General features: G+C 54.7%; 195 protein-coding genes, 6 tRNA genes, 1 other RNA gene and 1 CRISPR repeat array (1 of these 203 running past the window's edge). Of the genes, 94 read left to right on the top strand and 108 right to left on the bottom strand.

What is annotated here, in order from left to right:
* Window positions 1-156: 156 nt before the first annotated feature.
* From LF95_RS16145 to LF95_RS16115, 7 genes are all read right to left on the bottom strand, one after another.
* Window positions 157-333, bottom strand: a complete 177-nt coding sequence (locus tag LF95_RS16145) for a DUF1328 family protein (protein WP_073956017.1) — start codon at window positions 331-333, stop codon at window positions 157-159.
* 118 nt (window positions 334-451) lie between these two features.
* Window positions 452-592: an entericidin A/B family lipoprotein gene (locus tag LF95_RS16140; RefSeq protein WP_073956016.1), complete on the bottom strand. Its 141-nt coding sequence runs from the start codon at window positions 590-592 to the stop codon at window positions 452-454.
* Between the two features lie 174 nt (window positions 593-766).
* Window positions 767-1,309 (bottom strand): GNAT family N-acetyltransferase, encoded by a 543-nt coding sequence (locus LF95_RS16135; RefSeq protein WP_073956015.1) that lies wholly within the window; start codon window positions 1,307-1,309, stop codon window positions 767-769.
* Between the two features lie 120 nt (window positions 1,310-1,429).
* Window positions 1,430-2,257 (bottom strand): 7-carboxy-7-deazaguanine synthase QueE, encoded by an 828-nt coding sequence (gene queE, locus LF95_RS16130; RefSeq protein ID WP_252509791.1) that lies wholly within the window; start codon window positions 2,255-2,257, stop codon window positions 1,430-1,432.
* Complete coding sequence (gene queD, locus LF95_RS16125) at window positions 2,254-2,610, bottom strand: 6-carboxytetrahydropterin synthase QueD (protein ID WP_073956014.1); 357 nt, start codon at window positions 2,608-2,610, stop codon at window positions 2,254-2,256. The genes queE and queD overlap by 4 nt, the downstream gene beginning before the upstream one ends.
* A gap of 139 nt (window positions 2,611-2,749) precedes the next feature.
* Window positions 2,750-3,481: a 7-cyano-7-deazaguanine synthase QueC gene (gene queC / locus LF95_RS16120; RefSeq protein WP_073956013.1), complete on the bottom strand. Its 732-nt coding sequence runs from the start codon at window positions 3,479-3,481 to the stop codon at window positions 2,750-2,752.
* 128 nt (window positions 3,482-3,609) lie between these two features.
* Window positions 3,610-4,521, bottom strand: a complete 912-nt coding sequence (locus LF95_RS16115; protein WP_073956012.1) for a class I SAM-dependent methyltransferase — start codon at window positions 4,519-4,521, stop codon at window positions 3,610-3,612.
* Window positions 4,522-5,298: 777 nt separating this feature from the next.
* Between LF95_RS16115 and LF95_RS16105 the strand changes: the two genes are divergently transcribed.
* The 5 genes from LF95_RS16105 to LF95_RS16085 all read left to right on the top strand — a co-directional run bounded on the left by LF95_RS16105 (window position 5,299) and on the right by LF95_RS16085 (window position 10,871).
* Window positions 5,299-6,957: a peptide ABC transporter substrate-binding protein gene (locus LF95_RS16105; protein ID WP_073956010.1), complete on the top strand. Its 1,659-nt coding sequence runs from the start codon at window positions 5,299-5,301 to the stop codon at window positions 6,955-6,957.
* A gap of 74 nt (window positions 6,958-7,031) precedes the next feature.
* A complete protein-coding gene (oppB, locus tag LF95_RS16100) occupies window positions 7,032-7,952 on the top strand; it encodes an oligopeptide ABC transporter permease OppB (protein WP_073956009.1) in 921 nt (306 codons plus the stop codon).
* Window positions 7,952-8,869, top strand: a complete 918-nt coding sequence (locus LF95_RS16095) for an ABC transporter permease subunit (protein ID WP_083607727.1) — start codon at window positions 7,952-7,954, stop codon at window positions 8,867-8,869. Before oppB ends, LF95_RS16095 begins: the two co-directional genes overlap by 1 nt.
* 14 nt (window positions 8,870-8,883) lie before the next feature.
* Window positions 8,884-9,882: an ABC transporter ATP-binding protein gene (locus tag LF95_RS16090; RefSeq protein ID WP_073956008.1), complete on the top strand. Its 999-nt coding sequence runs from the start codon at window positions 8,884-8,886 to the stop codon at window positions 9,880-9,882.
* The gene (locus LF95_RS16085; RefSeq protein ID WP_073956007.1) at window positions 9,879-10,871 is read left to right on the top strand and encodes an ABC transporter ATP-binding protein; all 993 of its coding nucleotides are present in this window, start codon (window positions 9,879-9,881) and stop codon (window positions 10,869-10,871) included. Before LF95_RS16090 ends, LF95_RS16085 begins: the two co-directional genes overlap by 4 nt.
* A 60-nt stretch (window positions 10,872-10,931) precedes the next feature.
* Here the strand turns inward: LF95_RS16085 and LF95_RS16080 are convergent, their stop codons facing one another.
* From LF95_RS16080 to LF95_RS16050, 7 genes are all read right to left on the bottom strand, one after another.
* A complete protein-coding gene (locus LF95_RS16080; protein ID WP_073956006.1) occupies window positions 10,932-12,512 on the bottom strand; it encodes a S1C family serine protease in 1,581 nt (526 codons plus the stop codon).
* 68 nt (window positions 12,513-12,580) lie between these two features.
* The gene (locus LF95_RS16075) at window positions 12,581-15,514 is read right to left on the bottom strand and encodes a TonB-dependent receptor plug domain-containing protein (protein WP_073956005.1); all 2,934 of its coding nucleotides are present in this window, start codon (window positions 15,512-15,514) and stop codon (window positions 12,581-12,583) included.
* Between the two features lie 154 nt (window positions 15,515-15,668).
* Window positions 15,669-16,742, bottom strand: coding sequence for a FecR family protein (locus tag LF95_RS16070; RefSeq protein WP_073956004.1), 1,074 nt, complete (start codon window positions 16,740-16,742; stop codon window positions 15,669-15,671).
* A complete protein-coding gene (locus LF95_RS16065) occupies window positions 16,735-17,265 on the bottom strand; it encodes an RNA polymerase sigma factor (protein WP_168173714.1) in 531 nt (176 codons plus the stop codon). The genes LF95_RS16070 and LF95_RS16065 overlap by 8 nt, the downstream gene beginning before the upstream one ends.
* A 258-nt stretch (window positions 17,266-17,523) precedes the next feature.
* Window positions 17,524-19,278, bottom strand: a complete 1,755-nt coding sequence (locus tag LF95_RS16060) for an HD family phosphohydrolase (protein WP_083607724.1) — start codon at window positions 19,276-19,278, stop codon at window positions 17,524-17,526.
* A gap of 234 nt (window positions 19,279-19,512) precedes the next feature.
* Window positions 19,513-20,367 (bottom strand): MipA/OmpV family protein, encoded by an 855-nt coding sequence (locus LF95_RS16055; RefSeq protein WP_073956003.1) that lies wholly within the window; start codon window positions 20,365-20,367, stop codon window positions 19,513-19,515.
* 142 nt (window positions 20,368-20,509) lie between these two features.
* Window positions 20,510-21,703, bottom strand: coding sequence for a helix-turn-helix domain-containing protein (locus LF95_RS16050; RefSeq protein WP_083607723.1), 1,194 nt, complete (start codon window positions 21,701-21,703; stop codon window positions 20,510-20,512).
* 354 nt (window positions 21,704-22,057) lie between these two features.
* On the opposite strand from LF95_RS16050, the gene purB reads away from it, so the two are divergent.
* Window positions 22,058-23,368, top strand: a complete 1,311-nt coding sequence (purB, locus tag LF95_RS16045) for an adenylosuccinate lyase (protein ID WP_073956002.1) — start codon at window positions 22,058-22,060, stop codon at window positions 23,366-23,368.
* A 64-nt stretch (window positions 23,369-23,432) separates the two neighbouring features.
* Here the strand turns inward: purB and LF95_RS16040 are convergent, their stop codons facing one another.
* Complete coding sequence (locus LF95_RS16040) at window positions 23,433-24,320, bottom strand: LysR substrate-binding domain-containing protein (protein ID WP_256359969.1); 888 nt, start codon at window positions 24,318-24,320, stop codon at window positions 23,433-23,435.
* A 114-nt stretch (window positions 24,321-24,434) separates the two neighbouring features.
* On the opposite strand from LF95_RS16040, the gene LF95_RS16035 reads away from it, so the two are divergent.
* Window positions 24,435-25,412, top strand: a complete 978-nt coding sequence (locus tag LF95_RS16035) for a DMT family transporter (RefSeq protein WP_073956339.1) — start codon at window positions 24,435-24,437, stop codon at window positions 25,410-25,412.
* A 140-nt stretch (window positions 25,413-25,552) separates the two neighbouring features.
* Here LF95_RS16035 and LF95_RS16030 read toward each other — a convergent pair whose 3' ends face one another.
* From LF95_RS16030 to LF95_RS16020, 3 genes are all read right to left on the bottom strand, one after another.
* On the bottom strand, window positions 25,553-26,278 hold the full coding sequence (locus LF95_RS16030; RefSeq protein WP_073956000.1) for a CTP synthase C-terminal region-related (seleno)protein: 726 nt from the start codon (window positions 26,276-26,278) through the stop codon (window positions 25,553-25,555).
* Window positions 26,279-26,414: 136 nt separating this feature from the next.
* On the bottom strand, window positions 26,415-27,095 hold the full coding sequence (locus tag LF95_RS16025) for a response regulator (protein WP_073955999.1): 681 nt from the start codon (window positions 27,093-27,095) through the stop codon (window positions 26,415-26,417).
* Window positions 27,096-27,312: 217 nt separating this feature from the next.
* Window positions 27,313-27,627 (bottom strand): DUF1476 domain-containing protein, encoded by a 315-nt coding sequence (locus LF95_RS16020; RefSeq protein ID WP_073955998.1) that lies wholly within the window; start codon window positions 27,625-27,627, stop codon window positions 27,313-27,315.
* A 169-nt stretch (window positions 27,628-27,796) separates the two neighbouring features.
* On the opposite strand from LF95_RS16020, the gene LF95_RS16015 reads away from it, so the two are divergent.
* The 5 genes from LF95_RS16015 to purL all read left to right on the top strand — a co-directional run bounded on the left by LF95_RS16015 (window position 27,797) and on the right by purL (window position 32,872).
* The gene (locus LF95_RS16015) at window positions 27,797-28,576 is read left to right on the top strand and encodes an NRDE family protein (protein WP_073955997.1); all 780 of its coding nucleotides are present in this window, start codon (window positions 27,797-27,799) and stop codon (window positions 28,574-28,576) included.
* A gap of 221 nt (window positions 28,577-28,797) precedes the next feature.
* Window positions 28,798-29,562, top strand: coding sequence for a phosphoribosylaminoimidazolesuccinocarboxamide synthase (purC, locus tag LF95_RS16010; protein ID WP_073955996.1), 765 nt, complete (start codon window positions 28,798-28,800; stop codon window positions 29,560-29,562).
* 124 nt (window positions 29,563-29,686) lie between these two features.
* Window positions 29,687-29,929: a phosphoribosylformylglycinamidine synthase subunit PurS gene (gene purS / locus LF95_RS16005; protein ID WP_073955995.1), complete on the top strand. Its 243-nt coding sequence runs from the start codon at window positions 29,687-29,689 to the stop codon at window positions 29,927-29,929.
* 64 nt (window positions 29,930-29,993) lie between these two features.
* Window positions 29,994-30,683, top strand: a complete 690-nt coding sequence (gene purQ, locus LF95_RS16000) for a phosphoribosylformylglycinamidine synthase subunit PurQ (protein WP_073955994.1) — start codon at window positions 29,994-29,996, stop codon at window positions 30,681-30,683.
* A complete protein-coding gene (purL, locus tag LF95_RS15995; RefSeq protein ID WP_073955993.1) occupies window positions 30,680-32,872 on the top strand; it encodes a phosphoribosylformylglycinamidine synthase subunit PurL in 2,193 nt (730 codons plus the stop codon). The genes purQ and purL overlap by 4 nt, the downstream gene beginning before the upstream one ends.
* Window positions 32,873-32,948: 76 nt before the next feature.
* On the opposite strand, the gene LF95_RS15990 is transcribed toward purL, so the two are convergent.
* Window positions 32,949-34,187, bottom strand: coding sequence for an Mrp/NBP35 family ATP-binding protein (locus LF95_RS15990; protein WP_073955992.1), 1,239 nt, complete (start codon window positions 34,185-34,187; stop codon window positions 32,949-32,951).
* Window positions 34,188-34,335: 148 nt separating this feature from the next.
* On the opposite strand from LF95_RS15990, the gene hflK reads away from it, so the two are divergent.
* The 4 genes from hflK to LF95_RS15970 all read left to right on the top strand — a co-directional run bounded on the left by hflK (window position 34,336) and on the right by LF95_RS15970 (window position 38,331).
* Window positions 34,336-35,469 (top strand): FtsH protease activity modulator HflK, encoded by a 1,134-nt coding sequence (gene hflK, locus LF95_RS15985; RefSeq protein ID WP_073955991.1) that lies wholly within the window; start codon window positions 34,336-34,338, stop codon window positions 35,467-35,469.
* A complete protein-coding gene (gene hflC / locus LF95_RS15980; RefSeq protein ID WP_073955990.1) occupies window positions 35,469-36,341 on the top strand; it encodes a protease modulator HflC in 873 nt (290 codons plus the stop codon). The genes hflK and hflC overlap by 1 nt, the downstream gene beginning before the upstream one ends.
* Before the next feature lie 77 nt (window positions 36,342-36,418).
* Window positions 36,419-36,613, top strand: a complete 195-nt coding sequence (locus tag LF95_RS15975; RefSeq protein ID WP_073955989.1) for a DUF2065 domain-containing protein — start codon at window positions 36,419-36,421, stop codon at window positions 36,611-36,613.
* Between the two features lie 215 nt (window positions 36,614-36,828).
* Window positions 36,829-38,331 carry a DegQ family serine endoprotease gene (locus LF95_RS15970; protein WP_073955988.1) on the top strand — a complete coding sequence of 501 codons (1,503 nt, stop codon included), beginning with the start codon at window positions 36,829-36,831 and terminating at the stop codon, window positions 38,329-38,331.
* Window positions 38,332-38,425: 94 nt separating this feature from the next.
* Here LF95_RS15970 and serB read toward each other — a convergent pair whose 3' ends face one another.
* The gene (gene serB, locus LF95_RS15965) at window positions 38,426-39,322 is read right to left on the bottom strand and encodes a phosphoserine phosphatase SerB (RefSeq protein WP_073955987.1); all 897 of its coding nucleotides are present in this window, start codon (window positions 39,320-39,322) and stop codon (window positions 38,426-38,428) included.
* A 190-nt stretch (window positions 39,323-39,512) separates the two neighbouring features.
* Here serB and LF95_RS15960 point away from each other — a divergent pair, with 190 nt between their 5' ends.
* The 6 genes from LF95_RS15960 to ilvC all read left to right on the top strand — a co-directional run bounded on the left by LF95_RS15960 (window position 39,513) and on the right by ilvC (window position 45,102).
* Entirely contained in the window at window positions 39,513-39,767 is a 255-nt protein-coding gene (locus tag LF95_RS15960; RefSeq protein WP_073955986.1) for a type II toxin-antitoxin system Phd/YefM family antitoxin, read from the top strand.
* Complete coding sequence (locus LF95_RS15955) at window positions 39,767-40,216, top strand: type II toxin-antitoxin system VapC family toxin (protein ID WP_073955985.1); 450 nt, start codon at window positions 39,767-39,769, stop codon at window positions 40,214-40,216. Before LF95_RS15960 ends, LF95_RS15955 begins: the two co-directional genes overlap by 1 nt.
* Window positions 40,217-40,418: 202 nt before the next feature.
* Window positions 40,419-41,429: a tRNA (adenosine(37)-N6)-dimethylallyltransferase MiaA gene (gene miaA, locus LF95_RS15950; RefSeq protein ID WP_083607722.1), complete on the top strand. Its 1,011-nt coding sequence runs from the start codon at window positions 40,419-40,421 to the stop codon at window positions 41,427-41,429.
* A 152-nt stretch (window positions 41,430-41,581) separates the two neighbouring features.
* Window positions 41,582-43,345 (top strand): acetolactate synthase 3 large subunit, encoded by a 1,764-nt coding sequence (locus LF95_RS15945; RefSeq protein WP_073955984.1) that lies wholly within the window; start codon window positions 41,582-41,584, stop codon window positions 43,343-43,345.
* Window positions 43,346-43,457: 112 nt separating this feature from the next.
* Complete coding sequence (gene ilvN, locus LF95_RS15940) at window positions 43,458-43,967, top strand: acetolactate synthase small subunit (protein ID WP_073955983.1); 510 nt, start codon at window positions 43,458-43,460, stop codon at window positions 43,965-43,967.
* A 115-nt stretch (window positions 43,968-44,082) separates the two neighbouring features.
* Complete coding sequence (gene ilvC / locus LF95_RS15935) at window positions 44,083-45,102, top strand: ketol-acid reductoisomerase (protein WP_073955982.1); 1,020 nt, start codon at window positions 44,083-44,085, stop codon at window positions 45,100-45,102.
* An 86-nt stretch (window positions 45,103-45,188) separates the two neighbouring features.
* On the opposite strand, the gene LF95_RS15930 is transcribed toward ilvC, so the two are convergent.
* Window positions 45,189-45,602 (bottom strand): ASCH domain-containing protein, encoded by a 414-nt coding sequence (locus LF95_RS15930; protein ID WP_073955981.1) that lies wholly within the window; start codon window positions 45,600-45,602, stop codon window positions 45,189-45,191.
* 267 nt (window positions 45,603-45,869) lie between these two features.
* Here LF95_RS15930 and LF95_RS15925 point away from each other — a divergent pair, with 267 nt between their 5' ends.
* Complete coding sequence (locus tag LF95_RS15925) at window positions 45,870-46,778, top strand: pseudouridine-5'-phosphate glycosidase (RefSeq protein WP_073955980.1); 909 nt, start codon at window positions 45,870-45,872, stop codon at window positions 46,776-46,778.
* Window positions 46,779-46,940: 162 nt separating this feature from the next.
* Here the strand turns inward: LF95_RS15925 and LF95_RS15920 are convergent, their stop codons facing one another.
* On the bottom strand, window positions 46,941-47,585 hold the full coding sequence (locus tag LF95_RS15920) for a pyridoxamine 5'-phosphate oxidase family protein (protein WP_073955979.1): 645 nt from the start codon (window positions 47,583-47,585) through the stop codon (window positions 46,941-46,943).
* A 116-nt stretch (window positions 47,586-47,701) separates the two neighbouring features.
* Here LF95_RS15920 and LF95_RS15915 point away from each other — a divergent pair, with 116 nt between their 5' ends.
* Both LF95_RS15915 and LF95_RS15910 read left to right on the top strand, forming a co-directional pair.
* Entirely contained in the window at window positions 47,702-49,246 is a 1,545-nt protein-coding gene (locus LF95_RS15915) for a MocR-like pyridoxine biosynthesis transcription factor PdxR (RefSeq protein ID WP_073955978.1), read from the top strand.
* A 116-nt stretch (window positions 49,247-49,362) separates the two neighbouring features.
* Window positions 49,363-50,865, top strand: coding sequence for a cryptochrome/photolyase family protein (locus LF95_RS15910; protein WP_073955977.1), 1,503 nt, complete (start codon window positions 49,363-49,365; stop codon window positions 50,863-50,865).
* Window positions 50,866-50,890: 25 nt separating this feature from the next.
* Window positions 50,891-51,257: a CRISPR direct-repeat array (repeat unit 36 nt; unit sequence GTTGTAGCTACCCTCTAAAATCGAACCTGCTACAAT).
* Window positions 51,258-51,426: 169 nt separating this feature from the next.
* On the opposite strand, the gene LF95_RS15905 is transcribed toward LF95_RS15910, so the two are convergent.
* From LF95_RS15905 to infA, 6 genes are all read right to left on the bottom strand, one after another.
* The gene (locus tag LF95_RS15905) at window positions 51,427-52,983 is read right to left on the bottom strand and encodes a CYTH and CHAD domain-containing protein (protein ID WP_073955976.1); all 1,557 of its coding nucleotides are present in this window, start codon (window positions 52,981-52,983) and stop codon (window positions 51,427-51,429) included.
* 472 nt (window positions 52,984-53,455) lie between these two features.
* Window positions 53,456-53,531: transfer RNA gene (locus LF95_RS15900), tRNA-Phe, on the bottom strand.
* Window positions 53,532-53,635: 104 nt separating this feature from the next.
* Window positions 53,636-53,842 (bottom strand): DNA gyrase inhibitor YacG, encoded by a 207-nt coding sequence (locus LF95_RS15895; protein ID WP_073956337.1) that lies wholly within the window; start codon window positions 53,840-53,842, stop codon window positions 53,636-53,638.
* A gap of 15 nt (window positions 53,843-53,857) precedes the next feature.
* Window positions 53,858-55,279 carry a ribonuclease E/G gene (locus LF95_RS15890; RefSeq protein ID WP_073955975.1) on the bottom strand — a complete coding sequence of 474 codons (1,422 nt, stop codon included), beginning with the start codon at window positions 55,277-55,279 and terminating at the stop codon, window positions 53,858-53,860.
* A 2-nt stretch (window positions 55,280-55,281) separates the two neighbouring features.
* Entirely contained in the window at window positions 55,282-55,878 is a 597-nt protein-coding gene (locus LF95_RS15885) for a Maf family protein (protein ID WP_073956336.1), read from the bottom strand.
* Window positions 55,879-56,089: 211 nt separating this feature from the next.
* Window positions 56,090-56,308: a translation initiation factor IF-1 gene (gene infA / locus LF95_RS15880; RefSeq protein WP_073955974.1), complete on the bottom strand. Its 219-nt coding sequence runs from the start codon at window positions 56,306-56,308 to the stop codon at window positions 56,090-56,092.
* A 194-nt stretch (window positions 56,309-56,502) separates the two neighbouring features.
* Between infA and LF95_RS15875 the strand changes: the two genes are divergently transcribed.
* The gene (locus LF95_RS15875; RefSeq protein ID WP_073955973.1) at window positions 56,503-57,024 is read left to right on the top strand and encodes a GNAT family N-acetyltransferase; all 522 of its coding nucleotides are present in this window, start codon (window positions 56,503-56,505) and stop codon (window positions 57,022-57,024) included.
* Between the two features lie 56 nt (window positions 57,025-57,080).
* Here LF95_RS15875 and LF95_RS15870 read toward each other — a convergent pair whose 3' ends face one another.
* The 7 genes from LF95_RS15870 to LF95_RS23000 all read right to left on the bottom strand — a co-directional run bounded on the left by LF95_RS15870 (window position 57,081) and on the right by LF95_RS23000 (window position 62,402).
* The gene (locus LF95_RS15870; protein ID WP_073955972.1) at window positions 57,081-57,527 is read right to left on the bottom strand and encodes an arsenate reductase/protein-tyrosine-phosphatase family protein; all 447 of its coding nucleotides are present in this window, start codon (window positions 57,525-57,527) and stop codon (window positions 57,081-57,083) included.
* Window positions 57,528-57,533: 6 nt separating this feature from the next.
* Entirely contained in the window at window positions 57,534-58,019 is a 486-nt protein-coding gene (locus tag LF95_RS15865) for a UPF0262 family protein (RefSeq protein ID WP_073956335.1), read from the bottom strand.
* Window positions 58,020-58,072: 53 nt separating this feature from the next.
* On the bottom strand, window positions 58,073-59,368 hold the full coding sequence (gene hisD / locus LF95_RS15860; RefSeq protein WP_073955971.1) for a histidinol dehydrogenase: 1,296 nt from the start codon (window positions 59,366-59,368) through the stop codon (window positions 58,073-58,075).
* Complete coding sequence (hisG, locus tag LF95_RS15855) at window positions 59,358-60,020, bottom strand: ATP phosphoribosyltransferase (protein ID WP_073955970.1); 663 nt, start codon at window positions 60,018-60,020, stop codon at window positions 59,358-59,360. The genes hisD and hisG overlap by 11 nt, the downstream gene beginning before the upstream one ends.
* A 133-nt stretch (window positions 60,021-60,153) precedes the next feature.
* Entirely contained in the window at window positions 60,154-61,440 is a 1,287-nt protein-coding gene (murA, locus tag LF95_RS15850) for a UDP-N-acetylglucosamine 1-carboxyvinyltransferase (RefSeq protein ID WP_073955969.1), read from the bottom strand.
* A 60-nt stretch (window positions 61,441-61,500) separates the two neighbouring features.
* On the bottom strand, window positions 61,501-62,055 hold the full coding sequence (dcd, locus tag LF95_RS15845) for a dCTP deaminase (protein ID WP_073955968.1): 555 nt from the start codon (window positions 62,053-62,055) through the stop codon (window positions 61,501-61,503).
* Window positions 62,056-62,231: 176 nt separating this feature from the next.
* A complete protein-coding gene (locus LF95_RS23000) occupies window positions 62,232-62,402 on the bottom strand; it encodes a hypothetical protein (RefSeq protein WP_168173713.1) in 171 nt (56 codons plus the stop codon).
* Between the two features lie 173 nt (window positions 62,403-62,575).
* On the opposite strand from LF95_RS23000, the gene LF95_RS15840 reads away from it, so the two are divergent.
* From LF95_RS15840 to LF95_RS15830, 3 genes are all read left to right on the top strand, one after another.
* Window positions 62,576-62,650 (top strand) — tRNA-Thr (locus LF95_RS15840).
* Window positions 62,651-62,675: 25 nt separating this feature from the next.
* Window positions 62,676-62,750, top strand: a tRNA-Thr gene (locus tag LF95_RS15835).
* 224 nt (window positions 62,751-62,974) lie between these two features.
* Window positions 62,975-63,817 carry a hypothetical protein gene (locus LF95_RS15830; RefSeq protein ID WP_073955967.1) on the top strand — a complete coding sequence of 281 codons (843 nt, stop codon included), beginning with the start codon at window positions 62,975-62,977 and terminating at the stop codon, window positions 63,815-63,817.
* 89 nt (window positions 63,818-63,906) lie between these two features.
* On the opposite strand, the gene LF95_RS15825 is transcribed toward LF95_RS15830, so the two are convergent.
* Window positions 63,907-64,938, bottom strand: a complete 1,032-nt coding sequence (locus tag LF95_RS15825; RefSeq protein ID WP_073955966.1) for an NAD-dependent epimerase — start codon at window positions 64,936-64,938, stop codon at window positions 63,907-63,909.
* 259 nt (window positions 64,939-65,197) lie between these two features.
* Here LF95_RS15825 and LF95_RS15820 point away from each other — a divergent pair, with 259 nt between their 5' ends.
* Window positions 65,198-66,118 carry a putative metalloprotease CJM1_0395 family protein gene (locus LF95_RS15820; RefSeq protein ID WP_073955965.1) on the top strand — a complete coding sequence of 307 codons (921 nt, stop codon included), beginning with the start codon at window positions 65,198-65,200 and terminating at the stop codon, window positions 66,116-66,118.
* 307 nt (window positions 66,119-66,425) lie between these two features.
* Window positions 66,426-67,079 carry a response regulator gene (locus LF95_RS15815; protein ID WP_073956334.1) on the top strand — a complete coding sequence of 218 codons (654 nt, stop codon included), beginning with the start codon at window positions 66,426-66,428 and terminating at the stop codon, window positions 67,077-67,079.
* A gap of 136 nt (window positions 67,080-67,215) precedes the next feature.
* On the opposite strand, the gene LF95_RS15810 is transcribed toward LF95_RS15815, so the two are convergent.
* The 8 genes from LF95_RS15810 to LF95_RS15775 all read right to left on the bottom strand — a co-directional run bounded on the left by LF95_RS15810 (window position 67,216) and on the right by LF95_RS15775 (window position 75,205).
* On the bottom strand, window positions 67,216-69,186 hold the full coding sequence (locus LF95_RS15810) for a response regulator (RefSeq protein ID WP_073955964.1): 1,971 nt from the start codon (window positions 69,184-69,186) through the stop codon (window positions 67,216-67,218).
* Between the two features lie 292 nt (window positions 69,187-69,478).
* Window positions 69,479-70,486 carry an acrylyl-CoA reductase (NADPH) gene (locus tag LF95_RS15805; protein ID WP_073955963.1) on the bottom strand — a complete coding sequence of 336 codons (1,008 nt, stop codon included), beginning with the start codon at window positions 70,484-70,486 and terminating at the stop codon, window positions 69,479-69,481.
* A 125-nt stretch (window positions 70,487-70,611) separates the two neighbouring features.
* Entirely contained in the window at window positions 70,612-70,857 is a 246-nt protein-coding gene (locus LF95_RS23700) for a YkvA family protein (protein ID WP_083607720.1), read from the bottom strand.
* Window positions 70,858-70,896: 39 nt separating this feature from the next.
* Window positions 70,897-71,172 (bottom strand): hypothetical protein, encoded by a 276-nt coding sequence (locus LF95_RS15795; protein WP_073955962.1) that lies wholly within the window; start codon window positions 71,170-71,172, stop codon window positions 70,897-70,899.
* A 200-nt stretch (window positions 71,173-71,372) separates the two neighbouring features.
* A complete protein-coding gene (locus LF95_RS15790) occupies window positions 71,373-72,407 on the bottom strand; it encodes a glycosyltransferase family 4 protein (RefSeq protein ID WP_073955961.1) in 1,035 nt (344 codons plus the stop codon).
* A gap of 4 nt (window positions 72,408-72,411) precedes the next feature.
* Complete coding sequence (locus tag LF95_RS15785) at window positions 72,412-73,212, bottom strand: glycosyltransferase family 2 protein (RefSeq protein ID WP_073955960.1); 801 nt, start codon at window positions 73,210-73,212, stop codon at window positions 72,412-72,414.
* Window positions 73,209-74,165, bottom strand: a complete 957-nt coding sequence (locus tag LF95_RS15780) for a glycosyltransferase family 9 protein (RefSeq protein ID WP_073955959.1) — start codon at window positions 74,163-74,165, stop codon at window positions 73,209-73,211. The genes LF95_RS15785 and LF95_RS15780 overlap by 4 nt, the downstream gene beginning before the upstream one ends.
* Window positions 74,166-74,167: 2 nt before the next feature.
* Window positions 74,168-75,205: a glycosyltransferase gene (locus LF95_RS15775; protein WP_252509789.1), complete on the bottom strand. Its 1,038-nt coding sequence runs from the start codon at window positions 75,203-75,205 to the stop codon at window positions 74,168-74,170.
* A gap of 203 nt (window positions 75,206-75,408) precedes the next feature.
* On the opposite strand from LF95_RS15775, the gene LF95_RS15770 reads away from it, so the two are divergent.
* A complete protein-coding gene (locus LF95_RS15770; protein WP_073955957.1) occupies window positions 75,409-76,311 on the top strand; it encodes a CAF17-like 4Fe-4S cluster assembly/insertion protein YgfZ in 903 nt (300 codons plus the stop codon).
* A 71-nt stretch (window positions 76,312-76,382) separates the two neighbouring features.
* Here LF95_RS15770 and LF95_RS15765 read toward each other — a convergent pair whose 3' ends face one another.
* The 8 genes from LF95_RS15765 to LF95_RS15725 all read right to left on the bottom strand — a co-directional run bounded on the left by LF95_RS15765 (window position 76,383) and on the right by LF95_RS15725 (window position 86,879).
* A complete protein-coding gene (locus tag LF95_RS15765; RefSeq protein ID WP_168173712.1) occupies window positions 76,383-77,045 on the bottom strand; it encodes a hypothetical protein in 663 nt (220 codons plus the stop codon).
* Between the two features lie 274 nt (window positions 77,046-77,319).
* Window positions 77,320-79,983 (bottom strand): pyruvate, phosphate dikinase, encoded by a 2,664-nt coding sequence (gene ppdK, locus LF95_RS15755; RefSeq protein WP_073955955.1) that lies wholly within the window; start codon window positions 79,981-79,983, stop codon window positions 77,320-77,322.
* Between the two features lie 47 nt (window positions 79,984-80,030).
* Complete coding sequence (glyS, locus tag LF95_RS15750) at window positions 80,031-82,094, bottom strand: glycine--tRNA ligase subunit beta (protein WP_073955954.1); 2,064 nt, start codon at window positions 82,092-82,094, stop codon at window positions 80,031-80,033.
* Window positions 82,095-82,097: 3 nt separating this feature from the next.
* Complete coding sequence (locus LF95_RS15745) at window positions 82,098-82,988, bottom strand: glycine--tRNA ligase subunit alpha (RefSeq protein ID WP_073955953.1); 891 nt, start codon at window positions 82,986-82,988, stop codon at window positions 82,098-82,100.
* A 284-nt stretch (window positions 82,989-83,272) separates the two neighbouring features.
* A complete protein-coding gene (locus tag LF95_RS15740; RefSeq protein ID WP_073955952.1) occupies window positions 83,273-84,961 on the bottom strand; it encodes a methyl-accepting chemotaxis protein in 1,689 nt (562 codons plus the stop codon).
* Between the two features lie 383 nt (window positions 84,962-85,344).
* Entirely contained in the window at window positions 85,345-85,587 is a 243-nt protein-coding gene (locus LF95_RS15735) for a hypothetical protein (protein WP_073956332.1), read from the bottom strand.
* A gap of 80 nt (window positions 85,588-85,667) precedes the next feature.
* Window positions 85,668-86,492, bottom strand: coding sequence for a tRNA1(Val) (adenine(37)-N6)-methyltransferase (locus LF95_RS15730; protein WP_083607719.1), 825 nt, complete (start codon window positions 86,490-86,492; stop codon window positions 85,668-85,670).
* Window positions 86,493-86,603: 111 nt separating this feature from the next.
* Complete coding sequence (locus LF95_RS15725; protein WP_073955951.1) at window positions 86,604-86,879, bottom strand: putative signal transducing protein; 276 nt, start codon at window positions 86,877-86,879, stop codon at window positions 86,604-86,606.
* Between the two features lie 245 nt (window positions 86,880-87,124).
* Here LF95_RS15725 and LF95_RS15720 point away from each other — a divergent pair, with 245 nt between their 5' ends.
* The 4 genes from LF95_RS15720 (at window position 87,125) to LF95_RS15705 (ending at window position 88,971) form a co-directional block, all read left to right on the top strand.
* On the top strand, window positions 87,125-88,135 hold the full coding sequence (locus tag LF95_RS15720) for a polyprenyl synthetase family protein (RefSeq protein ID WP_073955950.1): 1,011 nt from the start codon (window positions 87,125-87,127) through the stop codon (window positions 88,133-88,135).
* 89 nt (window positions 88,136-88,224) lie between these two features.
* Window positions 88,225-88,301 (top strand) — tRNA-Pro (locus LF95_RS15715).
* Window positions 88,302-88,559: 258 nt separating this feature from the next.
* A tRNA-Pro gene (locus tag LF95_RS15710) sits at window positions 88,560-88,636 on the top strand.
* Between the two features lie 258 nt (window positions 88,637-88,894).
* Window positions 88,895-88,971, top strand: a tRNA-Pro gene (locus tag LF95_RS15705).
* A gap of 193 nt (window positions 88,972-89,164) precedes the next feature.
* On the opposite strand, the gene LF95_RS15700 is transcribed toward LF95_RS15705, so the two are convergent.
* On the bottom strand, window positions 89,165-90,298 hold the full coding sequence (locus tag LF95_RS15700; RefSeq protein WP_073955949.1) for a SpbR family protein: 1,134 nt from the start codon (window positions 90,296-90,298) through the stop codon (window positions 89,165-89,167).
* A 258-nt stretch (window positions 90,299-90,556) separates the two neighbouring features.
* Between LF95_RS15700 and LF95_RS15695 the strand changes: the two genes are divergently transcribed.
* Window positions 90,557-90,955, top strand: a complete 399-nt coding sequence (locus LF95_RS15695; RefSeq protein ID WP_073955948.1) for a c-type cytochrome — start codon at window positions 90,557-90,559, stop codon at window positions 90,953-90,955.
* A gap of 124 nt (window positions 90,956-91,079) precedes the next feature.
* On the opposite strand, the gene LF95_RS15690 is transcribed toward LF95_RS15695, so the two are convergent.
* Window positions 91,080-91,904: a DUF6969 family protein gene (locus tag LF95_RS15690; protein WP_252509788.1), complete on the bottom strand. Its 825-nt coding sequence runs from the start codon at window positions 91,902-91,904 to the stop codon at window positions 91,080-91,082.
* Between the two features lie 31 nt (window positions 91,905-91,935).
* On the bottom strand, window positions 91,936-92,826 hold the full coding sequence (locus tag LF95_RS15685; RefSeq protein WP_073955946.1) for a formylglycine-generating enzyme family protein: 891 nt from the start codon (window positions 92,824-92,826) through the stop codon (window positions 91,936-91,938).
* Between the two features lie 621 nt (window positions 92,827-93,447).
* On the opposite strand from LF95_RS15685, the gene LF95_RS15680 reads away from it, so the two are divergent.
* The gene (locus LF95_RS15680) at window positions 93,448-94,536 is read left to right on the top strand and encodes an Hpt domain-containing response regulator (RefSeq protein ID WP_073955945.1); all 1,089 of its coding nucleotides are present in this window, start codon (window positions 93,448-93,450) and stop codon (window positions 94,534-94,536) included.
* A gap of 1 nt (window position 94,537) precedes the next feature.
* Here the strand turns inward: LF95_RS15680 and LF95_RS15675 are convergent, their stop codons facing one another.
* From LF95_RS15675 to LF95_RS15665, 3 genes are read right to left on the bottom strand one after another with little or no spacing between them, the layout of a single operon-like run.
* Complete coding sequence (locus LF95_RS15675; RefSeq protein WP_073955944.1) at window positions 94,538-96,445, bottom strand: asparagine synthetase B family protein; 1,908 nt, start codon at window positions 96,443-96,445, stop codon at window positions 94,538-94,540.
* 10 nt (window positions 96,446-96,455) lie between these two features.
* The gene (locus LF95_RS15670; protein WP_073955943.1) at window positions 96,456-97,442 is read right to left on the bottom strand and encodes an NAD-dependent epimerase/dehydratase family protein; all 987 of its coding nucleotides are present in this window, start codon (window positions 97,440-97,442) and stop codon (window positions 96,456-96,458) included.
* Window positions 97,443-97,715, bottom strand: coding sequence for a ribbon-helix-helix domain-containing protein (locus LF95_RS15665; protein WP_073955942.1), 273 nt, complete (start codon window positions 97,713-97,715; stop codon window positions 97,443-97,445). It abuts the gene before it with no gap.
* An 80-nt stretch (window positions 97,716-97,795) separates the two neighbouring features.
* On the opposite strand from LF95_RS15665, the gene LF95_RS15660 reads away from it, so the two are divergent.
* A complete protein-coding gene (locus tag LF95_RS15660; RefSeq protein WP_073955941.1) occupies window positions 97,796-98,584 on the top strand; it encodes a phosphodiesterase in 789 nt (262 codons plus the stop codon).
* Between the two features lie 4 nt (window positions 98,585-98,588).
* On the opposite strand, the gene queG is transcribed toward LF95_RS15660, so the two are convergent.
* From queG to LF95_RS15600, 10 genes are all read right to left on the bottom strand, one after another.
* Window positions 98,589-99,728 carry a tRNA epoxyqueuosine(34) reductase QueG gene (gene queG, locus LF95_RS15655; protein WP_215905689.1) on the bottom strand — a complete coding sequence of 380 codons (1,140 nt, stop codon included), beginning with the start codon at window positions 99,726-99,728 and terminating at the stop codon, window positions 98,589-98,591.
* Between the two features lie 302 nt (window positions 99,729-100,030).
* Complete coding sequence (locus LF95_RS15645; RefSeq protein ID WP_252509787.1) at window positions 100,031-102,568, bottom strand: TonB-dependent siderophore receptor; 2,538 nt, start codon at window positions 102,566-102,568, stop codon at window positions 100,031-100,033.
* Window positions 102,569-102,726: 158 nt separating this feature from the next.
* Complete coding sequence (locus tag LF95_RS15640) at window positions 102,727-104,028, bottom strand: FecR family protein (RefSeq protein ID WP_073955939.1); 1,302 nt, start codon at window positions 104,026-104,028, stop codon at window positions 102,727-102,729.
* A 96-nt stretch (window positions 104,029-104,124) separates the two neighbouring features.
* Window positions 104,125-104,658 (bottom strand): RNA polymerase sigma factor, encoded by a 534-nt coding sequence (locus LF95_RS15635; protein ID WP_073955938.1) that lies wholly within the window; start codon window positions 104,656-104,658, stop codon window positions 104,125-104,127.
* Between the two features lie 257 nt (window positions 104,659-104,915).
* Window positions 104,916-105,383, bottom strand: coding sequence for a preQ(1) synthase (gene queF / locus LF95_RS15630; RefSeq protein WP_073955937.1), 468 nt, complete (start codon window positions 105,381-105,383; stop codon window positions 104,916-104,918).
* 18 nt (window positions 105,384-105,401) lie between these two features.
* Window positions 105,402-106,544 (bottom strand): tRNA guanosine(34) transglycosylase Tgt, encoded by a 1,143-nt coding sequence (gene tgt / locus LF95_RS15625; protein WP_073955936.1) that lies wholly within the window; start codon window positions 106,542-106,544, stop codon window positions 105,402-105,404.
* Entirely contained in the window at window positions 106,541-107,599 is a 1,059-nt protein-coding gene (gene queA, locus LF95_RS15620; protein WP_073955935.1) for a tRNA preQ1(34) S-adenosylmethionine ribosyltransferase-isomerase QueA, read from the bottom strand. The genes tgt and queA overlap by 4 nt, the downstream gene beginning before the upstream one ends.
* Before the next feature lie 56 nt (window positions 107,600-107,655).
* Window positions 107,656-108,216, bottom strand: coding sequence for a queuosine precursor transporter (locus LF95_RS15615; RefSeq protein WP_073955934.1), 561 nt, complete (start codon window positions 108,214-108,216; stop codon window positions 107,656-107,658).
* Between the two features lie 231 nt (window positions 108,217-108,447).
* Window positions 108,448-109,986: an inorganic phosphate transporter gene (locus LF95_RS15605; protein WP_073955932.1), complete on the bottom strand. Its 1,539-nt coding sequence runs from the start codon at window positions 109,984-109,986 to the stop codon at window positions 108,448-108,450.
* Between the two features lie 188 nt (window positions 109,987-110,174).
* Complete coding sequence (locus tag LF95_RS15600; protein WP_073955931.1) at window positions 110,175-113,756, bottom strand: AsmA family protein; 3,582 nt, start codon at window positions 113,754-113,756, stop codon at window positions 110,175-110,177.
* A 337-nt stretch (window positions 113,757-114,093) separates the two neighbouring features.
* On the opposite strand from LF95_RS15600, the gene LF95_RS15595 reads away from it, so the two are divergent.
* The 3 genes from LF95_RS15595 (at window position 114,094) to LF95_RS15585 (ending at window position 116,827) form a co-directional block, all read left to right on the top strand.
* Window positions 114,094-114,960, top strand: a complete 867-nt coding sequence (locus LF95_RS15595; protein ID WP_073955930.1) for a DUF2189 domain-containing protein — start codon at window positions 114,094-114,096, stop codon at window positions 114,958-114,960.
* Window positions 114,961-115,131: 171 nt separating this feature from the next.
* Window positions 115,132-115,794, top strand: a complete 663-nt coding sequence (locus LF95_RS15590) for an HAD-IA family hydrolase (RefSeq protein ID WP_073955929.1) — start codon at window positions 115,132-115,134, stop codon at window positions 115,792-115,794.
* Window positions 115,795-115,861: 67 nt separating this feature from the next.
* Entirely contained in the window at window positions 115,862-116,827 is a 966-nt protein-coding gene (locus LF95_RS15585) for an agmatinase (protein ID WP_073956328.1), read from the top strand.
* On the opposite strand, the gene LF95_RS15580 is transcribed toward LF95_RS15585, so the two are convergent.
* Window positions 116,824-117,723, bottom strand: coding sequence for a DMT family transporter (locus LF95_RS15580; RefSeq protein ID WP_073956327.1), 900 nt, complete (start codon window positions 117,721-117,723; stop codon window positions 116,824-116,826). The two genes, LF95_RS15585 and LF95_RS15580, sit on opposite strands and share 4 nt — an antisense overlap.
* Before the next feature lie 217 nt (window positions 117,724-117,940).
* Between LF95_RS15580 and LF95_RS15575 the strand changes: the two genes are divergently transcribed.
* The 4 genes from LF95_RS15575 to LF95_RS15560 all read left to right on the top strand — a co-directional run bounded on the left by LF95_RS15575 (window position 117,941) and on the right by LF95_RS15560 (window position 120,800).
* Complete coding sequence (locus LF95_RS15575; protein ID WP_073955928.1) at window positions 117,941-118,861, top strand: LysR family transcriptional regulator; 921 nt, start codon at window positions 117,941-117,943, stop codon at window positions 118,859-118,861.
* The gene (locus LF95_RS15570; RefSeq protein WP_252509786.1) at window positions 118,842-119,942 is read left to right on the top strand and encodes a lipid A deacylase LpxR family protein; all 1,101 of its coding nucleotides are present in this window, start codon (window positions 118,842-118,844) and stop codon (window positions 119,940-119,942) included. The genes LF95_RS15575 and LF95_RS15570 overlap by 20 nt, the downstream gene beginning before the upstream one ends.
* 100 nt (window positions 119,943-120,042) lie before the next feature.
* Window positions 120,043-120,198 carry a MerR family DNA-binding transcriptional regulator gene (locus tag LF95_RS23545; protein ID WP_143182064.1) on the top strand — a complete coding sequence of 52 codons (156 nt, stop codon included), beginning with the start codon at window positions 120,043-120,045 and terminating at the stop codon, window positions 120,196-120,198.
* Window positions 120,199-120,314: 116 nt separating this feature from the next.
* Window positions 120,315-120,800 carry a carboxymuconolactone decarboxylase family protein gene (locus LF95_RS15560; RefSeq protein ID WP_371440829.1) on the top strand — a complete coding sequence of 162 codons (486 nt, stop codon included), beginning with the start codon at window positions 120,315-120,317 and terminating at the stop codon, window positions 120,798-120,800.
* Between the two features lie 141 nt (window positions 120,801-120,941).
* Here LF95_RS15560 and LF95_RS23060 read toward each other — a convergent pair whose 3' ends face one another.
* From LF95_RS23060 to betC, 4 genes are all read right to left on the bottom strand, one after another.
* Window positions 120,942-121,913: a hypothetical protein gene (locus tag LF95_RS23060; protein WP_073955927.1), complete on the bottom strand. Its 972-nt coding sequence runs from the start codon at window positions 121,911-121,913 to the stop codon at window positions 120,942-120,944.
* Between the two features lie 304 nt (window positions 121,914-122,217).
* Window positions 122,218-123,327, bottom strand: coding sequence for a hypothetical protein (locus tag LF95_RS22990; RefSeq protein ID WP_168173689.1), 1,110 nt, complete (start codon window positions 123,325-123,327; stop codon window positions 122,218-122,220).
* Between the two features lie 505 nt (window positions 123,328-123,832).
* Window positions 123,833-125,236 carry an FAD-binding oxidoreductase gene (locus LF95_RS15535; RefSeq protein ID WP_073955924.1) on the bottom strand — a complete coding sequence of 468 codons (1,404 nt, stop codon included), beginning with the start codon at window positions 125,234-125,236 and terminating at the stop codon, window positions 123,833-123,835.
* A 769-nt stretch (window positions 125,237-126,005) separates the two neighbouring features.
* Window positions 126,006-127,559 carry a choline-sulfatase gene (gene betC, locus LF95_RS15530; RefSeq protein WP_073955923.1) on the bottom strand — a complete coding sequence of 518 codons (1,554 nt, stop codon included), beginning with the start codon at window positions 127,557-127,559 and terminating at the stop codon, window positions 126,006-126,008.
* Between the two features lie 165 nt (window positions 127,560-127,724).
* On the opposite strand from betC, the gene LF95_RS15525 reads away from it, so the two are divergent.
* Window positions 127,725-128,672: a LysR substrate-binding domain-containing protein gene (locus tag LF95_RS15525; RefSeq protein ID WP_073955922.1), complete on the top strand. Its 948-nt coding sequence runs from the start codon at window positions 127,725-127,727 to the stop codon at window positions 128,670-128,672.
* Window positions 128,673-128,759: 87 nt separating this feature from the next.
* Here LF95_RS15525 and LF95_RS15520 read toward each other — a convergent pair whose 3' ends face one another.
* Window positions 128,760-129,467, bottom strand: coding sequence for a TIGR00266 family protein (locus LF95_RS15520; RefSeq protein WP_073955921.1), 708 nt, complete (start codon window positions 129,465-129,467; stop codon window positions 128,760-128,762).
* A 228-nt stretch (window positions 129,468-129,695) separates the two neighbouring features.
* On the opposite strand from LF95_RS15520, the gene LF95_RS15515 reads away from it, so the two are divergent.
* Entirely contained in the window at window positions 129,696-130,217 is a 522-nt protein-coding gene (locus tag LF95_RS15515) for a hypothetical protein (RefSeq protein WP_143182062.1), read from the top strand.
* 392 nt (window positions 130,218-130,609) lie between these two features.
* Complete coding sequence (locus LF95_RS15510) at window positions 130,610-130,915, top strand: cupin domain-containing protein (protein ID WP_073955919.1); 306 nt, start codon at window positions 130,610-130,612, stop codon at window positions 130,913-130,915.
* Window positions 130,916-131,007: 92 nt separating this feature from the next.
* Here LF95_RS15510 and LF95_RS15505 read toward each other — a convergent pair whose 3' ends face one another.
* Entirely contained in the window at window positions 131,008-132,669 is a 1,662-nt protein-coding gene (locus LF95_RS15505; protein ID WP_073955918.1) for an FMN-binding glutamate synthase family protein, read from the bottom strand.
* Between the two features lie 361 nt (window positions 132,670-133,030).
* Here LF95_RS15505 and LF95_RS15500 point away from each other — a divergent pair, with 361 nt between their 5' ends.
* Window positions 133,031-136,336: an autotransporter outer membrane beta-barrel domain-containing protein gene (locus LF95_RS15500; RefSeq protein ID WP_083607716.1), complete on the top strand. Its 3,306-nt coding sequence runs from the start codon at window positions 133,031-133,033 to the stop codon at window positions 136,334-136,336.
* Window positions 136,337-136,615: 279 nt separating this feature from the next.
* On the opposite strand, the gene LF95_RS15495 is transcribed toward LF95_RS15500, so the two are convergent.
* From LF95_RS15495 to LF95_RS15470, 6 genes are all read right to left on the bottom strand, one after another.
* A complete protein-coding gene (locus LF95_RS15495) occupies window positions 136,616-140,254 on the bottom strand; it encodes a hydantoinase B/oxoprolinase family protein (RefSeq protein ID WP_073955916.1) in 3,639 nt (1,212 codons plus the stop codon).
* A 74-nt stretch (window positions 140,255-140,328) separates the two neighbouring features.
* On the bottom strand, window positions 140,329-141,627 hold the full coding sequence (locus LF95_RS15490; RefSeq protein ID WP_073955915.1) for a TRAP transporter large permease: 1,299 nt from the start codon (window positions 141,625-141,627) through the stop codon (window positions 140,329-140,331).
* Window positions 141,628-141,639: 12 nt separating this feature from the next.
* The gene (locus LF95_RS15485) at window positions 141,640-142,152 is read right to left on the bottom strand and encodes a TRAP transporter small permease (protein WP_073955914.1); all 513 of its coding nucleotides are present in this window, start codon (window positions 142,150-142,152) and stop codon (window positions 141,640-141,642) included.
* A 122-nt stretch (window positions 142,153-142,274) separates the two neighbouring features.
* Window positions 142,275-143,249, bottom strand: a complete 975-nt coding sequence (locus tag LF95_RS15480) for a TRAP transporter substrate-binding protein (protein ID WP_073955913.1) — start codon at window positions 143,247-143,249, stop codon at window positions 142,275-142,277.
* Between the two features lie 348 nt (window positions 143,250-143,597).
* Complete coding sequence (locus tag LF95_RS15475) at window positions 143,598-144,107, bottom strand: winged helix DNA-binding protein (RefSeq protein WP_073955912.1); 510 nt, start codon at window positions 144,105-144,107, stop codon at window positions 143,598-143,600.
* Between the two features lie 156 nt (window positions 144,108-144,263).
* Window positions 144,264-146,228 carry a methyl-accepting chemotaxis protein gene (locus LF95_RS15470; protein ID WP_073956324.1) on the bottom strand — a complete coding sequence of 655 codons (1,965 nt, stop codon included), beginning with the start codon at window positions 146,226-146,228 and terminating at the stop codon, window positions 144,264-144,266.
* A 217-nt stretch (window positions 146,229-146,445) separates the two neighbouring features.
* Here LF95_RS15470 and LF95_RS15465 point away from each other — a divergent pair, with 217 nt between their 5' ends.
* The 4 genes from LF95_RS15465 (at window position 146,446) to LF95_RS22655 (ending at window position 151,247) form a co-directional block, all read left to right on the top strand.
* Window positions 146,446-147,276 (top strand): TerB family tellurite resistance protein, encoded by an 831-nt coding sequence (locus LF95_RS15465; RefSeq protein ID WP_073955911.1) that lies wholly within the window; start codon window positions 146,446-146,448, stop codon window positions 147,274-147,276.
* A gap of 138 nt (window positions 147,277-147,414) precedes the next feature.
* Complete coding sequence (locus LF95_RS15460; RefSeq protein ID WP_073955910.1) at window positions 147,415-149,250, top strand: ATP-binding cassette domain-containing protein; 1,836 nt, start codon at window positions 147,415-147,417, stop codon at window positions 149,248-149,250.
* Window positions 149,251-149,475: 225 nt separating this feature from the next.
* On the top strand, window positions 149,476-150,348 hold the full coding sequence (locus LF95_RS15455; RefSeq protein WP_073955909.1) for a DMT family transporter: 873 nt from the start codon (window positions 149,476-149,478) through the stop codon (window positions 150,346-150,348).
* Window positions 150,349-150,353: 5 nt separating this feature from the next.
* Window positions 150,354-151,247, top strand: a complete 894-nt coding sequence (locus LF95_RS22655) for an N-acetylmuramoyl-L-alanine amidase (protein WP_083607715.1) — start codon at window positions 150,354-150,356, stop codon at window positions 151,245-151,247.
* A 12-nt stretch (window positions 151,248-151,259) separates the two neighbouring features.
* Here the strand turns inward: LF95_RS22655 and LF95_RS15445 are convergent, their stop codons facing one another.
* Window positions 151,260-152,096 (bottom strand): substrate-binding periplasmic protein, encoded by an 837-nt coding sequence (locus LF95_RS15445; protein ID WP_143182061.1) that lies wholly within the window; start codon window positions 152,094-152,096, stop codon window positions 151,260-151,262.
* Between the two features lie 172 nt (window positions 152,097-152,268).
* Between LF95_RS15445 and rnpB the strand changes: the two genes are divergently transcribed.
* Window positions 152,269-152,670, top strand: an RNA gene (gene rnpB, locus LF95_RS15440) — RNase P RNA component class A.
* Window positions 152,671-152,790: 120 nt separating this feature from the next.
* Here rnpB and LF95_RS15435 read toward each other — a convergent pair.
* The gene (locus LF95_RS15435) at window positions 152,791-153,414 is read right to left on the bottom strand and encodes a pyridoxamine 5'-phosphate oxidase family protein (RefSeq protein ID WP_073955907.1); all 624 of its coding nucleotides are present in this window, start codon (window positions 153,412-153,414) and stop codon (window positions 152,791-152,793) included.
* A 60-nt stretch (window positions 153,415-153,474) separates the two neighbouring features.
* The gene (locus tag LF95_RS15430; protein ID WP_073955906.1) at window positions 153,475-154,071 is read right to left on the bottom strand and encodes a cysteine hydrolase family protein; all 597 of its coding nucleotides are present in this window, start codon (window positions 154,069-154,071) and stop codon (window positions 153,475-153,477) included.
* A gap of 77 nt (window positions 154,072-154,148) precedes the next feature.
* Between LF95_RS15430 and LF95_RS15425 the strand changes: the two genes are divergently transcribed.
* The gene (locus tag LF95_RS15425; RefSeq protein ID WP_252509785.1) at window positions 154,149-155,231 is read left to right on the top strand and encodes a GlxA family transcriptional regulator; all 1,083 of its coding nucleotides are present in this window, start codon (window positions 154,149-154,151) and stop codon (window positions 155,229-155,231) included.
* Here LF95_RS15425 and corA read toward each other — a convergent pair.
* Together corA and LF95_RS15415 are read right to left on the bottom strand one after the other, a co-directional pair.
* Window positions 155,209-156,381: a magnesium/cobalt transporter CorA gene (gene corA / locus LF95_RS15420; protein ID WP_252509784.1), complete on the bottom strand. Its 1,173-nt coding sequence runs from the start codon at window positions 156,379-156,381 to the stop codon at window positions 155,209-155,211. The two genes, LF95_RS15425 and corA, sit on opposite strands and share 23 nt — an antisense overlap.
* A 176-nt stretch (window positions 156,382-156,557) precedes the next feature.
* Complete coding sequence (locus LF95_RS15415; protein ID WP_073955905.1) at window positions 156,558-157,412, bottom strand: EF-hand domain-containing protein; 855 nt, start codon at window positions 157,410-157,412, stop codon at window positions 156,558-156,560.
* A gap of 347 nt (window positions 157,413-157,759) precedes the next feature.
* Between LF95_RS15415 and LF95_RS15410 the strand changes: the two genes are divergently transcribed.
* From LF95_RS15410 to LF95_RS15305, 22 genes are all read left to right on the top strand, one after another.
* Window positions 157,760-158,332 (top strand): division/cell wall cluster transcriptional repressor MraZ, encoded by a 573-nt coding sequence (locus tag LF95_RS15410; protein ID WP_371440828.1) that lies wholly within the window; start codon window positions 157,760-157,762, stop codon window positions 158,330-158,332.
* The gene (rsmH, locus tag LF95_RS15405; protein WP_073955903.1) at window positions 158,329-159,324 is read left to right on the top strand and encodes a 16S rRNA (cytosine(1402)-N(4))-methyltransferase RsmH; all 996 of its coding nucleotides are present in this window, start codon (window positions 158,329-158,331) and stop codon (window positions 159,322-159,324) included. The genes LF95_RS15410 and rsmH overlap by 4 nt, the downstream gene beginning before the upstream one ends.
* Window positions 159,321-159,764, top strand: a complete 444-nt coding sequence (locus tag LF95_RS15400; protein WP_073955902.1) for a cell division protein FtsL — start codon at window positions 159,321-159,323, stop codon at window positions 159,762-159,764. Before rsmH ends, LF95_RS15400 begins: the two co-directional genes overlap by 4 nt.
* A complete protein-coding gene (locus LF95_RS15395; protein WP_073955901.1) occupies window positions 159,761-161,479 on the top strand; it encodes a peptidoglycan D,D-transpeptidase FtsI family protein in 1,719 nt (572 codons plus the stop codon). Before LF95_RS15400 ends, LF95_RS15395 begins: the two co-directional genes overlap by 4 nt.
* Before the next feature lie 25 nt (window positions 161,480-161,504).
* A complete protein-coding gene (locus LF95_RS15390) occupies window positions 161,505-162,926 on the top strand; it encodes a UDP-N-acetylmuramoyl-L-alanyl-D-glutamate--2,6-diaminopimelate ligase (protein ID WP_252509782.1) in 1,422 nt (473 codons plus the stop codon).
* Between the two features lie 107 nt (window positions 162,927-163,033).
* Complete coding sequence (gene murF / locus LF95_RS15385) at window positions 163,034-164,470, top strand: UDP-N-acetylmuramoyl-tripeptide--D-alanyl-D-alanine ligase (RefSeq protein ID WP_073955899.1); 1,437 nt, start codon at window positions 163,034-163,036, stop codon at window positions 164,468-164,470.
* Between the two features lie 22 nt (window positions 164,471-164,492).
* Window positions 164,493-165,581 carry a phospho-N-acetylmuramoyl-pentapeptide-transferase gene (mraY, locus tag LF95_RS15380; protein ID WP_073955898.1) on the top strand — a complete coding sequence of 363 codons (1,089 nt, stop codon included), beginning with the start codon at window positions 164,493-164,495 and terminating at the stop codon, window positions 165,579-165,581.
* Window positions 165,582-165,608: 27 nt separating this feature from the next.
* Window positions 165,609-167,063, top strand: coding sequence for a UDP-N-acetylmuramoyl-L-alanine--D-glutamate ligase (gene murD, locus LF95_RS15375; RefSeq protein WP_073955897.1), 1,455 nt, complete (start codon window positions 165,609-165,611; stop codon window positions 167,061-167,063).
* Complete coding sequence (ftsW, locus tag LF95_RS15370; RefSeq protein WP_073955896.1) at window positions 167,063-168,205, top strand: putative lipid II flippase FtsW; 1,143 nt, start codon at window positions 167,063-167,065, stop codon at window positions 168,203-168,205. The genes murD and ftsW overlap by 1 nt, the downstream gene beginning before the upstream one ends.
* A gap of 103 nt (window positions 168,206-168,308) precedes the next feature.
* Window positions 168,309-169,505: an undecaprenyldiphospho-muramoylpentapeptide beta-N-acetylglucosaminyltransferase gene (gene murG, locus LF95_RS15365; protein WP_073955895.1), complete on the top strand. Its 1,197-nt coding sequence runs from the start codon at window positions 168,309-168,311 to the stop codon at window positions 169,503-169,505.
* A complete protein-coding gene (murC, locus tag LF95_RS15360; protein ID WP_073955894.1) occupies window positions 169,502-170,914 on the top strand; it encodes a UDP-N-acetylmuramate--L-alanine ligase in 1,413 nt (470 codons plus the stop codon). The genes murG and murC overlap by 4 nt, the downstream gene beginning before the upstream one ends.
* The gene (gene murB / locus LF95_RS15355; protein WP_073955893.1) at window positions 170,905-171,852 is read left to right on the top strand and encodes a UDP-N-acetylmuramate dehydrogenase; all 948 of its coding nucleotides are present in this window, start codon (window positions 170,905-170,907) and stop codon (window positions 171,850-171,852) included. Before murC ends, murB begins: the two co-directional genes overlap by 10 nt.
* On the top strand, window positions 171,849-172,763 hold the full coding sequence (locus LF95_RS15350; RefSeq protein WP_073955892.1) for a D-alanine--D-alanine ligase: 915 nt from the start codon (window positions 171,849-171,851) through the stop codon (window positions 172,761-172,763). Before murB ends, LF95_RS15350 begins: the two co-directional genes overlap by 4 nt.
* Window positions 172,751-173,614 (top strand): cell division protein FtsQ/DivIB, encoded by an 864-nt coding sequence (locus LF95_RS15345; RefSeq protein WP_083607712.1) that lies wholly within the window; start codon window positions 172,751-172,753, stop codon window positions 173,612-173,614. The genes LF95_RS15350 and LF95_RS15345 overlap by 13 nt, the downstream gene beginning before the upstream one ends.
* 183 nt (window positions 173,615-173,797) lie before the next feature.
* On the top strand, window positions 173,798-175,048 hold the full coding sequence (gene ftsA / locus LF95_RS15340) for a cell division protein FtsA (RefSeq protein ID WP_073956320.1): 1,251 nt from the start codon (window positions 173,798-173,800) through the stop codon (window positions 175,046-175,048).
* 441 nt (window positions 175,049-175,489) lie between these two features.
* Complete coding sequence (gene ftsZ, locus LF95_RS15335) at window positions 175,490-177,208, top strand: cell division protein FtsZ (RefSeq protein ID WP_073955891.1); 1,719 nt, start codon at window positions 175,490-175,492, stop codon at window positions 177,206-177,208.
* Between the two features lie 294 nt (window positions 177,209-177,502).
* On the top strand, window positions 177,503-178,468 hold the full coding sequence (gene lpxC, locus LF95_RS15330) for a UDP-3-O-acyl-N-acetylglucosamine deacetylase (RefSeq protein WP_073955890.1): 966 nt from the start codon (window positions 177,503-177,505) through the stop codon (window positions 178,466-178,468).
* A 463-nt stretch (window positions 178,469-178,931) separates the two neighbouring features.
* Window positions 178,932-179,753: an outer membrane protein assembly factor BamD gene (locus LF95_RS15325; protein ID WP_073955889.1), complete on the top strand. Its 822-nt coding sequence runs from the start codon at window positions 178,932-178,934 to the stop codon at window positions 179,751-179,753.
* 162 nt (window positions 179,754-179,915) lie between these two features.
* The gene (gene recN, locus LF95_RS15320) at window positions 179,916-181,586 is read left to right on the top strand and encodes a DNA repair protein RecN (protein ID WP_073955888.1); all 1,671 of its coding nucleotides are present in this window, start codon (window positions 179,916-179,918) and stop codon (window positions 181,584-181,586) included.
* A 259-nt stretch (window positions 181,587-181,845) separates the two neighbouring features.
* A complete protein-coding gene (gene ligA / locus LF95_RS15315) occupies window positions 181,846-183,915 on the top strand; it encodes an NAD-dependent DNA ligase LigA (protein WP_073956319.1) in 2,070 nt (689 codons plus the stop codon).
* 41 nt (window positions 183,916-183,956) lie between these two features.
* Window positions 183,957-184,349, top strand: a complete 393-nt coding sequence (locus LF95_RS15310) for a hypothetical protein (protein WP_073955887.1) — start codon at window positions 183,957-183,959, stop codon at window positions 184,347-184,349.
* 9 nt (window positions 184,350-184,358) lie between these two features.
* Window positions 184,359-184,967: a thermonuclease family protein gene (locus LF95_RS15305; RefSeq protein WP_252509781.1), complete on the top strand. Its 609-nt coding sequence runs from the start codon at window positions 184,359-184,361 to the stop codon at window positions 184,965-184,967.
* Window positions 184,968-184,983: 16 nt separating this feature from the next.
* On the opposite strand, the gene LF95_RS15300 is transcribed toward LF95_RS15305, so the two are convergent.
* Window positions 184,984-186,060 carry a DMT family transporter gene (locus LF95_RS15300; protein WP_252509780.1) on the bottom strand — a complete coding sequence of 359 codons (1,077 nt, stop codon included), beginning with the start codon at window positions 186,058-186,060 and terminating at the stop codon, window positions 184,984-184,986.
* A gap of 137 nt (window positions 186,061-186,197) precedes the next feature.
* On the opposite strand from LF95_RS15300, the gene LF95_RS15295 reads away from it, so the two are divergent.
* Window positions 186,198-187,100, top strand: coding sequence for a LysR family transcriptional regulator (locus tag LF95_RS15295; RefSeq protein WP_073955886.1), 903 nt, complete (start codon window positions 186,198-186,200; stop codon window positions 187,098-187,100).
* Between the two features lie 73 nt (window positions 187,101-187,173).
* Here the strand turns inward: LF95_RS15295 and mgrA are convergent, their stop codons facing one another.
* Window positions 187,174-188,220 (bottom strand): L-glyceraldehyde 3-phosphate reductase, encoded by a 1,047-nt coding sequence (gene mgrA / locus LF95_RS15290; protein WP_073955885.1) that lies wholly within the window; start codon window positions 188,218-188,220, stop codon window positions 187,174-187,176.
* Window positions 188,221-188,471: 251 nt separating this feature from the next.
* On the opposite strand from mgrA, the gene LF95_RS15285 reads away from it, so the two are divergent.
* A complete protein-coding gene (locus tag LF95_RS15285; protein WP_073955884.1) occupies window positions 188,472-189,371 on the top strand; it encodes a LysR family transcriptional regulator in 900 nt (299 codons plus the stop codon).
* A 91-nt stretch (window positions 189,372-189,462) separates the two neighbouring features.
* Here LF95_RS15285 and LF95_RS15280 read toward each other — a convergent pair whose 3' ends face one another.
* From LF95_RS15280 to LF95_RS15255, 6 genes are all read right to left on the bottom strand, one after another.
* A complete protein-coding gene (locus tag LF95_RS15280; RefSeq protein ID WP_073955883.1) occupies window positions 189,463-190,482 on the bottom strand; it encodes a TRAP transporter substrate-binding protein in 1,020 nt (339 codons plus the stop codon).
* A gap of 64 nt (window positions 190,483-190,546) precedes the next feature.
* Complete coding sequence (locus LF95_RS15275) at window positions 190,547-191,866, bottom strand: TRAP transporter large permease (RefSeq protein WP_073955882.1); 1,320 nt, start codon at window positions 191,864-191,866, stop codon at window positions 190,547-190,549.
* The gene (locus LF95_RS15270; protein WP_073955881.1) at window positions 191,863-192,399 is read right to left on the bottom strand and encodes a TRAP transporter small permease; all 537 of its coding nucleotides are present in this window, start codon (window positions 192,397-192,399) and stop codon (window positions 191,863-191,865) included. Before LF95_RS15270 ends, LF95_RS15275 begins: the two co-directional genes overlap by 4 nt.
* A 43-nt stretch (window positions 192,400-192,442) precedes the next feature.
* Window positions 192,443-193,822 (bottom strand): MmgE/PrpD family protein, encoded by a 1,380-nt coding sequence (locus LF95_RS15265; protein WP_073955880.1) that lies wholly within the window; start codon window positions 193,820-193,822, stop codon window positions 192,443-192,445.
* Window positions 193,823-193,844: 22 nt separating this feature from the next.
* Window positions 193,845-194,729 (bottom strand): amidohydrolase family protein, encoded by an 885-nt coding sequence (locus tag LF95_RS15260; protein ID WP_073955879.1) that lies wholly within the window; start codon window positions 194,727-194,729, stop codon window positions 193,845-193,847.
* A gap of 486 nt (window positions 194,730-195,215) precedes the next feature.
* The gene (locus LF95_RS15255; RefSeq protein ID WP_073955878.1) at window positions 195,216-197,234 is read right to left on the bottom strand and encodes an aminopeptidase P family protein; all 2,019 of its coding nucleotides are present in this window, start codon (window positions 197,232-197,234) and stop codon (window positions 195,216-195,218) included.
* A gap of 254 nt (window positions 197,235-197,488) precedes the next feature.
* On the opposite strand from LF95_RS15255, the gene LF95_RS15250 reads away from it, so the two are divergent.
* Together LF95_RS15250 and LF95_RS15245 are read left to right on the top strand one after the other, a co-directional pair.
* Window positions 197,489-197,686, top strand: coding sequence for a hypothetical protein (locus tag LF95_RS15250; protein ID WP_073955877.1), 198 nt, complete (start codon window positions 197,489-197,491; stop codon window positions 197,684-197,686).
* A gap of 485 nt (window positions 197,687-198,171) precedes the next feature.
* Window positions 198,172-198,918 (top strand): SDR family oxidoreductase, encoded by a 747-nt coding sequence (locus tag LF95_RS15245; protein ID WP_073955876.1) that lies wholly within the window; start codon window positions 198,172-198,174, stop codon window positions 198,916-198,918.
* 42 nt (window positions 198,919-198,960) lie between these two features.
* On the opposite strand, the gene mauJ is transcribed toward LF95_RS15245, so the two are convergent.
* The 4 genes from mauJ to LF95_RS15225 all read right to left on the bottom strand — a co-directional run bounded on the left by mauJ (window position 198,961) and on the right by LF95_RS15225 (window position 204,998).
* The gene (mauJ, locus tag LF95_RS15240) at window positions 198,961-199,740 is read right to left on the bottom strand and encodes a methylamine utilization protein MauJ (protein ID WP_073955875.1); all 780 of its coding nucleotides are present in this window, start codon (window positions 199,738-199,740) and stop codon (window positions 198,961-198,963) included.
* A gap of 18 nt (window positions 199,741-199,758) precedes the next feature.
* Window positions 199,759-200,640, bottom strand: coding sequence for a 50S ribosomal protein L11 methyltransferase (locus LF95_RS15235; protein WP_073955874.1), 882 nt, complete (start codon window positions 200,638-200,640; stop codon window positions 199,759-199,761).
* 86 nt (window positions 200,641-200,726) lie between these two features.
* Window positions 200,727-203,096 carry an ATP-dependent helicase gene (locus tag LF95_RS15230; RefSeq protein WP_073956316.1) on the bottom strand — a complete coding sequence of 790 codons (2,370 nt, stop codon included), beginning with the start codon at window positions 203,094-203,096 and terminating at the stop codon, window positions 200,727-200,729.
* A 132-nt stretch (window positions 203,097-203,228) separates the two neighbouring features.
* On the bottom strand, window positions 203,229-204,998 hold the full coding sequence (locus LF95_RS15225; RefSeq protein ID WP_252509779.1) for a chloride channel protein: 1,770 nt from the start codon (window positions 204,996-204,998) through the stop codon (window positions 203,229-203,231).
* Window positions 204,999-205,299: 301 nt separating this feature from the next.
* Between LF95_RS15225 and LF95_RS15220 the strand changes: the two genes are divergently transcribed.
* Complete coding sequence (locus LF95_RS15220; RefSeq protein ID WP_073955873.1) at window positions 205,300-206,544, top strand: multidrug effflux MFS transporter; 1,245 nt, start codon at window positions 205,300-205,302, stop codon at window positions 206,542-206,544.
* A 95-nt stretch (window positions 206,545-206,639) separates the two neighbouring features.
* Here the strand turns inward: LF95_RS15220 and metH are convergent, their stop codons facing one another.
* The 4 genes from metH to LF95_RS15200 form a co-directional block, all read right to left on the bottom strand.
* Entirely contained in the window at window positions 206,640-209,279 is a 2,640-nt protein-coding gene (gene metH, locus LF95_RS15215) for a methionine synthase (protein ID WP_073955872.1), read from the bottom strand.
* Window positions 209,280-209,308: 29 nt separating this feature from the next.
* On the bottom strand, window positions 209,309-210,373 hold the full coding sequence (locus tag LF95_RS15210; RefSeq protein WP_073955871.1) for a homocysteine S-methyltransferase family protein: 1,065 nt from the start codon (window positions 210,371-210,373) through the stop codon (window positions 209,309-209,311).
* A gap of 68 nt (window positions 210,374-210,441) precedes the next feature.
* On the bottom strand, window positions 210,442-211,350 hold the full coding sequence (gene metF, locus LF95_RS15205) for a methylenetetrahydrofolate reductase (RefSeq protein WP_073955870.1): 909 nt from the start codon (window positions 211,348-211,350) through the stop codon (window positions 210,442-210,444).
* A gap of 107 nt (window positions 211,351-211,457) precedes the next feature.
* Window positions 211,458-212,426: an ArsR/SmtB family transcription factor gene (locus LF95_RS15200; protein WP_073955869.1), complete on the bottom strand. Its 969-nt coding sequence runs from the start codon at window positions 212,424-212,426 to the stop codon at window positions 211,458-211,460.
* A 308-nt stretch (window positions 212,427-212,734) separates the two neighbouring features.
* Between LF95_RS15200 and LF95_RS15195 the strand changes: the two genes are divergently transcribed.
* Window positions 212,735-213,526 (top strand): MlaA family lipoprotein, encoded by a 792-nt coding sequence (locus LF95_RS15195; RefSeq protein WP_073955868.1) that lies wholly within the window; start codon window positions 212,735-212,737, stop codon window positions 213,524-213,526.
* Window positions 213,523-214,182, top strand: a complete 660-nt coding sequence (locus tag LF95_RS15190) for an MlaC/ttg2D family ABC transporter substrate-binding protein (protein WP_073955867.1) — start codon at window positions 213,523-213,525, stop codon at window positions 214,180-214,182. The genes LF95_RS15195 and LF95_RS15190 overlap by 4 nt, the downstream gene beginning before the upstream one ends.
* A 64-nt stretch (window positions 214,183-214,246) precedes the next feature.
* Here the strand turns inward: LF95_RS15190 and LF95_RS15185 are convergent, their stop codons facing one another.
* Window positions 214,247-214,717 (bottom strand): HD domain-containing protein, encoded by a 471-nt coding sequence (locus LF95_RS15185; protein ID WP_073955866.1) that lies wholly within the window; start codon window positions 214,715-214,717, stop codon window positions 214,247-214,249.
* Window positions 214,718-215,640: 923 nt separating this feature from the next.
* On the opposite strand from LF95_RS15185, the gene LF95_RS15180 reads away from it, so the two are divergent.
* Window positions 215,641-217,446, top strand: coding sequence for an autotransporter family protein (locus LF95_RS15180; RefSeq protein WP_168173711.1), 1,806 nt, complete (start codon window positions 215,641-215,643; stop codon window positions 217,444-217,446).
* A 151-nt stretch (window positions 217,447-217,597) separates the two neighbouring features.
* Here LF95_RS15180 and ettA read toward each other — a convergent pair whose 3' ends face one another.
* A complete protein-coding gene (ettA, locus tag LF95_RS15175; protein WP_073956314.1) occupies window positions 217,598-219,280 on the bottom strand; it encodes an energy-dependent translational throttle protein EttA in 1,683 nt (560 codons plus the stop codon).
* 550 nt (window positions 219,281-219,830) lie between these two features.
* Between ettA and LF95_RS15170 the strand changes: the two genes are divergently transcribed.
* The 8 genes from LF95_RS15170 to modC all read left to right on the top strand — a co-directional run bounded on the left by LF95_RS15170 (window position 219,831) and on the right by modC (window position 228,033).
* Window positions 219,831-220,091, top strand: coding sequence for a DUF4212 domain-containing protein (locus LF95_RS15170; RefSeq protein WP_073955864.1), 261 nt, complete (start codon window positions 219,831-219,833; stop codon window positions 220,089-220,091).
* Between the two features lie 36 nt (window positions 220,092-220,127).
* Complete coding sequence (locus tag LF95_RS15165) at window positions 220,128-221,894, top strand: sodium:solute symporter family protein (RefSeq protein WP_073955863.1); 1,767 nt, start codon at window positions 220,128-220,130, stop codon at window positions 221,892-221,894.
* A 160-nt stretch (window positions 221,895-222,054) separates the two neighbouring features.
* On the top strand, window positions 222,055-223,929 hold the full coding sequence (locus tag LF95_RS15160) for a putative nucleotidyltransferase substrate binding domain-containing protein (protein ID WP_073955862.1): 1,875 nt from the start codon (window positions 222,055-222,057) through the stop codon (window positions 223,927-223,929).
* 58 nt (window positions 223,930-223,987) lie between these two features.
* Window positions 223,988-224,677 (top strand): exonuclease domain-containing protein, encoded by a 690-nt coding sequence (locus LF95_RS15155; protein ID WP_073955861.1) that lies wholly within the window; start codon window positions 223,988-223,990, stop codon window positions 224,675-224,677.
* A gap of 54 nt (window positions 224,678-224,731) precedes the next feature.
* Window positions 224,732-225,253 carry a hypothetical protein gene (locus tag LF95_RS15150; RefSeq protein ID WP_073955860.1) on the top strand — a complete coding sequence of 174 codons (522 nt, stop codon included), beginning with the start codon at window positions 224,732-224,734 and terminating at the stop codon, window positions 225,251-225,253.
* 126 nt (window positions 225,254-225,379) lie between these two features.
* The gene (gene modA / locus LF95_RS15145) at window positions 225,380-226,168 is read left to right on the top strand and encodes a molybdate ABC transporter substrate-binding protein (RefSeq protein WP_073955859.1); all 789 of its coding nucleotides are present in this window, start codon (window positions 225,380-225,382) and stop codon (window positions 226,166-226,168) included.
* 15 nt (window positions 226,169-226,183) lie between these two features.
* Window positions 226,184-226,885, top strand: coding sequence for a molybdate ABC transporter permease subunit (gene modB, locus LF95_RS15140; RefSeq protein ID WP_073955858.1), 702 nt, complete (start codon window positions 226,184-226,186; stop codon window positions 226,883-226,885).
* Entirely contained in the window at window positions 226,882-228,033 is a 1,152-nt protein-coding gene (gene modC / locus LF95_RS15135; protein ID WP_073955857.1) for a molybdenum ABC transporter ATP-binding protein, read from the top strand. The genes modB and modC overlap by 4 nt, the downstream gene beginning before the upstream one ends.
* Here modC and LF95_RS15130 read toward each other — a convergent pair.
* From LF95_RS15130 to LF95_RS15115, 4 genes are all read right to left on the bottom strand, one after another.
* Window positions 228,030-228,413: a winged helix-turn-helix domain-containing protein gene (locus tag LF95_RS15130; RefSeq protein ID WP_073955856.1), complete on the bottom strand. Its 384-nt coding sequence runs from the start codon at window positions 228,411-228,413 to the stop codon at window positions 228,030-228,032. The genes modC and LF95_RS15130 overlap by 4 nt on opposite strands.
* Before the next feature lie 81 nt (window positions 228,414-228,494).
* On the bottom strand, window positions 228,495-229,442 hold the full coding sequence (locus LF95_RS15125) for a 2-hydroxyacid dehydrogenase (protein ID WP_073955855.1): 948 nt from the start codon (window positions 229,440-229,442) through the stop codon (window positions 228,495-228,497).
* Window positions 229,443-229,667: 225 nt separating this feature from the next.
* Window positions 229,668-229,988, bottom strand: coding sequence for a hypothetical protein (locus LF95_RS15120; RefSeq protein WP_073955854.1), 321 nt, complete (start codon window positions 229,986-229,988; stop codon window positions 229,668-229,670).
* Window positions 229,989-230,002: 14 nt separating this feature from the next.
* Window positions 230,003-230,686: the 3' portion of an orotate phosphoribosyltransferase gene (locus LF95_RS15115; protein ID WP_073955853.1), read on the bottom strand. 12 nt of this gene lie beyond the right edge of the window; only the last 684 of its 696 coding nucleotides appear in the window; its start codon lies beyond the right edge, outside the window; the stop codon is at window positions 230,003-230,005.

Raw genomic sequence — 230,686 nt, 5'->3', positions numbered from 1 at the left:
AAAGCCTGACATAACCGCCCTTGGGATCGCAAGCCACTTCACCTTGTATTAACTACGGCATTTGCACGCAAAACACAAAAAAACGGACCCAATGGCAGGTCCGTTTCGTTTTTTATCTATCGGCAGTCAGAAAATGCCTGCGTTGTGTCTTTCGTTTTAAATCGGTGGGCGGCGCCCGCGCAGGGCGTTGACCAGCAACGACACCACAAACAGAACGATAAAGACGAAGAACAGAATTTTCGCGATCCCGACAAAGGTACCGGCAAGCCCGCCAAAACCAAGAACGGCTGCCAGCAAAGCCAGGACAAGACAGAATATTGCCCAACCAAGCATGTTATTCTCCTGTTGTTATTTTATTTTCAGGCGACCGGCGCAGTTTGCTCGTGTCTTTTGTTTAAATTTTGCCAGCCGTCAGCCAGATCCGATCCGTTGCGGGCTTCTGCCCGTCAAATCAGTTGGCACCTTCCTGAATGTTGTCACCAAGCTTTTCAACGTCCTGACCAAAACCCTCGGCGGTTTCACACGCGGCCAAACCCATGCCAAAACCGGCAATCATCGCCAGGGCAAAAAAGCGTTTCAAGAAAGTGGACATGATGAACTCCTGATCCTTGAACTTGAGATTGTTTTGTATTCATTACACACTACTTCAAACGTCGGCTGTGGTTTCTTGTTCCGCGCCAGGTGCTCAAACACCTTCAAATCGGGCACGACAGGCGGCAAAACCGGCTTCAAAGCCGCAGGAATCAGCGATTAAGACCAATCGTGATCATTTTGGGGCAACTGCCTTGTTGTCCTGTCGCAGGGGAAAGACCGGCATTTTCACCATGAAAACACTGTTCACATCGCGCTGATACGGCCCGAACGGCGCACACCGCTGATACCCCAGCGACGCATAAAGGGCGATGGCTGCATCGGACTGAATACCGGTTTCAAGGCAGATGCCACCAAAACCATTTGCAAGCGCGTCCTGCTCCATATGCACCATAAGCATGCGCGCAAGGCCCTGCCGGCGCATGTCGCCATTAACAAACAATCTTTTTATTTCAACAACCGAAACAGGGGCATCATGCCTTGACGATAGAAAAGGTCCCTGACCAAGGGGCTGCGGGATATAGCCGCCGCAGGCAACAGCCAGGCTGTCCACGTTTCGTCGAACAACAAAAAATCGCACATCCTCGGCAATAAGCTGCCCTGCACTTAACCCTGCCCGATCCTGCCCTGGATAAAGCCCTGCGGTCCTGGCATCCGCCTGGTCAAACAGGGATGTAACCGCAGGCTGGTCTGGCGTTTCGCGGCAAATGACAAACATCGGGTTATCCTTGTAAAAAGGGAAATTTGGCACGGGAAACCACGCCTTGCCGAGGGTCGGGGCGAAGGCCCTGGAAATAGTTCAGCAACTGAGTGACAAAAACCCTGTTGATCGCGGCGATCAAACCCCGCGCAGATTGCCCCAGACATGCACATGCCATTGCGGCATGACGCGCACATCAAACCAGCCGTTTTTCGCAACCCGGTCCACCAGCCAGCGATAGCGTTCTGTCAGGGCGTCAAGATCAACGCCGTCCGCCCCATCGGGATGCGGGGCCGCCGGGGTGGCGTTGACCGGCTGCAAATAACAGGGAATATCGCGGTGAAGGGACCTCACATGGTTGGCAAACGCCAGGTCGGCCTCGTCCGCCACAGGAAATTTCAGGGTTATGGCCGGACCGTGGCCCGTACCATTGCGAGCAGCGGCAATGCAGGCAGCCAGATCATCGGCATTGAATGTCGTGTGACTGGAGGGCGGTTTGGGGCTCAGCGTCAAATGATCGAGTTTGGCAAACCAGCGCCGGGCGATGCTGCCCTGGGTTTCAATGGCAAAGCTAAAGCCCTGCGGCTGGCCCAAATCAATGAGCGGTTCCAACGGTTGAATGGCAGGGTTGCCCCCCGAGAGGGTGACCAACACTGGTCGCCCGCCCGAGAGTTTTTTTACCTGATCGAGAATCTGCCCGGCATCCATCGGCTGCCAGTCGGCCCGAAAGGCCGGGTCTACGGCATAAAGGGTATCGCACCACGAACAACGGAAATCGCAGCCCCCGGTGCGGACAAAAACCGTTGGCAGGCCCAACAGCGCCCCTTCGCCCTGCACGGTCGGGCCGAAAATTTCCGAAATGCGAATTTTGCCATCTCGGCGCACTTTCTGGCTGTCATCAACCGGTCGGGCCTGAGTTACAAGGTCATTTTCCGTGCTGTCGGAGGCCATGATATGCCGGCTCATGGCCGATATTCCGCCCAGGTTTTGGGGGTTTCCGACACCCGAATGGCAGAAACTTCGGGCCAACGGCCCTTTGCCCAATCGTAAAAGAACTTTGCCAGATTTTCAGCCGTGACATGGTCGTGACCCAGCACGTCGTTCAGGTGCCGATGGTCAAATTCATCGTCAATCAGACGTTTTAAAGGTGAAAGTTCGCGGTAATCGCGCACAAAACCACGCCCATCCAGACTGGCAGCGGCCAGTTCGACCTCGACAATATAGTTGTGACCATGCAGGCGCGCACAAGGGTGATCAGCCTCCAGCCCGCCCAGAACATGGGAAGCCGAAAAGGCAAATTGTTTGGTAATTCTAAACATCTTTTATCTCGTTTCAGGCAGCAGATTTGCCCACAGCCAACAAACCGGCCCACCTGGACAGACGCTGGACGCCGCCAATCACAAGGGCCGTTTGCCGGTCGCAGGAGACCACGCCAGTAATCGTAAAGTGATCGTGAATTTAGTTTTGGCTGCTGTGTTCAGCGTATTTGCGCTTCGCGTGTTCGGCACGGGCCTGTTTCCAGTATTCCCGGTCGGTATAAACGGTCGGGTCAGGAACACGGGCAAGCTCCAATGCCTCGCGCCGTTCCACACAGGTCCCGCAGCGCCCGCAATGCACATCGCCGCCCTTATAACAGGACCATGTACGATCAATCGGCACGCCAAGGCGGCCAGCTTCGGCAGCAATATCGGCCTTGGAAGTATGAATGAAAGGCGTATAAAGCCGGATTTGCGCCACCCCTTCCAGGGCATGATCCTGCATGGACTGAAACGCATTAACAAAATCGGGCCGGCAGTCGGGATAGATAAAGTGATCCCCGCCGTGCATGGCAGCCGCCACCGCATCGGCCCCAGCACTGGCGGCGGCACCAAATGCCACCGTCATCATGATGGCATTGCGGTTGGGCACAACCGTAATGCGCATGGTTTCTTCGGCATAATGGCCATCGGGCACGGCAACATCATCACTGGTGAGTGACGAGCCGGTCAGAAGCCTGCCAACAGGTTTCAGATCAACAATATTGTGCGGAACGCCCAAATCGCGGGCGGTATCGGCAGCATAATCAAGTTCCTTTTTATGGCGCTGACCATAATCAAAGGAAATCAGTCCCTGCAAACTGTGTTCGCGCGCAACCTTGTGCGCCAGCGTCACAGAATCCAGGCCGCCCGAACAGACGACGATGGTTTTCATGGTATAACCTTTGCGTGTTTTTTACCTGGTGCTACGACAGGGGGACCTCTCGAAACCGGTATTTTACCGGCCCTGAAAGTTCACCAAGCGGGGCGTTTCACACATCACGCAAAAAAAGGCAAGGGCTTTCATTCTGCGGCTTCGCGACGTCCCGAAAGGACATGAAAGCACATCGGCACTCGAAAATATGTGTCTTCAATATGTTGCGACAGGCTGGCCCGCATCAGATCGTCAATTTCCCTGCCCTGCTCAAACGTGGCATTTCGCAATGAAGCGCCAAAAAGCATCTCCATTTGTGGTCGCCAGAAGGGGGCGGAGGCGGGAATCCGCCCGCATGGTGTATGTGTAACAAGCGAAACATCGTCAAAACCAGCATTGATCAGCCGTGCAACCGAATTTTCGGCGGACGAAAAACCAAACAGATCCAGTCCCGCCGCCTCAAACCCGGTGCCCAGAACCCGGGTGAAAATTGCATCCATTGCCGCAAATAGCGGATTTTCCGCCATTGGCCCCCAAACCATAAAGGCTGCCCGCCCGCCCGGTGACAAAACACGGCGGGTTTCGCGCAGGGCCTGGTCCGGATTTTGACAAAACATGATGCCAAACCGGCACGACACCCCGTCAAACACCCCATCGGAAAATGGCAGGGACTGCATATTGGCGGCAACAACATCAAGATTGGCAATTTCCGCCCGTGCGGCACGCCCGGCCAGCCCGGCACACATTAACGGGGCAATATCACTGGCGATCACCCGGCCCTGGGGAAGCGACTTTTCCTCTGCACTGGCGGACATGTCCAAAAATGCGGACGACAACAAAGCCGCAAGACCAAATGCCGGCTCTCCGACCCCCGAAGCAAGATCAAGCACGCACAGGCCATTTGGGCCAGAACGCCCTGGCTGATCGGCCATTGCGTGTAATTCCAGCGCATCCGCAAGGTGACGGTTGATTTTATCGGCCTGGGGTGCCAGCCGGTCCGCCCAGTTCAGCCAGTCAGATGACAGATCCTGCCAAACCGGGTTCCCCGCATTTTGATTCATGATGCCCCCTGTGCTGATGGCTGCCGTGCCATATGTCCGGGTTATCTACCACCCCCGACAAGCGGCCTGCCCTATTTTTTAAAACAAACCCCGTTCACCGTGATCTGCAAGAATTTTCCAAAACTTATACCATTGCCCTGGCAAACAGACGGCCGCTTTTTACAAAGGGCAGAGCAAATTCAACATTCTGCCCAGATTTCGGGCAGATACCTGACTCGGGTGTGAGACATTTCACTGCACAAAAAAGAAAACGGGAACCATCGAGTCGCCCTGCCAGCCGCAGACACATCGCCAAACAGGGATGCACAACATATCTACGACTGAGAAGTTTTTTTAATCTTTAAATATCAAAACCTTAAACCAAAAAAGCTTTGATAAAAGCAGGACATTGAGAGCCGGATTACCAAAACACCACCAACCGAGAACAAACGCCGCGCAATGCTGCCCATCGAAAAATACATAGCTTGATCAAGGATATGCAGACAAAAGCCCCCACACGCTGATTTGCCGCAAAACCCTGACCGGTACCAAATGCCCGCATGGCAAAGTGACTGTATCGACGCGATACGAACATGCAATTAACCCACTGCCAAACCGGCATTTTGCGCAAAAATATAAAATATTGAACCTGATTTCGGTAATTTTTTTTCAATTGTTTCCGTTTTGTGGATTTGTCACTTGCAGGTTACAGGCTTTGTTATCAGTATTTCCACGTACGCATTAGTGGGGATGCTTCCTGCTTCAGGGCGAACAACAAAAATAGGGAGACATATCTAAATGTCATTTATCACGAAGACCAAAGATGGTCTCGTGCACGGTTTCTTGAATTCGTCACGAGCTTTTCTGATTGGCACTGGCCTTCTCGCAAGCAGCATGGCTGTATTGGCACCGGTTTCGGCCCAGGCTGAAATGGTTTTGAACCGGGGCAATGGTTCGGAACCGGGCAGCCTTGACCCGCAAATTACCGAAGACGTTCCGGCATCGCACATTTTGCGCGACCTTTTTGAAGGCCTGGTTGGCGAAGCGCCCAGCGGTGACATCGTTCCCGGCGATGCCGAAAGCTGGACCGTTAGTGAAGACGGCCTGACCTATACCTTCAAAATCCGCGATGATGCCAAATGGTCCAATGGCGAGCCCGTGACCGCCGGTGACTTCGTTTATGCCTGGCAGCGTGCCGTGGACCCGAAAACCGGATCGGAATATTCGTTCCTGCTGGCGCCGATCAAAAATGCCGAAGACATTACCGCAGGCAAAAAGGACCCGTCCGAACTGGGTGCCAAGGCCATTGACGACAAAACCCTGGAAGTGGACCTTGCCGGTCCGACCCCCTATTTCCTGGGCTTGCTGACCCATTCGGTCAGCTATCCGGTTTACAAACCGGCTGTTGAAAAATTTGGCGACCAGTGGACCCGCCCGGACAATTCCGTGACCAATGGTGCCTTCAAACTGATTGAATGGAACCCGCAGTCGCGCATCGTTCTGGCCAAGAACGACCAGTACTGGAATGCCGACAGCGTCAAGCTCGACAAGGTCATTTATTATCCGACCGAAAGCACCACGGCCGAGCTGAAGCGTTATCGCGCCGGGGAACTGGACTGGACCTATGAAGTGCCGAACGACCAGATCAAATGGATCCGCGACAATATGAATGATGAATTCGTCGTGTCGAACTATCTGGGCGTTTATTATTACGGCTTTAACATGACCAAGCCGCCCTTTGACAATGCCAAGCTGCGCGAAGCCTTTTCACTGGCGATCAATCGCGACATCCTGATGGACAAGATTGTCACCGCAGGCGAAGTTCCGGCCTATTCCTATGTCGTGCCCGGCATGAACGGTTATGATCCGGTTTATGTCAATTTCAAGGACATGCCCCAAAAGGAACGCAACGAAAAAGCCTATAAGCTGTATCAGGAAGCCGGATATTCCAAGGATAACCCCCTGACGGTTGAAATTCGTTACAACACCAATGACAACCACAAGAAAATCGCCATTGCGATTGCCTCGATGTGGAAAAGTGTGCTGGGTGCCAAGGTCAATCTGGTCAATGAAGAATTCAAGGTCTTCCTGGAAACCCGTAAGGCCAAGGAAAAAACCCAGGTCTTCCGTGCGGGCTGGATTGGCGATTACAACGACCCCAACACCTTCCTGGAACTGTGGAAATCCGATTCCGGCCTGAACGACACCGGCTTTGCCGATCCGGAATATGACAAGCTGATGGACGAAGCCTCCAAGGAGCAGGATTCCGCCAAGCGGATGAAACTGCTTGAGGATGCCGAGCGCATCTTCCTGGATGCCAACGCGGTTGCCCCGATTTATCACTATGTGACCAAGCACATGATCAAACCGTATGTCAAAGGCTGGGATGCCGATGGCAAAGGGCATGTCAACGTGCTGGACCATGTTCGTTCGCAGTATCTGTATATCGAAAAATAATCCTTCGATTGACAGTCTGAACATGCTGTCCGCCGCGCCTCCATGCGCGGCGGGCAGGCTTTGGGGATAACCATATGCTTGGCTTTACGCTCAAACGGTTGCTCGGGGCGATCCCGACGCTTTTTATCATTGTCACCCTGTCATTCTTTCTGATCCGGACCGCACCGGGCGGACCGTTTGACAAGGAACGTTCCGTACCGCCAGAGGTGGCTGCCAACCTCAATGCCGTTTATCACCTCGATGAACCGCTGTGGATGCAATATGGCCGCTATCTGGGTGATGTGATCCAGGGTGATTTCGGCCCATCCTTCCAGTATCGCGACTTTACCGTGACCGAACTTATTTTTCGCGGTTTTCCGGTGTCGTTAACGCTTGGCGGATCTGCCATTTTCCTGGCCCTGATTATCGGAACAACTCTCGGCACCCTGGCCGCCTTAAAACAAAATTCAAAACTTGATTACGCCGTGATGGCAACCGCCATGACCGGCATTACCATTCCAAACTTTGTCATGGCCCCGCTGCTCACCCTTGTTTTCGGGGTTTATTTGCGCTGGCTGCCTGTAGGTGGCTGGGAACAGGGATGGGACCAGGTTGTGTTGCCGATTGTCGCATTGGCGCTGCCGCAAATCGCCTATATCGCCCGCCTCACCCGTGGCTCCATGATCGAAGTTTTGCGCTCCAACTTTGTGCGCACCGCCCGGGCAAAGGGCATTCCCGAACACATCATGATCACCCGCCATGCGCTAAAGGCCGGCATCCTGCCGGTGGTATCCTATCTTGGCCCGGCAAGTGCCGCCGTGATCACCGGTTCGGTGGTGATTGAACAGATTTTTTCCATTCCCGGCATCGGGCGCTATTTCGTCCAGGGCGCGCTGAACCGCGACTATACGCTGGTGATGGGGGTCGTTATTTTTTACGGCTCGCTGATCATTCTGTTCAATCTGCTGGTCGATCTTGTGTACGGCCTGCTCGATCCGAAGGTGAGGATGCAGTAATGTTTGCAAAAATCAATCCGGCCTCCGCGACCGAGGCCGCCGATCTGGCACTGGCCGGAGACAATGTCAAAGGCCGTTCTCTGTGGGAAGATGCCTTTCGCCGCCTGCATGCGAATAAGGCGGCAATGGTCAGTGTCACCCTGCTGGTGCTGATCACCCTGTCTGCCATCATCATTCCCATGTTTCACCCGCATCCGTTTGACGAAATTTACTGGGATTACATTCAGGCCCCGCCCGACATTGAGGCCGGTTTCCTGTTTGGCACCGATACCAATGGCCGCGACCTTTTTGTCCGATCCCTGTATGGCATTCGGGTTTCCCTGATGGTGGGGATTGTCGCCACATCAGTGTCGCTTCTGATTGGTGTGACCTATGGCGCGATTTCGGGCTATATCGGCGGGCGTACCGACAGCATCATGATGCGCATTGTCGATATCATGTATTCGATGCCCTTCATGTTTTTCGTCATCATGCTGATGGTGGTTTTTGGTCGCCATATTTACCTGATTTTTGCTGCCCTTGGCGCGGTTGAATGGCTGACGATGGCGCGCATTGTGCGCGGCCAGGCGCTGTCGATCAAAAACCGCGAATTTGTCGAGGCGGCACGGGCATCGGGTGTATCGAATTTCAACATTATTCGCCGCCACATTGTGCCCAATGCGCTGGGCCCGGTGATTGTGTATGTCACGCTAACGATCCCGCAGGTGATCCTGATTGAAAGTTTCCTGTCCTTCCTCGGGCTGGGTGTTCAGGAACCGATGACCAGCCTGGGTGTGCTGATTTCCGAAGGTGCCCAGCAAATGGAAAGTGCGCCCTGGACGCTGCTGTTCCCGGCAACGATCCTGGCGGCCATTCTGTTTTGCTTTAACTTCATCGGCGACGGGCTGCGCGATGCCCTTGACCCGCGTGACCGCTAAAGGAGCATGACGCCATGAGCAATATTCTTGACGTCCAGGGCCTGACCACGGTCTTTAAAACCCATGATGGCGATGTCAAAGCCGTCAATGACCTCAGCTTTTCGATCAGGGCGGGCGAAGCCCTTGGGGTTGTCGGGGAATCCGGGTCGGGCAAAAGCCAGACTTTCCTTGCCATTATGGGGCTTCTGGCGTCCAACGGCTATTCCACCGGGTCGGCCAAACTGAAAGGCCAGGAACTGATTGGCCTTTCCACCCGCGAGCTTAACAAGGTGCGCGGTTTGAAAATGTCGATGATCTTTCAGGATCCGATGACATCGCTCAACCCCTATATGCGCATTTCCAAACAGCTTTCCGAAGTGCTGGTACAGCACAAGAACATGAGCGAAAAGGAAGCCCGCGCCAAGGCCCTTGATATGCTGGACCTGGTGCGCATTCCCGAGGCGCGCAAACGGTTCGATATGTATCCACATGAATTTTCCGGCGGGATGCGCCAGCGCGTGATGATCGCAATGGCGCTTTTGTGCGAGCCGGAACTGCTGATTGCCGATGAACCGACCACCGCCCTTGATGTGACCGTTCAGGCGCAAATTCTCGACCTGCTGGGCGACCTTAAACGGGAAATGAATACCGCGATCGTCATGATCACCCATGATCTGGGTGTGGTGGCCGGTATTTGTGACCATGTGCAGGTGATGTATGCCGGGCGCATTATTGAAAGTGCGCCGGTCGATGACCTGTTTGGCAACCCGCAGCATCCCTATACCGCCGGGCTTCTGGCATCTTCCCCACGCCTGGATGTCGTCAATGCAGATGAAAAACTTGTCACCATCGCGGGCCAGCCGCCCAACCTACAACGTTTGCCTGCCGGGTGCAGCTTTGCCCCGCGTTGCCCGCACGCCTTTGACCGCTGCCGGGCGGAACTGCCGCTTTTGCGCCAGACCGAAGATGGCAGCACAGGCGACCTTCATATCAAAGCCTGCCATTTGGAAGATAACAAGGGACTTGCCGCATGACTGTTGAACCCGTTCTTCTGGATGTGAAAAACCTGAAGGTGCATTTTGATGTGCCTGCGGGTGGCTTTCTGTTCAAAAAGACAGTCCCGCTTAAGGCCGTGGATGATGTCAGCTTTCAGATCAAGGCTGGCGAAACGCTGGGTGTTGTGGGGGAATCGGGCTGTGGCAAATCCACGCTCGGCCGTGCCATTTTGCGCCTGATTGAACCCACTGCTGGCGAAGCCGTATGGCTGGGCCGTGATCTGGCATCGATCAACCATAAACAGATGCAGGCCCTGCGGTCTGACCTGCAAATCATTTTTCAGGACCCGCTGGCATCCCTTGATCCGCGCATGACCATCGGCCAGATCATTGCCGAACCCTTGACCACGCACCGCCCGGAACTCAGCAAGGCCCAGGTGCGCGACGAAGTGCGCGAGATCATGGCCCGCGTTGGCCTGATGCCGGAAATGATCAACCGGTATGCCCATGAATTTTCCGGCGGGCAGTGCCAGCGTATCGGCATTGCCCGGGCCATGGTTTTGCGCCCGAAACTGATTGTCTGTGACGAGGCGGTATCCGCCCTTGACGTGTCCATTCAGGCGCAAATCGTTAATCTGTTGCAGGAATTGCAGCGTGAATTTGGACTGGCCTTGCTGTTTATCAGCCATGACCTGTCGGTCGTGCGCCATATCAGCCACCGTATTTTGGTGCTGTATCTGGGCAATGTGATGGAGGTTGCGGATCGCGATACCATCTATAATGCGCCCAAGCACCCCTATACCAAGGCGCTGATTTCGGCTGTGCCCATTCCCGACCCGGTGCTGGAACGCAAAAAGGAACGCATTGTTCTGACCGGCGAACTTCCCAGCCCGATCAACCCGCCATCGGGCTGCGTGTTTCGCACGCGCTGCCCGTTTGCCCGGGAAAAATGTGCCAAGGACATTCCCGAAATCCAGAATTTGGGGGCCAAACACCAGGTGGCCTGCCATTTTCACGAGGAAATGTAAGATCAAACCAAAATGATAAAGGGGGGCGTCATGATATCGACATGACGCCCCCTTTTTTAATCAATAATCGGCCAGATCAACCATCCCCAATGTATCGACAATTTTTGTCCGGTCCTCGCCACCGCGTTTGTAATAAACCAGTGCATAAGGATCGCCATTCTCAATGGCCTTTTTCATCACACGTTCAAAATCATCAGGGGTTGCCATTTTGGTTTCATTGATGCGGGTAATGAAGTCCCCCTTCATGAAACCGGCCTGATCACCCTGTCCCATCTTTTCCATCCGGTCCACGACAAGTCCCTGTGTACCTTTGGGCAGTTCAAGCTTTTCCCAGGCTTTTTCATTGGCAGGGACAAGTTCCAGCCCCATCACCTTTTTACGGCCATCATCCTCGGGGGTTTTGCCTAAAATCCGGTCGCGTTCTGCCTGGCGGCGGCGGCTTTTTGCTTCATCCATATCGTCAGGTGTCAGGCTGAAACTTTTGTAACCGCCATCGCGCCACACGGTTACGGTTGTTTTGCCTGTTGCCTCGGCTGCCTGCATGCGGAAATGCAACCGCGATATTACGGTTTCACCATTCACGGCCACAATCACATCCCCGGCACGGATACCCGCCTGATAGGCCGGTTCGTCCTTTGGGGCACGATGGATCAACATGCCTTCGTCCCGTTCCATTCCCAACAGATGGCCCAGGCCGGGCTTGACCTCGGAATAGGCAATACCAAACCAGCCACGTTTGATTTCACCATCACGGATCAAAAGATCAACGATGCCCTGGGCATGTTCGGATGGAATGGAAAATGCCAACCCCTCGTTGCCGCCCGAACGGGTATAAAGGGCGGAGTTAACGCCGACAACACGGCCATCCATTGCCAACAGTGGCCCGCCGGAATTGCCCTTGTTCACTGCTGCATCCGTTTGCAGATAGGGATTATAGGCCCCCTTGGACAATTGGCGCTGTTTGCCCGAAATTACCCCGGTTGTCAGGCTTTGATCAAAACCATAGGGATAGCCCAGGGCAAAAACCGGATCGCCCACCAAAAGCGCATCCGAACTGCCCCACGAAAGCGGCGCGATGCCTTCGGGCATGCTCACCTGCAAAACGGCCAGATCGGTCAGGAAATCCTTGCCCAACAATTCCGCCCGCATCCGACGACCATCTTTCAAAACAACAATGAACTGAATGCCGTCTCGCACCACATGCTCGTTGGTAACAATCAGGCCGTTGCTGCTAATAAAGAAACCGGTACCTGTCGAGCCATTACGCTTGCGCTTTTGCCAGTCATATTTGGGTTCCTCGTTCTTTTTTTCGGCCTTGTCATCGCGGTTGCGATCCTTGTCGGGGGTATCATCGTCGCGTTCGTCAGGCGGCAGGTAAAAATCTTTGCCTTCTTCCTTTTTCTCGCGTTCTTCATCCACAATCTCGGCATAGCTTTTTTTCAGCACGTTAATCCGCACAACACCTGGCGACACCTGCTGGTAAACCGATGCAAGGCTTTGATCACCCATATCCCTTGTGATTTGGCTTTGGGTTTCGGTATGCGGTTTTGGGTTGCCGGCATAGGACAGGGCCGGGGTGATCAGGGCTGTCGAAACCAGCATGGTCGCAACCAGTGAATGGCGAAGCATTTTTTTCATCATATCGCTCTCTCAATAGGGAGGTGCCAGAACGCATCAACGCATTCTGGTGTTATCGGTGATGGGAAATGTCAGTAGGAATAAGTCAGGCCCAGCCAAAAGGTGCGGCCCTTGCGGTATGGGGCCTCGGACACCAGCGTGTGCGCCCCTGCACGATTAAGCACATTGTCGATGGAAACATTCATGGTCAGAACGTTTTTACCTGCTGCGATCAGGTCGTAATCCAGCGTCAGATCCAGGTCAAAGCGGGCCTTTTCCTGGCGTTCTTCATACACATCATAGATGGTGCCCCCGATATTCCGGTTGGAACCGCTATCGGCAATAATCGTATAGGGGAAGGTGTAACGTCCGGTCAGCCCTGTGCGCAGGCGGTTATCATAAAACTGCGAATAAAGGGCGATATTGACCAGCCAGGGTTCATCCAGATTGCCTGTGATCAGGCTTAGGGCATTTGGCGAAACAACCTGGCCATTATAGATAATATCCTCGTCTTCCTCGTTGCTGCCAAAATAGGAATTGTTGGAAACCGACCGTTTGCCATATTGACCATTGATGCTGAAGGTATGTTGCCCGCCCCAAACAGGTTCTTCAAAGTCCCGTATCCATTCCACCGAATAGGACGTGTAGGCGCTGCTGCCTTCATTGCTCAGCGTATAGCTGGTGGAGCCACCTTCGCTGGCAACCCGGGAGAACTGGTCCCGCCCTTTTCGGTCAATAACCTTCAGGCGGGTATCACCGCCCAATAGCGGTAACGGGAAGGAAACCGAGGCGGTTTTTTCGTCGGTGAAGGGTGTTCTTAAATCGCTGCCACCATAATTGGTTCTGGACGAACTGCGCCGGGAAAATGCCCCCACCTGATAGGCCGATGCGCCGCTGGTCGCGATGGTACGGCCATAATTCACTGTACCGGGCGACAAATCGCGCAGGGCATAGGCAAGCAGGTTGGAAGCATAATACCGGTTCCAGCCCACATTAAAATTGATGCCAAAATCGGTTTCATAGGTGGTGTTAAAACGCGGGGCGAGATTGGTATTTCCCAAAAACGTATCACGCTCCAGCCGCAGGCCGGGCTGAACCTTGACCTCGCCAAACGGTACATCCTTAAAATTCAGGCCGTACTGACCGTAAAGCGCACCGGTATAAAAACTGACTTCGCCGTCATAGGCACCGTATTCCGTCATGAAACGGCTTGCCTGCGCCCCATTTTCACAAAACGGATCATTGGCAACCAGGCAGGTAATCGCCGCATTGGCCGATGGGCTGCGGGCATAATAGGCGGTTTCCGGGCGCTCGGCCTCGGCATGAAGACGGCGAATGTCAGCCCCAAAGGCGATATCATTTTCGCCGTGTGCGGCGGTAAAATCCGCCTGATAGGAAATTTCCTGCTGGGACTGATAAAGATCGCCCAGCGTCCCGATATTGCAGTTGGTGCTGTTGCAAATGCCGCTATAGGTTCCCCCGGCATTTGACCGCACCTGACGGGCAATATTGGTTTCGCCATCCCGCCCGACCTTGGAGCTGTTTAACGACAATTTGCTCTCGAAGGAGAAATGCGAAAAGCCAAAACCTTCCCAGTCCAGCGGCGTATCCAGGCCAACATAGCCATTCAGGCCATTGCCGATAATATCCATCGCACTGTCATAACGCCGTGTGGATTCCCATTCCTGCGCATAGGGCGTGTAAACCATTTGCACAGTCAGACCAAGGCCGGCGTCATTTTCATAGCGGAGCTTACCCAACACATTGTCAGCAACCGTTTTGGTGGTCACATCGTCCATCCGGTAATAGTCTGCATCGGCGGCCCGGGTGGTTTCTGCCGTGCGCCGACCAGCCGATACCAGCATGCCCCAATTTTCGTTTAAAGGCGTGCTGGCCGACGCGCCATAACGAAGGCGTTCATATTTTGGCGGGCGGGCATCGGCGTCGGGCGCATCGCTGGATCGAACATGATAATCGGTCCAGTTTGATCCGCTTCGGGCAATATTGGCACTAAATGCTGGCTCTTTACCCGGGTTCTTGACCTTGTAATTAACAACGCCGCCCTGAAACCCGCCATATTTCGCCGAAACGTTACTGTCGGTAATTTCCGCCTGTTCCAGAATACTGGCATCGACATAAACCGATTGCGGATGGGCACCATAAATGGAATCCGGATTGATCAAATTGTCATCGTCATCGGGTATATTGCTTAAATTGTTGCCCTGATTTTCCACCCCGGCATAGGTATTGATACTGACCCCATCCAGCATGATGTTGTTCTGATCAATTTTCCCGCCCGAAATGCTGATCCCGGCGGGGCGCAAATCCTGTTCGGCGACGGCGGTTGCCCCGCGTTCTTCCAGGCGGTTCTGGTAATTCGGGTTGTCAAAACCAGCCTGGAACTGAACATTCGGATTGGCGCGAAAAATTTTGCCAGGGTCATTATCCCCCTGAACCCGCGCGTGAATTTGCTCTTCACTCAGCACCGTCAGGCCACTATCGGCCCCGGCCCCCAATGTGATGGTGGGCACACGATTGGCGGTTACCGTTACCGGCGTGGTAACAATGCTGCCATCCTGCCCCGCCCTGCTTTGTTGTTGGGGCAGAACAATTACGGTATCATCCGAAAGTAAAAATGATACATCCGTCCCCGCCAGCATTTGCCGCAAGGCATCGGATAATGTGAATGATCCACGTACCGCCTTGCCGCTGACCGCAATGTTTGTGCCACTTTGCACCGAATAGGGCACGCCGGACTGCCGTGACAGCAGTTCCAATGCCTGCATCAGGGGCTGTGCCGCAATATCAAACGCATAAACCGGCTGTGACGCAGAGGAACCCTGCGCACTATTGCCCGGTTTTTCCGCCATATTCTGGGCAAAGGCGACACCAACCGGGGCCGTGGCCGCAGCGGCACATAACAGCGCCGAGGTTGCGACCGCACGACATAACAGAGCCCGGACACTTTCGCGGGTTTGCAACTCTGCCCGCGATCGCAGCGATTTTGGCGATTTAAAAACAGTCATTCTGTACGGCCCAATTACGTTATTGCGTATCACTCGCATTTAAGGACGCAACAGAGCCATCAAACCGGACATATTTTTTTCACATTTTTATAAAAGCCAGGGAAATTCGCCCCAAAATGCGGCCGGGCAGCCCGGCCAGCCGTCGTCTAAGCCATCAGGAACGATAAAGAACCAGTTGCCCAAAGGGTAAATCAAGCAGGGAAAGACCCGCTGTTTTGGCAATCAGTGCCAGGGTCGCATCGGCATTGGCAACATTGAACCTACCGCGAATTTCCATATCGGCAATGCGCGGGTCCAGCCAAATCGACCTTCCTGCCTGGCGTTCCACGGCGGTAATCACATCACGCAACCGGGCCGGGGAAAATACACGCCAGCCCTGCAAAACCTGATCAAGGCTTGATCCATCAATCTCGCGACGGCGCAGGGTACCATTATCGGAAATGCTGACCCCTTCCCCCGGATGAAGCAGCACTTCCTGCCCCTGGCCTTGCTGGCGTTGCGCAACACGCACCAGTCCCTCTGCAACCGCAACTTCGCTTGCATCGTCGTCATGGATCACCACAAACCGTGTGCCGACCACAGTAACAAGGCTTTGCCGCGTGCTCACAACCATTGGCCGGGCAACGTCGTGGGCCGCATCAATAATTACCGCCCCGGCATCCAGGGTGATTGCCCGCTCCGCCGCCGAAAAATGCCAGGATAACCGTGCCCCGCGCGACAAAGAAACCACACTGCCATCGGGTAAGGTACGGGTAATGGCCGCTTCCACCCCGGCAGCAATTTCAACCGGTGCCCCGGCCCGTTCCACCGGCAAAACCGCAAAAATCGCAATCATTGCAAGGCAGGCCGCCAACCCCGCCCCAATCAGGGGCGCAACAAATGACCGCGCACGGCGGCCACGCGCCAAACCCGGCTTCAGGCGAAACAGGCCAAGGCGGGCTTTATGGTCGGGATGCGCAACATCCGTTTCGGGTAAGTCATGTTCAAGTTTTCGCAAAACATCGTTAAAGGCAGCATCGCCCAAAAATGCTTGTACCTTTTGTGCAGCAAGCGCATGCGCCGGGCTTTGCGCGCACCAGGTGCAAAAGGCGTCATGATTGTGATGACCGGGCACATCAACCCCCTCACGCGATAGCCACGCCATCGCCTGATCCAGCAGAAAATCCGCCTCATCAGCGGAGGCCGGGGCTTTGTTGCTGTCCGATATGTTACGCCCGGTATCAGTCATAGTCTTTCATCAGATCCCGGCAGGCCATCATGGCGCGATATAAGTGTTTTTCGATTGCCGCCTTGGACAAGCCGGTGCGCGCGGCGATTTGGTCATGTGTGTTACCATGCAATTTTCGCAATATAAAGACCTCTCGCGATCGCGCGGGAAGCGATTTCACAGCCTGCTCAAAGGCCTGCAACCGTTGGCGCTGATAAATCACGTGTTCGGCAGAGGGGCTATGCTCGCGCACCCATTCAACCGGGTCCTGCCCGGCATGAAGGTCAAGTTCGGCATCGCCTGTGCGGCGGCGGCGTTGATGATCACGTACCAGATTAATCACAATCGTGCGCAAAAACGCCGGGGGATCGGCAATCGACTGGTCACGCACCGTGGCGACGCGCACAAAGGCCTCCTGGACAATATCCTTTGCCTCTTCGCTATTGCCCAGCTTGCGCCCGGCCAGACGCAGCAAGGCATCGTGTTCCTTTTCAAAAACGCGCCGCAAATTCGCCGATATGTGCCCGGAAACGGAAAGTGACATTCTGCCAGAATATTTATAAGTGGTTGGAATCAAAATATGATCAACAAGATCACGCCCAACCGACATACACGAGCCCGTACAAATTGCAAATAGTTATTAATAACTTTTACACACCAGGTCACCAATCCTGGTGCAAAATAGCGCGCTTGTTCCCCCTGCACACTGGAGAGCATGCAAAAAACGATGCAGAAAAATAAAAAGGCGCAGTGCGGTCTCTATTCATGCCGCTATTGGTGCCCCAATCGGGGCAACATTACATCAGCCCCGGCCAACATACCGGGCAAGATCGACCTCGTCGCGCTGATCGGGGCGCAGATAGGCATCACCATAAACGCGATAGGCACCACTGGTTAAAAACAGTTCAAACAGGTCACTGTCGATTTTACCGTCATCGCGCATATTTCCCAGAATCGCGATACATTCCGACAGCTTTTTGGGTTTCTTATAGGGACGGTCGATAGCGGTCAGGGCCTCGAAAATATCGGCAATCACCATGATCTTTTCCAGCGTGCCCATCGTTGAGCCCATTAAACCACGCGGATAGCCCGACCCGTCCATTTTTTCGTGATGATTACCGGCAATTTCCGGAACATTGCGCAAACCGGACGGAAACGGCAATTGTTCAAGCATATTCTGGGTTAAAACCACATGGTCGTTAATGATACGACGCTCTTCAGGTGTCAGGGTGCCGCGCGGGATCGACAGATTATAAACTTCACCATTATTTAGCTGGTCATAAACATGGTCCTGCCGGTCCGACAGTACCGTTTCCACCCCCGGCTGGGACAGTATGGCCGCTTCTTCGCCATCAAGACGGCTGCTTTCAGCCCAGGAAAGGCCAATCGTGCGGTCAAAATTACGCTGCCAGGTTTGCCCCGCAATGTCATGAATGCGGGCAATGGTCGCAAGGTCCTGGTTTTCGCTGCCGATATTGCTGTGCGCAACCAGTTCAAACTGTTCATGCAGTTCTTTGCGCCGCGCCTCAAAATCCGCTTTGCAAATTGCCTCGTCCTCACCGGCAAGCTGGCGGCGCAGCATGTCTATTTCCGCATCGCGCAGCAAAACCTCGAACCGGGTTCGCACCTCGTGAATGCGGTTATGGATGGTTTCAAGTTTGGTGGCCTTTTCCACCACATGTTCGGGGGTGACAATTTTGCCAATATCATGCAACCACGCCGCCAGTTCCAGTTCGTACCATTCCTGATCCGACAGACTGAAAGTGGCAAAAGGCCCGTTTTGCTGATCCACCGCCGCCTGGGCCAGCATTTTTGCCAAAACAGGCACCCGTTCACAATGCGCCCCGGTATGGGGGGATTTGGCGTCAATCCCGTGGGCAAGGATACGCACGAAACTGTCGATCAGATCGCGCTGAGACTGCATTAAACGCCGGTTTTCAAGCGCCACCGCCGACTGGCTGGTCAAGGCCGTGATCAATGGTTCGATCAGGGGATCAAACGGGACCACACTGCCATCAACATGGCGAGCGTTGATCAGTTGCAAAACACCCAACACACGCCCCCGCGCACTTTTCAGCGGTACGGCCAAAAAGGATTGAGAGCGATAGCCGGTTGACGCATCAAAACGGCGCGTTCCCGAAAAATCAAACCCGGCTGCGGCATAGGCGTCGACGATATTGATGGTTTCGCCGGTCAGGGCAACATAGCTGGCAACATTTTGATGATTGGGGCTGCCATCGGCCTGATAAAGCGGTACTGGCGGAAGTGGATATTGCTGTGGGTCGCCCGCATCGACATAACGCCCCAGGGTATCGTTTGCCATGATGCGAAATTGAAGTTCGCTTTCATCTTCATTGAGCAGATAAAGCGTGCCCCCATCGGCATTGGTAAAATCGCGTGCCGCCTGAAGAATGCGCTGATTAAGGGCATTGGCATCCTGTTCGGCCGACAGGGCAATGCCCAAATCGACAAGTTTGGCCAATTGGCCCGCCTCGATGCTTTTTGCCGATCGGACTGCGCCGTCCGGATCGCGAATTGTATGTTCAGCCAGCTTCATCGATGACCTGTTCCTGTACCGAAGGGTGATGCGGGCCATCCCCCTCACGGCTTTATTCCTTCTAAGTCTTACAGGGTACCCCCCATTCTTTGGTATATGCAACGACAACCATCACAGCCTGCGGACAAAAACCATAAAACGTTTGAATTTCGGACAAAACACCGCCCAGCAAAAGGCCAGGCGACGATGCACCTGGCCCTTGAAAACCGCAAAATCCGATAATCCGCTCAAGAATCAGAACGCATAAACCACCCCGATACCCAGGCTGAAAACATAGTCCTTATCGACAATCGGACTATCGGTATAGGCATCCGGTAAATATTGCACACCGGTCTGGCCTAGCAGGGTCACACTTTCTGTCAGCGGATAACTGGCAACAAGGTCCAGATAGGGAATAAACGCATCATCTGGTTCATAAAAAGCCCGGTTGGCACGCACCTCGTTCCGGCGCACACCGACCATATAATCGGCCAGATCCCGACTTTGCCAGGTCACACCGCCGCCCCACTCCAGTTTAACGCTGCTTATCGTGGATGTCTGACGATAGCTGACATCTACCTGCTGACCATGATGCACACCACTGACATCAAACAGCGATGAAAGCTGAATTTCGCCCGGGCCTACCTGTGCCGTAAGGGCCAGGCCCGCCTCAAAGGCCGTATCACGATCCTTCATTCCGGCAAGATAAGGACCGTCATCGGCATCAAAGGGCTTAAAACGCACAGACCCGATGGCCGAGACACTGAACCGGTCATTTTTCCAGGCGGTGACACGTAATTCATCCAGGCCGATATGCAAGCGCTCTGCTTCATAGGCAATATAGGGCAGGACAAAGCCGTCCATCCCATCGCCATCACGATAGATATTGGTGGCAACACCGCCCACCGCGCCCAGCTGGAAATCACCACCCAGCCAGGGATCCGTGTCCTTTGGTGCTTTCAGGATACTTTCGGGCTTTTGTGCCGGCCCTGATATCGCGCCCAGCGTTTCGGCATGTGCCAGCGACATCATAATCGCAAAGGTGCAAAACCCGGCCCCCACAGCGATGGCCACAAGGGCCAGAAATCGTGATGTATATTTAAAAAACATGTTTTCACTCACCCCTAAGTCAATTGGTGAGCAGATACTGCATTGACCCGTCGCCAAAAGCGTCCGTCGCTATATGACCGGACGTTCGGATCTAGACCGGTACGAATGAATGATCATTCATACCGGCAGGCAGGCTGAAAAATCATGCTTTTTGCTGGCGATAGGCACTGGGCGTTAGCCCGGTAATTTTTTTGAAAGCCAGATTGAACGTTGATTTTGAATTGAAACCAACCTCGATGGCAATATCAAGGATGGTTCTGTCAGGTTCGTCAAGCAGGCGCTGTGTGGCCGCATGAATGCGATATTCATTCACATAGTCAAAGAAACTTTTGCCGATGTGACGGTTTAACACAAACGACAGCTGATTGGGCTTCACACCAACCGCGCTGGCCATTTTCGGCATGGTCAGCAGCGGATCAAACATCATGTCGGTGTCGCGGGTCAATTTTTCCAAATCCCGGCGAATGCGCCTTGCCTCGTCATCTTCCAGGATCAGGCGTATCCGGTCGGGTTCGCTGGCATCATCGCTTTTTTGTCCAGTGACCTCGGGGGCCCCATCCGTCTCGGCGGCAACAAACAAAGCCGGATTAACCGCCAGCAAATGCCCCAATCGAAACAGCACGATGACAAAGCCCGCCTCGATTACAATCGAAATCCATTCGCTTTCCTGATCCAGAATATCGATCACAACACTGACGGTATAGATAAGGAAAATCAGCGTAATACCGATCAGAAATTCGGCCAGCCAGCGTTTCAGCCCCGGCTGCTCGCCATCCATTTGCTCGCCCAGCTTGCGCACATAATGCAACGACATGCGCCACAACCACACCATGTAAATAACAAGCTGAACATACAGGGCGACGGCGAAAAAAATCGTCAAAATGGACAGATTAATCACCGTCGGATCACTGAAAGGCGTCAGGTTAAATTGGGTTTGACCAGTGGCAATCTGCGTCCCGAACCGGTCAAAAATCATGACCACCATTACCGCCAACACCCCGATCATGATCACCGGCAGCAAATAGTGCCGATAGGCCCGCCCTACGGGTAAATTGCATAATTCACGAAAATACAGATAAACCGAGGGCAGATAAAAATAGGGAATGACACCAAACAGCGGAAACAGATAAAGCCGCCAGTCTGCCGATGCCAGAACATCAACCACATTCTGGGTAAAACTGAGTGCTGCCGCACAGATAAAAGCGCATAACCAGCGATTGGCACGAAAGGCACGCCGACCTTCCCCTGCCAGCAAAACCAGCAAGGACACGGCCTGCGCCAAACCGGCAGAAGAAACAAGCAGCCAGCCAATATCTAACGTATCAATCGATGCCACAGTCGGACCTTTGCGATAGACCTTTCCAAAACCCGCTCAGGGTCTCCGGCCCCTGAAACAAGCAACGGAGAACAGACAAAACAGTTTCAGGATGATTTTGGCAATTGGTAACGGGTTCAGAATAAACAGCAAAGCACAAAATGACCTGTAACAGTTTCAAACGGCGCATTTCCTGGCAAAGCACAATAACCGCCCATCCCAGACGCCACCACCAGCCCGCCGCAACGACAAAAACGCGCCTTTGCCCTCGTCAGACTTGATAAAAGGCGCGAAATCCTCTATCCGACCCAAAGAGCGTGCGGATGATGTGCCGCGAGGGCCCCGCACCAGAACCCCCTTGTCCGGAGACCCTGCATGATCCCCCGTTATTCCCGCCAACAGATGACCGCCATCTGGGAACCGGCGAACAAGTTTCGCATCTGGTTTGAAATCGAGGCCCACGCTGCCGACAAACTGGCCGAACTCGGTGTGATCCCGGCAGAATCCGCCAAGCTGGTTTGGGAAAAAGGCAACAAGCCCTACACCCAGGACCGTATTGACCGCATTGACGGCATCGAAGCCGAAGTCAAACACGACGTCATCGCGTTCCTGACCGAACTTGCCGAACAGGTTGGCGAAGAAGCCCGGTTCGTTCATCAGGGCATGACCAGTTCGGACGTTCTCGATACCTGCTTTAACGTGCAGCTGGTTCAGGCCACCGACATCCTGCTGGAAGATATGGACAAGCTTCTGGCTGCGCTGAAAAAGCGCGCCTATGAAACCAAAGACGTACCCTGCATGGGCCGTTCGCACGGCATCCATGCCGAGCCGGTCACATTTGGCCTGAAACTGGCAACCTTCTATGCCGAATTTGCCCGCAACAAAAAACGCCTGCTGGCTGCGCGCGAAGAAATCGCGACCTGCGCCATTTCGGGTGCGGTTGGCACATTTGCCAATATCGACCCCAGCGTGGAAGAACATGTTGCAGGCAAGCTGGGCCTTCAGGCCGAGCCGGTTTCCACCCAGGTGATCCCGCGTGACCGCCATGCCGCCTATTTTGCCGCCCTTGGCGTGATTGCCTCCTCGATCGAGCATCTGGCAACCGAAATCCGCCATTTGCAGCGCACCGAAGTTCGCGAAGTTGAAGAGTTTTTCTCGAAGGGTCAGAAGGGTTCGTCGGCCATGCCGCACAAACGTAACCCGGTCCTGACCGAAAACCTGACCGGCCTTGCCCGTCTGGTCCGTTCGATGGCGATCCCGGCAATGGAAAACGTTGCCCTGTGGCATGAACGCGATATTTCGCACAGCTCGGTTGAACGCAATATCGGCCCCGATGCGACCGTAACCCTTGATTTCGCCCTGATGCGCCTGACCAATGTGGTTGAAAACCTGGTCATCTATCCCGAACGGATGGACGAAATCCTTAATCAGATGGGCGGCCTTGTTTTCTCGCAGCGCGTGCTGCTGACCCTGACGCAGTATGGTGTATCACGCGAAGATTCGTATCGCATCGTTCAGCGCAACGCGATGAAGGTCTGGAACCGTGAAGGCGACCTGCTCTCGCTTTTGAAAACCGATGAAGACGTGACCGCACGCATCCCCAATGACAAACTTGAGGCCCTGTTTGACCTGGGCTACCACACCAAGCATGTCGATACGATTTTTGCCCGTGTCTTTGCCGACTAAGCAATAAATCCGCGATCATCCCGACACCCCGGCACGGATATATCTCGTGCCGGGGTGTTGTTTTTTAAATCGCGATGTCGCGGGCTTCGTTTATCAGCCAGTCGCGAAACATTTTGACAGGGCCGCGCAGTTCCCCATTTTTGGGATGCACCAGAAAATACCCTGACGATAACGTCAGCACAAATTCTGGAAACAGCGGCACCAATTTGCCTTCTTCCACATCTTCCTGTGCGAGCATCGGCACCGCCAGAACCACCCCCTGCCCGTGAATGGCCGATTCAATCGCCACCGATGTCAAATCAACGTCGATCTTGCGAATGGCACTGATGGCCGCCTTGTCCATATTAGCAAATTTTGCCAGCCATTCCGGCCACCAGGCATGCAATGTGTCATTCAAAAGCGTTGCACGCGTCAGATCGGCCGGGGTGTGAATGCCAATTTCATCGCGATAGTGCGGTGAACAATAAAGGGCGGCCTGCCCGCGATGCAAAAGAGTACATTCCAGGCTGTCATCATCGCCGTAAAAATAGCGAACAGCAATATCCACTGCATCACGGCCAAAATCAGCCACCTCGGAGGAGGCCCCCACCTGAAGTTCCATCCCCGGATGGGCGATTAAAAAGCGCGACATGCGCCGTGAAAACCATTTGGCTGCAAAGCTGGGCGGCAGCATGACCCGCACGGAATGGGCATGCTGATGGCGAAGGACCCGGCTGGCATCGGCAATTTGCGCCAGCGCCGGGGCAATGCGCGCCGCATAAGCCAGGCCATCGGCCGTTGGTTCAATCTTGCGAACATGGCGGGTGAACAGGGTAACACCCAACCAATCTTCCAGTTTGCGAATTTGCTGCCCTACAGCACCTGGGGTAACATTCAGCTCCTCTGCTGCAAGAGAAAAACTATTCAACCTTATCGCCGCATCAAAGGCATGCAGGGCTTTTAAAGGGGGCATATCCGACATAATGCAGTTTTTCTCTTTCATTGCACAGATAACATGATTTGTATCGGATGATTGGCAAACCTACAATCCCCGGCAAATCCTGTTATTTGGCGCATTGGAAATGCCATGAAAAACTCCGCCTATATCGCCTATGCCCTGCTTGGCCTGATCTGGGGCACGCCCTTTATCTTTACCCATTGGGCGGCGGCCTATATCACACCGGCACAAATCGTTCTGATCCGTGTGGTTTCCGGTTTTGTACCGGTGCTGTTATTTGCGCTGGCAACGCGCGCTCTGAAATGGTGGCATGTGCGACATATCCATCATTTTCTGGCGATGGCTGCCCTTGCCACTGCCCTTTATTATCTTGCCTTTGCAAAGGGGACCATCCTGCTGCTTTCCAGTGTCGCAGGCATGTTAAGCGGGGCTATCCCCCTGTTTTCCGGCCTGTGTGCCGTCATTTTTTTACGCAGCGAACCCATCCATCGCCGCACACTGACAGGTATGCTGCTGGGGTTTGCCGGCATTGTGATGATAGCCCGCCCCTGGCAGACTGGCCTTGGCGCGGTGGACCCGCTGGGGATTCTTTATATCGTTCTTGGTTCCCTTAGCCTGGGTTGTTCATTTGTCTATGCCCGCAAATTCATCAGCCCCCTTGGCATCGCCCCGGCGGCATTGTGCACCTATCAAATGGGCCTGGGTGCGATTGTTCTGCTGCCAAATGTGGATGATACCGGCATCACGGCGATTTTTCAGGATACAGATGCAACACTGGGGCTGATTTTAGGCCTTGGCACCATTGGCACCGGCATGGCCTATATTCTGTATTATGTGCTGGTGGAAAAACTCGGTGCCGTCCGCACCGCCAGTGTTACCTATATTCCGCCAGTTGTTGCCCTGTTTATTGGTTGTATTCTGGCAGATGAACCGCTTCACGGATCCGATCTGGTGGCGGTTGGTGCCATTCTCTGCGGCGTTTTTATCATGCAAACTGGGCAGAAATCACCCGCAGCACCCCCGAAAAACATCTCACATACCGGCAAACGGATAAAGCGCGCATCCCATCAGACATCAAAACGGCCTGCACCATCATCCTGTAACTGATCCATCCAACCCACCTGTTTCATGCACCCGCTTATCAACCAGCCGTGCCAGAACATCAAAGCCCCCTGCCCGATCAACGGTCTCAAAAGCGGGACCGTTTAAAGGCAGAGGGCTTATTTCTCAGATCACAAACTTATGACTTAAACCTGCACACCCTGTAGCGCACGGTCCTGCGCAGCCCGAACAAAGGCAGCAATAAGGTTGTGTTTTTCGCCCTTCAGGGCCGAACGCTCCGGCTGAAAAGCCGTACCAATGAAAAACGGATGGCTGCGCAACTCAATGGCGCGAGGATCGCCTTCGTCATCCCAGGCGCTGACCTGTAGGTCACTGCCATCGAACAAGGGCACATACTGACGGGCAAACCCGTAACTGCAGCGGTAGGTTTCACTGGTATGGTCCGTGCCGTAATGTTTGGCAATCAGGCTGTCGGGGGCAAAAACAATATCCCCTGCCTGATCAATCAATGCGCAGGTTAACGGGGCAACCAGCGGCAGGCTGGCATCGGGGTTGACCTCTGCATTATCAGCATCATGCAGGCCCAGCACATTGCGGGCAAATTCCAGCACCGCATGCTGATACCCGCCGCATGTGCCCAAAAACGGTATTTTTTCACGGCGCGCATAGCCAATGGCGGCCAATGCGCCGTCCATACTGGCATAGGGGCTGGCGGGCACACACCAAATTGCATCAAAACCGGCAAGCACGGTTTCGGCGGGCGTATCGCCCAGCGCGGATGTATGGATCCAGTCAATGCTGGCCTCAACGCCAAGGGCCTCGGTGGCAATTTGCAAGGCAACGGGAATGGCCTGATGGGCGGTAACAGCGGCATTATAATCGCCCACCAGGGCAAATCGGATATGTGTCATGTTGGCTTTCTACCTCGTTAAGCGGGAAATACCCCGTGATGGCTCGAGGGAAACAACAGCAAAAAACAAAAAAACCGGTCCGCACTTACGGACCGGTTCGCAACGTGTTTAAACACCGCTGCCTTTTTCAGGAATACTACAAAGAACCCGATCGCGCCATATCTTCCAGCGCAATTTTTACCGCCTGCGCCCGATTGGACACATGCAGCTTCCGATAAACGTTTTTTAGGTGGTATTTCACCGTGATTTCGCGCAAATCAAGATGGCGGGCAATATCCTTGTTCGGCCGCCCTTCCGAGAGCAAGGCCAGCACTTCGCGCTCACGCGGGGTCAGGCTGGCGAAATCACCGTCACTGCCAAACTGACCGGCATGACGGCCCGAACCACCCTCGCTATTGTTGCCAAAACCTTCGGCAAAGTTGGTCAGGATGCTGGACGGCAGGTATTTTTCCCCTGCCAGCACCAGCCGGATGGCATTTGCCAGGGCTTCGCCGCGCAATGTTTTGGGAATAAAGCCATGTGCCCCGTTTTCAATGGCGTGACGAACATCTTCACCATTATAGGCCCCTGAAAGCAGGACCACAGGCACATCAGCACCAACTTTCTCAATCGTGAGCTTCAGGCCCTCAAGGCCATTCATGCCCGGCATTCGCAAATCAAGCAGGATCAGGTCAAACGGATTCTCTGGATCAATACGTTCGAGTGCGGGCTCAAGTGCGCCAGCCTCGACAACTTCGCAAGCATCAAAATACTGTTGAAACAACAGGGATAACGCTTCACGGACCAGATCGTGATCATCTGCAAGAAGGATACGCAAAATTCTCGCCTTTCTCTAGCGGATGCGAGGCATCTTGCCCCAAACCGTATAACATTCAAATATTGTAACTTTTTCAGCAACAATACCAATCAAAACTGACCATATGGACAGAATATGCGAGCCTTCTAAAGTTTGCAAATAACAACTGGCTCATTTGACGCCTTTTGCGCAACTTTATCGATTAATCACGCCAAATCAGACAACTTTTATGGTTATTCTAAAGTATTTCGGCGCGCGCCTGGGGACGTAACTCTTCCAGTTTGGCTGTGACCTGCGAAACGGTCATATCAATATTGTGGCGGGCGAAGTCTGCCAAAATCGTTACGACAACACCATTATCGCGCGGGTTGGCAACAACCGCACCAATAATCTCGTTGGCGTACTGCGCTGATTTGTCATCATCCATGCCCATCTCGGCAGCGGCCCATTGCGCCAGTAATTTATACAAATGGGCTTCAACACGGAAATTCTGTTCCAGGTCAAAGCTGTATTTGGCTTCAAACCCGCGTTCACGGTCAGATATTCCAGTCATGGTCGCTTCCCTTTCCGTTGTGCCTGGCAAGAAAGACAACACCGGCTATATAGCATGCGGTATATCTTTCTGCACGAAACCTGGTTTGCCCTTGCAAGGGCACAGATCCATAAACGGCCTTTTCTTTTCAGTTTGACAAATAGTACCCGCAACGGCTTTGATTTGGAACATGTGTACAGTCATTATTTTACGCCGCCCCGATCACGAATGGCCGGTCCTTATTGGTGCCAACCGCGACGAAATGAAAACCCGTCCCTGGCTGGCCCCTGCCCGCCACTGGGATGACCGCCCCGACGTGGTCGCCGGGCTGGACGAGCTTGGCGGAGGCACCTGGCTTGGCATCAACGAGGATGGTGTTGTTGCCGCCGTGCTCAACCGCTATGGCACCCTTGGCCCGGCCAAAGACAAACGGTCGCGTGGGGAATTGCCGCTCGAGGCTCTGGATCACGCCGATGCCATTGATGCCGCCCAGGCCCTGGCCCGGCTCGATGGCAATGCCTACCGACCGTTTAACATGGTAATTACCGATAACCGCGATGCCTATTGGCTCGCCAATCGCGGTGACGGCAAAATTGACATTCATGAAATCCCCGAAGGTTTTTCCATCCTCACAGCCCATGACATCAACGACACCAAAAACAGCGAGCGCACGGCGCGCAATCTGCCCCGGTTTATCAATGCCCCCATCCCCAACCCCGAAGCCGACGACTGGTTTGCCTGGCAGGCCCTGATGGCCGATACCGGCATTTTGCCGCCCGACCTTGACCATCACGACATTCGCGCCGATGCCATGCTGGTACGCAGCAATATCGGTTTTGAAACAGTTTGTTCCTCGCTAATCGGTCTGCCCGCCATTCCGACCAGCGAAAACGAGCTGCCCCGTCGCCCTGTCTGGCTGTTTGCCAATGGTCAACCTGACCGGGTTGCGTTCCAGCCAGTGGCATTATAGGCGCAAGGCGCGTAAAATAGGGGCCTGGCGTGTAAAACAGCTTGAAATAACCGCAATTGCCCGGAGAATCCCCTAAGACAATCAATGCAGAATTTGATTATCAAACCTGCGTAAATAGTGTTTACGCGACAATTGAGTTTCCGTGCCAGCACTGCTATAGGAAGGGCGTTTCCGGGTGCCAGGTGCTGGCCTAACTGCCAAAATGTGAAAGATCCCGCCAGATGTCGAGAAAACGGCCGATTTACGAGGGCAAAGCCAAGGTTTTGTACGAAGGTACCGAACCGGGCACGATCATCCAGTATTTCAAGGATGACGCAACCGCATTCAACGCCCAGAAGCGCGGCACGATCGCCGGCAAGGGTGTTCTGAACAATATGATCACCGAATTCGTGATGCACCGCCTGGCTGAAATCGGTATTCCCACCCATTTCATCCGCCGCCTCAACATGCGCGAACAGCTTGTTCGCAAAGTTGAAATCGTGCCGATCGAAGTTGTGGTGCGCAATATCTGTGCCGGTTCGATGGCAAAGCGCCTTGGCCTGGAAGAAGGCATGAAGCTGCCGCGCCCGATTGTCGAGTTTTATTACAAAGACGACGATCTTGGGGATCCGCTGGTATCTGACGAACATGTTCTCGCTCTGGGCTGGGCTTCGCCCGAAGAGCTTGAGGAAATTGTTGGTTATTCCCTGCGCATCAACGATTACCTTTGTGGTCTGATGCGCGGCATTGGCCTGAAACTGGTTGATTTCAAACTGGAATTTGGCCGCATCTTCGATAACGAATTCTCGCAGCTTGTTTTGGCTGACGAATTCAGCCCCGATAATTGCCGTCTGTGGGATGCCATTACCAACGAAAAAATGGACAAGGACCGCTTCCGCCGCGACCTGGGTGGTGTTGAAGAGGCCTATCAGGAAGTCGCGCGCCGCTTGGGTGTGCTGCCTGAATCCGCCGAAATAGAGTCGCTGAACAAAGACGCGACAACGTGATTGCCCCGGGGCCGCGCTTGCGCGGCCCTGATCTTATTTGCGCCGGCTCGGTGGTACGACCGGCACAGTCCGATATCAATTGACGATCGCCTCTGGCGAATGCGAACCAAGCAAGGAGCTTCTCGTGAAAGCACGTGTTCATGTCACCCTGAAAAACGGTGTCCTCGATCCGCAGGGCAAGGCAGTTCATCATGCCCTGCAGGGCCTGGGATTTGCCGGCGTCGAAGATGTCCGCCAGGGCAAGTTCATCGAACTTGAACTTGAAGGAACAGACGTGGAAAAAGCCCGCAGCGACGTTAAGGAAATGTGTGAAAAGCTGCTCGCCAATACGGTGATCGAAAATTACGACATCGACATCGTCGCGTGAACCGGAAACGACGGGTCGGAGGCTGCCACAAGCACCCCAGCCCGCCAAAAAGGGAGATTGGCCAGTGAAAGCTGCCGTAATCGTATTCCCCGGTTCCAATTGCGACCGGGATGTTCAGGTAGCCCTGCAAAAACGCATGGGTACCGCACCTCACATGGTATGGCACCGGGAAACCGACCTACCGAAAACCGACCTGATCGTGCTTCCGGGCGGTTTTTCCTATGGTGACTATTTGCGCTGTGGGGCAATGGCCGCCAACAGCCCGATCATGCGCGCCGTTGTGGCTGCGGCAAAGGCGGGCACGCCGGTTCTTGGCATTTGCAACGGCTTCCAGATCCTCATCGAAGCGGGTCTTCTGCCTGGTGCATTGATGCGCAACCGCGATCTTAAATTCATCTGCAAGGATGTAACCCTGCGGGTGGAAACCACCGATACCATCTTTACCCACCATTACAATAATGGCGAGGTGATCCGCATTCCGGTTGCCCACCATGACGGCAATTATTTTGCCGATGCCCAAACCGTAAAGCGCCTGGAAGGTGAAGGCCAGGTTGTGCTGCGTTACACCGACGCCGACGGCAATGCCACCGATGAAGCCAATATCAATGGTTCCGTCAACAACATCGCCGGTATCGTTGATGAAGAACGCCGCATTTTCGGCCTGATGCCGCACCCTGAACGGGTAATCGAGCCGCTGCATCGCGGCACACATGGTGCAATGATGTTTGATTCGCTGTTGGAGGCGCTGGCATGAGCGAGATCACCCCGGACGTTATCAAAAGCCACGGCCTGACCGACGACGAATACAAACTGGTTCTCGACATCATGGGGCGTGAGCCGAACCTGACCGAACTGGGTATTTTTTCGGTCATGTGGTCGGAGCATTGCTCGTATAAATCCTCGAAAAAATGGCTCAAAACCCTGCCGACCAAGGCCCCCTGGGTGATCCAGGGCCCGGGCGAAAATGCTGGTGTCATTGACATTGGCCACGGTCAGGCTGCTGTTTTCAAAATGGAAAGCCACAATCACCCGTCCTTTATCGAACCCTATCAGGGGGCGGCAACGGGTGTTGGCGGCATCATGCGCGACGTGTTCACCATGGGCGCGCGGCCAATTGCCAACCTGAATGCCCTGCGTTTTGGCGCGCCGGAACATCCCAAAACCCGCCATCTTCTGTCGGGCGTGGTCGAAGGGATTGGCGGTTATGGCAACTGCATGGGTGTGCCCACTGTGGGCGGGGAAACCAATTTCCATCCGTCCTATAATGGCAACATCCTTGTCAATGCCATGACGGTCGGCCTTGCCGATACCAATAATATTTTCTATTCGGCTGCCGCAGGCGTTGGCAACCCGGTGGTGTATGTCGGTTCCAAAACCGGGCGTGACGGCATTCACGGGGCGACAATGGCCTCGGCCGAATTTGACGATGCCTCGGAAGAAAAACGCCCGACCGTTCAGGTTGGCGATCCATTTACCGAAAAACTGCTGCTGGAAGCCTGCCTGGAACTGATGGCAACCGACATGATTGTCGCCATTCAGGATATGGGGGCAGCGGGTCTGACCTCGTCCTCGTTTGAAATGGCATCAAAGGGCGGTGTTGGCGTTGAATTGTGGCTTGATAAAGTCCCGATGCGTGAAGAAGGCATGACGCCCTATGAGCTGATGCTCTCAGAATCGCAGGAACGCATGCTGATGGTTCTGAAACCCGGTTGCGAAGACGCCGCCAAGGCGATTTTCGACAAATGGGAACTGGACTTTGCCGTGATCGGCAAGCTGACCGACAGCAAGCGCATGACCCTGATGTGGCATGGCGACGTTGCTGGCGACCTGCCGATTGATCCGCTGGCCGAAGCATCCCCGGAATATGACCGTCCGTGGGAAGAAACCCCGAAACAGGACCGCATTGATCCTGCCAGCATCGAACAGAAAATGCCGCACAGCGAAGCCCTGAAAACCCTGATGGGTTCGCCGGATCTGGCATCGCGCCGCTGGATTTGGGAACAATATGACCACATGGTCATGGGTGATACCATTGTTCGCCCGGGCGGGGATGCGGCTGTTGTCCGTGTTCACGAAACCAACAAGGGCCTGGCGGTAACCACCGACTGTACGCCGCGTTATGTTAAGGCAGACCCGGTTGAAGGTGGCAAACAAGCCGTTGCCGAAGCCTACCGCAACCTGACGGCTGTTGGCGCAAAGCCACTGGCAATTACGGATAATATGAATTTCGGCAATCCGGAGCGTCCGCGCATCATGGGGCAGTTCGTTGGCGCCTGTAAGGGCATTGGCGAAGCCTGCATCGCACTGGATTTCCCGGTCGTGTCGGGGAACGTCTCGCTGTATAACGAAACCAATGGCGAAGGCATTCTGCCAACCCCGGCCATTGGCGGTGTTGGCCTGCTGGCAAATGTGGGCCGCATGGCAACCATCAGCCTGAAAGCCAAGGATGCGGTTTTGATCATGCTGGGCACCGCCACCGGGGAACTGGGCCAGTCGGTTTATCTGAAAAACATCGAAAATCGCGAAGCAGGCAGCCCGCCGCCGGTTGATCTTGATGCGGAAAAACGTGTTGGCAGCTTGGTACGTGGCCTGATTGAAACCAATCTGGTGCGCACCTGCCACGACGTTTCCGATGGTGGCCTGCTGGTCGCCATTGCCGAAATGTGCCTGGCTGGCAATGTCGGAGCGGATGTGCATTTGCCTGAACAGGGCAGTGAAATCGCCTGGCTGTTTGGTGAAGACCAGGCCCGTTACGTGGTTGCCACCCGCGACCCCGACAGCGTGCTGAATGCCGCCGCCAGTGCCAATGTCAGTGCCGTGATTGTGGGTAATGCAGGCGGTAGCGCCATCACCATCGAAGGTGAAGACGCCATCGAACTTGCCGATCTGCGCAATGTTCATGAAGGCTGGATGCCCAATTACATGGCAGCGACCATCAACTGATCAGGCATGACCTGACTGTTTTCAGCCCGAAAATGAACCCCGCCGTGCATGCGCCCGGCGGGGTTTTCTTTGGCTATTAACGGAAGCTGATTTTCGGAAACAGGCTTTTCTTCGGTTTGGTTTTCGGGCCAACCTGTTCGTCAATCGAGGCCGCAATCTGACGGGCGATATTGGCATAGGCCTGTGAATGGGCCCCGTCCGGGTCGGTCTCGATAATCGGTTTGCCTTCATCCGCGCCCAGGCGGATTTTAAGGTCCAGCGGAATTTCACCCAGGAACGGCACCCCTAGTTCATCGGCTGCCTTATGGGCCCCGCCATGATCAAACACATGGTCTACATGGCCGCAATTGGGGCACTGATAATAGCTCATATTCTCGATCAGGCCGAAAATCGGCACATTGACCTTGCGGAACATGTTCAAACCCTTGCGGGCATCCAGCAAGGCCACATCCTGCGGGGTGGAGACAATAATCGCACCCGTCACCGGCACGCGCTGCGCCATTGAAAGCTGAATGTCGCCGGTGCCCGGCGGCATATCGACCACCAGCACGTCCAGTTCACCCCAGTCGGTATCACGCAAAAGCTGTTCCAGTGCGCCCATCGCCATCGGCCCGCGCCAGATCACCGGCTGTTCCTCATCAATCATGAAACCGATCGACATGATTTTGATGCCAAAGGCACTGGGCGGGGTGATTTTGCCTTCCTTTGACGAATGGGTCGGCTTGGCGGTGCGAAGGCCCATCATGCGCGGCAATGACGGCCCGTAAATATCGGCATCCAGCAGGCCAACGTTTAACCCCTGCCGGGCCAGCGACAGGGCCAGATTGACCGATGTGGTCGATTTGCCTACACCGCCCTTGCCCGACGCCACGGTCACGACAGAGCGAATGGCACCCAGGTCAAGCGGACGCTGCCCACCGCCTTGTGCACCTGGTGCTCCTGCCGCGCGTGCGCCCTGCCCGCCAGAAGCAGGTGAATGACTGTGAGAATGACCATGCGAATGGGAATGCCCGTGACCGCCCGACGCGGCAGAACCCGCCGACTTTGCAGCCCCCGGGGTGCTCTGGCGTTCGGCTGTCAGTGCGACACGGGCTGCTGTGACCCCGTTCACACCATTTACCGCACGCTCCGCATTCTGGCGCAAATCTTCCAGTGCCGGACCCCGTTCGGGATCAACACCAATCATGACGATTACGTTTTCACCATTAATATCAATACCTTGCACCATACCTTTTTCAACGATATTCTTACCGTCAGCGGGATCGGTAACGCCTTTTAGGGCCTCAAGGATTGTGTCGCGAGTGAGCGAGTTCATGTTGCGGTCTCCGATTTTCGGCTTATGTCCTTGATCAGTTGGGACATGTGGGTGCCTATCGTTGTTTTGCGCGGCTAGCTGTCATATAAGGCGGAAGAGCCGGGTAATCAAAGAGAAACACCGAACGGCAAGGAGGGGAAGACACTCGATGCCATGGAATTCGCAAGGGGGCGGTGGCCCCTGGGGTAATGGCGGCGGCAATAAAGGCGGCCAGAACCCGTGGGGAAAACGTCCTTCAGGCGGGAACGGAGGTGGCAGCACGCCGCCCGATCTGGATGAAATGATTCGCAAAGGCCAGGAACGCTTAAAAAAGATGTTTCCGGGCGGTGGCGGTGGTGCCAAGGGCATTGTCCTGATTGGCCTCGCCATTATCGGCATTTGGCTTCTGACCGGTTTTTACCGGGTGCAGCCGGGTGAACAGGGGGTTACGCTTCTGTTTGGCAAATGGGTTGGCACAACCGGTCCGGGCCTGAACTATTTTCTCCCCGCACCGATTGGTGAAGTCATCACGCCAAACGTCGAACGCACCAACCAGATCGAAGTGGGTTATCGTGGTTCAGGCATGGGCGCCAACGCTACCCGTGACGTGCCCGAAGAAAGCCTGATGCTGACCGGTGATCAGAACATCATCGATATCGATTATGTGGTGCAGTGGCGTATCCGCGACGCGGGGGCCTATCTGTTCAACATCCGGGATCCCGAAACCACCATCAAACTGGCATCCGAAAGTGCGATTCGCGAGGTTGTGGGTAAAACCGACCTTGAAGAAGCCCTGACGGTAGGCCGTGTTCAGGTTGAAGAACAGACACGCAGCCTGCTGCAAAGCATTCTGGACAGCTACAAATCGGGTATCTTCATTTCTGAAGTCAAAATGCAGAAAGTGGACCCGCCCAAAGAAGTCATTGATGCGTTCAACGATGTGCAGCGTGCCCGCCAGGACCGTGACCGTTCACGCAACGAGGCACTGGCCTATCGCAACGACATCATCCCGCGCGCCAAGGGTAATGCCGAACGCATGATCATGGAAGCACGCGCTTACAAAGATCAGGTTGTTAAAGACGCACAGGGTGAAGCCGCACGTTTTGAATCGGTTTACAATTCCTATCTGACCGCCAAAGACGTGACCAAGCGCCGCCTGTATCTCGAAACCCTGCAAGAAGTTCTTAAGGGGTCCACCAAGATCATTCTGGATCAGAAAGACGGCAATGGCGTTGTGCCCTATCTGCCGCTTCCAGAAATCCAGAAACAGTCCGCCACCCAGAAATCAGGAGGCAATAACTGATGGGGAGCCCTAAACTTATTGCCGCTGCCGTTATTCTGGTCATTGTCGCGATTGTCGGCTCCATGTCTGTCTTTACGGTCCGTCAGGACCAACAGGCTCTGGTGCTGCAGTTCGGTAATCCGGTTCGGGCCATTTCCGATCCGGGGCTGCATTTCAAACTGCCAATCCAGAATGTGGAATATTACGAACGCCGTATCCTGGACCTTGACCCGCCGGTACAGCAGGTTCTTCTGTCGGATCAAAAGCGCGTCAATATTGACAGCTTCGCCCGCTGGAAGATTGTTGACCCGCTGCAGTTCCGCAAACGTGCACTCAATTCCGCACAGTTCGTGCAGATTTTTGGTCAGCGTTTGAACTCGGTCATCCGGGGTGAACTGGCACAGTCACCGCTGATCGCGCTTTTGTCTGACAACCGGGCCCGCATCATGGAGAAAATCCAGGCAGCCCTGGTTGAACCGGCAAAGGATTTTGGTGTTCAGCTGATCGATGTGCGTATCGGTCGTACCGACTTGCCCAAGGAAACCTCGCAGGCGGTTTATAACCGTATGCGTTCAGCCCGTATTGCCGAAGCATCGCAACTGCGCGCCGAGGGTGAAGAGATCAAATCCAAAACCCAGGCCGATGCTGATCGCGAAAAAGTCATAATCCTTGCCGAAGCCCGCCGCCAGTCTGAAACCCTGCGCGGTGAAGGGGATGCGGAACGAAACAAAATTCTCGGTGCGGCCTACAACAAAGACGCACAGTTCTTCGAATTTTATCGTTCGCTGCAGGCCTATCGCGAGGCGCTCGATACAGGGACAACGATGGTGCTGTCACCGGATTCCGAATTCTTCAAGTACTTTAATCAGTCAGACCCCGGCGCAAGCCGCTAGACAAATCGATAGGGCGACCGGCATACTCTGCCGGTCGCCCTTTTGAGTCATAAATAAAAAACGGAACGTCCAACCCCATGAAAGAACTCGCCACCGCCATTCTTCTGGCAATCGCGCTGGAGGGAATGTTTTATTCACTGTTTCCGCGCGGGGCGAAGCGGGTTATGGAACTGATGCAGGAAATTTCCGAAACCCAGCTCAGGATTGGCGGATTGGTGGCAGCCGTTATTTGTGTCGGGGCGATTTGGGCAATGCGCCAATTTTGGCAATAATCCCCGATTGAACATTGGCGATTACAGTCTTTTGCGTCACAAACCTGCCCTCTGACACAAAATCCCCTGCAGAAAACAGACTTCCACCTCAGACTTGCCCTTTTTTTGCCAAACTCGCCCTTAATTTGGGAGGGGTGCGATGCGGTCCCTCGCATCGCCTGCTGCACAAAACATAAAAATCTCCGTGAACGCGGCAACAAACAGGATCAATAACCATGCGAAAAGCGTTTTACAATCCGGCCCGCAAGCTGTCTGCGGCGCTCGTGATTGTGTTATTCAGTGTCACGGGTATGGCAGGCAGTGCCTATGCCCGCAGCGCACCGGACAGCTTTGCCGATATGGCAGAACGGCTGCTTCCCGCCGTTGTCAACATTTCCACCAGCCAGCTCGTCGCCGACCGCCAGGGACCGGATTTCCAGTTCCCTCCCGGTTCGCCGTTTGAAGATTTGTTCCGTGACTTTATGGAACGCAACGGCCAGGGCAAAGATGGCGATCAAAAAGCCCCGCACAGACATCGTGCGACCGCCCTTGGATCCGGTTTCATCATTTCCCCGGATGGTTACATCGTCACCAACAACCACGTCATTGATGGCGCAGACGAAATTTCGGTTACGTTGCACGACAACGAAACCCTGCCTGCCAAACTGATTGGCCGGGACCCGAAAACCGACGTCGCGCTTCTGAAGGTGGAGCCGAAAAAAGACCTGCCCTTCGTTAAATGGGGCGATTCGGACAAAGCCCGTGTCGGTGACTGGGCAATGGCGATTGGTAACCCGTTTGGCCTGGGCGGCACCGTGACAGCCGGTATCATTTCGGCACGCAACCGTGACATCAACCAGGGCCCGTATGACGACTTCATCCAGACCGATGCCGCCATTAACCGTGGCAACTCTGGAGGTCCACTGTTCAACATGGACGGCGATGTGATTGGCATTAACAGCGCCATTTATTCGCCTTCGGGCGGGTCTGTCGGCATCGGCTTTGCCATTCCGTCGGCCATTGCCGAGTCGGTCGTTGACCAGATCAAGGAATATGGCCGTCCGCGTCGTGGCTGGCTGGGTGTCCATATCCAGACCGTGACCGACGACATTGCCGATTCCGTTGGTCTGGACGAAGCCTATGGCGCGATGGTTGCTGACGTGACCAAAGACGGCCCGGCTGCCAAAGCCGGCATCAAACAGGGTGACATCATCCTGAAATTTGATAGCAAAAAGGTCGAAAGCATGCGTCGTCTGCCGCGTATCGTTGCAGAAACCAAAATCGGCAAATCGGTCGATGTGGAACTGTGGCGTGACGGCAAGAAAAAAGACATCACCGTTGATCTGGGTGAGTTGAAGGAAGATACATCTGCCGACGACACCACCAAAGACCAACCGGAACAGCAGCAGACCAAACCGTCCGGCGAAACCACGATTGACGCCCTTGGCCTCAAGGTTGCCAATATCGACGATGAACTGCGCCAGCGTTTCAATCTCACCGACGATACCGAAGGTGTCATTGTGACCGACGTTGATACCGCCAGCTACTCGGCTGAAAAGGGTGTTCGCCCGGGCGACATCATTCTCGAAGCCTCGCATCAGTCGGTCAAAGATGTTGCAGAAGTCGAAAAGGCAGTGAAAGCAGCCCAGGATGACGGCAAACGCACCATTCTGATGCTGATCGAAACGTCTGCCGGTCCGCGTTATTTCGGCCTGACGCTCGATAAAAAAGACAAATAATATTTAAAGGCCAACGGCCTTGAATGGAAAGGGGCGGCCCACAAAACGGGCCGCCCCTTTTTTTGACTGTTAATTTTAAGGCAACTGAACAGTTTCAGGCGGACACAAACTGGTCACGGGTATAGCCCTGCATATAAAGCAATGCCGTCAGATCCCCATGATTGATGCAAATTCGAGCCTGCGCCTGCACCGATGGCTTGGCATGAAAGGCAACGCCAGTGCCTGCCATCGCAATCATTTGCAAATCATTGGCCCCATCGCCAACTGCAATCGCATCGGCAGCGGTAGTGCCGTTTTGCACCGAGAGTTTTTGCAGCGCATCCACCTTTGCCTGACGATCCAGCACCGGCTTTTTCACCTTGCCAGTCAGGGTTTTACCATCATCGGTCAACAGCACGTTGGCCTGGTCAAAATCAAACCCCAATTCACGGCGCACCGCATCGGTAAAAAAGTCAAACCCGCCCGAAACCAGGGCAGCATAGGCCCCATTGGCGCGCATGGTCGCGACCAGGGTTTTGGCACCGCCGGTATATTCCACCCGTTTCCAGGCTTCATCGAGCATGGCAACCGACATCCCGGCAAGCAAACCAACCCGTTCATCAAGAGCAGTTTCAAAATCCAGTTCGCCATTCATGGCGCGCGCGGTGATGGCGGCAACCCGGTCCTTAACCCCGGCAAAATCCGCCAGTTCATCCAGGGTTTCGCCGGTCACAATCGTGCTGTCCATATCGGCAATCAGCAACTTCTTGGCGCGCCCCTGCACCGGCTGCACCACCAGATCAGCGCCGATATCAACGTTTTCCAGCGCCTTGTCGGCCTGTTCGCAGGTAATACCGGTAAAAAACAGGTCACAGGCCTCGCCAGGTGCCAGCCAGCGTGTTTCCCCAATTTGCGCACCAGCGGCATGCAGGGCGCTTGTTGCCCGGTCAATTAAATCATCTCTCAGGGCACCGGAATGGGGTGCCGCGATCAGGGTCAACACCAGATCCATTTAACAAAGGCTCCTTACTGGCAGGAATGTGCGGGAAATAATGGTGCCTTTATCCCGATTGCGCCGGTCAAAGACAAGAAAAGTTTCGCCAAAAGCGGAACATCGGGCGCGTATAAACATTGATACAATAAGACTTACGTTAAAACCTGGCCGGTTTTGCACCGCCCGTCGTCCATTTTGAAGGCCGATCATGGAAATCAGCACATTCACTGCCCGCGAATTCAACCAGGATACCAGCAAGGCCAAAAAGGCCAGCCTGCGCGGGCCGGTTTTCATCACAGATCGTGGAAAACCTGCCCATGTTCTTATGTCGATCGAGCACTATCAGAAAATTCTGGGTCTTGCCCCGTCTATCGTGGACTTGCTGGCAAAACCGGAAACCGCCGACATCGACTTGAACCCTCAGCGTATCGAGAACATGTCCGACATTACGGATTTGAAATAATGTATTTGCTAGACAGCGACGTCATCGACGAACTCAGAAAAGCCGACACAAAACAGGCTAACGACAATGTCGTGAGCTGGGCAAACTCTGTGCCCACAGCCGGTACTTTTCTATCCGCGATCACGATCCTGGAGCTTGAAATTGCCATTCTGGAGCTTGAATGGCAGGACGAAGAACGTGGCCTGATCATGCGCAAATGGCTTGACGAAAATGTCATCCCTGCCTTCGATGGCCGTGTGCTGCCGATTAACGAAAAGGTCGCCCGCACCTTTGCCCGCTTTCACAGCCGCACCCGGCATTCCGAAGGGGCAACACTTTTGGCTGCCACAGCCCTGGTGCATGGACTGACCGTGGTGACACGCAACACCGATGAATTCAAACAAACCGGTGTGCCCCTGTGCAATCCCTGGGATGCACCGGAAGAAGCCCCCTGCAATCCCGATAACTAGAGTACGCCCGTGTCTTCCGGTTCGGGTCATGATGGCCGCTTGACCAATATGCCTGCGCAACAAAGAACCGGATTGTCGCGCCTTTCTTACATTTCCAATGCAAACAGTTTATGGATAACAGGTTCGCACCTGTTATATCCGCTGCTCGCATGCGATATTTTTTGACTATCGCCGAACCGATCAGCAAAACGGAACTGCATTGATGACTCCGACCAACACCCCTGCTTCATCGGCCCCGATTGCGGCATGTGAAAGCCGTGATGCCAGCCCTTTTGCGCCCGTCATCATCGTTGCCGGGCCAACGGCCAGCGGCAAGTCGGCGCTCGCACTGGATCTGGCGCGGGAATTTGACGGGGTGATCATCAATGCGGACAGCATGCAGGTTTATCGTGAATTGCGCGTCCTGAGCGCCCGGCCCGACGACAGCGAAACGGCACAGGCGCCGCATCGCCTTTATGGGGTGCTTTCCGGGGCGGAGGCCTGTTCGGCCGGGAAATGGCGCGACATGGCGCTGGCCGAAATTGCCACTAGCCATCAAAACGGACAGCTTCCCATCGTAACCGGCGGCACGGGCATGTATTTGAATGCCCTGATCAACGGCATTGCGCCGATTCCCGACATCGATAAATCCGTGCGCAACGACCTTACCCGGGAGCTTGAAGCCCTGGGCCATGCCGCCTTTTTCACCAAACTTCGGGAACAGGACCCGGAAACCGCCGCCACTCTGGACCCGGCCAACAGCCAGCGACTGATTCGCGCTGCCGAAGTTTTACGTGCCACCGGCCACGGTTTGGCCCACTGGCACGGGGCAGGCATGCTTCGCCCGCCCGCTGGCATGGCGTTTTTGAAATTCTGTTATATGCCGCCGCGCGATATTTTATATGACCGCTGCAATCGCCGGTTCGACCTGATGATCAATCAGGGCGCGATTGACGAAGTACGTTTTCTGCTGGCGCAAAACCTTCCAGGCGACTCCCCGGTGATGAAGGCGGTGGGGGTACGCGAACTGGCGGCATATCTGGCAGGATCGCTTTCGTTTGAGGACGCAAAGACGCTCGCACAGCGTGAAACACGCCGTTATGCCAAGCGCCAATTGACGTGGTTTCGCCACCAGATGCCGGACCGCGAGACCATTGATGCGCAATATTCGGAAAGCCTGGCAAGCAAATTGCGCAATCTTGTTCACCAATTTCTGTTGACCGCGCCAAAGTGAGGCGATAGGTTGGCCTCTCCGCCGATGAAATGGCGGAAAACCGCCGTTTCGGCGGCTTTTTCAACCCCAATCACAGGGTAGATCGATCATGTTGCAATCTCGCGGTTATCACGCGACACGTTGTTGTCGCTAAGTAAGAGGCTCGAAGAATCATGGCAGAACGTATTATGAATGGTGCAGAAGTAGTGTTGCAGGCCCTGGCGGATCAGGGTGTGGAAGTCGTATTCGGCTATCCCGGCGGCGCAGTGCTTCCGCTATATGACGAGATTTTCAAACAGAATCACATTCGTCACGTTCTCGTGCGCCATGAACAGGCTGCCGTGCATGCCGCCGAAGGTTATGCACGCTCCACCGGCAAGGTTGGCTGTGTGCTGGTCACCAGCGGCCCCGGTGCGACAAATGCTGTGACGGGCCTGACCGACGCATTGCTCGATTCTATTCCGATCATCTGCCTGACCGGGCAGGTTCCCACCCACCTGATTGGCAATGACGCCTTTCAGGAGGCTGACACCACCGGCATTACCCGCCCCTGCACCAAACACAATTATCTGGTGAAGGAAAGCGACCGTCTGGCACGCACGATGCACGAGGCCTTTCATGTCGCGACAACCGGTCGTCCCGGCCCGGTCGTGATCGACCTGCCCAAGGATATTCTGGTCAGCCCGGCCCCCTATATCGAACCAGCCAAGGTGCAGCACCGCACCTATAACCCGCAGGTCAAGGGTGACCGTTCGCAAATTGAACAGGCGGTTGAAATCCTGGCATCGGCCAAGAAACCGGTTTTTTATTGCGGCGGTGGTGTCATCAATTCCGGTCCGCAGGCCTGCAAATTGCTGACCGAATTTACCCGCCTGACCGGTGCGCCGATCACGCTGACCCTGATGGGGCTTGGCGCGTATCCGGCGTCCGATAAACAATATCTTGGCATGCTGGGCATGCACGGCACCTACGAAGCCAACCTTGCGATGCACGATTGTGACGTGATGGTTGCCATTGGTGCCCGCTTTGATGACCGTGTGACCGGCAATGTCGATTTCTTCTCGCCTGGTTCCACCAAAATCCAGATCGATATCGACCCCAGCTCGATCAATAAAAACGTTGCTGTTGATGTCGGTATTGTGGGCGATGTCGGCCATGTTATCGAAGACATGATGAAAATCTGGAAGGCCAAACAATACAGCATCAACCAGGCCGCCCTGGATAGCTGGTGGGGTGAAATCGAAGGCTGGCGCGAAAAACGTTGCCTGTCCTACATTCAGCCCAATGATGTGATCAAACCGCAGCATGTTATTCGCCGCATGCACGCGCTCACGCGCGACCGCAAAACCTTCATCACCACCGATGTCGGCCAGCATCAAATGTGGGCCGCCCAGCATTTCGGGTTTGAACATCCCAATGAATGGATGACATCGGGTGGCCTTGGCACCATGGGCTATGGTCTGCCGGCTGCCATGGGCGTTCAGGTTGCCCATCCTGATGCCACCGTCATCTGCTTTAGCGGTGATGCCTCGATCATGATGAATATCCAGGAATGCGCGACACTGACCCAGTATCGCCTGCCGGTCAAAACCGTGATCCTGAATAACCGTTATATGGGCATGGTGCGCCAGTGGCAGCAGCTTCTGCACGGCTCTCGCTATTCCGAAAGCTATAGCGAAACCCTGCCGGACTTTGTCAAGCTGGCCGATGCCTTTGGCTTTACCGGCCTGACCTGCACCAAACCGGCGGATCTTGATGATGCGCTTCAGAAGATGCTCGATATTGACGGGCCGGTTATTCTGGATGTGGCGGTGGATGACAAGGAAAACTGCTTCCCGATGATTCCGTCTGGCAAACCGCACAATGAAATGTTGCTGGGCCACGAAACAAGTGACGCCCAGGCCATCGATTCCGACGAGGGGATGGTCCTGGTCTAAGCAGGCCTTTTTGTTGCGCACACGCGCACCAGACGAACCGATATTTTCATGATGACAGGCGGGGCTGGCGCGATGAGACCATCGCCCGCCCCGACCGCAGCGGAGCAAGACCGTGAGAGAAACCGAAATTTCCAAACACACCATTTCTGTTCTGGTGGACAACGAGGCGGGCGTTCTCGCCCGTGTCATCGGCCTGTTTTCCGGCCGTGGCTATAACATTGAAAGCCTGACCGTTGCCGAAGTTGATGCCAATTCGCGCCAGTCGCGCATTACGGTTGTCACCTCGGGAACACCGATGGTGATCGAACAGATCAAGGCCCAGCTTGGCCGTCTGGTTCCGGTTCACAAGGTAAGTGACCTGACCCTGGCTGGCCCCAGCGTTGAACGCGAACTGGCATTGGTCAAGGTCATTGCGACCGGTGAAAAACGTGTCGAGTCCCTGCGCATTGCCGATATTTTCAAGGCGCGCGCCGTTGATGCGACCAATACTTCCTTTATTTTCGAAATCATCGGCAGCCCTGAAAAGATTGATGCCTTCAATAAATTGATGGAGCCGCTTGGCCTTTCGGAAATTTCCCGTACCGGTGTTGCCGCGATTTCGCGCGGCACCATTATGATGTGAATTTGCCCTGCTCCGGCATGGGCCGGGGCAGACGCCAAATACATTTCACCCTTTTAATCCAGCGACCACGCCAATCAGAAAAAAAGTGTGGCCCAACGTCCAGAGGTATCGAAAGATGCGTGTTTATTACGACCGCGATGCAGATGTTAACCTGATCAAGACCAAAAAAGTTGCCATCATCGGTTACGGCTCCCAGGGCCATGCCCATGCCCTTAACCTGCATGATTCCGGCGTTGCCGAAGTGGCTGTTGGCCTGCGTGAAGGTTCCTCGTCGCGCAAGAAAGCCGAAGCTGCCGGCCTGAAAACCATGACCCCGGCCGAAGCTGCTGCATGGGCTGACGTTGTCATGATCCTGACGCCGGATGAACATCAGGCTGCGATCTATGCCAACGAACTGGGTGCGAACCTCAAAGAAGGTGCCGCCCTGATGTTTGCCCACGGCCTGAACGTGCATTTTGGCCTGATCGAGCCGCGTGCCGACCTTGACGTCATGATGGTCGCGCCGAAGGGCCCGGGCCACACCGTGCGTTCCGAATATGTCCGTGGTGGTGGTGTTCCCTGCCTGGTCGCTGTTGAACAGAATGCCTCGGGCAATGCCCTTGAACTGGCCCTGTCCTATGCGTCGGCTATTGGCGGCGGTCGTTCGGGTGTTATCGAAACCACCTTCCGCGAAGAATGCGAAACCGACCTGTTCGGCGAACAGGCTGTTCTGTGCGGCGGTTTGACCCAGCTGATCAAATACGGCTTTGAAACCCTGACCGAAGCAGGCTATGCGCCGGAAATGGCTTATTTCGAATGCCTGCACGAAGTGAAGCTGATCGTTGATCTGATGTATGAAGGCGGTATGGCCAACATGCGTTATTCGATCTCGAACACTGCTGAATATGGCGACTATGTCACCGGCCCGCGCGTCATTGACGCCTCGGTCAAAGAACGCATGAAAGGCGTTCTGGCGGACATTCAGGAAGGCAAATTCGTGCGTGACTTCGTTCAGGAAATGCACTGTGGTCAGCCGATGTTCAAGGCAACCCGCCGCCTGAACGCTGAACACCAGATCGAAGAAGTTGGTGAAAAACTCCGCGCCATGATGCCGTGGATTGCCGCCAACAAGCTGGTCGACAAAGAAAAGAACTAAGTTTCTTTGACAATCTGACTATCGAAACGACCGCCGGTTTTTTCCGGCGGTCGTTTTTGTTTGCCCAAAAATAATCTTTGGCCCGGTCAGCCCAAATCCTCGATCAAACGAAAGCGTTCCCACACAATTTGCATATCGGGCGAAAAGCCTCCATTGCGCTCAAAATAGGCGCTATGGCCTGCCCGCCATTCCTCCAGGCTGTCATCTTCGCCTTCGGCCAGGGCCATTGCTTCGGTTATTTCATCAAACCGGCACTGAACCAGCTCTGCCGTTTCAATGACAAGGGCGGGCGTATCGTCCCAGTTCAGGGCAATATCCTGCCGGCCAATTTCCGGCATGGCCTCTCCGGCATCATAATCCCGCAAGGCCCCACAAGTTGCCACCTTTTTGCCCGATCGCACCAGGGCAACCAGTTCCTCACACAGCTCCGCACTATCACCAAACTTGAAGGTTTTCGCGCCCGGATAACGTTGTTTTAGGGCTTTCAATACGTCAGACATCCAAACTTTTCCTTCCCGTCGCTTTTGCCATTCTGGTTACAGGTCTTACACCTGTTCATAGCCCCCATAATATCACCTAATATATGCAATTTTACGGGGCAAAAGGCCATCCCACGCCATCGCCAAACGATAAAACCCTTTTGCCGCAGGACAATGCCGCCCGGCACAAGCCATCACAGTGCGGCATTGCGGAATTAGTACTGGTATCTGATGGGCAACTTATTTAATCCTGACCTTTAAAACTTTAACTCAGATATGAGCTCACGAATGTCCGAATTCATAGACCTTTCGCCGGAAGTTGCCGAAGCCTTTGCCAGCGGCGCGCCCGTGGTGGCCCTGGAATCAACCATCATTTCACACGGTATGCCTTACCCGCAAAACCTTGAAACAGCACAGGCTGTTGAACAGGATATTCGCGATAATGGTGCAGTACCTGCCACCATTGCCGTCATTGGCGGGCGGTGCAAAGTGGGGCTTTCCCCCGAAGAGCTGGAATATTTCGCCAAGGGCAGCAACATTTTGAAACTGTCACGCCGCGATATTCCCTATGCCATTGCCAAAAAATGCGATGGCGCGACCACCGTTTCGGCAACCATGATTTTGGCCGAAAAGGCCGGTATTTCCATTTTTGCCACCGGCGGCATTGGCGGGGTTCATCGCGACCTTGCAGCCAATTATGATGTTTCGGCCGATTTGACCGAATTGGGCCAAACCAGCGTTGCCGTGGTATGCGCCGGGGCAAAGGCCATTTTGGATATTCCAATGACGCTGGAACATTTGGAAACGCTGGGTGTGCCGGTTATTGCCTATGGCACCGACGATTTCCCGGCATTTTACACCGTCAAAAGCGGCCAGAAGGCCCCCTTGCGCCTAGACAGCCCCGAACAGATTGCCGCTTTCCTGACCGCAAAATGGGATTTCGGCCTGGAAGGGGGCGTGATCATTGGCAACCCGCCGCCTGCCGAAACGGCACTGGCCCGCGAAGCCATCGAACATTTCATTGAATCCGCCCTGATCGAGGCCAAAGAGCAAAACATTCATGGCCGCGAAGTCACACCATTCCTGCTTAAACGTGTGACCGAACTGACCGAGGGTAAAAGCCTGAAAGCCAATATTGCCCTGGTGCGCAACAATGCCCGCCTGGCCGCAAAAATTGCCGTGGCCCGCGCACAGTAACATCACCAAAAACATCACCAAACGCCCTTCTCACTTATCTGAGACACACAAAAATGCGGGCCTGATATGGTCCGCATTTTTGTTTAATCTAAAACTTTTTGCCTTTAAAAAAGGGCGTGGAGCCGCCCGGTTGAGAAGCTGCCCCACGCTCCGTCGCGGACCTTATGCCAGGGTGGCCTTCGACAAAAGGCTGCGATCAAGCCGACTATCATCAATGGGATCATCCCAAACCGTCCGGCAGGGCCAAACACCGGCCCACACGGGCACGCTGTAATCTTCGACATCATCCATCGGATCCCCCGCACGGACCTTGGCCGAAACTTCCACCATGTCGAATTCCAAAAACATGGTGGCCTTTAATTCCTGTATATTGGGATGGCGGATCTGATCCCACCGGCCCTTTGCCAGCTTTTCAATGAACAGGGCTGCCTGTTCCATTTTTTCCGCCGGGTCGTCCATGACGCGGCCCTTGCCATACATCACCACGGAGCGGTAATTGGCGGTATGGTGAATGGCCGCACGCGCCATCACCAAACCATCCAGATGGGAAATGCAAATGCACGCCTCCGCCCCGTTGGCAATGGCGGAAAGCACCCGGTTTTTTGATGACCCGTGAATATAAAACTGTTCACCCACGCGCCAATGTGCCGTCGGGATCATCACCGGACGGCCATCCAGCACGATGCTGACATGGCAAATGATCGCCTCATCAATAATGCGATGCACCGTTTCGCGGTCATAACTGGCGCGCTTTTGCCCCCGCACCACTTTTGTCTGCGGGTGAATATCATAGGTGCTATCGCTCATCTCATGTGTCTCCAGGGCGGTTATCAACTTTACGTCCCGCATCATCGGCAAAATTGGACTTTTCATAAGAACCGATATAAGAAAACTGATAGAACCAATTTGGAAAAGCAGCCGGCATGAGCACGATTTTTTCCTGGATATTCAACAGCCAGTCCCACGAGGCAAATCTGCCAGCCTATCGCAGGCTTTATCTGGGTATTCGTGCGGCCATTCTGGATGGACGCCTCAAACCCGGCGAAAAACTTCCCGCGACACGCGACCTGGCCCGGCATTTACACCTGTCACGCAATACCATCATCAATGCCTTTGATCTGCTGATGTCCGAGGGCTATATCGAAGGGCGCGTGGGTGCGGGCAGCTTTGTCGCCACCAGCCTGCCGGACCATCTTTTTCTAACCGACAAAAAAGACCGCAAAAAAGCAGCCATCCGCCCAACTTCGCCCGTTCCCCAAACACAGCCCCATAACGGAGAAAACCGCCCGCTTCGTATCAGCAAAAGTGCGCAGCGCAGCCTGGCCTTTAACCGTTTTCATCCTCCCTTGTCGGTGACGCGCCTCTTTAACCCAGCCATGCCGGACTTGTCGGCTTTTCCGTTTGATATTTGGGCGCGCCTGTTGCGCCGTGCCTGGCGCGCGCCCCATCCCGCCATTGCCACCCCGCATGACAGCATGGGCCTGGCCGATTTGCGCACCGAAATTGCAGGCTGGTTGCGACAATCGCGCGGGGTGAATTGCCATGCCGATCAGGTCATGATTGTTTCCGGTGCCCAGCAGGCACTAGACCTTGTCGGGCGGGCCCTGATTGACCCGGGGGACATTGTCGCCCTTGAGGACCCGGGATATGAGGGCATTCGCGGTGTGCTGGCCGCCAATGGGGCCGTCATACAGCCGATCCCGGTGGATGCGGAAGGCCTGCAGGTTGACGCACTGACAGCCCTGAAAAACGCCCTGCCGCGCATGGTGGTCACCACCCCGTCACGTAATTATCCGCTGGGAACCACACTGTCGCTGACGCGCAGGCTGGCCTTGCTGCAATGGGCACATGACAATGACGGCTGGATCATCGAAGACGATTATGACAGCGACTATCGCTATGACGGACCACCGCTTTCCTCTCTTCAGGGTTTGGATCGTGAAAACCGTGTCATTTATATCGGCACTTTTTCGCGGGTGCTGTTTCCCGGCATCCGGCTGGGGTATCTGGTGTTGCCGGACGATCTGGTACCGGTTTTTCGCGGTTTGCGCGGCTTTGCCGATGGCGTGCCTGCACCCACGGCACAGGCAGCCCTGGCCGCCTTTTTTGCCGACGGACATTTTGGCAGCCATGTCAGGCGCATGCGCCTGCTGTACGGGGACCGGCGCAGCCATCTTTTGGGGCTAATCCGTGATCATGCCAGCGACCTTCTGGATATTGTGGTCAATGATGGCGGTCTGCATATTTGCACCCGGTTGATCAACGGGCAGCACGATGTGCATTATCGATCCGCCCTGTTGGACAAACACATCGATTGCCGGTTTTTATCCACCTATTTCCATGACCAAGGGTTGACGAAAGAGACGACAAACCGCCAAGGATTGATCATGGGTTTCGCTGGATGGGAAAAATCGCAACTGGAAAAAAGTTTTGATGATCTGATCACAATCCTGCGCCGTAACACTTAATGTACCCCGAGCCAAAGAGAGAGCGCGCCGCCAATCCCCCACTGGCATGTTACAAAGGCGCGCTCTTCTCAATTTGATCTTATTACGTTGAAAGACCCAACAAACCAGAGGCCCGGATGCCCCGTCCCCCCATTGCCGTGATGTGGTTTCGCAACGATTTGCGTCTGACAGACAACCCCGCCCTTGCAAGCGCCATAAGCTGGGCACAAGCGCATGATGGCACGGTTCTGCCGATTTATATTCTTGACGACATCACGGAAAAACAACTGGGCGGTGCCACCCGCTGGTGGCTGGAACACAGCCTGTCGGCCCTTGAAAAGGCGATTACCGATAAAACCGGCACCAGTGCCGCCAATAAACCAGGCAACAGCCTGCGCCTGTTTCGCGACAAGGCCCAAAACGTGCTTTCCCGGTTATGCGAGGATCACGATATTGGGGCGGTCTTCTGGAACCGCTGTTATGACCCGCAATCAGTGGCACACGACAAGGCGTTAAAACAGCATTGCCGGGATGAGCTGAACCTTGAATGCAAAAGTTTTAACAGCCACCTGTTGTTTGAACCCTGGCAGGTCAAAACCGGGGCAGGCACATCGTTTAAGGTGTTTTCGCCCTTCTGGCGGGCCTGCCTGAAAATGCCCGCCCCCGACACGCCGCAAAAGGCCCCAACAGGTGTTCCCCTGTCTGGTATTGCCCCGGCGCATGCGGTTGCTTTGTCTGACCTCGACCTTTCGCCCAGGCCATTTAATTGGGCCACGGGTTTTGCTGAACGCTTCACCCCAGGCGAGGACGCCGCCCGCCAGCAGCTTGCCGATTTTATTGATGACCGCCTGAACGATTATGCCAATTTGCGCGACCGGCCCGACCGGCGGGTAACATCGGAACTTTCACCGCATTTGCGCTTTGGCGAAATCAGCCCGCGCGAGATCTGGCATGCCGTCAGCCACCGGGCGGAGGCAGAGCCGAAACTGCAAAAAACCGCCGCCAAATTTCTTGCCGAACTCGGCTGGCGCGAATTTGCCCATCACATTTTATTTCATGCCGACGACCTGCGCAGCAAACCGCTACAGGAGCAATTCCATCATTTCCCCTGGCGCGAGGATGATGACGCGCTCAAGGCCTGGCAGCAGGGCAAAACCGGCTATCCGATTGTTGATGCCGGGATGCGCGAACTTTGGCATACCGGCTATATGCACAACCGGGTGCGCATGATTGTCGGGTCTTTGCTGGTCAAACATCTGCTTTTGCATTGGCAGCACGGGCTTGAATGGTTTGACGATACGCTGGTTGACGCCTGCCCGGCAGCCGACCCGTTTTCCTGGCAATGGATTGGCGGCTGCGGTGCCGATGCAGCACCTTATTTCCGCATTTTCAACCCGGTTCTTCAGGGCGAAAAATTTGATGAAAACGGCGATTATGTCCGCCAATGGGTGCCCGAACTGCGCAACCTGCCCGATTCCCACATCCATAAACCGTGGGAAGCCCCGACCCTGATGTTAAAAGGGGCTGGCATCACCCTTGGCGAAACCTACCCCGAACCAATCGTCGATTTAAAAGGCGGACGCGAACGCGCCCTGGAAGCCTATCAGCAGATGAAAGCCGGGAATGAGGGAGCGTCATAACCCGCATTTGTGATCAACGGGCTAATTGACCACTCCCCTCTAAAATCGAACCTGCTACAATTCGTAACAGGGAACACTTTCGAAGCATTTGGTTGTAGCTCCCCTCTAAAATCGAACCTGCTACAATTGATGAAATGCCACCATTCAATAGCAGCTTGTTGTAGCTACCCTCTAAAATCGAACCTGCTACAATACCGGTAAACCGGCACAAATGCGACAGAGCGGTTGTAGCTACCCTCTAAAATCGAACCTGCTACAATGTAACCAATTTACTTACACGGTTTCAGGCTGTTGTAGCTACCCTCTAAAATCGAACCTGCTACAATGAACGCGACATGTTTGATCAGGGACGACAGGTTGTAGCTACCCTCTAAAATCGAACCTGCTACAATAGGAACTGCGAATCCCGCAGCATATTCAATATGTTGCGGGATTTTTTGAGTCAAAAACCGGCATTTTCTCCCGAAAAATCGTGTGTTTTTCGCAAAAACGAGTCATTTTTCGCCTGCTAAAACCATCCAAAGGCCCGCCATTCTGACGTACTTTGGAGGCTGCCGGGTGTTAGCGCCAGAACGGTTTTTGCTTGTCGAAAGCCTTCCAGGCCTCTGCAATGCCCTGAAGGCGGTAATCGGCGCGCGCGCCATACCAGCCGGCAAGGCGACCCACCCCAACCATACCCTGCTTGCTTAGGGTAGACTGCAAAACCGCCAGTCTGTTTTCGGCAACGGCAGCATCGTTAAGCTGGCCCAAAATATCCTGCAATTCGGCCAGATTGTTGCGGAACTTGCGCACCGATTTGCCACTGTAAATTTCATAAAAGAAATCGCAGGCATAGCGCATCTGTTTCACATCCAGCCGCCAGGCATGCAGCCCGGCAATGCTAAGCTCCGTAACCTTGCAGCCACGCTTGCCGATGCGTTTGCGCGCCTTTTCCAGCAGCGGTTCGGCCAATTCGCCAACCGGGGCCGACATGGCCCGCATCTGTGTTGCGCTTGCCCCCGATGCCCAGCGCGAATAACTGGACCACGCGCCCAGTAACAGGCAAAGCTGCTGGTAATCCGGTGAATCGAGCATGGCATTGGCCGTTTTCAGGGCCAGGGCACGCTGATGTTCCGCCGCCTTGCGCAATTCGGCATTGGGGCCGTTTTCATCCCTGTCAGGAAAGCGCATTTCAATGGCGGGCAGGGTTTCATCCAAAAACACATCCCAGTCGCGCAGGGCATCCAGCCCCTTGGTGCAGATTTTTAGCAAACGGCGAATTAACACTGCCTCGCCAGAGGGAAGGTTATGGCGAAACAGGCTGAACGCCACGCGCAGGCGCCGCATTCCGATGCGCATCTGATGGCACCCTTCCGGATGCAAATCCTGGCGCACGCAAATTTCGTTGCCCAAAATCATCGTCAGGCCCTGGGCAATCACGGCACGAAAGGCTTCCTCGGCACTCATACCCGCATGAAGACCCACCGGCACGGCCTTGTAAAAGGAGGGCTGTTCATTGAAATAAAGCGCACGCCCGCGCGAGGCCTTCGACCGCAAACTCAGGTAAAGCGGCACGGTGCGCTGCAATTCCAGCGCAAGATCAAACAAGGTGGCGGGATGACCTTCCTTTAATTCCAGTTCAACCTCGGAAATCGGTGCTTCGCGGTCCCCGGCGCGCACAACACCCTGGTCAATCGCAAGCTCCATCACCGCATCACGATAGCCAAGATCAACGCTGCTGCGTGACAGATCGGTTTCAAAAATTCGATCGATCTTTTTGTTTTTCGCCAGCTTGTCGAGCAATGCCAGCACATCGGCATCGGTAAATTTTGCCAGATCCAGTTCGCCGTTTTCCAGCTCGACCGTCCATTCCTGGCGTTCGGGCAAAGCCGCACGCAACCCGTTGGAAGCCTTAACGGTTTGCTCCCATCCGGTATTGCCTTTTTTGCGCACCCGAATCGCAAGCCCCTTGCGCGACAGCGCCAGTTTGGGCGTATCGTAATAGATGGAAACAAGCTGCGTGGTGGTCAGGCGGCGGCCTTCTTTAACTTCACGCAGAACAGGAGCCTGTTTCAGACGATTCACATGTTTCGGATCGATCCGCATCTTGAGTTCGATCTCGATCTGTTTCTCCGCCATTCGGTTTCCCTATCTATATTGTTCTGTCTTTTTGGCAGGTGCCGGAAAATGTCACCTGTAAACAGTTCTATCGTGAAACATATTTCAGAAATTTGAAATGATGCTGCTCAAAACGACGTCATGTATTTGTAACAATATTGCTAAAAAGCAAACTAAGCACCGCTGTGGCAAGCATTTTTGCCCAACAGGCCACAAGTGGGGAGATGAATGTTCAATTGAATGAATAAACACGGCTTCGGATGTTCAAATAACCACGAATCCGGCCCAATTCGCGCCTTCATCCTCACCAAAAGCGGATTTTCGTCACAACACAACTGCACCTGCGTCCCCCGAAAGGCGGATTCCCTACCCAGGCGCACAGGTCAGCGCAAATCAACAAAAACAAAACCCGGCTGTCTTGAAAAAGATGGGGAAAAATTTGCAACAGGCACAAAAAAACCCGGCCGAAGCCAGGTTCATTTTGAAGTTCAAGTGGTGCCCAGAGGCGGATTCGAACCACCGACACGCGGATTTTCAGTCCACTGCTCTACCAACTGAGCTATCTGGGCATCCTTGAAGCGTTTCCGTTTCCGGAAGCGTTCCCTGCGGAACGAGCGGGGTTATACAAGCTGGCTTTCACCTTGTCCAGCCTGTTTTCACATTTTTTTTGAACTTAAAATTCGTCTTCATCTTCAAGGTCTTCAAGATACTCGGGTGGCTCGGTTGCGGGCACGGCATAACTGGCATTCAGCCACTTGCCCAAATCAAGGTCCGCACAGCGTTTGGAGCAGAAAGGCCTGTATTTTTCCACAACAGGGGCATCGCACATGGCGCATTTGGTTGCCCCCGCATGCGCCGAAGCCTTGGAAGATGCCGTCATTTTGCCAACCATTATCTACAGCCTTTCAATCACATATTCATGGCGTGCCAGTGCCGGGTCCGCATCGCAATGGGGTACCGCGCCAAAAATATCGCCAAGGATACGGCGGAAACTTTCCCGCTCGGTGCTCCATTGCAAAATATCAGGATGCAGGCGCAGCCGCACCCCGCCCATTGGTCGGTGGCGCATTTCGGCGGCAAGACCGCGCAACACCCTATTTGCCGCCGCATCACGGCACAATTTACGCCCCGTGCCCGGCGAAGCCGCCGAATCGCCCTCAAACATCAGCGATGCCAAATCGGCCCCGCTGCGCTGACGGCTTAATTCATATAGGCCGAGGCGGGTAAAACCGCCAATCTGTACCGCACCGCCCGGTTCGGAGGCGAAACCCTGCCTTATTGCATCGTCAAAGGCATCCCGTGCCGCCCGGCCAGGCATCCTGATCGGGTCGATCACCAGCAAACCACCCAAATTGCGCAACCGCACCTGACGGACAATTTCGGCAGCAGCGCGCAAATTAACTTCCAGGTTGCGCCGCGCCGCATTTTGGCCCGGCTGTGCCCCGCCGGCATTTACATCAATGGCACACAGGGCCGTAGTAGCCTCGATCGAAATCCATCCACCGCCGGGTAAGGCAACACGCGGTGAAAGCGCACCCTCCAGCGCGGCGTCAACACCTTCCTGGTCAAACAGCAGCGATTCGCCCTTATGTGCCCTAAAGGCCGCATCGCTGGCCCCATGTGCGCGCAACACACCGCGCAGGCGAATATATTCCGCCGCCCCATCGACAATACATGACCCACCAGCCAGGATATGATGTTCGATTAATTGATCAACGTCAGAAGGTGCCTGAAAAACCAAAACCGGGCGCGTGGCATTCTTTTGCGCACCAACCGCCTTATGCCAGATCGCCCGAAGCCTTGAAAACTCGCCGCGCAGGGCATCATCATCCCAGCTCGCCGCCACTGTCCGCAAGGTCACACTTTCACCCTGTAGGGCCACTGCTTTCAGGGTTGTCGCAAGGTGATCGCGTATTTGCGGGTCGGTAATTTTACGGGGAATATCAATAATACCGCCGGCGGGGCGCAGGATCATGCCCGCCCCTTCAATGGCGATACGGCCGGTCAGTTTCGGCCCCTTGTCTTCAAAGCCAAGGCGCGAAACCTGTACAATCACCCATTGCCCTTCATGGACCGGGCCATCAATACGGTCCAGCGGCAACAGGCCATCGTCACTGCCATCCAGCACCACCATCGCCGCACCCATTTCCGGCATCACGCGCGAGATGCGACCGATATGAATATCAAAACGGCGCGGTCCCCCGCGATCCAGCCAAATGCGGCTGACACGGTCGTTTTCCAGCAGGGCAACCCGGCGTTCGTCGGCCACCGCATCAATCAGTAAAAGCCTGTCGTCCGCCCTGCCCGGCATCTGCATGGTTATCCGGCCTCCGGTATGTATCCCAGCCCGCGTAACAAAGCATCGGCATCATACAGCGACAGGCCAACAACATTGCTATAGGAACCCAAAATCTTGCGCACAAACACCGCTGCCAGACCCTGAATGGCATAAGCCCCGGCCTTGCCCTGCCATTCATCGCTGGCAAGGTAACGATTGATGTCGCCTTCATTAAGGTTGCGGAAAATCACCTGGGTTTCCACCACCCGTGATCGCAGGGTGCCATCGGGCGCAATCACACTCACACCGCCATAAACCCGATGCCGCCGCCCCGACAGCATTTTTAAAAAACGGCGCGCTTCTGCCACGTCTTCGGGTTTGCCCAGGGCACGCTGCCCGCAGGCAACCACCGTATCGGCGGCCAGCACAAAGGCCCCGTCATGGGCATTGGCAACGGCCTTTGCCTTTTCCTCGGCAAGGCGCAGGGCCAGACGACGCGGGCTTTCATCCTTTAGCGGAGTTTCATCAATATCGGCCGGCGCAATGGCGGCGGGTGTAATACCGATCTGGGTTAAAAGCTCTACCCGCCGGGGCGAAGCCGATGCCAGAACAAGCTTGGATGAAACAGATGAAGACAAATGACGGCTCCCGATTGGCAAAACAGACGCGGTGCGCACCTTAAAACGATTTGGCAAAAAATGCCCCAAAACAGACAAATGCCGCCAGATCAGGGATCATGCGGCATTGCGTCGATTTACACAGGCAGACTCATCACGGTTTGACGGGTATCACATACCCAAAGCCGCCTTTACATAAAAGGCGGCCCCAAACCGGAATAACATGTGCAGATTATTTGAAGCGGAAAGTGATCCGACCCTTGGTCAAATCATAGGGCGTCATTTCCACGCTAACGCGGTCGCCTGCCAGAACGCGAATACGGTTTTTCCGCATCTTGCCCGAAGTATGGGCGAGAATTTCGTGATCATTGTCCAGCTTCACGCGGAACATCGCGTTGGGCAGAAGTTCCGTAACGGTGCCCTGAAACTCGATAACGTCTTCTTTAGCCATGTGACTCCTAAACTTTTGTGCTGCAACACCAAATACCGGTTGGCGCAAACTGCGCCGATCACGCGAAAAGGTCAAGCCCTTTCACGTGTCACACAGTGCGCCCCGGCAATGCGGTACGTGCATGTTTCACCTAATATAGGTAGCATAAGGTGATATTGCCACCTCTATTGCCAAGCCCTCTGACGGGATCATCCATGAAAAAAGTTCTCACCCCTGACCAATTCCCCAAAATCCGCCCCGCGATTGCCCAGGATACCGGCCATATCCTGGCGATGTTACGCGAAATTGCCCGCGTGACAGACAGCCTGGATAAATTTGTCAGCACCAAAGAAGACATATTGCGGGACGGATTTGGCGACAATCCGGCTTTTCACGCCCTGATCGGCGAAACCGAAGAGGGCAAGCCCCTTGCCATGTGCCTGTATTTTGACAGCTATTCCACCTTTCGCGGCAAGGCAGGCATTTATATTCAGGATTTATATGTGGATTCGTCCCTGCGGGGCGGCGGCTTTGCCCGGTATCTGTTTTCCCACGTTGCCGCCCATGCCAGACGCACCAACCGCCACTATATCCGCCTGTCGGTCGATGCCGAAAACATGACCGGGCAAAAATTTTACAACAAAATAGGAATGCGCGCCGCCGTGAATGAACGCATTTTCGTGCTCGACGGGGCCTCGCTAAATTCGTTGGCGGCTGAAGCCGAACTGATGGAATAATCATCCCCGCATCAGGGGCCAGCCGCAAAGGATGAACCCTGAGCAGAAAGAACAGCCTAAAATCGGGGCGCTGGTGCCAGCGGAAAACGTTCCAGAATGCGTTTTTGCAATTGATCCCGCACCTGACGATAGGCTTCCAGCCGGGTTTCGCGTGTGCCCTCGATCAAGGTGGCGTCAAAGGTATTCCAGAATTCGACATCACAGGCCATCGTGCGGGTCATTTCGACGGCACGGTGCTGGGCCTCCGGCGAGAGGGTGACGATCAAATCAAAAAAGCCGTCTTCCAGTTCGTCAAAGGTTTTGGGCTTGTAACTGGAAATATCAAGGCCGATTTCATCCATCACGGCCACAGCAAAACCATCCAGGTTGCCCGCACGCAAGCCGCAACATTCGACATATACCCGGCTGCCGTGGAAATGCCGCATCAATGTGGCCGCCATTATCGAACGGACAGCATTATAACTGCAGGCAAACAATACGGCACCGGGAATATCCTGCGCCACTGGCCGTTACCCTCGAATGTGAAGAACACAAATCAGGGTAAATAGTCGCCGGGCGGTGTTGTCATCAATCACCACCTTGTCTGCCAGCAACTCGCGCAATTGTTCCGACCCTTCATTATGCAGCCCCCGGCGCGCCATATCGATGGTTTCGATCTGGGCGGCAGATGCCTTTTTGATCGCGTCATAATAACTTTCGCAAATCATGAAATAATCCTTCACGATTCGGCGAAACGGTGTAAGCGGCAACACAATGGTGGTCAGGTTTTCATCGTCATTGTCGCCGCGCACATCCATATAGATGCGATTGTCTTCGATGCGCATATGCACCGAATAGGGGCCAACAAAATCACCCACCGGGGCAAAGTGGTTTTCTTCCAGAAGGTCATAAATCGCCACCGCCTGTTCGTGCTCCACTTCCGGGCGGCGACGGATTGTGTATTTCTGGTCAAGATATATGCCGGCGATACACTGGTTGTTTTCGGTGTCTGCCATCATCTTTTCCCCTATCCCCGGTTGGGTGCATTTCATGCTGTGATGCAATAACCTTACATGCGGTTGGACCGGATCGCCACAGAAAGTCCATGCGCCTGCAAACCTTCGCTTTGCGCAAGGGCAATTGCCGCCGGGCCGATTTTGGCCAGGCTTTCGGGCGTACATTTAATCAGCGATGACCGCTTGACAAAATCCAGCACCCCAAGACCCGAGGAAAACCGCGCCGAACGGGCGGTTGGCAATACATGGTTTGGCCCGGCAACATAATCGCCAATCGCTTCGGGCGTATAACGGCCCAGAAAGATCGCCCCGGCATGATGAATTTTTTCGGCCAAGGCGTCCGGGTCATCAACAGCAAGTTCAAGATGCTCCGGTGCCAGGCGGTCCACCAGGGCCGGCGCCTGGTCCAGATTTTCCACCAGCACAACCGCACCAAAATCACGCCAGCTGGCCCCGGCAATTTCGGCGCGCGGCAGGGTTTCCAGATGCACATCAATCGCCTTTTGCACCGCATTGGCAAAATCGGCATCATCGGTAATTAAAATCGATTGTGCGACCGGGTCGTGTTCCGCCTGCGACAGCAAATCAGCCGCCACCCAGGACGGGTCATTGCTGCCATCGGCCACAACCAAAATTTCCGACGGACCGGCAATCATATCAATGCCAACCTGGCCGAAAACACGGCGCTTGGCCGCCGCAACAAAGGCATTACCCGGGCCGACAATTTTATCAACCGGCCGGATCGTTTCGGTGCCATAGGCAAGGGCGGCCACTGCCTGCGCCCCACCAATACGGTAAATTTCATCGACCCCGGCAATGCGGGCCGCTGCCAGCACCAGCGGGTTCATTTTATTATCAGGTGTCGGTACCACCATCACCAGGCGTTCCACCCCGGCAACCTTGGCCGGGATCGCATTCATCAACACCGATGACGGATAAGATGCCAGCCCGCCGGGCACATAAAGCCCCGCCGCCGTTACCGGCCGCCAGCGCCAGCCCAGCTCCACACCGCTGTCATCGGTATAGCGTTCATCAGCCGGCATTTGCTTTTCATGATAGGCACGAATGCGGGTGGCGGCGGTTTTAAGCGACTCGAGCAGCGACGGTTCAATATCCGAAATCGCCAAATCCACTTCTTCGCGCGTTACGGCCATGCCCTGGGCATCCATCGACAGGCGGTCAAAGCGGTTGGTGTATTCGACAACGGCGGCATCACCACGCTTGCGCACATCGGCAATAATATCGGCAACGGCGGCATCCACATCGGCATCCGCCTCGCGCTTCATGCCCAAAAGTTTGACGAATTCTTCCTCAAAGGCGGGATCGGTTATCGATAATTTAATCGGCATGGCGCACCTCGGAGAAACGGTCAATCAATGGCTGAATTTCGGTCGGACGGGTTTTAAGGGCGGCCCGATTCACAATCAGACGCGAGGTAATATCGGCAATATGCTCGATCTCGCGCAGGCCATTGGCAACCAGGGTATTGCCCGTCGAAACAAGGTCTACAATCCGGCGGCACAGGCCCAGCGTCGGGGCCAGTTCCATTGCACCATTCAGCTTGATACATTCGGCCTGTACACCACGGGCGGCAAAATGATTGCGCGTGACATTGGGGTATTTGGTCGCCACCCGCACATGCGACCAGCGCGACGGATCATCCCCCTCGATCATTTCTTCGGGTTCGGCAACGGCCAGGCGGCAATAGCCAATCCCCAGATCCAGCGGCGCATAAATTTCGGAATAATCAAATTCCATCAACACATCATTGCCGCAAACGCCAATATGGGCCGCGCCAAAGGCCACAAAGGTGGCAACGTCAAAGCTGCGCACGCGAATGATATCGATATTCGGATGGTTGGTAGCAAAACGCAACGCACGGGATTTCGGATCATCAAATGCGGCTTCAGGCTCGATGCCTGCAGCCCGCACCAGGGGCATTACCTCTTCAAGAATGCGTCCCTTGGGCAGGGCCAGCACCAGCTTTGCGTCATCAGTCATCAATCAGTCGCCTTGCGCTTTGTTGTCTTGCTGCGGCCTGCCATTCCGTTCTGCCAGGCGCAATAAATATTCGCGTCATACTATGCCCGCCCCAAACGGGACGGGCTTTTATCTTTATCACGGTGTCACAAAATTATTCGCGCACACGCTCAATCTTGGCCCCACATGCGGCCAGCTTTTCTTCCAGGCGTTCATAACCACGATCCAGGTGATAAACACGGTTGATCACGGTTTCACCCTCGCCTGCCAGTCCGGCCAGCACCATCGAAACCGATGCGCGAAGGTCAGTCGCCATGACTTCGGCACCCGAAAGTTTGGCACTGCCGCGCACAATGGCGGACCGGCCATGCACATTAATGTCAGCCCCCATACGGCTCAGTTCCGGGACGTGCATGAAACGGTTTTCAAAAATAGTTTCCGTAATCATCGAGGCCCCATTGGCAACCGTCATCAGGGCCATGAACTGCGCCTGCATGTCGGTCGGAAAACCGGGATAGGGCTCTGTCATCACATCCACCCCTTTCAGGGTGGCGCGGTTACCCCGCACGATCATGCCATCGTCGGTTTCGGTAATTTCAATACCGGCCTGGCGCAGCGCATCAATCAACGAGCTGATCAGCGAAACCCGTGTTCCCACAAGCTCAATTTCGCCGCCCGTAATGGCCGCCGCAATGGCATAGGTGCCGGTTTCAATACGGTCCGGCACAACCGAATATTCCGCCCCGTGCAGGCGCGGCTTGCCAGTGATTTTTAGGGTATCGGTACCAATGCCTTCAATTTCCGCCCCCATTGCCACCAGGCAATGGGCCAAATCGGCAACTTCGGGCTCGCGCGCTGCATTGGCAATGGTGGTCACACCATCGGCAAGGGAAGCGGCCATAATGGCATTTTCGGTCGCCCCCACAGAAACCTGCGGGAACAGGACATGCCCGCCTTTAAGGCCTTCAGGCGCACGCGCCTCAATATAGCCCTCGGTCAAATGGATTTCGGCCCCCATCGCTTCGAGCGCCTTGAGGTGCAAATCAACCGGCCGGTTGCCAATGGCACAGCCACCAGGCAACGACACGCGGGCAATCCCACAACGTGCAACCAAAGGCCCCAACACCAAAACCGATGCCCGCATTTTACGCACCAGATCATAAGGTGCGGTTGTCGAGGCGATTTCCCGAGCCTGCATATCCAGCACACGCCCGGTATGCCCGCCATTGGGGGCATTGCCATCCATATGCAGCGCCACACCATGCTGGCTTAACAATTTTGCCATCGATGTGATGTCATCAAGATGGGGCAAGTTGCTTAATGTCAGGGTTTCATCCGTCAAAAGGGCTGCGGCCATCAGCGGAAGGGCGGCATTTTTGGCCCCGCCGATTGCGATTTTGCCCTGCAGACGGCGGCCACCGGAAATCTTGATTTTGTCCATTCAATCCTCGTTAAACCGTGCAGCGCACGGCGTGCTTGATATTGGCGTGATGCAGCCCTGTCACAGACGCGGCAGGGTCACACCCTTTTGTCCCATATATTTCCCGGCACGGTCGGCATATGACGTGTCACATTCCGCCTCGGCCTTTAGAAAAATAAACTGACATGCCCCTTCATTGGCATAAATGCGGGCCGGAAGCGGCGTGGTATTTGAAAATTCCAGCGTCACATGCCCTTCCCATTCCGGTTCAAGCGGCGTGACATTAACGATGATGCCGCAGCGGGCATAAGTCGATTTCCCCAGACAGATCACCAGCGTGTCGCGCGGAATACGGAAATATTCAACGGTGCGCGCCAAGGCAAAACTGTTGGGCGGAATTACGCAAACATCGGTTTTACGGTTAACGAATCCCTGGTCTGAAAATTCCTTGGGATCGACAATTGCCGAATCGACATTGGTGAAAATCTTGAACTCGTCCGCCACCCGGGCATCATAGCCATAGGAACTCACCCCATAGGAAATGACACCGTCACGTTTGAAACCATCAACAAATGGCTCAATCATGCCTTTTTCCTGCGCCATCTGGCGTATCCAGTGATCAGGCCTTACCGACATAGTCCCACCTCCGCCAAAACGAATTTCGATACCATCAAGGTTTTACCCGCCCCTGCCCTGCAAGATCAACCAGACGATGCCTTTATCCCCGGCAAAGCCCGATTTTTTCTCTCGCCCGCGCCATTTCCCCGCCAATGGCGGTTAAATCGGGGCAAAGAACGCATTTGGGCTCTGGTTTATGCGCCGCTTTCATTCTCGTTTTTGTCGGCATCATCTGCCGGGGTTTCTTCCTTGCGTCCGCGTTGCTGCTGCTTGCGACGGGCCAGATTGGCACGCAGGGCCTCGGCTTCGCGCTTCAAACGCTGGGGGGACGGAATGGGTTTGGCCTGTTTTTTCTTTTCAGTCATGATCACTTCTGGTCGTTGAACGGGTCGGAAACAAGCAGGTCAATCCGCGCGAAACATACACGATAAGGTGTCAAAATAACGGCTATCGGCAGCCGGTTTAAAAAGGTGCATATTTCGGGCTTGACCAGACGCTAGGCAGTAGCCTATAACCCGCCCGCACCGCAAGGGTTCTTGCTGCCGTAGCTCAGGGGTAGAGCACTCCCTTGGTAAGGGAGAGGTCGAGAGTTCAAATCTCTCCGGCAGCACCATTTGCCCAAAACCGGCCTGTTACAGGCTGCCGTAGCTCAGGGGTAGAGCACTCCCTTGGTAAGGGAGAGGTCGAGAGTTCAAATCTCTCCGGCAGCACCATTTTCCAGACATCATGGCTTTTAATAACATTCGATTTGATCAATCGAACGATTGTTATATTGCGTCCAGAAGGTAGCTTTTTCCTACCCCTTTAGGACAATCGGCAAATTCTTCTCCCCCCTTTTTTGCGATATTTGGCATCTGATACCCCGATAACACCTGCAAATAGCGGCATATGGTTTGCATAAACACCAGCAATTTCATTGTTTGGGAAAGGCAGAACCATGTCTGTTATCGATTCCGTTTCCAGCACATCCTATTCCGGCGCATCCAAATCAACGAACGGGACGTCCGGAAATGGCAATTCGTTCGCCGAAAATTTTGATTTCAGCGAAGAAATGTATTCCGACCCGGCAATGCGCCCCTATCTGGAACAATATTACGAAAAAGCCTATGCGCCGATGCGAGAACGGATCGCGGGCATGCGGAAAGACAACCATGAACCCGTTACGTTCACGGATTCCAACGGCAATGTCGCAACCGAACTTTCAGCTGACCAATACGAAAAAATGATTCCCAGCTTTGATAAATGGCTGGAAGTCCAACAGCAATTTTCGCCCTTCGATTTCGAGCAACAACAGGCGGCGATGCTGGAACATGCCAAACAGTCCGTCGCAACACTGGAAGCAAGAAATCCCGATTCACAGTCCGATGTCCGGGTCGTATTTTCCAACGGCAACCAGATTTTGGGATATATGGACAGTGCGGGCGGCGTTGCATCACATAGCGGCGGATATGCCTTACAGAACATCGTTCAAAAAGCCAATGATATGGGCCTGCGCGGCCAGGCCCGCCAGGATTACATCACCCGTGAGGGAACGGCACTTCTGTCAAAACAATATCCCAATCTCACCGTCAACCGATACACCGACGAAACCGCCCCGACACGGCGCGAGTTTTCACAAAAATGGTATCCCGACCACGATGTTGACCAGAGCTACGCCTCAGCCCTTGCCGATGCGCGCGACAATCTGACCAAACAACAAAGCCAGTATGACCGCATGCAATCCAACATGCGCGACATGCAGAATTTCCTGCTCGGCTTAATGGAGCAAAGTGCGGCTTAACCCCGAAGACGCAAACCGTTTTAAAACAAAACAGGCACGGCTGCATCATCCACAACCGTGCCTGAAAGATGTTTGACCGGGTAAAACCCTTAGCCATAAAATTCGCGGTACCAATCGACAAAATTGCCAATGCCGGTTTCAATCGATGTTTCGGGTTTAAAACCCACCGCATCAATCAGGGCATCAACATCGGCATAGGTGGCAGGTACGTCGCCGGGCTGCATGGGCAGCAGGTTTTTTTGTGCTTTCTGGCCCAACTTGTCTTCCAGCGTTTCGATCATGTGCATCAGCTCGACCGGGCTGTTATTGCCGATATTAAACACCCGATACGGGGCAGAACTGCTGGCCGGGTCCGGGCTCGCCGGGTTCCAGTTTGGGTTAGGTTGGGCGATGGTGGAAATGCAGCGATACACCCCTTCAACAATATCGTCGATATAGGTAAAATCGCGGCGCATTTTGCCTTGGTTGAACACATCAATCGGCCGGCCTTCCAGAATGGCCTTGGTAAACAGAAATAACGCCATATCCGGCCGCCCCCACGGGCCATAAACCGTAAAAAAGCGCAAACCCGTTGTCGGCAGGCGATAAAGATGACTGTAGGTGTGGGCCATCAATTCGTTGGCCTTTTTCGATGCGGCATACAGGCTGATGGGATGGTCAACATTGTGATGCACGGAAAAGGGCATTTCCGTGTTCATGCCATAAACCGAACTGCTGGACGCATAGACCAGATGCTTAACGCCATTATGGCGGCAGCCTTCCAGAATATTGGTAAAACCAACCAGATTGGCATCGATATAGGCATGCGGATTGGTCAGCGAATAACGCACCCCGGCCTGTGCCGCCAGATTAACGACGTAAGCCGGTTTTTCGCGTGCAAACAAATCGGCAATCCCGTCACGGTCTTCCAGATCCATCCGCACGAAACGAAAGCCTTCGCGTCCTTCAAGACGGGCCAGACGGGCTTCCTTCAGCGTGACATCGTAATAATCATTCACGTTATCAAGGCCGATAACCTTGTTGCCCTGATCAAGCAATTTGTGGCTAAGATGCGATCCGATAAAACCGGCAGCACCCGTCACGAGCACGGTCTCATCGGCAGGAATTACAAACGAACTCATATGAAATACCCTGTCTTTTCGGTCTCGCCACACAAGGAAGACGACAAATCCGGTTAATGTATAACAATATATGAGCAGACCAATGCCTGCCCTTGGGGAAGTTGCCTTCTGATCTAGCAGTGCCCCAGACAAGGTGCAAGCTTTTGCCCGCCACAGGATAACAAATGCCTGTGTTCGCCATCACAAGACTTTTTGTCAAAAATGCGTTATGGTTGCAAAATGTGAGGCTGAACATGAGACAAGAGGTTTTTAGGCGATTATGACCGTTCCTGGCGGCGTCATCACCAACGCACGCAGCGGGCATTTGGGCATTGTGCTCAATGTCCGTGAAGTTGCGCGCACGGCAAATGGCGATGTGCTGACGGAATTTGAAGCCACCGAAATCGCATCCCCTGGTAAAACCGCCACAGATGGTGGCGCATATAGCGGCATCCATGCCGAGCAAACCCGCCCGGTTCACGCCAGCACCCTGACTGCCGCGCAAGCGCGCGAAGGCGGCATTTCCAACGCGGAATATCAAAAGGCGCGCGATGCCGCCAATCATAATGGCGCAGGTGGCACCAACGACCCGGCAAAGTCACTATCGGAAATGAGTGACGCCGAAAGGGCCGAAGTCGCCCGCCTGCAGGCACGGGATTCGGCCGTAAAGCAGGAAGAAAAAGGCCACGCTGCCGCCGCAGGGCAATATGCCTCTGCCCCGCAATATCAATATACCATCGGCCCGGATGGCAAGGCTTACGCCATTGGCGGCCATGTGGATGTCAGCATCCCGCAGGGTGGCTCGGCAGATAACAATCGTTCGGCACTTGCTGCACTTCAAAATGCAGCCCTGTCGCCCAATGCCCCCTCCGGGGCGGATATGGCAGCCTTCCGTCAGGCAACCATGCTTCTGGGCGCAACGGCGTCGGCGCCATCAACGGATACCAGCAAACCCGGTTCTAAAAATGATGCTGTAAAGCAAAACGGCGAAATCCAGGCGGGCGACAGGTCGGGTCAAGTTCCAAGCCCGGATAAAAATGCCATCAAATGGCAAGAGGCTCTAAACGCCTATAACCAGACAGGAACCTCGTCTGATCGCTCAGGCGATATCTCAGAGAGCGACTCCCCTTTTTCTTCACTCACAGCATCAAGCCCAAAGTCACACAATGATCGCGGATCAATTTTCAACCAAAACGCGTAAAATCAAAATCCTGCATTTAATCCAGCCACCTGCTTGCGACCTTCCTATACTTCCACATTATTCTGATGTCGAAGAGGCTGATTTTCTTTAGGCTTATATCCTTCGTAAGTATACTGTGTCATCACTGTATAACCTGCATCCGTTTGACAGCGGTGAGGTTTTATTTAATTCTACGTGCGCACTTGGTAAAAGTGCGTTTTGGTAAAATGAACAATATTGCACCGCCAAACACTTCCCAAATGTTGCGGTGCCAGATATGTAGATGTAATGACTTTCCGCATATCAAAGAAAGAATATGGCAAATAACATGAACATCCTGCTTGCGGACGACCACGATCTTGTCAGGGATGGCATCACGTCATTTCTGCACACTGCGGCACCTGATGTCACAGTTGCCCAGGCAAAAGACTTTGCCGAGGCCCTGGCAATTGTAAATGGTGAGCAACCGATTGATCTGACCATTCTTGATCTGAACATGCCGGGCATGAACGGTCTGTCCGGGCTGACGGTCATGCGACAAAAATTCCCCGACGTTCCGGTCGTCATCCTTTCAGGGTCGGTTAAACGTAGCGATGTTTTGAACGCGCTGGAACATGGCGCATCGGGCTATCTGCCCAAAACACTCTCGGGCAAATCCCTGATCAACGCGCTGCGCCTGGTGCTTTCAGGTGAAAAATACATTCCGTCGGCTTTGCTGGAAGATGATGGCGGCACCATTCGCCCCGGCGAAATCGACCTGGATGGCCTGGAGCCTGATAACCCCCTGCGACAGCTTACCAATCGCGAACGCGAAGTTCTGGCCCTGCTGACCAAGGGCCTGTCGAACAAGGAAATCGCCAAGCAGCTCAGCGTGCGTGAAATCACCGTCAAGGTGCATCTGACCGGCATTTTCAAAAAACTGGGTGCAGCCAACCGTACCCAGGCCGTCAAAATCGCCATGCAGCTTGGCTGGGAAGCCTGATAAGCCTGTAAGCCATCCAAAAGACCAGGACCGTTGATCATACCACCCGTCAAAAAAGCAGGGACCGCACGGTGCCTGCTTTTTTTATCATATAACCCTTACATGGCCTGACAAGGCACCGACGTCCAGCAGCCTATTACCCTCCAAGATCAAGCGCCTGCACCAGTTCATCAATGATCGCGTGAAGTTCTTTTAAATCCAGCGGTTTTGCCATGACCATAACCGGGGCGTCATCGCCGGTATCGTGCGGCATTTCGGCATCGCCCGGATGCCCCGTCATGACGATCACCGGCAACATCGGGTTGCGGTCGCGCATTTGCCGGATCAACTGGTTGCCATCCATTTGCGGCATCCGAATATCGGTAATCAGAATATCCGGAGCAATCACCCCGGCAATGGCCAGGGCATCAGCCCCGTCATTGGCGGCACTTACGGCATAGCCCTGCCCCTCAAGATAGGCCGAGATGATTTCCATTGCATCAATTTCGTCATCAACCACCATGATGCGGATGTTACGCCGCCGGGCAACTTTATCCGGGTCGCTGTGATAACGCTGGCGCGAAGCGGCATCAACATCATCAGGCGCGGCAGGCTCTATTGTCTGACCGATATTTACGGCTGGCAAAATAATCTCGAAACAGGCGCCGTCCCCTTCATTGCGGGCTTCAATTTCGCCGCCCATGCCTTCGATAATCCCGTAGCTGACCGACAGGCCAAGCCCGGTCCCCTTGCCCACATCCTTGGTGGTGAAAAAGGGATGAAAAATCAGATCAATCGCATCCTGCGGGATGCCACCGCCATTATCGTTAACCGCAATGCGCAACAATTCATTTTCCGTATCAACTGTCGCCGTCACCCGGATCAAACCGCCCGCATTGCCAAAATCCTCATGGCTTTCGACAATTGCATCGCGCGAATTGGTCAACATATTGACCAAAACCTGTTCAAGCTGCACCAAACGCCCCGAAACCTGGCAGGGAATATCGGATACCACCACATCCATCGCAATTCCGGCCAGGTGGCAGTCATGCTCGACCATATTCACCGCCCGCTCGACCGCCTGCATCGGTTCAAACAATTCGAAATCATCTTCGTCCGGGCGGCTATAAACCCGCAAATGACGAATGATTTCGGCCATGCGTTCGGTCTGGCCGCTAATCAGTTCCAGTTTTTCGCACTGAAAGGCCGGGGAAACCTGATCCATTTCATATTGCAGGGCACAGGTATCGGCGGCCATGCGAATCACATTCAGGGGCTGATTCATTTCATGGGCCACCGATGCCGCCATTTCGCCCAGTGTTGCCAGTTTTGATGTCTGCACAAGCTGGCGTTCGATCTTGCGTTTTTCCGTGACATCTTCTGCCACGATCAGCATCGCCGGTGCCCCCTCATGGGTAAAGGCCATGGCAGACACTTCCAGTTCCACCGAAACACCGTCGGTTCGGCGGCACAACACGACAAAATCCGCCCGTCCATTATAGCCACGCGCATAACGATCAATATGTTCCTGGGCAATTTCGTGGCTATCGGGCAGCAACAGGTCGAAAATGCTGATACCCGTCACTGTATCGGGGTCATCAAACCCCAAAATGCTGAGCCCCTGCCGGTTGACATAGGAAATCTTCTCGCCGCTTAAAACGGCAATCAGTTCCGGTGCCAGTTCCACCAGCTTGCGATAACGTTCTTCGCTTTCCTTTAGCGCCTGTTCGGAACGGGAACGTTCAATAGCATAACGGATGGACCGCCGGATCATCCGCCCGTCGGGAAATTCCTTGGTCAGATAATCTTCGGCACCATGCTGCAAGGCATCAAATGCCAGTTCCTCGTCCTTGTGCCCGGTCAGCACGACAATCGGCACCCGGCTATCGGCATCGCGAATGCGGCTGATGGTCTGAACCCCTGAGGAATCGGGCAATGTCAGATCCAGCAATACAACGTCAAACCACTTTTCCTGACTGGGGGCGGAGAGTAATTCCATTGCGCCGGCCAGACTGGTGCGATGTTCGATGTCAAACGTTTCGCCTGCTTCTTCCAGCAGGGTCTGCACCAGAAAGGCATCACCCGGATTATCTTCGACCAGCAAAATGCGAAACCGGTTTTCGTTCATCTGTCCGACACCCCAAAGCCTCTATGCCAACCCGGTCGATACCGGTTGATCTGGTTCCAGCGCCCATCCCGACCATACCGGGGAACGACGCCATTTAGTGCGAATTTCCACAAAAACCGCAACCAATACTGGCAAAAAACGGTTGCCCTTATACGCATACATGTCAGACAACCAATATCATATTTTTCGCAAGTTATTGAAACCAGACTTTAAACCGGAACACAACCTTATCCATGCCAGCGATTGCCAGCATGGATGTCAGCTTAAATGTCAAAGGCACCATTTTGGCGGGTTATACCGCCGCAACGTCAATTACCAAACGGCCGCGCACGCCGCCCTTAAGGATTTTTTCGCCGTAAGGCACGATGTCCGACAGCTTCACGGTTTGCATGGCCTCGTCCAAGCGTTCGGCCGGAAGATCCGTTACCAACCGCTGCCAGGCCTGCACCCGCCTTTCATAGGGGCACAGGACCGAATCAATCCCGATCAGTTTGACTCCGCGCAGCAAAAAGGGAATGACGGTTGCTGGCAAATCCGCGCCACCCGCCAAACCACAGGCGGCAACAACACCATGATATTTCATCTCGGCCAACATATGGGCAAGGGTGGTGCTGCCAACACTGTCCACCGCCCCCAGCCAACGCTCGCTTAACAGCGGGCGGTTCGGGGCTTCAGCCAGGGCCGCACGATCAATAATGTCGCTTGCGCCAAGATGTTTTAAATAATCAGCATTTTCGGGCCGCCCGGTCGAGGCAACAACCCGATATCCCAAATGCGCCAAAATGGAAATGGCGACCGATCCAACACCGCCGGCGGCCCCGGTCACAAGAACCTCCCCGTCCTGGTCAGGTGAAACACCCTGCTCTTCAAGGGCCATCACAGCCAACATCGCGGTAAAACCCGCTGTGCCAATGGCCATTGCCTGTGAAGTGCTCAGGCCCTCGGGCAATGGCACAAGCCAATCGGCATTAACCCGTGCCATTTGGGCATATCCCCCCCAATGACTTTCCCCAACCCGCCAGCCTGTGAGAATAACATGGTCGCCCGGTTTATAGCGCGGGTCGGCAGTTTCAACCACTTCGCCCGCAAAATCCACGCCGGGCACATGCGGGTATTTTCGCGCCAGCCGCCCCCGCCCGTTAAGGATCATGCCATCCTTGTAATTCAGCGTGCTGTGGGCAACACGCACCAGCACGTCACCTTCCGGCAGGTCATGGATGGAAAGGTCTTTGAATTCCGGCAAAACTGTCTTGCCGTCTTGCGCTGTGTCCAAAACCAGCGCCCGAAACGTCTCGTTCATCATTACCTCCCGAAAAAATGTTATCGCAGGAAGGTAGGAACCGCGGGTAATGTTTGTCAAATGCCCGGGCCGTCAATTCGACTTGTTGACAAAGACAGGCATCACAAAATCTGCGAAACGCCAGATCAGCTATTTTTCATGTCGTCCTGAATGGTCGGTGGCAATACCCGCCAGGAAAACCAGCCCAGCAAGGGCACAATGACCAGATCATCCAGCCAGCCAATCCCCACCATAAAATCCGGGATCAAATCAACCGGGCTGATCAGATAAACCAGCCCTGCCAATAACAGGGCCTTGCTTTTAAGCGGCACATCGCGCCTAAAAAGCCCTCTGATCAGGTTGGGTATAATCGCCAGTCCACCTCGTGCCACTGCAAGCCCCGGCCCAGTTTAAGACAGTTGTTGTTTTCTTTATTTAACCTGAAAATCCGCCGCAACCAGATCAGGTGAGGCATTTTTCTGCACATCAGAAGGTGCCCGTTTGACCACCATCATTTCACATCCGGCAAGGCACGCCTGGCTGGATGAACGATGCAATTTGTCAAAATTATACATCGGCGTTCCGCTCGACAGGCTGATCGTCGGACTATTGGCCGGATCATGCAGAATATTCCCTGCCGCCAGCAAAGACATCGTTGCCGCAAAAACCAGAATACCACCCAAGGCGAAATGCTCTACCCACGACATTATTGTGTCCTCCGGTCGTGCTTTTTAACAAAATATTACCTTCTGAACACCTGCCTGAGCGAAAGGTTCCCGCACAGGGTTCATATAAGTTATATTTCAAAAACAACGCCTTGGATCACCATACCTATGTCTAGAGATATATCTCTTTTTGGATAATTCCAAACAGGGATCACAAAATGCCTTAACGAATTTAAAATGCCTCAGGGGATCAGATTGGCAAATGCCTTCGCGGCTTCTTTCCAGCCCCAATTTCGCTGCGATGCCAGTGCAGCCTGATGCAGCGATAACCAAAGGGTATCATCATTCAGGATGTCAGCTGTTTTCCGAGCAAATACATCATCATCATTCGCCACAAAACCCGTTATGCCATCGACAATGCGTTCGGAAACACACCCCACGTCCTGAATAACACAAGGAATACCCATCGCCTGCGCCTCACCCAACGCCAGACAAAATGTTTCACCAACATCACCGCGATAAGGCATGACGCGTGCTTGCTGCATTTCGTCAAACAATTGGGCTTTGGGAACCGGTCCACGCAAAACAACCCCGCAATGGGCCAAACTTTGTGCATGGTCCAAAATGGCTTTCATTTTCTGCGCTTTACGATCCCCTGTCGAACCATATGTTTGGGGTCCGGCAAAAATATGCAGCTCTGCCTCCGGAGCCAGAGGATGAATCCTTTCTGCCCAGACATCGACCAGCCAATCCAGAGAACGCAACGGATTGGATGCAAAAATCGCCTTTTTTACGCGCGGTTCATGTGAAACCCTGGCAGTTAGAAACTTGTCCTCAATGCCAAGAGGGACAATAATTTTTTCACCGCAGGGAATCCAGCCCGGCATCGTCGATAAATGATGTGCCCCGGAAAAAACAATTGCGGGACGCACCCACATCAAACGCCACAAAAAACGCCATTTCCTGAGAAAACCAGCGGGATTGTGTATCCAGAACACCGTTCTTCCCGCATGCGGCATTTTGGTAATCAGCTTGTCTCCGCGATTGGCAATGTATAAATCTACCTCGGCAGGAAACTCCTGATCAACCGGCTGCCAATTCACACCATTGCGGCTATGTGGCGCTTCGCAGCGATTACAAATCGTCACGTCATGCCCTAAGGCTGCCATGCTCTCCGCCAACGAAATAACGGCAGTTTCTGCACCGCCTAATGCCTGCTTGTCCAGCGTATAGGCGTCAAAAGCAATGCCATCATCTGCCAGTACAATTTTCGCCATGACGTCAATTATCCTCGTAGCGAGCCTTGAGATAGGAAATCATCGGAAATAGTGCCGCACAAATTGCAACCATAAATCCCATACCGCCTTCCTTGTATCCCTTCCGGCGAACATAGCATTTGAAAAACCGGGAAAACATGCGACGCAAATTATTGGAAAAACTACCAATTTTCCCGCTATCGCGTAAATCTGCAGCACGCGCGGTACTATAGCTGTCAAGCCGCCGGATCATGTCGGAAATATTGCGATCAACATAATGGCGGACACGGTGCTGAAGCTCGAACCCTTTTCGCCCGGCAAAGGTCACAGCGGGATGAACGCGCTGTGGCCCCCAATGCTTTACCCCACGCCGAAACAGGCCTGCATAACCCGGCTTGCCAAAGGATGCCCCCCAACCGTGACGAACCAGCCGATCACCGATATAATTATCAACCAGCAACTGATGATAATCATACGGGCTCGATGCAATAACTTTCCGTATCTCGCTTGCCAGTTCAGCCGAAACATGTTCATCGGCGTCAACTTCAAGGATCCAGTCACCGCTTGCCTGGGCAAGGGCAAAATTTCGCCTCTCCCCCTCGATCATCCAGCTTCCCGTAAAGGTGCGTGCACCGGCGTCACTGGCAATCTGTTCAGTCCGGTCCGTGCATTTGTCGCACACAACGATGATCTCATCGGCAAAGGCAACATGTGCCAGGCACGATGCCAGCCTGTTTTCCTCGTTATGGGCTACAATCACCACCGACAACTGTATATCATCGGTAACGTTCGTTTGCTGCCCTATTTCGGAATTGGACGTCTTCATCCACCACGTCCTTCACGCTTCAGCAAACCTTCAATTGCAAAAAGAACTTTTTCAACACTCAGGTCGTACATTTCACTATTTGATGATTTGTAATCCGCTGTTGACCATATTTCATCATAACTGCGGTCTGTTCGGACAAAGGCTGTTTTCTCTCCAAACGGGCCATAATTTTCAACACGGGACGGGCCAAACAAACCCAAGGTCGGTATGGCCGCCGCAGCCGCCATGTGCATCAAACCCGAATCATTGCCCACATATAAATCAGATGCCGTAAGACAGGCCTGCACCGTTAAAAGGGATCTCTCGCCAAACAGCGAGGTAATATCGCCATCTGCAATACTCTCGATCACCGGCATCGCAGCTTCCCGTTCATTGGGGGCGCCGGCAACAATAACATGTGCATTTGGTAGCAAACCGTCCGCAGCACGCAAGCACGCAACCAATTCAACAAAGCGTTCTACCGGCCACATCTTTCCCGGCCAGTTCGCCGTTGGTCCCACCGCCAAAATGGGTCTTTCATCCTGCGGCAACAATTCACGGGCTTCGTCGATATGTTTCTGATCAAGCCATATTTTGGGTCGCAGCGGCGGGTTCACACCAATCAACCGGCCAAGCTGTTCAACACGGTGCATACTGTCATCATTGCCCGACAGCACAATGCGTTTGCGACCGGGCAGGACATAGGCCGTGGCACTGCCGCGTAAATCAATGATCACGTCCCACCAGTTCGTCACCACCGATTTCCACAAATGCAACCAATGTCCGCCGCGTTTTTGTTTGGGCATGCGAATGATGCGTTCAAGGTTGGGAACGGCTTCAAAAATTGGCGCGGCAACCGGGCCGCAGGCAACGGTAATGCGCAGTTCCGGGCGCGTTTCAACAAAATGGCGCAAAACCGATGTTGATAAAACCGCATCCCCCAGCCGGTTCGATGTAATAAACAGCAGGCGCACGCTTAGAGTTTCTCCAGATCGGCCGCAACATTCAGCCATTCACGCCGCCCATTGCGGGCAGCCTCCGACTGGCCGGCAAAAAAGGCATCATCCCCCAGCATTTGCGCCACCAGATTGCCATAGGCCGCCGCATCGGGCACGATATAGCCATTTCGCCCATTTTCAACGCGGGCATTGGCAACGCCACCAAACGAAACCACCGGCGTTCCCGCCGCCAGGGCATCGCATAGCCACATTCCGGCGTGATCATCCCGGTTTTTCACCGCACCATGATGCAAAAATACCCGCGCCTTTGCCATGCGGGTTGCCATTTCCTGTTCGCTTAACGGCATGCACACCCGCACACCATCACTTAAGGCATCGCGCACCAGATTAACCAGCGCATCGGGCACATCACTTTCCTGCCCGGCCAGCGCATTGGCAAGGGCGGTCGAATAAATTTCCAGTCGAGCATCGGCCGGTTTAACGGCAATTTCTTCAGACCAGACCCGTACAATGTCAGCCAAACCATCATTCCAGCCTGCAACCGTGACCGCAACTGGTTCACGATCAGTAACCGCGATATGCTCATTCCCTGCTGCAACAAAGGCCGGACAGGCACCGGGCGCAATCAGGCGGGGCACAAAACCCAGATCATTGTGATATTTTTCCTGCTGCGCCGGATCGGTAAAAATCAGCCGGGCGAGACTGCTCAGCAGCGCCATACGGCAGGCATTGTCATCCAGCCGCGCCAAACCGCCATCATACCACAGCCAGCGTTGCCCCTCATTCGCCACCGGACGGGTATCGAGCAAGAGCGGGTCCCGCCATGCCAGAATACGGTCGGGCAGCGCATCGCCAAAGGCGGGGGTATCATCGTTCGCCAGCAAATCCCAACGCACCCCGTTATGCGTGGTGCACGCACCATCGGCACGCCGGGCGACCACCTCGTGCCCACGGGCGGCAAAGGCCTCGGCCAGCGCGATAAATCCCCGCTGGCGCGCGCCAAGGGGACGAGATACAACATCATCCGGGTCAAACCCGATGGAACGGTCAAGCATCAATATTTTCATAGCTGGGTTTTATCGCGTTGTTGGCGGTTAATGAAGGCTTTTCTCTCAGACTTCGCACTGCGGCACATAGAACAGCAAGACCACGTTAGGCCAAAACATCGCCGATGAAACAGGCGGACGGACCTTGCCAAACGCGTCGCTTTGCCCCACATTTCGCCAACGAATTCCGACATTACGGAGCCACCCTGGAAATGAGCGAAACTTTATATACCCCCCTGCCCGACCGCGCCGTGATCCGCGTTAGTGGCCCTGATCGCGTCGATTTTCTGCAAGGGCTTGTGTCAAACAATGTCGAAAAAATCAGCCGGGAGCAATCGGGTTATGGTGCCCTGTTAACCCCGCAGGGCAAATTTCTGTATGATTTTTTCATGTATTATCAGGATGAAGACAGCCTGCTGATCGAATGCGAAGGCGGGGAACGGGCCGAAAGCCTGTTTAAAAAGCTGCGCATGTATAAATTGCGCGCCAAGGTCGAACTGACCGATGTCAGCGAAGATTACAATGTGTTTGCTGTTTTCGGCGACACAGCCCTGGCCTCCCTTGCCCTGCCACAACAGGCCGGTGCAACCGCCCCCTTTGGCAAAGGCATCAAGGCCGTCGACCCGCGTTTGGTGGCAATGGGATGCCGGATATTGTTACCAACCGGCGAAGAATCCGCCCTGGCAGGCATCGGCGCAACCCAAAGCACGCCAGACGCCTATCACGCGCTGCGCGTCCGCCTGGGCCTGCCCAATGGCAGCGAGGAGCTTGAGGTCGATAAAGCCATTTTGCTGGAAAACGGGTTCGAGGAGTTGAACGGCGTTGATTTCAAAAAAGGCTGCTATATGGGCCAGGAATTAACCGCACGGACCAAATATCGCGGACTGGTGCGCAAACGCCTGCTGCCCATCAAAATTGACGGCCCCACACCGGAAATTGGCAGCATCATCATGAATGATGACCGCGAAGCAGGCACCATCAAAAGCATCCACGGCACAGCCGGGCTGGCGATGATCCGCCTCGAACGCATTTCAGACGGTGCCAGCTTAAAAGCCGGGGATGCAACCATCACCGTCAAAGTACCCGATTGGGTGCAATTGCCCGCCGCTGAATAAGCAATGGTTACGTAATTACGATTTATCCCCCGAATGACATATTCGGGGGATTTTGCGTTTAAAACGATAATTTATGCCGCTGCAATATCAAGAAGGGACGCCGCATCCAAATCCCCTAGTGCCAATCGGGCATTTAAGCGTTGCGCCCCTTTTCCCGCCGCGAACCATGGCTTTGCATGATCGATATCGAAGCGCGCACCGGGTTTTTCCGTTAGCTGTTGCGTAAGAACGCCAAATATTTCCGTGACGCGATAAAGCCCGTGCGTTACCGGCTGTGGCATAGGGCGTTTTTGTAAAGACTGGCGTTTAATTTGCAGTCGCCCGGCCACATCGGCCAAGCTTACCAGATCAGGGCGAACTTCACGCAACCATGAACCTGCTGGCAGGTGCGGCAATATTGCACGCGCGGCCTGGCGAATGACAGTTTCGGCGTCCTCGCCCTCGCATTCCAGCGAAGCGGCTAAAAGTCCAGGCTGCCCTGTTCCAATTACGGCGTCGTCAAAGCCTGCGACATAGATGCAATCAGCAAGAGCAAACGCATCATGCGTGCTGCCTTCAGGAAGGGAAAAAACAAGATCAAATTCAAACAATTCCATCATCTTTTTCCTTTTCATCTCGCAGGTAAATACAGCTCGAAGCCTTGTTTTCAAGTTTCGCCGCGTGGCTTGCGGGGTTTTGCGGTGTAGAGGAGATTGACATCTGACAGAACTCACCACACCGGCAATCTCGATCATTATTAGGGCATCGTAAAAGACCCCACGCATGTCCGCTGCTATGGCGGACTTCAACAACCCAACCAATGGATTCCAGATGTGACAAAACCTTTTCCACATCTTTTTTAGGATGTCGTTTCCTGCTCACACTGATACTCCCCGCCAAAGAAGTTGTCAACCGACAACTTCTTCAAAGTAAAACCTGAAATCGAAAAATGCCCACCCCGATCCCTTATAAGGATCAAGGCGGGCATCAATCAATACAGTCGTCAAAGCGAACCATACCAGCGGGGCGTTATTTCTTCAAAGCGGCCTGTGCTGCGGCCAATCGTGCAATTGGCACCCGGTAAGGCGAGCAGGAAACGTAATCAAGGCCCTGTGCTTCGCAGAACGCAATTGATGACGGGTCGCCGCCATGTTCGCCGCAAATGCCCAGTTTGATATCCGGGCGGGTTTTGCGGCCACGTTCGGCCGCCAGGCTGATCAGCTCGCCAACCCCTTCCTGATCGAGCGATACAAACGGGTCGCCTGCGAAAATGTCCTTGGCGATGTAAGTATCAAGGAAGCGCGAAGCATCGTCACGCGACAGACCAAAGGTGGTTTGGGTCAAATCGTTGGTGCCAAAGCTGAAAAATTCGGCTTCCTCGGCGATGTCACCCGCGCGCAGGGCGGCACGCGGCAGCTCGATCATGGTGCCGACAAGATAGGTCAATTTTGCCGATTGTTCGGTTTCCACTTCGCCCGCCACCTTGATGATCGCGGCCTTCAGGATTTCGAGTTCCTTTTTGCCCACCACCAGCGGGATCATGATTTCCGGAATAACAGGATCACCCCCATCCTTTGAAACCTCGATGGCGGCTTCAAAAATGGCGCGGGCCTGCATTTCGTAAATTTCCGGATAGCTGATACCCAGGCGGCAACCGCGGTGCCCCAGCATCGGGTTGGCTTCGGCCAGATCCAGCAACCGGCGACGCACGATGCTTTCAGAAACATCGGCAGCCTTGGCCACCTCGGCAATTTCGTTGTCGCCATGCGGCAGGAATTCGTGCAGTGGCGGGTCCAAAAGGCGGATCGTCACCGGCAGCCCGTTCATGATGCGGAACAGGTCAATAAAGTCCTGGCGCTGATAGGGCAGCAGTTTGGCCAATGCACTGCGGCGGCCTGCTTCGGTTTCGGCCAAAATCATTTCCCGCATGGAAATGATACGTGCCGGATCAAAGAACATATGTTCCGTGCGGCACAGGCCAATCCCCTCGGCCCCGAAACCACGCGCGGTTTCAGCATCTTCCGGGGTTTCGGCATTGGTGCGCACCTTCAGGCGACGCACATCATCGGCCCATTCCATCAATTGCGAAAAATCGCCCGACAAATCCGGTTTCAGGGTGGCAACTTCACCCAGCATCACTTCGCCCGTGCCACCATCAATGGTGATCACGTCACCTTCTTTCAACATCACGCCACCAGCATTCATGGTACCGCCGCGATAATCGATTTTAATGGCACCGGCACCGCAGACACAAGGCTTTCCCATGCCGCGCGCGACAACGGCGGCGTGGCTGGTCATGCCGCCACGCGCGGTCAAAATGCCTTCGGCCGCGTGCATGCCGGCAATGTCTTCCGGGCTGGTTTCAATGCGAACCAACACAACCTTGCGGCCCTTGTTATGAACCCAGTCCTCGGCCGTTTCTGCCGAGAACACCAACTGGCCCGATGCCGCACCGGGCGACGCCGGCAGGCCCATGCCAATCACCTGCTTTTCAGCATTGGGGTCCAGGGTCGGGTGCAAAAGCTGGTCAAGCTGGGCGGGGTCAACACGTTTAAGCGCATCTTCCCGGCTGATCACCCCATCCTGGGACATTTCTACGGCAATGCGCAGGGCTGCCTTGGCCGTCCGCTTGCCCGAACGGGTTTGCAGCATATAAAGACGGTTGGCCTCGACGGTGAATTCCATGTCCTGCATGTCGCGATAATGGGATTCAAGCTTGTCGCGCACAGCAACCAGGTCAGCAAAAACCGCCGGCATGGCTTCTTCCATCGACAATAGGTCGGAACCGCTTTCTTCGCGTTCAATTTTGGTCAACGGGGCGGGGGTACGGATACCCGCCACCACGTCTTCGCCCTGGGCATTGATCAGATATTCACCGTAAAAACGGTTTTCCCCGGTCGATGGATTACGCGAGAAGCAAACGCCCGTTGCGCAGTCATCGCCCATATTGCCAAAGACCATCGCCTGAACATTCACCGCCGTGCCCCAGCTTGCCGGAATGTTGTGAAGGCGGCGATAGGTATTGGCACGCGCATTCATCCAGCTGCCAAAAACGGCACCAATCGCGCCCCAAAGCTGTTCACGCGGGTCCTGCGGGAACGGGCGGCCCAGTTCTTCGGCGACCTTGGCCTTGAAACCTTGCACAATGGCCTGCCAGTCATCGGCGGACATTTCAGTATCAAGGACATAGCCCTTGTCTTCCTTGTGAATCTCAAGGATTTCTTCAAAATTGTAGTGGTCAACGCCCAGAACAACGTCACCATACATCTGAATGAAACGGCGATAGCTGTCATACGCAAAACGGCGATCCCCAGAGACCGCCGCCAAACCTTCAACCGTATCGTCATTCAGGCCCAAATTCAGAACCGTATCCATCATGCCCGGCATCGAGGCACGCGCACCAGAGCGTACCGACACCAGCAAAGGATCGGCGGCATTGCCAAATTGGCGCCCGACCAGACTTTCCACAGCAGCAAGGGCTGCCTCGACCTCATCATTCAGATCGGCCGGGTAATTGCGGTCGTTTTCATAAAACGCCGTGCAGACCTCGGTCGTGATGGTAAAACCTGGTGGAACCGGAAGCCCGAGATTGGACATTTCGGCAAGGTTTGCCCCCTTGCCCCCCAAAAGTTCGCGCATATCCGAACGTCCTTCGGCACTACCGCCGCCGAAGCCGTACACCCATTTGGTCATCTTGCCTGTTCCTCATCTGGCATTGGTGATTTTATCCGCAGCCTTATTCACGATTCGATCTTTGAAAAATCGGCAATGTCGTGCATCGCCGTACGGATCTGGGCGAGAAGCTTCAAACGGTTGGCCCGTTCATCGGCATTGTCGCTATTGACCGTTACTTTTTCAAAGAATGCGTCAACCGGCCCGCGCAACTCTGCAAAACCGGCCATCGCCGCGGCATAATTCTCGTCCCGAAGCAGGGGCAAAGCCTTATGCCGGACGTCGATGAGCGCCTGATACAAACGGCGTTCCTCATCCAGGGACAGAAGCGCGACATCGACTGTCGCGTCATAGGACGTGTCGTCCTTTTTCTCTTCGATCCGCAAAATGTTGGAAGCACGTTTATAGCCAGCCATAAGGTTAACGCCGCTTTCGCCCGATACAAAATCGGCAAGCGCATCAACCCGGGCCAGCAGGCGTACAAGATCGTCCTCGCCATCCAGGGCAAACACGGCAGACACCAAATCATGGCGCACGCCCTGTTCACGCAGATGAACTTTCAAACGGTCCGCAAAGAAGGCAAGAAGTTCTTCCACGGCCGCATCCCGGCGAATAGACGCCGGGTATTGAGACACCGCATGGGCAAACAAGCGCCGCAGCGGCAAGCGCAGGCCGTTTTCCAGCACCAGGCGAATAACGCCCAAAGCCGCACGACGCAGCGCAAACGGGTCTTTCGACCCGGTGGGTTTTTCATCAATGGCAAAGAAACCGGCAAGGGTATCAAGTTTCTCGGCCAGGGCCACAGCGACCGAAACCGGGGCTGTCGGGCAAGTGTCAGACGGACCAGCCGGAGCGTAATGCTCGGCAATGGCCTGGGCGACTTCGGGTTTTTCGCCGTCATTTTCGGCGTAATATTTGCCCATCAGGCCCTGAAGTTCGGTAAATTCAAACACCATGTTTGAAACCAGGTCCGCCTTGGCAATTTCTGCCGCGCGGTCGGCCAGTTTCACATCACAACCCGGAATGGCCGATGAAACTTCGCGGGCCAGTCCACGCATGCGCAACACGCGCTCGGCCACCGTGCCCAACTTGGCATGGAACACAATGGTTTCCAGTTTCGGCAGGCGGGATTCCAGCGTTACCTTGCGGTCCTGATCCCAGAAGAATTTGGCATCATGCAGTCGGGCGCGCAAAACACGTTCGTTCCCGGCAATGATCTGGGCGTTGTGGTCCATTGTCACCATATTGGAAATGGTAATGAACCGTGCAGCAAGTTTGCCACTGGCCTCTTCAAGAACAAAATATTTCTGATGTTCGCGCATCGAGGTTTCCAAAACCTCGCGCGGCACATCCATAAAATGGTCGTCAATTTTGCCCATCACCGGAACCGGCCACTCAACCAGCCCACAAACTTCATCCAGCAGGCCCGGGTCATCGACCAGTTTCAAACCGGCATCATCGGCAATCTTGCGGCAGCCTTCGGCGATGACGCTTTTGCGTTCTTCGCGGTCCAGCATCACCTTGGCAAAATTCAGCTTGGCCTTATATTCCGCTGCGTTTTTAACACTAAACGGCGCTGGTGCCAGGAAACGGTGGCCGCTGGTTACATCACCAGCCGTAACCACACCATAGCTGACCGGCACCACATTGCCATCAAACAGGCACAGAATACGGTCAAGCTGGCGCACCCAGCGCACCTTGTGATCAGCCCAGCGCATCGACTTTGGCCAGGGCAGCTTGTTCATCGCATCTTCAATGATGTCTTTAATCACGACCGAGGCCGCACGCCCCTTCTGTTCGACAATCGCAAACAGGAACACACCTTTGGGCGTTTCGCGCTTTTCACACTGTTCCAGCGTCACGCCATTGCCGGTCAAAAAGCCGTTAATTGCCTTTTCCGGCGCATCGGCGCGCGGACCGCGGCGTTCTTCGCGCAGGTCAGGCTGTTTGTCGGGCAGGCCATCAATAATCAAAGTCAGGCGACGCGGGGTCACAAGGCTTTCAACCTTATCAAAGCCAAGGTCAGCAGCCTTCAGGCCATCCGTCACCAGCTTTTCAAGGTCGGCACTGGCACGCGCCTGCATACGGGCCGGAATTTCTTCGGAAAACAGTTCAAGCAGGAGTTCGGCCATGTCTTATGCCCCCTCTTTCAAATGCCCGCGCGACCGAAGCCACGCTTCGCAGCAGGATTTGGACATCTCGCGCACACGACCGATATAAGCGGCACGTTCGGTAACGGAAATCACACCGCGCGCATCAAGCAGGTTAAAGATATGGCTGGCCTTCATGGCCTGTTCATAAGCTGGAAGAGCAAGGCCGCGTTCAATATTCACCGCACATTCTGCTTGCGCATCCTTGAAATGGCGAAACAGCATTTCGGTATTGGCGACCTCGAAATTATAGGTCGATTGTTCCTTTTCATTTTGCAGGAACACATCGCCATAGGAAACGCCATTGCCGTTATAATCAAGGTCGTAAACGTTTTCGACACCCTGAATATACATCGCCAGGCGTTCCAGGCCGTAGGTCAGCTCGACCGGGACCGGGTCACATTCAAAACCACCAACCTGCTGGAAATAGGTAAACTGGGTGACTTCCATGCCATCGAGCCACACTTCCCAGCCCAGGCCCCAAGCCCCCAAAGTCGGGCTTTCCCAGTCATCCTCGACAAAGCGAATGTCGTGCGCCATCGGGTCAATACCCAGATGCGCCAGCGACCCCAGATAAAGATCCTGCGCATTGGCAGGCGACGGCTTCATCAAGACCTGAAACTGGTAATAATGCTGCAAACGGTTGGGATTTTCACCATAACGGCCATCGGTTGGGCGGCGCGACGGCTGCACATAGGCTGCATTCCAGCTTTCCGGGCCCAACGCGCGCAGGGTGGTTGCGGTATGAAACGTACCGGCGCCAACTTCAAGGTCATAGGGCTGAAGAATGACACATCCCTGGTCAGCCCAATAGCTTTGCAGTCGAAGAATGATTTCCTGAAACGAAGGAGGACGTTGCGACCCGTCGAGCGCCATTGCGCGTACTCTCTGCTTAAATTGTCATCAAAAGAAATTTTAGTGCGGCAAGCTAACGCCCCGTCCGGTCCGGGTCAAGAAGGCAAAAGCCCTTACATTGGCCCTCAAATCGCCGCCTGGGCACATTAGCCGATGACACTATCCTGTCTGCTTCAACACTTACTGCATCTTTGCCTTTTTGTGCACCTGCAAAATACGGTATCAGCACTGCAAAATAAAAAGACCGGGCTGTTTGGGTAAACAGCCCGGTCAATCCGGCAATTTCAAGAAAACCAGAACCGCAATCAGGCGGATTTGACGTTATCGAGGAACTTGCTGACGATATTGCGCATTTTTTCGGCTTCGACCGAAAGTTCCGAAGATGCCTGCAAAACGTCCTTCGCAACCTCACCCGTACCCTGGATCACATTTGTCACCTCATAGATGTTACTATTGACATCCTGGGTGCCCCGGGCAGCTTCTTCAACGTTACGGGCAATCTCACCCGTTGCCACTTGCTGCTCCTCGATGGAAGCGGCAATGCTGCTGGCAATTTCGTTCACTTTCTCGATGATCTGAGCAATACCGGCAATCGCTTCGACGGCTTCGTCAGTTGCGTTGCGGGTCGCGGCAATCTGCTCGCCAATATCGGCTGTTGCCCGTGCAGTCTGGTTGGCAAGATTTTTAACCTCGCTTGCCACCACGGCAAAACCCTTGCCTGCCTCACCCGCGCGGGCGGCTTCGATGGTCGCGTTCAGGGCCAGCAAATTGGTCTGGCTGGCAATATCGTTAATCAGGTTAACGACTTCGCCGATCTTGACGGCGGATTGCTGCAAATTACCGACAATACGGCCCGTATGCCCGGCCTGCTCCACCGCATTTTTAGAAACTGCAGCGGCCTGTGCGACCTCGTTGGCAATCTGGGAAATCGACGCAGAAAGCTCTTCGGCTGCGGATGCAACCGTCTGCACGTTACCAGTCGCCTGGGTCGCGGCAGAGGCAACGGTCGATGCCTGATGCGATGCCTGATCCGATTGTGACGACAGCGACTTTGCGTTGGACTGAAGCTCGGTCGCGGCAGAGGCAACAGCGGCAATCGTCATGCCTGCTTCACGGTCAAATGCGTTGGTCAGCCCTTCAATACGCTCGGCACGCTGGCTGCGCAGGCGACTTTGTTCTTCTTCCTGCTTGGCCAGGCGTTCGGCCTCGATCATATTGTCGCGGAACACCTGAACGGCTGCTGCCATTTCGCCAATCTCGTCCCTGCGTTCAATACCGGGGATCTGAACACTTTTATCCCCTGAAGCCAACCGCGACATGGTGCTTGTCATATTCACGATTGGCGTAGCAATACCGCGCGACAACAGGAACGAAAACCCGATTGTCAGCAACGAAACAACCGCCGCCACACTTATCATCAACATGCGCGACCAGAAATATTCCTGATCACCCCGGGCAGAAGCATCTTCGCCCCCTTGCTGGTTAAGCTGCACAAGTTGCTGAAGAATATCGCGAATTTTAACAATAATTTGTTCGCCCTTCCCCAGCACCATATCGCGCGCCTGCGCATTCTGGTTATTATTGGAAAGCACAACAATTTGGTCCCACAAACCGTTGTACTGATCCAGTAACGCACTTGCCTCTTGCCACAACGCCCGTTCGTCTTCCGACGAAATCAGCTTCTCGTAAGTTTTGGCTTGGCCTGCTTCCTGCTCAAGCTGATGGCCGATATCACGTTCAAATTCAGTCATTTTGTCTGCATTATCAGACAACACATGCGCCAACTGGAAGATGCGCACCTTGTTTACGCTGTCATTGATGTCGTTAATCGCCGAGATGCTGGGCAGCCAGTTAACCGCGATTTCGGTCGAGGTCTCGTTAATCGCCTGCATCTTGAAAACGGCGAATACGCTGGTGAAAATATTCAGCAAAAGCATCACCCCGAAGGCAAGCATCAGCTTTCGCGAAATCTTGAGATTGGAAACAACTTCCATATGTGCCTCATCGTGTTTTTACCGGGCTTCTCAGCACGATATTAACCAGGACACAGGTCGTCCTCCCCCCCAATCCCCTTAAATGACGACGTCACTTAAGCGCATGATTCAGAGGCCTGACGGCAATGGCCGGGCGGTTAAAATCCTGTGTTGTGCAATGGCTGCTACATAAAACCTATACGTAGAGCGCAAAAGGTAACATTGTTAGCATCTATTGTTTAGTCAATAGTATAGATAACAATTTACTGCAGCACTATCTAGCTATCCCTTTGGATGAGGGGGATATCAGCATATTTCGCAATCTGGCGAACGTGATAGACGGGGAAAAAGCGAGAACTGCAGAGACAGGCAAAACCCGAAACCCGCAGAAAAAACAGCTGGAATTAGTCCTGACAGCGATGAGACAGGCCTTCGGCATGATAAACGCCGCAATGCGGGCATTTTTCCATATCCTGGGCTGCAGGCTGTCGATTATTGCCGGTTTGACGGTTCCGGCCACGTTCGGCGCGGTTATTAGCTGCATCGCGGGTATTCTGGCCTGCATTTTTCCGCCCGAAAAACCGTGACAGTTGCCACACGACGACAATGACAAGGGCCGTAAACAGAATTTGTGACAGACTGAGCATCAACATCCCCGCGATAAGTATTTATCAAAACATTCCGGGCTGGCAGCGTTTCGGCAGTGTTATAATCAATTCATCCGGTTTTAGAAACCGGGCAGTTGTGCCGGTTTGCGCAACAGACTGTCGATTTCGGGCAAATACTGACCGGCCTCGTCATGCAAAACCAGGCCTTTGCGCATTTTCAATGGTGATGAAACCCCCTTGCGCGCCGACACAATCACCCGCAAGGGCGCATCGGCGCTGGCCTTGCTCCAGATCGGATAAACCGTCATATCCCCGGCCCGGCCATACAGCAAACCAATAATTCGGTCCAAATGATCCGCACGATGTACCAGCGTTACCCGCCCTTTCTGGCGCACCATCTTGAGGCAAAAGCCAATCCAGGCGGCAAGGTCGGCACTGCCTTCCTGGTGGGCAGTAGCCCGGCTTTGATTGGCTGGCCGTGTTCCCCCGGCATAATAGGGCGGATTGGAAATAACCTGGTCAAAACTTTCGGCGCTCAGCGGCAATTGCCGGTCATTAATATCGCCATGCAGGGCATGAACCCGGCCTTCAAAACCATTTTCAACAATATTGCGGCAAAACAAGGCAAACAGGTCGTCTTGCAATTCCACCCCGGTAACAAGGGCATCGTCAATACGGCGCGCCACACAAAGCCCGGCGGACCCAACGGCAGCCCCAACATCAAGAATTTTTCGATCCCGCTGCCCGCCAACCTGCACCGATGCCGCCAGCAAAACCGCGTCAACCGCCGCCCGATAGCCATCCACCGGCTGTTTTAAAATAACCGCACCGCCCTGCAAAAAATCATGGCTGATTCTGTCCTCGGGAAAGCGCGGCACAATCAGTTTATCGTACAAGGCATGTTGGTTACAGGTTGGCTCTGGCAAGGGTGCTGTATCGGTCATATCGGGGTCATGAATGGGCTAATGGATGGTCACGGGGCAAAATGCCAAGAACAATGAAACGGCATCACGGTAAATATAACCGGTGGGATGACAGGAAATATAACCTGCCTGTTACCCCGGCAGATCATCCTTGCCAATCCCTTCTTCAACATCGCCGCCGTGCGACGGTGTCTCGCGCCCCAAATCACGGCGGGCAATTTCCAAAGCATAGCGGGCACGGCTTTCATCGTCGGGTGTCACCATCAAACGACGCGGCAAAGCCCCAATAGATCCATCCAGAATAGAGGCATGAAAATCAAAAATCAGGCTTTCAATCCCCTCGTCAGCCAGAATGGACTGGACCCAGCTGAGTTCAACCGGATCATTGCTGCGCATCAGTTCGATCATATTGGACGGCTTCCCCTGAAAATTCATACCGCTGGAATGCGAATTTATCATTATGACCATAGCATATAATTGTTCAATGCGTCAGAAAGCGGTATTGATTTGTCCACTTGACCGTCAATACCCGGCGTCATTATGTTGGGCCACAGTCAGGGACCGTTATTTTTAGGGTGCCTGATCTCATTATGAAACCAGCGTCGCCTGCCCGATCCCCCGGGTATGCCGCATGAATTGTTTCGGAAAAGAGCGTGAATAACACTGCACCGCAGCACACCATACAGCCCAGTCTCGATTCCCTGGTCAACCTTGTTGATGCCGACATGAAACGGGTTAATCAGGTGATTATCGACAACATGCACAGCGATGTTGCCCTGATCCCGCAACTTGCCAGCCATCTGGTTGCCGCAGGCGGCAAACGCATGCGCCCGATGCTGACTTTGGCCTCCGCCCGCCTGTGCGGGTATGAAGAGGGCGATTCAGCGGTCAATATGGCAGCCTGTGTTGAATTCATTCACACCGCCACCCTGCTTCATGACGATGTCGTCGATGAAAGCCTGTTGCGGCGCGGGCAGGAATCCGCCAATGCGCTGTTTGGCAACGAAGCCAGCGTTCTGGTCGGTGACTTTCTGTTTGCTCGCTCTTTCGTGCTGATGGTCAAGAACGGATCGTTAAAGGTGCTTGATATTCTGGCCCGTGCCTCGGCTGTTATTGCCGAAGGCGAGGTCATGCAGCTTTCAACGGCCAATGACATGGCAACGACCGAACAGGCCTATCTGGATGTCATCATGGCGAAGACCGCGGCCCTGTTTGGCGCGGCATCCCATATTGGTGCAGTGATTGCCGGTCGCCCGGAAGCAGAAGAAATTGCCCTTCGCGATTATGGCCTGCATCTGGGCACCGCCTTTCAGCTGATTGACGATGTGCTGGATTATTCCGCTCATCAGGCGACCCTTGGCAAAACCGTCGGCGATGATTTCCGCGATGGCAAAGTGACCCTGCCCGTCATTATCGCCTATGCCAATGGCGACGCGGACGAAAAGGCCTTCTGGCGCCGCTGCATGGAAGACCAGGATTTCCGCGATGGCGACCTGGACCATGCACAAGGCCTGATCCGCAAATACAACACCCTGGAAGCGACCATGGACCGTGCCCGCGAATATGGCCAGTTAGCCATTGATGACCTGGCCGGTTTTGCCGACGGTCCGATCAAGGATGCCATGATCGAAGCTGTCGAATTTTGCATTTCCCGGCCCTATTAACGGTGCCAAAACATTCCGCGTGCGGATGTTGATAAAAAAATTCCTTGCGTACCGGTTCAATACCGATTAATACCCGGCTCGCAGAATGACGGAGCGTAGCTCAGCCTGGTAGAGCACTGTCTTCGGGAGGCAGGGGTCGGAGGTTCGAATCCTCTCGCTCCGACCATCATTCAAAGGCCCTGAAATGCTTTGGCGTTTCAGGGCCTTTTTCATTTTCTCTCACGCACATCCCCATACCAATTCAGCCTATCTTTCAACACGGCTTGGCAATGCGACCATCGCCCCATCAGGTATCACAAAACCGCAAACTTTAACTGGTATCTGCCCATTCAACCCCGTGAACAATTCGATAAAAAAATAACCCCAAAACCTCAATTATGCTTGAACTGACAAAGCATACAGGATAGACAATCGCCGACAATGACGGAGCGTAGCTCAGCCTGGTAGAGCACTGTCTTCGGGAGGCAGGGGTCGGAGGTTCGAATCCTCTCGCTCCGACCATCATTCAAAGGCCCTGAAATGCTTTGGCGTTTCAGGGCCTTTTTCATTTTCTCTCACGCACATCCCCATACCAATTCAGCCTATCTTTCAACACGGCTTGGCAATGCGACCATCGCCCCATCAGGTATCACAAAACCGCAAACTTTAACTGGTATCTGCCCATTCAACCCCGTGAACAATTCGATAAAAAAATAACCCCAAAACCTCAATTATGCTTGAACTGACAAAGCATACAGGATAGACAATCGCCGACACTGACGGAGCGTAGCTCAGCCTGGTAGAGCACTGTCTTCGGGAGGCAGGGGTCGGAGGTTCGAATCCTCTCGCTCCGACCATCAGTTGGAAGCCCCGGCGCCTGAAACATGGCGACGGGGTTTCTTTTTACCCAAACCAGCCCAAATCACATCCCCACCTTGCAAGGCACCAGGTAATACCCCTGCCCCAAAAGAATACGCACCAGAAGGTACTACCAACTGGTGCGCAAAAACGATCGCCCTGAAAACAGCAGCAATCTAAAAGATAAGGAATCTAGTGCAGGCTGTTTTCGCTGGGCAATTGCAACATCCGCCCCATCAGGTAATCAACATCGGCCGAGTCAAATTCAACACCAAGGTCGCCATATTGCGTCAGGATCCGTTCGATCATGCGGCGTGAATAGCGTTCCCGGTCCTTTTCGCGGCCATCCATGTCGGTTTCATGGGCGACCTCAAGGGCAGCACGCACACCGGGGAAAAAGCTGGCGGGCATATCGGCCTTGTTATAAATCGCCTGCAAACCATAAAGACCGGAGTCGTGGATCAGGATTCGGCTGTTAATCAGGGAAACCGATGCCCGACGTGCAATGCCCGCTTCGAAAAAGGCAATATCGCCCATACACAATGCCCGCAAAATCAGCCCGCCGGTCAGCCGGTTATTGGCATGAAGATGCTCGACCAGAATTTCAACATCGCGGCTTTCGCTATCATCGCCCAAAAGGCCAATGGTGGCGCTTTCCTGCGACTGGGTCATGACGGCATTGACAATACCCTCAGGCAAATGACCACGAGCGACAATTTCACTGCGCAAACGATCGGAAACCAGCGTCACCATGCGTTCGGCAATCGTGATGGGCAAATGATTGCGCGAAATGATCGGCTTTTGAATGCGTTCGCTGGTGCCAAAATCATCCAGGACCTTTTGCAAGGACTGTTCGGAAATTTCCGCCCCGTTATTGCCGATAAGATCCACCAGCACATCTTCGTTCCCTGCCTCGACAAGGGCGCTGGAAACCACCTCGGACACTGTGGAGCGCGTTGCAATCGCACGCTGCTTTTCAATGCTGTCTGGTCCCTCGCCGATAATATCGACAAGATCACTGTCGCTAAGAATTTCGGAAAACTGCAAAATCGGCAGGGCCACCGCATCCACATCGCGCGCCAGTGTTACCGCCACATCATGGGGCAATAACGGCGTCTGCTTGAGGTTGCGTGCCAGCGCCTTGCGTACCCGGACTTCCGCATCCCTGATCATGATGCGAAAAATATCTTCCGCCAGCACACGTTCGTTTTCGGACAAGTGTTCGTCGCTGAACTGCTTGCTGATTTTCTCAGCGGTTTCGGCCCGGTTGCTCGCAGACGGGTCATTTATCAGTTTGGCGACATCGTTTTTTGTAATCGGGGCCACGTAACCTCTCCTGCTACGGCTGGAAATTCCACCTGCCGTTACATCTGTTACTATACACGTAAGCGCCCTTTGATTGAACGCAATTTATTCACCTTCATATCCGGGTAGGATAACCTGTTTGTGATCACATGCCGCGACTTATAATGATTCCATCATCTGTCGTGCTTTGATTGCGTTACATGTTGGGGACTGTCAAAAAGTTCCCGCGTTGCGTTCGGCGTGGGCTCCACGCCACATGCCAAGAGAGAGGCCTTTTAAATGAATTCTATCAAAATGCTTGCTATTGCCGTTTCCGCCACTGCAATGTTCAGCACCGCTGCATTTGCTGCCGGGGATGCCGCAAAAGGCGAGAAAGTCTTTAAAAAATGTGCCGCCTGCCACTCGATCGAGGAAGGCAAAAACAAGGTCGGCCCGTCGCTGCATAACGTTGTTGGCCGCGCATGCGGTTCGATTGCCGACTATAAATACAGCCGTGGCTATCAGGATGCCTGCGAAAAAGGCTTCACTACCGACGAAGCCTTTCTGGACGAGTATCTGAAAGATCCGTCGTCAAAAATCAGTGAGATTGCTCAAACCAAAGAACGTTCCAAAATGACCTTCAAGCTCAAAAACGAGCAGGAAATTCAGGACGTGATCGAGTATCTCAAGCAGAACTGATCTTCCGGGCGGTACTGTCCTGTACCGCGTCACATCCCAAAACGCAAAAGGCCGTCCCGGTCATCGGGACGGCCTTTTGCACGTTCTGTGCGCGCGACACATCACACCGCAGCAACAAATCGCTTTAGCGCCGGGCGGCCAGCTCGCTCGAAATGGCGCGCATTTGCTCTTCAACGCGAATCGAACATACCGATGTCACCTCCAGGTCGCGATCCTCATACACATCGCGGTCCGGGTGCGATGCGGCCCAGGCGGCAACCGCCGCATCACGCTGGCGCACCAGAATTTCGATTTGCGGGCGATAAAACGTAATCATGCCCGAAACCCAGCGATTGACCGGCCAAGAGGGCTGGGCGTGATCGATGATGAAATTATCCAGCATCGAAATGACGCTTTCGGCATCATACCAGACTTCGCCAGTCACCCAGCGATTCGTAGTGAAAAGCCGCTGGGCAAAGCCGTATTGATCCATCGAAATCGCCACCAGATGCGACAGGGCCTCGTTTGGCCCCTTGGGCATTTCAAACCCATCTATCGCTAACGGGCGTACCATTTCGGGCATGCCACGCGGACGCATAAAGGTGTGAAAATGCCCATGTTCATCCCATTCGCGCTGCTGGTCTTTGGGATGGGCATGATAATAAAACTGGGCATGGCTGGTGCGGTCATAGACGTCGCCCTGCGGGTAATGCGTCCATTCATAAAACGCCCCTGCAGTACGGATCAGTTCTCCGACGATATTGTCCCCCGTCGCCGAAAGAACCCGATGACATTCCATGACATCCCGCCCGGCGGACATCATGTTTTTAAGCTGACTGACCGACAGGGCCGACCAGTCAATTTCAAGTTCTGTCATGGTTTTATTACCATTTGATAAGCCGACCGCCCATTCCTGACCTGGTCGAATGGAAATGTCGAACCGGCATTGCGCCAGCTTCGCTACAGTCATGCTTGCCGATAAAAATTACAAGTAAAAATACTTACTTGTCCTTGTGGGTAGCAACACGCAACACCCGAAACCCAATCAGGATATGGCGCAAATGTTCGGGTCGGCTGTGTCGGGCTGCCGGACGGCACACCCCGCAGCCCCGGTCATCCCAGGAACCGCCTTTTACAATGCGGGCACCGGGTTGCTGCTGCGTCATGGTCCATTCAAACACCTGGCCTGCCCCGTCATACAGACCGAAAGGCCCCGGCGGAAAAGATTTGACCGGCATGGTATCAAACGGACCACGATCCGCACTGTTTAACCGCGCCGGATCGTAGATATTCCCCCACGGGTAAAACGTTCCGTCCGGCCCGCGCACGGCCTTTTCCCATTCCGCCTCGTTGGGCAGGCGCCAGGTATCACCCGTTTTTTCGCTCAGCCACCGGGCATAAGCCAACGCATCCTGCCACGAAATCAACACCACCGGATGATTTTCGCGGCCCGTGCGGGGCCGGCCATCTTTCCAGGCAAAGGGCCTGGTTGCCTCAAAACCATGAACCAGCCCATAAGAGTCCCACATTTTCTTTGTCACACCAGGGGCAGGATGCCCGGTATCCTTCACAAAGGCGGCATATTGGGCATTGGTGACAGGGGTGGTGGAAATTTCAAATTGCGGCAGGTAAATACGCCATTTGGCAATTTCGGAATCATACCAGCGGTTACGGCGGGCCATATCCTCGCCGTAAATCTGTTCATCGATACGATAGGCATAATCGCGTTCAATCGCGTCAGACCCCTGCCAATACCATCCCGCTGGCACAACGGTCATTTCAGGCAGGGGAATGTTATCTGCCCGCGCAGGTAGGCTGTGCGATGACAAAAACATCGCAGCCGCCAGCCCCATCGCAGTCCGGTACAGGCTGTGTCGCGTTGGCAACATCATTGTATTTTCATTTTCCCAAAAGTCAGGTCATTACATATTCAAGTCTGCCCCGCCCCCGCCTGCGACTTAAACGCCGTATCTTTGTAAAACCGTCCGGCCAATGTCAAGCAACCGGCACCATCCCCCATATCCATCATGCCCCGGAACATTCCCAACACGGGCAAAACACTGCCATTTCAGGGACATGTCAAACTGTCACGAAAGCGTGAATATCCGTGACCAGACAGCGGCGGCTGTTTCTGTCATTATAATTGTGTTGGCAGACATCAAACGGCCTGTGCCAGGCAGTTGATACGGTAAATGCTTCTCCCCCCTGCATTTACCAAAACATGCCAACACCCTGACGAACGAACGTCTTCTCAAGCGGGTTTTCCCCTTCCCGCGAGTGTGAACGGCGCCACTCCTCCCCCGGGTGGCGCCGATTTTATTGCACAACAACTGCACAAACCCACAAAAACCCATTCCCCCTTCTCCTCGCCTTTACGTCGCAAAACAACAAAATCATGGACTTATTGCGGGAAAACGGGGAAAATATTGCCATGTTCACCAGCAAAATGAACATCGATAAAAGCAAGAACCTTCCAGTTTCGGGACAAGGGCGCCGGTTAAACAAGGTGGCCTATGGAAAAACAGCTTCTCGATGCGCTCTCGCAGTCAAATGCGGGCATTGCGTTATTTGATGCCAATGAACGTCTTATTTTTGCGAACCCGGCCTGGAATCAACTGATAACCGGTATTGCCGAGGATGATCTGGTCTTTGACGAAACCAGCCTGGACAATGGCGGTATGCTGTCTGTCTGCATGGTTCGTCCGCATCTTCAAGCTGGCAAACTACGCCCTTCTCTTGCCGATGTCGAAAACCGCAAACGCGGCACGGTTCTGGTCGCCGATGACAGTGCATCAAACCGCATGGTCGCACGCCGCATGCTGCAGGCCGAAGGTTTCAGCGTTATGGAAGCGGGCGATGGTCAGTCCGTTCTCGATATTTTACGCCGGGGCATTCCCGTTGACATCGTTCTGATGGATGTTGAAATGCCCGACATGGACGGCCTGCATACCACCCGGCGGATTCGCCACATGGATGGCCCGTCATCGCGCATTCCGATCATTGCCTTTTCCGCCCATCGCACCCGCGACTGGAACATGATCGCCCGTCAATCCGGCGTGAACGATTTCATCAGCAAACCCATCCAGCGGGCCAGCCTGTTACGTGTCATTGGCGAAAACCTTCTGCGACACAATACCTCGGACCGCAAAAACAGCACTGCCGCCCCGGCCCCGCTTGCGCTCATGCAGCAAAAAAGCCGCAGCTTCACCTCGCCACTTCAGAACCTGCCGACAAGCCCGGTGCTGGATGTTAAAATTCTGGAAAAACTGTATCACGATGTAGGCATTGACGGTGCCGCCGCTGGCATCGAGCTTTTCATCAGCGAGACGGAAACGCGTCTGGTCCAAATTGACGACGCCCTGTCACGCTGTGATTTCGGCGCCGTTCGCAACGAAGTTCATGCGCTAAAAAGCACCTCCGATACCTTCGGATTACGTCAATTGGCCGATTTATGTGCCGCTGCCCATAACATGTTTGACCGCAGCGACCTTGACGAACATCACCTTGTCAACTTTTCGCGCCGGGTCGTACAACTTGCCCCAACGGCCCTTACCGCCCTCAATCTTTATCGTCGCAGCCGGTCCTGGGCGTTAAGTTCGTAAGTTATAAAACCTCGCCTTCTTGCCATATATGCCACACCAACAGGTTCCAAACGGTCAGGGCGGCATCAAAATCATTGGCAAGCGCACGCTGCCAAATGTCACGCCGCTGCCCAAGCGGGATCGAAACCCGCACAAACAGATGTTCTTGTGCCTGTATTTCATCGGCCCACAAAAGCCGGGAAACATCACGCAGCCATGTGCCAATCGGCGGATTAAAACCGGACTTTGCCGCCGCCAGATAGCGCCCCGGCACCAGCGGTGACACCACGTCCCGCCACACGGCCTTGGCCCCGCCCTTTACATGATCATGCACAGGTATTGACGCTGCCAGCGCGCGGACGGACGGGTCCAGCAAGGGCGGACGATATTCCACCCCGGCCGCCATGCCCATCCGGTCACTTATTGCCAATTGGTTGCCCGCCAGCGTCACGCGCTGGTCAAACCGCATCATCCGTGATGCCAGCGGCCATGCGTTTTCATCCACGACCCCATCTGGTAAAACAGCCTGCAATCGGCCATATCCGGGCAAAATGCACCGGCTATTCCAGGCCTTGAACACATCATCCGCCTGCCCGGTCGTTGCCCGCAGAAACTTGCCTGCACCGGCAAGCGCATTGCCACCGCCCACCCGTCGCAATCCCGTTTCGGCCCAAGTCACACCGCCCGCCACGGCCTGTCGCACATATTGCGGCACTTTCAGCCATTGTTCGGCATGATTCGCCAAACGATACCGCCGATAACCGCCAAACACCTCATCCCCGCCATCGCCTGTCAAACATACCGGGGCAATATCGGCCACGGTTTCGGCCAGGCAATGCGCCAGAATCACCGCCGGGTTTGAAAACGGCCCGCCAAAGGCCCGCAGGGCACTTTTCAACCTGCATAAAATATCTTCAGCATGGTTGGGGGCGGATACAGTTTTAAGCTTCAGGCCCAAATGCTCTGCCAATTGCCGGGCACGGGCCGTTTCATCAAATGGCGTGCCGGGGAACCCCATAACAATGGCTGTTGGCATTCTGTGATCCCGGGACCGATGCCGTGCGACACGTGCCGCCAATGCCGCAATCCCGGCACTGTCCATCCCGCCCGAAAGCAAACAGGCAACCGGCCTGTCACACTGCATGGCCCCCGCCACCGCGCGATACACACGCTTGCGCAACGCATAAATGGCAACGTCGTGACTTTGGCCTTTTAGCTGCCTCGGCCCAGAAAGCTGAAAACGGCTTAATCTGCCGCCCTGACAGCACAAAACCTCACCAGGCCGCAATTGACGAATAGACCGAAAAGCGGTTTTAGGGGCGGGAATAAACAAATGCGCCAATGACAGGTCAAACGCCTCCGCATCATGATCCTGCGCAATGCCCGGAGCTGACCGTAACGGCGTTAATTCGGAAGCAAAGAAAAGATGCCCGTCCGCACGTTCTGCCACATAAAGCGGCTTTTGCCCGCCCGGATCCACCGCCAGCCACAGGGCCTGTTGTTGCCGGTCCCACAAGGCAAAGGCATAAGCCCCCGAAATATCCCCAAGCATTTGCGCCATGCGTTCGGATAGCCTGCCCAACGCATCCGATGTCAGCGCCTGTGCCAGCAAGGCAAGGAAAACGGCTGTATCCGAATGGGACGACGCCCCGGCACTGCCGGTAATTCCCGTCCTTTTTAACTGGGCGTGCAACCGGCGATACCCGGCCACATAACCGTTAAAAACAAAGACAAATCGCTGATTTTCACTGTGCATCGGCTGCGAGGCGACGGCACGAATATCCGTTGTCGCCAAGCGACGATGGGCAAGAATGGTACCACCATCCTGCCACATCCCGTGCCCGTCCGGTCCGCGATGGGCCAGCGCAGTCGAGGCGGCAACAACCCAGTCAAATGCCTCAGGATCGGTCGTACCGGCCAGGCCGCACATTCAAGCTGCCCTAATCGTACTTTGTGGCGTTACCGGCAAACCACGCCCCAACCCGGCGCAAACCATCCCGGGCCTCGATGGGTGGCAACCAGCGCAAATCCCGGCGGATAGCACGGCTATCGACCTGTAAGGATCCCGTCAGGCGCTGTATCTGTGCCGATTTTCCCGTTATTCGCCCCAAACAGGATAAGACCGACACCGGTACTGGTACCAACACCGCCTTTTTCCCCATGCCTTCGGCCAAAAGCGCGATCATTTCGCCTATCGAAAAATCCTCGCCATCAGACACCATATAGGTCTGGTAACTCGCAGCCGGGTGGCGCGCCACCACCACACAGGCATCAGCCAGATTATCCACATGGATCAAACTGCGATGGTTGCGAATGGCACCGAATGGCAGGGGAATACCCCGCAAGGCCAGTTTTGCAAGAGCGGCAAAATTGGCCTTTACCCCAGGCCCATAAACCAAAGGCGGGCGTAAAATCGTTAATCCCAAACCGGATTTCTGCGAAAAGGCCCGCAAGGCCTCTTCGGCCTCGGCCTTGGAGTGCCCATAAGGGTCCTGCGGGTGAACCGGGCTGTGTTCATCAAAGGCAGAAAAGCGGGTTTCCTCACCATTGACTTTAATCGAACTGACAAACACCATCCGCGAGACATTTTGTGCCACCGCCGCACGGGCCAACTGCAAACTGCCCGCGACATTGACCGCGCGAAAGGCCGCAAGCGGGTCGCCCGACGTTTCATTCATCACATGCACCCTTGCAGCCAGATGCACCACACATGCTACCCCGTCAAGATGCCCGGTCCAGTCGGTTTTGCCATCAATCGTGCCGATAATACGGGCGTCGGGTTGCAATTCGGCAGGCAACTGTGCCAGGGCTGATTCATTACGCACCAGCGGGCGGACCTCGAAACCATCGGCAAGGGCGGCCTTGCACACCGCCTGCCCGACAAAACCATTGGCCCCGGTGATAGCCATTTTCAGAGGGGTGTTCATTTAGTCTGCTTCACCTTCTTTGGCGGGGGAAACGGCATGTTGCACCTGCGTGACCGTGTTTAAACGGCGTTGCAAATCACCCAGAACATATAATCGCAAGGCACTTGATAAATTGCCTTCCCGGCCTTCGTCAATCAATGCCACCATTTCCGCTATCGAATGGCCTTCGCGTTCGGCAATGTGTTGTAATTCCTGCCAAAAGGCATCTTCCAGCGAAAAACTGGTGCGATGCCCGGCAATGGTAATTGAACGTTTGCGAACAAGGTCAGTCATTAAATATTCCATTGAACAAACAGGCGAAATATCACGATATAGTCTTCGGCGACACACCGTAAGGGACAAACGGGATCATCATGAAAATAATTCATCTAAGCGACTGTCATTTCATCGACCCCGCCCCGGCAGGAAATGCGGCAAGCAGCCCCACCCCGCAACAAACCCTGCAACGCATCATTGCCGATATTTGCCAATGGCACAGCGATGCCGAGATGTGCATCATTTCCGGCGATCTGACCCATGATGGCACGCCAATACAATATGACCTGTTTGCCCGCACCATTAGCGATTTGCCCATGCCGGTTCATGTCATTCCTGGCAACCACGATGCCCGTGCCCCGCTGCTTGCCGCCCTGCCCACCACCCGGCAGGATAAAAACGGCTTTATCAACCATGCCCTCACCCATAATGGCATTCGTTTTGTACTGCTTGATACCCTGATCGCGGGGGAGGATGCCGGTATCCTGTGTGAAAAACGCCTGGCATGGTTGTCGTCCGAACTGGCAGCATCGCAAAACCTGCCGGTTATGATTTTCATGCACCATCCGCCGGTCACGGTTGGCCTGCCCTTTATGGATTCCATCAATTTGCAAAATGCCGATGATTTTGGCGATGTCATCGCCTCACACGGGTCGGTAAAGCATATCTTTTTTGGTCATTTGCACCGCCCCTTACAGGGTATGTGGCGCGATATTCCCTTTACCTGCGGCCCCAGTAGTTACAAGGGCCAACCCCTTGCCATGCAACCCGGCAGCGGCCTTCCCGACAAGGCCTGGCTGGAACCGGGATATGGCATTGCCCTGATCAACGAACATGAAGCATCGGTGTGTTATCACTTTGAAACCGTGCCCAATTCGGCGACATAGCTGATCAGGCCACAGCTTCCCATTCAGCGCGCACGGTTTCGTCCTGCTCACCCGCAAGCTGGATTTGCCGTATCTCGGCAAATTCTTCAGTTGTCATCAATCGGAATAGCGCCCAAACAACACTCGCCCGGATCACGGCGGCGGGGTCCTTTAGCAAGGCACGCAGGTGTGGCAACACCTGCCGGTCGCCCGCATTGCCAATCGCAATCAGCACATTGCGCAAAAACTTTGCCCGGCCGATGCGCTTAATCGGCGACCCGGTAAAAAAGGCGCGGAAGGCCGCGTCGTCCATATCGAGGAAATCCGCCAGACGCGGCGCGGTAAGCTCGGCACGCGGGATAAAGGCCAGTTCTTCGGTGCGGCTGGCAAATTTGTTCCACGGGCAGACCGACAGGCAATCATCGCAGCCATAAATGCGATTGCCCATTGCAACGCGAAATTCACGCGGGATCACGCCATCATGTTCGATGGTCAGGTACGAAATACATTTACGGGCATCGAGTTTATAGGGCGCGGGAAACGCATTGGTCGGGCAGGCATCCAGGCAATTGCGGCACGACCCACAATGGTCAATTTCCGCCCGGTTCGGCGCATCGTCAAATTCCAGGGTGGTAAAAACCTCGCCCAAAAACAGCCAGGAGCCATATTGGCGGGATACCACATTGGTATGTTTGCCCTGCCAGCCAATCGCGGCGGATTGCGCCAGCGGCTTTTCCAATACCGGTGCAGTATCAACAAAAACTTTTACCTGTTCGCCTTCCCTGCTTTGCTCCATTAACCAGCGGGCAAGCTGCTTCAGGCGTTTTTTGATCAGGTCATGATAATCGCGGTTTTGCGCATAAACCGAAATCATCGCCCGGTCCGGGTGATCGAGCAGGGTTAGCGGGTCCTCTGCCGGGCCGTAATTGGTGCCCAGCACAATCACGCTTTTCACATCTTCCCACAAAACACGCGGGTCTCGGCGGCGCGGCAGGCGTTCCGGGTCTGCCATCCACTCCATACTGCCATATTCCCGACCGGCGACAAATTCATCCAGCCGTTGCTGGTTGCGCGGATCAATTTCCGGGCGCGCCACACCACACACATCAAAGCCGATGTCTTTGGCTTTGTCCTGAATGTCGCGAAAGGAAATGCTGTGCGCCAAAATACTACCCGACTGCCCGTTGCCCCTTTACCCTGCGCGCCAAACCTTTAGTGCGCGCAAAGTGCCAATAAGGTGCTTCATAACATTTGCCACAGCCAAAAATCCAGTATGGGCGCACGCAATGTCTTTCCCTATCCTGGCTGCCGCCTTTTGGACCGACCTGCCCCTCTGGTCGTCCCCCCAGACCGCCAATATAATAAAGGGCGCGGCAATATCTCAGCTGCGCCCTTTCATGCCGATGATGGTTTGCTGTTTTGCCTTAACCCCGGGTCCAGGCAAAACAGCAGCAAAGGTTATTACGCCTAGAAACGGTAACGCAAGGTGGCCAGCACTGTGCGCTCCTGCCCCAGATAACAGTTTGCCAGCTTGTTGCAGGATGCGACATATTCCTTGTCAAACAGGTTGTTGATATTCAGGCGCATATCGGCATTTTCAACACCAATCCGCGACAAATCGTAATCAAAGGACAAATCAACAAGCGTATAATCAGGTACGCGCTGGGTATTGGTTTCATTAGCCCACGTCTCGCCGACATAGCGCACCCCCGCAGCAACATCCAGCCCGGCCAGCGCCCCGGCATCAATACTATATTTCCCCCACAACGATGCGGTGTGTTCGGGCACCTGCATGGGCATTTTACCATCCTTGGCATCCCCGGGGGCATCGTAGCTTGCATCGGTGTAGGCATAACCGGCCGTCACGCTGAACTGATCGGTCAGTCTGGCACGGGCCTCCAGTTCAAGGCCTTGCGATTTGATCGTCCCGGCGGGCGAATAGACAAAAGTGACCGGGTCGGCAATCGCGACATTTTCCTGTTCAATGTGAAATACCGAAGCGGTTAGCAAAATATCGCGCCCTGCAGGCTGATATTTCACCCCAGCTTCATATTGCGTGCCTTTGGTTGGTGCCAGCGGGTCCCCATTGGCATCGGCATACAGATTGGGGTTAAATGATTCCGAATAGTTGATATACGGCGCAATCCCGTTATCAAACAGATAGAGCAAACCCGCCCGGGTGGTCAGTTCGCTGCGATCCTCTCCGGTGCGTTTTTCATTCAGCCGGTTCAGGCTATCGGTTTCAACCCAGTCTTGACGCGCCCCCAATGACAGGCGCCAGTTTTCATAAGCAAGCTGGTCCTGCACATAAATCCCGGTTTGATCCAGCGTTTTGGTCGCCAGCGCATAGGGTGTGCCGAATGTAACACCGGGATTCCCATAAGACGGCTGCCACGGATTGATGCTGGATACCGCTGTGTACCAATAATTGGTCCGCGACCGACGATGCTGGTAATCCAGCCCGCCAATCAGCGTATGATCTACCTTTCCGGTGGCAAACTTCCCGGTCAGTTGATTATCCACGGTAAAGGCCCGCAGGCTTTCATAACCGCCATAATAGGCGCGCTTTAAATTGTCCGAATTCCCATCCCAGCCGGTTTGGTAAATCTGGTCAATATCAACATCTGAATCCAGAAAACGGAAATTCTGCTTGAAGCCGAGATCGTCATCAAAATCATGCTCGAACTCATAGCCGATCATATTTTGCGTACGATCAAACTTTTCCAGCGACGGATCACCATCAAAGAAATCGCGCGGCAGATAGCGCCCGTTATGGGGATAAAGCGTGCCTTCGGCGGGAACGCCATTATGCGTGCCGCCTTCCGGGTCACGCTGGAAATATCCCATCAGGGTCAGGCTTGTATCGTCAGTGAAATTTGCCGTTAAGGACGGTGCAATCACGTAACGTTCTTCCTTGGCATAGTCAAACTGGGTATCAGCAGCATCCGCCTTCCCCACCAGGCGATAGGCCAGTTTGTCGCCTTCGGTCAGCGGGCCGGTGATATCAAAGGCAACACCGCGCTGATTACGCGTGCCGTAGGAAAGCTCAACCTCCCCCTTTTGCTCGAATTCCGGTTTTTTGCTGCTTAACGCCACCAGCCCCCCGGGCGAGGACCGACCATATAAAACCGATGCCGGACCTTTGACGGTATCGATCCGCTCGACGAAATAGGGATCGATCTGCATTGAACTATAGGTCGAATCATCGCTCATGGTTTTCATGCCATCGAGATAGATATTATCGATGCTGCGATCGACCAGCCCGCGCAAAATCACATAGTCATACCGGTTGGATGCGCCAACCTGCCCGGTAAAGGCACCCGGAGTATAGCGCATTGCCTGCATAACGGTCTGCGAGCCCTGATCTTCAATTTCCTCGGTTGTTACCACCGAAATGCTTTGGGCGGTTTCCAAAATCGGCGTGTCGGTTTTGGTGGCCGAAAGCGACCGTTTGGCAACATATCCCTGTACCGGGCCATCGGCGCGTTCAACCTCGCGCGCGGCCTCAACCCGGACAGGGTCCAGAACGATGCCGTTGCTGGCATCGGTACTGCCTAGTCCGCCAATAATGGTGATGGTATCGTCATCCGTTACACGCCAGCTATAGCCTGAACCGCTCAGCAACATCTGCAGGGCCTGTTCGCGGGTAAACCGGCCCGACACCGCCCCCGCCTGCACATTGGCAATGCCTTCGCTGGGAAAAAACAGTTTCACATCGGCCTGATCGGCAAACGCGGTGAGTGCCCGATCCAGATTTTGCGCCGGAATATCAAACTGGACCCGGGCATCATTTGCCAATGCACCGCTTTGCGCCTGTGCCGGGGCAATCGATACCACCACACCTGCCATAACCACACCCGATAGCACCGTGCCAAGCAAAAGCCTGCCCGCGAACTGGCGAATGGCTGGACCTGACTTTTTGTGATGTGCGTTCATCGCGCAAACAGACCGCAAAACAGACAAGGGCACATTGTGCCCGCTGGTACGGTTTGAACCGAACGTCATAGTGATCAACCCTTATAAAATCTCACCCCAGTGCAAATGACTTTGATAACCGTTATCATTTGCTGTTGATCATATGACGAAACCCGCCCACCAAACTTGCAGCAGATTTTTCAAAAAAAATGCACAAAAGTTTTATGGCTGCGTTTTAATACGTTAAATCAATATATTAGGGTCATAACCGGTGTTGAAATAACGCTGGCCGGTGTTGTTTCATCAATCGATTTCAACAAATCATCAAGGTCATGCAGGTCAAACACCCCGCTGACCTTTAACGATGCCAAATCCTGATTGACCAGCATGATGCGCCCTTTGCGGTAACGCTGTATTTCAGCAATGACGGCGTTTAACGGTTGCTGGTTAAAAATCAGCTTGCCGCGCAACCATGCACTTTGCCCGGCATCATTAAAGGTGCGGACTGCACCCAACTGCCCGCTGGCATCATAGGCAATCTGCTGCCCGGCCAAAACATGCACACCGCCATTTTCCAGCCCGCTGGCATCCGGCAAATCTGCTGTCGATGCGGCCTCCTCCCCATTGGCCGCAGAAACCGCGACAATACCTTCGCTGACCCGGACATGAACGGCACCATCAACCAGCGCCACGTCATAGGATGTGCCAACCGCGCGTGCCTGCCCGTTGCCCGCCATAACAACAAAGGGCCGGTTGGGGTTTTTATGGACATCAAACCACGCCTCGCCCGCCTGCAAGTGCACCTCGCGCCGGGTTGGTGTGTAATGAACCGACAGGGCGGAGGCCGTGTTTAAATACACCACCGTGCCATCGGCCAGGGTAATGGTTTTCTGTTCGCCAATGCCGGTGGCATAATCGGCAAACAAACCTGCGACCGGACCGACCATGCCCGGCACAATGGCCGCGCCAGCCCCACAAACCAGCACCAGCAAAACTGCCAGCCACATGGCGGTCCGGCCGCCGATCCCAGTACGCGCGCCAGTGCCCGCGCGACGATGCCGGGTCAAAGCCGCACCATTGCGGGGCAAAGCATATTCGCCCTTGCCATCATGGCCCGGCACCTTTGCCACCACTTCCTTATGGTCCCCACGCGCGCCCGTCCCCGTAATATGCGCATTGGGGGATGAAACGGGCCTGGTTTCAGACAGACGGTTTGACGCACCAGTGAGCTTGCTGTTGAAGGCAACGCCCGCAACATCGGGCGCGTTCACAGCATTGTCAGATTCCACATCGCCAGCTTCCTGCCACTGTTTGGCTGTGGCCGTATGGCCGATACCGTCAAACAGGGTGCGGGCATCGGTCATGGCCTGCACATGCCGGGGCGATTGCGCCAGCCAGTGCTGATATTGCCGTTGCATATCGGGCGTGACCTGGTCAGAAGACAGCTTTACCAGCCAGTCAATCGCAATATCGCTGATCTGGCGGCTGGTTTCATCCTGGTCTGCCGACCGGGTGTTAAGCGGGTCCTGCCCGTCTGAATTTCTAGTCACCGGCTTGTTCCTGTTTTCTGGCCTGCGATCCACCACAGAAAAATCGGCCCCTCGAAATATAGACGTTTGAGCGCACCAAAATCAGCAATTGAAATGTCATTTATTTTGATCCGCCCGCCAAAGTTCATCGCGGCATTGTTGCAAGGCGCGGGCAATATATTTGGCAACCATGCTTTCCGACACCCCCAATTCCTGCGCAATGCGGGCATGGGAAAAACCATCCATGCGAAACATCAAAAGCGCGCGGCGCGGATTTTCCGGCAGGCGGTCCAGTGCGCGGTCAATCAGGGCCAGTTGCTGGCGGCCCATAACCGTCATTTCGGGCGATGGTTTGGGGTCTTCGACCTGTTCGGGAACCTGCCCGGCATCAGACTGGCTGCTGGCAAAATGGCGTTTTTCGCGGCGCATCCAGTCAATGGCAAGATTGCCCGCCACACGATAAACATAGGCACGCGGGTTATCAATTTTGCCATCACTCACCGGGGCCGCTGCCAGGCGCAAATAGGTATCCTGGGCAATATCAGCGGCACGTTGCGCATCCCCGCCCATACGGCGGGTCAGAAACCGGAGCAGATTGTCATAGTTTTCCTGAAAAATGCGGATCAAAACCGACGCTCTATCGCGACGCATCAAACGGGCCTATTCTGCGGAACCAATCACCCCCTATGCTTTCGGCGGGGAATGGCCTTCTCCATAACAAGAACGCCCCCGCCTCGCAATGAGAATAATTATCAATCCCATATTCCGGGCAAAATAAAGGCAGGAAGACCGAAACCTTCCTGCCGCGTGGCTATTCAAATTTGTATCAGCCTGCGATCAGAAATGAATAACGGCCAAAGACTGCTTGCGGCGTTTCACAACGCGCAAAATGCCCCTGCCGTTAAATTTTAACCGCGCCCGCGATAAGGGGCGACACCCTGATCCGGGATCCAGACACCTTCGGGTGCCGGGCCGGTTTGGTAAAACACATCAATCGGAATGCCGCCGCGCGGATACCAGTAACCACCAATGCGCAACCATTTCGGATCCAGCGTTTCAACAATGCGTTTGCCAACCTTGATCGTGCAATCTTCATGGAATGACCCATGATTACGAAACGAGGTTAAAAACAGCTTCAGCGACTTGCTTTCCACCAGCCAGTCGGCCGGGACATAATCAATCACCAGATGGGCAAAGTCGGGCTGGCCGGTGATCGGGCACAGGGAGGTAAATTCGGGTGCTACAAAGCGCACGCAATAATCGGTTCCGGCCTGTGGGTTTTGCACCCGTTCCAGCACGGCTTCTTCCGGGCTTGCGGGCTGCTTGGTATCACCGCCCAGCATGGTCAGGTTTTGATAAATGCTTTGGTCTGACATGATATGGGTTCCTTGACCTTAATCCTGGATCATCGGCATAGGATCAATATCCCCGCCTTCCTGACCGGCATAAAATTGCTTCGCAAAGGCTTCCATGCGGCCTTCGGCAATGGCGTCGCGCATGCCTTTCATCAGGTCCTGATAATATTGCAGGTTATGCCAGGTCAGCAGCATCGCCCCTAAAATTTCATTCGCCTTGATCAGATGATGCAAATAGGCGCGTGAATATTGCGAACAGGCCGGGCACGAACATTGATCATCAAGCGCGCGGTCATCATCGCGGTGACGACCATTTTTAAGGTTTACCGTACCCCGGTGGGTAAAGGCTTGGGCATTACGGCCCGAACGGGTGGGCAACACACAATCGAACTGGTCAATTCCGCGCATCACGGCCCCGACCAGATCAGACGGTTTGCCAACGCCCATCAGATAACGCGGCTTGTTGGCGGGCAGCATATCCACGCAAAAATCCAGCGTATCAAACATCACCTGCTGGCCTTCGCCCACGGCAAGCCCGCCCACCGAATGGCCCGGCAGGTCCAGCTCCGCCAGCTTTTCCGAGCTTTCCCGGCGCAGGTTTTCAAACACACTGCCTTGCTGAATGCCATAAAGGGCATAGCCTTCACGCTCGACAAACGCATCACGCGAACGTTTGGCCCAGCGCATTGACATGCGCATGCTTTCGGCCGCCACATCCTCGGTCGCGGGGAAAGGTGTGCATTCGTCAAACGCCATCGTAATGGTGGACCCCAGCAAATGCTGAATTTCCATCGAACGTTCCGGCGAAAGCGAGAATTTACGCCCGTCGATATGGCTTTTAAAGGTAACACCTTCTTCGGTGATTTTGCGCAAACCCGCCAGCGACATCACCTGATAGCCGCCACTATCGGTCAGGATCGGTTTGTCCCAGTTCATGAATTTGTGCAAACCACCCAGCCGCGCAATGCGTTCGGCACCGGGGCGCAACATCAGATGATAGGTATTGCCCAGCAAAATCTGTGCGCCGGTGGCCGCAACACTTTCGGGCATCATGCCCTTAACGGTGGCCGCGGTGCCGACCGGCATAAAGGCCGGCGTTTCAATCACGCCATGCGCGGTGTGAATGCGCCCGCGCCGGGCCTTGCCATCCTGTGCCAGCAATTCGTAACGAAATTCGGTCATGACTTTTTCAGTGCTTCAACTTTGTTGGCGCATTCCAGAAGCGAACAGTCGCCATAGGAATAAAAACGGTATTTTTGCGCAATCGCGTGGTCATAAGCCGCCTTCATACGGTCAATCCCGGCAAAGGCGGATACCAGCATGAACAGGGTGGAACGCGGCAAATGAAAATTCGTCAGCAACAAATCAACACCACGGAACTTGTAGCCCGGCGTAATAAAGATACTGGTTTCACTTTCAAACGGTTCAACAATGCCATCCTCACGCGCCGCACTTTCCAGCAGGCGCAGCGAGGTTGTACCCACGGCCACCACACGGCCCCCCTTGGCCCGGGTTTCATTGGCCAGGGCTGCAATTTCTGGCGAAATACTGCCCCATTCGGCGTGCATTTTATGATCGTCGGTATCATCCACCTTAACCGGCAAAAACGTGCCTGCCCCGACATGCAGCGTAATGGTGCGGCGCGTAATACCGCGCGCATCCAGCTTTGCCAGCAATTCGGGGGTAAAATGCAAACCCGCTGTTGGCGCGGCAACGGCCCCGTCATGCTGGGCAAAGATGGTCTGATAATCCTGGCGATCCTTGTCATCGCCCCCAGCCTCGCGCCGGATATAGGGCGGTAACGGCATCACACCATATTTTTCCAGCGCGGCAATCAAATCAGCCCCGGCAACGTTAAAGCGCAGCAAAACTTCGCCGCCATCCTGCTTGTCCATCACCTCGGCTTCAAAGCTGTCATTAACCTTGAAGATTTCGCCAATCCGCAACTTTTTGGCCGGTTTGGCAAAGGCACGCCATTGCGCCAGGCCTTCCTGTTTGTGCAGGGTGACTTCGATTTTGGCTTCCCCGCGTTTGCCAAACAGGCGTGCGGGGATCACGCGGGTATCGTTTGAAATCAGCAAATCACCGGGGCGCAAAATATCGGGCAATTCGCGCACGATACGGTCATTCATCGCACCGGCGGTCAAATCCAGCATCCGGGCGGAATCGCGCGGGTCTGCCGGATGTTCGGCAATGCAGTCACGCGGCAGGTCAAAATCGAACAGATCGACTTTCATTCTTTTTCCATCTTGGCAGTGTCAGGACACCACAATCATTTAAGCGGGATCTAAGATCAGGCGTTGGCGGACTGCGCGGTCATACCGTCATTACGGTTTACCGGACGAATCACCGCCATCAGCATGCGGAACGGGGCAAGGCAGGTCATCGCCATGATCATTTTGGCCGAAAAATCGCCCAGCGCCCATGTGTGCCAGGGAAGGCCGGTCCCGACAAAAGCGATGGAGAAAAACAGCGCGGTATCGAGCATCGAGCCAATGGTGGAGGAAACCAAAGGTGCCTTCCACCAGCTTGCCTGGCGCAAGCGATCAAACACTGTAACGTCCATCAATTGCGCGACCAGAAAGGCCGTGCCCGATGCAATGGCAATACGGGTATCGGCAAATATCAGCGACAACACAACAGCAATGGCAAAGCCCGACAGCACCACCATGCGGGCGGCCTGCGCGCCGCGTGCCCGGTTGGTCAAATCCGTTACGAGAAACGCCACCGGATAGGTAAAGGCGCCAAAGGTCAGCCAATTGGCCAAAACGCCGGGTAACGGATATTCAACCAGAATATTTGAGGCGACAACCGTTGCGGCCATTGCCAAAATGCCTGCAATGATGGCTTTCATGTTTTCAGAACCTTTTGGTGGAACCCGCGCATAACAAATCTCGCGGTGCCGAAATTCGGAACGACGATGCGCAAAATGGGTCGCAAAAATAGTGCGCGCTGTTTACGCCCCACACCCCGGTGGGTCAAGCAAAAAACAATGGCCGGCGCATTCGATGAACGCACCGGCCATTGCCGCAGATCGTGCATTTACTCCGGGGATAATGGAGAAAGGCGACGAAACCTGTTGTCCCTAAAGCATCATGCCGCGAATGGTGAAAAACAGAAGTGCCCCCAAAAACGCCCCGGCGGGTACTGTTACCACCCAGGCGGTCGCAATCGTCAGCGCATAACGGCGACGCACCAGCAGGCGCTTGCGCAATTTGCGTTCGGCCCGTTCGGCCAGGCTGGGGTCCAACTGGCGCAGGGCTTCAATATCCTGGCTTTGCTGGTCCATGCCATCGGTGCCCCCAATCAGCATCGGCGGGGGTGGAGCATCCTGCAGGCGACGACGGTGGCTCAGGCTTTCACGCAGAAAACCAACGCCAAACACCGCACCCACGGCAATGTGGGTAGAACTGACCGGAAGCCCCAAAGCCGAGGCCACGATGACCGTCAAAGCGGCCGACAACGCCACGGTATAGGCCCGGATCGGGTCGAGTTTGGTAATTTTGCTACCCACTGTTTTGATCAGCTTGGGCCCAAACAGCAACAAACCAGCCGAAATACCCAGCGCGCCAATCACCATCACCCACATGGGAATGGGGGCCGAGGTGACAATCGCGCCCTGATCCACCCCCGAGACAATAGCCGCAAGCGGGCCAATGGCATTGGCAACATCGTTTGAGCCATGCGCAAAGGACAGCAACGCCGCGGACACCACCAAAGGCAGACGAAACAGCGAGGCAATTTCCTTGCGCCGCCCGGTCATCTCGCGCGAGGCACGGTAAACCGCCTTGCGCACCGGCCACAATGTCAGGCCAAAGGCGGCGACACCGATCAGAAGGATCGTGACCGTATCGGCCTTCCAGACCTTTTTGATTCCCTTCATCATCAGGTAAACCGTAAAGGCCGCGACCATGAAGCTGACCAGAAGCGGCACCCATTTGCGCGCAGCGGCGACACGGTCCTCGACAAACAGTATTCTGAATTTGATGAAGGCCAAAAATCCAGCGGCAATCAGCCCGCCCAGAATGGGCGAAATCACCCAGCTTGCGGCAATCGCACCCATATTGGACCAATGCACGGCATGGGTCCCAACGGCCGCCATGCCTGCCCCCATCACGCCACCCACAATCGAATGGGTGGTGGAAACCGGCGCGCCAAGATAGGTCGCCAGGTTCAGCCACAGGGCAGCAGCCAGCAATGCCGCCGTCATCACCCAGATAAAAGTTTGCGCATCGGGCATTTGCGAGGGTTCAATAATGCCGTTTTTAATCGTGCTGACCACATCGCCCCCGGCCAAAATCGCCCCGGCGGCCTCGAATATGGCAGCAACAAAAAGGGCGCCAACCATTGTTAGCGCCTTGGACCCAACCGCTGGCCCGACATTGTTTGCCACGTCATTGGCACCAATGTTAAGGGCCATGTAACCGCCGATCACGGCGGCGGCAATCAGAAAGCCGCTCCGTGGCAGCCCCCCCATATGAAAGGCAACAAACGCGCTGCACGCCAGAAGGAAAACAAGCGACAGACCAAGTTTCGCACTGAGCGACGCCGTCTCACCGACACCGGCGTCCATCCGCCGCTGCCATTTGAGGTCTTTATCGAGCGCCGTTTTTTTCGCGACCATACCAACCATAACCTTTGCAGGGAATCGACGGGCGGATCATGTCGAAGCAATCAGCATTTGTTAAGGTTTTTTTGCGGTTTTGTGGCAATCGGTATTTTTCAACCCGCCCATATACAAAAACGGCCCCGGAAAACCGGGACCGTTTGCAAGATTTAGCACGGGAAATACGGCAGGAAACAAGTGCGGGTTTAACGCCCAAACTGGTTTAACAGCCCCTTAAGAACGTCCTTGGCGGCATCTTTTGCCTTATCACGATCAGATTGCGGTGCATCGCCACTGTCCGACGATTTACCACCCAATGCCTTGCCCAGCAGATTTTCCAGCGTTTTGACCGCCACCTTGTCCATACGGCCACTAATCGCCGGATCATCAATTTTGCCTTTGGCAAAAACGCTAAATGGTGGCAGGTCGTGGATTTTTTCCGAAAAATCAAAATCGGCCCGCGTATCCATAATCCAGTTGGGCAGATCCAGGGTGGCATCGGCATCCGCCGTGCCCACGCGCGAGGTCGCATCCACACGGGTGGTTTTTGCCACCCCGTTGGTAATTTTCAAATCAGCATCCAGGGTGCGCAACAGGTCATTGTTGCCAACCCCTTCCACCACCATTGCCGCCGGTCCCTGACGCAACAACGCCTGCAAGTCCAGCTTGGGATCTTTCGATCGGTTATCGGCATTGCTAAAGCGAATATCCTTGAGGTTCAGCGTTGCCGTCCCATTCAGGGCCTTGACCAACGCACGCGATGTTGTCCCGTTTGCGGTGACGGCAAATTTGGTTCCGGCAATGCCGGTCACGGTGTCATTCGCAACCTGAATGGGGAACAGGGTCGCCACATTGGCATTGTCCAGCGTGCCGGAAAGGTCCAGCTTTGGCACATCCTTGCTGGCATCAAACACGCCCGAGATGTTGAGAGGCCCATCGCCCATCTTGCCGGTCAAATGATCGATGGTGACAAGCCCCTGCTTCATTTTGACAGCAAGGTCCGGGTTCACCAGCGAGAAATGATCGAAATCAAGCTGGTCCATGACAATGGAAATACTGCCATCGATCAGGCGCAAGGCCGACACATCAATAACCTTATCATCCCACGGGGTGCCATCACGGGCATCCACACGGGTCAGAAGGTCATTGTCAAACGAAGGCAATGCCGCCCGGCGCATGCCACGGCGCGGCATATCAAGCGACGCACGCCGTGCAGCAGGCAGGAACGGATCAACCCGAAGCTTGCCGCCCTTGAGATTGACATCAAGCTGGGTACGATCCCCCGAGGCATCCATTTTAACCGTCCCGGCGGTTTCAAAGGTACCAACCGCCAGTTTGGCAATATCGACAGCAACATTTTTGGCATTGCCATCCACCTTGCCCTGAAAGGCAAACCGGCCCAAATCCCCGGACGGGGTATAAGTCGGCGCGATCAGCGGCAGAACACGGTTAAGGCTGCCGGCCTGGGCATTGATCGTTCCCGTCAAACCCGGGGCATCACCCAAAAGGCCACTCACCTTGCCCTTAAGGCCCACCTGCACCGTCGCATTGGACAGATTGGCATTCAGGTCCGGCCCGCTCATGGGGCCATTCAGGGTGACGTTCGCCTTCATGGATTTATAATTCGCCGCCGGGGCTGGCAGGGTAATCCCCGTCAATTTCACCAACGGGTCAAGGTTTTTGGCCGTAACACCGAGTTTCAGGTTTTTAAATTCCGGTACGTCCTTTAGGCCCAGAAACGCGCCACTGCCCTGCAACGACATGCCCGCCGCATCGGCCACCGACAGGTTGGTCAGGGTAATGTCGCCCCCGCGCAGGCTGCCTTCGACCGAAATACCGCGAATGGCAACACCCGAAGATGTTACCTCATCCGCGCCAATCCGGTAATTGGCAGCAAGCCCCTTTAACGGGGCCAGGGCAGCATGAATGGTTTTTACCAGATCCTGCTTTGCCGCGTCCGCAGTGCCAGAAGCCTTGCTGTCAGCCGTGCCCTTATCGTCGCCGGTTGACGCAGCCGATATGCCCGATGCACCATCCGCCGCACTGGCCGTTGCCGACATATATTGATCAAGATTGATTTTATCGAGCTTCAGGCCAATCCCCAGCGCAGGCAAACCGCCACTCTCCAGATTGGCAACAATGGCGCCGCGAATGGCGGTATCATCCAGACGCATATCGACATTGTTGATATTGATCCTGTCCGCTGAGCCCTTCAGCCCACCGGTCAGCGAGAAACGGCGCAAACGGTCGGCCCGCACCCCTTCAATATCAACACCCAGCCAGCGCATGACAGCGCGGATATTGTCCGAGGCAATTTCATAGCGCAAATCGGCACTGACCTGCGGCTTTTCGCCCGAAATGGCACCGGAAACCTGCAAATCCGTACCACCGGGAAGACCTGCCGAAACCTCGTTCAGCGTGATTTTGCTGTTGGCAATACCGGCATTGATGCGGGCATTGTGGATCGGGGTCTGATTATAAATCAGCGATTCAACTTCAAGGTCGATCGACCCGGTCAGATCTGCCGGAATCAAGGGGCCACTGGCAGCATCGGCGGCGTTTTTACGCCCCTGCGAGGGAATGGACTGCCCACCTGCCTTTTCGGCGTCGGGCACTTCGACGTCCACATTTTTAGCGGCATCACCACTGGCCTGTGTATTGCTTGCATCGGCCTTGTGCGTGCCCGATGCTCTGGCAAGGGCCATAATGGCATCCAGGTCAAACTGGTTAAAGCGCAGGGCAAGGTCAGCCTTCATTTTCGGATCGGTATTGACCGAAAGCGCGCCCGAACCACGGGTATCGCCAAAACGCACGGCCAGGTCATTGACCGTAACCGCCTTGGCATTGGCAGCCAATTTACCCGAAAGATCAAATTCCTTGGCGGCAATATCGGGAATATCGGCATCATCTCCGGCAATGCGCAGGGCCGCCTTGCGCAAATCCTCGAACTTGCCGTTAATTTCCCCCTTAAAGTCCGGCGCAGCACCGGAAAGGTCCACCTGCCCGCCGACATCAATGCCGCCGTCAACCTCGTCTATGCCCAAACGAACCGACACGGGAAAGGCCCTGGTCTGGCTGATTTCCCCAACATTAAGCTTAAAGGTTAATGGAATGCCGCGATAGAAAACATAGCCCTCGCCGGTGGCCGGGCCATTCAGGCTGTCGGCTTCAACGCTCAGGGTCAGGCCTTCAATGCGTTCTTCGCTGCCCGGTGCGCGGTAAATGATGGTGGCATTTTCAATCGACAGGCTGTCCACCCGGATCGAACTTGCAAGCGAGCTTCCGCCATCATCCTGTGCCGGGGGTTCGTTGGTGCCATCCTGTGCCGGTGCCTGCGGCGCGGGCTGATTTTCCGGATTATTGATGGTCCCCGCATCCGGGCCATGGCTTTTGGCATCTTTGGGGTCAAACACCAAGTTATTGGTGCCATCCTTAAAGGTTTCAATCGACACAACCGGGTCAATCAGGCGCACCTGAGTAACGCGAATATTGCCGGTCAGAAGCGGCATCAGGGCCACCGAAACCTCGACTTCCTTGACCGTGACCATGTTTTTGTCGGCAGCACCTTCGACATTGCCAAGCGCGGCATCCTTTACCGACAGGGCCGGATAAGGCAGCAATGACAGGGACAAATCGCCGCGCAGTTCAAGATTGCGGCCCGTCGCTTCGCTAACTGCTGTGGTCACTTCGGCCTTGTAACTGTTCCAGTCAATAAGAGACGGAATAACCAGCAAGGCGGCGATAATCACTACGACAAGAGCGCCAATTACAGCGAGTATCTTTTTCAAAGTTTCGGCTCCGCTTTCTTTTTGCGCGCAATCTGTTGGGAGGGCCCCATCAGAAATTTTCCATAGAAACCATTATCATACAGGCCCTGATTTGCATTGCAGCAGAAAATGGCAATCTTTTGGTTGTCGGACACCAAAAAAACAAAGCACCTGCCCGTTTCACACAACACCTATCAATGGTTTATAATCAGAGGGTGGAAAATCCATCAATAGGTGCTAATATACCTTTCAAATAAAAAACAAAATACCCATCCGGCCCCTTTTTACGGGGTTTGGCAGGACAAACAGGGTTGTATCTGCTGTCGCGTGACCCGCATCGGCGCAGGGAGGATATATAATGACGAATTCGACAACTCCGAATATGACACCCCCGACGGACAGCCTTGCTGCTGACAATAACGACACCCTAAACGGCCAGCGCGGCATTGTGATTCGCGACGTCACCAGCGACCAGTCCGGCAAATGGCTGGAGGCAGGCTGGCGCGATTTCAAACGCGCCCCGGCAATTGGCCTGACCTATGGTGCCTTTTGTGTCGTGGCAGGTTATGTGATTTTGCTAAGCCTGTTTCAGTCCGGTCAGCCCTATTTAACCCTGCCTTTGGGGGCGGGGTTTATGCTGATTGCGCCCTTATTGGCCGTTGGCCTGTATGAAACCAGCCGCCGCCTGGAAATGGGCGAAAATGTCACGCTTTGGCACAGCCTGAACGGCTTTCGCCGCAATCCCGGCCAATTGGGCGCGATTGGCGTGATCTTGATGCTGTTTTTCCTGCTCTGGTCGCGGGTAGCGATGCTGTTATTCGCGCTGTTTTACAATGGCACGGTTCCGCCGCTTGATGCCCTGATCTGGCAAACATTCTTTTCGCGCGATGCCATGACATTCCTGATAACAGGCTCCGTCATCGGGGGCGGTTTTGCCATTGTGGCTTTTGCCCTTTCGCTGGTGTCGATCCCGCTTCTGGTGGATCGCGATATTGATGTGATTACCGCGCTCTCGCTCAGCATTCGTGCATTCCTGCGCAACTGGCGGGTGCTGACCGGCTGGGGGGCAGCCATTGCCGTCCTGGCGGCCTGTGGCATGGTTGTGTTTTTGCTGGGGCTGGCGGTTGTGATGCCACTTTTGGGTCATGCCAGCTGGCATGCCTATCGCGGCTTGATTGATACCACCAATGCCGAGGCCCCGCGCCTGCGCCGTGCGGTACCCTAAGGGTGCGGCACCCGGCACAAACGGGCGCAACTTTCAGTACAACAGGCGCTTACACACATCATCAAGCCGGGCCTCCATGCCCGGCTTCATCATTTTACCAAACCACCTGTTTCTTTTCAGCCCCGCCCTGCGCTAACATCTCCCTGACATCATTTTAAGTCAGGAGTTTTTATGACCGGGCAGGGTTTTGCGGCCTTTCTGTTTGATATGGACGGCACCATTGTCAACAGCATCGAAATTGCCGAAAAAGCCTGGGGCGACTGGGCGAAACGCCACGGCCTGAACGAAGCCGAAATCATTCATGCCATGCACGGGGTGCGTGCCGTGGAAACCATCGCCCGTTTTGCCCCGCCCGGTATTGATATTGAGCAGGAAGAAGCCCTTCTGACCGAGGCGGAATTTAACGCGGGCGACAGGGTAAAACCGATTGGCGGGGCTGCGGCCTTTTTATCGTCCCTGCCGCGCGACCGCTGGGCGGTTGTGACCTCCGCCCCACGCCGCTTGGCCGTGCAGCGCATTAATGCGGCGGGTTTACCCATGCCCGATATTCTGATTACTGCCGAGGATGTCACCGCCGGGAAACCGGCACCAGACTGCTTTTTAATGGCCGCGCAAAAACTGGGGTTTGACGCAAGCGACTGTTTGGTGTGGGAAGATGCCCCCGCCGGTATTGCGGCGGGAAAGGCCGCCGGGGCAAAGGTGATGACTGTCACCGAAACCCATGCGCAACCGGCCGATATGCCAGGGCACAGCATTATCAATTATCATGCCCTTTCCTGCCAGCAGGATAAGGATGGCCGCCTGATTTTGCATGAAGCCCGCATTTCTGCCTGAAGCGGGCCATCAAAGTTGCTTCAGACTTACTGCCGACCACACCCCGCCCGCCACCAAGGAACGCCCCATGTCCGACGCCCCATCTTCAGATCATATCCAAAATGCCGAGCCCCAAAAGCCAGAACTCACATTTCTTGGCCTGCCCGCGCAATTGCCTAACGGTGCAACGCCAAAGGCCGTTATTTTTGGCGCCGGACATGGCAGCACCTATCCTGGCAAGGACAGCAGCGGTTATGCTGGTGCGGCCAATGCCATCCGGGCCGCCAGCCAGGAAGATGCCCCGCTGATCACGCATTGGGACTTTGATTTGGGCGGGCCGTTATTTAACGGCGAAGATGCAAGCTGCATCGATATTGGCAACCTTGCCACGATGATGGGGGACAATGCCCAAAACCGCGAAAAGGTCGAGGCCACCACCCGCAATATTCTGGCTCAGTCTGCCATACCGATATTGTTGGGCGGTGATGATTCCCTGCCGATCCCGTTTTTTAATGCCTTTGCCGATCACGGACCGATCTGGATTGTGCAAATTGACGCCCATATGGATTGGCGCGATGAATTGCATGGCGAAAAATTCGGCTATTCCAGCCCCATGCGCCGGGCCAGCGAAATGCCGCATATTTCCGGGATAGTGCAAATCGGCCTGCGCAGTGTTGGCAGTGCCCGCCCGCAGGAAATTGCTGATGCCCAGGCATTTGGCAGCCGCCTGGTCACGGCCCGCGATATTCACCAGCACGGCATAGAAACCGCCCTTGCGCACATCCCGGCAGGGGCAAAGGTGATTATCACACTGGATTGTGACGGGCTGGACCCGACGATTATGCCCGGCGTTGCCGCCCGCACACCGGGCGGATTAACCTATATGCAGGTGATTGACCTGATTGCCGGTATTGGCAAACGCACCCGCATTGCCGGGTTTGACCTGGTGGAGTTTTATCCGCCCAACGATATGGATGGCATCTCCGCCCTGGTGGCATCGCGCCTTTTGGTTAACGCCATTGGCGCGATTGTGCGGCAGGACCAGGAAGGTTAATCCACATTGGCGCGGGCCAGGGCCGCCTTTTTGCCACCGGGCCGCACCAGAAACGTGCCCAGCACCACACATGCCAATGTTACCAGCAATTCGGGACGCAGGGTTTCATCAAACAGGGCCACCCCGCCAACAAGGGTGGTCAGCGCCATGATATAGCCAATTTGGCTCAGATAAACCGGGCCTGCCACGCGCTGTAATTCAAAATGGCACATATACATCAGGGCGGCGACAACGACCTGCACGGCAATGACACCCCACAGCCAGCCCTGATCAAAACCGGGCATCATCAAATGATCACGACCCTGTTCAAACACCAGGCAATATACCGCACTGGCCAGCATCATACCAGCCGCCAGCGGCACAGGGTTGGCCCCGGTCGGCCAGTCCGCCGTGCGATAGACATTGCCGATGGCAAGGCTGACCGGAATAATCGCCGCAACCAGCAAATAGACCAGCAGGGTGCTGTCCGGGGCGGTTAATTGTGGCAGGTATAAAAACAACACCCCGACAAACCCCGCCATCAAACCCAGCATCCGTTTTAGCCGGGCCTGTTCCAGGCCAATGCACATGGACAGCAAATAGGTGATCAATGGTGGCATGGCGGTAAAAATACCGGCCAGCGCCGCGCCAAGATGCGGCACCATGAAATACCCCACCCCCATCGGCAAGGCCAGGCTGACCAGCCCCGCCACGAAATAATAGCGCAAATAACGCGGGGCAAATGACGGCGCATCCCCCCGCAAGGCCGAAACAACCAGTAAAACAAGCCCGGCCCCGAGACATTGCCAAAACAGATAGGACAACGGCATCATGCCCGCGCCGACCGCCAGCTTTGCCAATAAAATCGAGGTTCCGCCCAATATGCCGGTGCCCAATAGCAACAATAATGCCTTCATCGTCCCAACTTTCCAAACGGCAGGTTCCCGCCGCCACATGCGACGGTGGAGGGGTCGGGCCTTTTTTCATCAAAATTTGCCATCGACCGGGAACCATTGCCTGTCATGATCCATTTCATATCAGGCAGCCTATCACAGGCTGTTTTGCGGATCGCGCCGTGTTTTCGCCCCAATTTATTTCCATTATGGAAATAATAAGGGGAACTTTAGGGACCAGATGGACAGATTACGCGGACTGGAATGTTTTCGGAAAATTGCCGAGCGGGGCAGCTTTGCCGCCGCTGCGCGCGATCTTAACATGTCGCCCGGTGCGATTACCAAGCAGATCAATGCGCTGGAAGACATGCTGGGCGTGCAGCTTATTGCGCGCACCACGCGGCGGCTCAGCCTGACGGAAGCGGGAGAAACCTATCTGGCGCGCATTTGCGGTATTCTCGATGACATGGATGATGCCAACGAAACCGTGCGCGACTTGGGGCACGGTCCGCGTGGCTGTGTGCGCATTGCCGCCCCCACATCGTTTGGCGTGCTGAAACTCGCCCCGGTCATTGGCAAATTGCTCAAGACCCATCCTGACCTGTCGATTGATCTGGTACTGGATGACAAACTGACCGACATTATTGATGAAGGGTTCGATATCGCCTTGCGCGTCAGCGAAACCCTGGCCGATTCCTCGCTGATTGCGCGGCGGATTTGCAGCTATTCCCGCGTATTGGTGGCAAGCCCCGATTATCTGGCCCGCCACGCACCCGTCACCCGCCCACACGACCTTTTGGCTCATGACTGCATTATATTTAGCAGCGCGCAACGCACCGGCCTTTGGCATTTCACCAGCCCTGCCGACAATACCGAAATGGCAATTGAGGTTTCGGGCCGTTACCGGGTCAATAGCAGCCTTGCCATGCGCGATGTTTTAACCACTGGCAGCGGCATTACCTTGACACCCCGCCTCGTTGTGGAAGACCTTATCAGGCAGGGGGACCTTGTGTGTCTGTTAACTGAATATCTGCCGCGCAGCCTTAATCTCTATGCGTTAAGCGCCCCGCACCGGCACAAACTTCGTAAAATTCGGACCGTTACCGATTTTCTGGCCCAAGAGCTTCGTTTGGAAGACCGAAATGATGCCCCAAAAGAATAATATATATCCTCGCTCCCGGCAGGCGGCCCGGTTTTGCGCCACAACCCTTTTGACCGGCCTGTTTGCCCTGCCCGCCCTGGCCCAGGAAAACACCGCCAAAGGCCCTCAATCGCAACGCACGCCCGACAGCAAATGGGGTGTTTCGCTCACGGTGGAAAATGACCTGTTTGTCAAAGATAACCAGGACCGCCACTACACCAATGGCGTTCGGCTGGCCTTTATCTCGCCCGAGGACAGTGCACCGGCGGACTTTCTCAATATTGCCAAGGAAATTCCGTTTTTTGCCTCTAACGGGCGTATTCGCACCAGCTACGCCCTGGGGCAAAGCATGTATACCCCCAACGACATCACCGTCGCCCAAAACCAGCCCAATGACCGCCCGTGGGCAGGCTACCTTTATGGCAGCCTTGGCCTGCTGTCCGATACCGGGCTGGGGTATGAAGGGCACGAGGATTATGCCCGCATTGATACCCTGGAACTGACCGTGGGCGTGGTCGGCCCGGCCTCGCTGACCGAACAAAGCCAGAAATTTGTTCATAAACTGATCGACAGCCCCGAACCCAAGGGCTGGGACAACCAGATCAAAAACGAACCGATTATCGGCATCAGCTATGAACGCAAATATCGCGGCTGGGCCAAGCAGGAATTGCTGGGCATTGAAGCCGATTTAACCCCGAGTGCCGGTTTTACCCTGGGTAATGGCTTTACCAATGCCGAAGTGGGTGCGATGGCACGACTGGGCGTGGACCTGCCTGCCGATTATGGCCCGCCGCGCATTCGCCCCAGCCTACCGGGATCGGACTTTTTTAAACCCGATACCGAAGGCTTCCCCATGAGCGGTTATTTATTTGCCGGGGTCGTAGGCCGTGCGGTTGCCCGTGATATTACGCTGGATGGCAACACCTTTGCCGATAGCAATTCGGTCGATAAAAAGCCGCTCGTCGGCGACTTACAGGTTGGCTTTGCCGTCATTGTCGGTGAAGCCCGCATTACCTACACCCATGTCTATCGCACCAAGGAATTTTACGGCCAAAACGGCAGCGACCAGTTTGGCGCGATTTCGCTTTCCATGCGGTTTTGATCTGGCGTGACAAGACAACACTAAAACCGCTTGACTTAGAGCGCGCTCTAACCCCTAGCATCCCTTGCGTTCCGACAAGAAGGCAAGGGAAAAGCCAAAAATGAAGATTGGGGATCTGGCAAAACGCAGCGGCCTGTCTGCCCATACGCTTCGTTATTACGAGCGTATCGGGCTGTTGCCCTATGCCGATCCGCGATATGCTGGCCTATGCCAACCTGCGCAATGGCGGCCCTGCCACCACGCAGGAACGGCATGACATTCTGCTCGCCCATCGCCATCAGGTCCAGGCCAACATTGCCAGGCTTCAGGCCAACCTTCTTGTCCTTGATGACAAAATCGCGGGTTACGCCGCGACCCTGCAAAGGACGCTAAATGATGACAGTCAACACTCCCCAGCCCCCGAAATCCCAACAAACCAGCCAGACTCCCTCTACCGAAACGCGATACCAGCGCGGCCTGCGCGCACTGGCCGACATCGACGGTGAGGCGGGCCAAAAGGTGATAGATGCCCTGGCAGACATTGCCCCGGATTTCGCCCGTTACCTGATCGAATTTCCCTTTGGCGATATTTATACCCGCCCCGGTCTGTCCCTGCGCGACCGGGAAATCGCCACCATCGCCGCGCTTGGCGCCCTGGGCACGGCCACACCACAGCTTAAGGTGCATATCCATGCGGGCCTTAATGTTGGCCTGACGCGCGATGAAATTACCGAAACCCTCATGCAAATGGCGGTTTATGCCGGTTTCCCCGCCGCGCTGAATGGCCTGTTTGCCGCCCGGGACGTGTTTGCCAGCCGCGATGAAACAGCCCGGAATATCGCGACGGCCACCCCGTCACAGCCGCAATATAAAACCTGAAACACACAGGTCAAAAAGACACAAGACCAGCGTATTTTTTACGGTCTCGTGATCGACCCAAATATAAAAATGGCCCTGCTGGAACCCATCCAGCAGGGCCATTTTCAGACATTTTTAAAACGACAGAGAACGGCCCGCGCCTTAAGTCTCGGGTGTGTCCGGGCTGGCAGGATTTTCCTGCGCGGCACTTTGCGGTGCCGGTTCAACATCGTCAAACCCGTCATTGGTAGTATCAACCGAATCCTCAGTTGTTGTATTCGCCGCTGCTTGAACGTCCTGGGAATTCACCCCCTGAACGGCGGAAACCTGGGTTGTGATTGTTGTGGCCTGCGACGGTGCTGCCGCAACTGCCGCTGTGGTGATCGCCTTCGCCTGCTGGGGAGCCGCCGTTGCCGCAGCCTTTGCCACCACCGCCGCCCGAGACGGATCAAACCGGACCGCGGCAGTCGTAATGTCAGCCGCACGGTCTGGCGCCGCCGTCACGGCAGCCTGTGTAATTTGTTCCACAAATTCAGGCCTTACCGTTGCGGCTGCGATCATGATTTCTCCTGCTTTGTCAGGGACACTTGCCACTGCAGAAGCGACAATAGTGACAACAACCAGACCATTTTCCTCTTTCACCTCAACTGTGCCGCCTCCCGCAACGGCAACTGCAGTTGACGTAATCGTCGCAGCAGCATTCGGATTACGCTTGATTGCATATGAAGTGACAAGTCCCGCGATATTGGGCGAGAGGCCAGCTTGAGTTTTTCGATGATCCTGCAGGATCTTCTGAACGACCTGTGCCAGAGAAGCAGGGTCCGCTTTCGCATCATCGATAGCTTTCTTTTCAGCAGCAGTAAGTGACGCGACGTTATCATATGAGGCAACAGCAATAGCCACACCAGCCGCCGCTGCCGCCGCAATACCACCAGCCACCGCCCCTGCCGTAATACCACCGACGGCAGCCCCCCCTGCCGCGCCAGCACCGGCTGCGGCCCCACCGGTACCAGTACTGGAAGAACCAGCACCAGACGCTCCACCCGCCGCCTGGGCCCAGGCAGATGACACATTTCCGGCAACAAAACTGCCCACAAGGGCGGCAATCGCGACAACTTTGATTAAACGTTTCATTGATCCAGTTCCCCTTTAAAAAATGAAAATCGCGCCAGCGCGAAAAATTTGTCCCTTTCTGAATTCTACCCAAAGGGGCTGAAACAACAACAAAATAAAACCGCCAGAAAATAACCTGAAAGATTGTGCCCGCTTCTCGCGGTTTTATTTGTCACCAGCGTATAATTTCTTATTTTCGGCAAACTGCCGATTTCACCCGATGATTTATTGCGATCCTCCGATCAAAACGAGAAAAAGCCCCGCTGGAACCCATCCAGCAGGGCTTTTTTAGACATTTTTAAAACGTCAGAGAACTGCCCGCGCCTTAAGTCTTGGGTGTGGTCGGGCTGGCAGGATTTTCCTGCGCGGCACTTTGCTCTACCGGCTCGACATCGTCAAACCCGTCATTGGTGTTATCAACCGAATCCTCGGTTGTTGTATTCGCCGCTGTTTGAACGTCCTGGGAATTCACCCCCTGAACGGCGGAAACCTGGGTTGTGATTGTTGTGGCCTGCGACGGTGCTGCCGCAACTGCCGCTGTGGTGATCGCAGCCGCCTGCTGGGGGGCCGCCTTTGCCGCGGCCGCGGCCACTGCGGCCGCCTGGCTCGGGTTAGTTTTAACGGCGGCTGCCGTAATATCGGCCGCCCGTTCCGGCGCCCCTTGGACTGCGGCATCGGTAATAGCTGTCAGCAAATCCGGCGCCAAACTGGCGGCTGCCGTCGTCACTTCTCCCGCTTGTTCGGGCGCGGTATTTGCTGCAACGGCCACAACCGTCACCACAATCTGACCGGTTTTCTCGTCCACGACAACACTGTTTCCCTTGGCAACAGCGATGGCTGTAGTGGCAATTGTGGCAGCGGCACCCTTGTTACGGCTGACCGCCAGTTGTACCAGTTGCGCCGCTACCGAATTTGTAAATCCACCATTGGCCCCGGTCTGTTGTCGGTTCTGAATAATTTGCTGCACGACTTGCGCAAGCGATGCCGGATCCGTATTGGCGTTATTGACAAGCTGTCTTTCTGCAGCAGTAAGACCAGCACCAGTGTTTCCACTGTTCTTATTATTGTTTGCACCTGTAGTAGTGGAGCTCGGACGCGCATCACTAACGGCAACGGCGCCAAGTGTAGCGGCCAAACTGGCGGAGGCAACCGCCCCAAGCGTTCCGGCTGCGGCAGATGCCGCAACACCGGCCCCTGCTGCACCGGCTCCCGCAGCTCCAGCACCTGCACCTGCACCTGCACCTGCACCAGCTCCGCCAGCTCCGGCTCCAGCCCCGCCAAAGCCTGCTCCGCCACCCGCGCCTGCTCCACCCGTATTCACAGCGGCGGCCCCTCCAGAGGCCCCCGCATCCTGCGCCCAGACGGGTAACGCATTTACCGCAACCAGACTGCCAGCAAGGGCTGCAATCGCAACAAATCTCAACACCCGTTTCATTGATCGTGTCCCCGTTTCAAAATGAAAATCGCGCCAGCGCGAAAGATTCTTACTTTTTAAATTTTACCCCAAAAGGCCAAAACAGCAACCGAATAAAACCGCCAGACAATGACCTAAAAGATTGTGATCGCTTGTCGCGGTTATTTGTCAGCAGCGTATAATCGCTTATTTCCGGCAAACTGCCGATTTCACCCTGTGATTTATACAGCAATGCAACAAAACGGGTAAATATGCGCCTATTCCCGCTGCCAAAGACGAAACAACAATCGTTATCGCCTCCGCGTCGCACCATGCCCGCACACATAAATCCCGGCATTCAAGAATTTCGATCCAACATACTTTTTTATGCAGCGACAAAGGTAATTTGGACAACAGCCACGGCTTTCACAGTGGCCGGTCAGCCATCCTAAAGCCACCGTCTCATTCTGAGCGCACGATCCCATCCCTAAAACAAAACGCCGCCAGAGGGCATATCTGGCAGCGTTTTACGTGGGCAAATATCGGATCAGGCACCCGGAACGAGCTTGCCCGGATTCATCAACCCCTTGGGGTCGATGGCATGTTTAATCGCCTGCATGATGGCGATGGTATCGGGGCCATGTTCGGCCTCCATAAAGGCCAGCTTGCCATAACCGATGCCATGTTCGCCGGTACAGGTCCCGCCCAGGCGGAGCGAGCGCATCACCATGCGTTCATGCAAGCGGTGCGCCTCGGCGACTTCCTCGGGTTTTTCCGGGTCCAGCAATATCAGGGTATGGAAATTGCCATCGCCAACATGGCCCACCATTGTGCAGGTCAGGATCGAGGCATCGCAATCCTCGCGGGTTTCCATGATGGCTTCGGCCAGGCGCGAAATCGGCACACACACATCGGTCGACATGCCGCGTTTGCCCGGTTCCAGCTGCAGGGAGGCATAATAGGCCTTGTGCCGGGCAGCCCACAATTTGGTCCGGTCCTCCGCACGGGTTGCCCACTGGAAGCCTTCGCCGCCAAATTCCTCGGCCACCGATTGCACAAATTCCGCCTGTTCCTTGACACCGGCTTCGGTGCCGTGGAATTCAAAAAACAGGGTTGGTTTTTCGTCATATCCGGTTTTGGAATAATTATTCACCGCCCGGATTTGCAGGGCATCAAGCAATTCAATCCGCGCCACCGGAATACCAGCCTGAATGGTCATGATAGTGGTGTTCACCGCTGCCTCGACCGAAGGAAAGGCGCAAACAGCGGCCGACATGGCCTCTGGAATGCCATAGAGCTTCAGACCAATTTCCGTGATAACGCCCAGCGTGCCTTCGGAACCAACAAACAAACGGGTAAGGTCATAGCCCGCCGATGATTTACGTGCCCGATGCGCGGTTTTGATCACCTTGCCTTCCGGCGTCACCACAGTCAGCGACAAAACATTATCGCGCATGGTGCCATAACGCACCGCGTTGGTGCCCGAGGCACGGGTGGCCGTCATGCCACCGATAGAGGCATTTGCCCCCGGGTCAATCGGAAAGAACAGGCCGGTATCGCGCAGATGTTCGTTAAGCTGTTCGCGCGTCACCCCGGCCTGCACCCGGCAATCGAGGTCTTCGTTATTGATTTCCAGAATTTGATCCATGCGCGACACATCAATGCAAATGCCACCGCGCAGGGCCGCCACATGGCCCTCCAGTGAAGACCCCGTCCCAAAAGGCACGATGGGCACATCATGGGCCGCACACAGCTTAACCGTTTCCGCGACGTCTTCGGTCGAGGTGGCGAAAACAACGGCATCGGGCGGGGACGCATCGTGCCAGCCTTCATCCTTGCCGTGCTGATCCAAAACCGCCTGGGCCGTTGAAACACGGTCGCCAAATTTTTCGCGCAAGGTTTCAATCAGGCTGGCCGGTACCACGGCCCGTTCATAATGATGATCCGACATGACGTTCCTCGTATAGATGAATTTGGGCAAGGCTTGCCTGCCCGGCATTTTGCCCACCCTACGACGTCACATTGCAAATTGGTATTACCTTTTCGTACCCCGGCGCAAAAATCCAAAGCCTCGTACCTCAGGAATTTAATTCAGGTGCGGGTAATCACCCGGGAAAACTGATCGAAACAAGGGGTATCGACGGCCCGACAACAGCGAAAAGCGTTCCAACCACAATCAAGATCAAGCCAAGTCCTTCGTCCGTGGCACGCGAATACAGGATTCGCATCGTGTCTGGATTTTCCGCCATTTCTTTGGCCGACGGAGTACATTCAGCTTCTTTAAACGAGCTAGATATTAAACTATTTAGATCTCGGATATTGGAAAGATAACTATGCTTAATTGTGAGAACCAGTCCCAACACCGTCAAAATCCCCGAACATCTAGAAAAATAGTTCGGCTCACCGAAATACACATCAAATCCGTATGAGATTAATAACGTCGAAATGGACAGGAAAATGCACAAACACCTGTTTGTAAAAATCAAAAAAACATAGCGAATTAGTGACAAGTGCCAAGGCAAGCCGTTCGCAGCATACATTTCACTTTTCCCAAACACGAAACGAATAACAGCTATATTATAGATAATTACCTTCAAATTTCGCACACCAAATATGGTGTGATCGAAGAAAAACCTCACACAATAAACCGCCCACGCAACCGCAGGCGGTTTATTTCAGCGGCGGTTATTCAAATAGCGGGCGACGGCACGCTGCGCCGATTATCCGGCGGCTTTGGGTTTATAAAAACCCGGCACATTCAGGCGGGCATCAGCCTCAACATCGTCAAGGTCTTTATGGTTGCGCATATACATGTTGGAGGTATCGCGGGTCGGCTGGTGATCCCAGCTTGTGATGCGGCCCCGGGTCAGGGCTTCGTAAACCAGTTTGCGGCGTTTCTGGCTGTCGATCACCTTTTTACGGAAAGTTTCCAAATCCCAGTTTTCGGCCAGTTCGGCGCGGAAGGCATCGCGGATTTTGTGGTGTTCGGGATCATTGATCAGGTCATGAAGCTCATCGGGATCGTTCGCCAGATCAAACAGCATGTCCGGGTCGGTTTGCGAGGCGATGTATTTATATGCCCCGCGCCGGATCATGATGATGGGCGACAGGGCGCCTTCGCCACAATATTCGCCAATCACTTCGTCATGGCCGCCTGTACCGCTGATATGGGGCATCAGGCTGCGGCCATCAATCGGGCTGGCGGGCGCTGGCACGGCTTCATCACCCACAATATCGCGCAGGGTAGGCAAAATATCGATCAGGGAAACCGACTGTGACACACGCTTTTGCCCCCGCGCACCGGGAAAGGCAAAAAACAGCGGCACCCGGGCGGAGGGCTCATACCACGACATTTTATACCACATGCCGCGTTCGCCCAGCATGTCGCCATGATCGCCACTGAAAATAACCAGCGTATTATCGGCCATGCCGGTTTCGCGCAGGGTGCGCATTAACGCCCCCACCAGACAATCAACATAGCTGATGGAGGCATAATAGGCCCGGCGTGCCGTGAGCACATCTTCATCGGTGACGGGTTGCTGGTCCAGATTATACACATGGCGCAGGCGGCGCGAATGCGGGTCGAGGTCTTCGGGGTTCAGGGTGACATGGGGCGGATCAATATCAACCCCGTCATACATGTTCCAGAATTCAGGCCGCGCGTTATAGGGATCGTGCGGGTGGGTGAAGGAAACCGTCAGGAAAAACGGCCGGTCATCATGGCGCTGGCTGCGGGCAACGTCGTATAAATAACGCCGGGCTTCAAAGACGGTTTCATCATCGAAATCAAGCTGATTGGAGCGATAAACCGGCCCGGCCTGAGTGACAGAGCCCATATTATGATACCATGTTGGCCGGGTGTCGAAATTGTCCCAATCACAATACCAGCCATAATCGGCAGGATAAATATCCGCCGTTAACCGGTCTTCATAACCATGAAGCTGATCCGCCCCGCAAAAGTGCATTTTCCCGGCCAAAGCGGTACGATAATCGGCATGGCGCACATAATGCGCCAGGGTGGGAATATCGGATGCAAGGTCGGAGGCATTGTCATAGGCCTCGATCCGGCCGGGAAGCTGGCCGGTCATCAGACAAAAGCGCGAGGGGGCGCAAAGCGGGCTGTTGGTATAGGCGGAATCAAATACCACGGCATTTTCCGCCAGCGCATCCAGGTTCGGGGTTTTGACCACCTTATGCCCATAAAGCGGCATGCAGCGCGCGGCCAACTGGTCGGCCATGACAAACAGAATATTCATCGGCTTTGACGACGTCATCGCGTATATCCCCCTGATTAAATGAATGACAGGTATGGCAGCATGAACAAGCTGCCAACCGCCGCAACGGCCTGGTGTGCCCTGCATTATTGTTGCTGTTTAACATTTGAAGGGTTCTTGTGAAGACCGCTTGTATTCATCACTGGCATCAATAATATTGATGGCATGAAATATGGAAACATCCGCTCGCCCCATGCCCTGATTGCCTTTGAAGCGGCTGCACGCTGCGGCAGTTTTACCCGTGCGGCCCAGGAACTGGGCATTGGCCAGCCTGCGGTTAGCCATCAGATAACCCTGTTAGAAGAGCAACTTAACCAGCCGCTATTTCGCCGTTTGCATCGTGGTGTCGCCCTGACCCGTGCAGGACAGGAGCTTTATGACAGTGTCAGCGCGGCCTTTGGGCACATTGACCAGACGGTGGAAACCATCCGTACCCGGCGCAAAACCCGTATCAGTGTGGGGACGGATTTTGCCTTTGCCTCCTTCATCCTGATGCCGCATCTGGCCGATTTCACCGCCCGTTTTCCCGATATTGAGGTTAATATTGTCACCAATCAGACCGGGCGTTTCGGGATGGATGCCAATATTGATGTCGAACTTTCCTTCGGCCATTGCGGGCCGCAGGGGATATTGCTGCTGGCCGAACGGGTGACTCCGGTTTGCAGCCCGGCCTTTCTGGCACAATATGGCGTGGCCCAAACACCGGCGGATCTGTGCAAAATGCCGCTGTTGCATCTGGATAGCGAAATTGAAAATCGCTGGTTTAACTGGGAAAGCTGGCTGCGCATCGCCGGGCACATCCCCACTGGGCCGCTTGGCGGGCATCGCTTTAATACCTATTTGCTGGTGTTATCTGCCGCGCTTTCCGGGCAGGGTGTGGCGCTGGGCTGGACGGGGTTGTTAGAGCAGCATTTACAAAGCGGGCAACTTGTCCCGGCCAGCAACATTACCCTGCCATCCGAGCGCGGCTATGTCCTGACATCGCGCACCGCCCCGCACCGGCAAAGCCAGGTTACGGCCTTTACCAACTGGGCCTGCGACATGATCGCCGATGGCAATGCCAGCCGCTTTGCCTTCGCCAATAAGGACAGAAACGGGGACAAAAGGCTTTAAAACACATACGGTCCCGCCCCTTGATAAAACAAAACCGCCACCCGGCACATGGCGGGCGGCGGCTGGCATGTTCCGTCAGACTTAAAATCAATCCTTGTTGCGGTCCTTGGGCAGGGCAGAGGCAATGCGGTCTGCCAGACGGGCAAAAGGCAGGCTTTGCAGCCACACGGTGCCCGGCCCTTCCAGGGTGGTAATAAACAGCCCCTCGCCGCCAAACAGCGCATTGCGGAACCCGCCGACAAAATCAACGGAATAATCGACACTGTCGGTCAGGGCAACAAGGGCACCGGTATCCACCCGCAGGCGCTGGCCCGGTTGCAAATCCTTGCGCACAATGGTGCCACCGGCATGAACAAAGGCCATGCCATCACCGGTCAGTCGCTGCAAAATAAAGCCTTCACCACCAAACAGGCCTGCACCAAGGCGCTTGGAAAAGGCGATATCAATATCGATGCCTGCTGCGGCGCATAAAAAGCCATCCTTCTGGCACAGGATAGTCCCGCCAAAATCGCGCAGATTAAGATCAATCACCTTGCCCGGATAAGGGGCGGCAAAGGCAACATGGGCCTTGCCACTGCCTTCATGGACAAAACTGGTAATAAAAAAGCTTTCGCCCGTCAGCATGCGTTTGAAACCGGAAAACAGGCCACCGCCAGTATTGGTCTGCATGGTAATGCCGTGACCCATATACATCATGGCCCCCGCCTCGGCGCGCACCCCTTCACCGGGATCGAGTTCAATTTCGACCAACTGCATTTCACTGCCGATGATTTCGTAATCGATAACGTCTGCCACAGGAGATCCTTTTTGCATTTGTTTTGCGGTTATGACAGCAGAAGCCCCGCCGTTCCAGGAGAGCCACCTGCCTACTCTATGTCCTTTTAATAACATTATTTTGTCTGGCAAAGCAGGGCAACATTAAGACATTTTTGCAGCCGCTGCGGTTTCCCCCTTTGACAATTCCCGCAAAGATTGCATCATATCCTATCCTCAAAAATAGGGTGCGATATGGGGCGGGGATGGATGATCAGGGGCTGGCAGATTTTGCCGGGGCTGTTGCTGGCGCCACTTCTGGCGGGCTGCGAAAAACACGATATATACAAAGTCGATATCTGCCGCGTTGCCCTGCCGGGCGTTGAAAATGCTGGTCTGCGCTTTCGCTTGCTAACCTGGCCCGATATGGATGTCGCAAATAATCGCGTCACGCTGATCTACCAAATCCTGCCTGATAGCATCGCCTATCACCGCGCGAATAACAGTGCGCTTTCCGATAATCTTCCCATTTTGGGCACGGGTGCACCTGTCTTTGCGCATAGTATCACCTGCCAGTTTTCCCCTGCGCCATCCCCCGATATGCAAACATCCCTTATCGGCATTGAAACCTCGCGATTTGGCCCGTTACCCGCAAGCCAGCTTGCGCTACTGAACCGGTTCTGGATCAATCGGGTGGGGCAGTCCGCCCTTGTCGCCTTTGAGGATGAAAGCCGAAGTACCACCCTGGCAAATGTTTCCACCCGGCGTATTAAAACTGCATTCGGGTTGTAGCGATTGCCGGACGGGGTGTGACAACGGGGCTATTTATACCCTTCTGACGTTACGTGATGGCGTGATCAATTTTCATTCCGGCACTCTTTGAGGCTTCAAGGCCTTAACTGCCGCCATTCCAGGGGTGGGGACTGGCATTGTGCGTGGTTCCTGGCCGGGCGGTGTGCTACAAGGGCTTTTGACACGTCACAATGCCCCTAGATGAAGACATAGCTTCAAGTATTTTGTCCGCTGGAGTCATAATAATACACGAATAATAGAAATGTGTGAGATAAAAAATCTCCACAAAAGCCTCTATCAGAACATAAATCCATAACCTAAAAACGTTTTTATTTTACCTAATTTAAAAATAATTATTGTTGCACAAAAAAACCAATACAGGAATATCTTCAATGACTCACATAAATCTTAATAACACAGCGCAAAACCTGCCTCACTTTTGGAAATCCAGCATTATTGGGCAGTCCGGAAACTGTAATATCAAAATCCTTAAAATGGACGAACAACAAATTCCTGACGAAACACACGACTATAACGAAGCCTTGATTGTCATTAGCGGCGAAATGTTTTTGAATGTTAAAGGTGAGGAAATAAAAGTTTCCGAAGGCGAAATGTATTTGGCACTTGCAGGCATTCCCCACGCGGTATCAAAGGGAAGTCATGGTACCCTTATGATTATCGACCCTGTCGGAAGTTAATCCAAAAGGCCCAATATAAAATCTTAAAACGACACACAGCAGTATCGAGGCAGGCAGAACCATTTCCTACCTCGATCATATATGTTTATCACTCAGGTACTATGCACCATTTCGCGCTTTTTAAACGGCCCGAACGGAATTTCGGACGGGGCAAAGGTTTCGGCGAATGAACGGTCCCAGCGGCTGTGCCAGTCCGACAATTCCGGTATTTCCGGGCCCGAGACCAAAAAACCCTCCGGCAAATAGGGATACATTTCATTGCCATCAAGGAATTCATTATCCTTTTGCCGGAACATGAAATGATATGGCATAAAATTGCGCGGGTCACTCAGCCCCGCTGCCCCGGTAATTTCGGCCAGGGCGTGCATGGTATTATGGTGGAAACGGGCCACACGCTCGCTTTTATCGCCCACATCCACCGCACGCTGGCGGACCGGGTCCTGGGTGGCAATACCGACCGGGCATTTGTTGGTATGGCAGGACTGCGCCTGAATACAGCCCAGCGCAAACATAAAGCCACGCGCCGCATTGCACCAGTCCGCCCCCAGGGCCAGGACCTGGGCAATATCAAAGGCCGAAACGATTTTGCCCGCCGCGCCAATTTTGATCTCGTTACGAATGCCTGCTCCGCGCAGGGCGTTATGCACAAAAGTCAGGCCTTCGTGCATCGGCATCCCCACCCGGTTGGCAAATTCCACCGGGGCGGCCCCTGTACCGCCTTCCTTGCCATCGACAACAATAAAATCGGGCAGAATACCGGTTTTTAACATCGCCTTGACGATGCACATAAATTCCCGGCGATGGCCGATACACAGCTTGAATCCCACCGGCTTGCCACCGGAAAGATCCCGCAACTGACCAATAAATTCCATCAATCCAATGGGGGTTGAAAAGGTGCGATGGGCAGCAGGGGAAATACAATCCATCCCCATTGGAATGCCCCGCGCCTCGGCAATTTCCTCGGTAATTTTGGCAGCGGGCAACATGCCGCCATGCCCGGGCTTCGCCCCCTGGCTTAGCTTCACCTCGATCATTTTGACCTGGGGGTCAGCAGCCGTTTCGGCGAATTTTTCTGCCGAAAAAGTCCCGTCCTCATTACGACAGCCAAAATAACCCGATGCCACCTGATAAATCAGATCACCCCCACCCTGGCGGTGATAACGGCTAATACTGCCTTCGCCGGTATCATGGGCAAAGCCCCCCTTTTTTGCCCCCTTGTTCAGCGCCAAAATGGCATTGCCCGACAGGGCACCAAAGCTCATGGCGGAGATATTATACAGGCTGGCATCATAGGGCTGTTTGCATTGCGAACCGCCCACGCGCACACGAAAATCCTTGTCCGGGAGCACGGTGGGCGAGACGGAATGGGTCAGCCAGGCATAGCCCGAGGCATAGACATTTTCGATGGTGCCAAAGGGCCGTTTATCCTCCGCCCCCTTGGCGCGCTGATAGACCAGCCCGCGCGACTGACGGCTGAACGGCACCTCGTCATGGTCGCTTTCGATCATATATTGGCGGATTTCCGGGCGGAAACTTTCCAGAATAAAGCGGATATGGCCGCTTACCGGATAGTTACGCAGGATCGAATGGCGCGACTGGCGCAAATCATGGATACCCACCAGCACCAGCGCCCCAAACACAATGGCAGGCAGCCAGAACCAGGCACTAAACGGCACACACAGCAGCGATACAACCGCCAGAAGCGTTACCAGGGCAAGAACCGCGTAACGCTGATACTCGATGACGAATTTCAAAAGAGCCTGTCCTGTCGAATGAAGCGGGAAAAAGGTGGTGCAACCAACTGTAGCACCCCGGCAAATGTAACCATTTCAAAGCCCGCTGCAAGCCTTGCTGATCACCCTTTATTTCCAGGAAGGGCTCAACGGAGCCATCGCGACTCTGACGGCATTGGCATTACAAAAACATCACTCGTTCCGATTCTATCAATCCCACAGCGCACAAACACACAACACTCCCTTATGATATATACTTATGAATTAGATGAAGGCAAATAAACACCCCATAAGAATAGTTTTGCAAAACTTATCGTTACAATTTTATACAATCGAATAATGTATTATTTATCTTGAAAAATATTCAGGTCGGGGGAAATCGATGTCACATTACAAATTAACGTCAAGCGCATGCCGAAATATCAATTGGAAGAAGCTCGTTTTATGTTGTTCGGTCTCAACGCTCGCTTTGTTTGCGGCGGAAACAGCGGAAGCCGCTTGCAACCCAACGGGCACATTTACCCGGGCAAACTGCTTTAGCAGCGGTCAGATTCAGTATTTCTCAGACGATACCATCTCTTCGCTGACCATTAGCGACGAAACAGCACAATCTGTTGAATTTGCACCTGATTCAAGTGGCTCCATTACAGGGGCCACCAATCAAACCCTGACGATTAACGGAAGTACGACGCTTAACCGTTCAGATTACAGCGCCGTGATTTTTGATGTCACGAAGGCAAACAGCAACGTAACTGCAACGATAGCGTCCACGGCATCCGTCACTTCAACTGGCGGTGGTTTTGGCGCTGTCTGGTTCAAAAATGCGACCTCTGGCGATATTACGATCAGCAGTGGTGCAACGATCAATTCGACCGGCCAACAAAGCGGCGCGGCAGGGATTATTGCCACAACAAAAGCTGGCAATGTTTCCATCACAAACGAAGCGTCAGGCTCGGTAACCTCCGATGACCGCGGTCTTTATGGGGATAGCGGTACAAAGGATGTCGTTACAGATCCGTATACCGTTTCAATCACGAATAATGGAACGGTTAAAGCAGGTACAAGAGGCGCATATGGCGTCAATTATTATGGGAACGTTGCCGTAACAAATACCGGGTCTATCGAGACGGATACACGTCAGGCTATCGTCTTATGGTCGGCCGACGGCGGGAACGCATCCGTCAATAACAGTGGCACGCTTAACGCCAAGGATGATCACGCCATTGTAGCCTGGAGCACAAATGGCGATGCCATTGTCACAAATAGCGGCACCGTCACATCGTCTAACAACACAACCCATGATGATACTGGCGGAGGCCATATCGGCATCCAGACCCAGGTTGCCACATCGGGAAATACGACAATTACCAACACATCCACCGGCACTATCAATGCCAATGCCGATACCGGTATCGAAGCCAAAGCACTAACGGCGGGCAATATAACGATATCGAACGCCGGCACGATATCGGCTCTGCGGGGTATTTATGCGGAAACAGCGGACGGAACAATAAATATTGCCAATACCGGCTTACTGACTGCAACGGCATCCGCTGGCACAATCTACGGTATTGATTATAAAAATACCGGCACTATTGCAGGCACCATCAGCAATTTCGGCACGATGACAATATCAAATGGCACCAGCAGCACCGGCATTATGATCGAGGCTGGCTCCGGCGTTTCAGTTGTCAATACAGGCACACTTTCAGTTTCAACAAATGCGCGTGCAGGTGGCATTGTCGCGGCGGGAACAGTAACAGGCACCATTAAAAATTCAGGCAGCCTGACAGTTGCTGGTCAGGCCAGTGGAGCAGGCATTTTCATCGATGACGGTTCTAATGTATCGGTTGAAAATAGTGGCGTACTTTCCGTTTCTTCACTGTCCAGTGCTGTTGGTATTGCCACCACGACAACGGGATCTATCGCGCAACTCACCAACAGCGGTACGATTTCGGCAACGCAATATGCCATTAAAAATGCGGGCACAATGCAAAGTCTTGTGAATAGCGGCACGATCAAAGGCAATATCGAAAATACCAGTGCAACCGGACTGACGATTTCAAACGACAATTCAACGATTTATGGCGTTTTAAGCGGTTATACCAGCGATAACAGCATGGTTAAGGGGCAAATCACGCATACAAATGCCGATCTTGTCTTTTCCAGCGGAAAAATCTGGCTGAATGACGATATAAATGCCACCGGTCACAGCGTTAATAATACGGGTGCCACGCTAAAACTCAGCAATGCAGTGACAATTACCGGCAATTACGTTCAGACAGGCGGTGGGTTGCTGATAGAGGCCGTCAGCACGTCCTCGCATGGTGTACTTAACGTTTCAGGCAACGCCTCAATCAGCAATTCAAACATTGTGGTATCTGGCAACAACCTTGCCGTTGGCGACAGCTACACAATTGTTGGTGCCGGTGGCACGGGAAGCTATTCCACTTTGTCGGCCTCTGTTGTGGGCACAGGTGACCGTAATGCCGCTGTCAAAACTATTGGCAAGGATTTGGTGGTGGTCCTGACCAAAGGGAATGGAACGGGCAAATATACCCCGGTCGGAGATGCCGAGGGAGGCAGCGCAGCTCCATTGGGTCGCACCCTTGATACCATCAATACAAAAGACAGCCCCGAGGCGATTGCCTTTCAAAACCAGGTTCTTGCGCAAATTGACAGCCTACCGCAAAACCAGCGTGGCGAAGCCATCAAGGAACTTTCCCCCGCCAATTCCGCCAATACCGTCCAGTTATCAGCCCAGGCGACATCTATTGTCATTGGGGCTGTCGAAACCCGCCAGCAACTTGCCATGTCGGATGATGGCGGACGCGAAGTCGGGGTTGCAGCCGGGAGCGCGGCACGCTACAGCCAGTTATGGGGCCAAATCCTTGGCGGGTCCGCCCACCGCGCCGGTGACAGTGAAAATGACGGCTTTACCAGCAAAAGTGTTGGCCTTACCACCGGCTTTGATCATTTGATCACCCCTGACCTTTTGGGCGGTGTTGCCTTAAGCTGGGTGCGGTCCTGGACGGATGGCAGCAATGCCTCGAACGGATCGACAAATACGCTTGATAGCTATCAAATGACCTTTTACGGAACCTATCGCATCAACCGCCTTGCCGTGGATGGACAGATTGGTGCGGGCTGGAACCATTACGATCAGGAACGGACCATTTCCTTTTTGGGCAATACGGCCAGTGCCGATTATAACGGCCAGCAATATATGGCCCGCACCCGTGTCGGCTATGATTTCAATTTTGGTGAAACAACACTAACGCCTTTTGCCGGGCTGCGCTGGCTGGGTGCGCATACTGACTCCTACAAGGAAACAGGCGCAGGTGCCGCCAACAACTCGGTCAACAGTCAAAATAACAGCAGTGTCACCCATGAAGTCGGCGCCCGGACCGATTGGAACATTGAAACAGCCACCGGGATTGTATCGCCAGAAGTTTCGGCGGCCTGGATCCATGATTATACCGACAATACGGTGGATACCACGGGCCAGATCGGCGGCACGGATTACACCATCGAAACAAAGGGCCTCGCATCAGATGGCATCCGGCTGGGCCTGGGACTTTCCTACATCACCGATGACAGCATCAGCCTGAAGCTGTCTTATGACGGGGAATTGCGCGCAGGATACCAGAGCCAGACAGCCACCTTGCGGCTGAATTGGGATTTTTAATCCCGGTTGAACAAACGATTTAAAACGGCAACGGCGGCAATTTTGCCGTTGTAGCCGTTTTACGTGCGCATTTTGGTTTCACAATATTGCATTGCGCATATAGCTACTAGCCCGGGCAAAGTTGACAGACACAACATCAAAAAGGTTTGCCTTACCAAACGAAAAAACCGCCCGGTTTCCCGGACGGCGGATAAGATTGCAGAAACGTCATCAATAACCGGGCTGCATTCCTTTACAGCCCGGTTATTGCATGCGCATTGGCAGCAGCCAAGGTAAGGCTTAGGCCTTACCGTAGCCCCCACCACCCGGGGTTTCGATGATGAAAACATCACCCGGATTCATTTCGGTGCCGTCGGTGCCTTTAAGCTCGATAACGGTGCCATCGGTGCGTTCCACCGCGTTGCGGCCGAGTTTGCCCGGTTCGCCGCCTGCCACGGCCTGACCGGGGACGCGACGGTGGTTGGACAGGATGGATGCCGTCATTTTTTCAAGGAAGCGGATGCGACGTACCGTGCCGTCCCCGCCCTTGAATTCACCATCGCCGCCCGACCCGGTGCGGATGCCAAAACTTTCGAGCAAGACCGGGAAGCGCCATTCCAGCACTTCGGGGTCGGTCAGGCGTGAATTGGTCATGTGGGTATGCACACCCGACGTGCCGTTATAGCCCGGACCTGCCCCCGTGCCACCACAGATGGTTTCGTAATATTGATGCTGGTCATTGCCATAGGTGAAGTTGTTCATCGTGCCCTGCGCGCCCGACATGGTGCCAAGGGCGGCATAAAGGGCATCGGTGACATGCTGGCTGGTTTCAACATTCCCGGCCACCACGGCAGCGGGATGCACGGGGTTGAGCATCGAGCCTTCCGGCACAATCAGGTTTACCGGCTTCAGGCAGCCCGCATTAAGCGGAATATCATCATCGACCAGCGTTCTGAACACATACAACACCGCCGCGCGCGTGACCGCAGACGGCGCGTTGAAGTTGTTATCCAGCTGGCTGGAGGTACCGGTGAAATCCACCGTGGCGGAACGGTTTGCCTTGTCGATGGTGACTTTGACACGGACAACGGCCCCGTTATCCATTTCATAGGCAAATTCACCGTCATTCAACCCTTCCAGCACACGGCGGACACTTTCTTCGGCATTGTCCTGAACGTGTTTCATATAGGCATGAACCACTTCAAGACCGAAATGATCGACCATCTTGCGCAGTTCCTGTACGCCCTTTTCATTGGCTGCGATCTGGGCCTGCAGGTCGGCAATATTCTGATAGGGGTTACGTGCCGGATAGGTCGCCCCTTCGAGCAGGGCGCGCAGCCCGGCTTCATCGAACTTGCCCTGATCGACCAGTTTGAAATTGTCGATCAGAACGCCTTCTTCCTCCAGCACCCGTGAATTGGGCGGCATCGAACCCGGCGTGATCCCGCCAACATCGGCATGGTGCCCGCGCGAGGCGACATAGAACAGAATATCCTTGCCCGCATCATCAAACACCGGCGTAATCGCGGTAATGTCCGGCAAATGCGTACCGCCATTATAGGGATCGTTCAGGATATACACATCGCCCGGTTTCATCTGACCGGCGTTTTTGGTCATCACCGCCTGAACAGATTCCCCCATCGAACCCAGATGCACCGGCATATGCGGGGCATTGGCAATGAGCAGGCCCTGCTGGTCAAACAGCGCGCAGGAGAAATCGAGCCGTTCCTTGATATTGACCGAATAGGAGGTATTGGCGAGCGTCACACCCATCTGTTCGGCAATATTCATGAACAGATTGTTGAACACTTCCAGCATCACCGGGTCAGCCTCGGTGCCAATCGCCTCGGTCCGTTTTAATGGCACCACACGGGTCAGGACCAAATGATCGCGGCCATTGACTTTGGCTTCCCAGCCCGGATCAATCACCGTGGTGCCCACCGGCTCAACAACCACGGCAGGGCCGGTCACAACCGCACCCGGCTTCATGTCTTCGCGTTTATAGAACGGTGTCTCATGCGCCTCGCCGCCAAAAACCACACGGCGGGTGGCAAGCGCGTTGACCGATGCGTCGCTGTCATCCACGGCTTCGGCATCGGGCAGGCTTTCGGTTTCGCCAATGGCTTCAACGGCCACAGCCTCGACCACCAGGGGTTTTTCTTCCATCACAAAGCCATAACGCTGTTTGTGCTGGTCTTCAAACTGGGCCTTGATTTCGTCCGCCGTGCCAAAATCAACGATCAGCGGGTTATCGGTGCCGTCATAACGCAGATGCAGTTTTTTCAGCAGGCGGATTTTATCATCACCAATGCCCTGTTCATGCAATTCCCCACGAGCTTCCACACCGAGCTTGTCAAGCTGCTGGTCCAGATTTGCCAGTTCTTCGGTTTTAAGGCGGGCTTCAACCGCCTGTTCGCGCATCGCCCGAATATCGGCCAAACCCATGCCATAGGCCGAGAGAACACCGGCGAAGGGATGAACAAAAACACGGGTCATGCCCAGCGTATCTGCCACCTGGCAGGCATGCTGCCCGCCGGCCCCGCCAAAGCATTGCAGGATATAATCCGACACATCGTAACCACGTTGCACCGAAATCTGCTTAATCGCATTGGCCATGTTTTCAACGGCAATACGCAAAAAGCCTTCGGCGACTTCTTCGCTGGTCATGTCATTGCCGGTATCGGCCTTAATTTTGGCGGCCATTTCGGCAAAGAGGGATTTGACCGCTGCGTCATCCAACGGTTCGTTACCTTCGGGGCCAAAAACCGGCGGGAAGAAATCGGGCTGGACCTTGCCCAGCATCACATTGATGTCGGTCACGGCCAGCGGCCCGCCCCGGCGATAGGCCGCCGGGCCAGGATTGGCACCGGCGCTATCGGGGCCCACACGGAAACGCGCGCCATCAAAATGCAGGATCGACCCGCCACCGGCGGCAACGGTGTGGATTTTCATCATTGGCGCACGCATGCGCACCCCGGCGACCTGGGTTTCAAAGTCGCGTTCATATTCGCCGTCATAATGCGAAACGTCGGTCGAGGTGCCGCCCATATCGAACCCGATGACCTGCTTAAAGCCATCCATTTCGGCCGTGCGCACCATGCCAACAACACCGCCCGCCGGACCGGAGAGAATGGCATCCTTGCCCTGAAATTTGGAGGCATCGGTCAGCCCGCCATTGGACTGCATGAACATCAGCTTCACGCCACCCAGTTCGCCTGCCACCTGGTCCACATAACGGCGCAGAATGGGCGAAAGATACGCATCCACCACCGTGGTATCACCCCGCGAAACCAGCTTCATTAACGGGCTGACTTCGTGGCTGACGGAGACCTGGGTAAAGCCGATATCCCGGGCGATTTCGGCAGCGGCCAGCTCGTGTGCGCTGTAGCGATAGCCGTGCATAAAGACAATCGCACAGGCCCGAATGCCATCATCAAAGGCGGCTTGCAGGTCGGTGCGCAACTGGTCCCGGTCCAGCGGGGTCAGTTCCTCGCCATTTGCGTTAAAACGCTCCGCTGCCTCAATCACCCGTTCATACAGGCTTTCAGGCAGCTTGATGTTGCGGTCAAACAGGCGCGGACGGTTTTGATAGGCAATACGCAGGGCATCGCGAAAGCCCGTGGTTGTCACCAGCACCGTGCGGTCGCCCTTGCGTTCCAAAAGCGCATTGGTGGCAACGGTGGTGCCCATTTTCACCGCTTCAATTTTTTCCGCCGGGATGGTTTCGTCATCGGCGACTTCCAACAGATCGCGAATGCCCTGAATGGCGGCATCCTTGTAGCGTTCCGGGTTTTCCGACAGCAGCTTGTGCGTTACCAGCGAGCCATCGGGTTTGCGGGCAACGATGTCGGTAAAGGTGCCGCCACGGTCCACCCAGAACTGCCACTTGGCCGTATCGGCCGTGTTGGTTTGCGATGTATTTTTATCAGGCGAAGCCATGATGCTTACTCCTTCAGCATCCGAAATTCAGAAATAGCGGGACAATGGGACCGGCAATGCCAGCCGCACATTGCCTAGTTCATTTGCGTCGGCAGCCAGGTGGCAATGCCGGGGAAAATTGTGATCAGCGCCACAGCGGCCATCAGCAAAAAGAAAAATGGCAGCGCCGCAACGGCGATGGAAAACAGGTTCTTGCCCGTCAGCCCCTGCAAAACAAACAGGTTAAAGCCAACCGGCGGGGTGATTTGCGACATTTCAACCACCAGCACCAGATAGATGCCAAACCACAGAGCATCGATATTGGCAGCCTGCACCATCGGCAAAATGACCGAGGTTGTCAGCACAACCACCGAAATGCCATCAAGGAAACAGCCCATGACGATGAAAAACAGGGTTAACATCGCCAAAAGCGCGTAGGGCGATAGGTGCATATCCGAAATCAGCCCGGCAAGTTCGCGCGGAATACCGGTAAAACCCATCGCCACCGTCAGGATCGAGGCACCGGCAAGAATAAAACAGATCATGCAGGAGGTGCGGGTTGCGCCCATCAGGCCATCGACAAAGCTGGCCCAGCTTAATGTGCGACTGAAGGCGGACAGGATCAGCGCGCCGACCACACCAAAGGCCGCTGCCTCGGTCGGGGTGGCAATGCCGCCATAGATCGAGCCAATCACGGCCGTGATCAGCAAAATAACCGGAATAAGGCGGCCCGATGCCCGCACCTTGTCCATAAAGGGAATGCTGGGTGCTGCGGGGGGCATTTTGTCCTTATGGATGGTGGACCATATCATGACAAAGCCCATAAACAGCACGATCAGCATGATACCGGGCAAGACACCAGCGATGAACAAACGCGCAATCGACAGCTCGGCGGACACACCATAGACAATCAGAATGATCGACGGCGGAATAAGCAGGCCCAGCGTGCCGGACCCGGCCAGGGTGCCCAAAATCAGCTTGTCAGCATAGCCCTGCTTGCGCAATTCGGGGATCGACATGCGGCCAATGGTGGCCGCCGTTGCCGCAGAGGAGCCGGAAACAGCCGCAAAGATACCGCAGCCCAGAATATTGACATGCAACAGACGCCCCGGCAGGCGATTTAACCACGGTGCCAGGCCGGTAAACATGTCCTCGGACAGGCGGGATCGAAACAGGATTTCGCCCATCCAGATAAACAGCGGCAGCGGGGCCAGCGACCAGGTGGCAATGCTGCTCCAGGCGGTGGTTGCCATAACCGGGCCGGTTTGTGCGCCGGAAAAAAACTCAAGACCAATAATGCCAATAGCAAACAGCGACAATGCCACCCAAAGCCCAGCGCCCAAAAACAGGAACAGCAGCGCCATCAGGACCAGGCCGATTTCAAGAACTTCCATATGACCTACCCCTTATTCCGTCATGTCGCTGGTTTCGCGGTCGGCAAACACGGTGGCGCGACCCCAAAGCGTATCAATAAAGCCTTCGACCAGGGCCAACGTGAGCATACCCAGACCAAAGGTCATTGCGGTTTGCGGAATCCAGAGCGGAAAGGCCAAAACCCCCGGCGAAGCATCGCCATAGGAAAAACTTTCCTGGGCCAAAACCCCCATCCACCAGGTAAAATAACCGGCCAGAAACACCGCAAAAGCCAGCGTGATCAGGTCCATGATGCGGCGCGGCACACCCGATAACTGCCCGACAACCAGCAAAACCCGAATATGCGCCCCATGCCGCAGCGCAGGCCCCAGGGCCAGAAACATGCCGGCCGCCAGTGAAAAACCCGACAATTCATTGGCATCGGGAATAACATGGCCAAACAAACGCCCGATTGACTGGGAAAGAATCAGCACTGCGATCATCACCAGAAACACAGCAGCCAAAACCGACGTTACCTTAAAAAGAATATCCAGTGATTTACGCACAGTGATCCCCTTTCCACCCGGCCAGGCCGGTGGTTGATAGCGAGATACAGAATATCATTTTTTGACGTATGAATTGTCCGGGGCCGCCAATAACGGGTGCCCCGGACAATGCAAAGAGGATATTACTTCTTGTAAGCGTCGATAATGGCCTGGCCGGTATCGCCGGTTTTCTTGAGCCAATCGGCCACCATTTCATCGCCAACCTTGGCAAGGCCCGCCTTCAATTCGGCACTGGGCGCGGCAACATTCATGCCGTTTTCCTTAAGGATCGCCTTTTTGGCTTCAGCTTCGTCCATGCTCATTTTCCAGCCGCGTTCTTCGGCCTTGGCGGCGGCATCCATCACGGCTTTCTGCACATCGGGCGACAGGCGATCAAAGGACTTGGCATTCACGATCACCATGTTTTTGGGCAACCATGCCTGCACATCATAGAAATTATCTACAAAGTCCCAGGCCTTGGAATTCGCCCCGGTCGAGGGCGAGGTCATCATCGCTTCGACAATGCCGGTGGCAAAGGCGGTCGGAATTTCGGGCACTTCCACCTGGGTTGCGACCATGCCGGTCAATTCGGCAAGTTGCGAGGTGGTGGCATTATAAGCACGGAACTTAAGCCCCTTGAGGTCCTCAACCGAATTGACTTCCTTGGCGGTATAAAGGCCCTGGGCTGGCCACGGAACGGCGTAAAGCACTTTCAAACCGTCTTTTGCCAGCTTTTCTTCGATCGTTGTGCGCGAAACATCCCACAGTTTTTTGGCATCGTCATAGCTGGTTGCCAAAAACGGGATGGCATCAACGGTGTAAACCGGGTCTTCATTGGCCAGAAGCGAAATCAGCACTTCGCCAATCGGCACCAGACCACGCTGAACCGACCGTTTGATTTCGGCATGTTTGAACAGTGATCCACCCGAATGCACGGTAATCGCCAATTCACCATTGGTCGCGGCTTCCACGTCCTTGGCAAATTCCATAATGTTCTGGGTATGGAATGTCGCATCCGGATAAGGGGTTGCCATATCCCACTTATCGGCAGCCATTGCAGCCCCCGCCGAAAAGGTCATCGCCGCGATGGCAACAGCCGAAAACGCCTTTTTCAACATTTTATCAGTCTCCCGTTTTTTGTTTTCAATTTAGCCTTCCAACAAAACGGTTACATTTTATCGTCAATTTGTCAACGTACTTTCATAACAGTCATGCAAAAAACTGGATGCTGTTTTTTTTACGCATCGATTGCCCGCTCTAACGAGTTGAAAAACGGTGCCTATAACGTGACGCTGATCGAAAATAGACAGAGACAAGACAAAAAAATGGCAGCTTCCCGCTAGGAAAGCTGCCGTTTTTATGTTCATAAAACTGGAATGATTAAAGACTCGGCCTGTTTGCTTTTCTGTTCATTTCACAGGGTATAATCGCGCAAAACGACCACCATCACCACCGACGCCGCCCGCCTACATTGCACTTGCCGCGCGCGAGGCCTGGTCATACACACCAGAAATGGCGCGCAGGGTTTTGGCAACATCGCCCACCTCGTCGCGATTAACCCCCAGGCGCTCAAAGGTTTCAATCAAGCAGGCTTCCCGCACTTCGCGATAACGCTGGCACAGCTCGCGGCCTTCCTTCGAGGTGGCATAATGCACTTCCTTGCCCCGCTTGATGCCATCTACCAGCCCCTGCTTGCGCAGTTTTTTCAGGGCATAATTCACCAGATGGCTGTCTTCGACATTTAGGACAAAGCACACTTCCGACAGGCTTTTTTCCCGTTCGCGCGAATTCACATTATGCAGAACCAGAATATCAAGAATGGAAAGGTCAGGCATCCCGGCTGCCCGCATACAGCGCACAACCCAGCGGTTAAAGGCATTGCCCGATAGAATCAGGGCAAATTCCAGCTCGGACAGCTCGGCTGCACGGTCGGACACCAGGTGCGAGGAAGAAACAATACGCTGTTTTTCGGTCATATTAGACGTTCCAGTTATTTTTTTGACGCACTTAACCGAAACATAGAACGGACATCTCACCATCCAGATCAAAAATATAACGGTTTACCGTTACTTTATTGCAAAAACACCGCCATTAACAAGCCCGTTCACCCCACAGTTACCAACGTTTTGTCATCAAAGCGCCCGCATCCTGTCAAGGAAGCTATGTACCTCCTGCTGCAACTGGCTATTTTCCCGCCCCAGATCGGTGGCTGAACGACTAACATCGCCAGCCGCACTGTTTGTATCGGCAACAGCCCCGCTTAATCCGGTCATGGCCGCCGAAATTTCTTCGGTGCCAACGGCGGCTTGCTCCACATTCTGGGAAATTTCGCTGGTTGCAGCAGTCTGCTCCTCAATCGCGGCGGCCACGGCAGAGGCGCGCTGGCTGATTTCGGCAATCATGCCAACAATTTCTTCTATTGCGGTAACCGCATCACGGGTTGCGCCCTGAATACCCGTCACCTGATTGGTAATTTCCTGGGTCGCCCGGCCAGTTTGGGTGGCAAGATTTTTGACCTCACCGGCAACCACGGCAAACCCTTTTCCGGCATCACCGGCACGGGCCGCCTCGATCGTGGCATTTAATGCCAAAAGATTGGTTTGCGCTGCAATGTCGCTAATCAGGCCAATCACCTCGCCAATATGCACGGCCGCATCATCCAGACGCTGGATATTATTGCTGGTGGCACGGGCTCGTTCGGATGCTGCAACAGCCATATTCGAGGTATCGCTAACCTGACTGGAAATTTCATTGATTGAAGCGGCAAGCTCGGTGGCGGCCGTTGCCACCAGCTGCACATTTGCCGAGGCTTCCTCAGCCCCGGAGGACACGACCATTGACTGACGCGACGACGTTTCAGCACTGCCGCGCAACACGGCAGACGAGCCATGCAACCTTTGAACCGCCTCCTCTACAGTTGCCATGACATTGACCACAACTGCATCAAATTCGAGGATATTCTGCTCCTGTTTTTCCATACGAATGCGGCGTTCTTCCTGCTGGCGGGCCTGCTCTGCCTCCAGTTTAACGCGTTCAATGCCGTTTTCACGAAACACCATGACGGCCCGGCCCATTTCGCCAATTTCGTCCTTCCGGCTGGCTTCGGACAGGTCCACATCAAAATCGTTGTGAGCAAGGCGGGTCATCTTCCCTGTCAGCGCCGTAATAGCCGACACAATCCCGCGAGACAGCAAAACTGACATGACAAGCAGAACAACGGCCCCTGCGACAAAGGCAAAAATACTGAAATGAAGACTATTTTTGGCGATAATTTTGGCATCCGCGCGCTGAGCATTTGCGTAGGCATCAACCTTGGCGGTCAATGAAGCCAACAGCGGCTCTGCCGCGCTAAAATAATCGCTCAAAAGCAAGAGTTTTTCTTCACGCTGTGAAATGGCATCTGCAACGTTCGTAAAGTCGGCAATATAAGACGTCATCAATTGCAACAAACGGGTTTTATCCGCTGCCGGGATGTCATTATTGATCGACAGGGCCGTTTTAAATTCCGCAAGACGCTGTTGTATTTCGGCAAGATATTTACGGTCCAGCCGGGCAAGAAAATCCTTCTCGTGCCGTCGCATCATCAACATCAGGACTGTCAGTTTGTCGGCATCGTATTTTTTCAAATCGCTTTCAACAGCGTGAACCGAGGAACGCAACTTCCCCATCAATCCGCTTTTTTCGTCCAGACCAATATCGCGTTGCAAGACGACAACCTCGCCAAAAGCCTTGGCATAGCTCTGAAAAAGATCGCGAATTTGGTTGATGGTAGCGCGGTCAGCCGACATTTCCGGACGGGCATGCAAATAGTTCAACCCATCAATAACACTGGAAACCGTGGCCCCATGCAGATCGACATATTCCTCATCCCGGCGCAGCAGAAAATCTTTTTCCCGGCGGCGTGCATTTAAAAACTCCAGCGAAACCTCGCCAATCATTTGCCGATTTTCTGTCGCGATCTGAGCCGCCTGCTCGGCCACCTGACGGGACTGGTTGGAAACAAACTGTCCGATGGCGACAAACGCAAAAACAACAAGCGCAATCGCCCCGATCAGAGAAATTTGGTAAATAAGCCGGAATTTTGACAGAAATTGCATAAAAGCACGCCACACCAATACCTAAGGATAATACCTATCCTTAGGTTGGTATCCACCCGCGCCGTTTCAATGTAATCGTGCGAAATAACTGCCAAACAATTCTCGAAATGACCAACCCTTGCCGATACAGAAGTATTACCCTATTTCTGGAGCAACTTTAACCAATCCGGCGCCGTGTTTCGTTGCACCGCCTTTTGACAATCGGAGCACTGAAACCATGAGCATCTGGGGCAAAATCATTGGCGGCGCAGCAGGCTTTGCCCTGGGCGGACCGCTGGGGGCCATTTTGGGTGCCGCGGCGGGCCATATGGTGGACAAGGCCAACGATGGCGATTTCAGCCAGGAACGCATTTCATCGGGTGGGCCCTGGGGCCAGCATAGTGGCGGCAATCCGTGGGGGCAGCGCACGGGGCAATATGGCGGGCAATTTAGTGGTCAGTTTGGCGGAGCAGACCCACGCCAGGTCGCCTTTGCCACTGGCGTTATCGTATTGTCGGCCAAAATGGCCAAGGCCGATGGTACCGTCACCCGCGAAGAAATTGACGCGTTTAAACGCCTGTTTCGCGTTACCGGCCCGGATGCCGCCCAGGTCGGCCAAATTTTCGATGCTGCCCGCCGTTCGCCCGATGGATACGAACCCTATGCCCAACAAATTGCACAAATGTTTGCCGGTGAACGTGCGGTTCTGGAAAGCATCCTTGAAGCCCTGCATCAGATTGCCCTGGCCGATGGCACACTGCACCCGGCAGAAAAGGAATATCTGCGCAAGGTTGCGATGATTTTCGGCTTTGAAGATGTTGACTTTGACCGTGTTCACCAGGGCAGCACCGCCCCGCGCAGCGAACAGGACCCGTATAAACAACTGGGCCTGACCCGATCTGCCAGCAATGAAGAGCTTAAGGCAGCACATCGCAAGCTGTCGCGCGAAAACCACCCGGACCTTTTGATGGCAAAGGGTATGCCCGAGGAATTTGTTGAACAGGCGAACGAAAAAATGGCCCGTATCAACGCCGCCTGGGACCAGATTTGCAAGGAACGCCATATTTAGTCTTCCTGCATGTTGGCTTTTTGCGACTTGGGCGCATTGCTGTGGCTTGATCACACGATATGATTTCGCTTGCACCGCAGCGCATTTTGCGGTTTGCAGGGGGCAACACATTTACCGTTTTCGGGGTTTTAGGTTTTCATGGCGCCACCGCTGATCAATATTAACGACATCCGCCTGACATTTGGCGGCAATGACCTGTTTTCCGACGTGTCGGTTGCCATTGGCGAACGCGACAGGTTGTGCCTGGTCGGCCGCAATGGCGGGGGGAAATCCACGCTGTTAAAAATTATCGCCGGTGAAATCGAGGCCGATGGCGGCGAACGCTTTGTTCAGCCCGGCTGCAAGGTCGCCTATCTGGCCCAGGAACCGCGTTTTGGCGATTACGCCACGGTCGAGGATTACGTTCTAAGCGCGCTTGAGGACCATGAGCAGGATTACGCCTACCGGGCGGATATGCTGCTGGATGCCGTCAAGATTGACCCCAAGGCGGACCCCAATACCCTGTCGGGCGGTGAAGGTCGCCGAACCGCCATTGCCCGTGCCCTGATTGCCGACCCGCAAGTCCTGTTGCTGGACGAACCGACCAACCATCTGGATCTGCCAACGATTGAATGGCTGGAAAGCGAGATCAAGGCGTTTCGCGGGGCTGTTGTGGTGATTTCGCATGACCGCGCCTTTTTGAATGCCATTTCCAATGGTGTGCTGTGGCTGGATCGCGGGGTATTGCGCCGCAATGACCAGAGCTTTGCCCAGTTTGATGACTGGTCGGAAGAAGTTTACCGCAAGGAAGCCGAAGAACGCGCCAAGCTGGATAAACTGATTGCCCAGGAATCGGTTTGGGCCGTGCAGGGCATTACCGCCCGGCGCAAACGCAACCAGGGCCGCCTGCGCCGCCTGTATGAAATGCGCCATGAACGCTCGCAACAGGTGGGGCGGATTGGCAATGTGTCGCTGGCATCCGAAACCGGCAGCACGTCGGGCAAGGTCGTGATCGAGGCGACCGATATTGGCAAATCCTGGGATGACAAACACATCATTTCGGGCTTTTCCACCCGCATTTTGCGCGGCGATAAAGTCGGTATTATCGGGCCAAACGGGGCGGGTAAAACCACGCTGCTTAAAATCCTGACCGGGCAGACCGCGCCCGATGAAGGCACGGTTAAAATTGGCACCAACCTGACGCCAACCTATTTTGACCAGAAACGCGCCGCCCTGGATGATACCAAAACCCTGTGGGATACCCTGTGCGATGTAGGCGGTGACCAGGTGATGGTGCGCGGTACCCCGCGCCATGTGGTCAGCTATCTGCGCGATTTCCTGTTTGACGAAAAACAGGCCAGAAGCCCGGTGGGGGCCCTTTCGGGCGGGGAGCGCAACCGTTTGCTGCTGGCAAAGGAACTGGCGAAACCCACCAACCTTCTGATCATGGACGAACCGACCAACGATCTGGATATGGATACGCTGGATCTGTTGCAGGAAATGCTGTCGGAATACGAAGGCACGCTGCTTCTGGTCAGTCATGATCGTGATTTTCTCGATCGGGTTGTGACATCCTCCATCGTGATGGAAGGCAATGGCATTGCCACCGAATATCCCGGTGGCTATTCGGATTATGTGCATTTGCGCAAACTTTCGGCCAAGGCCGAGGCTGACAATGGCCCCTCAAACACCAAACCGATTAAACGCGGCGGTAGCAAAACGGGCAATGCGACCCCAGCCAAGCCCAAAGCCAAGGGTAAACTCAGCTATAAGGACCAGCGCGATTACGACATGCTGCCCGCCACCATCGAAAAGCTGGAAGGGGAAGTTACCCAACTGGAAGCGGACCTGGCCGATGGCAGCCTGTTTACATCGGACCCGGCGGCCTTCCAGAAAAAGCTGGACCGCATGGAAGCGGCACGCCGCGAAATTGAAAAGGCCGAAGAACGCTGGCTGGAACTTGAAATGCTGCGCGAGGAACTGGGGATCGAATAACCCCACCTAAAAATGTTTATATAAAAAGGGAAGCTGCACAAATGTGGCTTCCTTTTTTAATGCGTTAAATCATTTTGCAGCAAAGACAGCCTGCACATTTGTGCATTGGTGCCCGTCACGCAATAAGCTTGAGTGATTCAAAACAAACACGTAACCATGACGACCAGAAGTTTCATTGCGACAGTTGCCTGGCAGGTCGCACCCCTTTGAATTTCAGGTTGTTTCATGCCCCTAAAAGCCACACTTTTATCGCTTTCTGTCGCCATTATCTGGGGCATCAACATGCTGACCGTCAAAGGCGCGGTTGGCGAAATTCCACCCATCATGCTCACGGCCATTCGCTTTCTTGCGGTTGCAGCCCTGCTGGTTCCGTTTACCAAGGTGCCACGCGATAAACTGCCAAAACTGGCGCTGCTGTCCGTCGTGTTTGGCACCGGGCATTTTGGCGTGCTGTTTTGCGCCCTTTCCATGCTGGATGCCGGGCCGGTCGCCATCATCGTTTTGCTGGGTGTGCCGTTTTCATCCATGCTCGCGACCTATTTCTTCAATGACCGGCTGGGCTGGAAACGCCTGCTGGGCATGACGCTAGCCTTTGTTGGTGTGACCCTGATGTTCTGGGACCCGACAATGACCGACCTTAAACTGCCGCTGCTGCTGGTGGTGTTTGCCGCCCTGATGTGGGCGGTTGCCAATGTGTTGATCAAAAAACTGGGCGACATCAACACCTTCGAGCTGAATGGCTGGATGGGCCTGATGGCCGCACCGCAATTGCTGGTTTTGTCATTTTTTCTGGAACCGGGCGCGGTGCACGCCGTTATAAATGCAAGCTGGGTTGCCTGGGCAAATTTAAGCTTCACCGTTTTTATGTCGTCTATCGTAGCGTACGGGTCGTGGTATTATCTGCTCAAGACATATGATGTGAACCAGGTGGTGCCCTGGTCACTTTTGGCCCCCGTGATCAGTGTAACGGGATCAATTCTGGTATTCGGGGAAAGCATCAGTACGTTTAAAATCATTGGTGGGTTAACCGTTCTGGCCGGTGTTGGCGTGATCATGTTTCGCAAACCACCACAGAACCAGGAACAGGGAATGGATTAAACACAATGCCGGGATCGCAGGAACTGCCCATTATATGGCACCCCTCGCCCAATTTTGGCGAACGCCCTGCCGATAGCACAATTGACATGCTGGTATTGCATTATACCGGCATGCCCAGCGGTGAAATGGCCCTTGAGCGCATGTGTGACCCGGCCTCCCAGGTTTCCGCCCACTACATGATCGAGGAAGATGGCTGTATCTATCAGCTTGTTGCCGAAACCAAACGCGCATGGCATGCCGGACGCGGCCAATGGCGCGGATGCTCTGATGTCAATTCACGCTCCATTGGCATTGAAATTGTCAATCCCGGCCATGAATTTGGCTATCGGCCCTTTGCCGTGCAACAGATCGATGCGCTCAAGGCCCTGTGCAAGGCCATTTTGGCGCGCCACGATATTCCCGCCCATCACATCATTGCCCATTCCGACATGGCACCGGACCGCAAGGAAGACCCGGGCGAGCTTTTCCCCTGGCAGCAACTTGCCGCCGAAGGCATTGGCCTCTGGCCGGACGAAGAAGCGATAAACCCGCCATCCAAAACGGAAAAAACCGCCGAAAATACCGATCAAAGCACCTATCATGACGATCAGGTAAGCACGGCCATTGCCGCAGGCGAACACTACCCGCCGCAAAATACCGCTGCCCTGTCAGAGAGCGATGCAGGCACCCACAGGCCAAACCCTGCGGAGGATGCAACCTCGTCAAAGCATGAACATACGGATTGCGAAGCCCTGTTTGACAGCCTGCTATTGCAATTTGGCTATGGCCCCGGCGACCCGATCCATAACCGTGTTGCCTTTCAAAGGCATTGGCGGCCTTCCTGCCTGAATGGGCATGCCGATGCGCAAAGCATTGCCATCTTAAAAGACCTGATTGCCCAGTGCCCGCCGACGGCTTGAACCGAACAGACCTTATGGCATTAAACGGTCCTGCGGTAAAACCGGCGTGTCCGTACCGGAAAAATAGTGGTTAAAGGCGATTTGGCTAAAACCAAGATGCTTGTAAAACAGGCGATCAATGCTGCCATCCGACAACATCTTGGCGGTGGCATCGTCATACGCCTGCATCACCGGGGCCAACCGTTCTTCCAGCCGCATATAAAAGGGTTCAACATCCACCGCAGGTAACAGCGTCTTTAACCCTGTCGCCCCCTTAACGGCATCGGCACCAAAATGCAGGCTGGCCAGATCGCGAAACACGACATCCACATAGTTTCGGCGCAACATCAACAGGCCGTGGGCATTTTCACCCACATCAACCGGATACATATCCGGATCATTAATGATCTTTTCCGGGTAATCATCCCCAACAATACGCAGCCAGTTTGCCCCTTCAAATGTGTCAAGACCGCGATAACGGGTGTGAGGATAACTGTCGCGCACCACGGCAACCAGTACCCGGTTTATCAGGGCAAAACGCGAGGTCACCAGTTTCTCAACCGGTTTTTCTTTCAGGCTTTCAAACAGGATGCCATCATAAAGACCCAAACGAATACCGATGTGACAGCGTGAATGGGGCATTTGAACAAATGTCACCTCGCGCCCTGAAAGTTCAAAGGCCCGCCTGGCAATATCAATAGCCAACCCTGTCGGCCCATGACCGTCGCCATTATCGTAGGCATAAGGTTCCCAGCGGGTGAAGCATAGTCGCACCGCTTCCGCCCCTGCCCGGGACTGCGCCAATGGCAGCCCCACAACAGTCACAACAAAAAAACAGAAACAAAGCTGGCGCCAATGCACCTTGAACATAAAAATCATCCGGCGAAAAGGTATGTTAATTACTATCCTTAAGTAGTAATTAAGGCCGCCATTTTTCAAGAGGCAAACAGACTTAATTGTGGACGGCCAACCGGCTTTCAATCCATGCCCGAGATACTGCTTTTGCTTGACCTTACTGGCGGGCTAGCGTAAACCGCGCCCACCAGATGGCTGGATGGTCGCCCTTTCTTGTGGCAACGCAGGAAGGGGAGGAAAGTCCGGGCTCCACGGAAACACGGTGCCAGATAACGTCTGGCGGGGGCGACCCCAGGGAAAGTGCCACAGAAAGCAAACCGCCCGATCGCGCAAGCCATCGGGCAAGGGTGAAAGGGTGCGGTAAGAGCGCACCGGTCCTTAGGTAACGCGGGACGCATGGTAAACCCCACCGGGAGCAAAACCTAATAGGAATGGTCGGCCGGGCGGTTCGCCGCTGTCGGCAGGTCGGTTTTCGGGCCACCATTCGGGTTGGTTGCAGGAGGCATTCGGTGACGAATGTCCCAGATGAATGGCCATACAATGCGGTTCGCCGCAGGGACAGAACCCGGCTTACAGGCCATCTGGTATTTCTTCCCTATCCCCGTGCAAACAGGCCTGAACCGGCACATATTCTACAAACCTGTCAGACAGCAAAAACCCGGCATCTTTCAATACCGGGCCAAATGTCTCGCGGTAATGGCGAAAAGTCCTAGCCTTTTTCGGCAATAGACTTGGCGAAATAAGCGTCCGCTTCTTCCTGGGTTGTTTCCTCACCACCCTCCAGCGAAAGCTGATCCTTGATGATCGCCCCCAGTGTCGGGAAGGATTTACGATCAATTTGGGCGTCCGCCTGCCACAGGCGCGAGCGCATCAATGATTTGGCACAATGCAGATAGGCTTCGCGAACCGTAATTTTTATAACGGAAATCGGCAGCTTGCCGGTATCGGCAAACAGCGCAAGCAGGTCGGCATCATCATGCAGTTCTGCCGTGCCGTTAAGGCGCAGGGTTTCATTCATGCCCGGCACCATAAACAGCAAACCCACCTGAGGGTTCACCAGAATATTGGATAATGTATCAAGACGGCGGTTGCCGGGGCGGTCCGGCATCAGGATGGTTTTATCATCCAGCACCTTCACAAAACCGGGTCCATCGCCGCGCGGGCTTACATCGCCCTCGCCCTTTTCGTTCGCCGATGAAATCACGGCAAAGGGGGCAAGTTCAATAAAACGGCGGCAATGCTTATCGAGGACTGACAGTTCTTTTTGCAGCGCAATTTCCATCGGATCGCCGTAAATGCTACGCAATTGATCATGGGTTTCAATTTTCGCCATTCCGGCCTCCTGTAAAAATTTCGCCCAAATTGCACCCATATTACTTGCGAGTCAATTGCATTAACCTTGCTGCTCTATGATCTGATCCGCGGTGACGATCACGGCAAATTCCCCCGACAGGCCAGCAAGATGAACATCATGCACCATTTGTGCGGGTATGGTCTGTCCGTCCGGGTGGACACGGTCAAAACAAAAGCACGCATCTGATACCAATTGCACCTCAAAACCCAAATTTCCCGCCATCCGCGTTGTCGTGTTTACGCAATGGTCTGTACTTATACCGCACATCACCAGCCTGTTATGTCCGGCCGAACGTAAATCCGCCTCCAATGTTGTGCCGATGAAGGCGGAATTGACGTTTTTGCCATATACCACCTCGCCTTTCTTTGGCGTGACGAATGCCTCAAAGGCATGGCTGGCCTTGCCGGGAAAAAGCGGCGATGCTGGTGTCGTTGAATCATGGCGAACATGGATAATAATCCCACCGCGTTGCCGCCAAAATGCCAGCAACCTTTCAGCATTGCCTTCAGCCGCCGGGTTATTGCGTGGGCCCCAATAATCCAGGTCACGAAACCCTGTTTGCCAGTCAATCAGGATCAAGGCGGGAAGATTGTGTTCTTTGATATTGGTGCTGGTCTTGAATATATCAGACGTCATTTGTTTCCTGCCATCAGGGGAATTTAAAAATGGTGATTTCCACACCGCACAAACTACGCCATCCCTATCTGGCATAAATGACAAACATCCCTTACTTTATGCCAAATGCCCTGCAACATGCCAAAGGCCGCAAGATGAAACAGCGCCGGATCGTTTTTGTCATAACACCGCATTCGGTGTTGTTGGATGTGACCGGGCCGCTGCAGGCCTTTCACGATGCCAATTTACTGGCTGATAACCGCCAAAATTGCGGACTGAATGCCGCAAAAACCAAACTCGAAAGCCACCCGTTACCTTACGACATCGTACTGGCATCGTGCGATGGCGGGGCGGTTATGACCGATACCGGCATTGCCCTGCCCACGGTTGCCCTAACCGAGATTGCCAAACACCCTATCGATACCCTGATCGTCGCGGGAACCGATGAAAAACTGGAAGCCCTGCAGGATACGGTCTTGGTAAACTGGCTTGTCGCACAGCAAAACCGGGTACGGCGGGTCGCATCAATTTGCATCGGGGCCTTTTTGCTGGGTCAGGCGGGCTACCTTACCGGGCGCGAAGTTGTTACACACTGGCGCTGGTGTGAGCGTTTGGCCCAGCGTTTTCCCGATGCCCATGTGAAAACAGACCCGATTTATGTGCGTGATGGCCCGGTTTGGACATCGGCCGGGGTGACAACCGGCATCGACATGGCAATTGCCATGATCGAGGAGGATTTGGGCCGGGCACAGGCCCTGGCAGTGGCACGCGGGCTGATCATGTTTATCAAGCGCCCCGGCGGACAATCACAATTCAGCCAGCCCCTAAGCCAGCAGGGCACAGACAAAGGCGGACGATTTGATGAATTGCATGTCTGGATGCGCAAAAACCTGCATTTGCGCCTGAGCGTGGAAGACCTGGCAGCACAGGCAAATATGAGCCCACGCAACTTTTCGCGCATTTATGCCCGTGAAACCGGCAAAGGCCCGGCCCATGCGCTGGAGGCCATGCGGATGGAAAGCGCGCGCCACGATCTGGAAAATAGCAACCTGACCATCGGAAGAATCGCCGATTTATGCGGGTTTGGTGATGATGAACGGATGCGACGGGTGTTTATGAAAAACCTTGGCGTTGCCCCAAGCGACTACCGTGCACGCTTTAAAGCCAGCCTTTCCGCTTAAAATACCAAAGCGGCCCAACGGCCGATAAAACCATCAAGGCAATTGCCAGCGGATAACCATATTCCCAGTGCAATTCGGGCATGAACTCAAAGTTCATGCCATAAATACTCGCGATCAGGGTCGGCGGCAGAAAGGCCGCCGCCGCGACCGAGAAAATCTTGATAATATTGTTCTGTTCAAGGTTGATCATGCCCAATGTTGCATCCAGCAGGAATGTCACCTTGTTGGCGACGAAATTGGCATGTTCGGTAATGGACACAATATCGCGTGACAGGGTTTTCAGGCGAACTTTGGCATCCTTTTTAAACCGCGCCTGGGTATTTAAAAACAGCGCCATGCGGTTAAGGTTAAGCAGGCTGTCCTTGGCCTTGCTGGCAAGGTTGCCCGCCCGGCCAATGCGACGCAGGTTTTCGTGGTGATCCTGGTCCGATCCGTTGCCTTCCTTGGAAAAAACCGCATTCGAGATTTTTTCCAGATCCGCCACCGCAATTTCCATAATATCGGCCAGCCGGTCGACAATCTGTTCCAGCAGGCCCAGCAAAACCGCATCCGATGAACTGGCCAGGCCGGGCGAGCGTTTCACACGGCGGGTATAGGTTTTAAATGGTACCGGGTCGGCATAACGCAGGGTAATCAGCGTTTTTTTAACCAGAATAAACGTGACCGCCGTGCTTTCCGGGTCATCAGTCGCGGCCCGGTTCAGGATGGTGACGGTCATAAACAGGGCACCGTCTTCATCATATAACCGGGATGACAGCTCGATCTCCTGCATTTCCTCGCGGGTTGGCACCTCGATGCCAAAACGGGCCTCGATCGCGCGCAGCTCGCTGGCTGTTGGCTCCAGCAGATCAATCCAGACCGGAGCAGCCGTGCCCGCCTTGCCAGGCGCGACAATTTTGGTTCCGACAATCGCGGCAGGTTCCCCGACAGGGCTACCCGCATCAACTTCGTTCAGGCTATCTGCATCACAATGAATATCTTCTTCGCCATCTGCGGCGGCAAGCTCCGCCTCAACGTGACGTTCGCTGACTTCGATATCGGTACGCGGGTCTTTTTCGGCATCGGACAGAGTAACCTCGCCGTCGGTATTTTTCGGCTGGTCAGTATCGCTTGGTGTGCGAACGGGCGCGTAGATTTCGTTGCTTTCCATGTGCGGTCTCCGTCTTGGCGTGCCGGATAATTTGGCCCATGTATGACCTGCAAGACAGGTTTTGTCACCTTTTCTGTCGTGACAATTCCTTAACAATAAGCCGCATCGGACCAATTGCCAACCTGCCGCAAAAATCGCCCGCAACCGATACGAAAAACGCGCCTAAACCGCGCCCCTTAAAATGGCAGAACGGTCTGAAACACAAAAGGGCTGATATCCTTGGCGGCACCACGTTTTTGATCAAAATTGGCGGCGATTTTGTCCATGAATTCGGCCTTGTCGATCATCTGATCGTTATTGCTGTCATATTGGGGAAACAGCAATTCAAGGCGGCGGGCCTCGGTGCGCAGGCGGGTCCTGTTGGCCTCGGCCGATCCGGGCAGGGCCTCGACCGCCGAAAATTCGCGCAGCACCAAAACATTATCGCCATTAATATCGTGGCGGCGAAACATCCAGGCGGCGTAACTGGCGGCTTCATCGGCATCTATCCGGCCATCCTGATTAATATCGGATGGATGATACTGCCCTCGATAAATTGTGACCTGTTCGGGCACGGGCAAAGGCGGCACCACCAGCCCGCCCTTGCGCGCAGCCTCGGCCGCAGTGTTGTTTGCCGCTGTGCCAGCCCCATTTTGAGCGCCCGGCACATTGGGCACATTGACACCGGGAATGGCGGGCAAACCCATATCGCCAATGCCGCCGGCACCAATTTCATTACGGCCATCGCCATTTCCCTGCCCCAGGGCCGTTCCAGCAAGGCCGTTTAACCCGCCATTTAAACCACCCAATCCGCCCAGGCCAAATTGCTCCAGCAGGGCTGGGTTATTTTGCAATTGCTGCATCAGGGCAGGCAACATCTGGCGCATTTGCGGGGAAATCGCGTTATAGCCGCCCTGGGACTGGGTTTGGGTTTTACCATGATTGCTGGTGCCCGACCGGCTTTGACTGCCTGTTGCGCTGCTTTGTGCAAAAACAGGCCCAGCGTAAAGCATCCCCAACACGGCAACATGGCCCGCAATTAACCTGATCATAGTCTTTGTCTGCAAAACTGACTCCGGTTCGCAAAATGGCAGACAGGCAAATCCGGCGCACCGGAAATGTTCTTTATCCCATCAAACCCCATTGTGGTGAAAAAACCAATCCCTGATGGGCTCACATGGTCATATTTGGGATTTCATGGGCCAAAAGGCAAAAACGTACTGAAATTGCACCTTTTGTTACCTATTTGCCGTTTGGGAAAAAGGCCGAAAAAGGGCAGAATTGCCCACAAATATCACAGTTAGACCCATCAAATCCCATTGACCCCCATATGATCCCATGATACCCCATTAAACAGGCATTTTGGCAGTGCCAAGTGGGGCACAGACGTCTGGTTACGATGTCTCTTTCCAAACTTCGTTATCCAGCGGTCATGAGCAGGGGATTTAGGCGGGTGCTGTTCACAGGGACGCACATTCACAAACTGGACCGGAAAGGGCGCGTCTCCGTGCCCAAAAGGTTCCGTGCCGCCCTGGAAGCCGATGGCTTTGCCGGTATTTACGTCTATGAGTCCCCCAAGGAACCCACCATCGAGGGCTGCTCTGAAAGCCATATGGAGCGCATTGCCGCCTCGCTGGACGACATGGAGATGTTCTCGGACGAAGCCGAAGACCTGGCCGATACCATTCTTGGTGCCTCCCATGCCCTGCCCTTTGACGGCGAAGGCCGTATCATTCTGCCGCCCGAACTGATCGATTATGCCGGTATCACCGACCAGGTGGCCTTTGTCGGCCGTGGCCGGACCTTCCGCATCTGGAACCCCGAGACCTTTACTGACCGCAAAACCGCCAGCCGCACCCGCCTGGTCAATCGCGGTTCCACGCTGAAGCTGAAACCGGCATCTGCCATGCCGGCACGCGCCGCTGCTGGCAACGCCTCCTCTGAACCCGACCTGCCAGAGGATGACGCATGATGACCAACCCGCTGCCTTTTGATCCGTCACCTGCCAATCCGCACAAACCCGTTTTGCTGCGCGAAGTTCTGGAACATCTAAGCCCGGCCGACGGCGAAGTCATGGTCGATGGCACCTTTGGCGCCGGTGGCTATAGCCGTGCCATTCTGGACCATGCGCCCTGCACGCTTTACGGCATTGACCGCGACCCGAGTGCGGTTGAAACCGGCCATAAACTCGAGGCGGACTATCAAGGCCGCTTTCATATGGTCGAAGGCTGCTTTGGCGAGATGGCAACCCTGCTGCCTGCACACGGCGTTGAACAGGTTGACGGCATTGTTCTGGATATTGGCGTATCCTCCATGCAGCTTGACCAGGCGGAGCGTGGTTTTTCCTTCCGCACCGATGGTCCGCTGGATATGCGCATGTCGATGTCCGGCCCCAGTGCGGCCGATTTTGTCAACACCGCCGATGAAGAAGACATTGCCAATGTCATTTACCGGTTTGGCGAAGAACGCGCCTCGCGCAAGGTTGCCCGCAAAATTGTTGAAATGCGCGAAGAAACGCCCTTTACCTCCACCGGTCAGCTTGCCAGTGCGGTGCGGTCTGTCGTGCGCAAATCCAAAGACGGCATTGACCCTGCCACCCGCACCTTTCAGGGCCTGCGCATTCATGTGAATGACGAACTGGGCGAACTGGACCGCGCCTTAAATGCTGCCGAAGCCATGCTGAAACCCGGCGGACGTTTGGTGGTTGTTACCTTCCATTCGCTGGAAGACCGACTGGTGAAAACCTTTTTCAAGGAACGCTGCGGCGATCCTGGCAAACTGTCCCGCCGCCTGCCAGGTGAACCCGAAGTGGCAAAGCCAACCTTTGCCAGCCTTAGCCGCAAGGCTGTGACCGCGCAAAAGGATGAATTGCGTGCCAATCCGCGTGCACGTTCGGCCAAGCTGCGCGCTGCGGCACGCAACGACGTGCCCTCTACCGCCCGCCAGACCGGAGGTATCGCATGACAAAGATCATGACGGCTTTCTGGTTTGTAATGACCGTTCTGATCGGGGTGGGCACCTACTGGATTTCGCACGAGGTGGAACGGCTCGAGCGCCGTTATGCCTCCATCCAGTCGGAAATCCTGGACGAGCAGGAAAGCATCCATGTTTTCCAGGCGGAATGGAGCTATCTGAATTCCCCAGCCCGGATCGAGAAACTGGCAAAGGAATATCTGAAACTTCAGCAGATTCAACCCCTTCAGATGGCCAGCATCGATAATATCCCGACCGACACCGATGCCAAACGTTATCGTCTGGACAAATTTGGCGAGGCCGTTGCCTATATGCCCGCCCCACGGGACCGCCCGTCTGACCGCGCCTATGACGAGGCGGCGGAAAACATGATCATTGATGGTCCAAGTGCCGCCATTCCGGCCCCGGCTGATGGGGAGGGTACACAATGAACCTGTTGCGGTTTTCATACTGGCTGCGCGGTGATCGCCCCGAACTTGGCCCGGAACAACGTGAAAAGCACGCGCTGGAAACAGCGCGTAATCGCATTTTTATTACCGGCATCATGTTTGGCATCGGCTTTTTGTGGATTGCCGGGGGCCTGTTTAATGCCACCGTTCTGAAACAGGGCAACGAACCGGACCTGACAGCCGGCACCGACAGCCGCGAGCTGAAAACCGAGCGCGCCGATATTGTGGACCGCAACGGCATTTTGCTGGCGACTGACCTTCCGACCAGTTCGCTTTATGCCGATGCCCGTGTCATCAAGGACCCGGTGGGGGCGGCAGATCATTTGCTGACCGTGCTGCCAGGGTTGGATCGCGATACGCTGATCCGCCATCTGGGCTCGCAAAAGGCGTTTGTCTGGATACGGCGTAACCTGACACCGGACCAGCAATACAAAGTTAATGCGCTGGGCATTCCCGGCCTGAACTTCCAGCGCGAAGAACGCCGTGTTTACCCGCAGGGCCGCCTGTTTGCCCATGTTCTGGGTTTTACCGACATCGACAATAACGGTATTGCCGGGGCCGAACGCGAATTTGACAATGACCTGCGCAGCAATTCCGGCCCGCTGCGCCTGTCGGTTGATATTCGCGTGCAGCATGCCCTGCGCGCCGAAGTCGCAAGCGCGATGCAAACCTATAGTGCGGCAGGTGCCACCGGCCTGGTGATGGACATTTACACCGGCGAAGTACTGGGCATGGTTTCCCTGCCCGACTTTGACCCGCACCGCCCCGGCCAGGGCCCGGCCGATGCGCGTTTTAACCGCGCCACCCTGGGTGTTTATGAACAGGGATCAGTCTTTAAACTGTTTAATGCCGCCATTGCGCTCGATACCGGCACGGCAACATTGAACAGCACCTATGATGCCACCAAGCCGCTGCGCGTTGCCCGGTTTAGCATCCATGACTTCCATGCCGAAAACCGCTGGCTGACGGTGCCGGAAATTCTGGCCTACAGCTCGAATATCGGGTCAGCCCGGATGGCGATGGAATTTGGCATTGATACCCAAAAGAAATACATGAAGGCTTTTGGCTTTCTCGACACATCCGATGTCGAACTGCCCGAAGTTGGTGCCCCCCTGCTGCCCAATCCGTGGCGCGAAATCAACCTGATGACGATTTCCTACGGGCACGGCATCGCAGTCACACCACTGCAACTGGTCAATGGCATTGCCACCATTTCCAATGGGGGCATTCGCCGCCCCAGCACCATCCTGAAACAGGATGGCGCACCGGCCGGTGTGCGGGTGATTTCCAAAAAGACGTCTGACGAAATGCGCCGCCTGATGCGCCTTGTCGTCACTGAAGGATCAGGCAAAAAAGCCGACGTTCCGGGTTACTTCCTTGGGGGTAAAACCGGCACGGCGGATAAACTTGTAAACGGGCGCTACGTCAAGAATGCCCGAATGTCTACCTTTGTGGCCGCCTTCCCGATGCAGGACCCGCGCTATGCGGTTCTTGTAACGCTGGATGGACCACAAGGCACAAAAGAAACTTTTGGTTATGCCACGGCGGGCTGGGTTTCAGCCCCGGCCGTTGGCAAGGTTGTGACACGTATTGCTCCCCTTCTCGGGATTGAACCGGCGTACGCGAAGGCGCCGGAAATAGAGCAGGCGTTGCGATTGGATCTTCGCAAGGAGGAACGCAAACTTGCGTCTTTCTGAGCTTATGGCAGGAGATCAGGCAGCAATGAAACATGCCCAGGGACAAGACCCGGACATCAAGGGCCTGACAGCAGATTCACGCGCTGTGCGTGAAGGATATATGTTCGCCGCCCTCCAGGGGGCGCGCGACGACGGCACCAAATACATCAAAGACGCCCTGCGCGCGGGCGCATCGGCCATTTTGGCCCCCAAAGATACCCCGAAAGAACCGGCCATTACCGTGCCGCTTATTCCGGTTGAAAACCCGCGTCAGCGTTACGCGCAGCTTGCCGCACGCTTTTATGGCCACCAGCCTGAAACCATTGCTGCCATTACCGGCACCAATGGCAAAACCTCGACGGCGGTTTTCACCGAACAGCTCTGGACAATCCTGGGCAAGCTTTCCGGCTCGATCGGCACGCTGGGTATTCGCGCGGCCGGAGCGAAAATTCCCGGTTCGCTCACCACGCCAGACCCGGTCGCCTTGCATCATTCGCTGGCCGATATGTGCGACATCGGCGTTACCCATGTCGCAATGGAAGCAAGTTCGCACGGGCTGGACCAGTACCGCCTTGACGGAGTGAAAATAAAGGTTGCCGCCTTTACCAACCTGTCGCGGGACCATCTGGATTATCACGGCGATCTCGACAAATATTTCACTGCCAAGGCCCGCCTGTTTGGCGAATTGCTGACAACGGATGGCACCGCCGTCATCAATGCCGATATCCCCCAATATGACAAATTACGCCATATCTGCCAGGATCGCGGGATTAATGTTCTGTCCTATGGTGTGAAGGGGAATGGCATAAAGCTTCTGTCAGCCAAGCCCGACGCCACCGGCACGCAAATTCGCATTGCGATCGAGGATGCGGAATATAATGTTCATCTGCCCCTGATGGGCACCTTCCAGATCATGAATGCCCTGGCTGCCCTGGGCATCGTAATTGCCTCTGGCGCGGATGTTGAAGCCGCCGTAAATGCGCTTGAAAAACTCGAAGGTGTGCGCGGCCGCCTGGAACTGGTGGGTAAAACCAAATTTGGCGCGCCGGTTTTTGTCGATTACGCCCACACCCCCGACGCCCTTGAAACCGTGATCAAGGCCGTTCGCCCCCATTGCAAGGGCCGGGTGGTTTGCGTTTTTGGTGCTGGCGGTGATCGCGATACCGGCAAACGCCCGGAAATGGGGCGTGTGGTAAAAGAACATGCCGATATTGCCATCATCACCGATGACAACCCGCGTAGTGAAGACCCCGCAACCATTCGCGCTGCCATCAAGGCCGCGTGCGAAGGCGCGGTTGAAATTGGCGACCGGGCCGAGGCCATCAAACGTGGCATTGGCATCTTGCAACGCAATGACATTCTGATTATTGCAGGCAAAGGGCACGAGCGCGGCCAGATCGTGAAGGGAACGGTATTGCCGTTCGACGATGCTGCTGTTGCCCGCAATATTTTGCTGGGCGGAAACTGACACCTGCCATAGCCGGTTAATGTGCCTGCAACGCGGGCACATTAACCGGCAGGACGTGGGCGCAAGCTGCCAGACAGACGACCAGACCAACAGAAAGAAGAAACGCGATGAGTGAAGCTGTTTTATGGACGGCCGAGGACGCCGTATCTGCCACCGGCGGTATTGTCGCTGGTGACTGGCAGGTAAGTGGCATTTCTATCGACAGCCGCAAAACCCGGCCCGGCGACCTGTTTATCGCGCTTAAAGGTCCGAATTTTGATGGTCATGAATTTGTTACCAAGGCATTTGAGGCCGGTTGCCGTGCCGCCCTGGTATCGGACGCATCCGTGCTGCCCAAAGATGCCCCGGCCCTGATTGTTGATGACACCCTGGATGCAATGGTGCGCCTTGGCATGGCCGGGCGTGCACGCAGCAAGGCAAAAATCATTGCCATTACCGGCAGTGTCGGCAAAACCGGCACCAAGGAAGCCCTGAAATATGTGCTGGGCGAACAGGCCAAAACCCACGCCAGCCCGTCCAGCTTCAATAATCACTGGGGTGTACCGCTGAGCCTGGCAACCCTGCCGGCCGATGCCCAATATGGGGTTTTTGAAATCGGCATGAACCATCCGGGCGAAATTTCGCCGCTGGTTCAAATGGTCAAACCAGAAGTCGCCCTGATTACGACAGTGGTTGGCGCACACACCGAATATTTCAAAGATGAGGCCGAAATCGCCAAGGCCAAGTCGGAGATATTTGACGGGCTGAACACGGATGGCGCGGTCATTTTGAACCGCGACAACATCCATTATTTTACCCTGGCCCGCCGGGCAAAGGAACTGGGTATTACCAATATCAAAAGTTTCGGCACCGATGCCACCGCATCCTATCGCCTGTTTGAGGCCAATATCGTGACCGGCGGCAGTGCCGTGCGGGCCCGCATTGGCGGCCGCGACCTTGAATATTTCATGGGCTGCCCCGGTGAACACTGGGTGATCAATTCGCTGGCTGTGCTGGCCTGCGTGGACCAGATTGGTGCCGATATTGTGCGCGCGGCACAGGATTTGGCCGATGTAACACCGCCTGCCGGGCGCGGCGCGCGCCATGCCCTTGCCATTCTGGCGGCAGATGGCAGCGAAAAAGGCCATTATCTGCTCATTGACGATGCCTATAACGCCAATCCGACCTCGATGATGGCGGGCCTTAAACTGCTGGCGAACGAAAAACCCGGTGAAAACGGCCGTCGCATCGCCATTTTGGGCGATATGCGCGAATTGGGCGACGAGGCCGAAAAAATGCACCGCGACCTGGCCCACCCACTGGAACATTTGGGAATCGATGGTGTGTTTACCGTGGGTCCGATGATGGCCCTGCTGGCCGAAGAGCTGCCAAAAGAACGCCATTTGGGCCATTTTGACACAGCCGAAGACGCGATTGCCCCGGTTTTAGCTTCAATTGGCGATGGTGACGTTGTTTTGGTCAAAGGATCGCTTGGCATTTACGTTTCTAAAATTGTTTCGGCCCTAAAATCGGGCCAGACGGGCACCGCCCCGGCATCCAACTGACGCATAAGGAACCCGAGAGCCAATGCTCTATAACCTGCTATACCCGCTGGCTGACCAGTTTCCGCTGTTTAATCTGTTCCGGTACATCACCTTTCGGACCGGCGGCGCGGTCTTTACATCGCTGGTGCTGGCATTTGTGCTGGGTCCCTGGCTGATTAACATGCTGCGTTCCCGCCAGAACGAAGGGCAGCCCATTCGCGAGGACGGGCCGGAAAGCCACCTTCTGACGAAAAAAGGCACGCCGACAATGGGCGGTCTTTTGCTGCTGATTTCCACCAGCATTGCCACCCTGTTATGGGCAGATTTGAAAAACCCCTATGTGTGGGCCGTTCTGCTGGTGACAATCGGTTATGGCTTTCTAGGTTTTATGGATGACTTCCTGAAAGTCTCCAAACGCAATACCAAGGGCCTGCCGGGCAAGGCCAAACTGGTGGGACAGTTTTCCATTGCCGCCCTTGCCGCCTGGTGGATTTCGTATAACACCGACCCGGCCCTGGCAACGCAGCTGGCCTTTCCATTCTTTAAAAACCTGCTGCTAGATCTGGGCTGGTTTTTTGTCCCCTTTGCCATGTTTGTCATGGTGGGGGCCTCAAACGCAGTTAACCTGACCGATGGCCTGGATGGCCTTGCCATTGTGCCGGTCATGATTGCCGCGGCCAGCTTTGCCCTGATCACCTATTTGATCGGGAATATCCAGTTCGCCGATTATTTGCAGGTGCATTACATTGCCGGGTCTGGCGAATTAACGGTTCTTTTGGGCGCACTTGTTGGGGCTGGTTTGGGCTTTTTGTGGTTCAACGCGCCGCCGGCAATGGTGTTTATGGGCGATACCGGGTCGCTGGCCCTGGGCGGGGCACTGGGTGCTGTTGCCGTTGTGACCAAACATGAACTTGTTCTGGCCATTATTGGCGGGCTTTTCGTGCTGGAAACCATATCGGTCATCATTCAGGTCGGCTCCTTTAAACTGACGGGCAAGCGCGTGTTTCGCATGGCGCCTTTGCACCATCACTTTGAAAAAAAGGGCTGGCACGAACCCACCATTGTTATCCGTTTCTGGATCATTTCGGTCATTCTGGCCCTGATTGGTCTGGCAACCCTGAAACTGCGTTAACATCCCTGTTTTGATCGGAATACCACATTGATCGACCTTTCACATTTTCGCGGAAAAACCGTGGCGGTTCTGGGCCTTGGCAAATCGGGGCTGGCCAGTGTGAAGGCTCTGGTCAAGTCGGGTGCCATCGTTTGGGCCTGGGATGACAATGAAGACAGCCGCCATCAGCTAGATGAATTAAATGTCGCGCCGGTTAATCTGGTGGAATGCGACTGGACGATGCCGGAAATGCTGGTGATCAGCCCCGGCATCCCGTCCACCTTCCCCACCCCGCATGCAGCGGCTGAAAAGGCCCGCCGGGCAGGCAAGCCCATTGTATGTGACGTTGAATTGCTGTGCAGCACGGTGGCCGAAACCCCGATGCTGGCCATTACCGGTACCAATGGCAAATCCACCACCACCGCCCTAACCGCGCATATCATTGCGCAATCAGGCATCAAAACCCAGGTGGGGGGTAATTTGGGTTATCCGGTATTGGGGTTTGATGCACTGGGCGTCGATGACTGTTATGTCCTGGAACTTTCCAGCTATCAGTTGGACCTGATTGACCAGGCGGCCTTTGATGCCAGCGCGCTTTTGAACATCACGCCGGACCATTTGGACCGCCACGGTGGCATGACCGGCTATATCGGGGCGAAACGCAATATTTTCACCCGCCAGAAGGGACCCAAATGGGCCATCATTTCGATTGATGATGACCATTGCGCCAAAATGGCCACCGAACTGGCCCGCGAAGGCGGCCATCGCATGGTGGAAATTTCGGTAAATGGCCCGGCACCGCACGGGGTTTATGTTGATGATCATTGGCTGATTGATGATCTGGACAACGCCCGGGACCCGATCCTGGACCTTGCCACTGTTACCCATATGCCGGGCCGTCATAACTGGCAAAATATCGCCTTTGCCTACGCCCTGTGCCGGGCGCGCAATGTCGCACCGCGCGACATTATTGCCGGGATCATGTCCTTTCCCGGTTTGGCGCATCGCCAGGAACAGCTTGGCACAATTGACGGCATCATCTTTGTCAATGACAGCAAGGCCACCAATGCCGAAGCCACGGCAAAGGCCCTGTCCGCCTATGACACTATTTACTGGATATTGGGCGGCAAACCCAAAGAAGGCGGCATTGACGGGCTTGACGCCTTTTATGGCCGCATCAAAAAGGCCTTCCTGATTGGTAGTGCCGCCGAGGCCTTTGCCACCACCCTTAACGGCCATGTCCCGTTCGAGCAATGCGGCACACTCGATGTTGCCACCCGCCGCGCCCTTGAAACGGCCAAGGCGGACCAGGCCGAGGGGCGTACATCATCAGATACAGAATCAACCGCATCATCGGCCCCGGTCATTTTGCTGTCACCTGCCTGTGCGTCGTTTGACCAGTTCAAAAGTTTTGAAGCGCGCGGCGATGCCTTCCGCGACCTTTTCACCGATTTGCGCACCACCACCGCCGACATCGCATCCCGCACCAATCCGGAGGCATGATGAAATCCCTGTTTGGCGATAAAGACGGCAACACTGCCTTTTCGCGTGCCGATACCTCGATCCTGAGTGTTTGGTGGTGGACAGTGGATCGCTGGTTGCTGGCGGCAACCATCCTGCTGATGGGTATTGGGGCGCTGTTGGTCATGTCGGCCAGCCCGCCCGTGGCGGACCGTATTGGTGTGGACAGCTTTCACTTTGTGCGCCGGCAATTTTTCTTCTTAACCCTTGCCGCCATTTGTGCCGGTGGCATTTCGATGCTGTCGATCAAATGGGTGCGACGTGTCGCCTCTATCATGTTTTTAGGCATTATCGGGCTTCTGATCATCACGCCCTTTGTCGGACCTGAGATCAAGGGGGCGGTACGCTGGATCAATTTTGGCGGCATCACCATTCAGCCGTCAGAATTTTTAAAACCCGCCTTTGCCGTAGTCACGGCCTGGATGTTTTCCGAAGGGCGGTTAAACCCCAATTTCCCCGGCTATATCGTAAGCTGCATGTTACTGGCAACCTCCATCATCCTGTTGATGATCCAGCCGGATTTCGGGCAAACAGTGGTGATCACCACCATCTGGTCGGCACAGATTTTTCTGGCGGGCCTGCCCATTGTGCTGGTGTTTGGCCTGGGCATGAGTGTCGTGGGCCTGGCGGCATCGGCCTATCTGATTTTGCCGCACGTTCAGTCGCGTGTGGACCGCTTCCTTGACCCGGCAACGGGTGACAATTACCAGATCCAGCGATCGATGGAAGCCTTCATGAATGGTGGCATCATGGGCCAAGGGCCGGGCGAAGGTACGGTTAAAAACTATCTTCCCGATGCCCATTCCGACTTTATTTTTGCCGTGGCAGGCGAAGAATTCGGCCTTCTATTCTGTTTGCTGGTAATTGGTATTTTCACCTTCATCGTCATGCGGGGCCTGTCACGCATGATGGGCGAACGCAACATGTTTGTCGTTTTGGCTGTCACGGGGCTTTTGGTGCAGTTCGGCTTACAGGCCATGATCAATATGGCATCGACCCTGCAACTGGTGCCGCCAAAGGGTATGACACTGCCCTTTGTGTCCTATGGCGGGTCCTCGACAGTGGCGATTGCCATCAGTATGGGCTTCATTCTGGCACTCACGCGAAAAAGAAGCTCCGACTAGGCGGATTTTTAACCTGCATTTGAAAGGATATTAACCTTTCTCGGTTTTTCTTGAAGCATCCGGCACCCTAGCCATCCGAGTTTCGCGCAGGTTACAGTCCAGAATGACGACAGAAGAATTTACCATTACCGATACCCCACTTGAGGGGCAGTGCATTGCCCTGACATCGGGCGGCACCGGCGGACATATGTTTCCTGCGGTTTCGCTGGCGCGTGCTTTGGTGCGGCGCGGGGCCAGTGTCGTATTTTTTACCGATGCCCGCGCAGCACACTATACTGAAAACCTTGAAGGTGTTCGCACCATCCTGCTGCCAGCCGGCGGTGTTGCAGGCAAGGGACTCCGCGGACGGATCAGCGGCATGGTGCGCCTTGCCCTGGGAACCTGGCAAGCGAAAGGCCACCTTAAAAAAATTCGCCCGGCGGCTGTAATCGGCTTTGGCGGTTATGCCTCCATCCCGGCCACTGTCTCGGCCAAGGGGTTGCACATTCCGATGGCCATTCACGAACAAAATGCCGTTTTGGGCCGGGCCAACCGGGTTGTGGCAAAATCGGCCACCCGCATTGCGACCTCCTTTCCCGAAGTCCGCATGATCAGCGAAGGCGACAAACCCCGCATCATCTGGACAGGCAACCCGGTGCGCCCCGAAATTGCCGCCCTTGCCAATGCCCCCTACCACGCACCAGAGGCCGACGGCCCGGTAAACCTGCTGATCACCGGGGGCAGCCAGGGCGCCCGTATTCTGTCGGAAATTCTGCCCGAGGCCATCATTCGCCTGCCAGAGAATTTGAAACGCCGCCTGCATGTCACCCAACAGGCTCGTGCCGAAGACCTTGATGCGGTTGCGAAAACCTATGAGGGATCGGGCGTGGATGTGACGTTAAAACCCTTTTTTGACGACATCCCGGAACGGCTGCGCGACGCCCATTTAGTGATTGCGCGCTCCGGCGCATCGACAGTGGCCGAACTGACGGTTGCAGGCCGCCCCTCGCTTCTGGTACCGCTGCCCCACGCCATCGACGACCATCAGCGGTATAATGCCGAACAGGTCGAACAGGCGGGCGGGGCGTGGATGCTCTCGCAGGAACGCTTTACCGTTGAAATCGTGAGCGAACGGCTGGCGAAACTTTTAACCGGCCCCGCAGCCCTGGCCCGCGCTGCCGAAGGGGCACGCACAGCCGCCCGCGCCAACGCCGCCGAACGGCTGGCCGATATGGTTGTCGAAATGCTGGGCCTGAACCCGGCGGGCGCCCCGGTAGATTTAAAACAGGAAACACCACACGTCCAAGGAGACCGAGCATGAAAACCCTGCCACTTGGCATCGGAAACATCCATTTTGTCGGGATTGGCGGGATCGGCATGTCTGGCATCGCCGAAATTTTGCATAATCTGGGTTATCAGGTGCAGGGCTCAGACATGGCGGACAATGCCAATGTACAGCGCCTGCGCGACAAGGGTATTCAGGTTTTTATCGGCCATGATGCGGCCAATATCAACGATGCCAAGGTTGTTGTGATTTCCACTGCCGTCAAACCCGATAACCCCGAAGTGGTTGCCGCACGCGCCAATATGGTGCCGGTTGTGCGCCGGTCCGAAATGCTGGCCGAACTGATGCGCTTAAAGGCCGCCATTGCCGTTGGCGGCACGCATGGCAAAACCACCACCACGTCCCTGGTCGCAACCATGCTGGACGCTGCCGGGCTGGACCCGACCGTGATCAATGGTGGCATCATCAATTCCTACGGCACCAATGCGCGCTTGGGCGATGGCGACTGGATGGTGGTCGAGGCCGATGAATCGGATGGGACATTTGTCAAGGTTCCATCCACCATTGCCGTTGTCACCAATATCGACCCGGAACATCTGGACCACTGGAAAAATTTTGACCAGTTGCGCGAAGCTTTCAAAAACTTTGTTCAGAACATTCCGTTTTATGGCTTTGCCGTTTTGTGCATTGACCACCCCGAGGTCCAGGCCCTGATTGGCCGTGTGACCGACCGACGCATTTTCACCTTTGGTTTTTCGCCCCAGGCCGATGTGCGGGCGACCAATGTGCGCACCGAAATTGGCCAAAGCACCTTTGACGTGATTATTCGTGAACGGGTCGATAGTGCCGAACGCACCATTCACAATGTGCGCCTGCCAATGGTGGGCGACCATAACGTTTCCAATTCCCTTGCCGCCATTACAGTGGCGTTGGAACTGGGCATTGATGATGATAAAATCGTTTCCGCCTTTGATGGTTTTACCGGCGTTAAACGCCGCTTTACCAAAACCGGCGAAGTTGATGGTGTGACCATCATTGACGATTACGGCCATCACCCGGTTGAAATTCGCGCCGTGCTGAAGGCGGCCCGGTCCGCCACGCAAAACAATGTGATCGCCGTGGTTCAGCCGCATCGTTATTCACGGCTGCATGACCTGTTCGAGGAATTTTGCACCTGCTTTAACGATGCCGATACTGTAATTGTCGCCGATGTTTACACCGCTGGCGAAAGCCCGATTGAAGGGGCAACGCGCGATGCCCTTGTCGAAGGGCTGCGCAATCGCGGCCATCGCAAGGTGTTGGCCTTAAACGGGCCGGAAGAACTGGCCAATGTGGTTTCGGGCATTGCCAAAAGCGGCGACCTTGTTGTCTGCCTTGGTGCAGGTTCCATCAGCGCCTGGGCCAATGCCCTGCCCGCCCAGATGGAGGCCCTTAAATCATCATGACCCAAGCACCGCACACCCCGATCATTGACCACCTACCCAAGGTTCGCGGCAAATTGCGCGAAGGCGCATCGCTGGCAAAAGTCACCTGGTTTCAGGTGGGCGGTCCGGCAGACGTACTGTTCCGCCCTTCCGATACCGAGGATCTGGCTGCCTTCTTGCGCGACAAGCCCAGCGAAATTCCGGTCACGATTATTGGTGTCGGATCAAACCTTCTGGTGCGTGACGGCGGATTGCGCGGTGTTGTGGTGCGTTTGGGACGACCCTTTACCGATGTAACGGTATCGGGCGATGAAATCCATGCCGGGGCCGGGGCGCTGGATGGCAATGTAGCCCAGGTCGCCCAGGAAGCTGGCCTTGCGGGACTTGAATTTTTATCGGGCATTCCCGGCACCATTGGCGGGGCCTTGCGCATGAATGCCGGGGCCTATGGTCGCGAAATGCACGATATTCTGATCAGCGCCGAAGCCATTGACAGCAAGGGCAACATTCACACCCTTGCCGTCAATGAAATGGGGCTGAATTACCGCCATTGTGACATTCCCGATAACTGGATTTTCACCAAGGCCATCCTGCGCGGCACCCCCGATGAGCGTGGCGAAATTGCCCGGCGCATGACCGAAATTCAGGAAGCCCGCAATGCCAGCCAGCCCGTACGTGCCCGCACCGGAGGCTCCACCTTTGCCAACCCAACGCCCAAGCGGGCCTGGGAGGTGATTGATGCGGCAGGCTGCCGGGGGTTGACCATTGGCGGGGCGCAAATGTCGCCACTGCATTGCAATTTCATGATCAATCTGGGCGATGCCAGTGCGGCTGACCTTGAAGAACTGGGCGAAGAAGTACGCCGCCGGGTAAAGGAACATTCCGGCATTGAATTGCGCTGGGAAATTCGTCGCATTGGCGATCGTTTGGGACATTCGATAGTAGGAAAAGACGCATGAGCAAGCATGTCGCGGTCATTTACGGGGGCTGGTCAGCCGAACGCGATGTTTCGCTGTCTTCGGGGCGCGAAGTGTCCAAGGCATTGCGCGAAAAAGGCTATCGCGTTTCAGAAATTGATGCCACCCGCGACCTTGCCCGCCAGATCACCGACCTTTCCCCCAAACCTGATGTGATTTTCAATGCCCTGCACGGGCGTTGGGGCGAAGACGGCACGGTACAGGGATTGCTGGAAATTCTCGACATTCCCTATACCCATTCAGGGGTGCGCGCCTCGGCCATCGCGATGGATAAAATGAGCGCCAAGGCCATGTTCAACGAAAAGGGCCTGCCCTGCGCCAAGCATGTTTTCGTCACCCGAGAAGACATAAAAAACGGCATCGCCCTACCACCGCCCTATGTCTTGAAACCCAACAATGAAGGTTCGTCCGTCGGGGTTGAAATTATCCTGAACGCGGAAGAAGAACAAAACATGCTGGCCCGCGAATGGGTACATGGCGATGGCGTGATGCAGGAACAATATGTCGCCGGGCGCGAAATGACCGTTGCCGTCAAGGACGGGCAGGCGATGGAAGTGATTGAGATCCTGACCGGCAATCATGCCTTTTATGATTACCAGTCCAAATATACCAATGGCGGTTCACAGCACATTATTCCAGCCGATATTCCCGCTGCCTTGCGCACCCGCCTGCGTGATTGCGCCGAACGTGCCTATCGTGCCCTGGGATGCAAGGGGGTTGCGCGCGCCGATTTCCGCTATGACCCGGAACGCGACATACTTGCCATTCTGGAAATCAATACCCAGCCGGGCCTGACGCCAACATCGCTGGTGCCTGATGCCGCCCGGCATGACGGCATGAGCTTTGCCGACATTGTTGCATGGATGGTTGAGGACGCCACATGCGAACGATAGCCGAACAGGCGCGCGAGCGCCGCGAGAAGGTTCAACGAGAATATGGCTGGTCGGCAGTTTTGCGCAAAACCGCACGTATTTGCCGCTGGGTCAGCGCCACTGCCCTCATTGTCGGCGGGCCTATTGCCCTGTGGCACAGCGGCAAAACCGAACAATGGCTTGAAATCGCACGTAACCAGGCCATTGATGCCTCCGCACGGTTTGGCATGGTCATCAATACCATTGATGTTGCCGGGCGCCACCGCACCGACCCCAACGCCCTTTTGGCCGCCATCGGGCAAAAACCGGGCTCGCCGATTATTACCTTTGATGCCGATGCCGCGCGCGAACGCATCGAACAGCTTTCCTGGGTACGCAAAGCCAGCGTTGAACGCCGCCTGCCCGATACCATCATTATTCATGTCGAGGAACGCCAACCCTTGGCCCTGTGGCAAAATGGCGATAATCATGTGCTGATCGACGCCGATGGCGTGCAATTGCAGGACTACGAACTGGGCGATTATCTGAACCTGCCCGTCCTGGTCGGCGATGATGCCCCCGAACATGCCGCCGACATGATCAAAACCCTGAAAACCGTGCCGCGCCTGTTTAAAATGGTGACGGGCGCGCAACGTATTGGTCATCGTCGCTGGAATGTGCAGCTTTCCAACGGCATGTTCATCCGCCTGCCCGAACACGACATGGACAAGGCCTGGGTTCGCCTGGACCAGTTGGACAAGGCCCATAAGCTGCTGGAAAGCGATGTGCTTGTCGTGGACCTGCGCCTGGCCGACCGCACCTTTGTGCGCCTGACACCAGGAGCCGCCGAACTGCGCCGTAACCCGCCCAAGGAAAAGAAAGGGTCGGTATAACCCAAACGGCCTTTTTGATGATGCCTGATGACAATAAAACGCTGATCAGGCAATAAAATGCAAAAGACACGCCCCTGCCTTAACCAATTTGCAACTGCTTTTGACCGAAAAGCGGGATAAGGGGTGTATGATGATGCGGGTAACGCATATCCCCACATCAAGAAGCAAACTCAGAGCAAACAATTGGCACGCAGCAAAACGAGATCAGGGCTGATTGCAGCCCTGGATATCGGGACATCCAAGGTCTGCTGTTTTATTGCGCGACCCGACAAGTCCGGCCAGCCGAAAATCATCGGTATCGGCCATAACATGTCAAAGGGTCTGCAAAGCGGATCGATCGCAAATCTGGACGCAGCACAGGAAGTCGTGCTTGCGGCGGTCAATGCTGCCGAAAAAATGGCAGGCCAGACAATCGAGACTGTTATCGTCAATCTCTCGGGCGGGCGTCTCGAATCCGAAACACATACCATCGAACTGCCTTTGGGCTCGCGCCCGATTGGCAATCTGGAAATTCGCAAACTAAACGACCAGAAAGACGCACTGCTGCGTCAGGCCGGTGACGAGCTGATTCACACCGTGCCGCTGGGCTTTCGCGTGGACCAATCCGTTGGCCTGGGCGACCCGCGCGGTATGTATGGCACGGTTGTCGGGCTTGATCTGCATTTTGTCCGCACGCAAATTGCCGCCCTGCGCAACCTCGAAACCCTGCTGGCACGCTGCCATCTTGAAATCGAGGAAACGGTTGTCACCCCGCTGGCATCGGGCCTTTCAGCCCTGACACAGGACCAGCGCGACCTTGGCGCCACCGTGATTGATATGGGGGCGGGCACCACCAGTGTGGCCGTATTCCACGGCGGGCAGGTTATTTATACCGCCAGTTTCCCAGTGGGTGGCGCGCATGTCACCCGCGACATTGCCTATGGCCTTAATACGTCGCTTTCCCATGCCGAACGGTTAAAAACCCTGCATGGCAGCGCGCTGACCTCGCCGTCTGACGATCAGGAAATTCTGGCCGTGCCGGTGATTGGCGACGAGGACGACGCCAACGTCAATCATGTGCCGCGCTCGATGCTGATCAACATCATCAAACCGCGCCTGGAAGAAACGTTTGAACTGATCCGCGACCAGCTGGAAGAAAACGGCCTGTCACAAATTGGGGGACGATCCATCATGTTAACCGGTGGGGCCAGCCAGCTAAACGCCATCGCCGATCTGGCAGGCCAAATGTTTGAACGCCCGGCCACCGTTGCATCACCACATGGCGTAACCGGCATGGCGCAGGCCACGTCCGGCCCGGCCTTTTCGGCCTGTGCCGGGTTGCTTTTGCGCGCGGTTGAACAACAAAACGACCCGCTAAGCGAGGCTATGACCCATATTCGCCAGTCTGGCGGGCGCTGGGGCCGTTTGGGCGCGTGGCTGAAGGAAAATTTCTGATCCCTCGGGATTGGCCGTTTTTAAGAAGCCCGGTTTAACCCTGTATGCCCGTCTTAACTTAAAGTGCCAATCCCGACAAAATTATCAATCGCCCGATTCTATAACAAAATTTACAAAAAACCGGCCAAGAGTCAGATTTCGTTAAGAACCATGCGCCATTTTGGTTGCGAGCAAACGATAAAACACGCGCAAAATTAGTCCTTCACCTTAATGTTCCGGAACCGGAAAATATCAAAAACCCTTAAAAGCTGCCAACTTTCCCGTGTTAGAGTGCGGGGCACCGAAAACAGCGAAAAAAAACGGAAAATTTTCGCCGGTTAACGATGTCATTAACACCGCACTAACTCTTTCACCTGTAAAAGATCAGCACGGGTCTAATTTCGGCAAAGGGAAGGCTGATTTTGGATTCAGACTCCTAAGCGCGGAGAAGGAAGAGCAAACATGCCAACAATTAATTTTTCCGTTCCTGAAGCGGAAGAAAACCTAAAACCAAAAATTACCGTTATCGGTGTCGGTGGCGCCGGTGGCAACGCGGTCAACAACATGATCGCATCCGAACTTGAAGGCTGCGATTTTGTCGTAGCCAATACCGATTCACAGGCCCTGAACCAAAGCAAGTCCAGCCGCAAACTGCAGCTTGGTCGCCAGATCACGCAGGGTCTGGGTGCCGGCGCACGGCCTGATGCCGGCAGTGCTGCTGCCGAAGAATCGATTGAAGAAATCCAGGCGCAGCTTGAAGGCAGCCACATGGTTTTCATCACCGCCGGTATGGGCGGTGGGACCGGCACAGGTGCCGCACCGGTGATTGCCCGTGCCGCCAAGGAAGCCGGCATTCTAACCGTGGGTGTCGTTACCAAGCCGTTCCATTTTGAAGGCACGCGCCGCATGCGCACCGCCGAACAGGGCATTGAACAGCTTCAGCAATATGTTGATACGCTGATCATTATCCCGAACCAAAATCTGTTCCGGGTGGCGAACGAAAAAACCACCTTTGCAGATGCCTTCCAGATGGCCGATGATGTGCTGCGCAATGGTGTGCGCTCCATTACCGACCTGATGATGGTTCCGGGCCTTGTGAACCTTGACTTTGCCGACATTCGCACCGTCATGAGCGAAATGGGCAAGGCCATGATGGGCACCGGCGAGGCATCGGGCGAGAAACGTGCGCTGGAAGCCGCCGAAGCCGCCATTGCCAACCCGCTGCTTGAAGATGCCTCGATGAAGGGTGCACGCGCTGTTCTGATCAACATCACCGGCGGCATGGATATGGCGCTGTATGAAGTTGACGAAGCGGCAAATCGTATTCGTGAAGAAGTCGATCCCGAAGCCAACATCATCTTTGGTTCGACGTTTGATCCGACCATCGAGGGTGGCCTGCGCGTTTCCGTGGTGGCAACCGGCATTGATGCCGAAGAAGTCCGCCGCCCGAAGCCGACCACCATCCCGTTGACCAATGCGCGTTCCGATAAACCGGCCGCCGCCAAACCGGCCCCCGGTTTTGGCACCCATGCTCCGGCCCCGCAGCAGCAGCCTGCAGCCGCCGAGCATGCACCGGCCGCTGCCGCCTTTAGCGGCCAGGACGACTATGCCGGCGGGTCATCGGTTGAAGACATGCCGTCTGAACGTTTTGCCGCCACCGGCAATGCACAGCAGCCCGGCCTGTCCAACCCGGCAGGCGAACCGGCCCAGACCGGTTCGATCGAACTGGGTCAGACCGTGCTGAAACCGAACCCGGCCCTGCGCCAGGCGCCGCGTGCCCAACAGCCGCAGCAAAGCGCACCGCGCCAGCATGTTGCAGATGATAACGGCGATATGCCGTTTATTCCGCCGCGTGCTGCCCGCCCGACCGACAATGCCCCGGCCCGTGGTGAACCCGATGTTTACGACGCCGCCGATAGCGGCCACAACAGCCGCCCGCGTTTTGGCGGTATCCGTAACCTGTTTGGCAAAAACAACCACCAGACAGAACAGGATGCCGCCCCGCGCCAGCAGGCTGCGGCCCCGCAGGCCCAGGCACCTGCCCCCCGCCAGACAGAGCTGTCCCTGGGGGATGATGCCCGTCCGCAATTGAAAGCCGATCCAGCTTCCCGGGTCAAAACGTCTTCGGCGTCTGACGACCTTCTGGAGATTCCGGCTTTCCTTCGTCGCCAGGCTAACTGACGACGAGCCTCCGCGCGAAAAGGGGAAGGTTTCGGCCTTCCCCTTTTTTAATGGGCATCCGTATTATTACGTGATTTCGTCAGTGACATTCCCGTCGAAAATCACACCTCCCGCATTGCAAAAAATCTTAACAAATGATTGATTTTAATGTGAAATCCCAACGTTACAAACGGTAACAAAGAGTGATTTGCCGCATTGCGGTCGACCCGGTAGTTTGTGATCCTGGAAAACGGGCCGACATACCGCCCGATGAAAATCAATCGTAATACAACCTGATTTGTCTGGGGGTTCCCCGTGAATAACATTGCCGATATCAGCACTGCTTTGAATGACCAGCGCGCCGCAGCTTCGTCTGTTGTCCGGCAGCGCAGTCTTAAAAGTTCAATCGGATGTGCCGGTGTTGGCCTGCATTCCGGGCAGAAAATCCAGATCACGCTGCATCCTGCCCCGGTTAATCACGGTGTTGTTTTCCGCCGTGTAGACCTGCCGGGCAAACCGACCTTTGCCGCCCTGTATGATGAAGTCATCGACACCCGCCTGTGCACCTGCCTTGGCGACCTTGAGGCAGGCATCAAGATCGGCACGATCGAACATTTGATGGCCGCCCTTGCCGGTCAGCGTATCGACAATATCCTGATCGATATTGATGCCGACGAAGTTCCGGTAATGGATGGCAGTTCAGCCCCCTTTACCTTCCTGATTGATTGTGTCGGCATCGAAGAACAAAACGCCCCGCGCATGGTGGTCGAAGTTTTGAAAACCGTTGAGGTTGAACATAATGGTTGCCGGGCGAAGGTGGAACCTGCCGAAGGCTTCCATATCGATTTTGAAATCGACTTTGCCAGCAAGGCCATCGCCAACCAACGCCTGAGCGTTACCTTTGATGATGGCGTGTTTGTCAATTCCATCGCCCGGGCCCGTACCTTTGGCTTCCTGCACGAAGTCGAAGCCATGCGCAATGCGGGCCTTGCCCTTGGCGGGTCGCTGGAAAATGCTGTGGTCCTGTCAGGTGATTCGGTCATGAACGAAGAAGGCCTTCGTTACGAAAACGAGTTTGTCCGTCACAAAATTCTTGATGCGCTGGGCGACCTCTATGCTGCAGGCCATCAATTGCAGGGCAAGGTGACGGCTTACAAATCGGGCCATATGGTCAATAACATGCTGCTCAAGGCCCTGTTCGCCGATGAAAGCGCCTGGCGCCTGGTACCAATGCGCGCCACAGCACTCAATGCCAGCGAACCGGTACGTGCTTCTGCCTGAAAACCATGATGCAGGCAAATTGGCAGGCGCCTTCCCATAAGGGAGCGCCTGCTTTTTTTATGTCCGCCCCTGAACATCACACAATAACGCAATCATGCGAATCGCCTGGCTATTAACTGTCACCAATTATAGGGCAGCATCTTCGATTTCCGGGCCTCAAGCGTGATGCGACCCAACACAAAGCCCGCTCCTTTGGTTCATAGCGGACTGTTTATAATACCGGTTTTTCCTGCCCGTGCCTGTACCCCGCTATGCGTCAGCGCGCGAAACGCCATAAATTGCCGCAAATTTCAGGCAGCAAAGCCCGGATTTGTGCGCTGTTTTGCACAAAAGCGTCGAAAAAGCCATTTTCATTGATTCAACCACTTGCCCACAGGCGGTATTGGCGTGATATAGTCCCGGCCACACCAGCGAAATCCGATGGGTTTCAGTACGACCGCAGACAGAATTAAGGATTCCAACCTTGCCTCGTTCGGCTCACGCGAAACATCTGATTGCCGTTTGCGGCCTGGCGCTTATGCTGGCTGCGTGTTCCAGCACCAAAGAACCGGAATATGTCGAAAGACCGGTTGCAGAGCTTTACAACACTGCCCAGGACCTGCTGGATCAGAAAGAATATCAAAAAGCTGCCAAAGCCTTTGATGAAGTGGAACGCCAGCACCCCTATTCGTTATGGGCGACCAAGGCGACGCTAATGGCAGCCTATTCCTATTATCAGGACAACAAATATGATGATGCGATCAGCGCGCTGGATCGTTTCATTTCATTGCACCCTGCCAATGCCGATGTCGCCTATGCCTATTATCTCAAGGCGCTGTCCTATTACGAACAGATTTCCGATGTGCGCCGGGACCAGCAGATGACCGAAAAGGCCATGCAAAGCCTTGATGACGTCATCCGCCGTTTTCCCGACAGCAAATATGCCCGCGATGCCAAGCTGAAAAAAGACCTGACGGTCGATCACATGGCGGGCAAGGAAATGAGCGTTGGCCGCTATTATCAGGACCGGGGCGACTATTTGGCCGCCATCAACCGGTTTAAAAAAGTCGTCACCGATTACCAGACCACCACACACGTTCCAGAAGCCCTGTCGCGCCTGACCGAATGTTATCTGGCACTGGGTCTGACCGGGGAAGCCAAGAAAACCGCATCGGTTCTCGGCTATAACTTCCCGGGCAGCGAGTGGTACAACGATTCTTACAATCTCCTCCTGAACAAAAAGCAGGATAGTGATGACGAAAGCTGGTGGGATTCGACAACCACCGCCATCTCTGACCTGTTCTGATCAAAAGCCTGCCAATTCTGGCGAAAATCGCCGAATTTTAACGCCCTGCGGACATATTTTGTGCGCAGGGCTTGCAAGCAAGACAATGTTTCGGCACTCTGCAATCGACGCTATGTTCTCGTCCTGTTCCGCGTCTATCTGTAACAACGCCAGTATGCCAACATGCTTCGACGCCTTAGCATTCGTAATGTTGTCCTGATCGATAAACTGGACCTGGATTTTCACGAGGGACTAAGTGTCCTGACCGGGGAAACGGGTGCCGGGAAGTCGATTTTGCTTGATTCTTTGGGTCTGGCATTAGGCGCGCGCGCCGATAGCGGCCTGGTCCGCCACGGCAATGACAAGGCCAGCGTAACCGCCACCTTCCAACTTCCGGCCGGTCACCCGGTTTTTGGCCTGTTGCACGAACAGGATATCGATATTGAAGACGATGAACTGGTCGTGCGTCGCGTTGTCACCGCCGATGGCCGGTCGCGCGCCTATATCAATGACCAGTCGGTTTCCATTGGCATATTGCGCGATGTCGGCAATTACTGTGTTGAAATTCAGGGCCAATTTGACCAGCACGGCCTGCTGGACCCGACCACGCATCGCGGAACACTCGATGCTCATGGCAACCTGACCCAGGCCGCCCTGAAGGTGCGCGATCACTGGCGCAACTGGCGTGAAACCCAAAAGGAATTATCGGCTGCCCAATCCCGCATCACCAAGGCCCGCGAGGAAGAGGAATGGCTGCGCCACGCGGTAGACGAGCTTGACAAGCTCGCCCCTGTCGAAGGCGAGGAAGAGCAACTGGCCGAAGAACGCCAGTTCCTGATGCACGGCGAAAAGCTGGTGGCCGCCCTGGGCGATGCCGAAAACGACCTGTCACGCGGCAAGGGGGCGGAAAGTGCCATTCGTTCGGCCCAGCGGCATTTGGAACGTGAACTGGAAAAGGCCGATGGCCGGTTTGAACCGATTATCGAGGCGCTGGACCGTGCCGCCATCGAACTTGAAGAAGCCATGCGCGCCATTTCGGCAGCCCAAGCAGATCTGAACCTTGATTCTGGTCATCAGGAAAATGTTGAAGAACGCCTGTTTGCCCTGCGGGCAGCCGCGCGCAAATATAATGTCCCGGCCGATGGCCTTCATGGCCTGATGCTGGATTTCCGCCGCCAGATCGAACAGCTTGAATTTGGTGAACAGGAACTGGAACGCCTGAAGGAAGCCGGGGCGAAATATCGTCAATCCTTTATCGAGGCCGCCGAAAAACTGCATGAAGCGCGCAAGAAGGCCGCGGCAAAAATGGATGCCGCGATTAATGCCGAATTGCCGCCGCTGCGCATGGACAAGGCCCGCTTCATTACCGAAATTGTCGCCCTTGAGGAAAACGAATGGGGGCCGGACGGGCTGGACCGTGTGCAATTCACCGTTTCCACCAACCCCGGCAGCCCGGCGGGACCGCTTAATAAAATCGCATCAGGCGGCGAGCTGTCGCGCTTTCTGCTCGCCCTGAAGGTGGTACTGGCACGGGTTTCGGCCGTTCCCAGCCTGGTGTTTGACGAGGTGGATAGCGGTGTTGGCGGCGCCACGGCAGCCGCCATTGGCGAACGCCTGCATCTGCTGGCCCAGGAACGGCAAATTCTGGTGATTACGCATAGCCCGCAGGTCGCCGCACGTGGCAGAACGCACCTTAACATCGCCAAGCGCGAAGATGCCGGGGCGATGGTGACACGGGTAAACGAACTGGTGCAGGATGCACGGCGCGAGGAAATCGCCCGCATGCTGGCAGGCCATTCCATTACCGCAGAGGCCCGTGCTGCTGCCGATAGCCTGCTGGGCTTGCCGGCCTGATCGCACCTTTTTCTTCGTCAGGTTGGCAGCAACAGCCACTTGCACCGGCGATAAAACGATGAGTTGATTCCTGTCAGCAGGATCGCAAACGGGCAAACTAACCCTCGCCAGAAAGGCTGCTATATTTTAGAAACACCTGCATCAACGGCCCGCAATCTGGAACGGAAAACAAAACGACATGAGCGCCGATAAAACAGCGTCTGAAACCAGCAGCCAAGCCCCGAACATCGCGGCAGATGAAACCGTAACCGACACTGGCATGGTTCCTGCAATGCCCGAAAGCCGCAGTGACGCAACCCGTCAGCATGCTGAAATTGCGCAAAAGATCCGCGATTTTAATACGGCCTATTACGTCAATGACGAACCGCTGGTGCCTGATGCGGAATATGATGCGCTGTTTAGCCGCTTGATCGAGCTTGAAAGCCGTTATCCGACACTTAAGAAAAACAGCCCGACCCAGGAAGTCGGGGCATCCCCCGCCGAAGGTTTCGCCAAGGTCCGCCATGCGCGGCCAATGCTGTCGCTGGCCAATGCCTTTTCGCGCGAGGATATTGTCGATTTTCTCGCCCGTATTCGCCGCTTTTTGAACCTGACGGCGCATAGCCCGGTTGAACTGGTGGGCGAGCCGAAAATTGATGGCCTGTCACTGTCGCTGCGTTATGAAAACCGCACCCTGGTGAGTGCTGCAACACGGGGTGATGGAACCGAGGGCGAGGATGTTACCGCCAATGTCGCCCATATTGGCGATATTCCCCGCACCCTGCCCGACGATGCGCCCGAGGCCGTGGTGGAAATTCGCGGCGAAGTTTACATGTCGCGGTCCGATTTCCAGAAGCTGAATGCAAGCCAGGCCGAAGCAGGCAACAAAACATTTGCCAATCCGCGCAATGCGGCGGCCGGTTCGTTGCGCCAGTTGGATCCGTCAGTCAGTGCCAAACGTCCGTTACGCTTTTTTGCCTATAGCTTTGGTGAACTGTCCGAAAGCCTGGCGGAAACGCACTGGAATTTCATTGAGAAAATCAAAGGCTGGGGATTTGTCACCAATCCCCATACCCGCATGCTGCACGATGCCGACGAAATCATGGCGTTCTATGAAGAACTCAGCAATCAGCGCGCCGAACTTGATTACGATATTGATGGCATTGTTTACAAAATCAACGATTTTGAGCTGCAATTGCGCCTGGGTTTTGTCAGCCGCTCGCCTCGCTGGGCGATTGCCCATAAATTCCCGGCGGAAAAGGCGAAAACGCGGCTGAAATCGATTGAAATTCAGGTAGGCCGTACCGGTGCGCTGACCCCGGTGGCACATTTGGAACCGGTGACGGTGGGCGGAGTGGTTGTTTCACGCGCGACCCTGCATAACCGCGATGAAATTGAACGCTTGGGCGTGCGGGTGGGCGACCTTGTAACGGTGCAACGCGCGGGCGACGTGATCCCGCAAATTCTGGGATATGTACCCGAGGAACGCCCCGAAAACAGCGTTGAATTTCAGTTTCCCGACAAATGTCCGAAATGCGGCAGTCATGCCATGCGCGAGGAAGGCGAAGTCGTCACGCGCTGCAGCGGCGGGCTGATTTGCCCGGCACAGGCGGTAGAGCGGCTTAAGCATTTTGTATCACGTAATGCCTTTGACATTGAAGGCATGGGCGGCAAACATATCGAAGCCTTTCATGAACTGGGTTGGGTCAAACAGCCGGGCGATATTTTCCGCCTGGAAAACGATCATGGGGAAGACCTGCGCAAACTGGAAGGCTGGGGCCCCAAATCGGCCGAAAACCTGTTTGCCAGCATTAACCAGCGCCGCACCATTTCCCTTGATCGTTTTATTTACGCCCTGGGTATTCGCCAGATCGGCCAGGCCACGGCAAAATTGCTGGCCCGGCATTATGGCTCTGTCGGTACATGGCGCCAAGCCATGGTTGATGCGCAAGAGGCCGATAGCGACGCGCTGCGCGACCTGATCAATATTGACCAGATCGGCCCCGGCGTTGCCCACGACCTTTTGGAATTTGCCGCTGAAAGCCATAACCGCGCGGTTCTGGACGATCTTCAGGGCATTCTGGAGATCACCGATGTCGAAGCCCCGGCCAATGTCGATAGCCCGGTCAGCGGTAAAACCGTTGTCTTTACCGGCAAGCTGGAACTGTTTTCGCGCAACGAAGCCAAGGCCAAGGCCGAAAGCCTGGGAGCGAAAGTTGCCGGGTCTGTTTCGGCAAAAACCGATTATCTGGTTGCAGGACCGGGTGCGGGTTCCAAATTAAAGAAGGCAGAGGAAGCCGGTGTTACCGTGCTTGATGAACAGGGCTGGCTGGATTTGATAGCCACCTGAGACACAAACGGGCATCGCTGGCAGCATATAGGAAAATGATCATGGAAGATTTGACCAGCTTTTTTCACCGCTATGGCGATGCCCATTTAAAACTGTCTTCGGAAGAACTGGGGCCGTTTTTCCACCTGCCCTGCCTGATCAATGATTTAAATGGCGTACATGCCATTTCATCACAGGATGATCTAACGGCCTATCATGCCCCCTTTATCAAAGAACTTGCCAAGGCCCGCCTGGCCCTGTGCAAGGCGATGCTGACCGAACAGCACTCCGCCCTGCCAGGCGGGGCGCGGGCCATCGTGTCCTTCCGGTTTGGGAACGAGGCAAATGATCTGATCTTTGATTGCGATTATGCCTTTGCCCTGATGCGCGTTGATCAGGACTGGAAAATCGTTTTTGCCCAGCTTGGCGAAATTCGATATAGCGACCTTTATTAGGGAAAGGCTATGACAATGCCTTTTCTCCACCCCACCCATTTAACCATCTGCCAAAAAACCGGCACCAATCCCAATGCCCGGCAAAAGACATGGCTTACGGGGATGAACACCATCCTGATTGTCATCATGCTTTGCGCCCTCACCGCAACACACCCTGCGCAGGCTGATAACTGGTTTCAACCCTTATCAGGCAAACCCGTAGCCCAGGATGGCGATACGCTGGAATTTGGCTTTAAGCTGGTGGATTTATATGGGGCGGACAGCCTGGAACGTTTTCAAAAATGCGTGGTGAACGGCCAGGACACCGCCTGCGGGGCCGATGCCTGGCAGGCCATTACCAATCTGATTGCCAAAACCCCGGTGCGCTGCGAGACGAAGGCCCTTAATCGTTACAAACGCAACATGGCGATTTGCCGCAACGCCAATGGCGTGGATATTGGTCAGCAAATGGTGGCACTGGGATGGGCCATTGCCCGCACCGATCAAATGCCGTCCTATGCGGCGGCGGAACAATCGGCCAAGGCCGCCCGGCGCGGCGCATGGGCGGGCAAATTCATCGACCCGTTAAAGTGGCGGCAGGGCAAGCGCCTGCCGGAACATGAAATCAGCATTTACTGAACCCTCAAGACCCCATTTAACGCATCGGTCCCTGAAACGGACGGGCCAGCAAACGGCCAAAGCCCGCCAGCGTCATTTTGTTTTTAAGCGAAGCGACCCCCAGCATCACCACAACAAACCCCGCCATTTGTGTTGGGCTAAGGGTTTCGCCCAAAAACAGCCAGGCGGCAAAGAATGTCAGCGCCGGGCCGGAAAGCGAAATGAGCGAGGCCTGGGTCGCCCCAATGCGGCGAATCCCTTCAAACAGCAGGAAAAACGGAATGACGGTGCAAAAAATCGAAATGCCCGTCGTCCATAAAACCCCTGTCAGATTAAGGTTCAGCGGCTTTTCGACAACCAGTTCGTACAGAACCATCGCAATGCCGGCGACCGTATTGATCAATGCGGCAAAGTGCATCGAACCCACGACACTGATTTTACGCTGACTGAAATAAAGGTAGCAGGCATAGGTCAGGGCCGATGAAAACGCCCAAAACACGCCCTGCCACATGTGGTCCGACACCAGCGACACCCCATTGGGGGCTACCACCAAAATCAGCCCGCAATAGGTGATCAGAAAGCACACGATTTGCCGAAGGGGTGGTAACCGCCAGCGATGCAGGGCTTCCAGGATCATGACAATGGCGGGGAAACTGAACAGCACAATGCGCGATACAGTTACATCGATGATAGAAACAGCGGTAAAATCACACAGCGATGCCGCAAAAAACAACCCGCCAAAGGCCCCACCCCACACCATGTCGCCAGGCCGCATCGCCCGTTCACCGGGGCGATTTTTGCCAAACATCCAAACGCCAAACCAGAAAAACGGCATCGCAATTGAAAACCGCAGCAACAAAAGCCCGTCTACCGTCATGCCGGTGGCATAGACAAACTTTGCCAAAAGCCCCTTCATCGCCAGCGCGCAGGTTGCCAGCAATACCAAAATCAGGGCAGAGCGCGCGGTTTTGGCTTTGGCCGCTTCAGCATCGGCCTGGCTTTGTTCCTGCGTCAGGCGGGCGTCTTTTTCGGCTTCTGTCAATTTTTGGGATGGTGCGGCAGGCATCTCACTGGCAGGCGTTTTACCTGCCATTGTCGTTGTCGTGCGGGACATTGTGGGGCTCCGATCTCTCTACCAACATATCCTACGCCGCCACAGACATTATTCAATTAGAATAAAATGTTACCAGTTATCAGTTTTGCTGATAACATCAGCGCAATCGGATCACCCTTTATCAAAAGCTGCATATCATGGACCTTAAACAGCTGCGCAGTTTTATCCACATCGCCGAACTGGGCAGCCTGTCGCGGGCGGCGGACCGGCTGAACCTGTCGCAACCGGCCCTAAGCCGCCAATTGAACCTGCTGGAAGAAAACCTGAATACCCAGCTTCTGGAACGCACCGGGCGCGGCGTGAAACTGACCGAAGCCGGACGTTTGCTGGCCGAGCGGGCACGGGTTATTTTAGGCGACCTGGCCCGCCTGGAAGCCGATATTAGCGAACGGCGCGACCATATTACTGGTCATGTCAATATCGGCCTGCCGCCCAGTGCCGGTATTGTCATTACCGGGGCATTGGTGGAAGCGGTACGGGACCGATACCCCGAACTCAGCCTGTCGATTGCCGAAGATTTGACCGGCGATATTCAGGAAGGATTGCTGTCGGGCAGGCTTGATGTCGGCGCGCTGCATGATGGCATGATCTCGCGCAGCCTGCATTCGGAGCCCCTGTGGCGCGAAGACCTGTTCCTGATCTCGCATCCGTCGCTGGTACCGGAAAACGCCACCGAAATTGCCTTTGAAGATGTGGTGCGCCTGCCGCTGATCATGCCGACCCCCAAACACGGTCTGCGCGCTAAAATGCAGGAGGCCGCCTTTCGTGCCGGTCGCCCGCTGATGCCGGTGGTAGAGGCCGACGCGTTACGTGTGCTGGTGGATCTGGCCCAACGCGGTCTTGGCCATACGGTATTGCCGCGATCATCCCTGGTGGCGGAACTTTCAACCGGGCGACTGAAGGCACGGCGCATTACCCAGCCCGGCATGGCCCGCACGGTGATGCTGTCCTGGTTGCAGGACCGGCCGCTTAGTGCCGGGACCAAGGCCGTGATTGATACCCTGCGCGATCTGGTCGGAACAATGCCAATCGGGAATTGACCCAAAATAAAACCGGCATTCGCGATGGAATGCCGGTTCTCAGTTCAGGCCTCAAACGAGTTCTATAAAGTGATCAGACGTCTGCCGATGAATCCGACGAGCGTTTCCACAAATTCAACCCGCCATCGGTGGCGTATTTGTCTATTTCGGCCAGTTCTTCGGCGCTGAATTCCAGATTATTCAGGGCATCCAGACTGTTATCAAGCTGTTCAACATGGCGTGCACCGATCAGGGCCGAGGTGATTTCCGGTCGGCGCAGCACCCAGGCAATTGCCATTTGCGCCAACGTCTGCCCGCGACGTTGCGCGATCTCGTTTAACGCCTTCACACGGTTGATATTATCCTCGGTCAGCATGGAGGACTGGAAAGACCCGCCTTCGGCGGCACGGGAATTTTCTGGCACACCATTCAGATATTTATTGGTCAGAAGCCCCTGTGCCAGCGGGGAGAAGGCAATGCAGCCAATGCCCAGTTCAGACAGGGTATCAAGCAGGCCTTCCTCCTCGACCCAGCGGTTCAGCATGGAATAGCTGGGCTGATGGATCACACAGGGCGTGCCCAGTTCGGTCAGGATTTTTTGTGCCTTGCGGGTCATTTCCGCCGAATAGGACGAAATACCAACATAAAGCGCCTTGCCCTGACGCACCACCTGGTCCAGTGCGCTCATGGTTTCATAAAGCGGCGTGTCCGGGTCTACCCGATGGGAATAGAAAATATCAACATAATCCAGTCCCATGCGTTTCAGGCTTTGATCCAGGCTGGAAATCAGATATTTGCGTGATCCCCATTCACCATAAGGGCCGGGCCACATGCGATAGCCCGCCTTGGTGGAAATCACCATTTCATCACGATGGGCGCGTAAATCCTGATCAAGGATACGGCCAAAATTGGTTTCGGCCGAACCGGGCGGCGGACCATAGTTGTTGGCAAGGTCAAAATGGATAACACCCCGGTCAAACGCCCGGCGGACCATGGCGCGCTGGGTTTCGTAAACGTCAACGCCGCCAAAATTGTGCCAAAGGCCAAGGGTGATTTGCGGTAATTGCAGCCCGCTATGGCCGCTACGACGATAGGTCATCTTCTCGTAACGCGATGCGTCGGGCATCCAGTCCGATGACATAGTCTTCCTCCTGATTGTTTTTACTTTGGGTTTTCCCAAAATTTGTATCGATCCAATGGACGAGAGAATACGTTATTTGCAAGTATCCTGTCAGGCACGAATTGCAATAACCGGAAAACACCCCAAAGCCCCTGCCCGTGACGTTCATGCCATCGCGCATTTTGCCGATTGGTTCTTCGGACAAACCCGTCATTAGGTGTATATAGGCAAACAAACCAGACAGACGGGCACAACAGCAGGATAGAAAACAGATGAAAGCGAGCATCCGCGGACTGGAACTGTTTCGATCCATCATGCTGACCGGATCGATCAGCAAATCGTCCGTCGAACTGAACATTTCCCAGCCTACTGCCAGTGGCCTTCTAAAACGGCTGGAGGATTCCGTAGGGCTGATCCTGTTTGAACGCAGTGCCTTTGGCCTGTCACCCACGCCCGAGGCGATCAAACTGCTGCCCGAAGTTGATCGGATGTTTCAGCATCTCGACCATGTGCAAACCAAAATCACCAATATAGCCGAAGGAGATTCGGCGTTTTTATCGGTGCAATCCCTGCCCTCCATGTCGCAGCATTTTGTTGCCCCGACGATTAAAATCCTGTGTGAGCATTTTCCCAAGGCCACCATTTCCATCCATTCGGGTCAATCCTCCCAGGTAGTGAACAGCATTCGCATGGGGGCCTTTGATGTGGGTTTTGTTTATGGGGCGCGGGAAAATTCGATGCTGGAATATATCCCGCTTAAGAAAATCAAATTTGAATGTGTGCTCCGGGCCGATCACAGGCTGGCACAACATTCCCGTGTCGAGCCAAATGACCTGCGAAATGAAAACCTGATTTTGAACCGGTCGGGCACCTACTTGCGCAATGCCCTGAACCGGGCACTGCGCCAGCACGATATTCCCCTGTCGCCCAAGGTCGAAACCGGCACTCTCCAGGCCTATGACCTGATCAATTCAGGGGTCGGGATTGGTATCCTTGATACGTCCCTGTTGTCCGACAACCATTATCCCGATCTGGTTGCCGTGCCGACCTTTATGAATATTGAAGTCGAAGCCTGCGCGATTTTCAACAAAACAACACCGCTATCGCGTGTTGCCCACCAATATCTGACAATCGTGCAGGATTTCTTTCATACGGTAGGGAAAGTGGACTAAGAACTGTTGCCGTCGCCAAACGCAAAACGACCCGGCAATACCGGGTCGATGTGCAGGAATGTTTTATGTATAGGTCAGGCAGGCGGGTGATTTAGTCCGCCGCACCGGCAATTTCTTTCAGCCGGGCCATCACTTCAGGGCCAACCAGCGGTTCACCCAGTTCTTTCCAGACCGGTTTCATCTTGGCAACCCAGGCGGCATGCTGTTCGTCATTCAGGCTATGAACTTTAACACCACTTTGGCGGATGAATTCCACATCGTCACTGTTCATCTTAAGGCCGTTTTCAAGGTTCCAGTCGGTTGCGGCTTTAAGGGCATCGGCAATACCGGAACGGACATCGTCGGGCAGGCCATCCCACCAGTTCTTGCTGGTCCCCACCATGTAATAGGAATACATGTGGTTGGTCAGGGTCAGATGATTGATCATTTCATACATGCCCGACCCCTTCCAGGCATTCGGCGTCACTTCGGCACCGTCAATCACGCCGGTCTGAAGGGCAGTCGGGGCTTCGCCCCAATTCACACTAACCGGGTTTGCACCAACTGCCTCAAAGGTTTTCACATAAACCGGGGCGGACTGAACACGGACTTTCATACCCGCGATATCGTCAGGCGTCAGTACATCCTTGTTGCCGGAATAGCCCAGAACACGCGGACCATTGATCCAGAAGGCAACTGGTTCAATGTTTTTGGAGCGCAGTTGCGGCACAAAAATGCTGCGTACCGTTTCATCCTGCATCGCGGCCGTGAATTTTTCCGGCGTATCGAGAAGAAACGGCAGGTTAAATGCATTCATGCCCTTGGCAAGGGTGGCATAGGTACCCGTTGTCGGTGCAATGAAGTTAACCGCGCCAAGCTGAAGCCCCTGAACCTGGTCGCTCTGGTCAAACAGGGTGCTGGAATGATGCAGTTCAATCACAACCTTATCGCCAAGACGCTTTTTGACTTCTTCGGCGAATTTTTCAAAGGTCTGGCCTTTGAGGCTGACCTTGGCCGAATCATCAGACATGACGATTTTAATCGGCTCGGCATTGGCAATCGAGGCCCCAAAGGCAACCCCGGCCATCAAAATCCCCGCCAGGGTCAAACGCAGTTTCCCAGTATATTTCATCTCATTTCTCCACTATTTATCATTGTGTTGGGCACACCCTTCCATCCCCTGAAAACGGTGCGGGTCACTTCATCAAAGCCGGCAGATAAAGCGAAATTTGCGGTACAAAGGTCACAAGAAGCAGGGCCGTCAGGGTAGCGGCGATCCAGGGCAAAGCCGCCCGGAACACAGTCAAAACCGACATGCCCGAAATACTGCTGGCGACAAAAAGATTCATACCCACCGGTGGCGTGATCAGCCCCAATTCGATATTCACCACCATGATGATGGCAAAATGAACCGGATCGATACCAAGCGACCGGGCCGCAGGCTCCAGCAGCGGTGCAAAAATCAGAATGGTCGGGACGCCTTCAAGGAAAAAACCGACAATCACCAACAGCACATTGACGCAAAGCAGGAACTGAACCGGCGATAGCCCGGCATCAAGAACCAGTTGGGCCAGTTTGGCCGGCACACCGATTTTGGTAATGAAATAGCCAAACATCAGGGCATTGGCCGTGACCCAAAAAATCATGCCAACCCGCGGTACTGTTGCGGCAACAACATTAAAAACATCCCGAACCTTAAGTTCGCGGTAGATCAACATGCCAACAATAACCGCCAGACCAATGGCAACCAGGGCCGCCTCGGTCGGGGTGAAAATGGCCCCACCCTCAAACTGCATGCCAAAAAGTTCAAACCCCGGAAAACCATAAATCCCGACGATAATCACAATGGGCAGCAACAATGCCGGAAAGCTGACGCGAAATGCCCGACCCATTTCCCCGACGGCCGCCCGCTGGCGGACTTCCACCCCTTCGCGGGTTGCAAGGAAACGTGCGGTAAACAACAAAAGCAGACCATAAATGACACCCGGCACCACACCCGCCAAAAACAGCTTGGGGATCGAGGTTTCGGTAACAAAGCCATAAAGGATCAATGGAATGCTTGGCGGCAGCAAAATGCCAATCGACCCCGAGGTACAAATCGCCCCGATCGAGAATTTTTTGGAATAGCCTTCCTTTAGCAGCGCGGGATAAAGAATGTTACCCACCGCCGCCACGGTGGCCGGGCTGGAGCCGGAAATGGCAGCAAAGAAAATGCAGGTCAAAACCGTTGCCATGCCAAGGCCGGCCTTGAAATGCCCCATCAGGGCCGTCGCCAGATCCACCAGGCGGCGCACCAGCCCGCCATTTTCCATCAGGGCTGCGGCCAAAAAGAAAAACGGCACGGCCATCAGGGTGAAATGTTCAAGATTGGTCAGCAGTTTCTGCCCGAGAATCCCGGTCGGGATTGGCGAGAAGAAGATCGAGGACAATACCGCCGCCCCGCCCAGGGCAACGGCAATCGGCGCGCCAATAAGGATCAGGACGAAGAAAACAATGGCCAGAAAAGCAACGGTCATTTGCCCTGCCCCTTGTTGGATGCAATTTTGGAAAGATAGATTTCTTCGGGTTTCAGTGCCCCGATGTCACGCCCCAGGCTCAGCAGCAACAGCACATAGCGCAGGCTGAAAAACACCATCGTGATGGGCACGACAAGAAAGAAATACAGTTCGGGAATATCGGTTTCCTGATTAACCGCACCAATCATATTCAGAAAATTGGCATAAAAAATCGCGTCATAGGCGTAATACAGGCACAATGCCAGAGTTGCACCATAGGCCAGCAGGTTCAAAACCGCCCGGCCGCGTGGCCCCAGTGCCATTGGCAGAAGGTCAACACGCGGATGATAGCCCTCACGAATGGCGCGGCTGGCCCCAAACAGCATCGCCCACACCAGCGAAATCACCAAAACGCTTTCCAGCCAGTGAATGCCCGAATTGAACACGTATCGCAGGATGATCTGCAGAAGGCCTAGGCTGACCCCCACCAGGGTCAAACCGACCATCATCAGCTTTTCAAACCCGCATAACAGCAAGTCCAGTCGCCGGATCATTCCATTTCACTCCCACACATATTGTTTTCCCCGTCTTTCACATTCAGGCGGCCATATTGTTTGATGGCGTCCATAACGTGCACAAACAGGAAAGGTCAGTCAGGGTTTCCAGCGCCATGATGGCGTCGTGCAAGCGCACCGCTGCCCCGGCAGACAAAACCCGTCCGGCGCAATCGTCATATTTGGCCCTGATCAGTTCGGCTGGTGCCGGTTCATCGGCATGACGCCCAAAGGGGCGGTCCATTCGCTTATTAAGTTGGCGACCATCGCGCAGTTTTACATCAACCTCGGTCAGGTAGTTTCCTGGCCGGGTCAATGACAGGTCGTCATGCGGTGCAGCATTTACACGCACCATCAAGGAAAGCGCAACCGGATCGTTGTAGGCAGCTTCATCAAAACTGCCAAATGTCAGCCCGCCATCCAGAAGCGCACGCGCCGCGCAATATTGCACGCTAAATTTCGCATCAAGGCTGTTACGCAATTGCGGGCGGTTCACATGCGTCAGGCGCAGTGGATGAATACGGGTATTGATGCTTTCGACATCGTCAGCCCCAAACCCATGCTGCTTTTGCAGCGAAAAAAGTGCATCAACCGTGGCATGGGTACTGTCACAGCAGGGATAAAGCTTGATGCCAATACCCGGCTCGACAATATCAAGCGGGGCGGCCCAGTCCTGGGTGATCAGCTCGGCCTGGTAATTGCCCTTGCCGTTGTAAACATTCAAAAAGCCCTGCTTGGCTTCAAGTACATCAAGACTGGCGGTAAAGCCATTTTGCGCCATTTTGGCAGCCATCAGGCCATGCCGCGCGGCATGCCCAACATGATAGGGTTTGGTCATGGTGCCAAAATTCGCCTTGACCCCGCTGGCCAGACTGGCCGATAGCGACAGGGCCAGCGCGGTTTGGTGGGCATCAAGGCCCAAAAGCCTGGCCGATGCCGCCGTAGCACCAAATACACCCAGCGTTGCCGTCGGGTGCCAGCCCAGATCATAGTGATGAAAATTCACTGCACGAGCCATGCGGGTTTCTGTTTCAAACCCGGCAATAAAGGCCAGCATGAAATCCATGCCCGAAACGGGTTGGCTTTCGGCAATGGCAAACAATGCCGGTAATATCGGGGCGGATGGATGACCGCCCATGGCAATATTCACATCATCAAAATCAAGCGCATGGGATGCAGCCCCATTGATCAGGGCTGCGCACAACACATCAAGTTTGGTATCACGCCCCAGCAACGACACATGGCCTGGTGTTGCCAGCCCTTCGGTTTGCAGCATTGTTTCAACCACCGGCTCGTGCGTGCCGGCAAGGGTGCAGCCCACCGTATCAAGGATAACGGTTTTGGCATTTTCGATGGCAACAGGCGTAAGATCAGCATGTCCCAGCGCATGAATGCGCTCGGCTAGGTCGGTTATCAATGTCATTCTTTTTTCCGAAATCCGGTGGCTAGCGCCAGTAGAGCCTTTCGGGATTATCTACCAGCATGGCTTTGACAATGGCCGGATCACCCGCCCATTGTGCAACAAGGTTCAGGGCCAGCCCGTTATCTTCGGGCCGAAAATGTTCAATTTTATCAGGCGAACGCACCGTTCCCGGTGCAGGCATTGTATGGGGCCAGTCACTGCCCCACAGCATACGATCCGGGCGTGTGGCAAAAAGCGTTTCAATAAAAGGCTGCACGTCGCCATAACCCGGCAGGCGCGACACCCGGTAAAGGGCCGATAGTTTCAAATAAACATGATCGCAGGCCAAAAGACGACGCAAGCTGTCAAACCCGGTCTGGGTCAACTCCCCCGCCGCATCCAGGCAACACATGTGATCCAGCACCAGATCAACCGGCAAAGCGGCCAGCTTGCCTTCAAGCAGAGCGATGTTGCCAAGGGTGGTATAAATCTGAATATGCCAGCCCAGCGGCAAAACCCGATTTACGGCATGATCCAACTGATCAGCAACGCTTTGCGCATCCACATCGCCATGGGTGCGCAGATTAAGGCGAATACCACGCACGCCCGCCCCATGCAGGCGCACAAGGTCTTCATCGCCAAAACTGTCATCAATCACGGCAACAGCCCGGACACGGTCCTGCCCCATGCTTTCGATGGCATCAAGGATGCAGGCATTATTGGTGCCATAGGGGCTGGCCTGCACCAGAATGGCCCGGCGAAATGACAATTGCGCCAAATGTGCTTCAAGTGCGGAAAGGGGCGCGTGGTCCGGTGTATAGACACGGTCAGCCGACAGGGGAAAACGCCCTGCATCAAAGATGTGAACATGGCAGTCACACGCATTATCGGGCACGGTAAATGCCATCGCCTGATAGGTCTGGGTCATATTACACTCGGACGTTCCTGTTTTCCGGCCCATGCCGGATCACTGTTTAACTTCCTGCCATCCATGACCGTCTTTGTCACAGACGCCCTTAAAAGGTGCTGTCTTGCCGGTACCATCGGGCAGGTGTCTCAGATTAATTTGTTAGCCAAAGTATCCGCCAGATTTCGAGGCTTTTTCAAATCGGTTTTCCTGCGACCCCTACAAAGTTTTTCGATACCCTGAGCAATATCAATAAAATATTTTATTTTCAGAAGCTTATGGAGGAATACATCCACCATAAGGCGCATCCATCACTTGTTTTTCACATTGAATTAGCCTGATACGATGAAACTCTGGCGGCAACTGTTTTGCAGCCAATGCGGATTCCGCCAACGTTTTGCCCGGCTCCCCCATAAATCATGCCAAACAAAACGCGCCAGCATCATGTCGATACTGGCGCGTCTTTATGCCATTGGGGCCGAAAGGAGCGGCACCCTTTGCCCCTGCTTAATCCCTGGAAAGCGGTGCGGTTGCCTGTTTCAACCAGTCACGATGTTCATCATCAAGGTCGTTTTCGTACATGGCATAAACCCGGGCATGATAATCGTTCAGCCAGTTCAGTTCCGCATCATCAAGCAGGCTGGCATCGATCAAACGCCGTTCGATGGGCGAAAAGGTCAGGGTTTCAAACCCCAGAACCGGTAATTCGGCCCCGACCGGTGCCGGAAGTTCGATCACGGCGATCAGGTTTTCGATGCGAATGCCATATTCGCCTTCCTTGTAATAACCCGGCTCGTTCGACAGAACCATGCCCGGCTTCAGGGCAATTTTATTGGCCGCCTTGGAAATGCGTTGCGGCCCTTCATGGACCCCCAAATAGCTGCCAACACCGTGGCCGGTGCCGTGGTCAAAATCCAGGCCCACATCCCATAACGGTTTGCGTGCCAGGGTATCAAGCTGCGGGCCGGTGGTACCGGCCGGGAATTTGGCCGTGGCAAGGGCGATGTGCCCTTTCAGCACACGGGTAAAACGGTCACGCATTTCATCGCTGGGCGTGCCGATAATCGTGGTGCGGGTAATATCGGTGGTGCCATCAATATATTGCCCGCCGGAATCAATCAGGAAAATCTCGCCAGGCTGCAATTTGCGATTGGTTTCCGGGATGCAACGATAATGGCAAATCGCCCCGTTCGGTCCGCTGCCGGGAATGGTGGTAAAGCTGCTGTCGCGAAACAGCGGGTCTTCCTCGCGCAGGGACAGCAATTTGTCTGCGGCCCGCATTTCATCAAGCGTCCCGTCTGCGGCCGCCTTTTCCAGCCAGGCAAAATAACGAATGATTTTTTCGCCATCGCGCTTATGCGCCTTGCGCGAGCCTTCCAGTTCCACCGCATTTTTAATCGCCTTGGGAATGGCAATCGGGTCCCGACCCAGGCGCACCGTGGCACCGGCCTTGCTTAATTGCATGCGCAACCAGTCCGACGCGGTTGCTTCATCCAGCCGGACCGACCCATTACCCAAACCACGCAGGGCGTCGGCCAGTTCGCCGGGCTGGCGCAATGTTGCATCACCCGCAATCCAGTCGCGGGTTTCGGGGGCAAATTTGCGTTCATCGGCAAACAGGTCCACTGCACCGTTTTTATCAATAATCGCATAACCCAGCATCAGCGGCGTTTGCGGCACATCGCCACCGCGAATATTTAACAGCCAGGCAATGCTGTCAGGGGCGGAAATAACCGCCGCTTCACATTCCAGGGTTTCAAGGGCCTTGGCAATGGCCGCCCGCTTTTCGGCACTGGACTGCCCGGCATATTCCAGCAAATGCGGGCGGGCGGGTGCCAGCGGCTGGGCGGGTTGCTGATGCCACAGGGCATCAATCGGGTTGGGGTCAATCGCGACGAGTTCAGCCCCGGCACTTTCGCAGGCTTCGCGCAACTGATCAGCATGGGCAACGGTATGCAACCACGGATCATAAGCCAGCTTCTGCCCGGCTTCCAGATGGTCATAAATCCAGCCGACCGCCGGTTCATTGACCAGATGGCGATATTGATAAAGCGTGCCATTCACCTGCTGGCGCACCTGAATGGTATAACGGCCATCGACAAAAATGGCGGCATGGTCCTGCAACACAACCGCCGCCCCGGCCGAGCCGGTAAAGCCGGTTAACCAGGCCAAACGTTCCGCACGGGCAGGCACATATTCGCCCTGATGTTCATCCGCGCGCGGCACGATAAAGCCGTCAATGCCCTTGGCGGCCAAATAGGTCCGCAATTGCGCAATGCGTTCAGCGGCGTCAAAGCCATCGGCGGCATTGCAAAAGCTGCCCTTGCGCTCATCACGCAGGTTCAAAAGGGCTTCTTTGGTATCGGGCGACAGATTGGTCCCTATCAGATCAAACCAGTCCGCCCGGCTATCGCCATTGGCTGCCGCCAGTACCCCGTCTATCAGATCAACAATTGCGGTTAGATCTTTTTCGATACCATCCTTTTTTAACAAAGCAGCCAAATGCGCATCGCCCGAATAGGTCATGGGAAATCCTTTTTTGATGGTCCGACAGGGGAACAGGGTGACAGGGTCATAAAGTGCGGCGAGATTACGGGTTTTTGCCGATGATATACAAGCCTGCATTTTCAGCCATTTGGCCCGATATATACGCCCACATGCGGTTCAGGTATGAAAGACCTGCGCAGTTCGCAATACAAAAGTTAACGTTTTTTTACTATGACATCTGCATGACAAAAAGATGACCCGCCGGGCCATCAATTTGCAGGAGACAATAAACGGTGGTCCGTTTTCCATTTACTGCGCAAAGTGTTGCCCAGTCACGCCGTCGCCAGACAGCCTATGATGGCCTAGAGCGCCTTTCCCCTCAGGAACGTGTCGCGCTCGGTTTTGATACAGGCAGTGCCCAGTCGGGCGATGTGATGCAATCCGGGTATGCTGGCCTCCCCGCCAGCAACTTGACCGCAGACCGGGACTGACTGGACCTTCCCGCCCGTTCGCATATTGTCCCCTTGCAAACGGCACGCAGGATAGAGGTTCACTTTCCTTGTGGTCTTTTTTTGTTTCCCTCAGAAACGGCTCCGCCCCTTCCCCGGCGGGGCCGTTTCGTTTTTCAGCCCCATTCCTTATTCTTTCTATGGCTTGTTCCAAGCATTTGAATCTGCAATAGTTTGCCCCGAAAGCGCTTTGCCTTTAATCAGCATCATTATGTTTGTGTTTGGCGTACCGTTTGGCAAGGCACAGCGTGCAGAGCGATACGGCGCATCGGTCAAACGGTGTAACGCCGCGGAACCTCGCCAAAAACAACCCCTTCGGGCCGGGATAATCTTCCGCCCCGCAGCGTCAAGCCCCTTGAACGTAGCCCCGCTATGTCCGGCGGACCTTTCCTCGCCGGACAGAAGATTATTTCCGGCAGAATGATGCTGATTAAAGGCAAAGCGCTTTAAACAAACGGGGAAGAGACATGCCTAAAACAGTTTTGATTACGGGTGGATCACGCGGCATTGGCCGGGCCACGGCCCTTTTATGTGCCGAACGCGGCTGGAATGTTGCCATCAGCTATGTCGGTAACAAGGCCGCTGCCGAGCAAACCCGCAATGACTGCCGCGAGGCCGGCGGTGAATGTATTATCAAACGCTGCGACGTTGCCCGCGAAGAAGACATCATTTCCCTGTTCACCGTTGCGCTGGATGCCTTTGGCAGCATTGACGCCGTAGTCAATAATGCCGGGATCGTCGCCCCGGCACTGAAATTGATGGATATGGATGTTGAACGGATGGAACGTATTTTTGATACCAACATCCTGGGTGCCTATATCGTCGCACGCGAAGCCGCCCGCCATATGGCGCGAACCCGCGATGGCAAGGGCGGGGTTATTGTCAATGTTTCGTCAATGGCGGCCAAGCTGGGCGGGGCGAATGAATATGTCGATTATGCCGGGTCCAAGGGCGCGATTGACAGCTTGACGATTGGCCTGGCCAAGGAATTGGGGCCAGAGGGCATTCGCGTCAATGGTGTGCGCCCCGGCATCATCGAAACCGACATTCACGCCAGCGGCGGCCGCCCCAACCGGGCAGCAGAACTGGGGCCGAACTGCCCGCTGGGCCGCACCGGCACCGCCGAGGAAGTGGCCGAAAGCATTGTGTGGCTGATGGAGGATTCGTCCTCCTTCGTTACCGGCACCCTGATTGATGTTTCGGGCGGGCGCTAACTTAAGACAATCAAATAACAGTGATCTAAATAACAGCAGCAATCATTCAAACCAGAGCCATTCCAATTTTGGACATTCTTGAATTATTGCTGCTCTCGCCACCACCTGCATCGGGCTAATCATCCTAAAGATAGAGGTCAATTGAGTTCCACAATCTGGATTGAAAATTGTTGCTGCATGTTTTGCATGCGTGACAAACCCTCGACACTCTCGATACATCTTTTGAGCAATTTCTTCGGCACTCAACTTATCCCAACCTAATTTGGAGATATTCCAAAGAAATTCTTCACCATCGTGATCATCTCTATTCAACATTTCAGCCACCAACTTTTTCATTTGCAAAGTTCTGACTGAGCTAACAGGAAAGAGCCACTCCAACACTTTGTAATAGCTTAACAGACTATATTGAGAACAATGCGAACGACTGGCTACCATTCCTTCGCGATAAAGAGCTAAAGCCATTTTAGATTTAGCATCAGGTACTGTAATCCAAGACTTTTTCCACCTTTCTAATGAATCCAACGTGGCGGAAAACTCACCAAATTTTCCCATCTTAATAGGAAAGCCTGTCGTTATAGCATTATCAAATAATAGACGCGTTTGCGCATTATCAACCCAACAGACAACGCTAGCGAGTTCGCTCAAAAAGCTCAATCCCTGCTCAAAGCTCAAGCCATACTTTCCAATATCCAAATGCAGCGACGCATGGAATTTTCTTTGCTCTGGATAGGCAAGTATCTCTACATCACCGTACGTAAAAATTCTCGGCTCTTTTGGCCAGTAACATTCCCCGACAACGCCAATACTAAGAACATCTGACACCGATTATTCCTAAATGAATCAACCCACCACCAGCGTGGTCCAGTTTTCAACCTTGAAACGGTTAAGCAGGGTCAGGCCGACTTCGCGATAGGCGGACAGGACAAACTGTTCCTGATGGGCCAACAGGCCCGAAAGCACCACAACGCCATCATCCGACAGGGTGTTTGCCAGCTCATACGCCATTTTGCGCAGCGGACGGGCCAGGATATTGGCGCACACAATGTCGTAATAGCCAGCATCACGAATGCGGACATCGGCGAAACCGTTGGAATGCAGGGCCGTGACCAGCCCGGCCACCTTGTTAATTTTGGCATTTTCACGCGCCACCCGAACCGAGGGCGCATCAATGTCGGCCATCATAACCGGGCAATTCCAGGTTTTGGCGCAGGCCATGCCCAAAATGCCCGAACCACAGCCCATATCCAGCGCATTGCGGCGCGGGCCATATTTTGCCAGCCAGTCAATCGCGGCCAAGCAGCCCTTGGTGGTTTGATGTTCGCCCGAACCAAAGGCCAGACCCGCATCAACCTGAAGGGCGATTTTTGCCAGTGGCACATCGCCGTCCCAATGCGACCCGTGCACATAAAACCGGCCCACCGAAATCGGCTTGAAGCTCCGCAAGTTATCGGAAACCCAATCCTTGGGCTCGTAACTGCCAAATTCTACCACCGGGGTTTCCGCCCCCAGTGCTGTTGCCATCAGCGACACCGCAGTTTCAACACCCGGTTTGTTAATTTCAGTACCGGAAAATCCCTCCACCCGCCAGTCGGTATCGGGCTCGCTGGTCAGTTCGGAATGCGACAGCGCATCGCAATAGTCTGACAGTGCCTCGGCAAAGGCTTCGACATGGGCCCCTTTAACGGTAAAGGAGAAATTATAGCAACGCACAGTTTCGGTCATTTTGCATCTCGTTGATCACGGCTGCCCTGGTTTGCAACCGGTTTGTAAAGTCGCGCCGCTGCGCGCCGATTAAAATTTCCCCCGGCTTAACCCGGCAGAATAAAACTGTCGACAACCTTTTTGGTGCCAACATCGTCAAAATGGATTTCCAGCTTGTTGCCATCGACCGAGCGCACAATACCGGGGCCAAATTTGCGATGCCGCACCTTATCGCCAACCTTGTATTTGGATGATCCGGCGCGTGAGGTGAAAACCGCCTCGCCATCGGGCGCAACATCAATCACATTTTTACGCACCCGGTCCTGCCAGCCGGAACTGGCAAATTTACGGTCCGAAAATGTGCTTTTCTGCGATTTATAGCCGCCATTATGATCGCCCTCATTGGCCCAGCTTGGCGGCTTCATCCAGTCATCCGCACCCCAGGCGCCGGGCGATACATTACCTTTGCCCTGCGAAAGGCCGGTATCGCTGATGCGTTCAATATGATCGGATGGCAATTCATCAACAAAGCGCGACGGTAGCGCACTTTGCCACTGGTTATAAATGCGGCGATTGGCAGCATAGGAAACCGTGGCCCGTTTCCGCGCCCTTGTAATGCCGACATAGGCCAGGCGACGTTCTTCCTCCAGGCCCTTCACACCGCTTTCATCCATGGCGCGCTGATGGGGAAATACACCTTCTTCCCAGCCCGGCAAAAAGACATAGTCAAATTCCAGCCCCTTGGCGGCGTGCAGGGTCATGATCGTGACCTTTTCCCGCTCGTCGGACTGGTCATTTTCCATCACCAATTGCACATGCTCAAGGAACGTCGTCAGGTTTTCAAATTCGCCAATCGCGGAAACAAGTTCCTTGAGGTTTTCCAGACGGCCCGGTGCATCGATTTCCTTTGATGCCCGCCACATATCGGTATAGCCGCTTTCATCAAGGACGATTTCCAGAACCTCGACATGGCTTTTTTCCGCCAAAAGCGCGCGCCAGCGGTCAAAATCGCTCAGAAAAACCGACAAATCCTTGCGCAATTTCGGTTTTAGTTCCTCTGTATCAATCAACTCACGGGTCGCACGCGGCAATGAAACCGATTGATCCCGCGAATATTGATGCAGGGTTTGCAAGGCAACCTTACCCACACCGCGCTTGGGCACATTGACAATACGTTCAAAGGCCAGGCTATCATCGGGTTGGGCGATCAGGCGGATATAGGCCAGCGCATCGCGAATTTCCTGGCGTTCATAAAATCGCGCCCCACCCACCACGCGATAGGGCACGCCCAGCGTGATCAATCGTTCTTCAAATTCACGGGTCTGGAAACCGGCGCGCACCAGAATGGCCATTTGCGAGGCACCAACACCCTTGCCTTGCAGGGCTTCAATATCCTCGCCCACAAGGCGCGCTTCGGATTCCCCATCCCAGACGCCTTTGACCTGCACCTTGTCGCCCGCATCAATCTCCGTCCAGAGTTCCTTGCCCAAACGGCCGGAATTATGGGCAATCAATTGTGATGCCGCAGCCAGAATATGCGGGGTAGAGCGATAGTTCTGCTCCAGCCGCACCACATGGGCCCCGGGAAAATCACTTTCAAAACGCAGGATGTTGCCAACCTCTGCCCCGCGCCAGCTATAGATCGCCTGGTCATCATCGCCAACGCAGCAAATATTGCGATGAACCATCGCCATTGCACGCAGCCACAAATATTGGGCGACGTTGGTATCCTGATATTCATCGACCAGAATATAGCGGAATGTCTGTTGATACTGGCGCAGCACTTCGGGATGTTTTTGGAAAATCGTCAGGCAATGCAGCAATAAATCACCAAAATCGGCGGCATTCAGAACCGTCAAACGTTCCTGATAAATGCGATAAAGCTGCTGGGCAAAGCCATTGGCAAATTCCATGCCCTCGGTCGCACGATCCGGCGTTAAGCCCTTGTCTTTCCAGCGTTGAATGATCCCCATCAATTGCTTTGCCGGCCATTTCTTCACATCGATCTGCTCGGCTTCCATGATCTGCTTGAGAAGGCGGATCTGATCATCGGTATCGAGAATCGTGAAATTCGATTTTAACCCCACCAGTTCGGCATGGCGGCGCAACAAACGGGCGGCCAGCGAATGGAAGGTCCCCAGCCACCAGCCCTCAACCGGGCGACCCAGGGTGGCGGCCACACGTTCCTGCATTTCGCGCGCGGCACGGTTGGTAAAGGTCACGGTTAAAATCTGCTGCGGGTGCAGATATTCCGGCGCCCCACCTTTGGTTTCCAAAAGGTGGGCCAGGCGTGTGGTCAAAACGCGCGTTTTGCCCGTTCCCGCCCCGGCCAGCACCAATAAAGGCCCGTCCAGCGTGGCAACGGCATCGCGCTGTTCCGCATTCAGCGTGGTCAGATATCCCGGTGTTGGTGCCTTTTCCAGGCGCATATCCGGGGCAGAGCTGTATTCGTCGATTTCAAAGGGATCATCAGTCATGGCAGCATATATAACACGCGAAACAGACAGGGCCAGTATGGCTTTTGCCAATGTGCAACAAAACAGGAACTTCCGACACCTGTTTCATAGCCCAAATGCCCGATTAGCCCGTCATTTTCCGCACAGGCAGAGCTAAAACAATTTTGGCGGGGCATCGCCGCGTTCTTCACCGTGCAGTTCCAGAAGCGCGCGATTATAGGCCATCATGGCGTCCTTTTCATGGACAAAGCCAATCATCAATCGGTCTTCCGTATTGGCGACCACCGGCAAATGTTCCTCGCCGGTTTGTTCCATCAGGCGAATGGCATACTCAATACTGTCTTCACGGCAAAGGGCGGGCGGTTTGGCCCGGGCGAGCTTGATGGCGGTAACATCATCGCCAATATTGGGATCAAAGGCCGCATGGCGCAAATCGGCCAGGGTAATGGTACCCACAAGTTTGCCCGCATCATCTAGCACAAACAACTCGCTGTAAGGTGCATTCACCAGCTTTTCCCGCAGGCGGCTGATCGGCTCGTCGGGCATAACGGTGGCAAATTGCCGCGACATCACATCCCCCACCTTCAGGCTGCGCAGCAAATTAACCTCCCGGCCCCAGCGATGGCTAAGCCCGCGCTGGCGCAACTGCCAACCAAAAAACGACCCGCCCTGGGCATGATCGGCAATCATGGAGGCAATCACCGATGCCACCATCACCGCAATCGTCAGTTCATAATCACCGGTCAGTTCAAAAATGATCAGGGTGGTGGAAATGGGCGCGCCCAGCATGGCCGCCGCCACCGCGCCCATGCCCACCAGCGTATAGGCCCCGTGACCGGAGGATAAATCCGGCAGGATAGCCGTTGCCGTGAGGCCAAAGGCTCCGCCCAGCATCGCGCCCAAAAACAGGGCCGGACTAAACACCCCACCACCAAAGCCAAAGGCAAGGCAGATCACAACCAATACCGCCTTAACCGCCAAAAGCTGGCTTAGCAGCGACCAGGAATAAACCTCGTAGAGGGCATCATTCATCGCGCCATAGCCCACACCAACCACTTCCGGGTACCCGACCGACATGACACCCACGGCAAGCCCTGCCAACGCCGGTCGCCCCCAAACCGGAATGCGTGCCGCACGGACAAACTGCTGGGTAAAACCGACGGAGCGCACCACCAGAACACTGAGCACACCAGCGCACACCCCCAACAGGGCAAAGGCGGGAAATTCCAGAAAAGACGCAATTTCATGGGCGGGGATCAGAAAGGCAACGTCATGGCCAAAATACAGCCGGGTTAAAATGGTCCCGCTAACCGAGGCCAGCACAATGGGCGCAAAGGCGGTTAAGGCATAATGACCCAGGGCAACCTCGTGGGCAAAAAGGGCACCAGCCAACGGCGCATTAAAGGATGCCGCCACCGCCGAGGCCACGCCACAGCCCAAAAGGGTGCGTGCCGCACTTCGGCGCAAATGCAAAACACGCGTCAGCCACGAACCGATGGTGGCCCCCATATGGACAACCGGCCCTTCACGGCCCAGCGACGCCCCGCACCCCAACGAGGCAACATTGACAAGGGCTGCCTTAAACCCGCTGCGTGCCGACATGCGCCCATCATGAAAAGCCGCAGCATCAATCACATCTGCCACGCCAAGGGAACGGCGATCGGGCATAAAACGATACACAAACAGGCCAATCAAAAGCCCGCCCAATGTCGGAACCAGGATCAAATGCCAGGCCGGCAGGGTTTGCAGGAAATAATGCACCGCCTCGTCAGAGGAGCCATAGCCCAGCTTCTGGATCAGCAAAAGCCCCTCGCGAAAGACAATCGCCATTGCCCCCACCAGGGTGCCCACCACCAGCGCCAAAATGGACAAAACAAGCTGCTCGCCCTTCATCAGGCGACGGAAGCTTGTAAAAATGCGCAAGTTTCGCAGCGAATTTCCGGCCAAAATACCCCTGCCCCCCAAAATGCGGCTGTCTGGATGCCTTGCACCCGTTACGAGTATATCGCATTGCCCATCCACTACCGTCAATTTATCTGTCAGGAGAGTTTGTCGCGCAGGGCCAAATGAATACGTTTTCCACCACAAGAGAGCCTATCTGTGCGAAACAGGGACGAAACCCTAAAAAACGTCATTGATCTTTAGCTGTTCAATGTCCCATTCTTACAATCAAATCAATTGCATATTAGATGCACGATAACTTTTGTTTCAGGACTTTCATTTAATGACCAGCAGTCAATCGACGGGCACACCCTTGTCCCGCCCCATCCCGCCTTTTGCCGAATTCGTCACATTGATGGCTTTGACAATGGGCATGGTCGCACTTTCCATTGACAATCTGCTTCCCGCTTTTGGCCCCATCTCGCAGGATTATGCCCTGTCCGATCCCAATGAAATCCAGCTTCTGGTTTTCGTTTTCATGATCGGATTTGCGATGATGCAAATTGTCTATGGCCCGCTGGCCGATGTGTATGGCCGCAAAATAATCCTGATGCTGGGGCTGTTCATCTACACCATTGGCACGGTGATGTCGTTTTTTGCCGACAGCTTTGACCATCTGTTGATCGCCCGCTTCGTTCAGGGGCTGGGTGCGGCAGCCCCGCGTATTTTAACGCTAACCATCATTCGCGACTGTTTTGAAGGGCGCGATATGGCACGCGTGATGTCGCTGGTGATGATGGTTTTCATTATTGTGCCGGTCTTTGCCCCAGCCAGTGGCGGCCTGATCCTGTCATTTGGCAGTTGGCATCTGATTTTCGGTTTTATGCTGCTGCTGGTTGTTGTTTTGGTGGCCTGGTACAAATTGCGCATGCCCGAAACCCTGCACCCGGAATACCGCCACAAACTTTCGATCCGCCGGATTATGCGGGATTTCCGTGTTACGGCAACCACCCGCCAGACACTGGGCTATGGCACGGCAATGGGCCTGTGTTTTGGCTGCCTCATGTCCTATATCGGGTCCGCCGAGCAAATTTTTGATTCCTCGATTTACAAACTGGGCGACTGGTTTCCGGTCGTATTTGGTCTGATTGCCGCAGCCATGAGTGTGGCATCCTTCGTCAATGCCCGGCTGGTGCGCAGAATCGGCATGCACAAACTATCGCATTTCGGCCTGTGCGTTTTTATCGCAATGGGTGCGGTCAATCTGGCGGTTGCCCTGGCCTTTGATGGCGTACCGCCGCTTTGGATGTTTGGCGTAGGCCTGACGATTGCGCATTTCGCCTTCATGCTGACGATGCCAAATTTCAATTCACTGGCAATGGAACCACTGGGCGCGATTGCAGGTACAGCATCATCGCTGATCGGCTTTTACACCACCCTGATCGGGGTGATGTGCGGTGCCATTGTCGGTCAAAACTTCAACGGCACGGTAATACCCATTGTCACAGGCTACCTAACATTCGGGGTACTGTGCCTGATCATTGTGCTGATCACGGAAAAGGGCAAATTATTCCGACCGACCCATTGATCACATAAAATAATCCGTTCCGATCAAGCGGGCACAAAAAAGCCGGAGACCTGACGATAAGGTCTCCGGCTTTGGCGTTTTTGCGTTGTGCCTGTTTAACGCGGATCATAATTCAGGTTCGGGGCCAGCCAGCGTTCGGCTACCGACAGATCCATTCCCTTGCGTTTGGCGTAGTCCTCGACCTGGTCGCGTTCGATTTTGCCAAGGCCGAAATATTTGGCATCCGGGTTGGCAAAATAAAGGCCGCTTACCGACGACGTTGGCGTCATGGCAAAGCTTTCGGTCAACGAAACGCCGGTATTGTTTTCAGCATCGAGCAGGCGCCACAATGTGCCCTTTTCGGTATGGTCCGGGCAGGCCGGATATCCTGGTGCCGGGCGGATACCCTGATATTTTTCGGCAATCAGATCATCGTTGGACAGGTTTTCATCGCTGGCATAGCCCCACAATTCACGACGGACCTTTTCGTGCATGGTTTCGGCAAAGGCCTCGGCAAAGCGATCGCCCAACGCCTTAACAAGGATGGCGTTATAATCGTCATGCTCGGCTTCCATTTTTTTGGAAATGGTTTCCACTTCCGGCCCGGCGGTTACAACAAACCCACCGATATAGTCGGTTTTACCGCTGTCTTTGGGGGCAATGTAATCGGCCAGGGCGCGGTTGGGGCGCTTGTTATTTTCACGATACATCTGCTGGCGCAGGGTATGAATGGTAATGGGTTCATTGGCATCGGGGGCCGGGGTGATTTCAATATCATCCCCCACTGCATTGGCAGGCCACAGGCCAACAACCGCGCGCGGTGTGAACCATTTTTCATCGATAATGCGTTTCAGCATCGCCTGGGCATCGGCATAGAGGTTACGCGCGGTTTCGCCGACCACCTCGTCATCCAGAATGGCCGGGAAACGGCCATGCAATTCCCAGGTTTCAAAAAATGGTTTCCAATCAAACCGTTTCATCAGCTCGGCCAGATCAAAATCTTCAAACACCGTCAGGCCCGGTTTTGCCGGGGCAACCGGGGTAAAATTATCCCAATCCAATTGGGCCTTGTTGGCGCGTGCATCGACCAGGGCAAAGCGTTTTTTCTGCAATTGCTGGGCGGCATGGCGTTCGGCCATTGCCAGATATTCATTACGCAATTCACTGACAAAGACGTCGCGATGCGTTTCGGAAACCAGCTTGCTGGCAACCCCTACCGCCCGCGACGCATCGATTACGTAAACCACCGCCTTGTCATAGTTCGGCGCAATTTTAACCGCGGTATGCACCTTTGATGTGGTCGCCCCGCCAATCAGCAGCGGAATATTCAACCCTTCACGCTTCATTTCAGATGCAACAAAGGTCATTTCTTCCAGTGACGGGGTGATCAGCCCGGAAAGGCCGATCATATCGACATTTTCGGCCTTGGCGGTTTCAATGATCTTTTGGGTCGGCACCATCACGCCAAGGTCAAGAACCTCGAAATTGTTACATTGCAAAACAACGCCCACAATGTTTTTGCCAATGTCGTGCACATCGCCCTTCACGGTGGCGAGCAGGATTTTGCCGTTGCTTTCGCGTTTGCCGTCTTTTTCCGCCTCGATATAGGGGATCAAATAGGCCACGGCCTTTTTCATCACACGGGCGGATTTCACCACCTGGGGCAAAAACATTTTACCGGCCCCAAACAGGTCGCCAACAATGTTCATGCCGTCCATCAGCGGGCCTTCAATCACATGAAGGGGCTTGTCGGCCTGCTGGCGGGCTTCTTCGGTATCTTCCTCGACAAATTCGGCAATACCATTGATCAGCGCGTGGGCCAGCCGTTCATTGACCGGCTTTTTGCGCCATTCCTGGTCGGCTTTCTTTTCCGGGCCGCCCGTACCTTTGTATTTATCGGCAACTTCAAGCAAGCGGTCGGTGGCATCGGAACGACGGTTAAGGATCACATCCTCGACCCGCTCGCGCAGTTCGGCCGGTATTTCCTCATACACCACCAACTGGCCGGCATTGACGATGCCCATATCCATGCCGGCCTTGATGGCATGGTACAAAAACACCGAGTGCATGGCTTCACGCACCGGATTATTGCCCCGAAACGAGAACGAAACGTTGGAAACCCCGCCTGAAATTTTGGCGTAAGGCAGGTGTTCCTTGATCAGTTTGCAGGCCTCAATGAAATCAACGGCGTAATTATCGTGTTCCTCGATCCCGGTAGCGACGGCAAAAATGTTCGGATCAAAAATAATGTCTTCGGGCGGGAAGCCAACTTCATCAACCAGCACCCGATAGCTGCGCTGGCAAATTTCAAATTTGCGCTTGACCGTATCGGCCTGGCCTTTTTCATCAAAGGCCATCACGACAACGGCGGCACCATAACGGCGCAACAGCTTTGCCTGGCGAATAAAGGGTTCTGGCCCTTCCTTTAAGCTGATCGAATTGACAATGCCCTTACCCTGCAGGCATTTCAGGCCCGCCTCGATCACGTTCCATTTGGAACTGTCAACCATGATCGGCACGCGGGCAATATCGGGTTCTGCCGCCACCAGATTGATGAATTTCACCATCGCCGATTCCGCATCGAGCATCGCATCATCCATATTGATGTCGATGATCTGGGCACCGTTTTCGACCTGCTCGCGGGCAACGTCAAGGGCTGCTTCGTAGTTTTCCTCGACGATCAGCTTCTTGAATTTCAACGAGCCTGCAACATTGGTGCGTTCGCCGATATTGATGAATCTGGATATTTCGGACATCGTTCTCTCAATCTCTCTCGGCTTTGATCTTAGGCGGCATCAAACGGTTCAAGGCCCGACAGGCGCATACGTGGCGTCAATTTCGGCGTTTTGCGCGGGGCAGCATCCCGAACGGCTTCGGCAATTGCCTTGATGTGGGGCGGTGTTGTACCGCAGCACCCGCCCAGAAGGTTGATCAGGCCACTTTCGGCCCATTCTTTAACCAGTTCGGCCATTTCGCTGTCGGTCTGGTCATATTCGCCAAATTCGTTGGGCAGGCCTGCATTGGGATAAACCGAAACGCGGCATTCGGCAACACGCGAAAGCTCAACCACATAGGGGCGAAGCTGGGCTGCGCCCAATGCGCAGTTAAGGCCGATGGAAAACGGTTTGGCGTGACGCACCGAATTATAAAATGCCTCGGTCGTTTGCCCCGAAAGGGTCCGGCCCGACGCATCGGTAATCGTGCCCGAAATCATGACCGGCACTTCCTCGCCCCGTTCCTCGAACACTTCGGAAATGGCAAACAACGCGGCCTTGGCATTCAGGGTATCAAAAATCGTTTCGACCAGCAGGGTATCGGCCCCGCCATCCAGCAAACCATTCGCCGCCTCCTTATAAGCCGTGCAAAGCTGATCGAAGGTGACACCCCGATAGCCCGGATTATTCACATCCGGCGAGATGGAAGCCGTGCGGTTGGTCGGCCCGATAGCGCCATTGACAAAGCGCACATCGCCAGGATGGGCGGCTTCCCATTCATCACAGGCCTGACGGGCGAGTTTGGCACTTTCGTAATTGATCTCGTAGGCCAGGCTTTCCATGCCGTAATCGGCCTGGGCGATGGTGGTAGCACTAAAGGTATTGGTGCCATTCAAATCAGCCCCGGCTGCAATATATTGCAGGTGGATATCCTTAATAATGTCCGGCCGGGTCAGGGACAGAAGGTCATTATTGCCCTTCAAATCCTGCTTCCAGTCGGCAAAGCGTTCGCCGCGATAATCTTCCTCGCCGAGCTTGTGCTTCTGGATCATGGTGCCCATTGCGCCATCCAGGATCAGGATTTTCTTTTCGGCGCGCTCTTTAAGCAGGGCGATACGTTTTTGGCGATCGGTCATGACGGGATATCCTGTCTGTGTGTCATAGCGGCGCAAGGGCAGCTTATATATCGGAATATATCGGTTTCTCAGGCAGAGAGGGCAACCTGTTTGGTGCGAATGCCCAGTGCATGGCAAATCGCATAGGTCAATTCGGCCCGGTTCAGGGTATAGAAATGGAAATCCTCGACCCCTTCGGCGATCAGGCCTTCAACCTGGGAAATCGCCTCGTGAAAGGCCACCATACGGCGGGTTTCGGGGTCTTCATCCAGCCCGTCAAACCGGTGATGCAGGCGTGCCGGCACCTGGGCACCGCACATATCGGCAAATTTCAAAAGCGCCGCAAAATTGGTGACGGGCAAAATACCCGGCACGATGGGTGCTGTGATGCCAGCCTTGGCGCATTTATCGCGAAAACGCAGGAAAACCTCGTTATCAAAAAAGAACTGGGTAATTGCGCGGTTGGCACCGGCATCAAATTTGCGTTTCAGATACTCAATCTCGAAATCGGCACTTGGCGCATCGGGGTGGGTTTCGGGATAGGCCGAAACAGAAATATCAAAATCGGCAATTTGTTTAAGCCCGGCAACCAGATCAACGGCATAATCATAGCCGCCCGGCGTAGGTATGTAAGTGTCACCAGAATCAGGTAAATCACCGCGCAGGGCCACGATGGAACGAATGCCTTCATCCCAATAGGTACGCGCAATACGCTCGATCTCGTCGCGGGTATGGCCCACGCAGGTTAAATGTGCCGCCGCCGGTATGCCGGTTTCGCGCTGAATGCGTGTCACGCTGGCGTGGGTGCGGTCGCGCGTGGAGCCCCCGGCCCCATATGTTACTGACACAAAAGACGGCGCCAGCGGCGCAAGGCGATGGATCGAACGCCACATGGTTTCTTCCATCTTTTCCGTTTTCGGCGGAAAAAATTCAAAAGAAACCCGCAAATCGCGACTGTGAGAGGCGGTTTGTTGTGTGTTGTCACGCACTGGCGTCATTGTCGTCTACCTTGTGTTCAAATGCCCCTGTGGGCGATGTTCATTCTTTCCGCCCACACATCAACGCGATGAGGGGCAAAATTTTGTAGTGTTAAAATTCCAAACGGCTATTCGGCAGCTTTCCCTGCCTGTACTGCCCTTGATACACTTGCCCCGGCATGGCCGCGCCACAGGCATACTGTCAGGGGTTTGCCCGGCAGATTAACCACTTCATCCATCTCAAGCCGGGAGGATGCAAACCAGTCCTTCATGGCGGTATCGTCAAAACCAAGGCGGCGGTGGGCATGCTGTTCGCGCAGTTCTTCCTGGTCATGCGCGGCAAAATCCACCACCAGCAATGTTCCGCCCGGCGCCAGCAGGCGCGCGGCTTCGGCAATGGCGGTTTCGGGTTTTTCGGCATAATGCAAAACCTGATGCAGGGTAATCACATCAAATGCCCCGTCGGGATAAGGCAATTGATACATATCGGCCTGCCGCACCAGGCAGTTTGCCAGTTCCGCCCGTTGCAGGCGGGCGCGCGCCACGGCCAACATTTCGCGCGACATATCCACACCAACACCTTCGGCGGCCGATTTACCCAAAATCTCCAGCACCCGGCCGGTACCGGTTCCAATATCAAGAATGCGCTTGCCATCAAGGTTTCCCAACGTGGTCAAAAGGGCGGCTTCCACCTCGGCCTCATCAACATGAAGCGACCGGATGGTGTCCCATTCCCCGGCATTGGCGCGGAAATACTCGGTTGCCACCTGCTCGCGCTGTTTTTTGACCTGATCCAGTCGGGTGCGATCCAGCGCCAGGGTTTCGTCATCCTGTGGCAGCAGGTTTAAAACCGGCGCGACCAGGTCTGCCCCCTGGCCGCTATGCGGGGTGCGATAAAAAACCCAGGTTCCTTCGCGAAAACGCACCAGAAGCCCCGCCTCGCACAGCAGCTTTAAATGCCGCGACACACGGGGCTGGCTTTGCCCGATAATCTGCGTAATTTCGCTGACCGTCAGCTCACACTCCGCACAAATTGCCAATAGCCGCAATCGCGTGGCTTCTGCTGCGGCACGCAATCCTGCCAGAACCTGCTCCATGATCACCCTCCCGGTTTCTCATGCACATATAAAGATATATTTATGTTTGTTCAAGAAAAAAGCACAGCCCCCCACAGGAGATGTGACTTAATTACCACAGCCATGAGGATAGTCCATTTGACGGCCCTTTGCTGACTGGCATTTAAAATCTCCATATGCTAACCACATGATATACGGGGCATATGCAGTATTGCAGGATGCAGGTTTAAAAGATGGCGGGGTTGCACGAGCAATGGCTCCGTTTAAATCTTCATCCGGGGATACAGTCGGGGGCCTTCAAATAGATTTGTAAACCGTTGGCGAAAAAAATGAATCTGAAAAACATACGGGCACTTTGTGTTGGGGCGTCACTGTCCGTTTTGGCAGCATGTGCGTCGACTCAGCCGGCACAGGACCAAACTGATTTCGATCCGATCGAACCTGTGAATCGGGTGGTGCACAATGTTAATGGTGCCGTCGATTTTCTCATCCTGTACCCGGCGGCCATGTGGTACGGCGATATTGCACCGCAACCGGTGAAAAACTCTGTCAGAAGTTTTGCCAATAACCTTGGCGAACCGATCAATGCGATCAATGCCCTGCTGCAGGGCGATCCTGATCAGGCGGCGGCATCGTTCCAGCGTTTTATTGTCAACTCGACCATTGGTCTGCTTGGCTTTAACGATGTCGCGACCGAATTTGGCATTCCCTACCGCAACGAAGATTTCGGTCAGACCCTCGGCCATTACGGCGTTGGTGCCGGTCCCTATATCGTGCTGCCGCTGTTTGGTCCGTCCAACCTGCGCGACACCACGGGCCTTGTTACCGACTATATGATGAACCCGTTCACATATGGCGCGGATAACAGCGACAAGATCGCTGCGGCCTATTACGGTGGGACAGTTGCCGGTGCGGTCGATTTCCGTTATCGCAACAATGATAACATCGAACAGCTCAAACAAACCTCGCTGGATTATTATGCCGCGTTGCGCAGCCTTTACCGGCAGCATCGCAACAGTGTGATCCGCAATGGCGGCCCTGTCATGAATGACGGCCAAAATAATGCCATGAATGCTTCGTTTGATTTCGACGACCAAAAGGCCTCGACAGGAGACAAATGAAACACGCACATGGACGATTTCTAGTCGCCAGCCTGATCGCGGCTTCGGCAGCTTTTGCCGTTCCTTTCGGGCAAACGGCTCTGGCGGCAACGCAGAATGCGACCAATCAGACCGTTATGGAAGTAGCATCAACCCAGGATCCGGCCGATTTTATTCGTGCGCTGGGAGATGAAGCCATTACTGAACTGGCTGGCAAACAGATTGACGATAGCAACCGCGAGGAACGCTTTGTCAAACTGATGGACAAATATTTCGAAATGGACCAAGTGGCCCGGTTTGTTCTGGGTCGTTACTGGCGCAGTCTTTCAGACCAGGAACTGACGGAATTTGCCGATCTGCTTCGGAAATATCTTGCCCTGAACTACGCTAACAAGTTCAAGGATTTCGATGGCGAAAAATTCGTTGTCGGCGATTCCACGCAGAACAACAAAGATACGTTCGTCAATTCCCAGGTTGTCCGCCCGGATGGCCCGCCCGTCAAAATCGTTTGGCGCCTGCGGGAATTTGACGGAAATTTGCGCATCATCGATGTGTCAATCGAAGGCATCAGCATGGGCATCACCCAGCGCGATGAATTTGCTTCGGTGATCCAAAATAACGGTGGCAAGGTTCAGGCTTTGATCGACATCCTGAAGCAGAAAACCGACACCAACTAAACAGTGTTGATGCCTCCGGCTTAAACAGTTTGATTTTGCCACACCGTTTCAAAGGCCCGCTGGTTTATCCCTGCGGGCCTTTCTGTATTGGAAGCCCGGTTAAAAACGCCATCGCCCGCGCATATTTTTCCGAAAGGCGCTTGGCATCCGTCGGGTTTACGGCGCGCAAATCATCCAGCTTGGCCATGTTGTGCTGCATATCGGCCAGTTTCACAATACGGGCCAAAGCGTTTTGCTGCAAACGGGGCAGGTAATCGTCAAAATAATCCTCACCTGCGCGCCGCGTCATGCCTTCCACACCTTCACGAATCGCCGCCCCGAAGGTTTCTTCGATCTGGGCCAGCGTAACCGGTGTGTCCTCGACAATATCATGCAGCCAGGCGACAATCTCCGCCTCACGCCCATGCACGCTGGCGCGCTTCGCTACATCGGCAACATGATCAATATAATCCCGGCCCAGCTTGTCCACCTGACCTGCATGGAAACGCCGTGCCCAGTCACGGGCTTGCTTAATTTGCTGAATAACCGAAACCATTCTTTCCCCAAAATATAACAATTAGCAGCATCACAGATTACGTCATTTCGCGTAAAAATGACAAATACCCGTAAAAACTGAAAACCTTCCAGATCAAAACCGAACAGATCCTGATTTGTCAGAATCTGTCAGATTATTTTTCTGGAGCATTTCCAAATCAGTCCACATAAGTTTAGGAAGCTATTCTTTTGAGGGAATTCGGCCAGCATTCTGGTCGCTCTGCAAAACGGCAATCTGTCCAATTTTCGGGGGAAATTTTCGTGGCACGATTCGCGTATAATGGAAAAATGCGTGTGAACCTGCTGGTATCGGCGTCACTGGCGGCTCTTGGAATGTGTCCTGTGCTCATGCCATCAGCACAGGCTGGAGAAAGCTGTACCCCCGTCACAGTATCTTCTGATACCGTAATTTCCGGAACGTCAGACTGTGTTTCCTGGACAGGCGGCAATATTGAGGTTGGATCGAACGGCACTATTGCAACCACAGTCACCAGCAATGCTATCTCCACTAATGCTCATGCAAATGCCTTAGGCAATCTTACAAATCTTGGCGAGATCTCCTCGACCACCCAAGCTGCAATCAATTTGAATTCGGTTGACGTCGGAACGATCGCAAACTCCGGTACAATCAAATCAGGTTCGGCGGCAGTTATGATCGGCAACGGGTCCATAACCTCTTTTATTAACGATACAAACGGCCAAATAACTGGTCAGAGTGGCCTTTCCTTTGCCGCGACGGTCGGCAGTATTGTCAATCGCGGAACAATAAAAAACACCTCTACTGGAATATATTCTTCTGGTCCGACAAAAACCATTACCAACGAAAGCACGGGTTTGATTGAAGCTCAAATAGGACTGCGCTTAAACGCGAACACCGTTGAAACACTTACAAATAACGGCACAATCACGGGCAATTTCATTGGTATGCGGTTAGACGCTGGTGCTAAAATCAATAGCCTGAATAACGGCGGCACAATCATCTCCGGTGGAATTGCTACCCTCTTGATTACCAACGGCACGCAAATCGTTTCCCTTACCAATAGCGGTAAAATTGCGGGCGCAATCGCTAATCTGTCCGGGTCCGGATTAACAATTTCCGGCGGAAATTCTTCATACGGATTGTTCACCGGCGCATCCGGGAATACGGGCAGCGCAGACATTGGCAATATTACTCACACTGCTGCCAATCTGACCTTCGACCACGGCTACATCTGGCTCAATGATAACGTTAATATTGGCGGCAACAAGGTTCAGGTCAATACTGCGACAATCAAGCTCTCCAATGCCATCAACATCACCGGCAATTATACCCAAACCGGCGGCGGGCTGGTCTCCGTCATCACCAGCGATAGCCAGCATGGGGTGCTGAATGTGACGGGGCAGGCCAATATCAGCAATACCACACTGGTCCTTCAGGGCAGCAACCTCAAAGCGGGTGACAGCTACACCATTGTCAGTGTGGGCGATTTAGGAGGCGGTACCAGCATTACATCGGTTTCCATCACTGGCACCCGCGGCCTTGCGGCCACGACCGAAGAAAATGGCGGCAATCTGGTCGCGACACTGATAAAGGGTCCGGACAAATACAGCCCGGTCGGGCAGGCAACAGGCGGGGTTGCTTCCCCGTTTGGCAGTGTGCTTGACAGACTTAACGGCGGAAACTCCGCCCAGGCGCAGGCCTTCCAAAGCAACGTTCTGGCCGTGATTGACAGCCTGCCCACCGAACAGCAAAAGGGGGCCGCCATCAAACAGCTTGCCCCGGCCAATGCCGCCAACACCATGCAAATGTCGGCCCAGGCAACATCGATTGTGCTGGGCGCGGTAGATGCCCACCAGCAACTGGTGATGGGCGGTGATGGCGGGGCCCATGCCGGGGCGGGCAAGGCTGCCGGGAATGACATCGCACATAGCGCGCTGTGGGGGCAGTTCCTGGGTGGATCATCCCATTTGGCCGGAAGTTCGGATAATGACGGCTTTACCAGCAAAAGTTTCGGCCTGACCTCTGGCTTTGACCATATGATCACACCGAACCTGCTGGGCGGTGTCGCGCTTAGCTGGCTGCGATCCTGGACCGATGGCAGTAACGATTCCAGCGGATCAACCCAGCGCCTTGATAGCTATCAGCTCACCGCCTACAGCACCTATCGACTGGGCCGTTTGAGCCTTGATGGACAGGCCGGATTTGGCTGGAACCATTTTGATCAAAAGCGCAATGTCTCGTTCCTCGGCCAAACCGCCGGTGCCGATTATGACGGCCAGCAATATATGGCGCGCGCCCGGGCCGGGTATGATTTTTCCGTAGGCGCCAATACCACCCTTACGCCCTTTGCCAGCCTGCGCTGGATTCATGCGCGCAACGAGTCCTATGACGAAACCGGGGCCGGATCGGCCAACCTGTCGGTTGATGCGCAAAACAGCGATGTTGTGACCCAGGAACTTGGCACACGTGCACAATGGCAGTTTGATACCGCCTATGGCACACTCACCCCGGAAATTTCGGCAGCATGGGTGCATGACTATACCGATAGCGCCCAGACATCGACCGGACAAATCGGCGGGGCGGCCTATTCGGTTGAAACCGAAGGACTGCCATCCGACGGCGTGCATATCGGCGCGGCCCTGTCGCTGGCGGCAACGGACAGCACCGATATTCGGCTGGAATATGATGGCGAATTACGCGCTGGTTATCAAAGCCAGACAGCAACGCTGAAGGCGAGCTGGAATTTCTAAGACGGGCACTGTTCTGAAATCCCCTGATCAAACGGCGGTTCAGACGGACCGCCGTTTTCTTTTGGCGCGATACATTACAGACCATAAAAAAGGGCCACCCGGAAATTCCCGGATGGCCCTGATCAAGTCGCAATCGCGATAAACGCCCGGATTAACCGCGGGTTAGCGGTTTGTATTTGATGCGGTGCGGGCGGGTGGCCTCTTCACCGTAACGGCGTTTGTAATCGGCTTCATATTCCTGATAGTTGCCTTCAAACCATTCGACATGCGAATTGCCTTCATAGGCCAGGATGTGGGTGGCGATACGGTCAAGGAAGAAACGATCGTGCGAGATAACCACGGCACAACCGGCAAATTCCAGCAGACCTTCTTCAAGGGCACGCAACGTATCAACGTCAAGGTCGTTGGTCGGTTCGTCAAGCAGCAGAACGTTTGCGCCCGATTTCAACATCTTGGCAAGGTGGACGCGGTTCCGCTCGCCACCGGAAAGCTGACCGACTTTTTTCTGCTGGTCGGCACCTTTGAAGGCGAACTGCGACACATAGGCCCGCGAGCTCATCGGACGTTTACCCAAAAGGATCTCGTCCAGCCCGTCCGACACTTCCTGCCAGACGGTTTTGTTCGGATCAAGTGCATCACGCGACTGATCAACATAGCCCATCTTGACAGTTTCACCGATCTTCAGCGTTCCGGCATCCGGGGTGTCAGCACCGGTCAGCATTTTAAACAGCGTAGTTTTACCCGCCCCGTTCGGACCGATCACCCCAACAATACCCCCCGGCGGCAGGCGGAAATCAAGGTTTTCAAACAGAAGTTTATCATCAAATGCCTTGGTCAGGCCTTCGGCAGTGATCACTTCATTGCCCAGACGCTCGGACACCGGAATAACGATCTTGGTTGAATCCGGTACGGCCTTTGCGGCTTCGGCGACAAGATCATCATAGGCGCGAACACGGGCCTTGGATTTCGCCTGACGGCCTTTCGGGTTCTGACGAATCCAGTCCAGTTCCGAAGCCAGCTGCTTCTGACGGCTGCCTTCCTGACGGGCTTCCTGCGCCAGACGCTTCTGTTTCTGTTCAAGCCAGGATGAATAGTTGCCTTCATACGGGATGCCCTGACCACGGTCGAGCTCAAGGATCCAGCCGGTCACGTTATCGAGGAAATAACGATCGTGGGTAACCAGAATAACAGTCCCTTGATAGTCCTCGAGGTGACGTTCAAGCCAGGCAACGGATTCAGCGTCAAGGTGGTTGGTCGGTTCGTCAAGCAGCAGAATGTCCGGCTTGGCCAGAAGCAGACGGCAAAGTGCGACACGGCGGCGTTCACCACCTGAAAGCTTGGTCACGTCGGCATCTTTGGGCGGGCAACGCAGGGCGTCCATCGCGATTTCCAGCGTCCGCTCCAGATCCCAGCCATTGGCGGCATCAATACGTTCCTGAAGCTCGCCCTGCTCGGCCAGCAGATCGTTCATTTCATCGTCGGTCATCGGTTCGGCGAATTTTGCACTGATGTCGTTGAAACGCGCCAGATCGTCAACAACCTGCCCGCACCCTTCCATCACGTTGCCCAAAACGTCTTTTGCCGGGTCCAACTGCGGTTCCTGTTCAAGGTAGCCGACATTCACACCCTCTGCCGGCCATGCTTCACCGGCGTAATCCTTTTCGATGCCTGCCATGATTTTAAGCAGCGTCGATTTACCGGCACCGTTATTCCCGAGAACACCGATTTTAACGCCCGGCAGGAAGGACAGCGTAATGCCCTTGAAAAGTTCGCGACCACCCGGAAGGATCTTGGTCAGGTCCTTCATGACGTAAATATACTGGTAGGATGCCATTAAATTCCCCATCCAAAATGAACCGCGCCCCATAATTGCGGGGCAAATATTGTGCGCCGTTTGTAACCGAGCTGCCCCTTACAAACAACGGCAAAGAACCAAAACCGGCAATTTCACACCCGATACCTGCCATGTTCCAATCAATGGCAGCATTTTAATGATCCAGTCGATGATCAAACGGCAATACAGGTTTATCTGATCTGGCATTTAGCGTGCAATGTGCAACCACACAGCCTGAAAAAGCCTTTAAGGGGCTTCTATCCCGCCTGACCTGGCAAGACTTTAGTCGAATCCCGATCTGTCAGGACCCGCACCAAAATCAATCAACGCCCTGTTTTAAAAATGTTTTTTCTAACGCAGCATATTAACCCGCAGATTTATTCGACTAAGGGTTAGTTCATGGTCAAGGCACAAAGCTGTTAGGAAAATTGGATGGTGCAGCGTGCAACCAGCGCGATCACGCACTGCATTTTTCTAAAGTCCGGGTGATCAATAACAATATTACCCAACCCGGCACGGGAAGGTTCATATCCGAGGAAGGAGACGCGCAATGGAAGACAAATCCGGCGCAGAATACTGGAGACGCAATGTCAAACTGGTGCTGACCCTACTGGTCATCTGGTTTGTTGTCTCTTATGGCTGCGGCATTCTGTTTGTCGATGCCCTCAATACGATTTCAATTGCCGGTTTCCAGCTTGGTTTCTGGTTTGCCCAACAAGGGTCGATCTATGTCTTTGTGGCACTGATCTTCGTTTATGTCTGGCAGATGAACAAGCTGGATCGTGAGTTTAACGTCCGGGAAGACGAATAGGCCCGCGCAGGCCAATTTGTATTGGGGAGCATTTAAATGGATCTTACGACCCTTACATATATTGCTGTGGGCTTAAGCTTCGCGCTTTATATCGGTATTGCCATTTGGGCAAAGGCCAGCACGACTGGCGAATTTTATGTGGCTGGCTCCGGGGTGAACCCGGTTGTCAACGGCATGGCAACAGCGGCGGACTGGATGTCGGCGGCGTCGTTCATTTCAATGGCCGGTCTGATTGCCTTCTTGGGCTATGGTGGCTCGGTTTATCTGATGGGCTGGACGGGCGGTTACTGCCTGCTGGCGATGTTGCTCGCACCTTATTTGCGTAAATACGGCAAATTCACCGTACCAGAATTTATTGGCGACCGTTTCTATTCAAAAACGGCGCGTATTGTTGCGGTTATCTGCCTGATCTTCATTTCCTTTACCTATGTCGCAGGCCAGATGCGCGGCGTTGGCATTGTGTTTTCGCGTTTTCTTGAAGTAGACCTTCTGACCGGCCTGGTCATTGGCATGGGCATTGTGTTCATCTATGCCGTGCTGGGTGGCATGAAGGGGGTGACCTATACCCAGGTGGCCCAATATTGCGTGCTGATCGTGGCCTATACTGTTCCGGCAATTTTCATTGCCTTTCAGTTGACCGGCAATCCGATCCCGCAGCTGGCCTTTGGTTCCACGGTGAATGGGACCGGCGAGTTTATGCTGCAACGCCTTAACCAGGTCGTGACCGAACTGGGTTTCCTAGAATACACCACCACCAACAAATCCACGATCGACATTTTCGCCATTACCCTGGCGCTGATGGTCGGCACGGCGGGCCTGCCGCACGTTATTGTCCGTTTCTTTACCGTACCTAAGGTGCGTGATGCCCGCTCATCTGCCGGTTGGGCGCTGGTTTTCATTGCCATTCTTTACACCACCGCCCCGGCTGTGGGCGCAATGGCCCGCCTGAACCTGACCGAAACGGTGCAGACCGGCCCGGTAGGGTCGCCCGATGGCAACCTGGTATTTGAAGAGCGCCCGGACTGGATGAAACGCTGGGAAAGCACCGGCCTTTTGGGATTTGAAGACAAAAACGGTGATGGCCGCATTCAGTATTACAACGATGCCAATGCCGACTTTGCCGCCAAGGCCGCCGAATATGGCTGGAAAGGCAATGAACTGAAGGTCGACCGCGATATCATGGTGCTGGCCAACCCGGAAATTGCCCAGCTTCCAAACTGGGTGATCGCACTGGTGGCTGCCGGGGGTATTGCCGCGGCCCTTTCAACCGCCGCGGGCCTGCTTTTGGTGATTTCATCAAGCATCTCGCATGACCTTTTGAAAGGCACCTTTACGCCCGATATGACCGAAAAGCAGGAACTGATGACGGGCCGCATTGCCGCAGCCGTTGCCATCGGCATTGCCGGCTATCTGGGCTATAACCCGCCGGGCTTTGTCGCACAGGTGGTTGCCTTTGCCTTTGGTCTGGCGGCAGCATCGCTGTTCCCGGTCATCATCATGGGGATTTTCTCCAAGAAGGTGAACCGCGAGGGCGCCATTGCCGGGATGCTGACCGGGCTTGTCTTCACGATGGGCTATATCGTGGCCTATAAGGGTGTGTTCATCACACCGCTCCTTGCCAATACCGCCGAAAACTGGCTGTTTGGCATTTCACCGGAAGGCATTGGTGCGGTTGGCATGTTGCTGAATTTCATTGTGGCCTTTGCCGTTTCCAAAATGACGGAAGAACCGCCACTGCATATTCAGGACATGGTCGAGCAAATCCGTATCCCCAAAGGAGCCGGGGCAGCTGTTGACCACTAAAACCGGCGACACACATTCTGGTTGAAAAAATTTCGGCCAAAATGAACAGGGACCCTCGCGATGTCAAAGACATGCGGGGGTCTTTGCGTTAGGGTTGGTGCAATTGAAACGTGATATTGTCGGTCGCGCGACCCGACCCATTTGCACGCGGGGGAATGACATGAGCCTTGAGTTAAAAGACATTCGCGATTTTTTAGCAGCCCATCACCCGTTTGACCTGCTGCCGGGCAGTGCGCTGGACCAGATCCCGGCGCGCCTGACGGCACGGTATTTCCGCAAGGGGTCGGTCATTTTACAACCCGATATTACCTGTCTGCATTTGCATATTGTGCGCACCGGTGCGGTTGAAACCCAATCGCCCGATGGCCATTTGCTCGCCCGCCTGTCGGAAGGGGAATGTTTTGGCGTGCGCGCCATGTTTCGCGGGGGCAAGGCCGCCAACCGCATCACGGCCATTGAAGACACCCTGGTCTACCAACTGCCCGAAAGCGATTTTCACGATCTGGCTGGCAAGCACCCGCAATTTGCCTATTTCTTTGAATTAATGGGCGGAGCACGGTTGCGCGGCGGCATGCAAATGGCCGAGGCCCGCGACGAAGACCAGCTAAAACTGATGAGCCTGCAGGTCAAAGACCTGATTGGCCGTGATGTGGTCAGCCTGCCGCAAACCGCAACCCTGCTCGAAACCGGGCAGCATATGAACAAAGAACGTGTTTCCTGCCTGCTTCTGACAGACGAGGCTGGCAAAATCGCCGGAATTGTCACCGACCGCGACCTGCGCAACCGCGTAGTGGCCCAGGGGCTGGATTATGCCACCCCGGTTTCCCGCGTCATGACGCCCAACCCCATTTCCATCGCCCCCGATGCCTATGCCTTTGATGCCCTGCTGACCATGACACGGCATAATATCCGCCATTTGCCGGTCGTGGCCCCGGGCGCAGACACACCCGTTGGTGTCATTACCACCACCAACCTGTTAATGCGCCAGTCTTTGTCGGCGGTTTATATGGCCGGGCAAATCAGCAAAATGGACAATCCTGCCGATATGGCCGGTGTGATTGCGCAAATCCCCGAACTGTTACGCCAGTTGATTGATGCCGGTGCGACATCGCAAAATGCCGGGCATATCGTGACCACGCTCGCCGATACCGTAACATCGCGATTGCTGGAACTGGCCGAACAGAAATTTGGCCCCCCACCCGTCCCCTATGTGTGGCTTGCTGGTGGCTCACAGGGACGGCAGGAACAAACCGCCATTTCCGACCAGGATAACTGCCTGATGCTGGATGATGCCTATGACAGCGCCCAACATGGCGACTATTTCCGCAATCTGGCGGAATTTGTCTGTGATGGCCTAAACACCGCGGGCTATGTATATTGCCCGGGCGAAATGATGGCGAAAACCGAAAAATGGCGCCAGTCAGTGGCAACCTGGCAGCGTTATTTCACCACCTGGATCCAAAGCCCGGAACCCAAGGCTTTAATGCTGTGTTCGGTCTGGTTTGACCTGCGCCCGATTTATGGCAAAACAAGCCTGTATGAGCAATTGCACCGCCAAATTTTAACAATGGCATCGGGCAACCGCATTTTCCTGGCCTTTATGGTCGGCAATGCCCAAAGCCATCAGGTGCCGTTGGGGTTTTTCCGCAACTTTGTCATGATCCGGGGGGGCGAGCATGACCGCACCCTGGATATGAAACATAGTGGCGTGGTGCCGATTGTTGATATTGCCCGCATTCATGCGCTGGGCAATGGCATTGCGGCGGTAAATACCACTGCCCGCCTGCAAGCCGCCCTGCATACCAGTTCGATCAGCGCGCAAGGCGCGCGCGATTTGATGGATGCCTATGAATTTATCAGCATTACCCGCCTGAAACACCAGGTCGCGCAAATTCGCGATGGTCAACGGCCCGACAACTTTTTACATCCCGAAAGCCTTTCCGCCTTCGAGCGAAGTCACCTCAAGGATGCCTTTAACGTGATAAAAACACTGCAATCCGCGCTTGAAAGCAGCTTTGGCAAAAGCGGCACCTGATGATAACAAAACCCGGCGAGCACAGCGCCTTTGATATAAAAGCAATGCAGGATAGAATATGGGTCTTCAGGAAAAGCTAAAAGACAGCCAGTTTTACCGGCGCTGGAACCGCAACCGCGCCAAAGGCCCGCTGGCGCAATTTTACGACATTCCCCCGGTTGCCCCGGAACGCCGGGTTTCCGATGTGGAATTTGTTGCAGTTGACCTGGAAACCACCGGCCTGCACCCGAAAAAGGATGCCATTATCAGCATTGGCTGGGTGGTTGTGCGTAATCGCGGGGTGGATTTGTCCAGTGCGCATCATACGCTGGTGCGGCCCAACCGTGATGTACGCGAAAGCTCTGCCGTTATTCACGGCATTTTGGACAGCCACCTGGAAAATGCGCCCGATATCGATGACATCCTGCGTCAGCTTTTGCCGATACTGGCCGGGCGCGTCCTGCTGGCACATCACGCGCCGATTGAACTGGGATTTTTAGGAAGGGCCTGCAAACGGCTTTATGGGGCCTCGCTGCAAATGCCAACTGTGGATACACTGGTTTTGGGCCTGCGCGATATTCATCGCCAGGGCACCCCGCTCAAAAGTGGGGCACTGAAACTGCAAAACCTGCGCAAGACCCATAATTTACCCCCCTATCGCGCCCACAACGCCCTAACCGATGCCATTGCCACGGCCGAACTTTTTCTGGCCCAGATCGACAAGCGTGATCCTAAAGGCGAACTTGAGCTGGACCGTGTCCTGCGATAAGTCATTGGCAGGGTTTTACCGCGCACTTCGCCGCAAAAGCAGGAATCTGGCACCATGTTTGTCTTTATTTTCACCACCATCGTGGTCGGCTTTGCCTGCGCGGGCATTATCATGCTGGGGTTTCGCCTGACCGGGCGCAAGGCCCCCAAATATCTGATACCGCTCACCGCCGCCCTTGGCATGTTTGGTTATATGATCTGGGATGATTATAGCTGGTTTGACCGCATTTCGGCCCGTCTGCCCGATAATGTCATTGTCACCGAAACATTTACCGCCAACACGCCCTATAAACCCTGGACGCTGATCAACCCGCCCATCGATCGCTTTACCGCAATAGATGCGGGCAAAAATGTTGCCAACCCGCAAAACCCGTTACAAAAACAAATCACAACGGTGTATTTGCAAAAGGGCCATCCGGCGATGGCAACGACCCGGCTGATTGATTGTGATAGCAAGCAGGCAGGCTTCATTACCCCCGCCACAAACCTTGATCATAACGGCTTTCCGACAGACGACATCAAGATGGAACCGCTGGCGGCCAACGACCCGGCCCTGAAGGCCGCCTGCCAGAATTAAGCAGCCCTCCCCATTTTCACCCCTGCCTCTCCGGTTCGCAATCCTGACGGGCCAAAGGTTGCTTGACCTATCGTTATATCCAATGAAATATAGCGATAATTGATTTATTGATAACCGGAGCCCCCTATGTTCAGCCCTTTGCCCCGCCCGCTGCTGTGCCTGGCAGCAGGAATTGGTCTTTTCGTTATGCCCGCCTTTGCCCATGCCAGGGACATAACCGTTTTTGCCGCCGCCAGCCTGACCGACGCAATGGGCGATGTTGCCAAGGCCTATGAGGCACAAAACCCGGACGACCATGTGCGCCTGTCATTTGCCAGTTCATCCACCCTGGCACGCCAGATTGCGGCGGGTGGCCCGGCAGAAATTTTTATTTCCGCCAATGAAAAATGGATGGACTGGCTATCGGACCAGGACCTGCTGGAGACAGGCACCCGCCGCGACCTTTTGGGTAATTCGCTGGTATTAATTGCACCGAAAGACAGCAAACTGGGCGATATAACGCTGAGCGGCAAAAGCGATTTGACCCGCCTGATTGGCAAGGATGACCGCATTGCAATGGGCGACCCGGACCATGTGCCAGCCGGTATCTATGGCAAACAGGCACTGGGCAACCTTGGCATGTGGGAAAAAACCGAACCCCGCCTGGCACGGGCCGATAATGTGCGCGCCGCCCTGGCCCTGGTGGAACGCGGCGAAAGCCCGCTGGGCATTGTGTATGGTACCGATGCCGCGATCAGCAAGGGCGTTAAAATTATTGCGACTTTCCCGGCAAACAGCCATCCTGCCATCACCTATCCGGTTGCGGTGATGAAAGGTATGAAAAACCCGGCATCCACCGGCCTGCTGGATTTTTTGAAATCACCTGATGCACGCGCTGTTTTCCGCCAATATGGCTTTCGCATGCCGCAAGAATAACAGGCCCCATCCCCCATGACGCTGTCGCCTGCCGAAATTGATGCCCTGCTGTTAAGCCTGAAAATTGCCGCTGTCGCCGTGGCAGGGGCCCTGCCCTTTGCCATATTGGCGGCCAGCGCGCTGACATTCGGGCGGTTTCCCGGCCGGTTTCTGCTTGATGCCATTGTGCATTTACCGCTGATTTTGCCGCCGGTGGTAATGGGGTATTTGCTGCTGATCAGCTTTGGCACCCGTGCGCCCATCGGGGCGTGGCTGCTTCATACATTTGATATTCGCCTGGTCTTTAGCTGGAGCGGGGCGGCGCTGGCGGCAGGTATTGTCAGCTTTCCCTTTCAGGTGCGTGCCATACGCATTGCGCTGGAAAATATGGATCCCGGCCTGCATCAGGCCGCCGAAACACTGGGTGCCGGGCCGTTTGACCGGTTTATAAACATCACCCTGCCCCTGGCCCTGCCCGGCATCATTGCCGGGGCAATTACCGCCTTTAGTGCCAGCCTGGGCGAATTTGGCGCGATTATTACCTTTGTTTCCAACATTCCCGGCGAAACCCGCACCCTGCCACTGGCGATTTATACCGCCATTCAAACACCGGGGGGCGAACTGGCGGCCGCCCGGCTTGCCGCACTTTCGATTGGTTTGGCCCTGTGCGGATTGATCATTTCGGAAATGGCGATGCGCGGCATCCGCCAGAAACTGACCGGGCAGGTCCGCTCATGAGCCTTCAAATCGACATTCGCCATCAGGTCGGAAGCCTTGATTTACAGGCGCGCTTCACCGTGGACCAGCCGGGCATTACGGCCCTGTTTGGCCCCTCGGGCAGCGGTAAAACCACCCTGATCAACGCCATTGCCGGGTTAATCAGACCCGATGCCGGGACCATTACCCTCAATGACTGCACGGTTTTTGATGAAGGGACGAAAATCCATTTACCGCCCCGCAAACGGCGGGTGGGCTATGTGTTTCAGGATGCGCGCTTATTTCCGCATTTAACCGTGCGCAAAAACCTGTTTTTTGCCCATCGCCGGTCTGCAAATCCCCTGCCCGAAAATGAGATCGAGGCCATCATTGCCATGCTGGGTATTGGCGATTTGCTGTCGCGCCGCCCGGCAAAACTTTCGGGTGGGGAAAGGCAGCGTGTCTCTCTGGGCCGTGCGCTGTTGGGCAACCCGGATATTTTATTGCTCGACGAGCCCTTGTCGGCCCTTGATCAGGCGCGCAAGGAAGAAATCCTGCCGTATCTGGAGGCGCTGCGCGATCAGCGCCGCCTGCCAATTTTATATGTCAGCCATTCAATTGATGAAGTCGCCCGGCTGGCCGACCATATCGTGGTCATGGAAAAGGGCCGCGTGCGCGCCAGCGGGTCGGTATTTGATATTCTGGCCCAAACCGACCTGGCCCCGTTAACCGGGCAGTTTGATGCCGGGGCGGTGATCCCCGCGACAATAACAGGGCATGATCCCAAAGGCGGCATTACCTATTTGGGCTGTGCCGGGCATCAATTGATTGTACCGCTTTTACCTTCGGCGAACACTACGACCACCCACGCCAGCACCATCCCGCAACAAACCCGCCTGCATATTCGCGCACGCGATGTCATGATCGCAACATCCATTCCCGACGGTATTAGCGCCAATAACATTTTGCCCGCCACCATTGCTGCCCTGACCCCGGTTGGCACCAGCAATATCGAGGCCGCCCTTCGCCTGGGACATGCCGCCAAGGGCAGAACATTAACAACACCGATCATCCAGGCCCGCATCACCAACTGGTCGGCACAGCGCCTGTCACTGGAAGTTGGTCAGCAGGTTTATGCCGTGATCAAATCGGTCACAGTGGATGGCAAATTGCGCGAAATTGGGTCCTAAAGATCGTCCGTTTCGTCAGACGCGGATGCCGGGACCAGACAACGGGCAAGATCATCAAGGTTTTGCGCCATTGCCACCCTGGCCTGTTCTTCCGCCGCCAGATAAAGGGCGATAATGCGTTCACCCATGTCGGTTAACGTTGCACCACCATGGGCCTTGCCGCCAATGCGGGTTTCAATCACCGGGCTGGCAAAACTTTTATTTAACTCGTCGATCAGCAACCAGGCCCGACGATAGGACATGCCCATCGTGCGCGCCGCCGCGGAGATCGATGCCTCCCGGGCAACCGCGCGCAACAAATCAACCTTGCCATAGCCAAGGCGCACCCCGCCCGGCAGGTCAATTTTCAAACGGATTTTAAGGTCTTTGCCCTGTGTCATCAGGCCAGATTATCCAAACGCCGGGATCCTGCCAATGGCAAACGGGCCGAATATACGGCCCGCCAGCTATCCTTCATACCTTTAGTTCACTGGCGTTATCAGGGGCTTACCGGCAAAAAACGCCACCAGATTATCCACAACAAGCTGCCCCATCGCATTGCGTGTTTCCACTGTGCCGCTGGCGTGATGCGGATAAATCACGACATTTTCAAAATCGGCAAAAGACGGGTTCATATGCGGTTCGTTATGAAAAACATCCAGCCCCGCCCCGGCAATAATACCATCGCGTAGTGCCGTAATCAGGGCAGGCTCATCCACCACCGTACCACGCGCGATATTCACAACATAACCCGTCGGCCCCAGGGCACGCAGCACATTCATATCAATCAGGTTGCGGGTCGCCTCCCCGCCCGGGCAGGCCAGTACCAGCACATCGGCCCAGTCGGCCAGTTTCAGCAAATCCTCAAAATAGGGATAGGGAACATCATCCTGCTGTGAACGGCCAAAATAACCCAGTTCCACCCCAAACGGTTCGGCCCGGCTGGCAATCGCCTTGCCAATGCGGCCCAAGCCGACAATGCCAACCTTTTTGCGATTTAAGGTCGTTGTTAACGGCATCGCGCCATTTTTTGACCAATTGCCGCTGCGCGCCCATTGGTCACCAACCACAAGGCGGCGCAGGGTTGCCAGCATCAGCATGATCGCGGTGTCAGCCACATCATCATTAAGCACATCAGGCGTATTGGTGACACGAATACCGCGTTCGGTGCAGGCGGCAATATCGATGGAATCATATCCCACACCGAAACTGGTAATCACTTCGAGTTTCGGCAATTTATCCATCAATTCCACCGAAACCCCCACCCCGGCGGTTGTCATCACCAGGCGCACCTTATCGGCAACACTTTCAAGCAGGGCTTCACGGTCATCACTTTTGTCATAGCGATGCAGGGTATATTCCTGCGCCAGCTTTTCCATTTGATGCGGCAATGCAGGCGAAACGACAAGAACGTCATGGTTTTCAGACATGATTCAATCTCCCGGAAGGGCGATCCTGCTGCCAGACCGGCAAGACCACCAAAGAATAACGAATATCCACCACAATGCCCGCAAGCCGCCACATCATGCAATGCCCGAAGGAAAGTTTGTTCAAAAACAGCAATCTATTCGCGGCCACATACAAAAACTGCCGCCCGTAAAACAGGCGGCAGTATGCAGAAGATTACCTACTGATCCGGGATGCGATTTGCGCCCTTACAGCGTTTCGGCGTTATAGGCCCGCGCGGTTTCATTGAGAATATTCAGCTTGTCGGCATCGCTGCCCTTTTCAAAGGCTTCGCGAAAGGCGCTGCACAGTTCGACATAGCGTTTGGCCTGGTCTTCGGCGGTTTTACGCGACAAAGGCTGGTCCCGATAGGCATCGATAAAGCGGTTGGCGATCATGCCCAGCAGCAAGAACGGGGCGGCATCGCCCGATTTTTCGGTAATGGCGGTTGCGGCAATGCGACTGCATTCTTCATAGGCCTGAACGCCAAGGGCATCGCCCTGCATTACGGTGATCAATTTTTCGTACATTCTGGTATCCCTTCTCAAAGATTAATTTCCGTCGCCCCGCCATGCTGCCCCGACCATTGGGTCGGATTGGTCAGAAAGGCTTCAACTTCATCGAGGGTTTTGGGGTCAAAATAGTTCTGGGCCTTGCACACAGCCAGCACATCCCACCAGGTTGCCAGCCAGTGCAGTTCCAGCCCGTGTTCTTTCAGCTTTTCGCGGGTTTGCGGGAAAATGTCGTAATAGAAAATCACCAGCGTATCGGTGACATTGGCACCAGCCCGACGCAATGCCTCGCAGAAATTGATTTTACTGCCGCCATCGGTGGTCAAATCTTCGACCAGCAACACATTCGCACCTTCGACGATATCCCCCTCGATCTGCGCATCGCGGCCAAAGCCCTTGGGTTTTTTGCGCACATATTGCATGGGCAGGGCCAACTTGTCGGCCAGCCAGGCGGCAAATGGAATACCTGCTGTTTCCCCACCCGCAACGGCCTGGAATTTCTGAAAGCCCGCATTGCGCAAAATTTGCGAGGCGGCAAAATCCATCAGGGTCATGCGAATGCGCGGATAGGAAATCAGTTTGCGGCAATCAATATAAACCGGACTGGCAAGACCCGAGGTAAAGGTAAACGGCTTGTCGGCCCGAAAATGTACCGCCTCGATCTCAAGCAGCATTTTTGCCGTCATTTCGGCCATCAGGGCACGTTCGGGAAAGGC

This window comes from Thalassospira sp. TSL5-1, assembly GCF_001907695.1.
GTDB lineage: Bacteria > Pseudomonadota > Alphaproteobacteria > Rhodospirillales > Thalassospiraceae > Thalassospira.
This window is presented reverse-complemented; position numbering and strand designations above follow the sequence as displayed.

Bases quoted from the DNA above. Each gene is read 5' to 3' on its own strand.
- LF95_RS16145 (WP_073956017.1), bottom strand. From the start codon at position 333: ATGCTTGGTTGGGCAATATTCTGTCTTGTCCTGGCTTTGCTGGCAGCC.
- LF95_RS16140 (WP_073956016.1), bottom strand. From the start codon at position 592: ATGTCCACTTTCTTGAAACGCTTTTTTGCCCTGGCGATGATTGCCGGT.
- LF95_RS16135 (WP_073956015.1), bottom strand. From the start codon at position 1,309: ATGTTTGTCATTTGCCGCGAAACGCCAGACCAGCCTGCGGTTACATCC.
- queE (WP_252509791.1), bottom strand. From the start codon at position 2,257: ATGAGCCGGCATATCATGGCCTCCGACAGCACGGAAAATGACCTTGTA.
- queD (WP_073956014.1), bottom strand. From the start codon at position 2,610: ATGTTTAGAATTACCAAACAATTTGCCTTTTCGGCTTCCCATGTTCTG.
- queC (WP_073956013.1), bottom strand. From the start codon at position 3,481: ATGAAAACCATCGTCGTCTGTTCGGGCGGCCTGGATTCTGTGACGCTG.
- LF95_RS16115 (WP_073956012.1), bottom strand. From the start codon at position 4,521: ATGAATCAAAATGCGGGGAACCCGGTTTGGCAGGATCTGTCATCTGAC.
- LF95_RS16105 (WP_073956010.1), top strand. From the start codon at position 5,299: ATGTCATTTATCACGAAGACCAAAGATGGTCTCGTGCACGGTTTCTTG.
- oppB (WP_073956009.1), top strand. From the start codon at position 7,032: ATGCTTGGCTTTACGCTCAAACGGTTGCTCGGGGCGATCCCGACGCTT.
- LF95_RS16095 (WP_083607727.1), top strand. From the start codon at position 7,952: ATGTTTGCAAAAATCAATCCGGCCTCCGCGACCGAGGCCGCCGATCTG.
- LF95_RS16090 (WP_073956008.1), top strand. From the start codon at position 8,884: ATGAGCAATATTCTTGACGTCCAGGGCCTGACCACGGTCTTTAAAACC.
- LF95_RS16085 (WP_073956007.1), top strand. From the start codon at position 9,879: ATGACTGTTGAACCCGTTCTTCTGGATGTGAAAAACCTGAAGGTGCAT.
- LF95_RS16080 (WP_073956006.1), bottom strand. From the start codon at position 12,512: ATGATGAAAAAAATGCTTCGCCATTCACTGGTTGCGACCATGCTGGTT.
- LF95_RS16075 (WP_073956005.1), bottom strand. From the start codon at position 15,514: ATGACTGTTTTTAAATCGCCAAAATCGCTGCGATCGCGGGCAGAGTTG.
- LF95_RS16070 (WP_073956004.1), bottom strand. From the start codon at position 16,742: ATGACTGATACCGGGCGTAACATATCGGACAGCAACAAAGCCCCGGCC.
- LF95_RS16065 (WP_168173714.1), bottom strand. From the start codon at position 17,265: ATGTCACTTTCCGTTTCCGGGCACATATCGGCGAATTTGCGGCGCGTT.
- LF95_RS16060 (WP_083607724.1), bottom strand. From the start codon at position 19,278: ATGAAGCTGGCTGAACATACAATTCGCGATCCGGACGGCGCAGTCCGA.
- LF95_RS16055 (WP_073956003.1), bottom strand. From the start codon at position 20,367: ATGTTTTTTAAATATACATCACGATTTCTGGCCCTTGTGGCCATCGCT.
- purB (WP_073956002.1), top strand. From the start codon at position 22,058: ATGATCCCCCGTTATTCCCGCCAACAGATGACCGCCATCTGGGAACCG.
- LF95_RS16040 (WP_256359969.1), bottom strand. From the start codon at position 24,320: ATGCCCCCTTTAAAAGCCCTGCATGCCTTTGATGCGGCGATAAGGTTG.
- LF95_RS16035 (WP_073956339.1), top strand. From the start codon at position 24,435: ATGAAAAACTCCGCCTATATCGCCTATGCCCTGCTTGGCCTGATCTGG.
- LF95_RS16030 (WP_073956000.1), bottom strand. From the start codon at position 26,278: ATGACACATATCCGATTTGCCCTGGTGGGCGATTATAATGCCGCTGTT.
- LF95_RS16020 (WP_073955998.1), bottom strand. From the start codon at position 27,627: ATGACTGGAATATCTGACCGTGAACGCGGGTTTGAAGCCAAATACAGC.
- LF95_RS16015 (WP_073955997.1), top strand. From the start codon at position 27,797: ATGTGTACAGTCATTATTTTACGCCGCCCCGATCACGAATGGCCGGTC.
- purC (WP_073955996.1), top strand. From the start codon at position 28,798: ATGTCGAGAAAACGGCCGATTTACGAGGGCAAAGCCAAGGTTTTGTAC.
- purL (WP_073955993.1), top strand. From the start codon at position 30,680: ATGAGCGAGATCACCCCGGACGTTATCAAAAGCCACGGCCTGACCGAC.
- LF95_RS15990 (WP_073955992.1), bottom strand. From the start codon at position 34,187: ATGAACTCGCTCACTCGCGACACAATCCTTGAGGCCCTAAAAGGCGTT.
- hflK (WP_073955991.1), top strand. From the start codon at position 34,336: ATGCCATGGAATTCGCAAGGGGGCGGTGGCCCCTGGGGTAATGGCGGC.
- hflC (WP_073955990.1), top strand. From the start codon at position 35,469: ATGGGGAGCCCTAAACTTATTGCCGCTGCCGTTATTCTGGTCATTGTC.
- LF95_RS15975 (WP_073955989.1), top strand. From the start codon at position 36,419: ATGAAAGAACTCGCCACCGCCATTCTTCTGGCAATCGCGCTGGAGGGA.
- LF95_RS15970 (WP_073955988.1), top strand. From the start codon at position 36,829: ATGCGAAAAGCGTTTTACAATCCGGCCCGCAAGCTGTCTGCGGCGCTC.
- serB (WP_073955987.1), bottom strand. From the start codon at position 39,322: ATGGATCTGGTGTTGACCCTGATCGCGGCACCCCATTCCGGTGCCCTG.
- LF95_RS15960 (WP_073955986.1), top strand. From the start codon at position 39,513: ATGGAAATCAGCACATTCACTGCCCGCGAATTCAACCAGGATACCAGC.
- LF95_RS15955 (WP_073955985.1), top strand. From the start codon at position 39,767: ATGTATTTGCTAGACAGCGACGTCATCGACGAACTCAGAAAAGCCGAC.
- miaA (WP_083607722.1), top strand. From the start codon at position 40,419: ATGACTCCGACCAACACCCCTGCTTCATCGGCCCCGATTGCGGCATGT.
- LF95_RS15945 (WP_073955984.1), top strand. From the start codon at position 41,582: ATGGCAGAACGTATTATGAATGGTGCAGAAGTAGTGTTGCAGGCCCTG.
- ilvC (WP_073955982.1), top strand. From the start codon at position 44,083: ATGCGTGTTTATTACGACCGCGATGCAGATGTTAACCTGATCAAGACC.
- LF95_RS15930 (WP_073955981.1), bottom strand. From the start codon at position 45,602: ATGTCTGACGTATTGAAAGCCCTAAAACAACGTTATCCGGGCGCGAAA.
- LF95_RS15925 (WP_073955980.1), top strand. From the start codon at position 45,870: ATGTCCGAATTCATAGACCTTTCGCCGGAAGTTGCCGAAGCCTTTGCC.
- LF95_RS15920 (WP_073955979.1), bottom strand. From the start codon at position 47,585: ATGAGCGATAGCACCTATGATATTCACCCGCAGACAAAAGTGGTGCGG.
- LF95_RS15915 (WP_073955978.1), top strand. From the start codon at position 47,702: ATGAGCACGATTTTTTCCTGGATATTCAACAGCCAGTCCCACGAGGCA.
- LF95_RS15910 (WP_073955977.1), top strand. From the start codon at position 49,363: ATGCCCCGTCCCCCCATTGCCGTGATGTGGTTTCGCAACGATTTGCGT.
- LF95_RS15905 (WP_073955976.1), bottom strand. From the start codon at position 52,983: ATGGCGGAGAAACAGATCGAGATCGAACTCAAGATGCGGATCGATCCG.
- LF95_RS15895 (WP_073956337.1), bottom strand. From the start codon at position 53,842: ATGACGGCATCTTCCAAGGCTTCGGCGCATGCGGGGGCAACCAAATGC.
- LF95_RS15890 (WP_073955975.1), bottom strand. From the start codon at position 55,279: ATGCAGATGCCGGGCAGGGCGGACGACAGGCTTTTACTGATTGATGCG.
- infA (WP_073955974.1), bottom strand. From the start codon at position 56,308: ATGGCTAAAGAAGACGTTATCGAGTTTCAGGGCACCGTTACGGAACTT.
- LF95_RS15875 (WP_073955973.1), top strand. From the start codon at position 56,503: ATGAAAAAAGTTCTCACCCCTGACCAATTCCCCAAAATCCGCCCCGCG.
- LF95_RS15865 (WP_073956335.1), bottom strand. From the start codon at position 58,019: ATGGCAGACACCGAAAACAACCAGTGTATCGCCGGCATATATCTTGAC.
- hisD (WP_073955971.1), bottom strand. From the start codon at position 59,368: ATGCCGATTAAATTATCGATAACCGATCCCGCCTTTGAGGAAGAATTC.
- hisG (WP_073955970.1), bottom strand. From the start codon at position 60,020: ATGACTGATGACGCAAAGCTGGTGCTGGCCCTGCCCAAGGGACGCATT.
- murA (WP_073955969.1), bottom strand. From the start codon at position 61,440: ATGGACAAAATCAAGATTTCCGGTGGCCGCCGTCTGCAGGGCAAAATC.
- dcd (WP_073955968.1), bottom strand. From the start codon at position 62,055: ATGTCGGTAAGGCCTGATCACTGGATACGCCAGATGGCGCAGGAAAAA.
- LF95_RS23000 (WP_168173713.1), bottom strand. From the start codon at position 62,402: ATGACTGAAAAGAAAAAACAGGCCAAACCCATTCCGTCCCCCCAGCGT.
- LF95_RS15830 (WP_073955967.1), top strand. From the start codon at position 62,975: ATGTCTGTTATCGATTCCGTTTCCAGCACATCCTATTCCGGCGCATCC.
- LF95_RS15825 (WP_073955966.1), bottom strand. From the start codon at position 64,938: ATGAGTTCGTTTGTAATTCCTGCCGATGAGACCGTGCTCGTGACGGGT.
- LF95_RS15820 (WP_073955965.1), top strand. From the start codon at position 65,198: ATGACCGTTCCTGGCGGCGTCATCACCAACGCACGCAGCGGGCATTTG.
- LF95_RS15815 (WP_073956334.1), top strand. From the start codon at position 66,426: ATGAACATCCTGCTTGCGGACGACCACGATCTTGTCAGGGATGGCATC.
- LF95_RS15810 (WP_073955964.1), bottom strand. From the start codon at position 69,186: ATGAACGAAAACCGGTTTCGCATTTTGCTGGTCGAAGATAATCCGGGT.
- LF95_RS15805 (WP_073955963.1), bottom strand. From the start codon at position 70,486: ATGAACGAGACGTTTCGGGCGCTGGTTTTGGACACAGCGCAAGACGGC.
- LF95_RS15795 (WP_073955962.1), bottom strand. From the start codon at position 71,172: ATGTCGTGGGTAGAGCATTTCGCCTTGGGTGGTATTCTGGTTTTTGCG.
- LF95_RS15790 (WP_073955961.1), bottom strand. From the start codon at position 72,407: ATGGCGAAAATTGTACTGGCAGATGATGGCATTGCTTTTGACGCCTAT.
- LF95_RS15785 (WP_073955960.1), bottom strand. From the start codon at position 73,212: ATGAAGACGTCCAATTCCGAAATAGGGCAGCAAACGAACGTTACCGAT.
- LF95_RS15775 (WP_252509789.1), bottom strand. From the start codon at position 75,205: ATGCTTGACCGTTCCATCGGGTTTGACCCGGATGATGTTGTATCTCGT.
- LF95_RS15770 (WP_073955957.1), top strand. From the start codon at position 75,409: ATGAGCGAAACTTTATATACCCCCCTGCCCGACCGCGCCGTGATCCGC.
- LF95_RS15765 (WP_168173712.1), bottom strand. From the start codon at position 77,045: ATGATCGAGATTGCCGGTGTGGTGAGTTCTGTCAGATGTCAATCTCCT.
- ppdK (WP_073955955.1), bottom strand. From the start codon at position 79,983: ATGACCAAATGGGTGTACGGCTTCGGCGGCGGTAGTGCCGAAGGACGT.
- glyS (WP_073955954.1), bottom strand. From the start codon at position 82,094: ATGGCCGAACTCCTGCTTGAACTGTTTTCCGAAGAAATTCCGGCCCGT.
- LF95_RS15745 (WP_073955953.1), bottom strand. From the start codon at position 82,988: ATGGCGCTCGACGGGTCGCAACGTCCTCCTTCGTTTCAGGAAATCATT.
- LF95_RS15740 (WP_073955952.1), bottom strand. From the start codon at position 84,961: ATGGAAGTTGTTTCCAATCTCAAGATTTCGCGAAAGCTGATGCTTGCC.
- LF95_RS15735 (WP_073956332.1), bottom strand. From the start codon at position 85,587: ATGCTCAGTCTGTCACAAATTCTGTTTACGGCCCTTGTCATTGTCGTC.
- LF95_RS15730 (WP_083607719.1), bottom strand. From the start codon at position 86,492: ATGACCGATACAGCACCCTTGCCAGAGCCAACCTGTAACCAACATGCC.
- LF95_RS15725 (WP_073955951.1), bottom strand. From the start codon at position 86,879: ATGATCGAACTGATGCGCAGCAATGATCCGGTTGAACTCAGCTGGGTC.
- LF95_RS15695 (WP_073955948.1), top strand. From the start codon at position 90,557: ATGAATTCTATCAAAATGCTTGCTATTGCCGTTTCCGCCACTGCAATG.
- LF95_RS15690 (WP_252509788.1), bottom strand. From the start codon at position 91,904: ATGACTGTAGCGAAGCTGGCGCAATGCCGGTTCGACATTTCCATTCGA.
- LF95_RS15685 (WP_073955946.1), bottom strand. From the start codon at position 92,826: ATGATGTTGCCAACGCGACACAGCCTGTACCGGACTGCGATGGGGCTG.
- LF95_RS15680 (WP_073955945.1), top strand. From the start codon at position 93,448: ATGGAAAAACAGCTTCTCGATGCGCTCTCGCAGTCAAATGCGGGCATT.
- LF95_RS15675 (WP_073955944.1), bottom strand. From the start codon at position 96,445: ATGTGCGGCCTGGCCGGTACGACCGATCCTGAGGCATTTGACTGGGTT.
- LF95_RS15670 (WP_073955943.1), bottom strand. From the start codon at position 97,442: ATGAACACCCCTCTGAAAATGGCTATCACCGGGGCCAATGGTTTTGTC.
- LF95_RS15665 (WP_073955942.1), bottom strand. From the start codon at position 97,715: ATGACTGACCTTGTTCGCAAACGTTCAATTACCATTGCCGGGCATCGC.
- LF95_RS15660 (WP_073955941.1), top strand. From the start codon at position 97,796: ATGAAAATAATTCATCTAAGCGACTGTCATTTCATCGACCCCGCCCCG.
- LF95_RS15645 (WP_252509787.1), bottom strand. From the start codon at position 102,568: ATGACGTTCGGTTCAAACCGTACCAGCGGGCACAATGTGCCCTTGTCT.
- LF95_RS15635 (WP_073955938.1), bottom strand. From the start codon at position 104,658: ATGCGTCGCGATAGAGCGTCGGTTTTGATCCGCATTTTTCAGGAAAAC.
- queF (WP_073955937.1), bottom strand. From the start codon at position 105,383: ATGTCAGACCAAAGCATTTATCAAAACCTGACCATGCTGGGCGGTGAT.
- tgt (WP_073955936.1), bottom strand. From the start codon at position 106,544: ATGACCGAATTTCGTTACGAATTGCTGGCACAGGATGGCAAGGCCCGG.
- queA (WP_073955935.1), bottom strand. From the start codon at position 107,599: ATGAAAGTCGATCTGTTCGATTTTGACCTGCCGCGTGACTGCATTGCC.
- LF95_RS15615 (WP_073955934.1), bottom strand. From the start codon at position 108,216: ATGAAAGCCATCATTGCAGGCATTTTGGCAATGGCCGCAACGGTTGTC.
- LF95_RS15605 (WP_073955932.1), bottom strand. From the start codon at position 109,986: ATGGTCGCGAAAAAAACGGCGCTCGATAAAGACCTCAAATGGCAGCGG.
- LF95_RS15595 (WP_073955930.1), top strand. From the start codon at position 114,094: ATGACGAATTCGACAACTCCGAATATGACACCCCCGACGGACAGCCTT.
- LF95_RS15590 (WP_073955929.1), top strand. From the start codon at position 115,132: ATGACCGGGCAGGGTTTTGCGGCCTTTCTGTTTGATATGGACGGCACC.
- LF95_RS15585 (WP_073956328.1), top strand. From the start codon at position 115,862: ATGTCCGACGCCCCATCTTCAGATCATATCCAAAATGCCGAGCCCCAA.
- LF95_RS15580 (WP_073956327.1), bottom strand. From the start codon at position 117,723: ATGAAGGCATTATTGTTGCTATTGGGCACCGGCATATTGGGCGGAACC.
- LF95_RS15575 (WP_073955928.1), top strand. From the start codon at position 117,941: ATGGACAGATTACGCGGACTGGAATGTTTTCGGAAAATTGCCGAGCGG.
- LF95_RS15570 (WP_252509786.1), top strand. From the start codon at position 118,842: ATGATGCCCCAAAAGAATAATATATATCCTCGCTCCCGGCAGGCGGCC.
- LF95_RS23545 (WP_143182064.1), top strand. From the start codon at position 120,043: ATGAAGATTGGGGATCTGGCAAAACGCAGCGGCCTGTCTGCCCATACG.
- LF95_RS15560 (WP_371440829.1), top strand. From the start codon at position 120,315: ATGATGACAGTCAACACTCCCCAGCCCCCGAAATCCCAACAAACCAGC.
- LF95_RS23060 (WP_073955927.1), bottom strand. From the start codon at position 121,913: ATGAAACGTTTAATCAAAGTTGTCGCGATTGCCGCCCTTGTGGGCAGT.
- LF95_RS22990 (WP_168173689.1), bottom strand. From the start codon at position 123,327: ATGAAACGGGTGTTGAGATTTGTTGCGATTGCAGCCCTTGCTGGCAGT.
- LF95_RS15535 (WP_073955924.1), bottom strand. From the start codon at position 125,236: ATGTCGGATCATCATTATGAACGGGCCGTGGTACCGGCCAGCCTGATT.
- betC (WP_073955923.1), bottom strand. From the start codon at position 127,559: ATGACGTCGTCAAAGCCGATGAATATTCTGTTTGTCATGGCCGACCAG.
- LF95_RS15525 (WP_073955922.1), top strand. From the start codon at position 127,725: ATGAAATATGGAAACATCCGCTCGCCCCATGCCCTGATTGCCTTTGAA.
- LF95_RS15515 (WP_143182062.1), top strand. From the start codon at position 129,696: ATGATCAGGGGCTGGCAGATTTTGCCGGGGCTGTTGCTGGCGCCACTT.
- LF95_RS15510 (WP_073955919.1), top strand. From the start codon at position 130,610: ATGACTCACATAAATCTTAATAACACAGCGCAAAACCTGCCTCACTTT.
- LF95_RS15500 (WP_083607716.1), top strand. From the start codon at position 133,031: ATGTCACATTACAAATTAACGTCAAGCGCATGCCGAAATATCAATTGG.
- LF95_RS15495 (WP_073955916.1), bottom strand. From the start codon at position 140,254: ATGGCTTCGCCTGATAAAAATACATCGCAAACCAACACGGCCGATACG.
- LF95_RS15490 (WP_073955915.1), bottom strand. From the start codon at position 141,627: ATGGAAGTTCTTGAAATCGGCCTGGTCCTGATGGCGCTGCTGTTCCTG.
- LF95_RS15480 (WP_073955913.1), bottom strand. From the start codon at position 143,249: ATGTTGAAAAAGGCGTTTTCGGCTGTTGCCATCGCGGCGATGACCTTT.
- LF95_RS15475 (WP_073955912.1), bottom strand. From the start codon at position 144,107: ATGACCGAAAAACAGCGTATTGTTTCTTCCTCGCACCTGGTGTCCGAC.
- LF95_RS15470 (WP_073956324.1), bottom strand. From the start codon at position 146,228: ATGCAATTTCTGTCAAAATTCCGGCTTATTTACCAAATTTCTCTGATC.
- LF95_RS15465 (WP_073955911.1), top strand. From the start codon at position 146,446: ATGAGCATCTGGGGCAAAATCATTGGCGGCGCAGCAGGCTTTGCCCTG.
- LF95_RS15460 (WP_073955910.1), top strand. From the start codon at position 147,415: ATGGCGCCACCGCTGATCAATATTAACGACATCCGCCTGACATTTGGC.
- LF95_RS15455 (WP_073955909.1), top strand. From the start codon at position 149,476: ATGCCCCTAAAAGCCACACTTTTATCGCTTTCTGTCGCCATTATCTGG.
- LF95_RS22655 (WP_083607715.1), top strand. From the start codon at position 150,354: ATGCCGGGATCGCAGGAACTGCCCATTATATGGCACCCCTCGCCCAAT.
- LF95_RS15445 (WP_143182061.1), bottom strand. From the start codon at position 152,096: ATGTTCAAGGTGCATTGGCGCCAGCTTTGTTTCTGTTTTTTTGTTGTG.
- LF95_RS15435 (WP_073955907.1), bottom strand. From the start codon at position 153,414: ATGGCGAAAATTGAAACCCATGATCAATTGCGTAGCATTTACGGCGAT.
- LF95_RS15430 (WP_073955906.1), bottom strand. From the start codon at position 154,071: ATGACGTCTGATATATTCAAGACCAGCACCAATATCAAAGAACACAAT.
- LF95_RS15425 (WP_252509785.1), top strand. From the start codon at position 154,149: ATGACAAACATCCCTTACTTTATGCCAAATGCCCTGCAACATGCCAAA.
- corA (WP_252509784.1), bottom strand. From the start codon at position 156,381: ATGGAAAGCAACGAAATCTACGCGCCCGTTCGCACACCAAGCGATACT.
- LF95_RS15415 (WP_073955905.1), bottom strand. From the start codon at position 157,412: ATGATCAGGTTAATTGCGGGCCATGTTGCCGTGTTGGGGATGCTTTAC.
- LF95_RS15410 (WP_371440828.1), top strand. From the start codon at position 157,760: ATGTCTCTTTCCAAACTTCGTTATCCAGCGGTCATGAGCAGGGGATTT.
- rsmH (WP_073955903.1), top strand. From the start codon at position 158,329: ATGATGACCAACCCGCTGCCTTTTGATCCGTCACCTGCCAATCCGCAC.
- LF95_RS15400 (WP_073955902.1), top strand. From the start codon at position 159,321: ATGACAAAGATCATGACGGCTTTCTGGTTTGTAATGACCGTTCTGATC.
- LF95_RS15395 (WP_073955901.1), top strand. From the start codon at position 159,761: ATGAACCTGTTGCGGTTTTCATACTGGCTGCGCGGTGATCGCCCCGAA.
- LF95_RS15390 (WP_252509782.1), top strand. From the start codon at position 161,505: ATGAAACATGCCCAGGGACAAGACCCGGACATCAAGGGCCTGACAGCA.
- murF (WP_073955899.1), top strand. From the start codon at position 163,034: ATGAGTGAAGCTGTTTTATGGACGGCCGAGGACGCCGTATCTGCCACC.
- mraY (WP_073955898.1), top strand. From the start codon at position 164,493: ATGCTCTATAACCTGCTATACCCGCTGGCTGACCAGTTTCCGCTGTTT.
- ftsW (WP_073955896.1), top strand. From the start codon at position 167,063: ATGAAATCCCTGTTTGGCGATAAAGACGGCAACACTGCCTTTTCGCGT.
- murG (WP_073955895.1), top strand. From the start codon at position 168,309: ATGACGACAGAAGAATTTACCATTACCGATACCCCACTTGAGGGGCAG.
- murC (WP_073955894.1), top strand. From the start codon at position 169,502: ATGAAAACCCTGCCACTTGGCATCGGAAACATCCATTTTGTCGGGATT.
- LF95_RS15350 (WP_073955892.1), top strand. From the start codon at position 171,849: ATGAGCAAGCATGTCGCGGTCATTTACGGGGGCTGGTCAGCCGAACGC.
- LF95_RS15345 (WP_083607712.1), top strand. From the start codon at position 172,751: ATGCGAACGATAGCCGAACAGGCGCGCGAGCGCCGCGAGAAGGTTCAA.
- ftsZ (WP_073955891.1), top strand. From the start codon at position 175,490: ATGCCAACAATTAATTTTTCCGTTCCTGAAGCGGAAGAAAACCTAAAA.
- recN (WP_073955888.1), top strand. From the start codon at position 179,916: ATGCTTCGACGCCTTAGCATTCGTAATGTTGTCCTGATCGATAAACTG.
- ligA (WP_073956319.1), top strand. From the start codon at position 181,846: ATGGTTCCTGCAATGCCCGAAAGCCGCAGTGACGCAACCCGTCAGCAT.
- LF95_RS15310 (WP_073955887.1), top strand. From the start codon at position 183,957: ATGGAAGATTTGACCAGCTTTTTTCACCGCTATGGCGATGCCCATTTA.
- LF95_RS15305 (WP_252509781.1), top strand. From the start codon at position 184,359: ATGACAATGCCTTTTCTCCACCCCACCCATTTAACCATCTGCCAAAAA.
- LF95_RS15300 (WP_252509780.1), bottom strand. From the start codon at position 186,060: ATGTCCCGCACGACAACGACAATGGCAGGTAAAACGCCTGCCAGTGAG.
- LF95_RS15295 (WP_073955886.1), top strand. From the start codon at position 186,198: ATGGACCTTAAACAGCTGCGCAGTTTTATCCACATCGCCGAACTGGGC.
- mgrA (WP_073955885.1), bottom strand. From the start codon at position 188,220: ATGTCATCGGACTGGATGCCCGACGCATCGCGTTACGAGAAGATGACC.
- LF95_RS15285 (WP_073955884.1), top strand. From the start codon at position 188,472: ATGAAAGCGAGCATCCGCGGACTGGAACTGTTTCGATCCATCATGCTG.
- LF95_RS15280 (WP_073955883.1), bottom strand. From the start codon at position 190,482: ATGAAATATACTGGGAAACTGCGTTTGACCCTGGCGGGGATTTTGATG.
- LF95_RS15275 (WP_073955882.1), bottom strand. From the start codon at position 191,866: ATGACCGTTGCTTTTCTGGCCATTGTTTTCTTCGTCCTGATCCTTATT.
- LF95_RS15270 (WP_073955881.1), bottom strand. From the start codon at position 192,399: ATGATCCGGCGACTGGACTTGCTGTTATGCGGGTTTGAAAAGCTGATG.
- LF95_RS15265 (WP_073955880.1), bottom strand. From the start codon at position 193,822: ATGACATTGATAACCGACCTAGCCGAGCGCATTCATGCGCTGGGACAT.
- LF95_RS15260 (WP_073955879.1), bottom strand. From the start codon at position 194,729: ATGACCCAGACCTATCAGGCGATGGCATTTACCGTGCCCGATAATGCG.
- LF95_RS15255 (WP_073955878.1), bottom strand. From the start codon at position 197,234: ATGACCTATTCGGGCGATGCGCATTTGGCTGCTTTGTTAAAAAAGGAT.
- LF95_RS15245 (WP_073955876.1), top strand. From the start codon at position 198,172: ATGCCTAAAACAGTTTTGATTACGGGTGGATCACGCGGCATTGGCCGG.
- LF95_RS15235 (WP_073955874.1), bottom strand. From the start codon at position 200,640: ATGACCGAAACTGTGCGTTGCTATAATTTCTCCTTTACCGTTAAAGGG.
- LF95_RS15230 (WP_073956316.1), bottom strand. From the start codon at position 203,096: ATGACTGATGATCCCTTTGAAATCGACGAATACAGCTCTGCCCCGGAT.
- LF95_RS15220 (WP_073955873.1), top strand. From the start codon at position 205,300: ATGACCAGCAGTCAATCGACGGGCACACCCTTGTCCCGCCCCATCCCG.
- metH (WP_073955872.1), bottom strand. From the start codon at position 209,279: ATGTCCGAAATATCCAGATTCATCAATATCGGCGAACGCACCAATGTT.
- LF95_RS15210 (WP_073955871.1), bottom strand. From the start codon at position 210,373: ATGACCGATCGCCAAAAACGTATCGCCCTGCTTAAAGAGCGCGCCGAA.
- metF (WP_073955870.1), bottom strand. From the start codon at position 211,350: ATGACGCCAGTGCGTGACAACACACAACAAACCGCCTCTCACAGTCGC.
- LF95_RS15200 (WP_073955869.1), bottom strand. From the start codon at position 212,426: ATGGAGCAGGTTCTGGCAGGATTGCGTGCCGCAGCAGAAGCCACGCGA.
- LF95_RS15195 (WP_073955868.1), top strand. From the start codon at position 212,735: ATGAATCTGAAAAACATACGGGCACTTTGTGTTGGGGCGTCACTGTCC.
- LF95_RS15190 (WP_073955867.1), top strand. From the start codon at position 213,523: ATGAAACACGCACATGGACGATTTCTAGTCGCCAGCCTGATCGCGGCT.
- LF95_RS15185 (WP_073955866.1), bottom strand. From the start codon at position 214,717: ATGGTTTCGGTTATTCAGCAAATTAAGCAAGCCCGTGACTGGGCACGG.
- LF95_RS15180 (WP_168173711.1), top strand. From the start codon at position 215,641: ATGCGGTTAGACGCTGGTGCTAAAATCAATAGCCTGAATAACGGCGGC.
- ettA (WP_073956314.1), bottom strand. From the start codon at position 219,280: ATGGCATCCTACCAGTATATTTACGTCATGAAGGACCTGACCAAGATC.
- LF95_RS15170 (WP_073955864.1), top strand. From the start codon at position 219,831: ATGGAAGACAAATCCGGCGCAGAATACTGGAGACGCAATGTCAAACTG.
- LF95_RS15165 (WP_073955863.1), top strand. From the start codon at position 220,128: ATGGATCTTACGACCCTTACATATATTGCTGTGGGCTTAAGCTTCGCG.
- LF95_RS15160 (WP_073955862.1), top strand. From the start codon at position 222,055: ATGAGCCTTGAGTTAAAAGACATTCGCGATTTTTTAGCAGCCCATCAC.
- LF95_RS15155 (WP_073955861.1), top strand. From the start codon at position 223,988: ATGGGTCTTCAGGAAAAGCTAAAAGACAGCCAGTTTTACCGGCGCTGG.
- LF95_RS15150 (WP_073955860.1), top strand. From the start codon at position 224,732: ATGTTTGTCTTTATTTTCACCACCATCGTGGTCGGCTTTGCCTGCGCG.
- modA (WP_073955859.1), top strand. From the start codon at position 225,380: ATGTTCAGCCCTTTGCCCCGCCCGCTGCTGTGCCTGGCAGCAGGAATT.
- modB (WP_073955858.1), top strand. From the start codon at position 226,184: ATGACGCTGTCGCCTGCCGAAATTGATGCCCTGCTGTTAAGCCTGAAA.
- modC (WP_073955857.1), top strand. From the start codon at position 226,882: ATGAGCCTTCAAATCGACATTCGCCATCAGGTCGGAAGCCTTGATTTA.
- LF95_RS15130 (WP_073955856.1), bottom strand. From the start codon at position 228,413: ATGACACAGGGCAAAGACCTTAAAATCCGTTTGAAAATTGACCTGCCG.
- LF95_RS15125 (WP_073955855.1), bottom strand. From the start codon at position 229,442: ATGTCTGAAAACCATGACGTTCTTGTCGTTTCGCCTGCATTGCCGCAT.
- LF95_RS15120 (WP_073955854.1), bottom strand. From the start codon at position 229,988: ATGTACGAAAAATTGATCACCGTAATGCAGGGCGATGCCCTTGGCGTT.